Below are 227,327 nucleotides of genomic sequence, written 5' to 3'. Positions count from 1 at the left end.
TCGTGAAGACTGCCCGCCGCGTGCTACCGCTCAGCGAGGAGTACGTCGGTGGCCGTCTGGTCACCCGCATCGACGGGCGGAAGGTCGTCACGCCGTTGTTCGTCGTCCTGGTGGCGATCGGCGGCGTGGACCTGTTGTTCGCGCTGGACTCGATCCCGGCCGTGTTCGGCGTCACCTCCGAGGCGTACATCGTGTTCACGGCCAATGCCTTTGCCCTCTTGGGATTGCGCGCACTGTTCTTCCTGGTGAAGGGCCTGCTCGACCGGTTGGTGTACCTGTCGGCGGGGCTGGCGATCATCCTCGCGTTCATCGGAGTGAAGCTGATCCTGCACTGGGCGCACGTCGACATCGACAAGAGCATCCCTGAGGTGTCCACGCCGGTCAGCCTCGGCGTGATCATCGGGATCCTTGCGATCGTGGTAATCGCAAGTCTGCTCAAGACCCGCAACGATCCCACCGCCACAGCCCACGCAGGTTCCCTGCGCGGCCACCAGCACGACTCGGAGCACCAGCCGACTGAGTAGCCGCGCCGTCTCAGGACGATCAGATGTTGGTGGGGCGTAGTACCAGTGTGATGCCGTGGGCGATCTGCCGGTTGCCCTTGTTGATGTCGAAGGCCCACGGATTGATGAAGGGATTGGCGTCGTTGCGGTCGGCGTCGATCAGGCGGATCAGGCGGCAGCGCTTGCTCAGCACGTCGACTGTGATCCTTCCGCCGGGCAGGGCGGTCTTCAGCCTCGCGCCGTCGGACTTCAGCGCGGTCTTGCTGTCGATGGTCGCGCCCGGGATCACGTGGTACAGCAGGACCGCCTCGATGGTGTCGACTCCTAGCAGCCCGGCCAGGGCCGAGAAGAGCCGGCTCTCGGAGCGGTACCAGGTGCCGGTCAGATCCTTGGCCAGGATCTGGAAAGCGCGATCACTTGGCAGGAAGGCGGTCAAACCGACGGTGCCGTCGGCGAGCACCTTGACCGGACTGCTCGGCTTGGCCGCCAGGACAGCGCCGACCGCTTGGGTCAGGATGTCGTAGTCGTTCCAGTTGTGGTCGAAGGTGTCGCCGTCGGCCGCGAGCACACTCGCGAGGCTCCTGGTTCCCACCGGCCGCGTCGCACCGGCCGGAGCCGCGGTCGCGATGACACTGGTTGCGAGCATTCCCACCGCGGCCACGCCGACGGTGACGTAGCGAATCAGGCGTCGTGGAGACATGCGCATCGGTCTACCTCTCGGACGGGTGGCGGTTGCCTCGTCGCAACCGCCGTTGTCCTTTCTTCTGCACAACCACCACGACCGGATGCACACCCCGGCCGGGTTGTCAGGAGATGGCGAGTTTCGCGATCAGGTTGTCTCTCAGGGTGAAGGTGAAGTCCAGGTCGGCTGTGCCGCCGGGGAAGTTGCCTTTGAGGTGGTGGGTGGCGGTGTAGGTGTTGGGGTCCAGTTGGCGGGTGGCGGTCAGTTCGGTGGTGTAGGTGTACTCGGTGGCGGCGTTGGCCAGCCAGGCGCGGATCTCGTCCGGGCCGTGGTAGGTCTTGCCGTCGTCGGTGACCTCGGCGTCGGGGGTGTACCACTGCATGGCGCCGTCCAGGTCGCGGGTGGTGTGGCTGGTCAGGTAGTTCTTGATCGTGTCGGGAAGGTTCATAACGGCCACGGTGCCGGTTCCCGGGCGGGGAGGGTCAAGGAATTGACTCTCCCGCAGGGGGAGGGTGCACAGTAGCGGCGTGGGTCGAGGGCTGACGATCGGCGAGTTCGCGGTGGCGACGCACCTCAGCGTGCGCACTCTGCGGCGGTACCACGAGAGTGAATTGCTCGTGCCGTCGACGGTGGACCGGTCGAGCGGATACCGGTACTACACGACCGACCAGATTCCTTCCGCACAGGTGATCCATCGGCTGCGCGAGCTCGATGTGCCGCTGGCCGAGGTCAGGAAGATCCTCGCCACCGACGATCCTGCCGTCCGCTCGGAGTTGATCGCCGGGCACCTCGACCGCTTGCAGGACTCCTTGGATCGCACCCGCGCCGCCGTGACCTCGCTCCGACGCTTGCTTCGCCCCGTTCCCGGTGACGACGTCGTCGAGCTGCGCTCGGAGCCCGCGCGACTGGTTGCCGGGATCAACGATGTGGTCGACCTGGCCGACGTGCTCTCGTGGTACGCCGGTGCCATGGCCGAGATCGACGCCGCCACCGCAGCCAACGCCCGGCTCGGTCCGCTCGGCGGCCACTACGACAACGACCTGTTCACGACCGGCCGCGGCGCTGTCCTCGTCTATCGCCCGGTCGCCGATCCGCCGTCCCACGGTCGCGTGCAACCGGTCGAGCTACCCGCCGCCGAGCTCGCGGTGACGATCCACTCCGGACCGCACGACGACATCGACGTCACCTACGGCCGCCTCGGCTCCTGGGTTCATGACCACGCACTTGCCGTCGCAGGCCCGGTCCAGGAAACCTACACAGTCGGCCCTCAGGACAGCCCTGACCCGAGCACCTGGCGCACCGAGGTGGCGTGGCCGATCTTCCGCCTCTCCGGCGCTAGTGGACGGTGAGGGTGCCGTCGAGGACGGACGTGCAGACCTCGGCCAGGCGTAGGTGGTTATTCCGGGCGTGGGACCGGAGCGTGGTGAAGGCCTCGTCGGGGCTGACGCCGAGGCGTTCGGCCAGCAGGCCCTTGGCTTGTTCGATCAGGACCCGGCTGTCCAAGGCTCCCTGCAGCTGGTCGGCCCGGGCCTTGTCCTGGTTCGCCCGGGAGCCGGCGACGCCCAGTGCGGTCACGTCCGCCAGTGCCTGCGCGCGCTCGAGTTCGTCCTCGGGCCGCTCGCCGACCTGCCGGAAGCACAGCGTCAGCGCGCCGATCGGCCCGGCCGGCAGACGTAGCGGGAACGCCTCGACCGCCCGGATCTCGACCCGGAGGGCTGCCGCGGCGTAGCGCGGCCACCGGGGGCCGGCCTCGGTCAGGTCGGCGCAATCGATGCGGCGACTGTTGGCATAGCTGTCCTGAGACGGTCCTTCGGCGATCCGCGACTCGAGCTGGTGCAACTGACGCGCCAGGCCCGAGGATGCCGCGGCAACCTCGAGTACGCCCTCCTCGCCGGCGAGCAGCAGGGCCGACGCGCGGACGCCCGGCAGCTCCGCACACCGCTGCATGAGCCAGCTCAGCGTCCGGTTCAAGTCCGGGTCTGCCACGAACCGGGCGGCGAGATCCGGTACGGCGGCCCAGGACGGATGATCGGATCGGTTCATCGACACCTTCGCTACGGAGCGTCCAGCCGTAATCGCCGCTCGACGATCCGGCGGGCCGTCGTGCTGACCAGTGCGTTGTCCGCGAAAGCGCGAGCCGCGATCAGCGCGAGCGCGTCCGAGGTCGGACAGCCGCACTGGGCGGCGACCATCCCGGCGGCTTGATGGATGACCGCCGCGCCGTCGGAGTCCGCCAGACCGCTCGAGCGGTAATCCGCCGCATCGTCCGGCAACAGCTGGGCGACGTACTCGTCCGTCAGCAGAATGGTGTGGGTCAAGGCATCGGCGATCTCCGTGATCGAATCCCCGACAGGTCGGCTGGTGCCGGCGGGTCGCAGATCGAACACCGCGAGAGCGCCGATGCGATTCTCCGGCAGGCCCAGCGGCGCTGCTGCGAGCGAGTGGATGCCGAGCGCCGACACGCCTGGCGAGTACAGCGGCCAGCGATCCGGCAGTGATTCCTCGGCGACGACGACCCGTCGGCCGGTGGCGGCGGTGTCGTGTACAGGGCCTTCGCCGAGGGCGCTGGGCAGCTGCGGCCAGCGTGTCGGAGGCGGTCATCGAGGCTGCCATCGCCCAGCGCGAGCTCAGCAGCGTGATCCCGGCGCTCCGGGCACCGAGGACTTCGGCCACGGCCGAGATGAGCTGTGGTGCGTCGCTGGACGCTGCGGTCTCCGGGGCGAACCATCGTTCGAGGCGGCGAAGGTGCACCTCGTGTAGTTGTACCGCCGTCAGATGGCGCTCCTCGCTGGCTCGGTGGATGCGAATCATCCGCTCATGCACCGCGCGGGTCGATGCGGGGGCGGTTGCCAGCAGTCGCTCATGGCGCAGTGCTATCGCAGCGGCCCGATCTGCTCGGGCCCGCTCGAGCTCGGCACGCTCACGGACCGGCCGGAGTAAGGCCGGCAGTCCATCTTCCACAGCAATAGCCTAGTCCTCCTGCCCGACGCCGTGCAGGTCTTCCATCAGCAGTACGACGCCGTCGCCCTGGCTGTCCAGCGGTGAGCAGGTGACAGCGCACCTGATCGCGCGGCCTTTGCGGTTCACCGCGGGCAACTCGGCCGGACCGGCCCGGGTCCCGGAGTCCAGGCAGCCCTGGACAACCTCGACGAGCGGGCCGGTCGGCAACCCGAAGTCGAGCTGGAAGAACGGCTGCCGCTGAACCTCGTCGCCACGCAGACCCCAGAGCTCTTCCGCACCCCGGTTCCAGCTGCGGACCCGCAGCTCGCTGTCGAGCACCACGACCCCGGCCGCAACACTGGCCAGCACACCTTCGAGGAAGGTCCGGGCCTCGTCGAGCTCGGTACTGCGGATGCGGATCTCCTCGTTCATCGTCTCGAGCTCTTCGTTGCCCGACTGGAGTTCTTCGTTGGTGGTTTCGAGTTCCTCGTTGGTGGACTGGAGTTCCTCGTTGGTGGTCTCGAGCTCCTCGATGCTCGACTGGAGTTCTTCGTTGGTGGTTTCGAGTTCCTCGTTGGTGGACTGCAGCTCCTCGTAGGCGGTCTCCAGGTCCTCCCGGTTGCGCTTCACCTCGAGTTGCAGCCGCGTCAGGGTCGTGGTGTCGATGAAGGTCACCGAAGAGCCCACGAGCAGGCCGTCCGACGCGGTCAGCGGCTGTACGACGATGTCGAGGTACTGCAGGTCGTCCGCGGACAACGGTCGCTCCACGGCGTTGACCCGGACCGTCCGGCGCTCGGTGTGCGCCTGCTCGATCAGCGAGCGGAGTTCGGTGGGACGGTAGGAGACCTCGAGATCGCGGAACGGCCGACCGACGTCGTGGGACGTGAGCCCGAACTGGGCCCTGGCCTGGCTGTTGATCTGGATGATCATGCCGTCCAGGTCGACCGCGATCATGGCGTTCGGCGCGCTCTCGAAGACCAGGTCCCGGAGCTGCCGCTTCCGGGCGGCATCCCGCAGTTCGACCCCGGCGGCCGGGGCCAGCTGCAGCGGGGCCGGCTGGTGTGGCGGACCGGCGTACCCGGGCTTCCGTCTGAACAGGCGCTGCCGCATGCTCACCACGTCGAACCGCTCCCCGTCGGACAGCAACATCTCGGCCTTGCCCAGGAACAGGTGGCCGCCCTCGCGGAGCGCGAAGTGGAACCGGTCGACGATCTGGGTCTGCGCCTCGACGTTGAAGTACATCAGCGTGTTGCGGCACACGAGCAGGTGCAGCCGCGAGATCGGTGCGTCCCTGGTGATGTCGTGGCGGCCGAAGATCACCCGTCGGCGCAGGTCGGACCGGAACGTGAACCGCGCGCCATTCTGGTCGAAGTACAGATTGCGGATGTCGTCGGGCACCGCCTCGAGCGACTTGGCCGTGTACGCCCCGGTCCGGGCCTCCCGAAGTGCCTCTTCGTCGACATCGGTTCCGTAGATCTTGACCCGCCGCGCGCACTCCTCGATCCCCAACGCCTGGGCGAACATGATGGCCAGCGAGTAGGCCTCTTCGCCGCTCGAGCAACCGGCGCTCCAGACCCGGATCTCGTCCTCGGGGTCGACGCTGCCCAGTAGCTCGGGAAGGACCTCCTGCTGCAGGTAGGTCCAGGCGTCGGTGTCCCGGAAGAAGCTGGTGACGTTGATCAGGATGGTGTTGAACAGGAAGCCGAACTCGTCGGCGCTGGTCTCCAGCAGGTCCCGGTAGTCCAGATAATGGGCGGCACCGACATCGGCCATCCGCTTGCGGATCCGGCGCGCCAGCGACGACCGCTTGTAACCGGTGAAATCGAAGCCACGGGAGTCCCGGATGAAGCCGAGCAGCAACTCCAGGTCCTCGTCCGGGCCGTCCTCGGTGTTGTTGTCCGGCATCAGATGCTCCTTGAATCGACAAGCGCGGCGATCACGTCCGCGATCTCGTCCAGTGGTAGTACGAAGTCGACCGATCCGGTCTCGACGGCGGCCTCGGGCATCCCCTTGAACTCCGCCGAGCCGGGGTCTTCGGCGATCACGGTGCCGCCCCGCGACTTGACCGCGCTGACGCCCATCGCGCCGTCACGGCCCGATCCGGTCAGCACGCAGGCGATCGCCCGGGCGCCGAACGCCCCGGCCACCGACTCGAAGAGAAGATCGGCCGACGGCCGGACGAAATGCACCAGCTCGCTGCTCGAGAGCGACAGCTCGCCGCCCGGACCGACCAGCAGATGCCGGTTCGGCGGTGCGACGTACACCGTGCCCGGCTCGGCCTGCTCGCCGGCGTCGGCGAGTTTCACTCCCATCTGGGAGCGGCGCCCGAGCACGTCCGCGATCACGGTCTCGTGGCGCGGGTCGAGGTGCTGGACGATCAGCACCGGCACCCGCAGCCCGGACGGAAGGCTCCCGAGGACCTGCGTGAGGGCCCGGATCCCGCCGGCCGACGAGGCGATCGCGACGATGTCGAACCGGTCGTCCTGGCCTGCGGGCAGGGGTGACTCAGCCGGATTCATGATCTGAGCCGCTGGCCGATGGACACGCCCCGAGCCTAGCGGGTACGACGCTTCCGTAGGGCCTATGGAAGCGTATGGCCTGCGGCTGTGAAGAGGTGGTACCACTCTTCGCGGGTGAGGCGGATCGCCGCGCCGGTCGCGGCGTCCTTGACCCGGCTCGGAGTGGTGGTGCCGATGACGATCTGCATGTCGGCCGGGTGGCGGGCGATCCACGCGATGGCGATCGCGTCGGCACTGACGCCGTACTTGCCGGCCAGGTCGTCGAGGGCCTCGTTCAACGGGCCGTAGTTCTCGCGGTCGCCGATGAAGACGCCTCCGGGCGGCGGCTTCTGCACCGAGCCCCAGGTCTGGATCGTCATGTTGTTGAGGCGGCTGTAGTCGAGGAGGCCGAGGTCGCGGTCGGCCGACTGGTCGAGTCCCATGATGTTGGCGGCCAGGCCCTGCGCGACCAGGGCGGCGTTCGCGATGCTGAACTGCAGCTGGTTGGCGACCAGCGGCTGACGAACCGACCGGGCGAGCAGCTCGATCTGGCCGGGAGTGTGGTTCGAGACGCCGAACGCCGCGACCTTGCCGGCCGAATGCAGCTCGTCGAAGGCCGCGGCGACCTCGTCGGGCTCCATCAGGGTGTCCGGGCGGTGCAGCAGCAGGATGTCGAGGTGGTCGGTGCGGAGCGCGGTCAGCGACTGCTCGACGCTCGAGACGATGTGCTCACGGGAGAAGTCGAAGAAGCCCGAGCGGATGCCGACCTTCGACTGGATCGTGACCTGGTCCCGTTCGGACGCGGGCACCGCCTGCGCGTCGCCGTACCGCTGCTCGCAGCCGTGGGAACCGCCGTAGATGTCGGCGTGGTCGAACATCGTCACGCCGGCATCGCGCGCCGTACCGACAAGCTCGCGGATCTCGGCGTCGCTGAGGTTCTTGATCCGCATCAGCCCCAGCACGACCCGCGACACGGACATCCCGGCTTTGGTCAACTCAACGGTCTCCATGACAGCCGGTTCTATCACCCGCGCGAGTCGCGGATCATTTCGAGGAACCCGCAGCCGTGGTGTGTGTCCGGAAGCAGCACCGAGCCTTCGGTCCATTCGTTCCAGGCGTTGACCGTGATGATCGGGTGCGGCTGACCGTGACGTTCGAGGAACGACCGGGCCATCAGCAGCCCTTCACCGAACTCCTCGGGCGACGGGTCGAACGTCGTCGTCCACGGGTACCGCCCGCGGACGAACGCTCGATCCTGCCCGGTCCGCGGCGATGGGTCCCAGCCGACGGTCACGTTCGGATAGAACGGTACGTCGAGCTCCGCGGCGTACCGCTCGTACTCCGCGAACGCCGCCGCCCGCAGCGGCCCGATCTGCGCGCGCGGAAACTCGAACCCGCCCAGGTCGGCATGGTGAACCCACACGTACGACGTCGCCGACCGGAAGCCGAGCCGGTTCACCAGCTCGGCCGGCCGGTCGAGCGTGACCGCCGCCGGGAGGACGCCGACACCCCAGACGACCGCATCCAGATGGAGGCCGGCGAACCCGGCCAGCCGCGTCTGCTCGTCGAACCACCGCAACGCGTCGACCGTCTCGTCGACGCCGCCGAGACCGACGATGAGATTGCCGAGCTCGTAGATCGACAGCCACGGCCGGCCGTCGACGGTGAGGTAGTTGGGGCGGGCGAAGTACGTGTCGATGACGTGCCGGGCCAGCTGCTCGAAGGCGGCCCGGTCGATCGCACCGTTCTTCAGCAGTTGCGGCGAGTCGTCGGCCGGGTCGTCGTGCGGGAAGATGTCGACGAGTTCGTGGTTCGCCCACATCAACGCGAACGTGATGTCGTCGCTGTTCCGCGCGGCGAGCAGGCCGCTGTCCAGGGCCCCTTGCAGATAAGGCCCGTCGTCGTACCAGTAGTAGTCGACCAGGAAGCCGTCGACGCCGTACTCCTTCGCCAGCCGGATCTGGTGTTCGGCCGAGGCCCGGGTCGCCTCGTCGAACGGACCGTCGAGCGGGACGCGCGGTTGCCGGTGGCCGTCGAAGCGCGGCTTCGCGGCGGCCAGCAGTCGCCATTCGTCCCAGCCCGGGCCGAACCAGCGCGCGTTCCGCGGATCAGGATGCCAGTCCGGGAAGTAGTACGCGAGGACCTTCACCGGCTCAGCCACGGCGTGGATCCGCGCCTGCCTCCTTGCTCACCCGGTCGCCGACCTCGAGCTCCTTCCACAGGGCGCGCGGCACCTTCACGTTTTGTACGTCGCCGCCGTCGAGCTCGACCTCGAGCTTGCGGTAGAGGTTCGAGCCGTCGAACATCGCCCGCGACTTCTTCACGACGACCCCGCTCCAGGCGTCCTCGTTGGCCATAGGTGCTCCTCCGATCACGGTGAGTGGTCGAACCGAGCCTAGCTCGCCGAGACGGTCACTCGTCCTCCTGGTGATCGGCGCCGGCCGGGTTGTTCGTGAAGCGTTCGGGCCGGATCAGCACCGCCGCACGACGGTCCGCGACCATCTCGCGGTCGTACTCGTCGAGGTCGGGATGGACACCGCCGGCCGCTGCGTAGATGTCGCGCAGCAACACCCGCAGGCGCTCCGCGTCGATGCCCGGCAGCGGATCGTCCGGACCGGCCAGCTCGACCGGACCGCTGACGCCGATCCATTGCCAGCCGGCGCGGAACACTAGCGTCGCCTGCGGGGTCCGCCGCAGATGACCGAGCTTCTTCGTGTGCCCGCGCGCGACGAACGCCACCACCGGCTCGCCCGTCAGCGGATGGTCGATGACACCGGCGTTCACCACCGAGGCGGCCGGCTCACCGGACTGTCGCTGGGTGATCGCCACCGCGAGGAAATGATCCTGCCGGCCGAGCTCGTTGATCTTCTCCAGTCCCTGCATGCCCCGACATTAACGGACTGCGGTCCGGTTATCAAGTGGCCAGAGTGTCGGCTGGACAGCCGGGTCCGTGTAGTCCGGATCGGGGTTCCGCCGTACGAGCGTGTCGTTCGGATGCGCGGAGCCGGGGCGCCAGCGGTTGCTCGCCGGCTGCAGATGGATGGCGATCGACCGGCGTGGCTCCGTCGTCAGGTTGGCCGAGCTCCCGTGCACCGTCCGGCAGTGGTGGAAGCTGACCTGCCCGCGCTTCATCCGCGGTACGACGGGAGTCGGGTCGAAACCCTGTGCGGCGATCGACGCCTCGAGGCCGACCGCGTCCTGCGAGAAGAAGTCCAAGCCGGTCACGGACCAGCGATGGCTGCCGGGCAGGAACCCCACGGCGCCGTTCACCTCGTCGACGTCGTGGAACCCGACCCACGCGGTGAGCATCTCGTCCGACGTGCACGACTGCCAGTACTGCCGATCGGTGTGCCACCCGACCCGCGCCGAACCGCCGGGCGGCTTGTACAGCAACTGGTCGTGCCACAGTCGGATTCCGTCCGCGCCGGACAGGGCGGCCGCGGTCGCACCGATCGCCGGGAACTGCACCAGGGCGGCCAACTCGTCGACCCGCAAGGACGAGTAGTCGTTCTTCCGCAGTACGTCGCCGTCCGCCGCCTGCCACCCGCGCGTCGCGGGCAGATCCGGCAGCGTGTGGTCGTGGTCACCGGCGTAGAACCGCTCCATCCCGCGCTCGGCCGCATCGAGTACGTCGGACGGCACGATCACCGGCGAGATCCAATAGCCGTGCTCGCGATAGAAGGCGATGTCCTCAGATCCAGGTAGCTCCATACGGACCAACCTAGGAACCCGGACCCGCAACAGGCGTTGCCGATGTTCAGGCAACTGGACACAATCTTCAGGTGTCGTTGCATCGGCCCAGTGGGCTCCGCGCCGGATTCCACGCCGAGGGATTCGCGGGGGAGAGCGGTCTGCTGCATGCGGGTGAGCAGTGGGTGCCCGAGCAGTTCCTGATCGAGCCGCACGAGCATCCCGTCTGGGAGATCTACCTGCAGCAGCACGGCAGCACGCACTGGGTCGCCGGCGGCGAGAGCTACGTCCTCCACCCCGGCCACCTCTTCGCCGTACCGCCCGGTGTCACTCACCACCTGGCCGGCCGCTCCGGCAACCACCACTTCTACTTCGCCGCGATCGACCGCGAACCCGTCGTACGACGCCAGCCCGCGCTAGCGTTGCCCTGGCCTCGGGGCGTCGTCCATCGGGAGGCGGGTGAGCTGACCCACGCATTCGCGCAACTGATCCGCGAGGTCACCACCCGCTACGAGTACGCCGACACCGGGCTGACGCTCGCGGTCGACCACCTGATGCTCGCGGTCTCGCGGTGTCTCGCGCCGGCCGCCGTACCGCAGCTTGCGATGCACCCGGCCGTGCGGACCGTGAAACGCCTGCTGGATCAGGAGTTCCACGAGCGGTGGACTCTGCGGGAGCTCGGCGATCGCACCGGGCTCGCGCCGGCGTACCTGGCCGAACTGTTCACCACCGAGCTCGGCCAGCCGCCCCACCGGTACCTCAACGAACGCCGGATCGAGCGGGCCCGTCAACTCCTCGAGACCAGCGACATCACCATTACGGCGCTCGCCGTCAGCCTCGGGTTCAGCTCGAGTCAGCACTTCGCCCGCGTGTTCCGTCAGCTCACCGGGACCACCCCGACGGCGTTCAGATCGTCACCAGTGCAGTGACGCCCAGCGCGAGGCCGACAAGGTAGGTGCCTAGGGCACCGATATCGCGCACCGGTCCGTGGGTCGCGAGGCTGCGCGACGTCAGCATGCCGATTGCGTGCGCGTACCGGACGAAGACGGCAGCGATCGCGAGCACATCGACCACCCAGCTGTCGGACAACGAAGAGCAGACCAGCAGCAGCACGATCATCGTCGGGATGTACTCGGCGGCGTTGCCGTGGGCGCGGACCGCGATCATCAGCCGGTCGGCGGGGTCGGTCGGCAGCTGGTTGCCGGCGCCGCGGAGTGCGCGATTGCGGGTGACGTTGGCGCCGAGCACGAACAGCAGGATGCCCAGCAGCGCGATGCAGACGATGGTGACGGTGTCGAGGTTCATACGAGTGCTCCTTCGAACAAACGGCTGACGATGGTGTGACTGAGGTGGGTCCCGAGCAGGGCATCGGTCTTGTGCATGCCGCCCGGGCAGGTGACGTTGACCTCGATCAGCCGGCCGCCGATCACATCCAGACCGGCGATGGCGAGGCCGTACTTTCGCAGAAGAGGGCCGACGGCGGCCACGATCGCGTGATCGTCCTCGTCGGGTTCTGCCGCCGCGACCGGCGGCCCGATCCGGAAGTCGTCGGGCGCCGGCCTGCGCAGTACGGCGCCGACGATGTCGCCGTCGAGCAGGAACAACCGCTTGTTGCCGTGCGCAACAGCCGGCAGGTACTGCTGGGCGATCACCTGCCGCCGCCCGCCGTGGCTCGCGGACTCCAGCAGTGCGACCGCTCCCTGGTCGTCGTGCACCAGCCAGACGTCGAGTCCCGCGAACCCGTCGACCGGTTTGACCACCGCCGCGCCGACGCGTTCGACGAACGACCGCAGCTCCACCGGATCCGCCCCGACGTACGTCGGTGGGCACAGCTCGGGGAAGTGCAGCGCGATGAGCTTCTCGTGCATCGCCCGGATGCCTTCCGGCCGGTTGATCACCCGCGTGCCGGCCTGCTCGACCAGATCCAGCAGGTACGTCGTGTGCAGGTACCGCGCATGAACAGGTGGGTCGATCCGCAGGTGCACCAGGTCGAGCGACGCGACGTCGACAACCGAGTTCTCGAGCTCGTCCCACCAGGTCGCGTCGACGATCCACCGATGGCTGCCGCCGACCGCATGCCGCGGCCGAAGCCGGATCCGTCGAGCCCGAGCCCGCACCCGCCCGTCGACTACGGCAAGCTCCTCCGGCCCGCAACACCAGACGTCGAACCCCAGCTCCTGGGTCGCGCTCATCAAGCCGACGCTCGCGTCGATATCACCCGCCAGCCCGCCCAGTGGATCGGTCACGAACAGAACGCCGCCGCTCATGCCGCCACCTCCGGCGGCCATACCAAACCGTATGGTACGGCCGAGTCGGGGAGCGCGTGCTCGCCGGCGGCGGCAGCGCGCCACAGGTCTGCGAGTTGAGGGCGCTCGGGTTCGAGTGCCTGCAGGGCGGTGCGCCGGAGTGCGTCGTCGTACATCAGGCGGCCGAGTACGCCTATCGCGCGTTCGACGCCGGCTGGATCCTGGGCGTCGAGGAAGCGGACCTCCAGGTAGGTGCTGCGTGGACGTACCGGCGGAAACAGCGTGCTCACGTGCGCCCCGGCCCCATCCAAGAATCTCGTCGCCCCTGCCGCGAAGGCGGTGTATGAGCTGACCGGATCGCCACGAAGTACGAGGTCGTCGAAGCCTGTGCGCGTCGGATCGACGTCCAGCCAGGTGTTCAACCGCTCGCCGTCGCGCGCGAACGCCGCAGCCAGGAACGGCGCGGCCAGATTCAGCACCCGCCACTGCTCGATCCCCGCCGTGCCGGGCCACCAATCCAGGCAGATCTGCGTCGAGGTGGTGCGCCGCATCATCCGCCGCCCGGCCGGCCCGATCGTGTCGAAGTGGCGTTGCATCGCGACGTACCGCTCAGAGGTCAGTTGCAGCGGCACATCCGTCCGCGGATCCACCGGGATCGTCAGCAACCTGATGCCGTCGCGGCTCAACCGATTCTGCAGGTCTGTCGTCAGCGCATCGAGATCGCCGACCGGGTGGAGTGACGGCGGCAGGCTCAGCTCGAGCTGGCCGCCCGGTTCGAACGTGATGTACGGCGCGGCGATCGCGCTCGCGGCGGCCCGCCGTACCTGCTCGATCGGGACCACGTCGCCGTCGGTGTCGGCGACCACGTACTCCTGCTCGACCGCGATCCGGACCGTCCGTCGGCGCCCCCGCGTGAACAGGCCCGCAACCACCGGGTGAAGCTCCATGGCATCCATCGGGCCCTCCCTGATACCGTAAGGATTCCTGTCGAAATATTGGAAGGTATCCTTACGACATGTCAAGGGGTTATGGCGAACCGCATCTCGATCGCAAGCCGCTGATCGCCCTCGTCGACCGGGCCAACCGGGCCATGCAGACCGACATGGTCCGCCGTGCCCACGCCGACGGGCATGCGGAGGTGAAGATGGCGCACAATGCGGTGTTCGGCACGCTGCACGCCGAGGGCGCCCGCGCCGCCGAGATGGCTGTGCGGGCCGGCATCACCCGGCAGTCGATGGGTGAGATCGTTCGCGAGATGGTCGGGCTCGATCTGCTGGAGATGCAGTCCGACCCCGCCGACCGCCGGGCCAAGGTCGTCAGGTACTCCGAGCACGGTCTGGCCGTGGCCAGTGACGGCTTCCGGTACCTGGGTCAGCTCGAGCGCCGTTTCGCCGAAGAGTTCGGCGAGCAGGAGTACGAGATCGCGCGGGATGTGCTCGCGCGCCTGGTCGACGTACTCGACCGGGTGTCAGCCGAACACGAGGCTCAGATCTCGTCCTCGGCCGGCGGCAAGGTCGGGTAGTCGACGATCGGGTAGAGACCGACGGTGAAGCCGTACGTCGTGTCGCCCGCCCGGGGGAGCTGGTCGAAGTCGTGCACCAGCGCGGCGACCTGCTGCCAGAACTCGGTCGCACGGTCCGCGGGGATCCGCGCGTGCCGGATCAGCGAGAACATCTCGCCCGCGTCGTACGCCGGTTTCGACTCCTCGGCCGCGACCTCGAAGTCGTTGAAATCAGGCGGGAGCGCTCCTTCCGGCCCCTGCCGGCCGAGTCCGACGTAGAACATCCGCGCCGCGCGGCCGTAGAACCGCTCCTCGATCGCCCGCACCCGCCGGGTCCGGACCACCTGCAGGATGCCCGCGTCGGCCAGCACCTTCACGTGGTGCGCGACGGTGCTCTTCGGCCGGCCGACCGCCGTGGCCAGCTCGGTCACCGTCGCGGCCCGCTCGTGCAGCAGCCCGAGGATCGTCGTCCGGAGCGGGTCGCTGATCGCCCGCACCTGCTCCGCGGTGGTCAGCTCGACGGTGTCCGCGAGCTCGTAGTCGGGAACCGGACTGTTGATCGACATGATCCGAATAGACTAGCATCACGGATTGTTCGAGATATCTGGATCATTGGAGCCGACGATGGCTGAGATTGTTCTGTACCACCACTCGCAGGGCCTGACGGACGGGGTGAAGGCGTTCGCCGAGGAGTTGCGGCAGGCCGGGCACACCGTCCACGCGCCGGACCTGTACGAGGGCAACACCTACGCGACCATCGACGAGGGCATGGACTACGCCCGGGCGACGGGCTTCGGGAAGATCGCCGAGCGCGGCGTCGAGGCGGCGCAGGACCTGCCCGCGAACGTCGTGTACGCCGGTTTCTCGCTCGGCGTCGTGCCTGCCCAGCAGCTCACGCAGACGCGTCCGGGAGCTGTCGGCGGGTTGTTCTACTACTCGTGCCTGCCGGCTGAGGAGTTCGGCGCGTGGCCGGAGGGCGTGCCGGCGCAGGTGCACGCGATGGAGGAGGACCCGTTCTTCGCCGAGGAGGGCGGCGACATCGACGCCGCCCGCGCCCTGGTCGCCGCCAACAGCTCCGTCGAGCTGTTCCTGTACCCCGGCAAGGAGCACCTGTTCGCGGACTCGTCGCTCCCCGGCTACGACGAGCCCGCCGCCAAACTGCTGATGCAGCGCACGCTGGACTTCCTCGCTTAGCCGGCGACTGCCTCCGCCTCGACTGAAGGTGCCTCGGCAACTGCGCGGCGGGTGGGGATGAAGGAGGCGATCGCGAGGGCGGCCAGGGCGGCGCCGGCGCCGATGAGCAGGACGGTGCGGAAGCCGGTCTGCGAGGGCAGGGTGTAGCCGCCCAGGCTGATGGTCAGGTTGGCCAGGATCACGCCGGCGACAGCGCTGGAGACCGACGTCCCGATCGAGCGCATCAGGGTGTTGAAGCTGTTCGCGGCCGCGGTCTCCGAGACCGGTACGGCGGCCATGATCAGCGCCGGCATCGCGCCGTACGCCAGGCCGATGCCGGCGCCGATCAGCAGCGAGACCAGCACGAGCTCCCAGACCGACCCCATCAGCACGCTGCCGACGGCGTACCCGGCGGCGACCACGACCGCGCCGAGCATCAGTGTGACCTTGGGGCCGCGAGTCTTCGAGATCTTCGCCGAGAACGGCGCGGCGACCAGCATGACCAAGCCCGACGGACCCATCACCAGACCGGACGCGAGCATCGACTGTCCGAGCCCAAAACCAGTTGCCTTGGGCATCTGCAGCAGCTGCGGCAGGACCAGCGACATCGCGAACATCGCGAACCCGAACACCATCGACGCCAGGTTCGTCAGCAGCACCTGCGGGCGCGCGGTCGTCCGCAGGTCGACGAGCGGCTCGCTGGTACGGCGTTCCCACCAGCCCCAGGCGAGCAGCGCGACGACCGCGAGCGCAAACAGGCCGAGCGTCCGGCCGCCGGTCCAGCCCCAGCTCGCGCCCTGGGAGATTGCCAGCAGCAACGAAATCAGGCCGATCGACAGTCCGACGCCGCCGAGCAGGTCGAACCGGCCGCCGGAGCGGACGGACGACTCCGGGACGAACCGCAGGACCAGCCCGAACACGATCACGCCGAGGGCCGCCGACAGCCAGAACAGCGTGTGCCAGTTGAAGTTCTCGGCGAGCAACGCTGCCAGCGGCAGACCGAGTGCGCCGCCGACGCCGAGCGAGGCGCTCATCTGCGCGATCGCCGCACCCACCTTCTCGGCCGGCAGTTCGTCGCGCATGATGCTGATGCCCAGCGGGATCACGCCCGCGGCCAGGCCCTGCAACGCGCGGCCGGCGATCATCGGCACCAGCGAGCTGCTCAGCGCGGCAACGACCGAGCCGGCCACCAGCATGCCGATGCTGATCAGCAGCATCCGGCGCTTGCCGTACATGTCGCCGAGGCGGCCCATGATCGGGGTCGCGACCGCGGCCGCGAGCAGGGTCGCGGTGATCGCCCAGGCGGTCCCGGCGGCCGACGCGTTCAGCAGTCGCGGCAGCTCGGGAACCAGTGGGATCACCAGCGTCTGCATCAGCGCGACCGTGATACCGGCCGAGGCGAGCACCGGTACAACGGCACCGGCTCGCACGGTTGGAGCAGCGGACATCATCAGCCTCCGGGGCAGCGAAAGATAGTTGGTTTGTGCAACCATACGTTAAGTCAGGCAGTTGACTTAAACAAGTCCGCGAGGCAAGCTGGGAGGGGGACCACACGGAGGTGATGGTCGGTGACCGACGGTCACACAAGCTCGGGCGGTGATGCGGCGGATGATGATGTCGAAGACGGATCGGTCGGCGAGGGTGAACGCGACCCGGGACCTGATCCTCGCGACGGCCGAGCGGATGTTCGCCGAGCGCGGCGTCCACGAGGTGTCGAACCGCCAGATCAGCGAGGCGGCCGGCCAGGGCAACAACACCGCAGTCGGGTACCACTTCGGGACCAAGACCGACCTGGTCCGGGAGATCGTGCGTAAGCATGCGGGTCCGGTCGAGGAACGGCGTCGCGAGCTGATCGCGGAGCTCGGCGCGGATCCCGATGTCAGGGACTGGGTGACGGTGCTGGTCCGGTCGGCGACCGACCACATGAGCAGCCTGGGGCCGCCCAGCTGGCTCGCGCGGTTCAGTGCACAGCTGATGTACGACCCGTCGCTGCGTGAGATCCAGCTCCAGGAGTCGCTGAACTCGCCGACTTTGCAACGTGTCATCGAGGGGCTCGCCGAACATCTCGCGGAGCTTCCGCCGGCGGTTCGGATGGAGCGCGGTGACATGGCCCGGCACCTGATCATCCAGATGACCGCGGAGTTCGAGCGAGCCCAGGCGGAGGGTACGCCGACCGCGCGCGCGACCTGGCAGGAGATGGCCGACGGTCTGATCGACGGCATCGTCGGGCTGTTGACCGCACCGGTGAGTTCGTGAGTGTGCTCGTGGTGGGTGCCTCCGCGGCCGGTCTGACGACCGTGGAAACCCTGCGACGCAAGGGATATCGGGAACCGATCACGGTCCTCGGCGCCGAGTGGCACCCGCCGTACGACCGACCGCCGTTGTCCAAGCAGTTCCTCTGCGGCGAATGGGACGAGTCACGGACCCGCCTGCGTCCGGACACGATGCTGTCGGCCTTGGACGCCGAGTTCGTCCTAGGCGACTCCGCTGTATCCCTGGACGTCGACCGCAAGCTGGTCCAAACCGCCGCCGGCCGCAAGCTGACAGCCGACGCGGTCGTCATCGCGACCGGCCTGACCCCACGCCGCCTCCCCGTCGGGCTTGGCACGGGTGGGGGGATCGCCGGCGTGCACGTCCTTCGGACGCTCGATGATGCTGCTGCCCTCCGGGAGGGCCTCGCCGAGGCCTGCGGTCTGGTGGTTGTCGGGGATGGCGTGCTGGGGGCCGAGGTTGCCGCGACTGCTCGTAAGCTCGGCCTCGCGGTCACACTCGCCGGCCCTCAGGCCACGCCGTTGGAGGCTCAGCTCGGTCCTGTCGTCGGAGCAATGCTCGGCGAGTTGCACAGGTCCCACGGGGTCGAGCTTCGTCTGGGTGCTGCGGTGACAGCGTTGACCGAGGTGGATGGTCGCGTGAGCGGCGTACAACTGGCTGACGGCGACGTGTTGCCGGCGGATGTGGTTGTTGTCGCGCTGGGCGCCGTACCCGCGACGGACTGGTTGCGAGGAAGCGGGCTGCGGCTCGACAACGGGGTCGTGTGTGACGCGTATTGTCGGGCCGCCCACGGGATTTATGCCGCCGGTGACGTGGCCCGGTGGCAGCACGACGATTCCCTTGTGCGGTTGGAGAATCGCACCAACGCGACCGAACAGGCCATCTGCGTCGCGGCCAACATCCTCGGCGACGAGCAGCCCTACCGGCCGATCCCGTACTTCTGGACCGACCAGTTCGGCGTGAAGCTCCAGGTCCACGGCCGCCCGTCCGCCGACACCGAGGTGACCGTTGCTGAAGGCAACTTAGCCGACGGCCGCTTCGTCGCCCACTATCACCGCGACGGTCGCCTCGTCGCCGTGCTCGGCTGGAACCTGCCGAAACAGACCCGCCTGCACCGGGAGCTCCTGGTGTAACTCGAATACCTCTCTGGGGAAGGATTCGTATGACCACTCCGGTTTATCCGATGACCCGCGCCGAAGGCTGCCCGTTCGACCCTCCGCCGCAACTTCGTGAACTGCAGGAGGAAGCGCCGCTGGTCAAGGTTCAGATCTTCGACACGACCGCCTGGCTGGTCACCCGGTACGAGGACCAGCGCACGCTGCTCGCCGATCCGCGACTGAGCTCGGACGTCAACAGACCGGGCTACCCGAACACCGTCGCCCGGGCGATCCCGACCGGCGAGGACGCCGGGATCGGGTTCATCCTGATGGACGACCCGGAGCACGCGCGGCTGCGGCGGATGGTCACCGCGCCGTTCATGATCAAGCGGATCGAGGCGATGCGGCCGCAGGTGCAGGCGATCGTCGACGGGCTGGTCGACGACCTCCTCGCGGGTCCGAAGCCGGTCGACCTGGTCGAGGCCTTCGCGCTGCCGGTGCCGTCGCTGGTGATCTGCCGGCTGCTGGGCGTCCCGTACGACGACCACGAGTTCTTCCAGCAGAACAGCCGCATCCTGATCCGGACGACCGCGTCGGTCGAGGAGCGGACGCAGGCCCGGAACAACATCGGCCGCTACCTGAACGAGCTGATGGGCGAGAAGCTCGCGAACCCGCGGGACGACCTGCTGTCCGGTCTGGGGGAGCGGGTCAAGGCAGGCGAGCTGACCCGGCAGGACGCGGCCGGGATCGGCGTGCTGCTGCTGATCGCCGGGCACGAGACCACCGCGAACATGATTGCCCTCGGCACCCTTGCGTTGCTGGAGCATCCGGAGCAGCTGGCCGTACTGCGGGAGACCGACGACCCGAAGGTGGTCGCGGGCGCCGTCGAGGAACTCCTGCGGTACTTGAACATCACGCACAACGGCAGGCGTCGCGCGGTCCTCGAGGACATCGAGCTGCACGGGCAGGTGATCAAGGCCGGCGAGGGCGTGATCCTGCCGAACGACATCGCCAACCGGGATCCGTCGATGTTCTCCGACCCGGACACGCTGGACGTGCACCGGGACGCGCGGCGGCATGTCGCGTTCGGGTTCGGCGTACATCAATGCCTCGGGCAACCGTTGGCGCGGATGGAGCTGCAGGTCGTCTACAGCACGCTCTACCGCCGGATCCCGACGCTGCGCCGGGCCGTCGAGCTGGACGAGATCCCGTTCAAGCACGACGGCGCCGTGTACGGCGTCTACTCGCTCCCCGTGACCTGGTGCAGTTGACATTCTTAGGAGACAACCCATGAAGATCATCGTCGACCAGGACAAGTGTGTCGCCTCCGGCCAATGCGTCACCGCGGCCGCTGACGTCTTCGACCAACGCGACGAGGACGGCATCGTCGTACTCCTCACCGACAACCCGCCCGAGGACCTCGCCGCCGACGTCCACCAGGCCGCCGCCGTCTGCCCGGCGCTGGCCATCGTCATCGAGGACTGAGTCGCGCGTATCGTGCTGTAGATGATCAACGGAGCGCATGTGATCATCTACAGCACGGATGCCGAGGCGGATCGGGCGTTCTTTGCCGAGGTGCTGGAGTATCCGTCGGTGGATGCGGGAGCCGGGTGGCTGATCTTCAAGTTGCCGCCGGCCGAGGTGGCGGTGCATCCGGCCGAGGCCGGCTCGCACGAGTTGTTGTTGATGTGTGACGACCTCGAGCAGACAATGGGCGAGCTGAGCGGCCGCGGGGTGGAGTTCGAGGCGGTCGAACGGATGCGGTGGGGTGTGCTGACCGCGTTCCGGCTGCCCGGTGGCGGCCGGGTCGGGTTGTACGAGCCGCTGCATCCGCGGGCGAATGATCTCTGACTTCCGGATCGCGGTGCCGGACGCGGAGATTGCCGCGCTGCGGGAGCGGCTCCGGCAAACTCGTTGGCCTCGGCAACTACCTGGTGACGGGTGGGAGCGCGGCGTCCCGGTCGACTACCTGCAGCGGGTCGCGGAGCGCTGGGCGGCGTACGACTGGCGCAGCTGGGAAGCGCGGCTCAACGGGTATCCGCAGTACACGACCGAGATCGACGGGCAGACGATTCACTTCCTGCACGGGCGATCGCCGGAGCCGGACGCGTTGCCGCTGGTGCTGACACATGGCTGGCCTGGGTCGGTCGCCGAGTTCCTGGAGGTGCTCGGCCTGCTGACCGACCCGGCGGCGTACGGCGGGGATCCGCGCGACGCCTTTCACGTCGTTGCGCCGTCGGTGCCGGGGCACGGTTTCTCGCTGCCGTTGCAGGACGGCTGGAACCACCGGCGGATCGCGCGTGCCTGGGCGGAGTTGATGAGCCGGCTCGGATACGAGCGGTACGGCGCGCAAGGCGGCGACACGGGATCGGTCGTCTCACCGCTGCTCGGGCAGCTCGATCCCGAGCACGTGGTCGGCGTACATATCAACGGCGGGCTGGCGTTCCCGGAGGTCGAGCCGGGTGATGTGCAGACCGAGGTCGAGCGGGCGAGGTTGGCGGCGGCCGAGCGGTTGCGCGCGGTCGGGACCGGGTACGCCGACCTGCAGGGGACTCGGCCGCAGACGGTCTCGTACGGGTTGAGCGATTCGCCGGTCGGACAGCTGGCGTGGATTCTGGAGAAGTTCTGGGAGTGGACCGATCCGCAGCACGCACTGCCGGAGAACGCGGTCGACCTGGATCACCTGCTCACGGACGTGTCGATCTACTGGTTCACCAACAGCAGCGCGACGTCCGCCAACCTGTACTACGAGAATCGCCGTGCAACCGACGACATCCGGCCGAGCGTGCCGACCGGTGTCGCGGTCTTCCCGACGGATCCGGCGATCCGCCGGGTGCTAGACCGCCGGCACCACATCGTCCATTGGTCGGAATTCGGCCGTGGCGGGCACTTCGCGGCCCTCGAGGCGCCCGACCTGCTCGTCGACGACATCCGGGCGTTCTTCCGGCTGGTCCGGTAGGCGGGCCGGCGCGACGAACGTCAGCAGCGTGCCGTCGCGCTCGACGGTCGCGTCCGGCCAACGCCGGCGGACCATCCGGATCGAACGTTCGTTGGCCGCACTGACGACGAAGAGAAAATACTTCGCGCCGGATGCGATCGCGTCCGCGGCGGCGATCGCCAGCATCCGGATCCCGAGTCCGCGGCGCTGGTCGTCCTCGGCGATGACGGCCGCGAGTTCGGCCGTCGCCTCACCGGGCGCCCAGGCCCACATCGCGTGGCCGACGATCGTGTCCGCACGGGTTGCCACGAAGGCCGTGCCAGTGGGACACAGCAGCCGGAGCAGCAGCGCTGCGCGTGGCGGATTGCCGATCGCGGTCTGGAAGCGGAAGTAGCGGCTGAGGTCGGTCAGCCCCGACAGCATCCGGGCCAGCTCGTCCGCGTCGGGTTCGCCGGCGCGACGGACGAGTGGCGGTCTCGCCTGAGTCTGGTTCACGGATTCAGCGTTACCCGCTTGGCTGAGTCTGTCAAGCGGACTTATCATGAACCCATGAGTACGCTGGTCAATGAGCAGATGCCCGAGGCGATGAACTGGTCGACGGAGAACTGCACGATCTCCCGAGTGATGGAGATCCTCGGCGACAAGTGGACTTTTCACGTCCTCCGCGAGGTCTTCGTCGGTGTCCGCCGGTTCGAGGACATCCGCGCCCGGGCGGGTATTCCGCGGCAGGTTCTGACCGAGCGCCTCGCCGCACTGATCGAGCGCGGCCTGATCCGCCGCCATCCGTACCGGCTGCCCGGTCAGCGCGAGCGTTCGGAGTACCGGCTGACCGAGGCCGGGCTAGACCTCTACCCGGTGCTGGTGGCAATGATCCAGTGGGGCGACCAGTACCTACCGCTCGCCGCCGGCGCACCGATCGAGCCGCGCCACCGCGGCGACTGCGGCGAACGCGTCACTGTCACCATGCATTGCGAGGCCGGCCACGATCCGGCGCCCAGAGAGGTTGCCTTCCGCCCCGGCCCCGGCGCCCAGCGGCGTTAGGGCAAGCGTTCGATCGCCTGACGGATCAGGTTCTCGGTTTCGCGGGGCTGGGCGGCGGTGATCGAGACGGCGTCCATCGTCACGACGTAGGTGTCGAGTTCCTCGCGCTTGTCCAGGTAGACCGCGCTGGTCAGGTGCTCGATGTAGACGATGTCCGGAAGGTCCGCGTCGTTGAACCGGAGCAGGGTGAACGCGCCGCCGGTCGCGGTGTAACCGCCCTTGGCGAACGGGATGATCTGCAGCGTCACGTTGTGCCGCCGCGACGCGTCGATCAGGTGCTCGAGCTGGGCCTTGAGGATCGCCGGGCTGCCGATCGGACGTCGCAGTACGGCCTCGTCGATGACTGCCCACAACCGCGCGGGCCGTTGCCGCGTGAGCACATCCTGGCGGCTCATTCGCAACGAAACAAGGCGATCCTGCTCGGCCCGCGACACCGGGAGGTCCTGCCGGCCGAGCTGCACGACGGCCCGTGCGTACTCCGGTGTCTGCAGCAGTCCGGGGACGAACTGCAACTCGAACGTACGAATGAGATCCGCCGCCATCTCGAGCCCGAGATAGGAGTGGAACCACTGCGGCGTGAGGTCGTCGTACCGTTGCCACCAGCCCGGGCTGTTGGCCTCGCGGGCCAACGTCAGCAGGCGATCCCGCTCGTCCTCGTCCTCGACCTTGTAGAGCGTCAGCAGGTCGTCGACGTCGCGCACCTTGAATCCGACCCGGCCGAGCTCGAGCCGGCTGATCTTGGACTCCGAGCCGCGAATCGCCCAGCCGGCGTCGGTGCGGCTGATCTGGGCTTGTTCGCGCAGGCGACGCAGGTGTACGCCAAGCATGATGCGCAGGGCGGTCGGGCCGCCGTACGCCCCGGGCTCGGTCACCTCTGGCCTCCCAGCAGCAGTGATTCGGTGGTGCAGCAGTTGATCATTCCATAACGGATCGTGAACGTGTCCATACCGCACGCGCCGACACGGTGTGTTCAGTACGCCGGAGTCTCGGTAGAGTCTGTCGCACAGTCTTCCCGATCACTCTCTGCGAGGTTCACCGATGGTCGATGCCAAAAACGCACCAAGCTCGGTTCCGGTCGGCGTCGACACCAGCCGGGCCAGCATCGCCCGGGTGTACGACGCCTTCCTGGGCGGCAAGGACAACTTCGAGGTCGACCGCGAGGTACTGCGCGGGGTCCAGGCCGCGGCGCCGCAGGCCCAGGACCTCGCCTGGTCGAACCGGAACTTCCTGATCCGCTCCTGCCGGTTCCTGGCCGGTCAGGCCGGTATCACGCAATACCTCGACTGCGGGTCCGGTCTGCCGACGGCCGAGAACACCCACCAGGTCGTGCAGCGGATCCAGCCCGAGGCCAAGGTGCTCTACATCGACAACGACCCGGTGGTGCTCGCACACGGCCGCGCGCTGCTCGAGGAGAACGAGAACACGCTGTTCGTCAGCGCCGACATCTTCGATCCGGACGAGGTGCTGAGCAAGCCCGAGGTGCGTGACTTCCTCGACTTCAGCCAGCCGATCGCCGTGATGCAGGCCGGCACGCTGCACCACTACATCGGCACCGAGGGCGCGCGGATCATGCAGACGTACGTCGACGCGGTGGTGCCCGGGTCGTACACGGTGATCTCGCACTTCTACGACCCGGAGACTCCGGAGCACACCCAGGTCGCCCAGAAGATGGAGGAGAAGTTCATCCACAGCCCGATGGGCAGCGGTCGGTTCCGCACCCGCAAGGAGCTGATGGAGTTCTTCCCCGATCAGGAGCTCGTCGCCCCGGGTCTGGTGCTCTGCGACGACTGGTGGCCGGACGGCCCGCGGCTCAAGCCGCTGAACCAGGTCGAGGAGTGCATCGTCGGCGGGGTCGGCCGCAAGCTCTGAGTTGTGCAACGACGCCCGGGACCGCGGTGGTCCCGGGCGTCGTGCTTTTCAGAACGTCCAGCGCTGCGCCGCCGAATTGTTGCATGAGGCAACCGTTACGGGGTTGCCGAGGGCAGCTGGTGCGGTGAGGCAGAGACCTCCGGCGCGGATCGTCCCGTCGCCGGGCTGGGTCCATTGCTGGTTCGTGCCGCCGTGACAGCTGTAAAGGATCACGGCGCCGGCCTGGGTCGCGCTCGAGTCGAGACAGCTGAACTGGGCGTGGAACGTCTTGTTCTCCGCGTGCACCCAGTTCTGGTTGTCGCCACCGGTGCAGGTGTACAGCAGGATCGTCGTACCGTCCGAGCCGGAGACGTCCAGGCAGCCGCCGCTGCCGCGGATGTCGCCGGAGGCCGAGTTGCCGATGCCGTTCTCCTGGACGGCGGTCGATCCGTTGAGCGTGACCTGGCTGTCGGCCGCGCAGCCGGTGCTCTCCGAGCTGCCGGTGAAGTGCGCGGTGAGGCTGCCGCTGGTCGGCAGGTTCATCGTCAGCTTCGAGTACGGCTCGTCGTCGCAGGTCGCCTTGTCGTTGTTCCAGTCGAAGTACTCGGTCCAGCTCACCATTCCCGAGGTGCTGATCGTGTTGCCGGAACCGGTTTGCAGGCTGCCGAGTTTGAACGACGTACCGGCGGTGAGGTCGCGCACGGTCACGCCGTACCAGCCGCTGCCCTCGCTCGCGACGGCGAACGCGTAGGTGTGGCCTGCGGTCGGAGCTCGGTCGAGGCGGCAACTACCGCCGGTGCCGTCCTCCTGGAACTTGATGCAGTACGTGCCGGCATCGCCGACGCGCATGTCGGTGGAGTTCCAGAGCGAGTAGAGGAACATGCCGCCGCCGTCGCGGTGGGTCTGCATGCCCGTGTATCCGCCGACGTCACCGCCGGTGAAGTCGAACTGGTTGGACCAGTAGACGTTCGCGCGCCCGGGTGAGTTGTTGATCGTCATCCGGAACTCGGCCTGGGTGAGCGATGCGGTGTCGAACGTGTAGTTGACGTAGGTGCCGGGCGTGACACCGACCGCCGACGCGCTACCGGGGACGAGTGCGGCGGCGAGGCCGAGAAGGGCGCAGAGCAGTAAGGATTTGAGTCTCATCGGGGGTGTTACCTCCAAGCGAAGTGGGGCGGACTTCGGCCAGAGAGCTCTCTTCGACTGATGATGCGCAGACGTGCGCGGAGATGTCCAGAGGTGAGCAGTTAACGTTACACATGCTCGGAAACGAGCGTTGCGGCCGTGCCTTCCTCGAGGGCCTGGAAGATGTGCGGGAGGTCGCCGGGGTAGGCGATGTAGTCACCGGGGAAGAGCTCGATCGGGTCGTCGGTCGGACCGACGAGGGCCCGGCCGGAGCCCAGGACGACGTGCTCGACAACGCCGGGCATGTGCGGCTCGGACTTCCGGCCGGGGCCGGGCGAGGCGACGATGCGGTAGATGTCGCGGCGGGCGTTCGGCGGGCTGGAGGCGACCAGGGTGGCGCTGTAGTCGGCCTGGTCGGAGTAGATCGCGGGACCCTCGCCGGCGCGGATGATCTGGACCTTCGGGCGGGGTGGATCGAGGAGTGCCGCGAAGGGAGTGTCGAGCGCAACGGCCAATGCCCACAGGGTTTCCACGCTCGGGTTGCCGGTGCCGGACTCCAGTTGCGACAGCGTGGACTTCGCGACGCCGGCGCGTTTGGCGACCTCGGTCAGGGAGAGTCCGGTGCGGGCCCGGTGCCGGCGTAGGGACGCGGCGATCACGTCCAGTGGTGCCCTGTTGTCCATCGCGTGTTCGCTCCATCGGTCTACTTGTTCGGCTTGACGAACGGCGGTTTCGTTGTTCATCATAATGCCCATGCGTTCGATCTGGCGAACACTCGACCCGGGACTCGCCCGCGACATCGGCCTGGTCTGCCTGGCCGACGGCGTCGTGGGCCTTTCGTACGGCGCGATCAGCGTCGGCGGCGGGCTGCCGTTGTGGGTGCCGATCCTGCTCTCGATCGTGGTCTTCGCGGGTGCGTCGCAGTTCCTGTTCGTCGGGATCGTGGCGGCCGGCGGGAGTCCGATCGCGGCGATGATCGCGGGGCTGCTGGTGAACACCCGGCACATCCCGTTCGGTCTGGCGGTCAGCGATGTGATCGGCGGCGGGTGGCGGCGGTTCGCGGGCAGTCACGTGATGACGGACGAGAACGTCGCGTTCGCGATGGGACAGGACGAGGTGGAGCAGAAGCGGGCGGCGTACTGGGCCGGCGGCATCGGCATCTTCGTGTGCTGGAACATCGGGGTCGTGGTCGGTGGATTGGCCGGGTCGGTGATCACCGACACCGATGCGTTCGGCCTCGATGCGGCCTTCCCGGCCGTGCTGCTTGCGTTGGTGCTGCCATCGTTGCGGGATCGATCGACGCGGACGGCTGCTCTGGTGGGAGTCGTGGTCGCGTTGGCGACGACGCCGTTCTTGCCGGCTGGGCTGCCCGTGCTGTGTGCGCTGGTGGGACTGCTGTTCTATCGGGCGCCTAAGGGTGCGTTGGAGATGAGCCGATGAATACCCCGGTGCTGCTGGTGGGGATCCTGGTGCTTGCTGTGGGCACCTTTTCGCTCAGGTTCGCCGGACCCGCCTTGCGGAGCCGGTTCGAGGTGCCTGAGCGGGCGCAGCAGATGCTGGCGGTCGCGGCGATCGTGTTGCTGACGGCGCTGGTCGCCACGTCGGCGTTGATGGACGGCCACGGGCCGGCCGGCGTCGCGCGGCCGGCGGGTGTGCTGGTCGGAGGCGTACTCGCCTGGCGGAAGGCGCCGTTCGTCCTGGTGGTCGTGGCTGCCGCCGCAACCGCGGCCGGGCTCAGGTTGCTCGGCGTGCCGTAGGCGGCTGGCGCGTTGTCGCTCGTTGGTGGAGGCGGGGGACGATGGCGAGTTTGGTGGGTGGGTGGGCCTCGTGCGTGTGGTGGCCTCGGCTGGTCAGGCGGTCGATGATCATCTCGACGGCGCGTCTGCCGAGTGCGACCCGGTCCGGCGCGATCGCGCTGAGGCCGCTGGCCGGGTTGCTGGGCAGTCCGTCGTCGTACGACAGGATCGACACGTCCGTCGCTTGCAGGTGCTCCTGAGCGGCGACCGCGTCCTCGTCGGTGTGGACGAAGAGTGCGGTCGGATTCTCGGCGATGAAGACGTGTTCCAGCGCTTCGGTCAGCACGCGTGCCTGGTCGGAGGATCGTCGCAACCGGGTGATACCGAGCGTCACGTCCCGCGCTGGAGCGATGGTCTCGGCGTACGCCGATGCCGTTCGGAGCAAGGCGGGGGCGGTCGGGGTGTCGCGGATCAGGCAGTGGATCCGGCGGTGTCCGAGGGCGGCGAGGTGATCGAGCCCGAGGACCGCTCCGGCCTCGTGGTCGGTGAACACGTGGTCCACCGGCGAGCGGGCGGCGGCGACCGATGTCGCGGGGTCGAGGGCGCGGACCCAGCCAAGTTCCCACGGCCGCTCGATCAGCACGACCGGTACGTCGGTTCGGCACAGCTGCCCCCACGTGGCTGCGGGTAGATGCGGCGTGACGAGCAGCCCGTCGAGCTTCAGGCTGGTGATCCGCGCATACCGCGCTGCCGCCAGCTCGTCGGTGTAGTCGTAGTCCGCTTCCACCAACGTGCTGCCACTCGCGGCAGCTGCCTGTTCGGCGCCCGCGAGTACGGCGTCGAAGCAGTAGCCCCGCGTCGGAACCAGGATCCCCAGCCGTAGCTGGGCTTGTACGGGATCGCGGCGGCCTACCCCGACAGCGCCGCCATGCACGCGGGTCAGCCGTCCTGTCGTGGACAGCTCGTGGATGTCCCGCTGGATCGTCCGGACGCTGGCGCCCAGCGCGGTGGCGGCCTCGTGGGCGGACACCGAGCCGGTGCGCTCGATCCACTTGACCAGAAGCTCTCGACGCTGTGAGCCCAGAAGCTGCCTCATGCTCCCAGGACGATACGGGAGGACGTGTCGTCTTTTGTCCGAATCGGCGCGCCGCCGTCGACGGCCGTGGTGACCTTTCAGGATGAGACTGAAGCTCGCGGTGGCGTTGGTGGTGCTGCTCCTCACCTCGGCGCTGACCTGCGCCGGTGCGTCGGCAGCAGGGTCGTCGTACTACGTGGACTGTTCGGCGACGGCCGCGGGCGGTGGCAGCCAGGCGTCTCCGTGGAACTCTCTGGCGACTGTCAACGCGCATGCGTTCGCGGCCGGGGACCGGCTGCTCTTCGCCCGAGGCGTCTCCTGCGCGGGTCAACTGAAACCGACCGGATCGGGAACCGCCGCCGCACCGATCACGGTCGACGCGTACGGCGCCGGAAGCGCGCGCCCGGTCATCGCGGGCGGTGGCACGGTGTACGCCGCCGTACACCTCTACAACGTCCAGTACTGGGAGATCCGCAGCCTCGAGGTCACCAATCAGGGCACGTCCGCGGCCGAACGGAACGGGATCCTGGTCGAGCTCGCCGACTTCGGCACCGGCTCGCACTACGTGGTCGACAACGTCTACGTGCACGACGTCAACGGCGGCGACACGAAGAACAGCAACGGCATCCAGTTCCGCGTCAGCGGTACGACGACACCCACGCACTTCAACGGCGTGACCGTCGAGAACTCTGAGATCTACCACGTCGACCGCGAGGGCCTGACCACGTCGTCGAGCTGGGGCTGCCGGGCGATCTACGCCTGTACATCGGGTCCGGCGTGGACCGCGAACACCGGCATCGTCTTCCGGAACAATCTCATCCACGACATCGGGGGAGATGGGATCGTGCTGCGGATCGGGGCCGACGCGGTCGTCGAGCACAACACGGCGTACGACATCTGGATGCGGTCGGCCGGCAACAACGCGGGCATCTGGACCATCAACAGCGACCGGACCGTTGTCCAGTACAACGAGGTCTACCGGGTCCGGCGGCCGTGCTGCAACGACGGGATGGCGTTCGACTCCGACGGCGGGAACCGCGGCGTGATCTTCCAGTACAACTTCAGCCACGACAACGAGGGCGGATTCGTCTTGTTCTGCGGGTGTTCCAGCGGCTGGAGCACATCCGGGACGATCGTGCGCTACAACCTCTCGATCAACGACAAGTCCAGGATCCTGTACGCCGCGGGCGAGAGCGCCGCGCAGATCTACGGGAACACCTTCTATCTCCCGAGCGGATCGTCGACGAAGGTCATCGAGGACAACGGGTCGAGCTCCACCAAGGCGACCTGGACGAACAACGTCGTCTACAACCTCGGCAGTGGCGGCTACGACCAGGCTGCGAACTACGTGTTCCGAGGGAACCTCTACTACGGCAGTCATCCTGCAACCGAGCCGGCCGATCCGTACAAGTCGACCGCCGATCCGCTGCTCGTCGCGGCGGGCAGCACATCGCCGTCCGGATACCAGCTGGGGTCGGGCTCGCCGGCCTTGCGGACCGGGCTCAACCTCGCCGGCTCGAGTCCGAAGGACTACTTCGGCAACCCGGTTCCGGCGAACTGCAGGCCGGACATCGGCTTCCACCAGCGCTCGACGTTCGACGACGCTGCCTGTGCCGGGACGAGCCTGGTCCAGAACGGCGGCTTCGAATCCAGTACGTCGGGCTGGAGCACGACCTCGGGGCGCGCGTTCATCGCCACGGACACGGTGCACAGCGGGGCCGGCAGCCTCAAGCTCGGCCCGTCCCAGGCGAGCGCCGAGCAGGTCGTGACGGTGCAGCCCAACACGACGTACGTGCTGTCGGGCTGGGGGCGGGTCTCGGCGTACGACACGGAGCTGGTGATCGGCGCGAAGGCCTTCGGCGGTACGTCGGAGGTACGGGCGCCGGCGTTCGTCAACACCACGTGGCGCGGTGGGAGCGTCACGTTCACCACCGGCTCGAGTACGGCGACGGCGACGGTCTACTGCTTCACCCGGACGGGCGCGGGGTTCGGCTACTGCGACGATCTGACCGTCACGCGGCAGGCCCCATAAGGGGACCTGTAGCAGGTACCGTGCGGGCATGACCATGCAGCCCGGCCTGCCGATGCCAGCGCCGAAGAAGTCGGTTCTTCCGATGATCGCCATCGCCTGTTTCGTCGTCGGCGCGGTGCTGGTCGGGTTCTTCGTCTGGCGGATCGTGGTGACGGCGCCGCACACTCCGCAACCGATCGAGTCCGGGCGGGTCGAGCTGAAGGAGGAGGGGCTGACGATCTACTCGTCCGTCCCGGTGCTGACCCCGCCGTGCAAGGCGCAGGACGCGAACGGCAACGACGTACCGCTGAAGCGGGAGACCGGGTCGGAGACGATCACGATCAACGGCAACAGCTGGTACGTCGTGGCGCGGTCCGAGCATCCGGTGCCGGCCGGGGTCTACAGCATCTCGTGCACCGACGACGAGACCAGCGCGACGTACGCCGCCGGCCCGAAGTCGTCGATCGTCGCGTTCGTGCTGTCGATCCTCGGCGCGATCTTCTCGTTCCTGATCTTCGTCGGCCTCGGCATCGTCTTCCTGATCATCTGGGCCGTCCGCAAGTCGCGCCGCAACCGCCCGAACCAACCAGGTGCCCCCGGCAACTACCCGCCGCCGCCCGGTTATCCCCAGCCCAACTACCCGCAACAACCGAACCACACCTTCCCACCACCCCCGCCCTACAACCCGGGCCCGAACCCCGACCGCCCCCAGGACCGGTGACCGCGATGGATCTGGACTGGCCGGGGTGCCGGAATGTTCGGGATGTCGGTGGGTTGCCGACGGCCGATGGGCGCGTGGTGCGGGAAGGGGTGCTGATCCGGTCGGAGAGCCTGCAGTATCTGACCGACGAAGGTGTCGAGGTCGTACGGCGGGCCGGGGTGGGACGGATCCTCGATCTGCGCGGCGACGGCGAGGTGGCAGCGTTCCCGACGCCGTTCACCGGTACGCCGTTGGCCGTGCGGCAGGCGTTGCAGGATCCGGCGGATCCGGAGCACGGGCAGCCGACGATCGTCGAGGCGTGTACCTGGATGCTGGATCGGCGGCCCGAGCTGTTCGCGGCCGCGGTGAAGGCGATCGCGGACGAGGAGGACGGCGCGGTCGTCGTGCACTGCCACGGGGGTAAGGACCGCACCGGCATGGTCGTCGCGCTGGCGCTCAGCGTGGCCGGCGTACCGGAGGAAGAGATCGTGGCCGACTACTTCCTCACCCAGGAGCGGCTCGCGCCCTGGCTGGAGGAGCAGTTGGCCGAGGAGCCGGACACCTCGAAGCATCCGGAGCTGATCGAGTTCCGCGACACCCGGGCCGAGTCGATCGTCGCGATCCTGCGCCACCTCGACACGAAGTACGGCGGACCGCAGGCATACCTGCGGCACGGTGGTCTTACCGCCGGGGACCTCGCGAAACTGAGAGCCCGCTTAGTGTCCTGACCTGAGTCACGACCGGATTACACAGCGCAGTACATTGACGCAATGCCGACCGCCGCACAGACCGGGGCGACAAGCCCGGCCGAGCTGGCCGAACGCTACGGACTCTCCAAGAGCTCGATCCGCCCCCCGCTCAGCTCGTATCTCCGTGAGCTGTGGAGCCGTCGCCAGTTCGTCCTCAGTTACGCCACCGCACGCACCTACGCCATGTACGCCGGGGCGCGCCTCGGCTCGATCTGGCAGGTGCTGACGCCGCTGCTCAACGCCGGGGTGTACTACCTCGCCTTCGGCGTCCTGCTCGGCACCAAGAACGGGATCGACAACTACGTCGCGTTCCTGCTCAGCGGGATCTTCGTCTTCACGTTCACGCAGCGCTGCATGACCGAGGGCTCGCGCTCCCTGGCGCTGAACCTGTCGCTGATCCGCACGCTGCACTTCCCGCGCGCGACCCTCCCGCTCGCCTACGTGCTGAACGAGCTGAACCAGATGCTGGTCTCGCTCGCGATCCTGTTCGTGGTCGTCGGGTTCACCGACGGGCCGGCCTGGCGCTGGTTCCTGGTCGTGCCGGCGATGGTGCTGCAGATGATGTTCAACATCGGCATCACGCTGGTGTTCGCGCGGATCGGGACGTTCGTCACCGACATCAGCCAGCTGCTGCCGTTCATCACCCGCACCTGGCTGTACGCGTCCGGGATCTTCTTCTCGCTGCCGTACAAGTTGGAGCAGCTGCACGCTCCCGCCTGGGTGGTGCAGGTGCTCGCGTTCAACCCGATCTCGGCGTACATCGACATCGTCCGGCGATCGCTGCTGCAGGAGCACAAGCAGAACGAGCTGCCGCACGCCTGGACGATCGCGATCATCTGGTCGTTCGTGATGCTGGTCGCCGGGTTCGTCTACTTCTGGCGGGCGGAGGACCGTTATGGCCGGGGCTGAACCGACGGTCATCGCCGACCGGCTCGACATCATCTACAAGGTGATCGCCGGCCAGGGCGGCAAGGGTACGGCGGCGACCGCGCTCCGGCGGATCCTGAAACGGCAGGACCGGCCGACGATCCGCGAGGTCCACGCGGTCAAGAGCGTCACCTTCACCGCGAACAAGGGCGACGCGATCGGCGTGATCGGCCGCAACGGCTCCGGCAAGTCGACGCTGCTGCGCGCGATCGCCGGCCTGCTGCCGCCCGCGGCCGGCGCCGTCTACACCGGCGGGCAGCCGTCGCTGCTGGGCGTGAACGCGGCGATGATGAACGACCTCACCGGCGAGCGCAACGTGGTCCTCGGTTGCCTCGCGATGGGCATGTCCCCGGCCGAGGTGCAGCGCCGGTACGACGACATCGTGGAGTTCTCCGGGATCGGCGACTTCATCGACCTGCCGATGTCGACGTACTCCTCCGGGATGTCGGCGCGGCTGAAGTTCGCGATCGCGTCCGCGAAGACGCACGACATCCTGCTCGTCGACGAGGCGCTGGCCACCGGCGACGCCGAGTTCCGGGTCCGGTCCGAGCGCAAGATCAAGGAGCTCCGCGACCAGGCCGGCACGGTCTTCCTGGTCAGCCACAGCCTCGACGTGGTCCAGGAGACCTGCAACCGCGCGATCTGGCTGGACGCCGGCGTACTGCGCCTCGACGGCTCCGTGAAAGAGGTCATCGACGCCTACATCGCGTCGACCCGCGCCGGCTAGACGGCCTTCGGCTGCTCGCGGAGGCCGATCAGGAAGCCGAGGCCCCACGAGACATGCATGGTCGCGCAGACCAGCGGCATCCAGAAGAGGGCCTTCCAGGGCAGATACCGGCCTTCCATCGCGGAGCCGAAGATCAGCAGCAGGGCGTAGCCCAGCGGCGCGATGAAGCCGAGGTCGAGCCAGCTGACGCCGGTGGCCAGGCCGACGATGCCGAGGATCGTGCCGACGGCCAGCAGGATCACGGCGACCGGGGGTGCCAGATAGCGCTTGTTGGCGGTCTCCGGGTGCCGGCGGATGACCTCGCGGCGCCACTGACCGGTGTGGAAGAACTGCTTGGCCACCGCGGACAGCGACGAGCGCGGCCGGTAGGTGACGGAGAGGTCCGGGGTGAACCAGATCAGCCCGCCGGTCTTGCGGATCCGGTAGTTGAGCTCCCAGTCCTGGGCCCGGTGCATGGTCTCGTCGAAGCCGCCCACCCGCTCCAGCGCGGCCCGCCGGAACACGCCGAGGTATACGGTGTCGGCCGGTCCGGCCTTGCCGCCCTGGTGGAACGTGGAGGCGCCGAGTCCCAGCCGGGAGCGATACGCGCAGGCGACCGCCATCTCCGTGGGGGTCCGGCCCTCGGCCGCCATCACGCCGCCGACGTTGTCCGCGCCGCTCTCCTCCAGCACCTCGACCGCGCGGGTGATGTAGCCGTCGGTGAGCGCGCCGTGCCCGTCGACCCGGACCAGGATGTCGTGCTTGGCGTGGGCGATACCGACGTTCAGCGCGGCCGGGGTCTTACCGGTCGGGTTCGGCACGATGGTGATCCGGTGGTCCTTCTCGGCCAGCTTGTCCGCGATCTCCTGGGTCCGGTCCTTGCTCGGGCCGATCGCGAGGACGACCTCCAGCACACCGGGGTAGTCCTGCTCGAGCACGCGGCCGACCGCCTCCTCGAGATGGCGTTCCTCGTTCAGCACGGGCATCACGACGGATACGGGTGGCCAGTGGGACAGCGGCATATCAGGTCAGGCCTTACAGATCGATGCGACGTCGTCGACGCCGGTGGCGGGTGTGGTCGGTGAAGTAGTCGGCTTCTTGGTGGTACTGGTCGTCGGCTTCTTCGTCGTGCTGGTCGTACTACGCGGAGTGGTCGAAGTCTTACCGTCTCCTCCTGAGCCGCCCTTGTCCAGCGATTCGGACCTGGCGATCGCCTCGGCGACCTTCGTCCGGATCAGCGCGAAGTCCGGGTCGCCGGTGTGGATCAACGGCGGGACCGCGGAGAAGCTTGACACCGGGAGCTTCTTCGCGTCCAGCGCGAGATCGGTGAAGGTGCCCAGTTCACCGGCCGGAATATCGGTCTTGACCACCTGTTTGCTGGCCGACGCGATGCCCTGGAACTTGGTCAGCACCGTCGACGGCGAGAGCTGGTTCAGCATCGCCGACATCACGCACTTCTGCCGGGTCATCCGGTCGTAGTCCGACGACTCGGCCCGGGACCGGGCGAACCACAGCGCGTGGTAACCGTCCAGGTGCACGTTCTTGCCGGGCTCGATGTAGCCCTTGATCGGGGAGCTGCCGCCGCCGATCGGGACCCGCTTGCCGATGTCAAGCGTGATCCCGCCGACCGCGTTGAGCAGGTCGCGGAACCCGGCCAGGTCGATCAGCACGAAGTAGTTGATCTTCAGCCCGGTGACGGCCTCGATCGCCTGTGTGGTGGCGGTTTCGCCCGGGTTCGGGTCGCCGGGGAACAGGGCCTTGTGGTTGGCGGCGTACGTGTAGACCGCGTTGAGCAGGCACTCCGCGGCGCACTTGTTCCACTTGAAGCCGTCGGGGAACTGCTTGGCCATCGCCGTACCGGCGGGGAACGGGACCTTGGCCAGGTTCCGGGGGAGGCCGATCAGGACGGTCCGGCCGGTGTCGGCGTCGATGCTGGCCACGGTCATGCTGTCCGGGCGGGTGCCGATCCGGTCCGCGCCGGAGTCGCCGCCCATCATCAGCACGTTGTAGCGGCCCTTCTCGGCCTTCGAGGACTTCCCGCTGCCGAACACGCTGGCGACGAAGTCGCGCTGGGTGTTCACGATCACACTCGCGTAGACCAGGGCGCCGACGACGACGAAGATCAGCACGCCGTCGAGGATGCTCGTGATCAGCCGGTGATTGCGCTCCAGCGTCAGCGGCTGCGAGATCCGGTACGCGTCGATGAACAGCGCCGCCCAGCCGACCGCGAGCACGATCAGGATGATCTGCACCAGCCGCAGCGTCCCCGGCCGGGCCAGGAAGTTGATCGTCCCCGAGCGCCAGATCAGGCCGAGCACGACCAGGAACACGATGATCGCGATCAGGCCGAAGACCACCCGCCAGGCCCAGCGGCCGGCGCGGCGGCTGCCCGCGACGATCTGCGCCGATCCGGGCAGGATCAACGTCATCAACAGCAGTGTCAGCGCCCGCTTGAACCGGACCGGCTCGCGGAGATTGCGCAGGTCTGGCTTCTCCTGCGGCATGACGTCCTTCCGTTCTCCAACCGGTCTGATTCCGACCGTACCTTGTCCCTCACTGTCGCTTTGGTATGACGTGCCGCAGTGTGCGCTGGTTCGGGCGGAGGCGGATCCGGAGACGAAGAGTAGCAGCCTCTTCACACAGCGCAGGAAAACCCGTGCAGTCACCCTGCTTGACACAGTTGTGATGGTCGGCGGCGGATGAATGCGTTACGAAGTCCTCTAAGTACAACCAGTGAGGAAACCGCCCCATGAAACTGTTCCGCTCAGTCCTGGCCGTCACCGCGGTCGCGACCACCGCCCTCCTCGGTACGACGTCCGCACACGCCGCGGCGCCCGGTACCGACTTCACCGGCATCGCCGCGCTGAGCAACTGCTCGGCATCCCTGGTCCGGTACGCCGAATCCGTCAGTACCGACAAGGCCCTCGTACTCACCAACGGGCACTGCTACGAAGGCGGGTTCCTGCAACCCGGCCAGGTGCTGGTGAACAAGGCGTCGACACGTTCGATCACGTTGCTGAAGCCGGACTCGAGCCGGGCCGGTACGGTCCGCGCCGACAAGATCCTGTTCGGCACGATGACCAAGACCGACATGATCGTCTACGAGGTCAACGAGTCGTACGCCTCGATCAAGAGCCGGCTGAACGTCACCCCGCTGACCCTGGCCAAGCAGGGCCCGGCCGACGGCGCCGGGATGGCGGTCGTCTCCGGCTACTGGAAGCGCATCTACACCTGCTCGGTACAGGCGACCATCCCGCAACTTCGCGAGGGCGACTGGACCTGGCAGAACTCGATCAAGTACCAGCAGCCCGGGTGCGAGACGATCGGCGGTACGTCGGGATCTCCCGTGGTGAGCACCACGACCGGCGAGATGATCGGCATCAACAACACCGGTAACGAGGACGGCGAGCGCTGCACGGTGAACAACCCGTGCGAGGTCGACGCCGACGGCAACGTCACGGTCGAGCAGGGCGCGGCGTACGGCCAGCAGACCTGGTGGCTCTACACCTGTCTGACCGCCAACCGCACGATCGACCTGAACAAGTCCGGCTGTGAACTCCCGAAGCCGACCCGACGTCGCTGACTGTCCGTAATAAGGACGTGCGGGGTGACGCAGACCACTTGGATATCCGGTAACGTCGCCCCGCATGGCAGTCGACTCCTCCACTGACCACGTCACCACCACCACCTGGCCGAGCCCGTTCGGAGTACGGACGCGGCTGGTTGCGGCCAGCGCACTGATGCTCTTCACCGAGCTCGCGCTGATCAGGTGGACCGGTTCGAACGTGGTCCACCTGAGCTACTTCTCGAACTTCGTGCTGCTCGGCTCGTTCCTGGGCATCGGGATCGGCGTACTGCGATCCGGCCGGGCGAAGCGGCTGCCGTACTACTCGCCGATCATGCTGGGCCTGCTGGTCCTGGTGATCGCCTGGAAACCGGTGACGGTCAACCGGGGTAGCTCCTCCAGTGTCATCTACTTCACCAGCCTGAACACCAGCGGGCCGCCGGTCTGGGTGATCCTGCCGATCATCTTCATCGCGGCCGCGGTGGTGCTGGCCGGTCCGGCCGAGCTGGTCGGCCGGTGTTTCGCCGAGCTGCCGCGGCTGACGGCGTACCGGTTCGATCTGATCGGCAGCCTGGCCGGCATCGTCAGCTTCACCGCGCTGTCGTTCCTGGGCGCGCCGCCGATCTGGTGGGGACTGATCGTCACTGTCGTCTTCGCGGGCCTGATGATCCCGCGGTCGCCTGGTTCCGGGCGGCGGGTCGTTGCCACCGGGCTGAGCGCCGCGATGGTGCTCGCGCCGTTACTGGTGATGCTCGGGGTGCTCTTCCACGAGTCGACCCGGTCCGACCTCAGCTGGTCGCCGTACTACAAGGTGAAGACCAAGCAATACACCTACGAAGGCGTGCCGCTGCTGACGATCACGGTGAACGGCGTACCGCATCAGCAGGCGATCCCCGCGGACGCGCGGCTGCAGTGGGAGCCGCAGTACGGGCTGCCGTACGAGCGCGCGAACGTCGGGAAGACGCCGAAGAACGTGCTGATCATCGGCGCCGGTTCGGGGTCGGACGTCGCGATCGCGTTGAAGAAGGGCGCGACGCACGTGGACGCGGTCGAGATCGACCCGCGGATCCGCGACCTCGGCAAGGCGCTGCACCCGGACCGGCCGTACCAGGACCCGCGGGTGACGTCGCACATCGACGACGGGCGCGCGTACCTGTCGCGGACCAACAAGAAGTACGACCTGATCCTGCTGGCCCTGCCGGACTCGCTGACGCTGGTGAACGGCGCGAGCTCGCTGCGGCTGGAGAGCTACCTGTTCACCAAGCAGGCGTTCGAGAGCGCTCGCGATCACCTCAACCCTGGTGGGGCTTTCGCGATGTACAACTACTACCGCGAGACCTGGCTGATCGACCGGCTCGCGTCGACCGCGCAGGAGGCCTTCGGGCACAAGCCGTGTGTGGACAAGATCGGTGACGGCCTGCAGCAGGCCGTGGTGACGGTCGGTCTGACCGAGCAGGACCAGACGTGTGCCGCCGAGTGGCCCGGTCCGGCCGCGATCACGCCGCCGCCGGCGACGGACAACCGGCCGTTCCTGTATCTGTTCACGGACCGGATCCCGTCGCTGTATCTGGTGACGCTCGGGCTGATCCTGGTCGCGGGTCTTGTCGGCGTCGGCATCGCGGGTGGCGGGTCGTCGTACCGGCGGATGCGGCCGTACGCGGACCTGTTCCTGCTGGGGGCGGGCTTCATGTTGCTGGAGACGAAGAGCATCACCGGGTTCGCGTTGCTGTTCGGTACGACGTGGGTCGTGAACGCAATCGTGTTCGCCGGCGTGCTGGTGGCGGTGCTGGCCGCGGTCGAAGTCACCAGACGGTTCAAGACACCGCCGATCAAGGTGATGTTCGCCGTACTGTTCGGCGGGCTGGCGCTGTCGTGGGTGTTCCCGGACAGTTGGCTGCTCAGCATGCCGGTCGGGTTGCGGGTGATCGTCGCCGTATTGATCGCGTTCACGCCGATCTTCGCCGCGAACGTGATCTTCGCGAAACGGTTCACCGACACGGCCGACGGCACCGCCTCCTTCGGCGCCAACCTGCTCGGCGCGATGCTCGGCGGCTGCCTGGAGTACGCCGCGCTCATCATCGGCTTCCACGGCCTGCTGATCATCGCCGCTCTGCTGTACGCCGGCGCCTTCCTGCTCACCCCGAAAGCCCGGTCGCTGGCCCGATGACCGAGCTGACGGACCGCTCGGTGCTGGAAGTTGCCGCTGGCACCGGTTACTGGACGACGGCGCCGGGGCTGTTGGAGCGGGTGGAGCCGGGTGGGGTGGTGATCCTGGCCGACAACAGGTACGTGGAGGGGAGCAACGCGGGAGGACCTACTGGTGGACCTGTCGCCGGCCGAGGTGGAGTGGACCGAGCTGACTTATTTCTGGCTGGCAACTGTCTGCTAGTTGGTACGGGTTCGGCCCGTTTACGGGGGTTCTGGCGGAATCGGATGGCAGGATCTGAGGTATGACGTGGCTTGTGACTGGCGGTGCCGGGTACATCGGAGCGCATGTGGTGCGGGCGTTCCGCAACGACGGGATCGATGTGGTCGTGATCGACGACCTGTCGAGCGGGAAGGCGGAATTCGTTCCGGACGGTGTGCCGTTCGTGCGCGCGAACTTGCTGGACGGTGCGGCGGTCCGTGAGGCGCTCGACGGCGTGGACGGCGTCGTACATCTCGCCGGGTTCAAGTACGCCGGGGTGTCGGTGGAGCGACCGCTGCACACGTACACGCAGAACGTGACGGCGATGGTGTCGCTGCTCGAGGCGATGGCGGAGAAGTCGGTGCGCAACATCGTCTTCTCATCCAGCGCCGGGGTGTACGGGACGCCGCGGGACGAAGAGGTGACCGAGGACACCGCGCCGGATCCGCAGTCGCCGTACGGCGAGTCCAAGCTGATCGGGGAGTGGCTGCTCCGCGACCAGGCCGCCGCCGTTGAGCTGCACCACACCTCGCTACGCTACTTCAACGTGGTCGGGTCGGGCGATCCGACGGTGTACGACGCCAGCCCGTACAACCTGTTCCCGATCGTCTGCAACCTGCTCAGCCAGGGAAAGGTGCCGCAGATCTACGGCACCGACCACCCGACCCCGGACGGTACGTCGGTCAAGGACTACGTGCACGTCGCCGACCTGGCCCGTGCGCACGTCGCGGCCGCCCGGGCGCTCGAGTCCGGCAAGACGCTCGAGCGCGTCTACAACCTGGGCAGCGGCACGGGTACGTCGGTCCGCGAGATCATGGACGCCGCCCGCCGGGTGACCGGTATCGACTTCACCCCGACCGAAGGCCCGCGCCGGCCGGGCGACCCGTCCCGCGTGGTCGCGAACGGCGATCTCGCCGCCCGCGACCTGGCCTGGAAGAACACCCACACGGTCGACGACATGTTCGCGACCGCGTGGGAAGCCTGGCCGAAGGGCTGAACCGCTGCTGATCGGGGGCTGAGCAGGCCCCGCCGGGCTGTAGCCTGTGGCGCAGTTCACGTTCTGCCCGTGACCCGGGCACTGATCGAGGGGTGCGATCCATGAGTTACGAGAGCCTGCCGCAGTTCCTGGCGAAGATCGACCTCTTCGAAGGACTCTCCCAGGACACGCTGTCCGACCTGATCGAGCGCGGGACGACGCTCAAGATCCCGGCCGGCAGCCACGTCGTCGAGCAGGGCGCCAACGACGCCGGGCTGCAGGTCGTCCTGGCAGGCTCGGCCGAGGTCGAGGTCAACGGGGTCGGCCGGGCGCCGCTGAGCGTCGGTGACTACTTCGGCGAGATCTCGATGATCGACGGGCAGCCGCGCTCCGCGACGGTCGTCGCCGGCCCGGACGGGCTGTCCACCTTCGCCCTGTCGTCGCTGGCCTTCGCTCCGTTGGTGCGGGAGAACTCCGAGGTGGCGCAGGCGCTGCTGAAGGCGCTGACCGCCCGGATCCGCGCGCTGGAGTCCCAGAGCTGAGCCCGAGCTGAGCCTGAGCTGATCACTGACAACCGACGGCGCGCGATGGCTGAGGAGCGCAAGGTCGTCTCGGTGCTGTTCTGCGACCTGGTCGGCTTCACCACGGCCTCGGAGTCGGCCGACCCGGAGGACGTCCGCCGGTGGCTCGCGCCGTACCACTCGACCTTGCGGACGACGGTCGAGCGGTACGGCGGCACCGTCGAGAAGTTCGCCGGGGACGCGATCCTGGCCGTCTTCGGCGCGCCGCGGACCCGGGAGGACGACGCCGAGCGCGCGGTCCGCGCCGGGCTCGCCGTACTCGACGCGGTGGCGGAGCTGTCGCTCGAGGTCCGGATCGGGATCGACACCGGGGAGGCGCTGGTCTCGCTCGACGCGCGGCCGGAGCTGGGCGAGCCTTTCGTCACCGGCATGGTGGTCAACCGCGCGGCGCGGCTGGAGGCCACCGCGCCGGCCGGTGCGGTCGTGGTCGGGCCGGGTACCCACTCGGCAACCAGCCTGGTGTTCGGGTACGAGACGCTCGAGCCGGTCGCCGCGAAGGGGATCAGCGAGCCGGTGCGGCGGTGGCGGGCCGGTCCGCCGCGGGCCCGGTTCGGCGCGGACCTGATCCGCGACCTGACCACCTCGATGGTCGGCCGGCAGCGGGACCTGGCCCTGCTGACGATGACCTTCGAGCGGGCGCTCGCCGAGCGGATACCGCAGTTCGTCACGCTGCTCGGCGAGCCCGGGATCGGCAAGTCGCGGCTGGTGGCCGAGTTCGGCGCCTGGCTGGACGGGCACGACGAGCTGGTCACGTGGCGCGAGGGCCGCTGCCTGCCGTACGGCGAGACACCGTACGGCCCGGTCGCGGAGATCTTCAAGGCACAGGCCGGGATCCTCGACAGCGACCCGCCCGAGCAGGCGGCCGCCAAGCTGGACGCGGTCCTGCCCGACGGCGCGGACCGCGCGTGGTTGCGGGCACGTGCCGGCGCGCTGGTCGGTGCCGAGGTGATGGGTGATCCCGGCACGGTCACGCAGGAGGAGTCGTTCGCGGCCTGGCGGCAGCTGCTGGAATCCCTTGCCGTGTCAGGGCCCGCGGTCGTCGTGCTCGAGGACCTGCACTGGGCGTCGGACGCCCTGCTCGCCTTCGTCGCGCACCTCGCGCAGTGGACGACCGACCTGCCGCTGGTCGTCGTCACGACCGGGCGTCCCGAGCTGCTCGAACGCGACCCGGGCTGGATGGGCGGTTCGCAGAACGCTTTGACCATTGGGCTTTCGCGGCTCACCGACACCGAGACCTCGGTGCTGCTCAGCACCCGACTGGCCGGCCAGTCCGTGCCGGAGGAGGCCCAGCGCCTGCTGGTACGACGGGCCGACGGCAACCCGCTGTATGCCGAGGAACTGGCGCGGATCGTGACCGACTGCGGCCCGGAAGCGGCCTCCGACGAGCTGCCCGCCGGGATCGCGGCGATCATCGCGGCCCGGTTGGACACACTGCCACCTGATCGCAAAGCCCTGCTTGCCGACGCCGCGGTCGTCGGCCGGGTGTTCTGGGCCGAAGGGGTGGCGGCGATGGCGGGGCGAGATCCGCGCGAGGTGGTCAACGCGTTCCAGGAGCTCGCCCGCAAGGAGCTGGTGCGTCCGGTCCGGCAGTCCACCCTGCTCGGGCAGCACGAGTACGCGTTCTGGCACGCGCTCACCCGGGATGTCGCCTACGGTCAGGTGCCTCGCAGCGCCAGGGCCGCCGGCCATCTGGCCGCGGCCGACTGGCTGGAGCTGCGCTGCGCTGCCTGCCAGGCCGAGACGCCGGCGATGATCGAGTACCACCTGACCACCGCGTTGGAGCTGGCCACCGCGGCGCACGACCAGGAAGCCGTCACCGCGATCGCGCCGCGGGCCCGCCGGTACCAGTTGATGGCTGCGGAGCAGGCGATGAACCTGGACGCCGGGCAGGCGATGACGCTGCTCGACCGGGCTCGCGAGCTCACGCCCGCCGGTGACCCGGAGCGGCCACGGGTGCTGTCACGGTGGGGCTGGGCCGCGTTCCTGGCCGGACGGGTCGAGGAGGCGCGGGCGGCGTACCAGGAGGCGATCGCGGGATTCGAGGCGGCCGGTGACGTCCGCGGGCTGGCCGACGCGATGCGGCTGTCGACGTACGCGATGAGCAGCATGACCGAGAGCCTGGCGACGGTCGATCGCGCCGTCGCGATGCTCGAGGATCTCGGCCCGAGCGAGCAGCTGGCGCAGTTGCTCGCCGGCCAGGCGACGGTCCGGCTGGTCGCGGGCCGCCGCGACGAGGCGATCGCGTCGGCCGACCGGTCGCTGCGGATGGCCGCCGAGCACGGGTACGACGTACCGCACCGTGCGTTGGAGTCCCGGGGGCTCGGCCGGGTCAGCCAGGGTGACACCGGCGGGCTGGTCGACATCAAGGAGGCGCTGTCCGCGTTGCTCGACCTCGGCCGGGGCCGGGAGGCGGCGGTCACCTGGCTCAACTACGGCTGGGTGCTGTGGCAGATCGAGGGTCCGGTGATCGCCGCCGCGGAGCTGGACCAGGCGCGCGAGTTCGCGTTGCGCCGGCGGCTGGTGGAGCTCGAGCAGCAGATCGGGTGCACGATGCTGCAGCTGCTGGTCGAGTCCGGCCGGCCACAGGAGGCGGTCGCGGCCTGCGAGGCGCGGCTGGCCGATCCCGGTCCGGCGTTCACGGTCCTGCGACGGATCGAGGTCCTGTCGGCGCTCGCCGCGGTCGAGGTCGAGGTCGGCCGGGACTACGCCGAGGAGGCGTACCGGCTGGCGGTCGAGGCAGGCTGGCCGGACCTGATCGCGGTCGCCGCGTCGCCGGCGGCGACGATTCGGTCCCGCGCCCGCGACCACGACGGGGTGATGGAGATTCTGCGGCTGCTGAGCTCCCTGCCGGATCTGCCGGGGAGTCTGGAGTTCGAGGCTCGGCTGCCTACTCTTGTGCGGGCGGCGCTTGCGGTCGGGGAGCCGGACGCGGCGAGGGCGCTGGCGGGACTGCTCGATCCGGTGCTGCCGCTGCGGGAGTACGCGGCGGTCACCGCGTCGGCTCTGCTTGCCGAGTTCGCGGGGGAGATGGCTGCCGCGGCGGCCGGTTTCACCCGGGCCGCCGCGGACTGGGGCGCCTTCGGCAACAAGCTCGAGCAGGCCCATGCCCTGTTGGGCGTGTGGCGCACCACGGGCAGCGAGACCGCGCTGGCCGCGGCACTGGACCTCGGGATCGTGCTTCCGGAAGGGTCCTAGACCTCGGGGTAGTCCTTCTTGAACGGGCCGCTCGTCGACAGGTCGAGCATGCCCGGCCCGGTCAGGACGCCGCCCTCGACCGGGAGGGTGTGGCCGGTGATCCAGGACGCGTCGTCCGAGGCGAGGAACGCGACCGCGGCGGCGATGTCCTCGGGCTCGCCGACGCGGCCGAGCGGGTACATCTTGCCGAACCGCTCCAGTGTGTCTGGCTGGTTGTCCCAGTTCGGCGTCCGGATGGTGCCTGGGGCAACGACATTGAAGCGGACGCCGAGGTCGCCGTACCGGGCCGCGTAGTTCACGGTCATCGCGATCTGGCCGGCCTTGGCGGCGGCGTACTCGACGTTGCCGAAGGCTTGGAGCCCGTTGACCGAGCTGATCGTGACGACGTTGCCGCGGTTCTTCACCAGCTGCGGGAGGGCGGCCTGGATGCAGCGAGAGGCGCCGATCAGGGTCAGGTCGAGCTGCGCGTGCCACTGCTCGGCGGTGGAGTCTTCCGGCGGCGTCGACACGATGCAGCCGCCGGCGTTGTTCACCACCACGTCCAGCCGGCCGAACCGCTCGACCGCGGCGGCGACGGCCGCGTCCACGTCGTCCCGGTTCGTCACGTCGACGCGGATCGGCAGCGCCCGGTCGCCGATGCTTGCGGCGACCTCGCCGACCTTCTCCACCTGGAGATCGGTCACCACCACCGAGGCGCCCTCGTCGGCCAGCCGCCGCGCGACCGCGGACCCGATGCCCTGCGCAGCCGCCGTGACGAGTGCGACCTTTCCTTCGAACCGCTGCACGCTACCCCTCCGTTGTTACTCGAGTACCCGGTCGACCTTCTCGTCCGCGACCCGGCGCTCGAGCTTGGCGGCGTCCAGGTTGCGGCAGAGCACGATCGAACCACCTCCGGAGATCACGCCGATCAGCAGTCCCAGACCGTCCCGGTCCGTGAGCGTCCGCCGGACCAGGACGCGGTCGCCGATCGGCTCCGCCGCGTCGATCAGGTCGGCGTGCGTGCGGTCGTCGTACGCCGGGGAGTCGGGCGTCGGCGGGTCGAACGGGACGAACACGTCGGGGTGGTTGTAGACCTCGGCGCCGTAGTCCTGGATGCCGTCCGGGAGCGGCTCACGGAAGCGGCCGCCGAGCGGGAGGAGGGCCGAGGCGACAGTCTCGCGCTCGCCGCTGATCGCGAAGTCGGGGCCGGTGATCGCGAGGGTGCCTTTGCCGCTGGTCAGGGAGGCACCGACCGACCAGGTCGACAGCGCCCAGACGACGCCGAGCCAGTGCGGCGGCAGGCCGATCGCGACGGTCTCGCCCGACTCCAGGTCGTACTCGTCGACCAGCAGGTTCGAGGTCTTGGCGACCCAGTTCGCGGTGGTGACGGCGCTCAGTTCGATCCGTTCGCCGGTCGCGTCGTCGTAGTACGTGAGGAACGGGGCGCCGCCGTCCCGGCGGACCGCGGCCGCGAACAGCTCGGGGAGGACTCGTGACATATGGCCCAGCCTACGGTTCGGACTCCGGCGTACCGTGGTGGGGGATTTTCTCGAAAGAAGGCTTGTCATGATGCCACTGCTCGCGCTGCCCGAAGGCGGCGAATGGATCGTCATCCTGGTCATCGTCGTCCTGCTCTTCGGCGCCAAGAAGCTGCCGGAGCTGACCAAGAACGCCGCCCGCGCCATGAAGGAGTTCGAGAAGGCGCGCCACGGCGACGACGACGAATCCCCGCAGGTCACGTCATCCCAGCCCCAGCCACAAACTCAGGCAGCTCCCGTCCAGTCGGCCCAGTCCCCAGCAGCTACACCCCCGCCGACGGCAGACGGCCAGCCGGCTCGCCCCACAGATGTCGAGGGCGGCACCGCGCAGTAGCAGGGCCCGCGCGTGGGGTTACGTCTGTGGGGTGACCTCTAGGGCGGCGGTTCGGAGAGCGGCGGCTAGTAGGGCTGCGGGTTCCGCGACGCGGCCGGGGAGGCGGGCGAGGATTGTGCGGCGGAGTTCTTGGGGGCCGCCGTGGACGGTGATTACCCGGACGCCTGGGGGGACGGCGGACGCGAGTGAGGCGGAGATTGTGGTTAGGCCGGCGCCGGCGGCGACGAGGTGGAGTTTGGCCAGCCAGTCGCGGACTGTGTGAGCGATGACGGGGCGTTCGTCCAGGCCGGGCCAGACGCCCATCCACAGTTCGTTGGAGGACGTGGGGCCGGCGATCCAGCGTTGGCCGCGGAGGTCCGCGACATCCACCGAGTCGTGTGCCGCCAACGGGTGACCGGTCGGCACGGCCAGGCGGAGGGTGCGCTCGGCGAGGGTCTCCAGCTTCAGCGCGGGTGACTCGGCGTCCGGCGGCCGGAACGGCGGCGCGGACGCGATCAGTGCGAGGTCGATCGTCCCCGCCCGGAGCGCCCGGACCAGGTTGGGCGTGGATCCCTCGCGGGTGGTGACGGTGATCGCCGGGTGCGTACGCCGTACCGCGCTGATTGCTCGTGGCAACAAGACCGCGCCGGCACTCGGGAACCAGCCGAGCCGCACGGTCCCGCCTTCGACCGGTAGCCCGGCGAGTTCGCGGGCGGTCGCGTCGAGCTGGTCGAGTACGGCGGCGGCGTTCCGCAGTACGACCTGACCGGCAGGGGTCAGCGCGACACCTTCGCGACGGCGTTCGAGCAGCTGGTTGCCCGCGGCCCGCTCGAGCCCGGCGATCTGCCGCGAGACCGCGGACTGCGTGTACCCGAGCGCCGAGGCGGCCGCGGTGAACGTCCCCCGCTCCGCCACCTCCCGGAACACCCGCAACGCAACCAGCGAGACGTCGTTGAAGTCCATGACATCTACGCATACCACCTGTGCCGAACTTTCGTTGGATTCATGCAAGTCCCGGACCTACATTGGCCGTATGACCGAGCGAATCGCAGTAGTAACCGGCGCCAACCAAGGCATCGGATATGCATTGGTAGAAGAACTGGCCAACCGCATGAACCCCGAAGACCGGGTCCTCCTCACCGGCAGGAACCCCGAACGAGTCGCCGCCGCAGTCACCGAGATCAACTCGCGCGGCCCGCGCGCCCGGGTTGAGGGGAAGACGCTGGACGTTACGGATGAGGGGGCTGTGCGGGGGTTGGCGGAGGAACTGGGGGTTGTTGACATTGTGGTTTCCAACGCGGTGGGGCCGTTGGAGCCGGGGAAGGCGCCTGGGGAGCAGGTGGATGGGTTCGTGGATGTGGCGAATCTGGGGGCGCAGTACGTGTTGCGGGCTTTCGGGCCTCGGGTGCGGGCTGGTGGGCGGTTGATCGTGGTGGCGAGTTCGTTGGGGACGTTGGAGCAGTTGCCGGAGGGGTTGTGGGGGCGGTTCGACGGCGCGAGCTTGGAGGACGTCGAGAAGGTGGTGGAGGAGTGGCGGGCAGCGGTGCACGACGGTACGGCGGTGGCGCAGGGCTGGCCGGAGTGGATCAACCTGCCGTCGAAGGTCGCTCAGGTCGCCGCGGTCCGCGCAGTAGCGGCCGAGCGGCGTGAGCAGGACCTCGCCGACAGCACGCTGATCGCGTCCGTCTGCCCGGGGCTGGTGGATACCCGTGCGTCGCGCCCCTGGTTCGACGACTTCAGCCAGGCCAAGTCGCCGGCCGAGGCGGTGAAGCCCATCGCCGACCTGATCCTGGCCGACCACGTCGACCCGGCGCAGTACGGCGAACTGGTCCGCGACGGCAAGGTCCTCGCCTGGAAGCCGTCCGCCCCTCGATAAGCCCCCGTCCGCCCAACCGAGTTAGGCTAGCCTAACTTCCGTGCGGGTGCGACGCCACCGGCCCCGCAGTACTGCAATCGGTGGAGTTCTCATAAGGTCGTTCCATGCTGATCCTGGCCGGCCTGGGCCTGATCCTGGTGCTGACCGTTGCCACCGGCTACTTCGTCTCCCAGGAGTTCGCGTACGTCGCCGTCGACCGGAGCCGCCTGCGCACGCTGGCCGAGGACGGTGACGCGTCCGCTGCCCGCGCACTGAAGGTGACCGCGCGACTGTCGTTCGTGTTGTCCGGCGCGCAGGTCGGCATCACGATCACCGCGTTGCTGGCCGGGTACTTCGCAGAGCCGTATCTCGGCGAGGGCCTGCGGCACCTGCTCGGCTCGGCCGGCGTACCGGATGCGGTGAGCATGTCGATCTCGGTGATCCTGGCGTTGCTGTTGGCAACGATCATCCAGATGGTGCTCGGCGAGCTGGCGCCGAAGAACCTCGCGATCGCGAAGGCCGAGGCGATCGCGCTGCGGCTGTCCCGGTCGACGCTGTGGTACCTGCGCCTCGCCGGACCGGTGATCCACCTGTTCGACTCGGCGTCGAACCGGATCCTCCGCCGGGTCGGGATCGAACCGGTCGAGGAGTTGCCGCAGGGCGCGACCCCGAAGGAGCTCGACCGGATCATCGAGACCTCGTACGAGCAGGGCCTGCTGGACCAGGACACCATGCGGCTGCTCGATCGCGGTCTGGACTTCCGCGGCCGTACTGCGGGCGAGGCGATGGTCCCGCGCGTGGACGTGGTGACGATGCATCGCGACGAGCCGCTCACCCGGGTGGTCGAGCTGCAGGACACCGGGCACAGCAGGTTCCCGGTGATCGGCGACTCGGTCGACGAGGTGGTCGGCGTGGTCGCGATCGGCGACGTGGTCGAGCTGGAGCCGGCCGACCGGGCACAGATCGCCGTCGGCTCGCTGGCCTCGCCCCCGGTCGCCGTACCCACGACGTTGCCGCTGCCCGGCGTACTCGAGCGGCTGCGGGTCGCACGGCGCCAGCTCGCGATCGTGGTCGACGAGTACGGCGGTTTCGCGGGGATCGTGTCGCTCGAGGACATCGCGGAGGAGCTGGTCGGCGAGATCCGCGACGAGGACGATCTCCCGGAGACCGGTCTGGTGCAGGGCGGCGACGGGTCGTGGGTGGTACCGGCTCGCTGGCGACTCGATCAGGTCGAGGAGGCAACCGGCGTACAGCTGCCTGAGGGCGACGACTACGAGACCGTGTCCGGCCTGGTGCTGGCGCGGCTCGGACGACTGCCGCTGATCGGTGATGAGATCGCGGTGGAGCTGCCGCAGCGGATCGACCACGACGGCCGGCCGATCCCGACGGAGTACGTGCGGCTGACCGTGCAGACCATCGAACGTCGCGTGCCCGGCATCGTGGTGATGGAGCGGACGGCATGAGTACGACGTGGGCGCTGATCATCTCCGCCGTACTGCTGGCGCTGAACGGGTTCTTCGTCGCCGCCGAGTTCGCGCTGGTCGCGTCGAAGCGGCACCGGCTGGAGGAAGCGGCCGCGTCCGGCAGCCTGGCCGCCCGGGCCGCGCTCGCCGGGGTCAGCGAGTTGTCGCTGATGCTGGCCGGTGCGCAGCTCGGGATCACCTTGTGCACCTTGGGTCTCGGGTCGTTGAGCGAGCCGGCGGTTGCGCACCTGCTGCATCCGTTGTTCGAGCTGGCACACGTCCCCGAGGGCGTCGGTCATGTGATCGCGCTGATCATCGCGGTCGGCGGGATCGGTCTGCTGCACGTCCTGCTCGGCGAGATGGCGCCGAAGTCGTGGGCGATCAGCGATCCCGAGCGGTCGGCCCTGGTACTGGCGATGCCGTTCCGCGGATTCACCTGGGTCTTCCGGCCGCTGCTGATCGCGCTCAACTGGCTCGCCAACCTGTGTCTGCGGCTGGTGAAGGTCACACCGCAGAACGAGATCGCCAACGCCCACGGCCCGGACGAGCTCCGGCTGCTGATCGAGTCCTCGCGCGAACACGGCACGCTCGAAGAGCCCGAGCACGAACTGCTGACCGCGATGCTCGCACTGCAGAACACCACGGTCGGTCAGGTGATGACACCGATCGCCGAGCTCTCGACGGTGCCTTCGACCGCATCGGCTCGCGAGGTCGAGCTGACCAGCCGGCGCGAGGGGCACTCGCGGCTCGCGGTGGTCAGCTCGGGCCCTGACGATTCCCGGGGGATCTGCGGCATCGTGCACGTCCGCGACGCCGCCCGCGCGACGACGGCCGGCGACACCGCCGCACATGCATCGGACCTGATGATGCCGGCGCTCGAGCTCGGCGACCGGACGCCGGTCGCGAAGGCGATCCGCACGATGCGCGACGAACGCGCGCAGCTCGCCGTCGTCTGCGGTGGCGACGTGGCGATCGGCGTGGTCGCGCTCGAGGATCTGCTCGAGGAGGTCATCGGCGAGTTCGACGACGAGACCGACCCGATCATCAGCGCCACCACCACCCACCTCCCGCCCTCCTAACCCCACGCCGAGCCGCACCTTGTGCACCCACCAACCATCTGAACCGCCCTCGGGCGGTTGGTGGGTGCACAAGGTGCGGTGGGGGCTACGGTGTGGGGCAGGAGTGGCGAACGGAGGGGTGGCGTGGCGATCAGCCGGATTGGGCTTGTGGTTCACCAGGGGCGGCCGGTCGCGGTGCAGACGGCCGAGACCGTGCGCAAGTGGGCGGCCGATCACGGCATCGGCTGCACCGACATCGATGTCTGGAAGGACCACAAGGAACGTCGCAGCGGGACCGACGAGCTGCATCACGCGGGCGATCCCGACCTCGTCGTCACGCTCGGCGGTGATGGAACGTTCCTGCGTGGGGCGCGGATCGCGGCGAAGAACAACGCGGCCGTGCTCGGGGTCGACCTGGGCAAGGTCGGGTTCCTGACCGAGGTGGCCTGCCGCGACGTCGAGCCCGCCCTGGAGGCGGTGCACCACGGCGGAGCGACGTACGAGGAGCGGATGACGCTGACCATGCGGGCGTCGCGGCCGCTGGAGATCCCGCACGGGATCGAGTCCTTGCTGCGGTACGGGCACGGGCCGGCGCTGCCGCCACCGCCGGTGCGGCACGAGATGGCCGAGGGCGACGGGTGGGGGATGGCGCTCGACGTGACCGCGCTGAACGACGTGGTCGTGGAGAAGCTGGCCCGCGATCACCAGGTCGCGCTCGGCGTGTACCTGTCCGGCCGGCTGCTGGCGTCGTACTCCGCCGATGCCGTGATCGTGGCGACGCCGACCGGGTCGACGGCGTACAGCTTCGCGGCCGGCGGACCGATCCTGTCGCCGAACACCGAGGCGATCGTGTTCACTCCGGTCGCTCCGCACATGACCTTCAATCGAACGGTTGTCGCAGCGCCGGACGAGCCGATTGCGCTGCGGGTACTGCCGCATTCGGGGCAGGCTGCCGTGAGTATCGACGGGCAGTTGCGCGGCGTGCTCGACCCGGGCGACTGGATCGGCGTGTACGGGTCGCCGCAACGGTTGCGGCTCGTGCGGCTGCGGCCGGCGGACTTCTACGGGCGCCTGCGGGACCGCTTCAAGCTCACCGACGCACCAGCGACGGCACTCGACGGCGAAGCCGAGCTGTTCTGGCAGCCGGCGGATTCACCTGTTCCGCCCGACCTGAAGCACCTGCGGATCCCGCTAGCACCTGGTGACGACCGGTAGGGTCTTTCCTCATGCGAAACGTGGTGATCCTGGCGGGTGGTTCGGGGACGCGGCTGTGGCCGATGTCCAGAGACGACAGGCCGAAGCAGGTGCTGCCGCTGGCGGCGGGACAATCGCTGCTCCGGGTGGCGTACAACCGGCTGCTGGGACTGGTCGAGCCGGACAACATCTACGTCTGCACGGTCGGCGCGATCACCGACGTCGTACGTCAGGAGCTGCCCGAGCTCGGTCCGCACAACATCATCGGTGAGCCGGCCCGGCGGGACACCGCCAACGCCGTCGGGCTCGCGTCTGCTGTGGTGGCGCGGAACGATCCCGACGCGGTGGTCGCATTTGTCGGGTCGGATCACCTGATCAGCCCGGAGGACGAGTTCCGGGCGGCGATCGAGCACGGCTTCGAGGTGGTGGAGGCGCGCCCGCAGTCACTGGTCACGTTCGGCATCGAGCCGACGCATCCGCACACCGGGCTGGGGTACATCGAGCGTGGTGACGCCATCGACGGGACGAGGGCCTTCGTCGTGGACCGTTTCCGGGAGAAGCCGGACCGGGCGACGGCCGAGGAGTACCTCGCGACCGGGCGGTTCTGGTGGAACTCCGGAATGTTCGTCTGGCAGGCGTCGACGGTGCTGTCGGTGCTCGACGCGCTGCTGCCCGAGTCGGCCGCCCGGCTGCGTGACGTCGCCGCGGTGTGGGACACGCCTGAGCGCGACGCGACCCTCGACGAGATCTACCCGAACCTGCAGAAGATCTCAGTCGACTACGCGGTGATGGAGCCGGCCTCCCAGGGCAAGGTCGACGCGGACGTGGTCGTCGTACCGATGCCCGTCCACTGGCTCGACGTGGGTTCGTGGGCCGCGCTGGCCGACACGTACGACGCCGACCCCAACGGCAACCGCACCGACAGCATCACGCTGAGCTGCCTGCTCGACTCCCACGACAACATCATCGTCACCGACGACCCGGACCACCTGGTGGCCGCAGTCGGCCTCCGCAGCCACATCATCGTCCACACCCAGGACGTCACGATGGTCTGCCCGCTGTCCGACGGCGAACGCGTCAAGGACCTGGTCGCCCAGGTCCAGTCCGACCACGCGAACTACATCTAGTTCCACAAGAAACGCCCCCGGGAGCTCTGAACTGGTCCCCGGAAGTTGGATTGGTTAAGTAAGAGGTTATAGAGGGTTTCTAGGCTGCGAGGGTCTGGGTCCGGTAGTGCACCGGGCTCAGGCCCTCGAGTTGTGTGGAGATGCGGTGGTTGTTGTACCAGCCGACGTACTCGTGCAGTGCTTCGGTCAGTGCGTCGACGGAGGCGTATCGGGTGTGGTTGAAGAGTTCTTCTTTGAGGTGCCCGAACCAGTTCTCGATGACGGCGTTGTCGTAGCAGTTGGCTTTGCGAGACATCGATTGGGTCGCGCCGGCGTCGGCGAGCAGCCGCTGCCAGGTGGGGTGTTGATACTGGAAGCCTTGGTCGGAGTGCACCAGCGGCGCCTGACCGGGTTCGCGGCCGGGATCGAGGGTCGCGAGGGCGTCGCGGAGCGAGTTGTTGGTCAGGGCCAGGTTCGGGGAGTTGCCGATCGCGTAGGCGATGATCTGGTGGTCGAACAGGTCCATCACCGGGGACAGGTAGAGCTTGCGGTCCCCGACCCTGAATTCGGTGACGTCGGTGACCCATTTGTGGTTCGGGGCGGTCGCGGTGAAGTCCCGGTTCAGCAGGTTCGGCGCGGTCCGGCCGGCCTCACCGGTGTGGGCTCGGTAGGAGTTGTAGCGCTTCTTGCGCCGTACCGGGCAGAGGAGTCCAAGTCGGCGCATCAGCTTCAGGACGGTCTTCTTCGCCACCCGCCAGCCCTGCCGGGCCAGTACGGCGTGGACTCGCCGGTGCCCGTAACGGCGGTGGCTGTTCTCGAACACGGCCGTGATCGCGGTCTTCAACTCGGCGCGCGGATCCGGTCGAGCCAGACGGGCCTGGTGGTAGAAGAACGTGGACCGGGCCAGCCCGGCGATCTGCAGCAGCAAGTCCAGACGATGTTCAGCCTTGAGGGCGACCACAGCGGCAACCTTCACCGCCGTTCTTGATCCCTCAAGGCCCGCACTTTTCCCAGGTAGGCGTTCTCTGCCCGCAACCGCTCGACCTCGCGACGGAGCTGTTCCAGCTCCGACTCCGCCCGGACCGGCGCGTCCGGGCCCTGCCCAGCTTTCGGTGGCCGGCCCTTCGGCTTCGGCCGTAGCCCGTCGGCACCCTCGCGCCGATACGTCCGTGCCCACTTCTTCACCAGCTCCGGCGCGGACAGTTGATGCTCGGCCGCCAGCACCGTCGCTGACTCGCCAGCCAGGAACCTCTTCACCACAGCCAGCTTGAACTCGAACGAGTACGAGCGCTTCGTCGGCTTGGTCACCAACGCTCCTCTGCCCCAGACCTGCCAGCGGCGATACAGCCGCTTGACCGGCCAGACTGCCACACCCAGCAACCCCGCCACCGAGCGATACCCCAAACCCTCCCCGAACGACGCTACCGCCCGCTCACGCTGCCCCACCGACAACGAACTACGACCATCCATACGAACGCTCCCCAGGAATCGGAACTGAATTTCTCAGTCCAACTTCTGGGGAGCGGTTCACTCGACTCCCGGGGGCGTTTCTTCTTGCTGCAGATCTCAGCCGGCGTTGGGCTCCTGGGCGTCGGCGGCCGGGTACTTCTCCATGAACTGCTTCAGGGCGTCGCCGCTGACCGAGCCGCAGAACTGACGGTGGCCGAAGGACTTCTGGTCGGCGCCGGGGCTGCTCCAGTGGGCGAAGGCGAGGTTCTTGCCGTCGGGCCAGGGCTTGCCTTCGGACTCCTTGAACGGCGCGGCGATGAACTTGCCGACCGAACTGTCCGGGAGCTTCGACTTGGAGATCTTCTCGATCTCGTCGATCTGGTCCTTCGGCAGCGTGTCGCGGTACCAAAGGATCGTGTAGCCGTGCTCGAGGTTGTGGACCAGGTTCTCCACCGGCGGCCGGTCGCTCGTCGTGTAGAACTTCTTGCCGAACGGCGCCCAGACCGCGTAGTGCGGGCCGGACGACGGCGGCGAGACGGAGTACAGGATCTTCTCGCCGTCGGGGCGGTGGTCCTGGGTCCCGCCCGCCTCGTCGTTGGTGATCGCGTCGCAGGAGGCCGCCGACGCGGCGACGCCGAAGTCGGTGAGCGCCTGGTTCTTGGTCTTCGAGTCCTGGACCAGCTTGATCGCCGGGTAGGCGATGATCGCCAGGCCGGCCACGATGGCGCACACCACGATGATGATCGTGCGGCGGCGGTCCGACCGGGACTGCTCGCGCTGCATCTTCTCGATCATCTCGCGGCGCGACTGCTTCTGCGACGACGCTTTACCCACAGTGTTGGTCTTCCCGGCTAAGGGCGGCCACCGCGCCGCCATGCGAAGGCAGTGTACGAGGCGACCCTAAGAAGTTGCCTAGAAAACTATCGCGACCGTGAGCCGAACGTGACCGTCGCCTCGGCGCCCGGTCCCGGTCGCACCGTTACGCCGTACCCCTCCGCGTGCAGCAGCACCGCGAGCTTCTCGGCGATCACGCCGACGGTCACCGGCTCCGCGCCGAACACGGTGACAGCGTTGTCACCCAACTCGAGCCGTACGCCGTCCACGTCGCGCAGCAACCCGGCCCAGACCGCCGGGTCCACCTCGCGCGGACCGGACGGCTCCCGCCGCGACAACACCGCTGCTCGCGCCGCCTCCCGCGTACCCAGGCTGAACATGTCGAACTCGGCGTCCCGCACCAGCGCCCGCGCGCCCGGCCCGTGCTCGCCGACCGGCAGTACGGCGTCCTGCAGCCCACGCAGTACTGCGACGGGCACGCCGTCCGCCTTGCCCTTGACCAGCTCACCCGCGCTGGCGATCTCGTCCGCCAGCGCCGGCTCCGTCACGGCAAGGACGTTGCCGTGGCTGTCCGTCGTCCCGCGCAGGTCCTCGATGACCCGCACACCGGCGGCACCGATGGCCAGATCCATCTGGCCGTTGCGCCAGGGGCGACCCAGTGTGTCGGTCACCACGATGCCGACGTTGACGTCGTACCGCTCCTTCAGGGCGGTCCGCAGCAGCCGCGCCGACTCGTCCGGGTCGACCGGGAGCAGCAGGACCGTGCCAGGGGCCGTGTTGGACGTGTCGGTGCCGGCAGCAGCCATCACCAGGCCGTGCCGCGTCTGCACGATCCGGGTCTCGCCGCGCTGCGCGACGACCCGCACCAGCTCGGCGTCGACAGCCTCCTGGCGGGTGCCGTACGTGAGCCGGCCCTCCGCCTTGCTGACGATCTTCGACGTGACCGCGACGACGTCGCCGTCGCGCAGGTCGGTCCCGTCCGCGATCAGGGCGGACAGGTCCGCCCCGGCCGCCACTTCGGGCAGTCCGGTCACCGGGAAGATCTCCAGGTGCTTCCTCATTGCCGCACGGCCTCCGCGAGGTTCAGTGCCGCGTCAGCCATCGCGGCGGTTGTGGTCTCGTCCGTCATCCACAACGGGACGGCCTGGACGTGAATTCCGGCGCCGGCGATCGAGTCCGCCTGCATCGCGTCCGACGTGTCGATCAGCCATCCGTCGAGTACGCCGCCGGTCGCACGCGAACCGTAGTACCGCGCGACTGCCGACGCTGTGGACGCTACACCGACCGTGGCGAGCACCTTGTCGGCCATTCCGCGGACCGGACTGCTGCCGATGATCGGCGACAACCCGATCACCGGTGCCTTCGTCTCCCGGACCGCGTCGCGGACCCCGGGTACGCCGAGGATCGTGCCGACCGACACCACCGGGTTGGACGGCGGGATGATCAGCACGTCGCAGTCCGCGATCGCTTCGAGTACGCCGGGCGCCGGCTTGGCCTTGTCCGCGCCGACCGCGACGATCTGGTGCGCGGTGATCTCGGCGTGCCAGCGGACCCAGTACTCCTGGAAGTGGATGGCCTTGCGCCGGCCCGGCTGGTCCGGGTCCTCCACGACGACGTGCGTCTCGATCCGGTCGTCACTCATCGGCAGCAGCCGCACCGGCAGCTTCCAGCGCGTGCACAGCGCCTCGGTCACCGCGCTCAGGGTGTAGCCGGCGTCGAGCATCTGCGTGCGCACCAGGTGCGTCGCGACGTCCCGGTCGCCGAGGCCGAACCAGGTGGGCTCCACGCCGTACGCCGCGAGCTCCTCCTTGATCACCCAGGTCTCGTCCTCGCGGCCCCACTTGCGTTCCTCCGAGATGCCGCCGCCGAGGGTGTACATCACGGTGTCGAGGTCGGGGCAGACGCGCAGCCCGAACAGGGTGATGTCGTCGGCGGTGTTCCCCACGACGGTGATCTCGGCATCCGGCCGGGCCTTGAGCAGCCCGCGGAGGAAGCTGGAACCGCCGATGCCACCGGCCAGCACTGTCAATCGCATGGGAAGAGTCTGCACGAGTCGTCAATGCGTCGAACCACCGCGGGACTATGCTGCGGTGGGTCCGAACCATCCGCACAGCTCAGTTGTACGGCCCCCCAACATCCGAGGAGCCCTCGTGGTCACCGACGCAACCAAGAAGCTCAGAGAGCCGGTCGCGTACATCCTGCTCGCATTCGCCGGCCTGCTCGCGCTGGCCTCGCTGATCCGGCTGTTCGTCGGCGGAGCCGGCTTCACGGCCGCCGCAGGCACAGTGCAAGGCGTAGTCACCCCACCCTCGATCTCCGGGCTGGTGATTCTCCTCGTCCTGGTCGGTGCCGTCTGGCTGGTCAACGAAGATGAGCGGACCCCGAACGCGCGCACCGTCGCTCTGGCGGCCCTCGTCATCATCGGCGTCACCGCGCTGATCGGCCTGATCACCGCGTTCGCCGGTTTCAACGAGACCAGCACGGCCGGCATGAAGATCGTCGGCTTCATCTACGCGCTCGGCGGCCTCGCGCTGTACGGCGCCGCGGGTCTCTACATCCTGAGGACCTTCCAGTCGCTGCCCGCGCCGGTGCGTGCGCCGAAGCCGGGTCAGTTCCAGCAGCAGGGCCAGCAGTACGGACAGACCGCTCCGTACGGCCAGCAGGGTCAGCAGGGCTATGTCCAGCAGGGCCAGCAGGGCTACCCGCAGCAGGGCCAGCAGTACGGCGGCCAGTACGACCAGGGCCAGGGCCAGTACGGCGGATACGCGGCGGCCGGTGCTGCCAGCGGGTACCCCGCGGGCCAGGGCGAGCAGCAGCAGTGGCCGCAGGAGCAGAGCTGGGGCCAGGGCGAGCAGCAGGCCTGGTCGGCCGGTGAGGCCGAGGCGCAGCAGTCCGGCCAGCACACTGCCGGTCAGCAGGGCGAGCAGGCCTGGTCCGCCGAGGGCCAGGGCGGCGCGGAGCCGACGCAGCCGTGGAGCGCCGAAGGTCAGCAGCAGTGGGGACAGGACGCCGCGCAGCAGGGCCAGCAGTGGCCGCAGGAGCAGCAGTGGGGCGGCGCAGAGGCCGGCCAGCAGCAGTGGGGCGGTCAGGAGTACGGCCAGGCTCAGCCGGCTCAGTCTGGTCAGCAGGAGTGGGGCCAGCAGGAGCACCCGGTGACGGAGGAGGGCTCGCACGAGCAGTCCGACGCCCAGCCGCAGGGATGGCAGCAGGAGCAGGCCTGGCAGGCCGACGAGACCCCGGCCGCCGAGCAGCAGCCGAGTGCCTCGGAGCCGGCGCAGACCGAGTCCGCCGACGAGACCCGGGTCGACCCGCGCGTCGAGGCGGACAAGAACGACCCGAACCAGCAGGGGCAGGGACAGCAGGGCTGGTGGTCCCAACCTTCCTGACCAGGAAGGGATATTGACCGGCAAGCCCTTGCCGAGCTAGTAGGAAAAATCCCGGCAGGACGAGGTTTGAACCCGGGCACACAGAGCGAGAGGCCTGTATCTGCAGGCCTCTCGTTCTTTTGCGGCCATGTTGCGGATGGTCCCAATAGCAGAGCACGGCTTGACTTTCGTGGATTGCAGGAATGTAATTTCAACCGTGTCGTTCGTTGGACACTCGGTATCGGGGACCGTTGCAGAGCGCAGGACGGACGAGGTCAGGCATGTGGACCGCAAACCCACATGTACAGGGGAACGAACAGGGTCGAGGAGGTCGTACCGTGACAGAGCTGATGGCGATTGTCGACGGTGAGGCGATCGAGGAGGAGCCGAACTGGCAGGAAAGGGCGCTGTGCGCCCAGACCGATCCAGAGGCTTTCTTCCCGGAGAAGGGCGGTTCCACCCGCGAGGCCAAGAAGGTGTGCCTCGGCTGCGACGTCCGGGGCGAGTGCCTCGAGTACGCGCTGCAGAACGACGAGCGCTTCGGGATCTGGGGCGGCCTGTCGGAGCGGGAGCGCCGCAAGCTGAAGAAGAGGGCCGTCTGACCGTAGGTAACCAGAGCACCACAACATCAGGACTTCCGCGAGGCCCCGGGCGAACGTCGCCCGGGGCCCGCGGCTTTCCTGACGCTCCATGCGCGGCTGTATGGTGAGTCCTCGCCGGGACCTGCGGTCGCGGTGACCGTCCGCAAGCATCGAGGTGTCACAGCTCCGCATGGAACAAGAAGCTCCGGCCGGCTGGGAATTCTTCGACTCCGTCGATTTCCCGACCGATCACACCGGCGACCACATGGCTCGCCCGAGGGTCCGCCACGTCGTCACCGCGGTGGTGGTCGGGCATGAGGGCGCGGCCTGGCTGCCGCGACTGTCCGAGGCACTGTGGGCGCTGAACCCGCGACCGGACCGGCTGATCGCGGTCGACACCGGATCCACCGACGAGACCGCTGAGCTGCTCGCCGCGATGCCCGGCGTCGAGCCCGTGGTCAGCGTCTCGGCCCGCACCGGTTTCGGTACGGCGGTCTCCCGCGGCCTCGAGGCGCACGGCTTCGCGCCGATCCCGAGCGCCGTCGGTCCGTACGGCGACGACGGGCACATGCCCGTGGTCGAGTGGCTGTGGCTGCTTCACGACGACTGCGCACCGGCGCCGAAGGCCCTGGAGAAATTGTTGCTTCAGGCCACAATATCGCCGGCCACCGGCGTCTGGGGCCCGAAGCTGCGGCTCTGGCCGCGCGACCGCGAGCTGCTCGAGGTCGGCGTCACCACGTCGCTCGGCGGCCGTCGCGACACCGGCATCGAGAACGGCGAGCTCGACCAGGGCCAGCACGACCAGCCGCGGAGCGTGCTCGCGGTCAGCTCGGCCGGCATGCTCGTCCGTCGCGACGTCTGGGAGGCGCTGCACGGTTTCGACCCGCGGCTGCCGATGTTCCGCGACGACATCGACTTCGGCTGGCGCGCCAGCCGCGCCGGGTACCAGGTCGGCGTCGCTCCCGACGCGGTCATCTACCACGCACAGGCTGCCGCGACCGGCGAGCGTGCGCTGGCCGGCACCAGGCGGCACGCGTACCAGCTGGACCGCGCACACGCCTACTACACGGTTCTCGCGAATGCGCCGGGCAAGCTGCTGCCGCTGCTGATCCTGCGGTTCCTGTTCGGCACAGTGCTTCGCTCGATCTGGTTCCTGATCGGCAAGACGCCATCAGGTGCTGTCGACGAGTGGACGGCGTTGCTGGGCACGCTGCTGGCCGGTGGCTGGACGCAGGCCCGCAAGAACAGACGAAATCTCGACCAGGTCCCGTACGACCACATCAAGGGCTTGTTCTCCCGGTCCGTGCACGCACTGCGGCACAACCTGGAGGAGACGACCGGCACGATCTCCGAGCGGATCCGCGAGGCCTGGGCGGACGAGCCGGAAGAGCAGGTCGTCACCACTGCACGCCGGGCCAAGTCCACCGCCCGCGTTGCGGTCGACCAGCCGCGGTGGCGCCGTCAGCTGATCCGCCGTCCGTTCCTCGGCGCGTGGGTGGTGCTGACGATCGGTGCGCTGATCGCTGCGCGTGATCTGATCGGTGGCGGGTTCCTCAGGTCCAACCTGTTGCTCCCGGCCCACGAGAACATCGCGGCTCTGTGGCACGCGGCGGCTTCCGCGCCGCCCGGCGTGACTCCGCCTGCTTGGCTGGCACAGCTCTGGGCGTTCTCGACGGTGATGTTCGGTCCGGACGGTGCGACGAACATCCTGCTGCTCGGCGCGGTTCCGCTGGCGGGTCTGGCTGCGTGGGTGATGCTGCGCTCGTTCGTCGTCGACCGTGTCGCGCGAGCGTGGGGCGCTTCGGCGTACGGGCTGGCTGTGTTCACCAACGGCGCTATTTCGCAGGGGCGGCTCGGGACGTGTGTGGCAGCGATCGTGCTGCCGCTGCTCGGTGCCGCCGTACACACTGTTGCCCGACGGCGGCGCGTGTACGTTCAGGGCAGTTGGCGGGCCGCGTGGTTCGCCGGTATCTGTCTGGCCGTGCTGTTCGCGTTCACTCCGGCTCTTGGGCTGTTGATCGCGGTCATCCTCGTGCTGGGTGCGGTGTTCGGGCTCGGCTGGCGTCGGCAGGGCCGGCAGCTGGTGTTCTCCGTCGTTCTGGGTCTGCTGCTCGTGCTGCCGTGGACGATCGACCTGGTGCAGCACCCGTCCAAGCTGGGCCAGGAGGCAGGCGGTCCGCCGACCGCTGCGGTCGGTCCGGGCAACAGCCTGCAGCATCTGCTGACCGGTACGCCGATTGGTGCGCCGGCGCCGTGGTGGTTCGCCGTACCGCTGATCCTGGTCGCGCTGGTCAGTCTGCTGCGTGAGTCGCGTCAGCGGTACGAACTGCTCGGCTGGTTCGCCGCACTGGCCGGCCTGGCGGGGACGCTGGTTGCCAGCCGGCTCGGCGGTGGCAGTGGGCCGTTGATGTTCCTGATGACTGCCGGGTGGATCATCGCCGTCACCGTGGCGTGGGACTCGGTCGGCAAGTCCACCGAGATCATCGTGCAGGGCGTGCTCGGCATCGTGTTGCTGACAACCGTTGTAACGGCAGGCTTCTGGCTGGTTCGCGGGACCGACGGTCCGTTGTGGAGTGGGCCTGCTCAGGACCTCCCGGCGTACCTCGTGTCATCGCAGGATCCGCCGGAGAACCAGTCGATCCTGGTGGTGCGGAAGGCGCCGGCGGGTCAGATGCGGTTCTCGCTGGTCAAGGACGGCGGACCGCGGATGGGTGCGCTGGAGGCGGCGCCGACCCCGGCGCAGACCAAGCCGATCACCGATGTGCTTGCGACCCTGGGCGGCGGCGGTAGCGGTGAGGAAGGCCGGCAGTTGGCAGGTCTCGCGATCGACTACGTGTACCTGCCCGGCCCGGTGGACCCGACGCTCGCCGCCACGCTCGACTCGTTGCCCGGCCTGACCAGGGCGAGTGCGAACGACGGCGATGCCGCGTGGCTGGTGGACCGCTCGAAGATCGAGGGCAAGACGCCGTTGAACGACCAGACTCACACGGTATGGCGCATCCTCGGCCTGATCGGCTGGATCATCGCGCTGGTGTTCTGCCTGCCGACAGTGCGCCGGACGGTCGCCGTACCGCATGGCACCCACGCTAGGAGGGACCCGCGGTGAGCCGGTTGCTGTCCGACCCGCGTCTGCGGCTCGGTGCGGTCATCGCTGCCATGGCCGTGCTGGCCGGGATCGGCGTCGTGACGCATCCCAAGAAGCCCGACACGAGCCCGGCGGCCGCTGCCACCGAACCGGCTCGCACCGTGGTCAACCGCGCGGCGCTGTCGTGCCCGGTGCTCGCCGCCGGCGGCAAGATGGCCAGCGTGGTGAACGGCGTGTCGCCGACCCTGCCGGAAGGTACGCCGACCGCAACGGGCAGTGCCGAGCCGCTGACGATCGCACCGCTGCCGGCCACGTCCGACCCGGTCGGCTCGATCCTGAGGCGCGGCTTCATCGGTTCGAGCGCTGTGACCGTCAAGCCGGAGCCGCTGTCCATCCAGGGCGCGGGACCACTGGCTGCCGGTGCGGTCGGCACCAGCACGACAACGGCTGAAGACGGCGTGAACTCCGGTATGGCCAGCGTGCCGTGCCAGCAGCCCGGATCGGACTTCTGGTTCGTCGGCGCATCCGGTGCGAGTGACCGGCGCGACGTGCTGGTGCTGACGAACCTGGACAGCATCAACGCCGAGGTCAACGTCAGCGTGTACGCGCGGACCGGTCAGCAGGACCTGCCCGCCGCACGCGGCATCGTCGTACCTGCCCGAGGCACGGCCTATCTGTACCTCCGGCAGGTCGCTCCGAAGCTGCGGGACATCGCCCTGCACGTGGAGTCGACCGGTGGTCGCGTGGCGGCCGCCGTACGTTCCAACGCGTCCACCGGGAACAGCGTGCCGGCCGGAGTGGACTGGCTGAACACCTCGTCGGCGCCTGCGACCAAGGTCTTCGTCCCCGCGGCTGCGCCGGGTGGTGGACTGCGGATCCTGTCGATCGCCAACCCGTCGGACCTGCAGGCGACCGTGAGCGTCACCATCAACGGGCCGAACGGGTCGTTCAAGCCGGCTGGTTACGAGACCGTGCAGATCGCCGCCGGCTCGGTGAAGACGATCATGCTCGACCCGGTGCTGCACGGTGATCCCAGTGCGATCACTCTGACGTCGGATCAGCCCGTCACCGCGTCGATGCGGATGACGGACGCGGCGCAGACCGAGTTCGCGTCGATCGGGTCGGCAGATGCGCTGACCGGTCCGGCGTACCTGGTGCTGCCGGCGCACAAGCAGCCGGTCGTGCTGCAGGTGACCGCGCCCGGGAAGACCGGGAGCGTGAAGTTCGAGCTGCGTGACGCGGCGGGGCGGGCCGTGACCACGCGCGCGCTCGACGTGCTCGGCGGTGCGACGTCGCAGGTCTCGTTCCCGGCGCAGCCGCGACCGACGTACTTGATGGTGCAGCAGACGCGCGGGACCGTGGTCGCCGGCGTCACGCTGATGCCCCCGGCGAAGCCGGCCAAGGACGACGTGGCACAGGTGGCTGCGTGGCCGTTGACGACGTCGCTGGTGTTCCGGGCGCAGCTTGGAGCCCAGCCGGATGTGAGCGCCGCGCTGCGGTAGGTCAGCCCTCAGAAGTGTTGGCGCCCGGGTCCTGCAGCATCCGCAGGTGGCCGCGGCGGGCTACCTCGACAGGTGCTCCCGGCGTCCCCGCGCCCGGCTCACGACGTGGCAACGGGCGCGCTGCTTCGCGGACTGCGTTCGCGAGGGCTTCGAGGTCGTCCGAGGACGGACCGGCGGCGGCCGGGTCCGGAGCGAGCCGGATAACTTCCCAGCCGTTCGGAGCGGTCAGTCGATCGGCGTGGTCGGCGCACAGGTCGTAGCAGTGCGGCTCGGCGTACGTCGCCAGCGGACCGAGGACACAGGTCGAGTCGGCGTAGACGTAGGTGAGCGTCGATACGGCAGGCTTCTGACATCCGGCGCGCGAACAGATCCTGGCGATGCTCACGGACAGACGTTACCCCCACTAGGCTGAGCGCGTGACCGAGGCTCGCCGTCATCGCAGGCACATCGACCGCCACGGCCGCGGCATGCTCGGCCCGATCAGCCGGCCGAGCAAGTTCGCGCCGCGCGGTCTGCCGTTGCAGCGGTCCGCCGCGGCCCAGTTCGACGAGGTGGTCGCGATCGAGGTGACCCGGCTCGAGAAGCGGCTGCCGCAGGTGGTCGCGCGGGTCGAGTTCGCGATCGAGGACGTGCCGAACCTCGACCTGGACGCCACCGAGATCCCGCTCACCCACGCTACCGGCGGCACCTCCCACGAGCCGTACCGGATCGTCGTCTTCCGCCGCCCGATCGAGCTCCGCGCCGAACGCTCCGGCTCCGGCCTGTCCTGGCTGGTCCGCAGCGCCCTCGTCCTCGAACTGGCCGACGTGCTGGCCCTCTCCCCGGAACAGATCGACCCGGACTTCGACACCGACGACGACTGAGGCACGACGCACCCACCCGCGTTCGATTCTGTTCCGTAGTGTGGAAAGCTGATTGTGTCCAACGTTGTCAGCGGGAGAGGATCGTGAACTGTGAACGATCAAAAACTGCGGGTCGGTGTCGTCGGTCTGGGCTTCGCGGGGCGTACCGCGCTGGAGGCGTTCTCCGAGCTGCCGGACGTCGAGGTGGTCGCGCTGGCGGGCCTCGAGAAGGACACGCTCACCACCCTGGGTGAGAAGCACGGCGTGCCGCACCTCTACGAGCGCTGGGAGGACCTGCTCGAGACGCCCGGTCTGGAGGCGGTCAGCATCGGTACGCCGACGCAGCTGCACGCCCCGATCGCGCTGAAGGCGCTCGAGAAGGGCCTGCACGTGCTGTCCGAGAAGCCGCTGGCGCGGACCGTCGCGGAAGGTACGGCGATGGTCGAGGCGTCCAAGGCGGCCGGCCGGGTGCTCAAGGTGGTGTTCAACCACCGCGAGCGCGGTGACGTGATCGCGCTCAAGCACCAGATCGACGAGGGCCAGCTCGGCCGGATCTACTACGCGAAGGCGCACTGGATGCGCCGCAACGGCATCCCCGGGATGGGCGGCTGGTTCACCAACCGGGAGCTGTCCGGCGGCGGTCCGCTGATCGACCTCGGCGTCCACATCCTCGACATGGCGCTGCACCTGCTGGGCGAGCCGCAGGTGACGACGGTGTCGGCGAACACGTTCGCGGAGCTCGGGCCGCGCGGCCGCGGCAGCTCGAGTACGCCGGACCGCCCGACCGTGGACACGCTCGGCTCGAAGTTCGAGGTCGAGGACCTGGCCACGGCGTACCTGCGGCTGCAGGGCGGCGGCGCGCTGCAGCTCGAGACCAGCTGGGCGACGTACCGGGCGCCGGGCGACAACTTCGGTATCGAGCTGTTCGGCACCGAGGGCGGCGCCAAGATCGAGGTGCAGAACTACACCACCGAGGACACGCTGCGGATCTTCACCGATGTCGCCGGTGTCGCCGCCGAGGTGAAGCCCGCGACCGGCGCGGGGCTCGGCCACCGCGGCGTGGTGCGGGAGTTCGTCCGGATCGTGAAGTCCGGCGAGTGGGAAGGGCAGAACGGGTCCGAGGCGCTGCTGCGGACCGAGGTCATCGACGCCTGCTACGCCTCGGCGAAGGCGGGACGAGAGGTTGTGCTGCATGACTGATCCGATTCGCGTCACCGTCTGGGGCGAGAACGTCCACGAGGGTCGGGACGAGTCCGTCCGCAAGGTCTACCCGGACACGATGCACGGCACGATCGCGGCCGCGCTGCGCGCCAAGCTGGGCGCGGACGTCGTCGTCCGCACCGCCACCCTGCAGGACCCGGAGCACGGTCTGACCGAGGAGGTGCTCGCGGACACCGACGTACTCACCTGGTGGGGGCACGCCGCGCACGGCGACGTCGACGACGCGATCGTCGAGCGGGTCCAGCAGCACGTGCTGTCCGGGATGGGCCTGATCGCGCTGCACTCGGCGCACTTCAGCAAGATCTTCATCAAGCTGATGGGGACGACCTGCTCGCTGGACTGGCGCGCCGAGAACGACCGCGAGCTGATCTGGACGGTCGCGGCCGGTCACCCGATCGCGCAGGGCATCCCGCACCCGCTGGTGATCGAGCGCGAGGAGATGTACGGCGAGCTGTTCGACATCCCGCAGCCGGACGAGCTGGTCTTCGTCAGCTCGTTCACCGGCGGCGAGGTGTTCCGCTCCGGCTGCTGCTACCGCCGCGGCCAGGGCCGGGTCTTCTACTTCCGGCCCGGTGACCAGGAGTACCCGACGTACCACCAGGACGAGGTCCAGCAGATCCTCGCCAACGCCGCCCGGTGGGCGGCACCGGTCGTCCCGCGCCAGCTGCCGACGGTGCACCACCGCAAGGACATCGGCTGGTTCGAGAAGGCCTGAAATACAGGTTCGTGCGTGGGCCGGATAGGGTCCACGCATGGTTGACGTTGCGGCGATCTTCAAGGCGTACGACGTGCGTGGGGTCGTCCCGGACCAGTTGGACGAATCCGTGGCCCGGGCGACCGGCGCCGCGTTCGTCGAGGTCCTGGACGTCCTCGCCGGTCCGGGGGCGGTCGTGATCGGGTACGACATGCGACCGTCCAGCCCGGCCCTGGCAGCTGCTTTTGCCGAGGGGGTGACCAGCACCGGCGCGGACGTGATCGACATCGGCCTGGCCTCCACCGACCAGCTGTACTTCGCGTCCGGCCGGCTCGACCTGCCCGGTGCGATGTTCACCGCGAGCCACAACCCGGCGAAGTACAACGGCATCAAGATGTGCCGCGCGGGCGCCGCTCCGGTCGGCGCCGACTCGGGGCTGCGCGACATCGCGGACCTGGTCGCGAAGGCCCTGGCCGACGGTTCGGCGACCACCCCGGCCTCGGGACATGTCACCCACAAGGACCTGCTGACGGCGTACGCCGATCACCTGCACGACCTGGTCGACCTGAGCGGCATCCGCCCGCTCACCGTGGTCGTCGACGCCGGCAACGGCATGGGCGGCCACACCGTCCCAGCGGTCTTCGCCAAGGGCCCGGTGACGATCGTCCCGATGTACTTCGAGCTCGACGGTAACTTCCCGAACCACGAGGCGAACCCGCTCGACCCGAAGAACCTGGTCGACCTGCAGGCCAAGGTCCGCGAGACCGGCGCCGACCTCGGGCTCGCGTTCGACGGCGACGCCGACCGGTGCTTCGTGGTCGACGAGAAGGGCGACCCGATCTCGCCGAGCGCGATCACCGGCGCGGTCGCGGTCCGGGAGCTGGCCAAGCACCCGGGCTCGACGATCCTGCACAACCTGATCACCTCCAAGGCCGTCCCGGAGCTGGTCGCCGAGCACGGCGGCGTCGCGGTCCGGACCCGGGTCGGGCACTCGAACATCAAGCAGAAGATGGCCGAGACCGACGCGGTGTTCGGCGGCGAGCACTCGGCGCACTACTACTTCCGCGACTTCTGGCGGGCCGACACCGGCATGCTGGCCGCGCTGCACGTGCTGGCCGCGCTGGGCGAGCAGGACAAGCCGGCCAGCGAGCTGTTCGCGGAGTACGAGCGGTACGTCGCGTCCGGCGAGATCAACAACACCGTCGACGACCAGGCGGCGACGGTCGCGGCGATCGAAGATACGTATTCTGGCGGCAGCAACATGGACGGCGTGACCTTCGACCATCTGGACGGGTTGACCGTGTCGGCGGGACAGTGGTGGTTCAACGTCCGTGCGTCGAACACGGAACCGTTGCTGCGGCTGAACGTCGAGGCCTCGGACCGGTCCGAGATGGAACGTGTCCGTGACGAAGTACTGGCCCTGATCACCGGCGCATCGGTGGAGGAGAACTGAATGGCAGTCAATCTGGACCCGGACCTGCTGAGCATCCTGGTCTGCCCGAAGTGCCGGTCGGAGTTCCGCGTGGACGACGAGGCGAACGAGCTCGTCTGCACCAACGCGTCGTGCGCGCTGGCGTACCCGGTGCGTGACGACATCCCGGTGCTGCTGATCGACGAAGCCCGGGACACCAGGGAAACGGCCGCGACCGAGAGCTGACGGAGAGCTGATGAGCGTCTTCGACGACACCCGACTTGACGACCCGGCCGCCCTGGAGGCGGCAGACCACCTGCTCCGCCGGCTGGCCATGGCCGGGGCCCGGATCCGGGCCGAGCTGGAGGCGTCCTCCGACGTGCTGTCCAGGCTGACGTCGGACGGCTTCCGTCCGCGCGCAGTGGTGGCCGCCGGCCGCGACGCCCGCCTGGTCCGCGCTGTACTGGAGCCGGTCTGCCCGGTTCCGTTCCTCGCCTGGCCCGGTCCGGGGCTGCCCGGGTGGGCCGGTCCGCTGGACATGGTGGTCGTGCTCGGTGGAGCCAGTGAGGACGCCGATGCGGTCTCGGCGGCGGCCGAAGCGGTACGCCGTGGTTGCGGGCTGCTCGTGGCTGCGCCGGAGGACTCGCCGGTGGCGATCGCCTCGGCCGGACTGCGGCATGCGATCCGGCTGCCGTCGCAGTCCGACGACCAGCTCGCGTCCGCGGTCGCAGTACTGCAGGCGTTGCACCAGCTGGACCTCGGTCCGGAGGTGGACCACAAGTCCGTTGCGTCGATGCTGGACGACGTCGCGATCGAGTGCTCGCCGAACAACGACGTGGCCTCCAACCCGGCCAAGGATCTCGCGCTGATCCTCGCGGACGCGCTGCCCCTGGTGTGGGGCGGCTCTGTCCTCGCGGCCCGCGCGGCTCGCCGCGTGGTCGAGGCGCTCCGGCTGGCGAGCGGCCGGCCCGCTCTGGCTGCCGACACCGGCCACCTGCTGCCGGTGCTCAACCAGCCGCCGCGGGACCTGTTCGCCGACCCGTTCGACAAGCCTGCCGAGCTGCGGCCCGCGCTGGTCATCCTGGACGACGGCGTGGAGGACGAGGGCGTCGCCGAGCACCACCGCAAGCTCGAGCGCAAGGCCGAAGCCCACGACGTCCGCGTGTTCACGGTCCGGCAGGCCAGCGGCACGGACATCGCGCGGTACGCCGCTCTGACGCAGCACGGTCGCTACGCCGCGGCGTACCTCGGGATCGGACTCGGCCGCTACGGCAGGGCGACCGACTCCGACCCGGTCGAGCCAGGGATCCCCTCGGAGGACCCAGCGTGGTAGTCCCGCTGCGGAACACGATCCGCGACTACGCGTGGGGCTCCGAGACCGCGCTCCCCGAGCTGCTCGGGGTCGCGCCGGACGGCAAGCCCCAGGCCGAGATGTGGATGGGCGCACACGAGTCTGCGCCGTCGGTCCTACCGAACGGCGACACGCTGTACGACGTCGTGTCCGACGACCCGGCGGCGGTGCTGGGCGAGGAGACGGCCGAGCGGTTCGAGGGCCGGTTCCCGTTCCTGGCCAAGTTGCTGGCGGCGGGTCAGCCGTTGTCGATCCAGGCGCATCCCTCCCGGGAGCAGGCGATCGACGGGTACGAGCGGGACGAGGCGGCCGGGATTCCCCGCGATGCCGCTGACCGGAACTACAAGGACGCCTGGCCGAAGCCGGAGATCCTGATCGCGCTCGGACCGTTCGACGCGCTGGTGGGCTTCCGTCCGCTCGACCGGACGGTCGCGCTGCTCGAGGCGCTGGCGCCGGCCGGCTTCGGCGAGCTCACGGACCGGTTGCGGGACGGGAAGCTGCGGGAGGCGTTCACCGAGTTCATGAGTGCCGACCGGGACACGATCCGTCCACTGGTCGGTGCGCTCGGCGAGGCGGTCGCGCAGTACGTCGGCGACGCGTTCGAGCTGGAGCGGGAGACGCTCTCGAAGTTGTGCGCGGACTTCCCGGACGATCCCGGCGTCCTCGCGGCCCTGCTGCTGAACCGGGTCCGGCTGGAGCGGTTCGACGCGGTGTACCTGCCGGCGGGGAACGTGCACGCGTACCTGCACGGCCTCGGGTTCGAGGTGATGGCGAACTCCGACAACGTGCTGCGGGGTGGGCTGACGCGCAAGCACATCGACGTACCGGAGCTGGTTTCGGTGGTGGATTTCGAGCCGCTGGCCGACCCGGTGCTGACTGCTGACGCAGCCGGTGGGTACGAGACCGGCTGCGAGTATTTCGCGATCCACCGGCTCGATCTGAACGGTGACGAGCGGACCGTCGAGGGTGTCGGGCCGCGGATCATCTGCTGTGTCGCGGGCTCGATCGATGCTGCGGGCAAAGATTCCGTTGTGACGTTGTCCGCGGGTCAGTCCGCGTTCGCCGCGGGACCCGAAGGACCCTGTATCTTGCGTGGTTCCGGCACGGCGTTCGTCGTGTCCGCACGCTGAGTACCGGAGGATCTGAACAACCATGGCTGGTGGCGGAAACAAGGCCGTTGTCGCGGCTTTGCTGGCGAACACCGGGATCGCGGTCACCAAGTTCGCCGCCTGGGCGCTGACCCAGTCGGCGTCGATGCTGGCCGAGGCGATCCACTCGCTCGCCGACGCGGGCAACCAGGTGCTGTTGCTGGTCGGCAGTCAGCGGGCGAAGCGGGAAGCGGACGAGCTGCACCAGTTCGGGTTCGGCCGGGAGCGGTACGTCTACTCGTTCATCGTGTCGATCGTGCTGTTCAGCGTCGGCGGTCTGTTCGCGCTGTACGAGGGCTACCACAAGGTGCACGACCCGCACGGGATCGACAGCTGGAAGTGGGTTCCGGTCGCGGTGCTGTTGCTGGCGATCGCGATGGAGGGCTTCTCCTTCCGGACCGCGATCGTCGAGGCGAACAAGCTGCGCGGGAAGGTCACCTGGGTGCGCTTCGTGCGGAACGCGCGGGCCCCGGAGCTGCCGGTCATCCTGCTGGAGGACTTCGCCGCGCTGACCGGTCTGGTGCTGGCGCTGATCGGCGTCGTCCTGACCCTTGTCACCGGCAACGGTGTGTTCGACGGTCTGGGCTCGATGGCGATCGGCGCGCTGCTGGTCTGCGTCGCGGTCTTCCTCGCGATCGAGATGAAGTCGCTGCTGCTCGGCGAGTCCGCGACCCGCGAGTCCCAGGACAGGATCGTCGCGGCGATCGAGAACACCCCGGGCGTGCAGCGGCTGATCCACATCAAGACCCTGCACCTCGGTCCTGAAGAGGTCCTGGTCGCCGCCAAGCTCGGGGTCGAGGCGACCACCGACGCTGCGGTCGTGGCCGAGACCATCGACGCGGCGGAGCGCGCGATCCGGGCCGCCGAGCCGATGAGCCAGCACATCTACCTCGAGCCGGACGTCTACCACGAGAACTACGTCCCCGACGAACGCCCCGCCGTCCCCGAGGCCCCCTCGCACTGACTCGGTTCGTTCCGTCCTGTTAGCGCGGTTTCGGTGGCAGGACGCCGGAGCGGCCGAGCCAGCGGAGGGCTCGGTCGCGGTCGATCTGGGCCTGGGTCGGGGGTGCGGTGAGGCGGCCGGTGCGGTAGCCGAGGTTGCGGATGTCGGCGGCCACGGACGGCTCGGCGAGGGCCCGTAGCGCGAACGCCAGCGCGGCCGGGGTCACGTCGTACCGGCGTTCGAGGTCGAGCGCGAGCTGTACGGCGGCCAGGTCGCGGTCGTCGTACTGGCGCTGGGCCGTGTGCTCGGACCGGGACCGCGGGAGCAACCCGAGCGCCTCCCGGTAGCGCAGCATGCGTGGAGTGGTACCCAGCTGGCGAGCGGCCTCGGTGATGCGCATACAACAATCTTGACATTTCGGTGTCAAAATCGCGCTCCGAGCGATCAAACCGCGTCGCTCGGCCCTCTAGGCTCGGTCGGGTAATAAACCACAGCTTCAGGGGAGCGGCATGACCTTCGACTACAAGGTGGCGGATCTCGGCCTGGCCGAGTTCGGGCGCAAGGAGATCCGGCTGGCCGAGCACGAGATGCCCGGCTTGATGGCGATGCGTAAGCAGTACGGCGACAGCAAGCCGCTGTCCGGGGCCCGGATCATGGGCTCGTTGCACATGACGATCCAGACCGCGGTGCTGATCGAGACGCTGGTGGCGCTCGGCGCCGAGGTGCGCTGGGTCTCCTGCAACATCTTCTCCACCCAGGACCACGCCGCGGCCGCGGTCGTCGTCGGCCCGAACGGCTCGGCCGACGGCCCCGCCGGCGTCCCGGTGTTCGCCTGGAAGGGCGAGACGCTGGAGGAGTACTGGTGGTGCACCGAGCAGGCGCTCACCTGGCCGGGTACCGAGGGTCCCAACATGATCCTCGACGACGGCGGCGACGCCACGATGCTCGTCCACAAGGGCACCGAGTTCGAGAAGGCGGGCGCCGTACCGGACCCGTCGACCGCGGACTCCGAGGAGTACGGCGTCGTCCTGAAGCTGCTGACCCGCACGCTCGGCGAGTCGCCGTCGAAGTGGACCACGATCGGTCAGGGCATCAAGGGTGTCACCGAGGAGACCACCACCGGCGTGCACCGGCTGTACGAGATGCACAAGGCCGGCGCGCTGCTGTTCCCGGCGATCAACGTCAACGACTCGGTCACCAAGTCGAAGTTCGACAACAAGTACGGCTGCCGGCACTCGCTGATCGACGGCATCAACCGCGCCACCGACGTCCTGATCGGCGGCAAGGTCGCGGTCGTCTGCGGGTACGGCGATGTCGGCAAGGGCTGCTCGGAGTCGCTGCGCGGCCAGGGCGCCCGGGTGATCGTGACCGAGATCGACCCGATCTGCGCGCTGCAGGCCGCGATGGACGGCTACCAGGTCAGCACGATGGACGACGTGGTCGGGATCGGTGACATCTTCGTCACCACCACCGGCAACAAGGACGTCATCACCGCGGACCACATGGCGGCGATGAAGCACCAGGCGATCGTCGGCAACATCGGCCACTTCGACAACGAGATCGACATGGCCGGTCTGTACAAGACCGAGGGCGTCGAGCGGGTCAACATCAAGCCGCAGGTCGACGAGTTCCGGTTCCCGGACGGCCATACGATCATCATCCTGTCCGAGGGTCGCCTGCTGAACCTCGGCAACGCGACCGGCCACCCGTCGTTCGTGATGTCGAACTCGTTCACCAACCAGGTGCTGGCCCAGATCGAGCTGTTCGTGAAGACCGCGGAGTACCCGACCGACGTCTACGTGCTCCCGAAGCACCTGGACGAGATGGTCGCCCGCCTCCACCTCGACGCACTCGGCGTCAAGCTCACCGAGCTCACCAAGGAGCAGGCGGCGTACCTTGGCGTACCGGTCGAAGGTCCGTACAAGGCGGAGGCCTACCGCTACTGATTCCCCCCACAGCAAGCGCCCCGCAGGTTTCCTGTGGGGCGCTTTGCTTTGCCGTCACCACCCGGCTTCGTTGCTGCCCGGGGCGGCCCAGCCTTGGGAGTTGACGGTGGCTGGGCGGGGGCCCGGCGGTGGCGGGGGTGGGATGAAGGGACTCGGCGCGGGCATGGGCGCCTGTGCGCCGTACGGGCTGGGCGGGGTGAACGGGCCGGCGGGGATGGCGTACGACGGGTTGGCGAACGGGCCGGTCTGGGTGGGGCGGTGGGTGGACAGGCGGATGAGTTCGCGGCGACGGCGTTCGGCGAGGATCGCGGAGAGGTAGGCCGGAGCGATGATCGGAGCCGGCGGGGCCGGGGCCGTGACGGCAGCCATGCGGGCGGCCAGCGCCTCGCCGAGGGCGATCTGGGTGCCGGGCAGGAGCTCGGTGTAGCGGGCCAGGTAGTCGCGGGCGGAGTTGGCCAGGTCGTCGGACAGGCGGGAGAGCTCGAGCGACTGCGCCCACTGGACCAGGTGGCCGGGGACGAACAGCGGCGGTGACGCCATCGGCTGGTGGCGTTCGCGGATGACGACCGTACCGGCAACCATGTCCCCGATCCGCTTGCCCTGCTTGTTCATCAGGCTCGACACGATCCCCGGGCAGGCCGCGAACCACGGGGCGAAGTCGACGAAGAACCACATCAGCGTCCGGACCAGCGCGTGCCGGAACCGGATCGAGCTGCCGTCGTCGCGGACCACCTTCAGCCCGAGCACCATCTTGCCGATGGTCCGCCCACGGGTCAGCGTCTCCATCACGACCCGGTAGCCGACCGCGACAAGCAGCACGACGATGAAGATCAGGGCGACCGCCAGCGCCTCGCTGGACTCGCCCCCGAGCAGGAACCCCGCCAGCAACGAGACCAGCACGACCAGTACGACGCCCTGCAGCACCACGTCGATCGCGCACGCCAGCGCCCGCGTCGGCATCCGCGCGATCCGCACCTGGAGGACGACCGCTTCACCGGTGACCAACTGAGACACGTCGTCGCCCCCCTCCTGCACAGACACTTGGTCCGGCTAGTCTGCCAGCACACGGGTGGAGGAGGTGCGGCTTTGGACGTCGAAGCGTTCGTATCGGTGCACCAGCCGCAGTGGGACCGCCTGGCCTACTTGACCCGTCGCCAGCGTCGCCTGTCCGGTGCGGAGGCCGAAGAGCTCGTCGTCCTCTACCAGCGCGTCGGTACGCACCTGGCCGCGCTCCGGGCTGCGGGCGCTGATCCGGTGTCGATCGGTCGGCTGTCCGGTCTGATCGCCGACGCCCGCGGTGCGGTGACCGGTGCGCAGGCTCCTGTCTGGCGCGACATCTCGAAGTACTTCTTGGTGAGTTTCCCGGCTGCGCTCTATGCCTCCAGACGCTGGTGGCTCACCATCGGTCTGCTCTTCTACTTGGTCGCCGCGTGGACCGCGTGGCGGGTGCTGGCCCATCCGGAGGTGATCGACTCCATCGGTACGCCGGACCAGATCAAGCAGCTCGTGGAGCACGATTTCGAGTCGTACTACTCGGACAACCCGGCGCAGGACTTCGCGCTGCGTGTGTGGATCAACAACGCGACGATCAGCGCCGCCGTACTCGCTCTTGGCATTCTTCTGGTCCCGTCCGTCTTCATCCTGTGGGACAACGCGATCAACCTCGGTGCGAGCGCCGGCCTGATGATCGGCCACGACAAGGGCGGACTGTTCTTCAGCCTGATCGCACCGCACGGGCTGCTGGAACTGACCGCGGTGTTCGTCGCGACGGCGGCCGGGCTGCGTCTTGGCTGGTCCTGGGTCGCTCCTGGTCCCCGCACTCGAATGCAGGCTGTCGCGCAGACTGGACGCGCGACGGTGGGGATGGCGATCGGCCTGGCCGCAGTACTCCTTGTGACCGGTCTGATCGAGGGCTTCGTGACACCGTTCCTGCCGGCACCGGTCCGTGTGACGATCGGCATCCTGGTCGAGCTGGCCTTCTTCACCTACGTCTGGACGCTCGGTCGCCGTGCATATCGTCACGGTGAGTACGGCGACATCGACGAAGCGGACCGGGAAGCCAGCGCACCTGTCTCCGCCTGACCGGTTTCCGGTGTGGGCACCGGTTGAGCGTGAGGATGGACCAGGAAGTGAGGCACAGCCGTGCGTACGGCGTGGCGATCACCGTCGGCCTGATGGCCTACGGGGTCGTGTATCTGCTGATCGCGTGGATCGCACTGCAGCTCGCGTGGGGCAAGTCGTCCCAGGAGGCGTCGCAGCAGGGCGCGCTCCAGGAGCTGGCCGGCAAGCCGCTCGGCGGGGTCTTGCTGTGGGTCGTCGCGATCGGACTGTTCGTGCTGGTGCTCTGGCGCGTGCTGGAGTTGGTGTACGGTCACCTGGATCTCGAACACACGGTGTCCTCGATCGGCCGCGCGGCCGTCTACCTCGTGCTCGGCATCAGCGCGGTCAAGGTCGCCATCGGTTCCGGCAGCTCCAGCACGGGCCAGCAGCAGTCGCTCTCCGCCCGCATCATGCAGCACGGACCGGGCCGGGTGCTGATCGTGGTGGTCGGCATCGCGATCATCGCCATCGGCGCGCGTCAGATCCACAAGGGGATCACGAAGAAGTTCACCGAGGACCTGGTCGGCGGTGTCTCCGAGGTCACGATCCTGCTGGGCCGGATCGGGTACATCGCGAAGGGCGTCGCGTTCGCGGTGGTCGGCGTACTGTTCGCCTGGGCCGCGATCAGCTACGACCCGAAGAAGGCCGGCGGTCTCGACACCGCGTTGCGCACGATCAAGGACCAGCCGTTCGGTTCCGTCCTGCTGACCGTACTGGCGCTCGGCGTCGCCGCGTTCGGCCTGTACTGCTTCAGTTGGTCACGCAACGCCAAGAAGTGAGCCGGCCGGACCGGCCGGCCTCGATCGCGGTAGGCACGGCTCTCGGCGTGCGGGCCTTGGGCGAAGACGGCGAAGGTGATGTCGCGCGAGTTGCTTGCGGCCTTCGAATGTCTCGAGCAGGGTGACCGGACCGTCCGGCCCGGTCACCGTGATGCTCGCATCGACCTCGACCATCGGCATCCTGCGCCGCTGGGCCGCGATCGCATCTGCTTCGCGCGTGTGCGCCTTCTCCCTGGCGCGCAGTCGATCAAGGTCCGCGTCGAACGTTGCCCGATCCACTACCGGCGGGAGTGCCGCGCTGTCGTGAACTGCTCGTTCGTGTTCTCTCATACCAGCCACGTCGGAGCCGGTACCCCGTTCTCGACATGGTCAGGCGGGAAGATCCCGGCGGCGGAGGCCGACGAGGCCCGCGAAGCCCACGATTACGGCGATTGCGAGCAAGGCGATCAGTGGGCCGGCGGAGACCGAACCGCCGGGCAGGGACGGGAGGTGGGTGAAGGGGGAGATGTTGCGGATCCAGCCGGCTGTGGCTACGCCTGCGCTTACCAGGCCGATCAGGATGCAGATGGTTGGTCCGGCCCACGAGATCATCGAGGCCTGGGGGAAGAAGCCGAAGATTGCGATGGCGATCGCGGCGAGCACCCATACGGCCGGGAGTTGTGCGAGTGCGGCGCCGATCAATCGTGGTAGTTGCCCGCCGACGTCGCCGATCGCGACACCGTACGCGAGCCCCTCGGCCACACCCGCCGCGAGCAGAGCGACCGCCGGACCGAGCAGGCTGAAAACGAGATGGCTTGCGGCCCACTGCCAGCGACTCGTCGCGGTCGCCAGCACGGGCTCGGCGCGTCCGCTGCTCTCCTCGACGCGCATCCGCAACGTGGCCTGTACGGCGTACGCCGACGCGATCAACCCGACCAGCGTCATCACCCCGGCCAGGAACGAGTCGATCAGTCCGGCCGACCCGCCCATCCGCTGGAACATCTCCTGGATCGTCGGGTCGTCCTTCATCATGTCGCCGACACCCTTGGCCACACCGCCGAACAACAAGCCCAGCAAGGCGAATCCGACCGTCCACGCCGCGAGAAGACCGCGGTGCAGCCGCCAGGCGAGCGCGAGCGGAGAGCCGAGCGTCCCGTCCGCGGGGCCGAGCTTGTCCGGCAACAGCCCGGCGCCGATGTCCCGCCTGGTCGCGAGAACGACGGCCGTCGTCACCAGCACGATGGTTGCCGCGAGCATCAGAACACCCAGCCACCAGCGGTTCTCGGCGTACGGATGGATCCGCTGGGCCCAGGCGATCGGGGACAGGTACGACAACCAGGCAAGCGGTCCGTCCGTGTGCGCGCTGGTGTCGCCGGCCGCCCGCAGTACGTAGGCGCCGCCGAGCACACCGATCGCGATACCACGCGCCGTACCGGCACTGGCCGTCAGTTGCGCCGCCACCGCGCCGACGGCCGCGAAGAACCAGCCGGTGCCGGCGTAAACGATGCCAATGGCAACCGATCCGGCGGCCGGCAAGTTCTGGCTGTGCATGCCGAGGGCAAGTAATACACCCAGGGCGAGGTTCGCGCCGAGGACCGTGATCAGCGCGGCGGCGAGCTGTGCGTGCCGCCCGATGACGGTTGCCCCGAGCAACTCGCGACGGCCGGTCTCCTCCTCGACCCGGGTGTGCCGGATGACCGTGAGCAGGCTGATCAGCCCGACCATCACCGGCACGAATCCGAGCCGCCAGGTGACGAACTCGCCCAGGCTCGGCCCGGACAGTTCGCCGTACAGGGTGATGAAGCCGGCGTTGCTCGCGTACTTGATGCGGGAGTCCGGCGTCGGGAAGAGATCGCCGTACTCCTTCACGTAGCTGACTGAGATCGCGACCAGCAGCACGATCCACAACGGCAGGACGATGCGGTCCCGCCGCAGGATCAGCCGGATCAGCCCGCCGGTACCCGCGAGGTTCTTCATTTCACCGCCTCGGGTTCGTACAGCCGCAGGAACAGCTCCTCCAGCGACGGCGGCTGGCTCACCAGACTCCGTACGCCGATCTCGGTCAGCCGCCGCAGCACCGGGTTGATCTCGTCCGTGTCGACGTCGAACTGGACCTTGCCCTCGTTCTCCCTGAGATCGTGTACGCCGCTGAGCTGGGCCAGCCCGTTCATCGGACCGACCAGCTCGGCCTGGATCGACGTACGCGTCAGATGCCGCAACTCGGACAGCGTGCCGCTCTCGACCGCACGGCCGGCCCGGATGATCGTCACCCGGTCGCAGAGCGCCTCGACCTCGGACAGGATGTGGCTGGACAGCAGAACTGTCCGACCGGTCTCCTGGACGACCTCCCGGAACACCTCTTCCATCAACGGGTCGAGACCGCTCGTCGGCTCGTCGAGCAGCAGCAGTTCGACGTCGGAGGCGAACGCGGCGACCAGGGCGACCTTCTGGCGGTTGCCCTTCGAGTACGCGCGGGCCTTCTTCCGCGGGTCCAGGTCGAAGCGCTCGAGCAGCTCGGCCTTGCGCAACTTGTCAATCCCGCCGCGCATCCGGCCGAGTAGGTCGATCGCCTCGCCGCCGGACAGGTTCGGCCACAGCGTCACATCGCCGGGAACGTAGGCCAGACGGCGATGCAGCTCGGTCGCGTCCGACCAGGGATCGCCGCCGAGGACCCGCGCGGTCCCCTCGTCCGCGCGGGTCATCCCCAACAGGATGCGAATGGTGGTGGTCTTCCCCGCGCCGTTCGGGCCGAGGAACCCGTGCACCTCACCGGTTCGCACCGTGAGATCGAGACCGTCCAGGGCAAAGGTCCGCCCGAACGACTTGACCAGACCTTCCGTGCTGATCGCAGCCGGCATGATCACTTCTCCTGTTTCCGAATCTTGTCGATTTGTTCCGGGGTGAGTAGCGGGATCGTGAAGACCTCCATCAGGGCCTGGCCGATCCGGTTGTAGCCCGCCGGGGTGGTGATGTCCTCGCCGAGCGCCTTGGAGACCTGGTCGCGCAGGATGAAGACGCTGAGCTTGATCGCGGCCAGCGCGGCGGCGTACCCGCGAGGGTCCTTCGGCTTGATGCCGTAACTACTGGCCCACGCCTCGACCGCGTCGACGCCTTCGAGGAACAGCGCGGTCGCGGTCTCGGAGCCGTCCATCATCGAGCGGACGATGTACAGCTGCAGCGGAAACGCGATCGGATGCAGCACGAGCGGATCGAGCCCGGTGAGATCTCCGCCCTGCGTAAGCTCCTCGCCGATCTGGATCATCCGATCCTTCGCGTACCGGTCGCAGGCGTCCCGCAGCGCCTCCTTCGACCCGAAGTGATGCCGAACGAGCCCCGACGACACCCCTGCCTCGGCAGCGATGTCCCGGATCGAGGCGCCCTCGATCCCACGCTCCCCGAACAGCCTGATGGCTGCGTCCCGAATCCGGGCCCGCGCCGTCAGATCCTCAGCCGCACGATCCACTCCACTCTCCTTCCCTACACACAACAGCAAACTACTACACGATCGTGTAGTCAAGTCGCGGTGGTTGGAAGCCGCCCAGGTCCCGCTCCAGGAGCTCGGCCAGGCGCAGCGGAGTGCGGTCCTCGAACATGGGGCCGATGAGTTGTACGCCGACTGGCAGGCCGTTGGCGGTTCGGCCGGTTGGGATGGCAGTGGCGGGGAGGCCGGGCATGGTGGGTACGCCGGCCCAGGCGAGCTGGTCGAAGTACGGGTAGGCGGCGCCGTCGATGTCGAGCCGGCGTTCGAGCGGGTTGGGGTTGTGGTCGTGAGGGAACGCGGGCGTCGGCGTGATCGGGCACACCACGGCGTCGTACTCGGCGAAGAACTGCCGCCAGCCGTGACGATGGATCTCGCGGCGGTTGTTGGTCTCGAGCCAGTCGCGGTGGCTCAACACCATCGCACGCAATTGGGCGGCAGCGAGACCCTGGTCGTCCGGGCTCAATGCGGCCGCGCGGGCCTGCAGTTCCTCGTAGGCGTCGACAGGGAACCGCGCCACAGAGCCGGAGAACAGCAACTGCATGTAGATCGTCGCGGCTTCGGCCAGATCAGGCAGCAGCGGAGTACGGCGGTCGACGCGCGCGCCACCGTCGGCGAGTGCGTCGGCCACCCGGTTCACGCCTGCTCGTACGGCGGAACCGGTCGGGATGAGCGGATGCTCGTCGACCACCAGGACCCGGAAGTCGCTGAGCCGCTCGTGGCGCGCCGGCGGCAGCGTCACGTCGTACGCCTTGCCCAGCGTCAGCGGGTCCGGTCCGGCCATGACGTCGAGCAGGAGCATGAGGTCGCGGGCGCTGCGCGCCATCGGGCCGGCGACGGCGAGGTCGATCTCCACCGGCCATGCGGGTCCCGGTGGCGCGATCATGCCGCGGGTCGCCGTCAGGCCGAGGGTCGGCTTGTGCGCGTAGATGCCGCAGAAATGTGCCGGGGTACGCAGCGAGCCGGCCAGGTCGGAGCCGATCGACAGCGCACCGAACCCCAACGCCAGCGCCGCCGCCGATCCGCCGGACGACCCGCCCGACGTACGGTCGTGATCCCAAGGATTGCTGGTGGTTCCGTAGATCTCGTTGAAGCTCTGGATGTCCTGCAACCCCAAGGGCACGTTGGTCTTGCCCAGGATCACCGCACCCGCGGCCTTGAGTCGCGACACCTGAACGGCGTCCTCGTCCGGCACGTAGTCCCGGAACTGCGGCATACCCCAGGTCGTGGGCAGCCCCGCCATGTCGTACGACTCCTTGACCGTCACCGGAATCCCGAGCAGCGGCCGGTCCTCGCCGCGGGCACGCGCTTGGTCGGCATCGCGCGCCGCTGCCCGGGCCCGCTCGAAGTCCCGCACACAGATCGCATTGATCGCCTTGTCGTCCCGCTCGATCCGGTCGATCGCCTCATCGGTCAGCTCCGCCGAGCTCACTTCGCCGGCCCGCAACGCGGCCGCCAGGTCTTCCGCTGTCTGAAGATTCCAGTCCATGCGCCGGACGCTAACGACACCCGAGGAAGGCCACGAAACCCCAGTTCACGCAACCGGATCGGACCGGTAAGAAGGTTACTTCCATGTGACAAAGAGTCGTTGCTTGTTGACAGAGGGGTGTCCGCTGGTGTGGTTTCTTCCCCAAACACCAACACCGGCTGGGGAAGGTGGGGCGGCCCATGAGGAAGCTGTTGGCGGGGCTGGCGGCGTTGTGCTTACTGGGTGTGCTGCCCGGTACGGCGTACGCGCGGCCGCAGGAGGACACACCGAAGAAGGTCATCAAGATCGGGGTGACGCAGTCGGTCGACTCGATGAATCCGTTCCTGGCGGTGCGCCTCGTCACCGGCTCGATCCAGCGGATGATCTACGGCTTCCTCACCGTGCCGGACTCGAAGACGCTGCAACCCAGCCCGGACCTCGCCGAGTCGTGGACGACGTCGCCGGACGGGCTGACCTGGACATTCAAGATCCGGCCGGCGAAGTGGTCCGACGGGCAGCCGATCACGGCCGACGACGCGGCCTGGACGTTCAACAAGATGATCACCGACGACGGCGCCAAGACCGGCAACGGCCCGGCGGTCGCGAACTTCCGGAGCGTCACCGCGAACGGCCAGGAACTGACGATCAAGCTCAAGACGCCGCAGGCGAGCATGCTCGACAACCCCGTGCCGGTCATGCCCAAGCACGTCTGGGAGAAGGTCAAGAGCATCTCGGAGTACGACGCCGAGGTGTACCCGACGGTCGGCAGCGGACCGTACGTCGCGGTCGAGCACAAGAAGGACCAGTTCGTCCGGCTCGAGGCGAACCCGTCGTACTGGCGTGGCCGCCCGAAGATCGACGAGCTACAGGTGATCTTCTACGACAACCCTGCGGCCTCGATCGTCGGGCTGAAGAAGGGCGACATCGACCTGATCGGCCGGCTCAACCCGCCGGACTTCGAGTCGCTGAAGGGCGACGACACCATCGTCCAGTGGAACACGCAGGGCCGGCGGGCGGCGTACCTGCAGATCAACCACGGCGCGACGACCAGCGACAACAAGCCGATCGGCGACGGCCACCCGGCGCTCGAGGATCCCAGGGTCCGGACGGCGCTGCACTACGCGATCGACAAGCAGAAGCTGGTCGACGAGGTGCAGGGCGGGCTCGCGACACCGGCCGACGGGTCGATCATTCCGCCGCTGTACAAGGACTTCTTCTGGGAAGCGAGCGGCGCCGAGAAGGTGACGTTCGATCTCGCCAAGGCCAACAAGATCCTCGACGACGCCGGGTACAAGAAGGGACCTGACGGCGTACGGACGATGCCGGACGGGTCGCGGAAGCTGCAGTTCCGGTTCAGCATCCACACCGACACGCCGATCGAGGACAAGCTCGCGGAGTATCTGACCGGCTGGTTCAAGGAGATCGGCATCACGCTGACGACCAAGCGGCTCGACTCCAGCAAGTTCACCGAGGAGACCGGCACGACGGCGCTCTTCGACATCGCGATCAGCGGCTGGTCGGTGAACCCCGACCCGGAGGAGGTGCTCGGCACGCACCTCTGCAGCCGGCGTCCGACCGCGAACGGACAGGGTGGCGGGACCGAGTCGTTCTACTGCGACCCGCAGTACGAAAGCCTGTACCTGCAACAGCAGAAGGAGCTCGACCGCACCAAGCGCGCCGACATCATCAAGAAGATGGAGGAGCGGCTGTACGTCGATGCGCCGGTGATCGCGCTGTACTACCCGAACGACCTCGAGGGCTATCGCAAGGACCGGATCGCCGCCATCACGCCGATCCCGGAGGACAAGGGCCTGCTGTACGGCGGTTCCGGGTACTGGCCGTTCTACACACTGGAGGCGGTGTCGAAGGACGGCGCGTCGGACTCCGGCGGCGGCTCGCACACCTGGCTGATCGTGGGGGCCGCCGCGATCCTCGTCGTGGCGCTCGTCGCGGTCTTCCTGCCGAAGCGTCGCCGCAACGGAGACGACGACCGCGAATGACGGTCACGGTCGAAGCTCCTGAGCAGAGCCCTGCTCGCCACGGTCTGCTGCGCTACGCGGCGACCAAGGCGGGCGGGGCGCTGCTCAGCATCGCGATGGTGATCGTCGCGACGTTCTTCCTGTTCCGTCTGCTGCCCGGCGACCCGGTCCGGGCGTTGGCGCAGGGCCGGAACATGACGCCGGAACAACTGGATCTCGAACGGGCCCGGCTCGGGCTCGACAAGCCGATCCCCGAACAGTTCCTGCACTTCGTCAAACAGACGCTGCGGTTCGATCTCGGCGTCTCGTACGAGTACAAGCGGCCGGTGGTCGACCTGATCGGTGAGCGGATCGGGTCGACGCTGCTGCTGACCGGTACGGCGCTGGTCATCGCCGTCAGCCTGGGCCTGTGGCAGGGTGCGCGCGCCGGGTGGAAGCCGGGCAGCCGGTTCGACAAGGTGTCGACCGCGATCTCGCTGGTCCTCTGGTCGGTTCCGACGTTCTGGCTCGGGTTGTTGCTGCTGATGGTGTTCGCGGCCGGGATCGGGCCGATCCCGGGGGTCTTCCCGACGCGCGGGAGTTCGAGCGTCGACAAGCCCGACGGGTTCGCAGGCGTGCTGGATGTCGGCGTACACATGGTGTTGCCGTGTCTGACGCTGGTCGCGGTCGTCTATGCGCAGTACCTGCTGGTGATGCGGTCGTCGGTGATCGACGAGGTCGGGCAGGACTACATCACGACGGCGCGGGCGAAGGGTTTGCGTGATGACGACGTACGGCGCAAGCACGCCGTGCCGAACGCGCTGCTGCCGACGGTGACGCTGGTGTTCATGCGGATCGGATTCGTGGTCGGGGGCGCCGTGACGGTCGAGGCGATCTTCAGCTGGCCGGGGCTCGGACAGCTGTTCTACGAAGCGATCCGGGTGCCGGACTTCACGTTGATGCAGGGGACTTTCCTGCTGATCACGGTGTCGGTGATCCTGATGAACACGCTGGCCGACGTGATCTATCACGTGCTGGATCCGCGGGTGAGGTCGGCATGAGCAGCGTGACCTGGGTACGTCGACGGCGCGCCGCGGGGCGGTTCTGGTCCGACTTCCGCACACACCGGGCCGGGGTCGCCGGGCTGGTGATTCTAGCGGTCGCCGTCGTACTGGCGCTGATCGCGCCGCTGTTGATCGACGCCGGCGTGACGAACGTGGTGTCCGGCACCGGCGCGAAGCTGGCGCCGCCGAGTCTGCGCGACCCGCTCGGGACGGACGAGTCGGGGCGGTCGGTGCTGCTGATGATCTGGTGGGGTTCGCGGACCTCGCTGCTGATCGGGTTCCTGGCGGCGCTGCTGAGCATGGTGATCGGGACCGTGCTCGGGATCGCGGCCGGGCACTTCCGGCGGTGGGCCGGTGCGGTGATCCTGCGGGTGACCGACTGGTTCCTGGTGCTGCCGTCGTTGGTGACCGCGTTGGTGCTCGCGGCGATCCTGGGCGGTTCGACGGCGACGATCATCGTGGCGATCGGCGTGACGTCGTGGCCGTCGACGGCGCGGCTGATCCGTGCGCAGACGCTGGCCGTCGAGGCACGCCCGTACATCGAGAGGTCGCAGGCGCTCGGCGGCGGGCACTGGCACATCACCACCCGGCATGTGCTGCCGAACGTCGCGCCGTTGCTCCTGGCAAGTACGACGCTGGAGGTGGCCAGCGCGATCGTGACGGAGTCGACGCTGGCGTTCCTCGGCGTCAGTGCGAACAAGACGTCGTGGGGGACGATGCTGCGCGGCTCCTACGACTGGGGCGCGGCGACCGCCGGCGCCTGGTGGTACATCTTGTTGCCGGGTCTCTGCATCGTCATCGTCGTGATGGCCTTCACCTTGTGTGGAAGGGCTCTGGAGACAGTGCTCAACCCGCGCCTACGAACCGGGGGAGCCTGATGCTCGAGTTGGACGACCTGACCGTGAACTACCGCATCGGGTCCGGCGACGTGCCTGCGGTGCGAGGTGTATCGTTGTCGATCGCCGCGGGCGAGGCGGTCGGTCTGGCGGGCGAGTCGGGGTCCGGGAAGTCCTCGGTGGCCCTGGCGTTGCTGCGGCTGCTGCCGCGGTCGGCGGTGGTCGGCGGGCGCATCCTGCTCGACGGCGAGGACGTTCTGGCGATGAAGTGGGGCCGGCTGCGCGCCGTACGGTGGTCGTCGGCATCGATCGTGTTCCAGGGCGCCCAGCATGGCCTCAACCCGGTTCAGCGGATCGGTGATCAGATCGCCGAGCCGCTGGTTGTCCATCGGTTGGCGTCGGGCTCGGCCGCTGATGCGCGAGTGCGGGAGCTGCTCGAACAGGTCGGGCTACCGGCCTGGCGAGCGCGCAGCTATCCGCACGAGCTGAGCGGTGGCCAACGGCAACGAGTCATGATTGCGATGGCGCTTGCTTGCTCGCCGCAACTGATCGTCGCCGACGAACCGACGACGGCGCTCGACCTGATGGTCCAGGCGCAGGTGCTCACGCTCGTCCGCGACCTGATCGCCTCGCACGGGATCTCGCTGCTGATGATCTCGCACGACCTGTCGGTGCTGGCCGACGTGTGTGACCGCCTGGCCGTCATGTACGCCGGGCGCTTGGTCGAGCTGGGTCCGTCGTCGGGGGACTTCCGTCATCCGTACAGCCGGGCGCTGGCTGCCGCGTTCCCGACGGTCGGCGATCCGGCATCTCGCCTCGCGCCGCGGGGGCTGGCCGGGGATCCGCCTGATCCGCAGCAGTTGCCGGGTGGGTGCTCGTTCCATCCGCGTTGTCCGGTCGCGATCGAGACGTGCGCGACGTCCGACGTACAACTGCGTCCGGTCGGTGACCGGACGGCCGCCTGCATCCTGGTAGGGGAGACTCTTGCTAGAGGCAACTGACCTGCACGTCGGGTTCTCCGGTCGCGGTGGTCGGCGCGCGCGTGCCGTCGACGGCGTCAACCTCTCGATCGGCGCCGGCGAGATCGTCGCCCTGGTCGGCGAGTCCGGCTGCGGCAAGACCACTCTCGCCCGCACTCTCCTCGGCCTGGAACGCCCTACCGCCGGCCAGATCGCGTACGACGGTACGCCGCTGAGTTACTCCGGTCGCGCGCTGAAGGCCTTCCGTCGCCAGGTCCAACTCGTCCTCCAGGACCCGATGGGCTCTCTCAACCCCCGCCACACCGTCTACGAAGCAGTTGCCGAAGGCCCCCGGATCCACGGCCTCCCCGACGAGGAAGCCATCGTCTCCTCGGCGTTGTCGCGCGCCGGTCTCCGCCCGCCCGAACGCTTCTTCCACCGCTACCCGCACGAACTCTCCGGCGGTCAACGCCAACGCGTCGTCATCGCCGGCGCACTGGCCCTCGACCCAAAGGTCCTCGTCGCCGACGAACCCGTCGCGTCCCTCGACGCCTCGGTCCGCGGGGAGATCCTCTCCCTGATCCTCCGCCTCCGCGACGACCTCGGCCTGTCCGCCCTCGTTGTCACCCACGACCTGGGCCTGGCCTGGAACATCGCCGACCGGGTAGCCGTCATGTACCTGGGCCGCATCGTCGAATCCGGCCCCACCGAAACGATCCTCACCAACCCCCAACACCCCTACACCCAAGCCCTCCTCTCCGTCCTCCCCGATTCCCCCCGACGCACCATCCTGACCGGCGAACCCCCGGACCCCACCCACATCCCCACGGGCTGCCGCTTCCACCCCCGCTGCCCCCAACTAGCCGCCGACCAAGCCACCCCCGCCTGCACCACCACCCAACTAGCTGTCCTCCCTGCCACAACCGCCCCCCAAGTCGCCTGCCATCTAGCCAACTAGCCCATCCCGGGTGGTTCTGACGGTTGACAATAGTTAACAGATGGTAGAACTATTGCGCCATGGCGGAAGATGCTGTGGACCGGTTCTTCGAGGTGCTGGCGGATCCAACGCGGCGCCAGGTTGTGCAGTTGCTGGGGGAGGGGCCGCGGCGGGCGGGGCAGTTGGCGGTGGCTACGGGGGCATCTTCGCCGGCTATGAGCCGGCATCTGCGGATCCTGCTGGAGGCCGGGCTGGTTGCCGATGAGCGGGTGCCGGACGATGCCCGGGTCCGTGTCTTCCGGCTCAACCCGGAGCCCGTGGTTGCCGTGCAGGCCTGGCTGGATCAGGTGCAGGCGCACTGGCGTGACCAGTTGGGCTCGTTCAAACGTCATGTCGAGCAGAAGGAGTCCTGATGACCGAGCAGTCCGTCGAGGTCGCTGTCGAGGTTCCGGTCGCGCCGCCGGCCGCGTTCGCGATCTTCACCGAGGAGATCGACTTGTGGTGGGTCCGCGGCCCGATCAACTTCTGGGACTCGGCCCGCGCGATCGAAGTACGCATCGAGCCAGGTGTCGGCGGCCGGATCCTCGAGGTGTACGCCGACGACGCGCTGGAGCGGGGCGTGATCACGACCTGGGAGCCGGGTGAACGGCTCACGTACCGCAGCTCGGTCGACGACACCGAGACCACGATCAGCTTCGACCCGATCGACGGCGGTACGCGCGTCACCGTGGTCGAGGCGCTGGTCGACGGCGGGACCAGGGCCGACTACTCGTGGCAGAACGTCCTGTACTGGTTCCCGGCCTGGGTCACGCGTCGCGAAGCCGCGCCGTCGACGCCCCGCGAGGTCGGACGGCTCGCAATCGCCTTGTCCTACGAGGATCCCGCCGCCGCGGCCCGCTGGCTGCACACTGTGTTCGGCCTGGAGACGTGGGACCGGATCCCGGAGGAAGGCCGGCAGCCGAGCTGGATCGAGCTGCACGCCGGTGCCTGCTCGATCATCCTCCGCAAGCGAACCGAGCCGGGTACGCCGGCCGCGGATCACGCCGCCTGGGTGTACGTCGACGACCTCGACGCGCACTTCGCCCGCAGCCGCGACAACGGTGCCAAGATCGTCCAGGAGATCCATCAGTACGGCTTCCGCTCGTACGAGGCCGAGGATCTCGAGGGCCATCGCTGGACCTTCCTCCAGGCCCGCCCGACCCAACCCTGAAACGAGTCCTGATGACCGAAGCATCAGCTACCGCGTCCATCGAGGTCGGCGTCGATCCGGCGACCGCGTTCAAGGTCTTCACCGAGGAGATCGACCTGTGGTGGGTCCGCGGGCCGATCAACTTCTTCGACGCCGCGCGGGCCACCGCGATGCAGATCGAGCCGGGCGTCGGCGGGCGCGTCCTCGAGGTGTACACGCCGCCGGACGACGTACTCGAGATCGGCCGGATCACCGATTGGGAGCCCGGCGCGCTGTTCGCGTACCGCAGCTCGGTCGACGACACCGAGACCCGGATCGACTTCGCCGAGACCGGTGCGGGCTGCCGCGTCACCGTCGTACAGTCGCTGCTGCCTGGCGGCGAGCAGGCGTTCTACTTCTGGCGCAACGTCATCCACTGGATGTCGGACTGGATCGACCGGCGCCCCGGTACCGCATGACCGAAGAGCCACTGAGCGGCGGTCGCATGACGCCCGGCGTCGTACGGGTCGGCGACACCGTACGACGCCCCGCCGGTCCGCTGACCGAAGAACTCCTGCATCTGCTGGAAGAGCGAGGCTTCACGGCTGCCCCGAAGCACCTCGGTGTCGACGAGTCCGGCCGCGAAATCCTCACGTACCTGGACGGCTGGGTGCCGGCCCGCTTCCAACGCTGGTCCGACGACCAGGTCGCCGCCGCAGGCTCGCTGCTGCGCGCCTTCCACGACGCCACCCGCAACAGCCGCCTGGCAGCACCCCACCCGGTCGTCTGCCACCACGACCCAGGCCCCAACAACTTCGTCTTCCGGAACGACCTCCCGGCAGCCCTCATCGACTTCGACTTCGCCGCTCCCGGCGACCCGCTGGAAGACCTCGGGTACGCCGCCTGGACCTGGTGCATAGCCTCCAAGCACGGCGATCCCGTCCGCCAGGCTCGCCAGGTCCGAGTCCTGGCCGACGCCTACGCCCTACCCGCCGCCGACCGCCCACACCTGATCCCCGCCACCCTCACCCGCCAACTCCAGAACGCCACCTTCTGGTCCCAACACCCCTGCCCCGAGTCCTCCGAACGCATCACCTGGTCCCACCGCGAACACACCTTCACAGCAACCAACCGCGCCCTCTTCGAAGCCGCTCTCTAGAGTCGGCCGGCCTTCTTCAGTGACAGGTAGGTGTCCGCGAGAGCTGGTGCGATCTGGTCGGGGTTCTCGTCGATCACCGTGACGCCGGCTCGGGTGAGGGTGGCGGTCAGGCGGTCCCGGTCGAGGCGGGTGCGGGCGGCGGAGGCTGCGGCGTAGACCTCGGGGAGGTCGGTGCGGGCGGACTCTAGCTCGGTCAGGCGCGGGTCGGCGACAGACGCGAGCAGTACGACGTGCCGCCGCAGGAGCGGCCCGATGACCGGCAGCAACGACTCCTCGATGACAGCTGGGTCCAGTCCGGTCAGCAACACGACCAGCGACCGCTGGCCCAACCGCTCCAGCACCTGTGACACAACGATCCGGAAGTCCGTCTGCACCAGCTCCGCCTCGACGTTCGCCAGCGCGTTCACGAACGACGGCAGCACATCCTGCGGCGCCGGACGCCGTACGTCGGCACGCACCGCGCTGTCGCAAGCCAGCAACGAAACCCGGTCCCCGGCCCGCGTCGCCAACGCGGCCAGCAACAGCGCCGCGTCCATCGCATGATCCAGCCGCGGCGCGTCCCCGACCCGTCCGGCCGACAGCCGCCCGGAGTCGATCACGATGACGACCTGCCGATCCCGCTCGGGCCGCCAGGTCCGCAGTACGACGTTGCCGCGGCGAGCCGTGGCCCGCCAGTCGATACTCCGTACGTCGTCCCCGGGCACGTAGTCCCGCAGCGAGTCGAACTCCGTCCCCTGCCCGCGCACCAGCAACGCCGTACGCCCGTCCAGCTCACGCAACCGGGCCAACCGCGAAGGCAGATGCTTGCGGCTGTTGAAGGGTGGGAGCGCGCGGACCGTCCACGGGACCTGGTGTGAGCCTTGGCGCCCGGCAAACCCCATCGGACCGAACGCCCGCACCGTCACCCGCACAGCATGCCGATCGCCACGCCGAGTCGGCACCAGATGCGTCACCAACCGCCGGCGCTCGCCGGACGGCAGGTCCAGCTTGTGCGGCGGGTCCTGTACGCCGGCAGATGGCGGCCATGCGTCCCGCAACCACCCGCGCACCCGCCGCCCGGGGTTGGTCACCAGCAACTGCACAACAGCTTGCTCACCCAGCCGTACGGCGTTGTCCCCGTCACGGCTGAACTGGAGCCGCCGTGGCGACCCGGCCAGCAGCATGTCCAGCACGCACACCACCAGCACGACCGCGACGACCAGACCGACCCCGGCCCACGACGGCATCACCAGGGCAACGAAGACCACGCCGGCCGCAGCCAGCACCCCAGCCCGCCCGGTGAGCACCATCAGCGCGGTACCGGCACCGTCGCGAGCACGCTCTCCAGTACGGCGTCCGCGCTCACACCCTCGAGCTCCGCCTCGGGACGCACCTGGACTCGATGCCGAAGGCAAGGACGTGCCATCGCCTTCACGTCGTCCGGAATCACGTAGTCCCGCCCCGACAGCCACGCCCAGGCCCGCGACACCGCCAGCAATGCAGTAGCGCCCCGCGGCGACACCCCGAGCTGCAGCGACGGCGACTGCCGCGTGGCCCGGCACAGGTCCACTACGTAGGCCAGTACGTCGTCCCGCACGGCAACCCGCCGTACTGCGTTCTGTCCGGCCAGCAGATCCTCCGGGCCGGCAACGGGACGCAGTCCAGCCGCCTCCAGGTCCCGCGGGTCGAACCCCTGCGCGTGACGAGCGAGTACTGCGATCTCGGCGTCCCGCGGCGGGATGTCCAGTGTCACCTTCAGCAGGAACCGGTCCAGCTGAGCCTCCGGCAGCGGATAGGTGCCCTCGTACTCCACCGGGTTCTGCGTCGCGGCCACTACGAACGGAGCGGGCAGCTTGCGCGGCTCGCCGTCCACTGTGACCTGTCGCTCTTCCATTGCCTCCAGCAACGCGGCCTGTGTCTTCGGCGGGGTCCGGTTGATCTCGTCCGCCAGCAGGATGTTCGTGAACACCGGTCCGGGGCGGAACTCGAACTCGGACGTCTTCGCGTCGTACACCAGCGACCCGGTGACGTCACCCGGCATCAGGTCCGGGGTGAACTGCACGCGCTTGGTGTTCAGCCGCATCGCCGTCGACAGCGCCCGCACCATCAGCGTCTTCGCCGTACCGGGCACGCCCTCCAGCAGCACGTGGCCGCGGCAGAGCAGGGCGAGCACCAGTGCGGTCACCGCAGTGTCCTGGCCGACCACCGCCTTGCCGATCTCGGTCCGCAGCGCGACCAGCGCCTGCCGGGCCTGTTCGGCGGTGACTTCGGTAGTCGTCACGGTTTCCGTACCTCCTGCGTCAGTACGTCGAGTTCATGGGACAAAGACATCAGTGCGGCGTCAGAGAGCGGCGGCAGGCCGTAGAGCAGTTCGTACAGCATGACCGGGTCCCGCCCGGTCCGTGCGGCCACTGTGGCGACCACTGCCGACGGATCTGCACGCCGCGGGATGCCGTGCGCCTTCTGCAGCTGTCCGAGCGCCGACTCGCGCAACGCCGCCGCAGCGCGGTCCCGAGCCCGGGAGCGTCGGTAGAGCCGTGCCCGGCCCTCGGTCGTCTCCGCCGCGTGCACGATCACCGGCAACCGCTCAGCCACGACCGGACCGAGCCGCCGCCCACGCCAGATCGCCACCACCTGTACCGCGAACGCCAATGCCCAGCCGATGTAGCGGACATCCGGCGGTATCAGCGGGGCACTGCCGGAGTCGCTCGTGCCGGTGCCGGTCGACTCGAACTGCGGCAGGTACCAGGTCAGGTCCTGGTGCGTGCCGATCAGGTTGAGCGCCAGCGCCGCGTTGCCGTCGTCGGCCAGCTGCGCGTTGGTGAACGACGTCGGCGTACCGACGACGTCGACGATCCGGTCGCCGACCTCCAACCGGATCACCGTGTTGTTGATGCCGTCGCCGTAGCAGGCGACAGCCGCCGCGGGTGCGCTGTACGTCGACCCGCTGACGGTGACCGTGCCTGCTTGAACGGCGGCCGGCAGGTCGCACCCGGCCTCCCGGCTGCGCGAGGACAACACATCACCGGTCTGCTGCACACCAGGCGCCAGGATCTCCAGCGCCCGAGTGTCGGGCCGGATGAGCACCAGGTGGCTCCAGCGAGCCTGAGCGATCCGCTCCAGGTCAGGACGACCGAGTGATCCCGCAGGACCGATGATGAGCGCCTTGCCCTCACCTGGCTCTACGGCGTCGTCCAGCATCTCTGTGCTGTGTACGTCGACACCGTGGTTCTCCAGCAAGGCCGCCAGCGCCCGGGCCCCGTCCGAGTCCGTGGAATCCGGACTGAACGGCCCAGACGTCCGAGCCGAGGTAGCGATCAGGATGACGATCGCCGCGAGCACAATCAGCCCAGTGACGAGCAGCGGCGTCCGCAGTACCCGCCAGCTCTCACCAGCGCTCCGCCCGAGCGGCGTGCTCATACAGCCACCCGAGCGGTGCGTGCAGCCTCGTCAGCAGCGACCACAGCGGCGTACCGCTCCGGCGTCCCCGGACGGTTGCCGTAGACAACCTCTGTGAACACCAGTGCGGCCGGCTGCAGCGGTTCACGCAGTACGGGCGCGATCCGCGAGGCATCGGCAACCACCTCGTACGCCGTCCGTCCTGCCCGCTCGTCCAGCACGGTCCGCTCGGTCAGCTCCGCTACGCACGCCCGGAACCGGCTGCGGATCGCCAGAGCGTAGTCCCCGGACGCAGCCTCCCGCTCTGCCAGCGCGCGGTACTCCGCCGCGCTAGCCGGCCGGGAGGTGTCGAAAACGGCCTGCGACTTCACTCTGCGGCTGGTGCGTAGTACTCCGGCTCGCCAGAGGACCACGAGCACCACCAGCACCAGCAGTGCGATCAGCATGGCCAGACCGGCGTGCCCGTTGGGAGATGAGCCCGTCAGGCTGTTCAGGAGATCGCCGATCCAGTCCAGCACCTTGCCGATCGCCTTCTGGATCAGCGAGCCGCCGGAGTCCCGGTACGTCGACTTGGACAGCTCCTCGGCGGCCTCACGCGCGGCTCGCTCCCGATCGATGTCGACGGGCGGCTCCTGCAGGAAGAGGATCACGCAGTCTCCCCGAGGCGCAGGGCCGGCCGCATCCACAGGTCGAGACCTTCCCGCCGGACCCGGAGGTCCAGGTAGATCAGGGCCTGTACGGCGGACATGAACGCCAGGCTCGCGATCAGCATCATCACCGTGAAGATCCCCACGGCCACACTGACGACGACGGTCACCACTGTCGCCCCGTTGCTGTCTGCCCACGAGCCGAGCGTGAGCACCAGCGCGGTAATCCCGAACTGCAGCGCGTACCCGATGATCTGCACGACCAGCCCGCCGAACAGCAAGATCCCGAACACCCGCCAGAACTTGCCCTTCACCAGCTGCCAGGACCGCCGCAGCGCGCCCCACACCCCCACCCGGACGGGAATGTAGAGCCCGATGTCCGGCGCGTGCCGGCCCTCCATGAGTACGACGGTCCCGGCCAGCACCAGCCTGATCCCGAAGACCAGCACGAGCACGCCGCCGACCAGCATCATCACCACGGCCACCGCACCGGCCACGTCCGAAGAGATCGCCGCGTCCGCACCGGCGCCGATCCCGAGCACTGCCAGGCCCCAGCCGCCGATCAGCAGCATGAACGACAGCGACTGCAACAGGCCGACGACAGCCAGTGCCGGCAGCGCAGGTCGCACCAGCTTCAGCAGCTCACGCGGACCGATCCCATGCGCCAGCTGACTCCGCACCGCGGCCAGAGCGATGATTCCGGACAGCATGCTCGACACGACCGAGAACAGGACCACCTGCAGGCCGTAGGTGAGCAGAAGCGCCGCACCGGCCTGTCCGAACGGGTCGTCGGCGCCGAAGAACCCAGGGAGCCCACCCGGCACGGCGACCTCGGTGAGCACGGCCTGTACCGCGACCAGTCCGATCCCGGCCAGCACCGGGAGACCCAGCATGATCGTCTTGTTGTCGGAGATCGTCCGGGCGGCGTTGTCGAGCAGATCGGCCGGCAGCCACGGCCGCAGCGGCTCTGTGGCCACGTCGTCGTGCAGATGCATGTTCTGGTCGGCCACTGCGTCCTCCTCCCCGGCACGTGAGTTGTGGTGAACCCCGGAAGTGCACCATGATCCCGGATGATCACAGCCCAACCCGGGGTCACACGGCGATCCGGCGTGTGCACTACCAGGGGAATGGGACACTATCCGTAGTGCGCACGGGCCGGCACCCGCCGGGCGCACACCGATCGGACGGCAAGGAGTAGGGCGTGGCAGACGGTAACCGGACGATGCGGGGCCGCATCCTCATCGTCGACGACGACACCGCGTTGTCGGAGATGCTCAGCATCGTGCTGCGCAACGAGGGCTACGACACCTATCTGGTCGCAACCGGTGACAAGGCGGTACCGGCATTCCGGGAGTTCAAGCCCGATCTGCTGCTGCTCGACCTGATGCTGCCGGGGATGGACGGGATCGATGTCTGTCGGGCGATCCGGGCCGAGTCCGGCGTACCGATCGTGATGCTGACCGCCAAGAGCGACACCGTGGACGTGGTGCTGGGCCTGGAGTCCGGCGCCGACGACTACGTGGTGAAGCCGTTCAAGCCCAAGGAGCTGGTGGCCCGGATCCGGGCCCGGCTGCGCCGGATGGACGAGCCCGGTCCGGAGTCGCTGACGATCGGCGACCTGACCATCGACGTGGCCGGCCACTCGGTGAAGCGGGCCGGCGAGACGATCCAGCTGACGCCGCTGGAGTTCGACCTGCTGGTCTGCCTGGCGTCGAAGCCCTGGCAGGTGTTCACCCGCGAGGTGCTGCTGGAGCAGGTCTGGGGCTACCGCCACGCCGCCGACACCCGGCTGGTGAACGTGCACGTCCAGCGGCTGCGTTCCAAGATCGAGAAGGACCCTGAGCACCCGGAGATCGTGGTCACGGTCCGCGGGGTCGGATACAAGGCGGGTGCGGACTGATCGAGTACGGACGCGGCCAAGAGTCGCAGGCTGCCACTGGTGACCCGGCAACCGACCCGGTAGCCGAGGAGCACACCGGACACCACACCGGGCAGCAGGCTGGTCAACAGCAGGGGCAGTCGACGGCACCTCCGGAGCAGGAGGCGCCGGTGTCCCGCGGGACGGAGCTGGTCTCCGTCACCGCGGCGGACTGGTCTGCCCAGCCGCAGCCGATCTGGCGGACGCATCCCAAGCACTGGCCGGACATCTGGCGCCGCTCCATCCAGGCCCGCATCGTCACCGGCACCCTGCTGATGTCGACGCTGGTCCTGATCCTGGTCGGCTGGGTGATGATGAGCCAGGTCACCGACGGCGTCCTCGAATCGCGTCGTACCAGCGCCCAGGCCGAAGTCCGGGCGCAGCTGGCCCAGCTGTCGATCACGATCGACGCCGCGAACCGCAACACCATCAACCAGCAGCTGTCCGAGCTGGTCCTCGGCTCCAACCGCCCCGGTCTGTACGACGTCCTGCTGGTCCCGACCGACCAAGCGGCCTCCAACGCGATCCGCTACACCGGTCTGGTCGACAGCGACTCGATCCCGGAGGCGCTGGCGTCCTCGGTGATGAGCGACGACTCCAAGCTGTGGGACACCTACACCGAGATCAACTACCGCGACGCCCCCGGCGTACCGGGACTGGTGATCGGTTCCCAGATCCGGATCAACTCCACCGGCGACCGGTACGCGATCTACTTCCTCTTCCCACTCACCGCGCAGCAGGAGACGCTCGACGTCGTCCAGCGCGCCTTGGTGACCGCAGGTCTGCTGCTGATCGTCCTGCTCGGTGCTGTGGCCTGGCTGGTGACCCGGCAGGTCGTCACGCCGGTCCGGATGGCACGGCGGATCGCTGAGCGGCTCGCGGCCGGCAAGCTCGAGGAACGGATGCAGGTCCGGGGGACGGACGACCTTGCCCGGCTGGCCGTGTCGTTCAACAAGATGGCTTCCAACCTGCAACGGCAGATCCGCCGGCTCGAGGAGCTGTCCCGACTGCAGCGCCGGTTCGTCTCCGACGTCTCCCACGAGCTGCGTACGCCGCTGACCACCGTCCGGATGGCCGCCGACCTGCTGCACGAGAGCCGCGACCAGTTCGACCCGATCAGCCGCCGCTCGGTCGAACTGCTGCAGAACGAGCTGAACAGGTTCGAAGAGCTGCTTGCCGACCTGCTGGAGATCAGCAGGTTCGACGCCGGCGCTGCCGCGCTCGACCTGGAGGACGTCGACCTGCGCGACATCGTCAGCCGCGTACTGGAGAACCACGAGACTTTGCTGCACCGCAAGGGCTGCGAGGTCCAGCTGGACATGCCGGAGCCCTGCCGCGCCAAGGTGGACTCCCGCCGGATCGAGCGGATCCTGCGCAACCTGATCGGCAACGCCATCGAGCACAGCGAAGGTCTGCCGATCCGGATCAGCACGGCGTACGACGAGGACGCCGCGGCCGTGGCGGTCCGCGACCACGGTGTCGGGTTCCGCGCCGAGGAAGCGGAGATGGTGTTCAGCCGGTTCTGGCGGGCCGACCCGGCCCGCGCCCGGACCACCGGCGGCACCGGACTCGGCCTGTCGATCGCGCTGGAGGACGCCCGGCTGCACGGCGGCCGGCTGGACGCCTGGGGCTCACCCGGCGACGGCGCGTACTTCCGGCTCACGCTGCCGCGTCGGCCCGACACGGCGCTGACCGGATCGCCGCTGCCGCCCCGGCCGCCGGACGCGACCCGCGTCGTGACCGAGCTCGTCGACGTCGGAGCGCCGTACCAGAAGCTGAGCGGCGGTGAGGACCGGTGAAGCGCCGGCTGCTCGTGGTCCTGCTGGCTGCCGTGGCGCTGCTCGCGGGCTGCGCCGCCGTACCGACCAAGGGCACCATCCGCAGCGGGGAGCGGCAGGGACGCGCGCAGGACCTCGGCGGCGTCGGTGTCGAGGCGAAGCCGCCGCGGGCGAACGTCAGCGAGATGGCCATCGTCAGCGGGTTCCTGGAGGCCATGTCGGACTCGCAGGCCTTCGACGTCGCCCGGCAGTACATGACGCCGGAAGCGGCGGCGAAGTGGCAGCCCGAGGCACAGACCGTCGTGTACGACCAGAGTCCCGAGTCACTGACCCGCGTGGGCGACGGCGTCCAGCTGAGCGCGCTGAAGATCGCGACGATCGGCGAGCGCGGTGAGTGGATCCCGGCAGCCGCGACAGACCGGGCCGACTTCCTTTTCAAGCTGAAGAAGATCGACGGGCAGTTCCGCGTCGACTCGGTCCCGCCCGGTGCGTACCTGGGCAGCAACCAGGTCGACCTGAAGCTGGCTCCCCGCGACCTGTACTTCTTCAACCCCAGCCTGAAGATCCTGGTGCCGGACCCGGTCTACCTGCCGCAGAACCTCTCGCCCGGGCAGGGGGCGACCCAGCTGATCCAGGAGCTGCTGAAGGGTCCGACGAGCAGGCTCGGCAACGGTGTGGTCAGTCTGGCCCCACCTGGGACCGAGGTGCAGGTTTCTGTGCCGGTGGACTTCGGCGTGGCCACTGTGGCGCTCAACGACGCCGCAAGTGCGTTGCGGGATCCGGACCGGCGGATGCTGGCCGCCCAGATCGTCTGGACACTCAACCAGCTCAATCTGCGGGCCAAGATCACCGTCGGCGGCGCACCGCTGCTGCCGGACGACCCGGACGTGCTGCCGTTCGCCAACTTCAACCAGTTCGACCCGCAGGTGTCGGCCGGGTCCCAGACCAAGCTGTACGGCCTGCAGCACCAGAAGGTCGTGCGGATCGCCGGCCTGGACGGGGCCACGGAGATCGCGGCCCAGCCGCTCAACTCCAGTCCGCTCTGGGCTCACAAGGCCCAGTCGTTCGCGGTCAGCCTGCGCGGAGAGGCGGGGGCGATCGTCACCCTGGCCGGCAACGAGGTCCTGTACGGGCCGCTGGACACGACCGACAAGGACGCCGACGCCGTCCCGATCAAGGTCGACGGGAAGACGCTGCAGCCGAGCTTCGACAACCAGGACAACCTGTGGATCCTGGACCGGGCCACCACCCCCCACCCGCGGCTGCGGGTCCGCGACCACGACGGCCGGCTGACCTCGGTGGCGGTCGACTTCAAGGGCGACACCCCGCTGGACCTGCGGATGGCGCCTGACGGCGTCCGCGTCCTGCTGGTGATGAAGCCGAAGTCCGGCGGGCAGAACTACGTGCAGACCGGCACCATCCAGACCACCGGCAGCGGCAAGCAGATGGTGCTCGGACAGCTCCGGCAGCTGCGCCTGGCGCTGAACAACATCACCGACGCGGCCTGGAACAAGCAGGGCATCGTGGTCATCGGCGCCAGCAACCAGACCACCAACTCGGTCCGCCAGGCCTGGCTGGTCAACACCGACGGCTCCAGCCTGCAGCTGCTGCCCGGCTCGACGCCGGACTTCAGGCCGCAGTACGTCGCCTCGAACCCGAACAAGGACACCCTGCCGGTGATCGAGGACGACACCGGCAAGATCCACTGGCTCAGCCGGGACCTGATCTGGGTCTCGCCGGACTCCATCGGCGGCGGCCCGGCGGCGATCACCCCGACGTACCCCGGCTGATAGTTGTCCACAGGCCGGCGGCCGGGCGGTTGCGGCCGGCGGCCGGTTCGCGGATGGTGGTGCGGTGCCGGTCCGGGACGCGTTCGTGGATCTCGTCCTGGGCGGCCGGTGCGCGGGCTGCGACCGGCCCGGCGTCACTCTCTGTGATGGTTGCCGGAGGCTACTGACGACGTTGACTCCGTTCCGTACATGGCCCGACCCGGCCCCGCCCGGACTCCGTCCGCCCACCGCCGCCGCGCCGTACGCCGGGGAGCTGCGGGCGCTGATCCTGGCCCACAAGGAGCAGGCCCGGTACGCCCTCGCGAAGCCGCTCGGACGGCTGCTGGCGAGCGTCGTCCGGACCGCGCTGGCCGACCGCGGAGCGACCTGGTTGTGCCCGGTGCCGTCGTCGCCGGCAACGGTCCGGCAGCGCGGGCACGACCCGCTCCGGCGGATTACGAAGGCTGCCGTCAGATCCCTGCGGAGACAGGGAATCGACGCCCGGCCGGCCGACGCGTTGCGGGTCGTCCGGCGGCCCGAGGACCAGGCCGGGCTGTCCGCGGAACGCCGGACCGCCAACCTGGACGGGGCTTTCGGGCTGCGTTCGCGCTGGGCTGAAACGCTGATGGATCAACCGGTCCTGCTGGTCGACGACGTGATCACCACCGGTTCCACGCTCAGCGAGGCCTGTCGCGCCTTGGAATCCCGGGGGATTGCGGTGCTCGGCTGTGCCGTTCTGGCCGCGACCCAACGGCGTCCCGCGTCTGGTTCATGAGAACTTCCCTACCGGTTTTCGCCGAAGCCGACTAGCGTTGGCCTATGACACCCGCAGGGGCTTGTCGGGCAGTGGAGTGGCGCAGGACCGGATCAGCCGGATTCCTGGCCGCGGAGTCCGACCGGCTCGTCCGCGGGTGTTCTCGTTTCGGGCGCCCCAATCGCCACCGACAGAGCGAGGACACGAAAGATGGGGGCCCGCTGACGTAACAGAGAGTCGCCGATCGATGGAGGTTTCCGTGGACGTCGTTGTCAAGGGTCATCACTGCGAGGTCAGTGACCGCTTCCGGCAGTACGTCGAGGAAAAACTCGAGCGGATCGAGAAGGTCGATCACCGGGTACTGCGTTGCGAGGTGGAAGTCAGCCAGGAAAAGAACCCGCGACAGCACGATCGGGCGATGCGTGTCGAGCTCACCATGTACACCAAGGGTCCGGTGGTCCGCGCAGAGGCGTGCGGCGAGACCAAGCAGGCGGCGTTCGACGTCTGCCTGGACCGGCTCCGGTCCCAGGTCCGCAAGGCGGCCGACCGCCGCCGGGTGCACCGTGGTGAGCGCGGCCCGGAGGGCCTGCGGCACGTGAACGCGAAGCAGCCGCTCAACGGCAATGCACCGCTAGTGGAGGAACCAGTCGCCGAGGACGAGGTGGCGACACACAAGTACGGATCTGTCCTGGTCACCGGCGACGGACCGCTGGTGATGCGGGAGAAGACCCACACCGCCAAGCCGATGACCCTGGACCAGGCGCTCTACGAGCTCGAACTGGTCGGGCACGACTTCTACCTGTTCGTCGACGCCGACGAGAACCAGCCGAGCGTCGTCTACCGCCGCCGCGGCTACGACTACGGCGTGATCCGCCTGGCCGTCTAGATCGACGGCTCGCCCGCCGGGCGAGCGGTGGAAAACGGGAGGAAATACCCAGGACCGTGGGCCGGGCAAACCCGGCCCACGGTCTTTTTCACGCGTCCTTGACGCTCGTTCCGAGAATGACGATTTCGTCATGGATTGCGCTCGCGGGGCCCTTCCCGGGGTGTCCGCGGGAGCGTATTTTCCCAGCGTCCGGAATCGATTCCTGGTCCCTGGGAGCCGGTTGTCATGTCCCGTCACACCATCTCGGCGCGCGTCCACGGGCCGCTGGCGAGATTCGCCTGGTTCGTGCTCTACGTGGACATCCTGCTGATCCCGCTCGCCCTGGCCTGGGCCGCGGTCGGGCCGGTGGAGTCGACCGTGGGCGGCGCGATCGAGCTCAGCGCCGGACTGGTCGCGTTCTCGGCCCTCGTGGTGGCCGTCGTACTGCCCGCACGTCTGCCGATGCTGATCTCGGCGTTCGGGATCGAGACCATCCTCACCGTGCACCGCTTCATCGCGCTGGTCGCCGTCGTGCTGGTGCTCGTGCATCTGGTCGCGGTGCTGATCTTCGATCCGCGCCACCTGTCGATCCTCGCGCTCTGGCACACGACCCGGGCAGCTCAGGCCGCGGTGACGTCGACGGTGGCGCTGGTGCTGATCGTCGTACTGGCCATCCGGCGTCCGCGGCACCAGCCGCGGTACGAAGGCTGGCGGCTGGTGCACAACGGGCTGGTCGCGGTGGTCGTGCTCACTGCCTGGCTGCACGTCTGGTGGCTGCGGCACCTGGTCTCGCATGTGCTGCTGGCTCTCTGGTTCATCCTGTCCGGCCTGGTGGTGGCCGGGCTGGCCGCGCGCCGGTGGATCTGGCTGCCGATCCGGGCGCGCCGCTCCGCCTACGTCGTTGTCTCGGTCCGGGCGGTGCCGGGTGACGGCGTGACGCTGACGATCCAGGCGGACGGCCATCCCGGGCTGCCGTTCGTCGCCGGGCAGTTCGTTTGGCTGAAGATCGGTTCGACCCCGTTCGTGTTCGAGGAACACCCGTTCAGCATCGCGTCGACGGCCGAGCACCCGGACCGGATGGAGTTCACCATCAAGGCGCTCGGGGACTTCACCGAGCTCCTGGTCGGGCTTCGACCGGGCCGGCGCGTCTACCTCGACGGTCCGTACGGGGGATTCACGATGAGCGGTCTCGACGGCGCGCCCGGTTTCGTGCTGATCGCGGCCGGGGTCGGCATCACACCGCTGCTGAGCATGCTCCGGACGATGGCCGACCGGGGCGATCGGCGCCCGGTCCGGCTGATCGTCTCGGCCCGCCGGCAGCAGGATCTGATGCTGCTCCCGGAGGTGGCGGAGGTCCAGGCCCGGCTGAACCTCAGGGTGACCGAGGTGGTCAGCGAGCCCGGCCCGGGGTGGACCGGTGAGACCGGGCGGATCAACCACGGCGTACTCAGCCGTTGTCTCCCGCGCCGGCCGCACCGGCTGCACTACTTCCTGTGCGGCCCGCAACCGATGGTCACGTCGGTCAGCCACGACCTGGCCGCACTGGGTATCCCGCTACGTCGCATCCACACCGAACGCTTCGGTGCGGTCTAGCTGTCGATCTGCTGCTGCAGTTCGGCTGCGTACGTCGCTACCTCGGCGTACACGCCCGGGTTGCCGGCGTCTGCGCAGCCGACGCCCCAGGAGACGACCCCGAACAGGCGGCCGTTGAGGACCAGGGGGCCGCCGGAGTCGCCCTGGCAGGAGTCCTTGCCGCCCTCCTCGTACCCGGCGCAGATCTCGCCGTCGGCGGTGTAGCCCTCGCTGGCGTAGGCCTTCGCGCAGTAATCGTCACCCAGCACCGGTACGTCGACCTTCTGGAAGGTGTCGGCCGGTCCGGTGTCCTCGGTGTCGCCCCAGCCGTAGACGACCGACGCCGCACCGGCCGCGTCGGCTGCCTTGTCGGTCTCCAGCGCCAGCGTCGGTACGCCGTCGAACGGCGTGGCCAGCGTCAGTACTGCGACGTCGTGGCCGGGCGACTTGCCGTACTCCGGGTCCACCCAGATGTTGCTGATCTTGGATTCCTTGCCGGTGGACTTGTCGCTCAGCACATCCCGGCCCTGGATGGCGGTGTAGGTCGACGCGGCCTCGGTGGTGCAGTGCGCCGCGGTGACGATCTTGTTCGCCGCCACCAGCGTCGACCCGCAGTACTCGCCGGTCGGGTCGGGGGAGCCGCTGTTCGAGAGCTGGATGGCCCAGGGCGTGTCAGCCGTGTGTGCGACGGTGCCGCCGACGATCCGGGTCTTGGGTCCGTCGGGCGACTGCGCGGCCGACGCGGAGCCGGCTACGGCCACCGCACCGAGGGACGCCGCGGTCAGTACGCCGGCCGCCAGGGCAGCGCGGACCACATGCTTCTTTCCTGTCATGCCTCACTCCAGGGAGATAGGGGCCACGCGGGCGGGTGGCCTCCTCGCAGGTTCTCCCGAACACCATCCGTAGCGCACCTCCCACTTTCGGTAACTTCAGAGTTATGTCGGTGCCCTCCGGCAGAATTCGGGCATGACGACTCAGCTCCAGCTCTCGACCGCTCAGGCGCGCCGGGTGGCGCTCGCGGCCCAGGGGTTCACCGACCCCAGGCCCAAGGGCACTGCGGACATGCGGGCCCTGAGCCGGGTGCTGGGCCGCATCGGGCTGATCCAGATCGACTCGGTCAACGTGCTCAGCCGCACGCAGTACCTGCCGCTCTACTCCCGCCTCGGGCCGTATCCGCGCGATCTGCTCGATCGGGCCGCCGGCAAGGCGCCGCGACGACTGGTGGAGTACTGGGCGCACGAGGCGTCGCTGATCCCCGTCGAGACCCACCCGCTGATGCGCTGGCGGATGGCGCGCGCGACGACCGAGGCATGGGGCGGCCCGCGGTCGATCGCGAAAGAGCGGCCGGACCTGGTCAAGCAGGTCCTGGCCGACGTCCGCGACCACGGGCCGTTGACCGCCCGCGAGATCGACGACGACGTCGAGCGCACCAAGGACAACTGGGGCTGGAACTGGTCCGACGTGAAGCGCGCGCTGGAGTTCCTGTTCTTCGCCGGCGACATCACGGTGGCGCGCCGCAACCAGCAGTTCGAGCGGCTGTACGACGTACCTGAGCGGGTGCTGCCCCGTGACGTCGTGGAGACACCGACGCCGACCGTGGCCGAGGCGCACCGCGGGCTGGTCTCGATCGCGGCCCGGGCCCACGGGGTCGCGACGGCACAGTGCCTGCGGGACTACTTCCGCACCGGGGTGGAGCCGACCCTGCAGGCGATCGGCGAGCTGGTCGAGGAGGGCGAGCTGGTCCCGGTCCGGATCGACGGCTGGAAGCGCCCGGCGTACCTGCACAAGGACGCCCGGCTGCCGCGCCGGGTGAACGCGCGGGCCCTGGTCAGCCCGTTCGACTCGCTGGTCTTCGAGCGCACCCGGACCGAGGCGCTGTTCGACTTCCGGTACCGGATCGAGATCTACGTCCCGGCCGAGAAGCGCATCCACGGGTACTACGTGCTGCCGTTCCTGCTCGGGGACAAGCTGGTCGCCCGGGTGGACCTGAAGGCCGAGCGCACCGGCGGCGTGCTGCTGGTCCAGTCGGCGCACGCCGAGCCGAAGGCGCCGGTCGAGACCGCCGAGGAGCTGGCGGCCGAGCTGGTCCAGCTGGCCGGCTGGCTCGGGCTGGACCAGGTCCGGGTGGCCGGCGGCGGTGACCTTTCGCCAGCACTCAGTGACGCCCTGCGAGGTTTCTGAAAGACTGCTGGGAACTTTCCGGCCCGCCCGAGCGTGGGTCGGATAACGCTGCGGGCGTGGCTTGGCACACCCGGCCCCGTACGATGGGGGACGCACGCCTTCCCACTGGGGTCGGTCGTGCCATGCGGCGTCGCCCGCTTCCAGGCAGCAGCAGCAAGGAGAGAACTCCCCACCATGAAGGTTGTCGACAAGGTCCTGCGGATCGGCGAGGGCAAGATCCTCCGCCAGCTCCAGGGCATCGCGAAGATGGTCAACTCCATCGAGGACGACTTCGTCGCCATGTCCGACGAGGAGCTGCGCGGCCAGACCGCGGACTTCAAGCAACGTCACGAGAACGGGGAGTCCCTCGACGCGCTGCTGCCGGAGGCCTTCGCGGTGGTCCGGGAGGCCGCCAAGCGGACCCTGCACCAGCGTCCGTACGACGTGCAGATCATGGGCGGCGCGGCGCTGCACCTGGGCAACATCGCCGAGATGAAGACCGGTGAGGGCAAGACCCTGGTCGGCACGATGCCGACGTACCTGAACGCGCTGTCCGGCAAGGGCGTGCACGTGGTCACGGTGAACGACTACCTGGCCAAGTACCAGGCCGAGTGGATGGGCCGGGTGTACCACTTCCTCGGTCTCGACTACGGCGTGATCCTGCCGGAGATGTCCCCGGCCGAGCGCCGGATCGCCTACAACAAGGACATCACCTACGGCACCAACAACGAGTTCGGCTTCGACTACCTGCGCGACAACATGGCGGGCAGCATCGAGGACTGCGTCCAGCGCGAGCACAACTACGCGATCGTGGACGAGGTGGACTCGATCCTGGTCGACGAGGCCCGGACCCCGCTGATCATCTCCGGCCCGGCCGAGGACTCCCAGCGCTGGTACGTCGAGATGGCCCGGATCGCCAACGTGCTGAAGGCGTGGACCCTGGCCGACGAGGCCGAGCTGAAGCGGAAGAACCCCCGCGTCACGGACCTGGAGATCGACGAGACCAAGCGCCGGGTCGCCGACTACGACGTCGACGAGAAGAAGCGCACGGTCGCGATCCTCGAGCGCGGCATCGAGAAGGTCGAGGACCGGCTCGGCATCGACAACCTGTACGAGTCGGCCAACACCCCGCTGATCAGCTACCTGAACAACGCGCTGAAGGCCAAGGACCTGTTCCACCGGGACAAGGACTACGTGGTCGTCGGTAGCCAGGGCCAGGAAGAGGTCCTGATCGTCGACGAGCACACCGGCCGGACGCTGCACGGCCGCCGCTACAACGAGGGTCTGCACCAGGCGATCGAGGCCAAGGAAGGCGTCGAGATCAAGGAGGAGTACCAGACCCTCGCGACGATCACGCTGCAGAACTACTTCCGCCTCTACTCCAAGCTGGCCGGCATGACCGGTACGGCGATGACCGAGGCGAACGAGTTCTCCAAGGTCTACAAGCTCGGCGTCGTCCCGATCCCGACCAACAAGCCGATGATCCGGGTCGAGGAGCGGGACCTGATCTACCGCACCGAGGACGCCAAGTTCGACGCGGTGGTCAAGGACATCGTCGACGTGCACGCGACCGGGCAGCCGATCCTGGTCGGCACCACGAGCGTGGAGAAGTCCGAGCGGCTGTCCCGGCAGCTGCTCAAGGAGAACATCGCGCACGAGGTGCTGAACGCGAAGCAGCACGCGCGTGAGGCCGCGATCGTCGCCGAGGCCGGCCGTCGCGGCGCGGTCACGGTGGCCACCAACATGGCCGGTCGCGGTACCGACATCATCCTGGGCGGCAACCCGGAGTTCCTGGCCGACAAGGAGTTGCGGGCCCGCGGCCTCGACCCGGCCGAGGACGTCGAGGAGTACGAGGCGGAGTACCCGAACCTGCTCGAGCAGTTCGAGAAGCAGGTGAAGGAGGAGCAGGAGGAGGTCCGCGAACTCGGCGGCCTCTACGTGCTCGGCACCGAGCGGCACGAGTCCCGCCGGATCGACAACCAGCTGCGTGGTCGCGCCGGCCGGCAGGGCGACCCGGGCAAGTCCCGGTTCTACCTGTCGCTCGAGGACGACCTGATGCGGCTGTTCAAGCGCGAGATGGTCGACTGGGCGATGTCGCGCAACAACGACGACACCCAGCCGCTGGAGAACAAGGTCGTCACCAAGGCGATCGCGTCCGCGCAGGGCCAGGTCGAGGCGCAGAACTTCGAGACCCGGAAGAACATCCTCAAGTACGACGACGTGATGAACCGGCAGCGGCACGTCGTGTACGACGAGCGCCGCCGGGTGCTCGAGGGCGCCGACATGCGCGACCAGGTGCAGGACATGCTCGAGGAGACCGTCACCGGGTACGTGCAGGGCGCGACCGCGGACGGGTTCGCCGAGGACTGGGACCTGGACGCGCTGTTCACCGCGATGAAGACGCTGTACCAGACCGAGCTGACCGAAGAGGACCTGATCGAGGAGGCCGGCGGCGAGAAGGCCGGTCTGACCCAGGACTTCCTGGTCGAGCGGTTCATCGAGGACGCGACCGCGGCGTACGAACGGCGCGAGGAGCTGCTCGGCGAGGAGGCGATGCGCGAGCTGGAGCGGCGCGTCGTGCTGAGCGTGCTGGACCGCAAGTGGCGCGAGCACCTCTACGAGATGGACTACCTGCGCGAGGGCATCGGCCTGCGCGCGATGGCGCAGCGCGACCCGCTGGTCGAGTACCAGCGCGAGGGCTACGACATGTTCGCCTCGATGATGGAATCGATCAAGGAAGAGTCGGTCGGCTTCATCTTCAACGTCGAGGTCGACATCGAGGCGATGCGCGCCGAGATGGAGCTGGCCTCCGAGGCGGCGCTGGCCGACGAGGACAACCTGGCCGGCCGCCGGATCGAGGACATCCTCACCCCGGGTGCGCCGGTCGCGGAGTTCCCCGGCCGGTCCGAGGACGGCGACGAGGAGCGGCCCCAGGACACGCCGCGGCCGCGGGACACCCCGCGCCTGCGCGCCAAAGGCCTCAGCACCGAGAGCCGCCCGCAGCGGCTGTCGTACTCGGCGCCGACCATCGACGGTGACGACGAGGTCGCGCGGCACGAGGACGCGGTCGAGGGCGGCAAGCTCGAGTACGCCGGGACTCCGCGCAACGCCGCCTGCCCGTGCGGCTCCGGCAAGAAGTACAAGCGCTGCCACGGCGACCCGCAGTCGGACGTCTACAAGTTCTGAGCAGCACGTGACGAAAGGGCCGGTCCAGGTGGACCGGCCCTTTCGCTGTGCTCAGAGGGTCTTGAGGTCGACGGCGTCGGCCATCACGCGGTAGCCGGCCTCGTTGGGGTGCAGGTGGTCGCCGCTGTCGTACTTCGGCGCGAGCCGGGTCGGGTCGGCCGGGTCGGCGAGAGCCGTCGCGAAGTCGGCGACCGCGTCGAACTCGCCGCTCGTGGTGATCCAGGCGTTGACGGCCGTCCGGAGCTGTGCGCTGCGGGCGGTGTACACCGAGGCGCCGCGGAACGGCGTCAGCGTCACTCCGACTATGCGGATGCCGCGGGCGTGGGCGTCGCGGATCAGCACGCGGTAGCCGGAGATGAGCTGCGCGGGCGTGATCCGGGGATTCGGGGTCGTGCAGGTCGTCGGCGCGATTTCGGGGTACCCGAGGTCGTTGATGCCGATCAGGACGATCGCGGTCGTCGTACCGGGTTCGTCGAGTACGTCGCGGTGGAACCGAGCCAGGCCTCTCTCGCCGTAGCAGGCGGAATCGGTCAGGAGCCGGTTGCCGCCGAGCCCGGCGTTGAGGACCGGTGTCGGACGGCCGGCGGCGGCGAGACGCGCGGCCAGCAGGTCCGGGTACCGCGTCCCGGGTGCCGCGGTGTAGCCGTTCGTGATCGAGTCCCCGAAGGCGACCACCGTGCTCGTTGGGTTCACGTCGACGCCGGCCAGGAAGTACCAGCCGCCGCTCGTCTCGCGGTACGCCGCCCCGCCGTTGGTGAGCTGGTCGCCGGTTGCACGGTACGACGCGCCCGTCGCGCCGAACTCGTGGAAGGTGGCCGGCCCGGTCGGGTGGGCGAAGTACAGTGTGATCGCGAGCCGAGTACCGCTGGTCAGGCCGGGCAGCGTGACTGCGTCGCCAGCAGCCTGTCCGCCTGCGGGAATGGTGACCGAGTCGGCGCCTCCGAACCGCACCGGCCGCACCGACCTAGGCACGACCGTCGCGCCCTTCGCTGCCGTGGCGACGGTGGCACCGGTCAGCTCGAGCGGCCGTACGCCGTACTGGTTGCTGATCCTGATCCGTACGTCGGAGCCGCCCGCACTCAGCCGGATCACCTGGCGCACCGACTGGTTGGCGAACCCCTGCTTCGACCAGTTCTGGTTCGCATTGGGCTGCTGCAGCGCGGTCATCCACGCGGCACTCCACGCTGGTGATGCCGCGGGCAGGGTCTGCCGCGCCGTCGCCGGTGCGAGCGAGGTGTGCGCTGCCATGCCCACCGGCACAGCCAGCACTCCTATGAGCGCACACCAACTCCGCAAGAACCGCACGTCAGCTTCCTTTCGTCACTCTCTCGATGCGCAGGGGTGGGCCGAGGTTGTGATGGGTGATGATGAGCACATGTGGCTGACAGAGACGTTCGGGCTGTCCGTGCCGGTGATCGGTGCGCCGATGGCGAATGTGAGTGGCGGCCGGCTGACCGCGGCGATCTCGGCGGCGGGCGGCCTCGGCATGCTCGGCGCCGGCTCGGCGGTGACGGCCGACTGGATCCGGACCGAGGGCGCGATCGCGGCCGACAGCGGGAAGCCGTACGGGATCGGGCTGATGGCGTGGTCGGTCGAGGAGCACCCGGAACATCTCGAGGCCGTGCTGGAACTCAAGCCGGCCCTGGTTTCGCTCAGCTTCGGCGACTATTCGCCGTACGTCGGGACGCTGCAGGCAGCCGGGATCGTGGTCGCGACCCAGGCCGGGACGGTCGCGGATGCGCGCGAGGCGGTCGACGCGGGTGTGGACGTGATCGTGGCTCGCGGTGCCGAGGCCGGCGGGCATGGGCGGAACGCAGTGGCGACGTTGCCGTTGCTGCAGGCAATCCTCGATCTGACTGACCTGCCTGTGCTCGCGGGCGGCGGCATCTCCGGGGCGCGCGGTCTTGCGGCTGTGATGGCGGCGGGTGCTGCCGGCGGGTGGATCGGGACCGCGTTCCTTACCTGCGTCGAGGCGCAGACCAAGGAATCCGCGCGCCAGGCGATCATCGCTGCCGACGAGACGGCCACTGTGTACGGCACGGTCTTCGACGCGGCGTCGCGAGCCGGCTGGCCGGACGAGTTCGGCGGCCGGGCGCTGCGGAACGCGTACTTCGACCAGTGGGAAGGCCGGGAGGACGCGCTCAAGTCGGACGACGCCGGCCACGCGGAGTACGTCGACGGCAGCAAGACCGCCGACCCCGCCCGCGCATCGATCTACGCGGGCGAGGGGGTCGGGGCGTTGACCGGCGAGCCGACCGCGGCCGAGGTGCTGGCCGGCTTCGCGTCGTACCGCGACTACTTGAGGGCCGCCCTCAGCGACGGGTCCAAGTAGTTGTTGTGGGCAACGACCAGGTCGTTGCACAGGGCCCAGATCTGTTCGACCGGTAGCGTGCCGGCGGTCGCCGGGTCGACCATGACGGCCTGGCGGATCGCGCGCGGGTCCTGGTCGATCGCGGCCCGCACGGTGAGCTCGGCGACATTGAGGTATGAGCGGTTGACGGCGGCGCACTGGGGTGGAAGTTCGCCGACTGCGGTAGGCCGGACGCCCGTGGCGTCGACCAGGCTGGGGACCTCGACGACTGCCCCTGGCTGCAGGTTGGAGATCAGGCCGGTGTTGGGGACGTTGGCGTAGACGGAGCGCGGGGTGCCGGTCACGATGCTGTGGATGATCTGCGGTGCGTACTCCATCGTCGGGTCGACGGTCAACGGCTCGCCGGCCTTAAGTGCGCTGCGGGTTTGTTCGTAGGACGCGAGATTCTCCGCGACGACCTCCAGGTAGGCGCCGATCGGTAGCCGTAGGCGATCGACCTCCGAGGCGTGGCCGAGGTACCACGGGACGTACTCCGAGGAGTGCTCGCTGGTTTCGGTCGGGTAGAACCCGAGCCGGCGGTACATGTCGACGCGGACTCGTCGCAGCAGCTCCGGGTCCGCCGCGATCGCCTCGTCCAGCCGGTCGTACAGGTTCTCGCCGCCGCGTTCGAAACGCAGTACCCAGGACTGGTGGTTCACGCCGGCGGCCAGGTAGGTGACGTCGTCGTACGGCACGCCGACCAGCTCGGACAGGCCCTGCATCGTCCAGTACACCGAGTGGCAGAGGCCGACGACGTTCTTCACCCCGAGTGCCTTGAGGTACCAGACGTTCATCACCATCGGATTGGTGTAGTTCAGCAGCCACGCGTCCGGGCAGACGTCGGCGATGTCGGCCGCGAGCTCGCGCAGTACCGGGAAGGTCCGGAGGGCGCGGAACACGCCGCCGACGCCGAGCGTGTCGCCGATCGTCTGCCGGATCCCGTACCGCGCGGGGATCTCGAAGTCGGTCTTCGTCGCCTCGCTCATCCCGACCTGGACGATGTTGATCACGAAGTCCGCGTTCTCCAGGGCGACCCGCCGCTCCAGATGCGTCGTGATCTGCACCGGCCGGTCCTGAGCGAGGTACGCCGCGGCCGCGGCCGCGGTATCGAGCCGCTCGGGGTCGATGTCGTGCAGAGCGATGTGCAACGGTCCCAGGTCGTCGAACCCGAACAGATCGGCCAGCAGGCCTTGCGTGAACACCACGCTGCCCGCACCGATGAAAGCTATCTTCGTCATGCTGTGGCTTCTTCCCAAGTCGGTTGAGCGGCGGTTCCGCCGGCCGCGCGGGTGGAGAGCGTGCCGCAGGCGGCCGCGATCTGCAGGGCCCGGTCGGGTTTCATGCCGTCGAGTACGGCGGCCACCCAGCCGGCGTCGAAGCTGTCACCGGCGCCGACGGTGTCGACCGTCTCCACCTTCGCCGCCGGTGTCGTGATGACCTTGGAGCCGTTGTGGGCGAGCGCACCCTCCGCGCCGTTCTTCACCACGACGAGCGGACCGCGGCGGGCCAGGATGCCGGCGGCGTCCACCACCGAGTGATGGCCGGTCAGTGCGAGGGCCTCGGCGGCGTTGGGCAGGAAGTAGTCGGTGACACGCAGGATCGGGTCGAGAACCATCCGGTCCCACTTGCCCGCCGGGTCGTCGTTCGGGTCGAGCGAGGTGGTCGCCTTGGCAGCTTTCGCCTCCTTGAACAATCCCGCGAGCCCGGCCGCCAACTCGGGCATCAGGTAGAACGACGCCGCGTGCACGTGCCGCGCCGCGCGTACCATACGGTTTGGTATGTCGTTCGCGGTGACGGCCGGCAGGCAGCCGGCGGAGGTGAGGATCGCGCGATCGTCCCTCGAGGTGAGGATGGTCGTCAGCGGGGTCGGGAGCGACGGATCGGTCGCCAGCGCGGACACGTCGACCCCGCGGCCCGCGAGCGTCGTACGGACGAACTCGCCGGCCGCGTCGTCGCCGACCCGGCCGGCGAACGCGACGTTCAGCCCGAGCCGTGCGGCGCCGCACGCCATGATCGAGGCCGAGCCGCCGAGCACGAGCGAGCCGGAAGGAACCAGCCGTTCCTTCTGGCCGAAGAGGATCGGTTGCGTGACCGGCCCGACCACCACGTCGGGGTTCGCGTCACCGATCACGAGAAGATCGAAAGTCATATCAGCCTTTGAGTCCGGTTGAGGCCAGAGAGCGGATGAACGCCTTCTGGGCAAGGAGGAAACCGAGCAGTACGGGTAGCACGGTGATCACGTTGCCTGCCATCACGGCCGCCCATTGGGTGTGGTGCTGGCCCTGGAACGTGGTCAGGCCGAGCTGCAGCGTGTACGTCGAGTCGCTGTTGATCGCGATCAACGGCCAGGTCAGGTCGTTCCAGGTCGCGAGGAACGTCAGTACGGCGACGGTGCTCAGCGCCGGTCGCGCCAACGGAAGCACGATCGAGATCAGGATCCGCAGCCGTCCGCAGCCGTCGATCCAGGCCGCCTCCTCGAGCTCGCGGGGGAGCGAGACGAAGAACTGCCGGAACAGGAACACCGACAGCGGCGTGACGAGCGACGGCACGATCAGCGCGCCGAGCGTGTCGATCAGCCCGAGCTCCTTCATCACCAGGAACGTCGGGATCATCGTCAGCTGGAACGGGATCACCATCGTGGCCAGCATCAGTCCGAGTACGAGCTTCGACCCGGCGAACCGGATCCGCGCGAACGCGTACCCGCCGAGCGAACCGAGGACCAGGTTCGCCGTCACCGCTACTGCCGAGACGATGAACGAGTTCAGGAACCACCGCGGGAACAGCGCGTTCCCGAGCACGTACCGGTACCCGCCGAGGTTGATCCCGTGCGGCCACAGCGCCGGTGGAAACCGGTTGATCTCCGCGTTGCTCATCACCGAGCTCACCAGCAACCAGACCAGTGGCAAGGCGAAGAGCAACGCCAACGGTGCGAGCACGAAATGCCAGGCCGAGAAAGGCAATCGCTTCATCGGGACGCCACCCTCCGCCGGTAGACCTGCAGGACCACGCCGATCACCAGCAACGCGACCGCCAACGTGTACGCCGCTGCCGCGCTGTAGCCGGCCGTGAACGTCTTGAAGGCCTTCTCCCAGATGAAGTAGACGATCACCGTCGTCGACCCGAGCGGACCGCCCTTCGTGGTCACGAACACCAGATCGAAGACCTGCAACGCGTTGATCGTCTGGAACAGCACCAGGAAGATCGTCACCGGCGTCAACGCGGGCAGCGTCACGTGCCGCAGTACACCCCAGCGCCCGGCGCCGTCGATCCGCGCCGCCTCGACCAGCTCGCTCGAAACGCCTTGCAGGCCGGCCAGATAGACGATCACGCAGAACCCGGTCCCGCTCCACAACGAGATCGCGACCAGCAGATAGAGCGCCTGCCCCGGATCGCTGAAGAACCCCTGGGCCGGCAGTCCGAGCTTGTGCAGCACCGAGTTCGCGACGCCGAACTCCGGATCGAGCACGAACGAGAACAGCACGCCCTGCGCCGCCGCCGACACCACGAACGGCACGAACACCAACGTCCGGTACAGCCCGATGAACGCGATCTTCCGATCCAGCGCGATCGCGATCGCCAACCCCGCGATCACGCTCAACGGCACATACAGAACCGTGTAGATCATCGTGTGCGAGACCGCCGAGCCGAACGCCGGATCCTTCAGCAACGCCTTGTAGTTCGCGAGCCCGACCCACTCGCTCGGCGACACCAGATCGTTGACCTGGAACGACAACAGCAGCGACCACAACACCGGGACGACGCTGAGCCCGAGGATGATCACCACCGACGGGCTGACGAACGCCCACCCGGTCGCGCCCTCGTTCCGGGCGCGCCGTTTCGCGGCCGCCCGGCCCCGTGGGTCGACCGTGAACGTGCCGACCACACTGGCCATCAGTTCGGCACCGCCAGCACCTGGTTGCACTGATCGACAGCCTGCTTCAACGCGTCCGCCGGGCTCAGCTTCCCCAGCAGTACGGCGGCGATCGCCTCACCCAGGTGCTGCGAGATCTGCGGGTACGTCGTGATCGTCGGCCGCACCTTCGCCGTGTCGAGTGCCTTCACGAACACGTCCAGCCCGTTCGTCTCGGCGGAGTGCTTCTTCCACTGCGGCAGGTCGGCGGTGGCCTTGGTGATCGGCAGGCTGCCACCCTTCATGTCCCACTGGATGTCCTGCGCCGGCTCGGCCAGCCAGGCGACGAACTCGGTGGCCGCCTTCACCTTCGCCTTGCCGTTGTCGAAGACCGTCCAGGTGTCCGGCCCGGAGATCGTCAACGGCTTCCCGGAGTACGACGGCAGCGGTACGACGCCGTAGTCGAGGCCGGCGTCCTTCAGCTCCGGGAGCTGCCAGGGGCCGGTGGCAACCATTCCCATCCGGCCGCCGAGGAAGACCTGGTAGAGCTGCTCGCTGCCGGGCTTCGGGTCGACGTACAGCGATTTGTCGGTACGGAGCCGGTCGAGGGTGCCGAGTGCCTGGGCGCCGACCGAGTCGAAGCCGACCTTCTTGCCGTCGCCGCTGACCACATCGCCGCCGAGGTCCCAGATCATCGGCCAGATCCGCCAGACCGTGTCCTCGTCGCCGACACCGGGCCAGCCGGTGCCGAAGATGCCCTTCGCCGGGTTCGTCAGTTGCTTCGACGTGGCGACGAAGTCGTCCCAGGTCCAGCCGTCCTTCGGCGGCTGGACGCCCGCCGCCGCGAACAGCTTCTTGTTGTAGACCACGCAGAGCGAGTCGAGCAGGGCCGGCGCGGCCCGGACCTTGCCCTTCACGCTGACCGCGTCCTTCGCGGCCGGCCAGTAGTCGTCGATCTTCAGGGCGCCGGTCAGGTCGGCGACCTTCGGACTCTTGGTCAGGCTGGCGAGGTCGGACCCGAAGATGTACGCGATGTCCGGGTAGGACCCCGCCGCCAGACCGGCAGTGACCTTCTGCAGCATGCTGTCCGCGGTGACCCCGCCACCGCCCCCGACCACCTTGATCTTCGGATGACTGCTGTTGAACGCGGTGATCAAGGAATCGATCGCGGCCTTGCCGGTGTCGACCTGGCCGTGCCAGAGGTCGAGCGTGACGACACCGTTGGCATCGGCGCCTTCGTCGTCGTTCTTGCCGCAGGCGGCGAGAGAACCGGCGGCGGCTGCGGCGGCCGCGGCCCGGAGGATGTCGCGGCGGGACAGAGTTCGAGCATGCATCAGGGTCTCCAGAGCGATGGAGGAGGGAATTCAGCAGGTCTTACGCACGTATCCGGGCTCACCCGGAGTCGAGACGTCCACGTCGCGCTGCACGATCGTCAACGTCCCGCCGTACTGCGAGCAGGCCGTCGAGCGGCCGCTGTTCGTGTACTCGATCACGATCACGTTGTTGCCGAAGGCATCGACGTAGTCACCGCACTCGTCGTACTGGCCGCACTCCTCGGCGACCGCGAAGTCCAGGCCGACCGCCTGCCGGGAACCGGCCAGCTCGACTGTGTTCTTCTGCGCGATGGCCAGGTTCTTCGAGTGCGCATGGGTGGCGAGCAGGGTCAGGTACGCCTTCGCGTTGGCGGCCGTGAGCAGCTTCTTCGAGCGCGTGTAGCTGTCGTAGTTGTCCGGCTCGATCGCCTGGTACCCCTTGGCCGCACAGCCGTCGATCCAGCCGTTGACCTTGACGGCGATCCGGCTCCGCTTGTCCGCCGTACGGACGTCGAGCAGCGGCTCGCCCCAGTCCTGGTCGATCACGAGCTTGCCCTTGGCGTCGCGGAGCAGCAGGTCGGAGTCCCACTGTCCCTTTTCGCCGGGCTGGACCTGGAAGGCGTTGACGTAGCAGATGTTGTAGAGCCCGGCCGCCGGTGCGGCGGTCCGGTCGCGGGTGACCACCTGGACGCCGGCGGGCGGCGTATAGGCCCCGCCGATCTGGTAGTCGAACTTGGCGTGCGTCGGCGGCAGCGTGACGGCCGCGTCGGCAGAGGTGCGGGTGAGCACGGTTCCTGTGACTGCGAGGGCCGGTGTCAATATGGCCGCCAGACCGGCGAGGAGGCGGCGAGAGAGTCTGGACACGATTTGCTCCATCGGTCCCGGGGACGCGACCCCGCCTCGGGCCTCACCTGAACCCTGGCGCCGGAAAACCGGACTTGAGGCCATCGGCCTGCTACCGGCTGGGTGCGTCACTGCCGAACAGTCAATCGCTGCCGCCACTGCCCGTCAAGCGATCAGGTGCAAACGAGTGCGCGGAACTGCCCGGAGATTGCGGTACTGCGCAGTGACCGAGATCTTGACAGGCGTGGTTTTAACCGGTTTAGATGCTAGTTAAACCGGTTTAAATGGAGGATCGAGTGAGTAAGCGCCCGACGATCGCGGATGTGGCCCGGCGGGCCGGCGTGTCCAAGGGCTCGGTGTCGTTCGCGCTCAACGGGCGGCCCGGGCTGGCGCAGGCGACCGTCGACAAGATCCTCGCGGCCGCCGACGAGCTCGGCTGGCGGCCGAGCAACCGGGCCCGTTCGCTGTCGGTCTCGAAGGCGTTCGCGCTCGGCCTGGTCATCACCCGGGACCCGGCCGTGCTGTCGTCGGACCCGTTCTTCCCGGCGTTCATCGCCGGCGTCGAGAGCGTTCTGTCCACGCGTGGTCAAGCGCTGGTCCTGCAGGTCGTCACGGCCGGCGAGTCCGAGGAGGACGGGTACCGGCGGCTCGCGCGGGACGGGCGGGTCGACGGCGTGTTCCTGTCCGACCTCCGGCACGACGATCCGCGGATCGACCTGCTCGTCGAGCTCGGTCTGCCTGCAGTCACCCTGAACCGGCCGGACGGCGAGTCGCCGTTCCCCGCGGTCATCCTGGACGACCGGCCCGGGACGCGCGCCGTCGTCGAGCACCTGGTCGAGCTCGGTCACACGCGGATCGCCCAGGTCGCCGGGCCGCCCGCCTTCGTGCACGCGACCGCGCGGACCACCGCCTTCGTCGAGACCCTGGCCGCTGCCGGGCTCGAGCCGTTGACCGAGACCGGTGACTTCACCGCCGCGGGCGGGATCGAGGCCACGCGCCGGCTGCTCGCGCTCCCGGAGCCGCCGACCGCGATCTTCTATGCCAACGACCGGATGGCGATCGCCGGTCTCGGCGCTGCCCAGGCAGCCGGCCTGACCGTTCCGGACGACCTGAGCATCGCCGGCTTCGACGACAGCGAACTCGCCGAGTACGTCCATCCCGGCCTGACCACGGTCCGCGCCGACCCGTTCCGCTTCGGCGAGGCGGCGGCCCTGACCCTCAACCAGCTCGTCGACGGTGCGGACGACGTACCCGACACCGAGCTCCCGCCCGCGCAGCTCGTCGTCCGCGGCTCCACCGCATCACCCGCGGCTCCATCCCGCGCTTAGTGCCCTTGGTAGTCCCCGCGTAGTCCCCCCAAGTAGTCCCCCACGTAGTCCCCTGCGTTGCCCCTGGAGGAAACATGAAGTTGCAAGCTGGACTGCTGGCCGTCGTCCTGGCCGGCTCGCTCGTCGCGTGCGGCGGCAGCGGCGGTGGCACTGGTGATGCCGACGCCGCGGCCAAGGCGCGTGGGCCGATCACGATCTGGTATTCGAACAATGCCGAGGAAGTGGCCTGGGGCAAGCAGATGGTCGCGGCCTGGAACGCCGAGCACGCCGACCAGAAGATCACCGCGCAGGAGATCCCGACCGGTAAGAGCTCCGAAGAGGTCATCGGCGCCGCGATCACCGCCGGGAACGCGCCGTGCCTGATCTTCAACACCTCACCGGCGTCGGTGTCACAGTTCCAGAAACAAGGCGGCCTGGTCGCGCTGGACTCCTTCCCTGACGGCAAGTCCTACATCGAGGACCGCTCCGGCGACGTCGCCCAGCAGTACAAGTCCACCGACGGCAAGTACTACCAGCTGCCCTGGAAGTCGAACCCGGTGATGATCTTCTACAACAAGAAAACCTTCGCCAAGGCCGGCATCACCACCCCGGCGCTGAGCACCTACGACGACTTCCTGGCCACCTCCCGCAAGATCGTCGCCTCCAAGGCCGCCAAGGTCGCGATCTACCCCGCCCCGAGCAACGAGTTCTACCAGTCCTGGTTCGACTACTACCCGCTGTATGCCGCCCAGACCGGCGGCAAGCAACTCATCGAGGACGGCAAGGCCACCTTCGCCTCCGACGACGGCAAGAAGGTCGCACAGTTCTGGCGCACCATGTACCAAGACAAACTCGCCTCCCCGGAGAAATACACCGGCGACGCCTTCGTCGACGGCACCGCCGCAATGGCCGTGGTCGGCCCCTGGGCCATCGCCACCTACAAAGGCAAGGTCGACTGGGGCGTCGTCCCCGTCCCCACCGCCGACGGCAAACCCGCCACCGACATCCACACCTTCTCCGACGCCAAGAACGTCGCCATGTACTCCGCCTGCAAGAACCGCGGCACCGCCTGGGACGTCCTCAAGTTCGCCACCAGCAAGGACCAGGACGCCAAATTCCTCGCCGCCACCGGCCAGATGCCACTCCGCAAAGACGTCGCCACCACCTACGCCGACTACTTCACCACCAACCCCGACTACAAAATCTTCGCCGACCAGGCCTCCCGCACCGTCGAGGTCCCCAACGTCCCCAACTCCATCACCATCTGGCAAACCTTCCGCGACGCCTACTCCAAATCGGTCATCTTCGGCCAACAAGACCCCGGTCAGGCACTGGACGAGGCCGCACAGAAGGTCGATCAACTCGCCAAACAATCATGAGGCGCGGCTTCTTCGGCCGGGTTCTCGGTGAGCATCCGGCCGGGAGCGCGTTCGTTACGCCGTACGTCGTGTTTCTGGCTGCGGTGTTCGCGTATCCGCTCGGGTTTGCCGTGTACATGTCGTTCCACGACTACTTCTTCGCGGCGCCGGGTGCGATCGTGGACCGCCCGTTCGTGGGGTTCGACAACTACGTGACGGTGTTGACGGATCCCGCCGTACAGCGGGCGTTCGTCAACGTGGTGATCTTCCTGGTCATCAACGTCCCGCTCACCGTCGTACTGTCGCTGGGGCTGGCCAACGCGCTCAACGCGGCGATCCGCTGGCGCACGTTCTTCCGGGTCTCGTACTACGTCCCGTACGTGACGGCGAGCGTCGCAGTGGTCGGCGTGTGGCTGTTCTTGTTCAACTCCAACGGTCTGGTCAACTCGATCCTCGGGCCGCTCGCGCCTGATCCGTCGTGGTTGGTGAACTCGAAGCTCGCTATGCCGACGGTCGCCATCTACGTCACCTGGAAACAGCTCGGTTTCTTCATCCTGCTCTACCTGGCCGCGCTGCAGAACGTGTCGAAGGACCTCTACGAAGCAGCCTCGATGGATGGCGCCGGGCGATGGAAGTCGTTCCTCAATGTCACCGTGCCAGGCGTACGGCCGGCGACGACGCTGGTGGTGCTGGTTGCCACGGTGACGGGCGCGAACCTGTTCACCGAGCCCTACCTGCTGACCGGAGGCGGCGGACCGGACGGAGCTTCCGCATCGCCGGTCCTGATCATGTACCAGCGCGGCATCGAACAAGGCAACCCGGACGTCGGATCGGCGATCGGGGTTCTACTCGTGATCGGCGTGCTGTTGCTCGCTCTGATCGAACGACGGCTTGTCGGGAGGGAGGAGGACTGATGAAGGGCAAGTTCATAGCGCTGCTCGCAGGTGCCTTCGTGTTCCTGTTTCCCTTCTACTACATGCTGATCGGCTCGTTGCAGGCTGAGCCGGACCCGTCGGTCAGCGGCGCGTTTCCCAACCCCGGCAACCTGACCGGTCACAACTACAGCGAGATCAACAAGTCGATTCACCTCGGCCGGTCCTTGATCAACTCCGGCATCTTCACCGGTGGCGTGATCCTCGGGACGCTCGTCTTCGGCGTGCTGGCCGGTTATGCCCTGGCGCGGTTGCAGTTCCGCGGTCGTGGGCTGGTGTTCAACCTGATGCTGCTCATCCAGGTCGTACCGTTCCAGCTGCTGACGATTCCCTTGTATGTGTTGATCGTCCGCAGCTACGGGCTCGCCGATTCTTACCTCGGCATGATCCTGCCGTTCCTGATCAACTCGACCGCGGTGTTCGTGTTCCGCCAGTACTTCCTGCAACTGCCGGCCGAGCTCTTCGACGCGGCCCGGATCGACGGCGCCTCCGAGCTGAGCATCTTGTGGCGCGTCGCTGTACCACTCGTGCGACCGGCGCTGCTGACCGGCGTACTGCTCACGTTCATCGGGCCGTGGAACGAGTTCCTCTGGCCGTTCCTGATCACCAAGCAGCAGAACCTGCAGCCGTTGGCGGTCTCGCTGTCCAACTACCTGACCACCGTGTCGGCGCGGGCGGCCAACCCGTTCGGTGCGGTGCTGGCCGGGGCCTGTGTGCTGGCCGCGCCGGCGGTCACCTTGTTCATCATCTTCCAGCGCCGGTTCATCTCGACGAACCTGTCGTCCGGCGTCAAAGGCTAATTCCTGAAGGGCTACCCGTGACTGTTCCCTACACGCTGACTCGCGTCGGCGTACTGATGACCGCCGAGCCGGGCAACGAGCTCGAGGCCGAAGGCGTGCTGAACCCGGCGACCGGGCACACCCCGGACGGCGCGCTCTACCTGCTGCCGCGGCTGGTTGCTACCGGCAACATCTCCCGCGTCGGCCTGGCTCGCGTCGAGCTCGAGGACGGCGTACCCGTGGGTGTCGAGCGTGAGGGCGTCGTGCTTGCGCCGGACGAGGGCTGGGAGCGCGGCAAGAACAACGCCGGTGTCGAGGACCCGCGCGTCACCTTCGTCCCGTCCCTCGGCCTCCATGTGATGACGTACGTCGCCTACGGCCCGCTCGGCCCGAAGCCGGCGCTCGCGGTCTCCTCGGATCTGCGGGAATGGCGCCGGCTCGGTCCGCTGCATTTCGAGTACCAGCCGGACCTCGATACCGACCTCAACCTGTTCCCCAACAAGGACACGGTGTTCTTCCCGGAGCCTGTGCCGGGCCCGGACGGCGAGCCGTCGTACGCGATGCTGCACCGGCCGATGTGGGACCTCGGCTGGTTCCGCGAAGGCGAAGGCGTGCACCTGCCGGCCGGTGTGACCGATGACCGGCCGGGCATCTGGGTCTCGTTCGTCCCGGTGGCTGCCGTCGAAGCCGACCTGCGGAACCTGGTTCATCTGCGCAACCACCGGCTGGTCGCGATGTCGGAGTACCCGTTCGAGGAGCTGAAGATCGGCGCCGGGCCGGCACCGCTGCGCATCCCCGAGGGTTGGCTCGTGATCCACCACGGCGTCACCGGCGAGCAGCCGGAAGGCTTCGACCCGACCACCCAGAAGGTCTGCTACGCGGCCGGCGCGCTGATCCTCGATGCCGAGGATGTCACCCGCGTCATCGCTCGTACCACCGAACCCCTGATGGTCCCCGAGACCGACGAGGAGAAGATCGGCACGGTCGGCAACGTCGTCTTCCCGACTGCGATCGAGCAGGTCAACGGCACCCAGTACGTCTTCTACGGCATGGCCGACGCCGCCATCGGCGTGGCCAGATTGGACCGCCTGCCATGAACCCGACCCGCCGCACCGTCATCGGCGGAGCCCTTGCAGTAGCCGCCGCATCGACCGTCACCCTTCCCGCCTCAGCCTCAGCCTCAGCCTCGGCCTCGGGCAGGCTCTCCAACCTCGCGCACCTCGACTTCCTCCGTACGTCGGTGACGCCGCCGGCCGCTCCCGGTCACACCACCTTCGGCAGCGGTCCGGTCGGCGTGCTGTGGACATACGCCGACCGCCAGGCCGACGGCTCCTACAAGCGGATCGGTGGCGGGACCTACGACGCCGCGACGAACACCTATGGTCAAGGCGCGTTCAACGCTGACGACATCGCCCGGGCCGCAGTCGTCTACCTGCGGCACTGGAAGCAGTTCCGCTCTGCAGCTTCGCTGGAGGCCGCCCGTGGGCTCCTCCGCAGCCTGACGTTCCTCCAGTCACCCAACGGCAACGTTGTCCTGTGGATGCAGCCCGACGGCACGCTCAACCCGAGCGCCGACCCCGTCGAACTCCCCGACCCGTCCGACTCCGGCCCGTCCTACTGGCTGGCGCGCACGGTCTGGGCCTTGGGGGAGGGGTACGCCGTTTTCCGTCGTACCGACCGGGCTTTCGCGACCTTCCTCCGCGATCGTCTGGAGCGCGCGATCGCGGCGCTGGAGCGTCAGGTCCTCGTGCGCTACGGCCAGTACAACGTGGTCGACGGCCGCCGGCTGCCCGCCTGGCTGATCGTCAACGGCGCGGACGCGACGAGCGAGGCCGTTCTCGGGCTGTCGGCCTATGTGGAAGCCGGCGGCTCTGCTGCGGCGCGGCGGGCGCTCGGGCGCTTCGCCGAGGGCATCGCTGCGATGGCGGCCGGTTCGACGCGCGAGTGGCCGTTCCGTGCGCTGATGCCGTGGGGCGAGTCGATCTCCGACTGGCACGCGTGGGGCGCCCAGATGCCCTCCGGCCTCGCCGCCGCGGCTCACGCTCTGGGCACACCCAAGCTGGCCGGTGCCGCGATCGGCGACACCGCCGGGTTCACGCCGCTTCTGATGACGGCGGGCGGCCCGGACAACGGGTGGCTGCCGACGCCGATCGACCGCACCCAGATCGCGTACGGCGTCGACGCCCGCCTGCAGGGCTTGCTCTCCGTCGGCCTTCCCGGCCTGAAGCAGGTCGCCGCGTTCGTGGCGGCCTGGTACTTCGGCGCCAACCGTGCCGGCCAGCCGATGTACGACGCGAGCACCGGCCGCACGTACGACGGCATCTCCGGCGACGGCACGATCAACCGCAACTCCGGCGCCGAGTCGAGCATCCACGGCCAACTGTCGATGCTCGCCCTCGACGCCAACCCGGAGGTTGCCCGCCTCACAGGAACCCCGTCGTACGACGGCTTGCAGATCATCGAGGCCGAAACCGCCACCGGCGGTCAGGTCGTCACGCCGCCGTCGGCCTGGACTGGTGAATCCCAATGGAGCAACGGCTCCTACCTCTCCCTCGACGGTACGGCGACCTGGACCGTGCCGCCGTCATCGCAGCAGCGCCTGGTGCTTCCGGTCGTCAACCTGAGCGACGCCCCGACTCCGGCTCGCACGACCTGGACCGCCGGGCCTCGGGCGCTCGGCACCCTCACGCACGTCTGCGGGTCGCAAGGCATCTCCGCCGCACCAGGCGCGCTGCTTCCACTGACACTGGCCAACCCTCTCCCGGCCGGTGCCACTACCCTCACGGCCAGGGCGCAAGGCGCGGCGCAGTTGGATGCTCTGCTCCTGCTGCCGACCGTCAGTAGCCTGCGGATCGGGGACGCCGTGTTGCTGGCGAGTGTGGATACGCATGCTCGCGTGATGAGTGTGCCGGGGAAGCAGTCCTGGACCTACGATGCGGCCGGGAAGTTGGTTGCTCGGGGCAACGCTTCGCGGGCGCTCGTCGTACCCGGTGGCTTTACCGTCGTGCTCGGCTGAGCGCCTCGGCACACCAGTCGGCGACGTACATCAGCGCCTGGCCGCGCTGGTGGAACAGCCGCCGACTGTCGACCTGGCGGTGATAGGCGTTGTGGGCGGGGTCGGACGCGCGGCCGAGCAGACCCGGCAGCAGCCACGCGTACTTGACCCCGGACGCCATCACCGCCAGCCGCACCTGATCGGGATCCCCGCGCCAGCCGGCCTCGTGCAGACCGTCGAGGTAGTTGGCGATACAGGTCTCGGCGAGCTCGGGCAGCCGCTCGACCGGCCAGAACATGTCGAAGACCGCGTCCGGGATGTAGTTGCCGATGTCCTCGCCGAGCGCGCCGTCACCGGTGAACGCCCAGTCGAACAGCGCGAGCTCGCCGGTCGGGCGCTGGATCACGTTGGAGACCCAGAAGTCCAGGTGGCAGGTCGCGCGAGGGAGGCTCGCGACGAGATCGAGCAGCGCCTCGCGCTGAACCATCAGTCTGGTCCAGGCCTCTCGGAGCTGACCGGGCCACGTCTCGCGGATGAGCGGCTGTTGCCAGGCGGCGTCGTCGGTCAGCAGTTGCCAGGGCACGTCGCGGGTCGTCGAGTAGTCGCGCAGGAATCCTGTCGACGTCCACGGTCGCTCGGCCACGGGCTGCTGGGCTTGCCAGCGCCCGAAGGCTCTCGTGAGTGCCGCGTGCTCGGCGAGGCTGAACTGGGTGCCCGACGTACCGCCGATGTCTTCCATCAGCAGCACGGCGCCGTCCGGCCACTCTTCGACCTGCGCCTCGGGCAGGACCAGCCCGGCGTCCGCGAGCCGTTGGCGGAGCTCATCGTCCTGGTACACCTCGAGCTCGCGGCGCCAGTAGTTCCAATGGCGCGGGTCTGTGGACGCGGCCCACGGACCTGTGGAGTCGGCCGGACTCTGGAGCTGCTTGCGTACGGCGGTGCGGCCGTCGGCGTACGTGATGCGCTCCACGGTCGCCGTCACCGCGTTGAGCGGGTTGTGGCGCAGAGTCGCCGTACCGACTTCCGGGTGACCGGTCATGAAGAGTAATGCTGACACGCTGGGACGGGTCAGCCCAGCAGCGTCTTAGGTGGTAGACCGGTCAGGGCTTTGACGTCGCGGGTGAAGTGCGCCTGGTCGGCGTACCCGGTGAGCGTGGCGACGTCGGCGAGGGCCAGGCCGGTGCGGGCGTGGTCGAGAGCGACGTTCATCCACAGGACCCGGTCGAGCATCTTCGGCCCGTAGCCGAACGCGTCCAGGCAGCGTCGATGCAGCTGCCGCTCGCTGAGTCCGATCGTGGTGGCCAGCCGGGAGACGCCGGCCGTGCCGCGGAGCAGCCCGCCGCGGACGTTGCGCAGTACATAACCGATCAGCCGGTCCGGCGGCTCGTCGACCAGCTTGGCGACCTCGACGTCCAGCGCGACGGCCGGGTCGGGCGCGGATCGGATCCGGTCGAGCAGTTGCCGGCTCCGGGTCGGCGACCACAGATCAGCCAGCGGAACCCGCTCGTTGAGCAACTCCCGAGCCGGCACCCCCAGAAACCCCGGTGCGGTCCCCGGCGCAAACCGAACCCCGGCGTACCGCGTCCCCCGCGGCGCACTCCCCGTCCACGCATGACTGTCCGGCCCCGCCACCACCAGATCCCCGTCGATCAACAGCACATCCATACAGCCATCCGGCAGGATCCGATACTCCCCACCCTCAGCCGTCCGCGTCCACAACTCAGCCCCCGGCACGAGCGCAGCCCGCTCCCGGTACGGCTCGACGGCGACTGTCATACCGCCAGTCTGCTACGGCCCACCGACAGTTTCTCGTTCAGTTCTTGTTCAGTGCTGTTCAGTGCGGGAACACGACGTCGAGGACCGGGACGTCGACCGGAAGGTATTTGACCAGGGCAACGTTCTCGCGGATCAGTTCGTCGCGGCGGGCGGTGCCGGTGCGGCGGTCGATCACGGTTCGCCAGATCTCGTTCCGGCGGAAGTAGTCGGGGCCGACGCGGAGGAAGCGCTCCTCTTTCGCGAAGACGCGGTACGACGACTCGGCCGGGACATCCGCGAGGATCTCGCCCTCGAGGTACCGGTCGCCGACCCCGACGTGCAACTGGAAGGTCTGGTCGGTGTCGTTGCGGAACTGCAGGTCCACATAGTTGTAGACGATGCTGCAGCCCACGCCCCACGGGAGCACCCGGCCGTTGTCCGGAAACGGGTCGAAGCTGTGCGTCGAACGCTGCGTCACGGTCAGCGGTGAGTGCAGCACCATCCAGTGCAAGAGGTTCGCGAGCTGGCAGATGCCACCGCCGATCCCCGGCCGCGCCTGCCCGTTCGACAGCCGCATGCCTTTCACATAACCCTTGCGCCGGGTCGCGTTGCCGACCAGCTTGTTGAAGGAGAACGTCTCGCCCGGGCGGATCAGCAGCCCGTCGACCTGCGCGCAGGCAAGCTTCAGGTTGGTCACCTTATTGTGCTGCATCCACATCTCGGTCTCACCGAGCTGACGCAGCAGCAGCGACTTGTGCCGCTTGATCCTGACCGGCAGATCGGCCGCCGCCCGCGTTCCGGCGTACGGCGTGCTGGACCTCATCCACTCGAGCCGCTTGAGCGCACGGTGGTACCGCACTGCCAGCGGGTACAGCAGCGGCATCCGCTCGCTCCACCGGCGATGGTGCACCGCGGGCAGCACCCGGGCCTGCTCCGCGTCACTCAGCTCGTGTACCGCGACCTGCCACGGCGTACCCGGTGTCACCCCAGTCGACTCCGCTGCATGCAGTGGTGTGGTGATCGTGGTCTCGGACATCATTCCCCCGAACGAGTTGGCCGGCCCCGCGGCCGACCTCGGTTACCGTACGCCGCCGCGAGCCCATTCAGATGACAGCAACCGCTCGATCCGATTGCGCTCGTTATGACGCCGAACGGGTGCCAAGAGTTCGGTTCTCAGCCGATCTCGAGGGCCGTGCACACCCAGCGGTTGCGACGGATCTCCATCCGCAGCGCGATCGCCCGCGAGCGGTCCCCACGCCGTACATGCGCGGCCACCTCGGCGATCGACGGCTCGGGCATGAACACCCGCACCGACTGCACCGCACTCTTCTCCTTCGCACCCCGGGTCATCGCAGTCGTGTTCAACCCGAGCAACCGAACGCGCCGATTCAGCTCCATGAACACTTCGTCGTCCGTGTACCGCACCAGTTGCGAAATAGGCCGATCCCCGGCCAGCACCTCCGCCACAGCCTGAGCCAACCGCCCACCCCAAACCCGAGCCCCCGGCACCCCCACCCCACCCTGCCGACCTGACTCACCAGGCGCGGCAACCTGGCTGGGTTGGGGGTTGCTTGTTGGGAGTGGCGGCTGGGCCCCGTCAGGTTGCCCAGCCGCCTGCTTGTCGGTGGCCGGTACCACGGTGAGCTTGCGGGCCTGTGGCTGGCGGGTGGTGAAGGCCGCGATGCTCGACAACCGCCGTGGCGCAGACCCGACACCGAGGCGGGTGATCGCCTCCAAGCGCAGGGCCAGCGCGCCATCGGTCAGCTCAGCGGCGTACCGGGCGGTCGCCGGGACGGTGTGCTGATCCCGCACCGACCGCAGCCGCGGCCGGGTGACAGATGCGAGCACATCCGGGGTGGCCGTGGATTCGGTCGGGTTGGTGACGGCCATGAGAACCTCCATCGGTTCCGGTGCTGAGGTCGCGTGCGTGGTGGCGAGGTTCTGGGACTGGCTCATGTCACGGCTCCTGATGAGTGGGCGGGAGGTGGCCGGTTGACTTGGGCGGGACGCGGAGTACCAGCCCGGGAAGAATCAGGTCGGGGTCGTCCCCGATCACCTGCCGGTTCGCGGCGTACCACTCCGGCCACCGCGCGGCGATCGCTTCGTTCGAGGCACCAGGCCCCAGCTCCCGAGCAGCAAGAGCCCACAGCGAGTCCCCTTCCTGTACGACGACCCGCACCGCCCCACCCGCCCGCACCTCCGTGTACCGAGTAGCCGCCCCATCAACAGGCCGATCCGGCACACCGACCCGCACCCACCCACCACCCGCCGGCCGCCCGGAGCCCTCGGCTCCCTGCTCCCCACCAATCCGCAACCCAGAAGCAGGCTCGGCAGCCCGCCATACGTCGCTGGAGCCCCGCCGCCCATCCCCAGACTCCCGCTGAGAGCTGGCAGACCCCTGCCGAGACTCAGCGGCATGCAGCTGGCCTGCGTGCGCGGTCTGCGCGTCACCGCCACCAATCTGCAGACGTGAGACGGGCTCAGTGGCTCGCCAGGCATCGGTGGACTCCGGCTGTGAGCTGGTGAAGTCCTGCTGGGAGTCGGTGGAGCTTTGCTGGGACTTGGTGGGCCGCTGGCCTACGTGTGTCGTGTGCGCGTCGGGGCCGCCGATGTGCAGGTCCGAGGCGGGCTCCGTCGTCCGCCAGGTGTTAGCGGTTGATGCGGGGGTGGTGGGGCCTAGTTGGAGGGTGGAGCGGGGTTCGGTGGTGCGCCAGTCGGAGTCGGTGAGGTGGACGGTGGAGGCGGGGGCGGTCTGGTTCCACTGGAGGACGTGGGTGGGGGTGGCTTGGGCTGCGGTGACGGTGAGGGGGGTGACGGCGGCGACGCCGAGGCCGGAGCGGAGTAGGGCTCGGGCTGTCTTCGTCGTGATGCGTCCGGCGACCGCGCCGGCGAGCTCGCCGACCACGCCGGGGATCTGCTCGAGGACGGTCGTGACGACCGCCAGCACGAGCCAGACGTACGCGATCCAGGCAACCGTGCCGACCGCGAGCACGGTCAGCGAGTCCAGGTCGTACGTCCGGGCGCTGCTGATCGACCCGGCGGTCACCCACCGCAGCAGCAGGCCGACACCGGCCAGCGCCAGCACCGCGAGGGTGCCTTTCAGTGCCCGGATCATCGCGTTCATCCCGCTTCGCTCCCGACCTATGAGTTTGCGTTAGTTTGCTTTGGCTTGATCACTATAGACCGGTAATAGGCCAGCTTTGCAAGTCCTTAACGCACGCAGCGTCGGTATCCCGTGCGGAGAGTGACGGCGGACCGGCGTGACGGCACCTGGGACCGGTAGGTTCGCGGTCATGCGGTGGGATGCGTTGTTCGCGGACCTGGAGGCGCAGTTCGAGGCGCTCCAGGACTCAGATCTGTACGGCGAAGTGGCCGACCGGATCCGCGCTGAGGTCGGGAAGATCACCGTCCTCGACCGGCTCCGCGGCGCGGTGAACACCGTCGTACGCGTCGAGCTGAACGACGCCGAGCCGGTTCGCGGCCTGCTCAGCCGGGTCGGGAAGGACTGCTTGCTGCTCGAGACCGAGCGGTACGAGGAGTGGCTGATCCCGGTTGCCGCGCTCGTCGCCGTACACCGGCTGGGGCCGTGGGCCGAGCCGGCCGGCGCCGTCGAGGGCAAGCTCGGGCTCGCTCACCTGCTCCGCGGGATCGCCCGTGACCGCTCACCGGTCACCCTGTTCTGCAGCAGCGGCGGTCCCGTCACCGGCACCATCGACCGCGTCGGCGCCGACTTCCTGGAGCTCGCCGAACACCCGCTCGACGCCCCCCGCCGCCGCTCGGAGGTCTACAACGTCCGCCTGGTCCCCACCCAATCCCTCCGAGCCCTCCGCCGCCGCTGAACGCGGTGCACTGCACGGGGTCGCACCAGCGCCAGCCCGCCGGTGCGACAACCGAACTAGAGCTGGGCGTCCTCCGAAGCCTCGGCTTCCTCGCCGAAGGGGTGGGCGTCTATGAAGGTCTTGGTTTCGGTGTAGAGGCGCTCGATGTACTTCTCCAGCTCGGTGGCTTCGACGCGCCACTGGCCGCGGCCGCCGATCTTGACGGCCGGGATGTCGCCGCGGCGGACCAGCGCGTAGACCTGGTTGGCGGAGATGTTGAGCACCTCGGCGACGTCGGCGAGCTGGAGGAAGCGGGGACCCGGCATCCGTCGGACTCCTTCACGTAGTGGCTGGTTGTTTCAGTTTGCCACGGTTCGCGGCTGGACGATCGGGTTTGTCCCCAGCCTGTGACTGCCTGTGGATGACCGTTCACGCCGCGATCGCGAACCAGGCAGAATGTCGCCCGAGAACGATCGATTGACTGGGGAGACGACGTGGTCGAGACAGCCGTGCGAAGTGGATTCGGGGCGCCGTCCGCCCCGGCCCAGCGCAACCGCAAGGCCCGGTGGAAGGACGGTCGCCTGGTCCTCGGTGTGCTGCTCGTCGCCGTCACCGCGCTGGCCGGCGCCAAGTTGTTGTCGTCGGCCGACGACACCACGACGATCTGGGCCGCCAAGCACGACCTCAAGGTCGGGGTCCCGCTGACCGACGACGACCTGACCACGGTCCGGGTCCGTTTCACCAGCACCAACGACTCCGAGCGGTATCTCGCGGCCGACGCCGACGTGAAGGGCCTGGTCGTCGGCCGGGCGATCGACCAGGGCGAGTTCCTGCCGAAGGACGCGGCGGTCGCCAAGTCCGACCAGGACCGCACCGAGCTCCCGCTGTCGGTCGCGACCGGCCGCCTGCCGTCCGACACCGCGGTCGGCGACATCGTCGACGTCTGGGTGGTGCCGAAGGAGGAGGGCCGGCCCGCGAGACCGTTGTGGAGCAGCGTCCGCGTGCTGGAGATCGACTCGGTCAAAGGCGTGGCGGGCAGCACAGCCAGGCGACAGGTGCTGATCGGGCTCACCTCGGCCGACCTGCCCCGCATCCCGGCCGCGCTGACCGCGCTCGGCGCCGGCGAGCCGACCCTGGTCCGGAAGGCCAACTGATGTCGATCCCGGTCCTGCTCGCCGTCACCGGCGCGCCCTGGGAGGCCGACGTCGTCCAGCGGACCGAGCGCGCCCCCGGCATCCACGTCGTACGGCGCTGTGTCGACATCGCCGACGTGATGGCCGCCGCAGCGAGTGGTCAGGCCCGCGCGGTCCTGCTGGCCGACGCCCTGGCCCGGCTCTCCTCCGACGCAGTCGCCGCACTGCACGCACGCGGAATCGCCGTGCTCGCCCTGGTCGACCCGACGGAGACCGGCGCGCCCTTCGGCCCCGAGGACCGGCTCAGCCGGATGGGGATCGAGCGGATCCTGCCCGCCGACGTCAGCCCGACCGACCTCGGCCGCGCAGTCACCGAGGCCGTCGAGTCCGGCCCGGAGATCTCCACTGCCCATTTCGCCGGCGGATTCGTGCCGATCACCCCGGAGACGGCCGCCAACTACGAACCCCCGCCGTACTCCCAAGGCGCCGGCCGCCTGATCGCCGTCTGGGGTCCGACCGGCGCGCCTGGCCGGACGACGGTCGCGGTCAACCTTGCGTCCGAGCTGGCCGCGAAGCGGGTGCCCACGCTGCTCGCCGACGCGGATGTGTACGGCGGCACCGTCGCGCAGATGCTGGGGATGCTCGACGAAACCTCCGGCCTGGCCGCCGCGGCGCGCTCGGCGTCGAACGGTTCGCTCGACATGATCACGCTCGCGAAGTGCGCGCGCCAGGTCGCCCCGCACATGCTGGTGCTGACCGGGCTCAGCCGGGCCGACCGATGGACCGAACTGCGGCCGGCGGCGATCGAGGCGATCTGGTCGACGGCACGCGAACTTGCCCCGGTCACGGTCGTGGATGTCGGCTTCTGCATCGAGACGGACGAGGAGATCTCGTTCGACTCGCTGGCCCCGCGGCGCAACGGCGCGACGGTCGCGACGCTGGAGCAGGCCGACGAGGTGATGATCGTCGGTACGGCGGATCCGGTCGGCCTGACCCGCTTGATCCGGGCGGTCCACGAGGTCCGTGCCGTCGTCCCGTCGACGACAGTCCGCGTGGTCGTCAATCGGCTACGCTCCGGAGCGCTCGGTGCCTCACCCGGCGACGCCGCCGCGGAGGCCCTCGGGCAGTACGCCGGGATCGAGCCCGCCGCCTTCCTGCCGTACGACTTGAGCGCGGTCGACGCCGCCATGTCCCACGGCCGCAGCCTCGCCGAAGCAGCCAAGTCCAGCAAGCTCCGCAAGTCGTTCCAGCAACTGGCTACGACCGTCGTCAAGGAGCTGGTGCCCGCATAGGTCCGGCGCCCGGCAGTCAGGGTCGGATCGGTGGCGAACCCGGGGATAACCCCGCCGACAACCCGGCGACGATGTGCCAGGGTTGGCAGTACTTCGACCCGCAGGGGAGTGTCATGTCCGATGTCCAGGGCCGGCCGCCGAGCTCGATGAGTACCAACCGCCGGTACGGGATCGCCATCTCGGTCGCCCTCATCCTCGGTGGCGCGTACTGGGCGCTGACCGGGCTGACCGAGGGCACCAAGAGCAGCCAGGAGAGCTACCCGGTCCACGGCGACTCGCTGCTGGTCAAGGGCGGCGCCGCCGAGGTCGAAGTACGGCCCGGCGACGGGACCGAGGTGAAGATCGATCGGCAGTTCGAGCGGAACGTGTTCGGCTCGGATCCGAAGGAGAAGTACCACCAGGACGAGGGCAAGCTCGAGCTGAACAGCGGCGGCTGCGGGTTCCTGTCGTTCGGGTGCAAGACCAGCTACGTGCTGACCGTGCCGCGGGACCTGAAGCTCACGATCGAGAGCAGCAGCGGAGACATCACGCTCTCCGGGTTCTCCGGCGGCGCCGACGTGAAGACGAGCTCCGGCGACATCGAGGTGCACGACGTCGGCGGACCGTTGCAGCTCGAGTCGAGCTCCGGCGACGTGCAGGCGGACGGCCTGACCGCGACGTCGGTGACGGCGCGCAGCAGCTCCGGGAGCTCCGAACTGGACTTCTCGGTCGCCCCGCAGTCGGTCGACGCGAAGTCGAGCTCGGGTGACGTCTCGATCCGGATCCCGTCCGGCGACGAGGCGTACAAGGTCGACACCAAGTCCTCCTCCGGCGACGAGTCGGCCAACGTGAAGATCGACCCGAACGCCACCCGCACCATCCAGGCCAAGACCTCCTCGGGCGACGTCACCATCGAGTACAACCACTGACCACGGGGAGTGAGGGCCGGGGCCGGAAGCGTGATGACGGCCGCGGTCTGAGTAGGCTTGCGGGCATGGTCGAGGTGCGAGCGATACCCCGTGGTCTCTTGGTGGACTGGGGCGGAGTGCTCACCTCGGGCCTCGACGCGGCGCTGCGACGCTGGGCCGAGCTGGACGATTTCGACTTCGACTCCTACCTCGAAGCAGTGCTGAAATGGCTGCCTTCGCCCTCGCCCGAGGAGGCGGCCGCCGAGGCCGAGCTGAACCCGGTGCACGCGCTCGAGCGCGGCCAGATCGCCGTACCCGACTTCGAGCGGAAGCTCGCCTCGATGCTCGTCCGCCGCGACGGTACGCCGGTGCCCGCGGAGGGCCTGATCGAGCGGATGTTCGCGCACTTCGAGCACCAGCCCGCGATGTCCGGCCTGGTCCGCCGCGCCAACGAGCGCGGGATCAAGACCGCCCTGCTGTCGAACTCGTGGGGCAACACCTACCCCCGCGACACCTGGGACGGGATGTTCGACGACATCGTCATCTCCGGCGAGGTCGGACTGCGCAAACCCGAGCCGGAGATCTTCCTGCTCGCCGCCCGCCGGCTGAACCTGGAGCCGGCGGAGTGCGTCTTCATCGACGACCTGCAACTCAACGTCGACGGCGCCCGCGCGGTCGGCATGACCGCGATTCTGCACACCGAGTACGACGAGACCCGGCGAGCGCTGGAAACCCTGTTCGGAGCCGACCTGACGTGACCGTGACCACCCCTCCCTCCTCCCCGGCCCGTCCCGCCACCCGTCGCGTCGTCCTCGCGATCGTCGGCTGCGCCGTACTCGTCGCGCTCGGTGCCTGGGCCGCCAACCTGTTCGGCGGCATGATCGACCTGCGCGTCTACCGGATGGGCGGCTCCGTGCTGCTGCACGGCGACTCGCTGTACGACGCGCAGCTGCCCGGCGGCTCCGGGCTCCCCTTCACGTACCCGCCGTTCGCCGCGATCGCGATGGTCCCGCTGGCCGCCGTACCGTGGGCGGTCGCGCTCGTGACCTGGACGACGATCTCGGTGCTGTGCATCACCGCGCTGTGGCGGACCAGCCTGCCGAAGACGTTCTGGGCGTTCGTCACCCAGCGCAAGCGGACCGCGGCGCTGATCGCGCTGACGGTCCTGTCGCTGCTGCTCGAGCCGGTCTGGCAGACGATCCAGTTCGGCCAGATCAACCTGTTGCTGACGGCAATGATCCTGCTGGACCTGGTCCGGCCGAACGACACCCGGCTGCGGGGTTTCTGGGTCGGCGTGACGATCGGCGTGAAGCTGACCCCGTTGCCGTTCCTCGCGCTGCTCGTGGTGACGAAGCAGTGGCGGGCGCTGCGCAACGCCGTACTGGGGCTGCTGGCAACGATGGCGGTCGGGTTCGCGATCGTGCCGCACCAGTCCTGGCGCTACTGGACCGACGTGATCCTCGACGCGAACCGCGTCGGCGGCATCGCGTACACCGGCAACCAGTCGTTCAACGGCTTCCTGCACCGCATCGGCAACGACGCGGGCTGGGTCCAGCCGGCCTGGTTCGTGCTATCGGTCGTGTTCGGCCTGCTCGTGCTGTGGCTGGCCCGGCGATACTGGCTGGCCGACGAGCGCGTCACAGCGATCTCGGTGATGGCGCTGGCGGTCCTGTACGCGTCGCCGATCTCGTGGAGCCACCACTGGGTCTGGATCATCCCGCTCGGCGTCAGCCTGATCCGCGGTATCAACCGCGTCTGGGGCCTCAACCCCGCGGTGGTCACCGGCGTCCTGTTCTACGGCCTGTTCGTGCTGCGGTCGATCTGGTGGGTCCCGTACCGCGACGACCGCGAGCTCAACTGGACCTTCTGGCAGTCGATCCCGGGCAACTCGCACCTGATCGTCGGCATGATCGCGTTCATCCTGCTCGCCGTCACCAGCCGCAGCTTGCCTAAGCCGTCAACTCCCGCAACGTCCGAGTCAGCCTGACCGCCAGCGCGGGATCGACCTCGGCGATCTCGGCCAGCAGTACGTCGACACTCGCGCCGAACGCCCGCCGCAACTCGCCGGCGTCCAGCGATCGCACCAGCGTCGGCTCGACTGCAGCAGTAGTAGCTGCAGGCAACAAATGCAGACCGCGACCCTGCGAGTGCGGTACGCCGTGGCGCAGGCACATCAGCATCAGTACGTGATCCCGTACGCCGCTGATCATGTACTCCGCCTGCCACGTCTTGCCGCGCGCGATACTCGAGCGCGCGTGCAACGCGTACAGCCAGCCCATGCCGATCAGGTCGACCGGGTCCGGCGTACTGCGGGCCGGCTGCTCGACCGCTGAGCCGAAGAGCAGTTGAAAGGTGGGACCCAGGGCGCCGAATGCTTCGAGCGGGGCGAAGGCGATGTCCACCTGGAGGGTGGAGTCGAGCAGGAACACTCGGTAGACGGTCGGGCCCGACCACATGTCTGTGTGGTGGATGGCACCGTGCTCGGCGTACATCGCAGCCGTCCAGTCGGCAAGCACAGCAGCCTGATCGGCGTCGGCCGCGAGGCCGAAGGCCAGATCGATGTCCGACCACTCGTCCTCGGCGCCGACCGCTGCGGATCCGGTCAGGGCGGCGCCCGTGATGCGGGCGTCTGCCCGGGCCTCCGCGACGAGCGCGCCACGGAGGGCTGAGCGTTCCAAAGGCGTGTAGATCACGAAGAGAACAGTAGAAGCAGACCGCCGCAGGTGTAGCCGACCATGACGACGAGCAGCGGGATCTGGCCGGCCAAGGCCTTGGTGCGCGGGAACAGCGCGACCGCGCGGTCGTGCGCCGAGACGACGCCGAGCAGGTGGCCGCAGACCACCGCGAGGACCTGGATGACCGCGATCGCCGTGCTGTGGTTGGTGATGCCGGTGTTCACCGCGAGCAGACCCGTGCCGAAGATGTTCGCGCCGTTGCTGAGCGGGTCGCTGAGGTAGATCAGCGTCCGCTGCCCTTCGAGGATGAACAGGGTCAGGTAGTGCGCGACGACGTACCCGAACGCGATCGGTACGACGGAGTGCGCGAACAGGCCCGGCAGCGACGTCCGCGAACTGTCCGACAGCCGGCCCGCGAGCACGGTGGCGCCGGAGTAGGTGCCGAGGACGAACAGGATGAACACGATCAGTGCGGCCGTCCCGAGCCAGGTCATCGAGATGTCCTGGTTCTGCGCCCAGCCGATCCAGGCCGACGAGTTCGAGAACCCGTCGTACGCCGTGGAGCCGAGCAGGGCCGCGACCAAACCGACGAGGCCCGGTTGCGGCTTCATCCCGTCGAGGTTTTCCAGCGGACGCCGGACGACGAGGGCGCCGTCGTTGCGGCGGCCCCACGGGGACAACCGCGACATCAGCGTGGCGTAGGCCTCGAACGGGTCGCCCTGCGAGAACCAGCGGTCGCCGAACAGGATCGCCCCGAACATCGTGATCACGACGTACAGCGCGATCCAGGCCTGCAGCACCGGGATCGTCGCCCGGTCCGGTGCGACCAGTTCGAGCCAGGTGAACGCGAAGATGCCGAGCGCGGCCGGCCATAGGCCTACCCAGGCGGGGAGCTCGAGCAGACCCTTCGACGCGGGCTGGCGGAGGGCCTTCGAGAGCAGGAGGTGGAGCGTGCGGAGCGGGTTCAGCGTGCGCCAGACCGGGCCGAGCGCGATCGAGATCGGTACCAGCCCGACCCAGACCAGGATGTAGATGAACCCGAAGATCGGGTTCGTGAGCCGGTCGACGCCGAACATCAGCGACACCATCGCGTACAGGAAGGTCGCCAGTCCGACCGCGCGGACGATCCAGCGGAACCAGCCCGCGTCCACCGTCCGGGTGATTGCGGCAGGCAACGGCTTCCCGGAGGCGTTGCCGCGGTACTTCGGACTCCGCCACGCCAGCCCGAGCACGACGAACGAGAGCGTCACCGCGATCGCGGCGCCGCCCACCGCCAGCCCGAACGGAACCGGCAGATCCTGCCGGCCCCCGATTCCATGCAGCGGGATCATCAGGAGACGACGAGCTTGGCGACCAGCTTGCCGCTCTTGTGGGTCTCGACCTCGAAGGTGCCCTTCATGTTCGCGGTGAAGGTGACCGAGGCGGGCTTGCCCGGGGTCAGCTCGAGCTCCTTGTCGTACCCGTGGATGTGCAGCTCGTCGTCGGCGTCGCTGATCACCTTGACCAGCACGGTCTGGCCGGCCTTCACCTTGATGGTCGCGCCGCTCGGGTTGACCTTGCCGTTGGCAACGGTGACGTCGATGGTCACGTCGGCCTGCTCGCCGGACGGGTCCGCCGTGTTCGACGGGGAGCTGGTGTTCGGTGACCCCGGGGTCGGGGTATTGGTCGGCAGGCTCGAGGTCGCCGTACTGGCCGGTGCCGACGGGGTGCTCGAGCCGCTGTCGGAGTCGCCTCCACCACAGCCGGCCAGGACCAGCATGCCGAGGGTGGGCAGGAGAGCGGTGGCGGCACCGCGGGTGAGCGTCGAACGCATCGGACCAGAAGCCTTTCGAGGGGTGGTGAACTTCTCAGGGCGCGGGACACACCCTCTTGCCTGACGAACACAGATACCGCAGTGTTCCCGTACGGCCAGTGTCGCAGCCCACTGTCGGACGCGGCCGCTAGGGTGAAACAACCCGTAGCGAGAGGAAGGTGACCCCGATGCCTGACCGGCTGACGTCGCTCGATCTCACCTTCCTGAAGGCAGAGTCACCGGCGACCCCGATGCACGTCGGGACGGTCGATATCTTCGAGCCGCCGGTGCACGGCGACGAGGGGTTCGACTACGAGAGCCTGGTCGCCCTGATCCGGGACCGGATCGCCTTCGTGCCGCGGTACCGGCAGCGTGTGCAGCAGGTGCCCGGCCGGTTCGCGGGCCCGGTCTGGGTGGACGACGAAGAGTTCGACATCACCTTCCACGTCCGGCGCTCGGCCCTGCCCCGGCCCGGCACCCACGCGCAGCTGCTCGAGCTGGTCGCCCGGATCATGTCCCGCCGGCTCGACCGCGCCCGCCCGCTGTGGGAGATGTATCTGGTCGAGGGTCTCCAGGGCGACCGGTTCGCGATCATCGCGAAGTCTCACCAGGCGCTTGTCGACGGCAACAGCACGGTCGACATCGGCCAGGTCGTTTTGGACGCGACCGCGCATCCGCGCGAGACGCCGACCGACACCTGGCAGCCGGACCATCCGCCCTCGGCCCTCGAGCTGCTCGCCGGTGTCTTCTCCGACGCGGCCAAGCACCCGACCGCGGTCCTGGAGCTGGCTCGCGCCGAGATGGCCAGCCTGACCGGCTCCACCTCGGTCCGTGAGGTGCTCGGCGACGTGGTCGGCTCGCTGGTCGCGCAGCGGCATGCGCAGGAGAGCTCACTGCATGTGAAGACGTCCGGCCAGCGCCGGTTCACCACCGTGCAGACCGACCTCGAGGACTACCGGACCGTCCGCGCCGCGCACGGCGGCACGGTCAACGACGTGATCCTCGCCGTGGTCGCCGGCGCGTTCCGGGCCTGGATGATGACCCGCGGTGAGGGCGTCGGGCCGACCCGGAGCGTGCGAGCGGTGATCCCGGTCAGCATCCGTGACGACGAGGACGACGAGCCGACCTCGCTCGGCTCCCGGGTGATCGCCTCGACCGTGAACCTCCCGGTCGGGGAGAACTCCCCGGTCATGCGACTCCACCAGATCTCGTACCAGACCAAGGTGCACAAGGACACCGGTCGGGCCGTCAGCGCCCGCTCGCTGGTCGGCATCGCCGGGTTCGCCCCGACCACGCTGCACGCGCTGGCCGCCCGCGTCGCGACCACCACGGTCCGCCCGATCGACGACGTCGTGATCACCAACGTCCCGGGCCCGCAGTTCCCGCTGTACGCGCAGGGCGCCCCGATGCTCGCGTCGTACCCGGTGGTCCCGCTGATGCCGGGCCAGGGCCTGTCCGTCGGAGTCACGTCGTACGACGGGAAGGTGTACTACGGTCTGAACGCGGATCGCACCGCGATGCCGGACCTGGCTGTTTTCGCCCAATGTGTGACCGATGCGCTCGACGAATTGCTGGACACCACCAAGGGCAGCCGGAACCGGGCCTCCCGGGGACGGAAGAAACCCCGCGGATCAAACAAGAAGGCGGGTTCATGAGGGTGTACATCCCATCCACGCTCCGGTTGCTGAGCGTGGCCTGCAACGCGGGGGAGATCGGGCCGGCCCCGCTGACGGCGTACGCCGTGACGCCGGCCCTGCGCGAGTGGTACGCCGAGGGCGACGACGAGGAGCTGGAGTACGCCGCGATGGCGCAGGCGGCGCGCGCCTCGGTGGGACTGCTGGCCGCGGATTCCGGCATCGCCCGCCGCCGGGTGGTGATCGCGGCCGAGGTGAGCGCCGTGCCGCCGGCGGACGGATCGGTGGAGCTCGGTGACGCCCGGCTCGAGCTGCATGTGGTGATCCCGTGGCGCGGGGTGGCCGCGGTCCACATGGACGCGATCGACGCGATCCCGGTGGTCAGGAAGGCGGCCGACCTCTGGGAGGCCGCACAGAACGGTGACGACGACGCGGTGTTCGCCCTGGATTCGTGCGAGGGTGAAGACCTGCTGTGGTACGCGACGCAAGAGATTCCCGACCTGCTCGCGGCGGAGGGGCCGCGGGGCCGGAACGGGTCGAACGGATCGAACTGACGGGAGCTGATGGCGATGCAGGCGATCTGGAAGGGGGCCATCTCGTTCGGGATGGTGACGATCCCGATCAAGGTGTTCTCCGCGACCGAGGAGAAGGACATCTCGTTCCGCCAGGTGCATGTCGCCGACGGGGGGCGGATCAAGTACAAGCGGGTCTGCTCGATCGACGGCGAAGAGGTGCCGTACTCCGATATCGGCAAGGGCTACGAGATGCCCGACGGCCGGATGATCGTGCTCGACTCCGACGACTTCGCCGACCTGCCGCTGTCCAGCAAGAAGGTCATCGACGTCCTCGAGTTCGTGCCCGCGGACCAGGTCGACCCGCTGTACCTGGGCAAGTCGTACTACCTCGCCGCTGACGGCGGGCCGGGCGCCAAGCCGTACGTGCTGCTCCGGGACGCGCTCGAGGGCTCCGAGCTGTACGCGCTGGTCAAGGTCGCGCTGCGGTCGCGGGAGAGCCTCGGGCTGCTGCGGACGGTCGACGACGTCCTCGTGCTGCAGGTGATGCTGTGGCCGGACGAGATCCGCGACAAGTCGTTCGCGGCGCCGCCCGAGGACGTCGAGATCCGGACCCAGGAGAAGGCGATGGCGTCGTCGTACATCGACACGCTGCGGGGTGAGTTCGACCCGGACCAGTACCACGACGACTACCGCGAGGCGCTGGAGAAGGTCGTCCAGGCGAAGGCCGAAGGCGTGCCGCTGCCCGAGTCCGAGGACGAGGAGACCGAGGGCGCCGAGGTCGTGGACCTGGTAGCTGCGCTGCGTGCGTCGGTCGAGGCGGCGAAGGCCCGGCGTGCGGGCGGTGGCGCCGGTGAGTCCGAGCCGGCCAAGAAAGCGCCGGCGAAGAAGGCCGCCGCCAAGAAGGCCCCGGCCAAGAAGGCAGCTGCGGCGAAGAAGGCTCCGGCCAAGAAGACGGCCAAGAAGGCCACGAAGAAGTCCGCATGACACGCATCTGCCGGCGGGGGAGGCCGCATGAGTGACCTCCCCCCGACGACGACCGAGGTTCCGGCGGACGCGTCCGAGGTCCCGGACGACCCGACCGCGGCCGAGGTCAAGCCCGGCGCGTATCTGCTGGAGCTCGTGCCGGTGCCGGTGACCGATGTCGACCGGGCCAAGCGGTTCTACGCCGAGCAGGCCGGGTTCCACGTGGACGTGGACGTCTCGCCGGCCGACGGCGTCCGGATCGTGCAGCTCACCCCGCCCGGATCGTTCTGCTCGATCACGCTCGCCACCGGGCTGCCGCAGCTCGACATGCCACCTGGCACGTTGCGCGGTCTGCACCTGGTGGTGAAGGACATCGAGGCGTCCCGCGCCGAGCTGATCGGCCGGGGCGTCGAGGTCAGCGAGACCGAGGACCTAGGCGGCGTCTTCTACGCCTGGTTCAAGGACCCCGACGGCAACACCTGGACCCTCCAACACATGCCCTGGCGGCGCTGAGCCCTGTCAGCGCCCCAGTGGCCGACGGCGGGGAAGGATTGTGCGGCGGCTGATGCGCCAGCCTGCCGCTGTTCGTACGACGGTGTCCGCGTAGGTGACGCTGCCGCAGCTGCCGTCCGCCATCACGCCGATCCCCTTGGACAGGCTCGCGACCTCGTCCGGCCCGACCTCGGTCAGCACGACGTTCGTCACGTGGTGTCCGACCGGATTGCCGTCGCCGAGGGCCAGTCCGGCCTCCCACGCCGCCGCTGGACCAACCAGCACGCCGCCGCCGAGCGCCGAGACGTCGTACTGGACGTCCGGGGTGAACAAGCGGTCCGGCGGCTCGCCTGCGTCGACCAGATGGCCGTGCAGGAAGATCAGCTCGTCGCGACTGCCCGGGCCGTCTTCGGGGAACTCGGCACCCAGGCGCCGCTGGACGAGATCGCGCGGCGGGCGCGGATCGGCAACGCCACGCTCTACCGGCACTTCCCGACCCGCGACGACCTGATCGTCGCGGTGTACGCCGAGGAGGTGGCCGAGCTGTGCGCGGTCGACGACGGCGTGGACCTGTTCGACTGGCTGGAACGCTTCGTCCGGCATGTGGCCGAGAAGGGTGATCTCGCTCGCAGTCTGGAGCCGTCCGCGTGGCGCTCGGAACTGCACGACGCCTGGCACGAGTCGATGGTGGCGACGGCCGCCCGGCTGGTCGGGCGCGCGCAGCAGGACGGTCGGTTGAGGCCGCAGGTGGATCCGCTCGACCTGCTGGTCCTGAGCGCGGGGATGGCGACGGCGGAGCCGGCTCGAGTGAAACGTATGCTACACATGGTCAAGCACGGAGCGAGTGCTTCCTGAGCGGACCAGTCGGTCTCGTGGTCAGGTTTATGGTCAGGTTCGTTTCCGGTGGTCAGTCATGGCACCATGCTTGTGTCACCGATGGGCAGGCCGCCCACCTACACCGGCCCCCAGCCAGCAGAGGAGCTTCGCACAATGGATGCCGTCACCGCCGTCCCGACGCCCGCCAACGAGCCCGTCAAGGGGTATGCGCCCGGCTCGGCCGAGCGCGCGAGTGTGGAGGCGAAGCTCAAGGAGTTCACCGCGGCCGGCGCGATCGACCTGACCTGCACGATCGGCGGCGAGCAGAAGCTCGGCGGCGGCGCGCGCGTCGACGTAGTACAGCCGCACAAGCACGCGCACGTGCTCGGCACGCTCGGCAATGCGACCGAGGCGGACGGTCGTGAGGCGGTCGTCGCGGCGCTCGCGGCAGCCCCGTCGTGGCGCTCGCTGTCGTTCGACGACCGCGCCGCGATCTTCCTGAAGGCCGCCGACCTGCTGGCCGGCCCGTGGCGCGACACGCTGAACGCGGCCACCATGCTCGGCCAGTCGAAGACGATCCAGCAGGCCGAGATCGACGCCGCCTGCGAGCTGATCGACTTCCTCCGGTTCAACGTCGCGTTCGCGCGGCAGATCGTCAGCGACCAGCCGATCTCGTCGCCGGGCGTGTGGAACCGGGTCGACTACCGGCCGCTCGAGGGCTTCGTCTACGCGATCACGCCGTTCAACTTCACCGCGATCGCCGGCAACCTCCCGACGGCGCCGGCGCTGATGGGCAACACCGTGGTCTGGAAGCCGTCGCCGACGCAGCAGTTCGCCGCGCACTGGACGATGCGGCTGCTCGAGGCCGCGGGGCTGCCGGCCGGCGTGATCAACCTCGTCACCGGTGACGGCATCGAGGTCAGCAAGGCCGCGCTCACCCACCCGGACCTGGCCGGTATCCACTTCACCGGCTCGACCAGGACCTTCCAGTCGCTGTGGGGCACGGTCGGCACGAACATCTCGGCGTACAAGACCTATCCGCGGCTGGTCGGCGAGACCGGCGGCAAGGACTTCATCCTGGCGCACCCGTCGGCGGACCCGGCGGTGCTGAAGACCGCGATGGTTCGCGGCGCGTTCGAGTACCAGGGCCAGAAGTGCTCGGCGGCGTCGCGCTCGTACGTCCCGCGCTCGGTGTGGAACCTGATCAAGGACGACCTCGCGGCGGAGACCGACTCGCTGACGATGGGCGACGTCAGCGACCTGTCGAACTTCATCGGTGCGGTCATCGACGACCGCGCGTTCGCCAAGCACAAGGCCGCGCTGGACCGGGCCGCGGCGACCGACTCGATCGAGGTCGTTGCCGGTGGCACCTACGACGACAGCGAGGGGTACTTCGTCCGCCCGACGCTGCTGGTCTCCGACGACCCGACCGACGAGATCTTCACGACCGAGTACTTCGGCCCGATCCTCGGCGTCCACGTGTACGACGACGCCGACTTCGACGCCGTGATGCGCGGCATGGAGCACTCGGCGCCGTACGGGCTGACCGGGGCGGTCATCGCGCAGGACCGGCACGCGATTGCGGAGGCCTCGGAGTTCCTGCGGTTCGCGGCGGGCAACTTCTACGTCAACGACAAGCCGACCGGCGCGGTCGTCGGGCAGCAGCCGTTCGGCGGGGCGCGCGCGTCCGGCACGAACGACAAGGCCGGCTCGATGTGGAACCTGATCCGCTGGGCCTCCCCGCGCTCAATGAAGGAAACCTTCGCCCCGCCGACCGACTACCGCTACCCGCACCAGGGTTAACGGACCAGGCCTCGGCGGACGGTGATGTAGAAGGTTGTGAGGTCGTCGACCAGGGCTTCGATCTGGCCCTGGTCGGACAGGTTCGCCTCCAGCAGCCAGTCCGAGATCAGGTCGAACATGCCGCCGACCAGCCCGATCGCGACACTGTGCCGGACGGCGCGCTGCTCCTCCGGCTGCGGTCCGTCGTACCGGTCCCAGAGTTGCACCAGGAAGCCCGCGGCCCAGCGGCGGTTGGTACGCCGCTGGCGCTCGACCGCGGCCGAGATGCCCGACGCCATCCCGAAGGTGACCTTGGTGATCCGCGGGTCGTCGACCAGTGCGTGCACGAAGGTGGCCAGCAGCCGCGGCGCTTCCTGCCGCTCGTTGCCGGTCGCCTGCGCTGCGGCGCCGGCCATCCGCTCCTCCAGGCGCTCGGACGTCCGCTGGAGCAACGCGAGATAGCACTCCTCCCGGCTGGCGAAGAGCTCGTAGAAGCTCTTCGTCCCGATGAACGCGGTACTGCAGATCTGCTCGATCGACGTCCCGAGATAGCCCTCGGCGGCGAACAGCTTGAGCGCCGCATCCAGCAGCTGCTCGCGTCGTTCGGCCCGGCGCTGCTCGGCGTCGAGTCCCCGTATGGTCCTGCTCATGCGCTGGACACTACCCCGGGTACGCGCGTCGTAACCGAGGGGAACATATTTCCAACCCGACCTCTTGTTTGTAACCGGCGGGCATGCTCAACTAACCGTGGTTCACTGGTCACCGACTGAAACCATCACGGGGAGTTCGTCATGCGCAACCGCTTCCTGCGGACGGCCGCCGGCCTGTTCGCCGCCGTTCTGCTGGCCGCCTCGGTCACCTCCGCGACGACTTCCGCGGCCACAGCTGACGCGGCGCCGTCGTCGGGGTTCGACAACTGGTCGTGCAAGCCGTCGGCTGCCCACCCCGATCCGCTCGTCCTGCTCCACGGACTCGGCGGCAACGGCCCCGGCAACTACTCGTACCTAGGTCCGTTCCTGGCCGCGAAGGGGTACTGCGCCTTCACGCTCACCTACGGGCAGGCCGACCCGAACATCCCGGTCGGCGGTACGGTCTCGGTCGCCCGCTCGTCCGCCGAGATCGAGGCGTTCGTGCAGCGCGTCCGGACGGCGACCGGGGCCGCGAAGGTCGACCTCGTCGGGCATTCCGAGGGTGCGTTCCAGAGCATCTACGGTCCGAAGGTCCGCGGGTACGCCGGTCAGGTGGGCAAGGTGGTCGGGCTGGCGCCGCCGACGCACGGTACGACGTTCGGCGGGCTCGTGAGCGTGGGGGACTACCTCGGGCTCGGGCCGCTGGTCGACCAGGTGCTGCAGCGGTTCGGGTGCGCGGCCTGCGACGAGCTGATCGTCGGCGGGTCGGCCGTGAAGACGCTGACGACCGGTCCGATCGCGCAGCCCGGGACGAAGTACACGGTGATCGCTTCGCGTTTCGACGCGCTCGTGACTCCGCACGAGACGTCGTTCATCCGTGAGCCCGGCGTGACGAACGAGTACGTCCAGGACCGTTGCCCGCTGGACCCGGTCGGGCATGTCGGCCTGGCCTTCGACCCGACGGTCGCTCAGCTGGTCGCGAATGCGCTCGATCCGGCCCACGCGAGCCGGGTGGTGTGCGCGTTCGGTCCGCCCCTCTAGATCAGGCGGTGTGGCTGGCCTGTTGCAGTGGCGGGTCGACCAGAAGCGCGGATCCGCACTGCACGCAGATCCACTCGTCCGGTTCGTCGGCCAGATGGTCTGCCGCTTCGATGCACTCGAACGGCATCGTGGTCCCGCAGAACACACAGAACTGCTCGACCTCGGTAACTGGCGGGATCCGATCGCGCTTCCTTCGCAGGGAACTTCGCATGGAACAGCTCACCTCCGGTAGACCTTCCACCCAGATTGCCACCGGAGGCGACGCCGCCGGCGCAGCGACACCCTTGTCCATTTCAGGGGTTAACCATGCAAATTGCCCCTTCTCCAGCCGTGTGAAGGGGCAAGCCGCAGGGTTAAACCCCTGAAAGGACAGGCGGGGCGGGCCGGGGACGAGGGCGGCGGGACGGCGAGCCGCGGAGTCGGGCGCAGGGGCTACTTCGCGGCCCACTCGCGGCCGAGGTCGTGCTCCTTCACCAGGCCGGCGCGGATCGCGTCGACGACGGTCGGCTCGAGCTTCTTCCCGATCAGCGGTACGGCGACCTTCACGTCCAGGTCGATCGCCTGGACGGTCTGGGACCCGTTCTGCGCGATGCTCGCGCTGCCCTTGAGCGTGACCGGCGTGTTGGCGATCTCGCCCGACACGTCCGCGGTCCGCGAACCGTCGGCCGCGGGCGCGTGCCAGGTCTCGGTCTGGACGACGGTCAGCGTGTCGCCGACGAACTTCTTCGCCATGTCGGGGATGTCGACGGCCGGCATCTTCCGGCTGACCCGGACGATCGTGTCGGTGCCGGACGTGCTCACCTTGACGTCGTACGACAGCGCCTTGGTCTTCTCGCAGGCCTGCTCGCGGAAGGTGGTGTCCGTGACGATCGCGAACACTTCCTCGGGGGTGGCGTCGTACGACGCGGACAGCTTCAGCTCCATGCGTTCATCATGGCATTACTCGTCGGTCACCGGCGTGAGCGTCACGGTGACGGTCCTGTTCTGCGCGTCGGTCCGGTACGGCGGGTGGGCCTGATCGCCGGCCTGCATCGTGAACGCGGTCAACGGCAACCCGGACGCCGCGCTCAGCTCCTGGGTCGCGACCCGAGCCCGCAGCAGCCCGGTCCGCGAGCCGCCGGACTCGCTCGCGCCCGGCACGACAACCGAGTACCCGGTCACCGTGATCGCCGCCTTCACCCCCGCCAACCGCTTCCCCAACCCCTCAAGCGCCTCGGCCCCCGCCCGGCTGACCTCGGTCCCCGCCGAGAACACCCCCACACTGAACAACACCCGCACCGCCCCCGGCTGCCGCTCCACCACCACCCCCGCCCCACCAACCCGCCGCTGAATCCCCTCCAACTCCTTAACCACCGCAGCCGCCGAAGCCCGCCGCGCAGCCTCCACCGCCGCCAACCGCCGAGCCAACTCAGCAGCCCGCTCCTCAGCCGCAGACGTGGCGGTAGGTGTCGCGCTCGGCTGCGTCGAGGCCGGTTGCGCCGCCGGCTCATCCGATCGCCCAACTGCGACCACGCCACCCGCAACCCCACCAACAACCACCAGAACAGCCGCCACCCCCACCGCAACCGGCAACAACGGCCGAGCGGCCCGCCGTCGAGCCTGCACATCCGCAACTGTCTTCCGCCCGGCAGCCGCGCCCGCAAGCAACTCCACCCGGGCCGCCTCGGCCGTGTCAGCGGGTGCCATGTCCTGCACACGCGTCCAGAGGGCGTCGGCCGCGGCCCACTGCTCTTGTTGGGCTCGGATGCGGGCTAGTAGGTCGAGGGCCTCGGCGGGTGCTTTGCCTGAGCGGTCGAGGTCGACCAGGAGGGCGGCGGCGCCGGGTAGGTCGCCGTGGCGGGCTTTTTCGGCGGCTCGGTTTATGGCGAGGTGGTGGAGGGGCGTGGTCATTTGGTCAGTCCGATGATTGTTTCGCGTTCGTCGCGGGGGAGTAGGCGGATCAGCTGCTGTACAACGTGTTCCAGCGCCCGCTGGTCGCGTTGGTTGATGGCGTCGCGGCCCTCGCGTACCAACCGGTCGGCCTCCGCCGTCGCCGGCAACAGACCCGGCTGCTGCACGATCGTCCAGTACGCGTCCTGGTACCACCCGGGCTGCCGCCGATGCAGTCTCGCCATCAACACCGCGATCCGCTCCGTCACCGACTCGATCGCAGTCAAGTCACGCTCGTCGATCGCCTGCTGGGCCTCCTCGCGCAGCGCCGTCAGCTCCTGCTCGTCCCGCACCGCGCCGCCCTGCCGCACCAACTCCCCAGCCTCGGCCAGCAGATCAAGCAACTCGCGCGTACGCCGAGGCAGTTCCGCCAGCTCATCGATGTCGTCCAGCTCAGCCTGGAAGTCCCGCAACCGATCCTCAGCCGTGGCCGCCGCCCCCGCATCCGTGGCCGCCGCCCGCACCTGCTCGCGGACGACCGGCAACGTCCCCTCGGCCTCCAACCGCCGCAGCCGATCATCCACATCCGGCAACTCCGCCGATCGCTGCAGAACGGAGAACCGGTCCTCAGCCTCCGCCAACTGCTGAGTGAGTACGTCGGACGACGGCGTTCGCACCGACGCCAGGTCGATCTCCGCCTCGAACTGCGCCCCGATCAGCGGTACGTCGGCCACCACGGTCACCAGGTTCGACGCATCCACCTCGAACGTGACCTCGACCTCGGTCCCCGACGGCAGGTCCATCCGCAGATCCACCGGACGGATCGTCAGCATCCCGACGGGCCGGTTCCGGTTCGCGCGGGCCCGTTCGCCTTGCACCACAGGGATCCGGATCATCGCCTCGTTGTCCCGCCGGAGCAGCGTGCTCGACGTACGGAACATCCCCCGCGCCGTCGTCGGTACGCCGGCCCCCTTGCGCAGCAGCGGCGAGAACGTCTTGTCGGCCAGCTGGATCCCCAGCGAGTGCGCGAGCCGCGCGCCGCCGAACGTCTCGGTCCGGTGCGTGATCGACAGCGTGTTCGGGACGACCTTCTGCGGGGCTCCGGCGGGGTCGATCAGCTCGATGGTGAAGCGCGACGTACGGCGCTCGTCCAGGTCGACCTCGGTCGCGAACGCGCCGACCCGGTTCAGCGCGATGTTCGCGGTACGGAACGGCGGCCGTCCTTCCGGGTTCGCCAGCACCACGGAGTACCCGGTCCAGTCCAGGTCCCGCCCGACCCGGAGCCGTCCGGCCACGGTCGTCGTGGTTGTGGTGACTGCCGGTTCGTAGGACAGCTCGACGGCGAACTCACCGGCGGCCGGCGCGGCGGCCAGCGGCGCGGGATGCCGGATCGTCGACGCAAAGACGGCCGCCCCGCGAGCCACCACCGTCGACGGGTCCAGGCGGGTCTCGAGCTCGATGCCGATCCCCTCGGCCGGATCCGCGAGCCGTTCGCGCAGGCCGGGCGACAGCGTCACGCCCCCGACCAGCAGCAGTTTGTCGATCGCGTCCGGGGACAGCCCGTTCTCGCGCATCGCCTCCCGGCACAGGTTGATCGCGCGAACGTAGTACTGCTCGGCGACCCGATCGAGCGCGTCGCGCGTGAGGGTGAAGTCGAACGTCTCGCCGCCGCCCGGCGTATCCACCTCGACGAGCACGGACGTCGACGTGATGCCGGAGAGCGCGATCTTCGCCTCTTCGGCCGCGGCTTTCAGCCGCGCGAACGTCTTCCGGTACTGCGGGTTGTCCCGCCGGAAGTCCTTCAGACCGAACTCGTCCGCCGCGGCCGGTGCGAGCAGCCGCTCGACCAGGGCCCAGTCGATCAGCTTGCCGCCGAGGTACGGGTCGCCGGCGTGATGCAGCACCCGCAGTTCCCCGTCCCGCTTGTTGACGACCGCCGCGTCGAACGTCCCACCACCGAAGTCGAACACCATCCAGTACGCGCGATCGCTGGTGTCCTGCAGCCCGTAGGCGAACGCAGCCGCGGTCGGCTCCTGCAACAGCGGCGACCCGGGAACGAAGCCCGCCAGCGTCGCCGCCTCGACCGTCGCCTTGTTCTGGTTCAGCGCGAACGCGGCCGGCACCGTGATCACCGCAGCGGTCAGGACCTCGTCGTTCAGGTACCTGCCGGCGCTGTTCCGCAACGACTTCAGCACCTCGGCCGACAGTTGCGGCGGCGTGAGCTCGACCCCGGCCCTGGCGAAGGTGTGGGTCACATCCGCGAGACCCATCTCCAGCTTGAACTCGGCCGCGGTGTTGTCCGGGTCGATCTCCACCCGGTCGCGGGCCTTCTTGCCGACCCGGATCTCACCGGCGCGCGGGATCCAGATCGCCGACGGAGTCGTGTCCTGGCTCTCGACGTTCTTGATCACCGTCACCGTGTCGCCCTCGGCCAGGGCGATCGCGCTGTTCGTCGTACCCAGGTCGATCCCGATGTCGATGGTGTCACGCATGGCTGTCCTCACTCTGGGTTGTGGCGGGTACGGCGACGATCACCTGGGCGGTCTGGATCCGGCGGTCGTGGTGGTACACGGCCGGCCGCACCGTCTCGACGACGGTCTCCACCGTCACGCCCGGGTCGTCGGAGTAGAGCAGTACGTCGACCGACCGGCCGGCGTGGAAGGGCTCGCCGTCGTGGTCCTGCACGGTGATCCCCGCGGTGGCGAGCGCCTCGGCACACGTCCGCAGATAGCGCGCGGCCTGTTTGCCCTGGCCATCGCTGCCCTGAGCAAGTTTTCGGCGGGCTCGCCAGAGATTGGTTGCCGCCTCGGCCAATGCGTCGTCGTCATCGGATTCGGGCCGGTCCACCGCGTCGCCGAGCTCCGCGAGGTAGCGGTCCAGGTCGTCGTACTCCGGCCCGGACCAGCTCGGCGCCGCGATCCGGAACGCCTTGTGCTGCCGCCACTGCCGCCAACTCCAGCTCCTCACTTGAGTGCTCCCTTGAACGGCTTGTCGTCTGCCCGGTGCACGAGGCAGTAGGCGTACTTCGTCTGCTTCGGGTCCTTCCACCAGCTGCTGTCGGGCGATCCGGCCCAACTGCTGAAGCCGGCCAGGCTCGGGATCTGTCGCGCGCACGCCTTCTGTGCCGCATCGATGACGGCGTTGTCGCCGGGCCACCGCTGACCGGGCGTGTAGATCGTCGGGTAGCCGACGATCTGTGCCCAGTGCCACTCGCTGCAGCGCACGATCTTCACCGTGTCGGTGAGCCGATCCCCGATCGCGTCGCGCACGCAGGTGCCGACCGGTGCGTTCTGCGCGACGCTCGTGGTGAACAGACTCATCGACACGGGCTTCGCTCCGGTCTGCTTGTCCGGTCGCGGTGCCTCGATCGCCGGGATGTCCGAGTCATGCCGGTGCATCACGCAGGCCGCGTAGTTCTCGTACTTGCTCGAGTTCTTGCCGGTGTTCCAGAACTCGGCGGGCGCGGTGATCGCGTTGGCGACGTACTCCGTCTCGTTGAACCCCTGCTGCACCAGCGCCTCGCCGCAGAAGAAGTTCGCCAGTGCGGTCGTCTGGGCGGCTCCGGGGTACGGCGCGGGCGCCTTGGTGATCTGCACGTACGCGAGGACCTCGCCCCAGTGCGGCTTGTCGCAGTCGCCGCCGCGAAGCTTGGTCGGCTCGGACAGCCAGTCGTCGGCCTGCTTGCCGAGGCAGGTCCCGACCGGCGGATTGTCCGCGATCTTGTCGTGGTAGACGTTCACTTCCCGCGGCCACCAGTGCCAGACGGCGAGTCCGATCAGCACCAGCACGAGCAACCGGGCCACGACCGGCCCACGCCGCCGACGGCCGACGCGGACCGGCCGCGTCGGGACTCGGCGCTGTCTGGAGGGGCGCTGTCTGGTGGGGCGTTGGCTGGAGAGCCGCTGGTTCGGCGGGCGTTGCTTGGTGGGCGGTCGGTACTGCGATGCGGGCGACCGGCCTGCGGAAAGGCCGGCCAGCATCTGGTCGATCTCGCTCCGGAGCGCCGGCGACTGAGTCTCGCGACGCACCTGCCGCAGGAGCCGCTGGGCGGCGTACTTGCCCTGCACCCGGTACAGAAGGTCGACTTGCGAGCGGAACTCCTCCATGGCGCGTCGGTTCTCGTCCAGCATCTGCCGGTTCTCGCGCACCAGCGACTGTTCGTGCTGCTCGATGGCGAGTGTCGCCGCCCGCTCCAGGTACCGCTGGGCGCGGCCGTCGTTCAGCTCGCCGCGGTTCATCAGCTCGACCGCGCAGTTGTTCAGCAGGATCGCGAGCTGGTCGTGCAGCGCCGAGGTCCGCGGGTTCTTGCCGGGTGGCAGCAGTGCATCGAGACGTTCCAGCCGGGGCAACAGATCGTCCTCGATCTCGCCGACGAGCGGGTCGACCGGTCCGTCGCCGATCCGCTGGGCGATCTGGGTACGCCGGTCCTCGAGCTCCTCGTACAACGGCGTCGCCGCGGACATGAGCAGGCGGCGATGCAGGGCGTCGGCTTTCGGGAATCGCTGCGCATGCGAGACGAGCCGGGCCGCGCGCCTGAGCGGGCCGGAGACAGCAAGGTCGACGGCCGGCTGGGTGAGTGCCCTCGGCAACTCTCGCCGGATCTCCTCGACGGCCGAGTGGTCGAGCTGCCGGTCGTCCAGGTCCCGAACCCGGGATTCCAGGTGACGCGCCAGCCCAGGGACGACCTTGCCCCAGTTCTGACGGGCGCGGGTCCAGTCACTGTCCGGTGCGGCGGCCGCGCCGGACAGTTCTCGCGCGATCGCGGTGCTGTGCGCCTTGACCGCGAGGTCGTGGTTCTTGTGCAGGTCGACCGGGCAGCCGCAACCGGAGACGTCGGTGCCCCACGGCGCGAACACCTCGTGCACCAACCGCCGGCGCGGGTCGCCGAGGATCAGGTCGCACGCCGCCTGGATCTCGTGCGGGTCGTTCGAGGTCGCCGTACCGAGGTCGACGTCGGCGCCCATCTCCAGCGCCGCGCGCAGTCGTTGCGAGACCTGCCGGGTGGTTCGTCCGTCCGCGTCAGCTGCCAATCCGCTGATCATGAAGACGTTCCGCCGGTAGAGCTCGGGCCCGGCCAGTCTGCGCAACTCGTCGACGATCGGATCCGGCACCCGGCTCACCCCCAGCTGTCAGGCGGTTGCGAGCCGGGCGTTCGCCGGCTCGTTCAACCACCTTCGCACCGGATCAAGCCGCCTGAAGGCGGGTCCGTACCAGCCTGGACCCGCCCTGGACCACCCGTGGATGGGTCCTGGACCAAAGCCGTATCAGGGGGCCGCGTTGAGCAGGTCGAGGGCCGACTGCTGGCGGGCTGCGTCGAGTTTGTCGACGGGGCCGGACCAGCGCAGGCCGTACTGGTCCATCGGGGTGCGGTCGGCCGTGAAGGCGCGGTCGGCCTGGCGCTGCAGGTAAGAGGTGTAGGGATGGTCGGAGAGCGCCGCGTTCAGTTTGCCGAGGCCGCGGACGTGCGCGCCCTTGAAGGACGGGCCGTCGCCGCCGCAGTCGCCGTTCTCGCAGGGCTCGCGGAGGATGCCGTCGGCGGTGTGCAGGGAGGCGGCAGTCGTCGACGCGTCGGCCAGCTGGCGTGCGGAGGTGAGGTACGCCGAGTTGTTCGTTGCCTTGGACAACTCGGTGAGCGCGCCGATCAGCACGCCCTGGTTGTACGTCCACGCCGTGTCGCCGTTGTTCTTGCACGTGGACAGGTCGATGCCGTCGTTGACGAGGTTCGAGCCGTTGATCATCCCGGTCTGCTGGAACCAGGTCCAGCCGGCCTGCGCGCGTTGCAGGTACGTCGAGTCGCCCGCGACCCGGGTGTGAAGTTGCGCGTTGAGCTGGACGTAGAGCGAGTTCGAGATCGCGTTCTTGTACGTCTTCGCCTCGCTCCACCAGACCCCGCCGCCGCAGGTGCTGTCCCAGTACGCCGCCATGTGGTCGGCGTCGGCACGTGCCGTCTGCAGGTAGCGCGCGTCGCCGGTCAGGTCGTACGCCGCGACCCAGGCGAGACCCCACCAGCCGGTGTCGTCGATGTAGTCGTTGCGGAACTGGCCTTCGGCCGCGCTGAGATTGAGGTCGTACGTGCGGGCGATCGCGTACTCGTAGCTGTGCATGCCGCTGACCCGGATGTTGTCGATCAGCGCGTTGAGGGCGTTGGCCGAGTTCCACCAGCCGGTCGTGTCGAACAGGCCGGTCGACAGGTTGTAGTCCTGCATGAGCGCGGTCGCGGCCGCGGTACGACGGTCCCAGGCGTTCCACGTTGCACGCGCCCACGGCGTACAAGCGATGTCGGCGCGGTCGCCGGCCTTGCCGCAGGCGCGGAGGGCGCCGACGCCGAGGTTGTTCCAGTCGTCGACGTTGTACAGCAGCGTGCGCCAGCCGCGTTGCCCGGCGGGGATCGCGGTGTTGCCGAGGCGGCTGCCGCCGGACCAGGTGCGGCCGCCGTCCATCGAACGGTCCAGCCAGATCTCGTCACCGGGGCTGCCGTTGTCGATCGAGGCCCAGCCCATCGCGTCGTCATCGTCGATGTGCAGCGTGATCGTGCGGCCGAACAGGGTGGTGGAGACGGGGGTTCGATCCTTCGGGGCGAGCCCGGGGTCGCGGGCGTCGCAGTACTTGTTGCAGATCGTTGCCTGGACGGACATATTCACCTCCGGCGTAGCTGGCGCCGGTGGAGGCGCGCCGAGGGGTGCGACGAGCAGGGCAAGACTGGAAACGATTCCAACGGACGTCACAGTTCTCCCCGGGGCGGTAGGAAGACAGCGGTGTCACCGACCGTAGGTGGGGCGCGACAGCACGTCAAGGTGTGGGGTGCGGATCTCCAGGCCTGCTCAGGACGTGAGGAGTGCGACCAGGATGCCGGCGGTGAGGACGAGCGTGGCGGCAATGGCGACGCGGCGGCCGCGGGCGCAGCGGCGGCGGATGGCGGTGCGGTCGGCGCGGACGGTGCACGGGTCGAACTCGAGGCCGTCGGCCGGGGCGATCACGCTGCCGAGCCGGGCGAGCAGGTTTCGGTCGGCCGCTTGCCGGGTCGCCTCCTCGACGACGCGGCTCCGCAGGAACTCGCGGTGCCGGGTGGCCGGAACGGTGACGTCCGGCTGGGCGGTGAGGCTGTGCGGGAGCTCACGCGGCAGCTGCAGACCAGGCGGGAGCGCGCGCTGGACCACCGCGTGCGCCGCCGCCACCCGCCTCGCCCGGCTGATCGCAGGCGGGAGGATCAGATAGGCAAGGTGGACCAGGGAGCGGTACTCGTCGAGCAGCAGTGCCTCGACCAGCGGCTCTTCCCTGGTGGGGCCCTGAATCGGACCCGGGACGATCGGGGTCTCGATCGTGGCGGTCATGCAGCTCCTCAACTCGGCGTACCCCAGGTCCAACGAACGAATCACTGACCAGTCACGAAGTGGTCGGTTAGTCTCCGTGTCATGAGCACTGGTGACGGGGTTGTGGGGCAGTGGGGCGGGACCGACGTACATTTCGGTGAGGACGGCGGGCGGCTGACCTACGGCAGCTATCTGCGCCTGCCGCAGCTCCTCGACCAGCAGCACCTGGAGTCGGATCCGCCGGCGCACGACGAGCTGCTGTTCATCACGATCCACCAGGTGTACGAGCTGTGGTTCAAGCAGGTCCTGCACGAGCTGACCGCCTCCCGGGACGCGATGCTCGCGGGGGAGCTGTGGCTGGCCGAGCACCTGCTCCGGCGGGTACACACGATCGAGCGCGTGCAGACGCAGCAGGTCGACATCCTGGAGACGATGACGCCGCAGGACTTCGGCGAGTTCCGGCACCGGTTGTCGCCGGCGTCGGGGTTCCAGTCGGTGCAGTTCCGCGAGATCGAGTTCCTGTCCGGGGCGAAGGACCCCTCGTTCGTACGACGCTTCCGCGGGCTCACGCCGGTGGAGCAGGAGCGTCTCCGCCGGCGTCTGGAGGAGCCGACGCTGTGGGACGCGTACCTCGAAGTACTCCGGAAGGCCGGTTTCGACACCGACACCGAGGACTCGATCCGGCACGCCCTGCGGAAGGTGGCCGGCGACAGGTCGCAGTACGCCGCCATCTGGGAGCTCGCCGAGGCACTCCTCCAACACGACGAACTCGCCGCCGCGTGGCGGGCCCGCCACGTAGTCATGGTCGAACGCATGATCGGCACCAAGCCCGGCACCGGCGGCTCCTCCGGCGCCACCTACCTCAGAAGCCGCCTCGACCTCCGCTACTACCCGCTCCTCTGGAACCTCCGAACAGCCCTCTGAGCTTTTCCGGAAACAAATGGGCACCTGGTGACGAAAAGTGTCCGCAAACCTCGTAGGCCGTCACCTCCACCGCTAGGGTCGCGTCGCACGGGTGTGTGGGTCCGGCTTGGAGGAGGGTTCTGGGTTTGAAGCTCTACTCGGATGTGGGAGTGCAGCGGGTCGGGCAGCTCGTCGGTGACCTGGTGTTTGTTGCCTGGGTGCTGGTGTGTGTCGAACTCGGGCTGATCGTCTTCAAGATCACCAACGCGTTGGGGCTGCCGGGGCGGAAGGCGGCCTCGGCCGGTGACGGGTTGGCGGGGCAGTTGCGGCGGTTGTCGGAACCGATCGGGAAGGTGCCGGCGGTGGGCGATCAGCTCCGGTCACCGATTGACGGTGCCGCCGGTGCTGCTGGTCAGATGGCGCAGGCTGGGCGGGACATGGCGCATGCGGTGGAGCAGTTGGCGTACGTGCTCGCCGGGGTGACGATCGCGCTGCCTGTGCTGTTCGCCGTACTGATCTGGATTCCGCGGCGGATCCGGTTCTCGCGCCGGGCGACCGCCGCACAGCGGTTCATCGACAGTGCGGCCGACCTGGACCTGTTCGCCCTGCGCGCGATGGCCAACCAGCCGATGCACAAGCTCGCGAAGATCTCCGACGACCCCGTCACCGCCTGGCGCGACGGCGACCGGACCGTCATCGCCGAGCTCGCCACCCTCGAACTCCGCTCCAACGGCATCAAACCACCCACTTAACTCACCCACTTAACCGCCGCTTGACGCTGCCTTGACGGGGCTGAAGCTACGCTCAGTGGCATGGCGCGGGTGCTGCTGATCGAGGACGACGATGCGATTCGTACGTCGCTGGGCAAGGCCCTGACGGCGGCCGGACACGTCGTCTCCGCCGTCGCGGCCGGTGCCGACGGGGTGGCTGCCGTCGCTCGCGACAAGCCCGAGGTGCTGTTGCTCGACCTCGGCCTGCCGGATCTGGACGGGCGGGACGTGCTGGCGATGGTGCGGTCCGTCAGCGACGTACCGGTCATCGTGGCGACGGCACGGGACGACGACGCGAGCGTCGTACGGCTGCTCGACGCCGGCGCGGACGACTACGTGATCAAGCCGTTCAGCGCGGCGCAGATGGATGCGCGGATTCGCGCCGTACTGCGGCGTCTCGGGCAGGACCAGCAGGGTGAGTCGACCGTCGAAGTCGGCGGGCTGCGGATCGATCCGCGCAGCCGGGAGGTGACTGTCGACGGGGCCGCGGTCGAGCTGACCCGCAAGGAGTTCGATCTGCTGCTGGCGTTGTCGCGGCGGCCGGGCGCGGTGGTGACGAAGCGGGAGCTGCTCGCGGAGGTCTGGGGGTTGCCGTGGGGCGGCGGTGACCGGACTGTCGACGTACATCTGTCGTGGTTGCGGCGGAAGCTCGGTGAGACGGCGGCCGAGCCGCGGTTCCTGCACAGCGTCCGCGGGGTCGGGATCAAGCTCGCGGCGGACGGGTGAGCATGCGCCGCCGGATCCTGCTGCTCTCGGTGGGTATGACGACGTTGGTCGTGCTCGCGTTCGCCGTACCGCTGGTGATCCTGCTCCGCAGTACGACGGCCAGTGAGGCGAAGGACAAGGCGCTGTACCGGGCCGAGACCGTCGCGTACTACGTCGGCGACAGGGACCACACGGCCGACGACATCACGGCGTACATCAACGGGTTGAAGGACGGGCCGGGCACGATCTCGGTGCGGATGCCGGACGGTACGACGCTGGGCGACCCGCCGCCGGGCGGCGTACCCACGCCGAAGTCGATGCCGGCCGACTACAACGACGACGGCGACGACAAGGGACCGCCGAAGCTCGGCGACGCGGACTATCGCGATGTGAACGGCGGGATGGCGGTGGACGTCGCCGTCGATACTCCCACCGGGCCGGCTTCGGTTTGCCTTTATCTGACGGCGGAGGAGTTGTACGACGGGTTGGTGCCGCGGCTGCTGATCCTCATCGGCGGGAGCCTGCTCGTGCTCTTGCTGAGCATCGTCGGGGCCGAGCTGGTTTCGCGGCGCTTGGCGCGACCGTTGGAGGAGACCGCGAGTACGGCGGAACGCCTCGCGGCCGGCGACATCGAAGCGCGCGCTCCGACGACCGGCCCGGCCGAGGTGGCGAAGGTCGGCGCCGCGCTGAACGGACTCGCGGACCGGATCGACGAGGTCATCGCCGTCGAACGCGAGGCGGTGGCGGACCTGTCGCATCGATTGCGTACGCCGTTGACCGCATTGCGGCTGCAGGTCGAGGCGCTTGGCGATCGCGAGAGCGCCGAGGAGCTGAACACGCAGGTCACGAGTCTGGAGCGGACGCTGACCGCCGTCATCAGCGCCGCCCGCCGGCCGCAGCGCGAAGGACGGGTGCCGAACTGCGACGCCGTCGAGGTGACCCGTGCCCGGGCCGCGTTCTGGGAGCCGCTCTTCGAGGACCAGGGGCGGGCGCTTACGTTGGACCTGCCAACGAGCGCCGCGATGGTCCGCTCGTCCGCCGAGGACCTCGCCGCCGCCCTGGACGCGCTGGTGGAGAACGTCGTCGCGCACACACCCGATGGCACACCCGCGCACATCACGCTCACCCGCGACACCACCCACATCCACATCACCGTCGCCGACGAAGGCCCCGGAATCCCTTTGGGCGCAGGCGAACGAGGCCGCTCCGACCGAGGCTCCACCGGCCTAGGCCTGGACATAGCCCGCCGCTACGCCGAATCCACCGGCGGCCACCTAACCATCCACCCCAACCAGGTCCAACTAACCCTCGCCGCCAGCTGACTAGATCTTGGAGGGGTGGGTGGCTAGCGGGGTTACGTGGATCTTCATGTAGGGGAACAGGGGCAGGCTGGACAGGATTTCGTGGAGGGTGTCGTTGGAGGGGACGTCGAAGATGCTGATGTTCGCGTACTCGCCGACGACCCGCCACAGGCCGGGCCAGACGCCTGACTCTTGGAGTTCGATGGCGCGGGCCTTTTCGGCGGCGACGAGGGGTGCTGCGTCCAGGTCGGGTGGGAGGTGGACGTCCATGCGGACGTGGAAGAGCATCAGGGCTCCTTGGTGAGATGGGGGCGGCGGAGGGCCGTGACCGCGTCGGGGTCCAGCTCTACGCCGAGGCCGGGACCGTCGGGGAGGTGCAGGGTGCCGTCGGCGTACGTCAGCGGCGTACGCAGGATCTCCTCGGTGAAGAGCAGTGGGCCGAAGAGTTCGCTGCCCCAGGTGACGCTGGGGGCGGCGCAGGCGAGTTGGAGGGACGCTGCGGTGCCGATGCCGGTTTCGATGGAGGTGCCGCTGTGGCAGGGGATGGCGGCGGCTGCGGCGATTGCGGCGATGTCGCGGGAGCGGCGGAGGCCGCCGAGTTTGGTGGTTTTCAGGGACCAGATGTCGGCGGCGCGAAGGGAGACGAGGCGAAGCGCATCGACGGGGGTCCGCAGGGACTCGTCGGCCATGACCGGGATGGGCAGCAGGCGGTTGAGCTCGGCCAACGCCTCGACCTGCTCACCGGGGACAGGTTGCTCGACGAGTTCGACGCCGGCCGCGGCGAGCCGCGGGAGGTGGGTCTTCGCTGTCAGGAAATCCCACCGGGCGTTCAGGTCCACCCGTACTCCGGCCGCGTCGGCGAGCTTCTCCGCGATCGCGCACACCCGGCGGGTGTCCTCCTCAGGAGCCAGCGCGCCCATCTTCAGCTTGAAGGTGCGATGCCCGGAACGCAGTTTGGCCAACGCCTCCTCGACCACAACCTCCTCCGGCTCCGCGCCCAACGCCCAGGTGACGTCGACCGACGTACGCGCGAGTCCGCCGAGCAACACATGCACAGGTACGCCGAGGGACCGCGCCCACGCGTCGTGCAGCGCGACCTCGACCGCGCACTTCGCGTAGAGGTTGGCGCCGACGCGATCCGAGATGTCGGACCACAGGCCCGCGATGTCGGCGACGGACCGCCCCGGCAGCAGCGGAGCGACGTACGTGTCGAGCGTGACCTTCATCGACTCGACCGACTCGCCGCCCCACCAGGGGCCGCCCGGAACCACGCCCTCGCCCACACCCACGACGCCGTCGCGGGTGTGGACGAAGGCCAGCAGGACCGGCTGGGCAGTCATCGCGACGCGGGCGAACCGGTGCGGTCGCCGGAGGGGTACGTCGATGATCACCGTCTCCAGCCGGTCGATGGTGAGGTCCATCAGCCCTGCTCGAGCTCGAAGTCGTAGGACACCCGCCGTACGCCGCTGCCGTCGTCGACCGGGTCCAGGACCAACTCGGGTTTCGTCGCCTCGGCGACGTCGGAGTCGAGCCACTCCCCACCGGCGAAGTACAGCTGGGTGGTGATCGTGCGATGCCCGTCCGCCCGCACCATCAGGTGCAGGTGCGCCGGCCGCCACGGATGCCACCCGGCCGCCTCGATCAGCTTGCCGGTCGGCCCGTCGGTCGGGATCTGGTACGGCGCGGGCTGCACGGTCCTGATCTCGAACGAACCCGAATCATCGGTCGTCACCACACCCCGCAGATTCCCGAGCGGGATACCCGGCGCGAAGCCCGAGTAGTAGCCGTCGGCATCGGCATGCCAGATGTCCACCTCGGCGCCGGCCAGCGGCGTACCGTCGACATCCCGCACCTGCCCCGACAGCACCAGCGGCGCGCCCTGCTCGTCGTCCCGATGCGGCAACTCGCACGACGACGAGAGCCGCACCTGGTCAGGCAGGTAGTACGGGCCGAGGATCGTTCCCTTCGTCCCGTGCTGCGCCGAGGCCGCGACCTCCTCGACGACGTGCTCGACGAAGACGTCCATGAACAAAGGCCATTCGCCGACCTCGCCCACCTCCATCAGCCACGCCTTCGCGGCCTGGAACTCGGGGTAGGTGACTTCGTGCGAGCGGATCGCCGCGTGCACACCTTGCAGTACAGCGGTCACCACCGCACTCACGCGCTCGGGCGACACCTCGGCGGCCGAACGTGCTGCCGACTTGAAGTTCGAGCTCGCGTTCGCGCCGGAGCCCGCGGCGGTCGGAGAGTCCTGCCCGTAATCCTGCACAGTTGTCATGATGCGCCCTTTCAGCGGTTCAGGATCCGGCTGACGTCGGTCGGGTTGATCAGGTCGGGGACGGTCCAGCCGTCCAGGTCGTACTCCGCGAGCATGGTCTCGGCGAAGCCCTTCATCGCCGCGGTCTCGCCCTGGGCCTCGGCGGCGAACAGGATCTCGGCCTTCACGTTCTCGTGGTTGCCCGAGTAGTTCCGCTCGTACAGCTCGTGCCGGCCGCCGAACTCGGTGCCGACCGAGTCCCACAGCGCCTTCATCAGCTTGGTCCGCTCGACCGCGTCGTACCCGTTCGATCCGCGCACGAAGCGGTCCAGGTACGGCCGGACCTCGGGCGTCTTGAAGTCGACGGCGTTGGAGTTGAGGTAAATGAGGCCGGAGGCAACATCCTGCTGGATGATCTCCTTCACCCGCGGGTATCCGGTGATCATGAACTGCCGGTAGATCAGGCCGTAGTCGAGTTTCGGCAGCACGGTCCCGTTCGGGCCCGGGTCCGGGTTCAGCGCCATCGCGTCGGCCATGCAGCGGAACAGGTTGCGCCAGCCGATCACCTCGCCGACCCGGGTCTGCACGCCGCGGAAGTCCTTGCTGCCCGTGCATTCGAGGGCCTTGAGCAACAATCCGGCGATGAAGTCGAGCTTCACCGACAGCCGGATGCAGCCGTGGAAGGTGAACCGCGGGATGAACCCGGACTGCGGGAAGAAGCCGTTGATCTTGTCGACGTCGCCGTACAGGAAGATGTTCTCCCACGGCACCAGCACCTTGTCGAAGACGAAGATCGTGTCGTTCTCGTCCAGCCGGCTCGACAGCGGGTAGTCGAACGGGCTGCCCATCACGTCGGCCTGCATGGTGTACGACGGCCGGCAGATGAGCTTCACACCAGGGGCGCTCATCGGGACCGTGCAGATCAGCGCGTACTCCTTCTTCTTGATCGGCAGCCCGTAGTGCGCGATGAAGTTGTAGTTGGTGATCGCCGACCCGGTCGCCACCACCTTCGCGCCGGACACGATCACGCCCGCATCGGTCTCCTTCTCGACCCGCATGAAGATGTCACCGGCCTCGTCCGGCGGCAGGTTTCGGTCGACCGGCGGGTTGATGATCGCGTGGTTCCAGTACAGGACCTTCTCCTGCGACTCCTTGTACCAGCGCTTCGCGTTCTCCTCGTACGGCGCGTAGAAGTCGGTGTTCCCGCCCAGCGTGCCGAGGAAGCTGGCCTTGTAGTCGGGGCTGCGGCCCATCCAGCCCCAGGTCTGCCGGGCCCAGTGCTCGATCGCGCGGCGCGAGCTCTGCAGGTCCTCGACGCTGTGCGGCGTACGGAAGAAGGCGTGCGTGTAGCCGCCGTTGCCGGTGTCGGTCGGGACGGTGATCTCGTCCTTGGTCGCCGGGTCGTGCAGGGCGTCGTACAACCGGGCGGTCATCCGGGCCGGGTTGCGGAACGCCGGGTGCTCGGTGACGTCCTTGACGCGTTCGCCGTAGATCCAGATCTCGCGGTCGTCGCGGATCGAGTCGAGGTACTCCGCACCGGTCATCGGGCGCTTCGTCGTGGTCTGGGGCTCCACAGTGGTGGTCATCGAGGGTTCCTTTCAAGCAGTGGCGTGAAGACGGCGCTGGTGTCGAACCAGCCGCGCTCGGGGCAGTCCAGCGATCCCGACCAATGGGTCTCGACCGGACCGAGGTTGCGGAACCGGCCGCCGTGGAACAGCAGCGGGTCCCGGGCGGTGATCTCGACCGCGGCCACCTCACCGATCACGATCAGGTGGTCGCCGCCGTCGTACGTCCGCCACGGCCGGCACGAGATCGTCGTGGCCGCGCCGTCGAGCAGCGGAGCGATCGGACCGTCGACCCAGCCGGGGGCCTGGGCCGGATCTTCAGTGGGTCGCCCGGCGAAATGCCAGGCGACGTGGAGCTGGTCATCGGCGAGCACGTTGATCGCGAACGGCTTGCCGTCGAGGTACTGGCACGCCTTCGACGTGCGGCCCAGCGTCACCTGCGCGAGCGCGGGCTCGAGCGAGACGGCGGTGAAGGCGTTCACGGTCGCGCCGTGCGGCCGGCCTTCCTCGCTGGTGCAGGTCACCACGGTCACGCCGGTGGCGAACTGGCCGAACGCGTTCCGGAGTTCTCGCGAGTCCATCTGCGTCACCTCTTTCAGATGTACGCTCTGCGTACAGTAAGTACGCTTGGCGTACGACACGACCATGGAGGTCTCGGTGTCGACTGTCAAGAGCTCAACAACTTTTCCGTAGCAGGGCGTGGAAGGATGGCCCCCATGGTCGGTGAGGGGAACGAGCGCGACTACGTGCAGAGCATCGAGCGCGGGTTCGCCGTCCTGCTCGCGTTCGACGCCGACCGGCCGAACCCGACGCTGGCCGAGGTCGCGACGGCGACCGGGCTGTCGCGTCCCGCCGTCCGGCGGATCCTGCTGACCCTGCAGAAGCTCGGGTACGTCGCTGCCGTCGGGAGCCGGTGGACGCTGACGCCGCGGGTGCTGACGATCGGGCAGCACTACGCCGCGACGCACACGTTCGTGGAGACCGCGCAGCCGCATCTGCTCCGGCTGGCCGAGGAGACGCAGGAGTCGGCGTCACTCGCGCAGCTCGACGGGACCGACGTCGTGTACGTCGCCCGCGTCCAGGTCCGCCGGATCATGGCGGTCTCCGTGGACGTGGGCAGCCGGGTGCCGGCGTACGCGACCTCGATGGGACGTGTGCTGACCGCGTGGGCGGACGCATCCGTCGTCGACGCCGTGATCCAGGGCGGGCTCAGGCGGTTGGCGCAGCGCACGATCACCGATCCGACCGCGTTCCGGGACGCGCTGCACCAGGTGCGGCAGGACGGGTACGCCGTGGTGGAGTCCGAGCTCGAGGACGGGCTGCTGTCCGCGGCCGTCCCGGTCCGTACGCCGGACGGCGCCGTACTCGCGGCCCTCGCGTACTCGACGACCGTCGGACGGCGCACGGAGAGCCAGATCGTCGAGAAGGTCATCCCGCTGATGCAGGAGACCGCCGCGGCGATCGCCGAGGACCTTCGCCTGCTGGGTGGCACCCGCCGCCTGGATGCCCAGGCTCGCGACGGCTTCTACTGAATCCTCCCGGTCGAGCCCGGCCGAGCCGCCGCGCGCGGTCAGCCCGGCTGGACCAGCGCGCTGACCACGGCGAGTGCGCGATGCAGGTGTGGTGCCTCGTCGTCGGTTCGGGTTGCGGCCGCGAGTTCGACGGCGGCCTGACCGCTCAGCGGCCGGTACGCGACGCCCGGGACCAGCAACTCCGCCACCGGCGCCGGCACCACCGCGATTCCGAGCCCGGCCGCCACGAAGGTGACCAGCGTCGAGGTCTCCGCCACCTCGTGCCGGACCCGCGGCTCGAATCCGGCGGCGCGGCACCGCGTCACGACGGTGTCGTGCATCACCGACCGTCCGCCGCCGGCATGGATCACGAAGTCCTCGTCGGCCAGGTCCTTGAGCCGAACGCGACGTCGCTCGGCCAGCCGATGCCCGTCCGGCACGGCAACGATCAAGCGGTCGGACCGCAGTACGTGCACCTGCAGCGATTCCTCGTCGACCGGAGGCCGGAGCAGCCCGAGGTCGATCCGTCCATCGACCAGCGCCTGGGCTTGGTCCGGCGCGAGCATCTCGCCCTGTACGGCGACCTCGACATCGGGCAGCTCCTCCCGCAGCGTCCGCACGAGCTGCGGCAGCAGGCTGTACGTCGCCGAGCCCACGCACCCGATCACCAGCCGCCCCTGCAAACCGGCGGCGACCCGCTGCGCCTCACCGGCGGCCGACGACACCGCCCTGATGATCTGCCGGGCTCTGACCAGGTACGCCTCGCCGGCCGCGGTCAGCTCGACGCGGCGCGTCGTACGACGAAGGAGCTGCAGGCCGAGCTCGCTCTCGAGCTGACGGATCTGCTGCGACAACGGCGGTTGGGCCATGTGCAGGCGGGCCGCCGCGCGACCGAAGTGCCGCTCCTCGGCGACGGCGACGAAGTACCGCAGGTGACGCAGCTCCACGATTCATACTCTCAAAGTCTCGATCGAGCGTAAATGAGTATTTCTCCATATCGGTCCGTACGGCCTACCGTCGAGGTCATGAGCGATCCGCGTGACATTGTGATCTGCGAACCGATCCGTACGCCGGTGGGCCGGTTCGGCGGGGCGCTGTCCACGCTGTCGGCCGCAGATCTCGCCACGGCCGCGCTCACGGAGCTGCTACGGCGTACCGGGCTGGGCGAAGGTGATGTCGACGACGTCGTCCTCGGCCAGTGCTACCCGAACGGCGAAGCCCCCGCGATCGGGCGGATCGCTGCGCTCGACGCCGGGCTCGGGGTGTCGGTGCCGGGTGTGCAGCTCGACCGCCGGTGTGGCTCGGGTCTGCAGGCCGTGTTGTATGCCGCCGGGATGGTCGCGACCGGCGCGGCCCGCGTGGTCGTTGCCGGAGGCACCGAGTCGATGTCGCAGGTGGAGCACTACGCGCTCGGTCTGCGCACCGGCGTACGCGGCAACGTCGAGCTGAGCGACCGGCTGATCCGTGCGCGCGAAACCGCCGGCGGCAAATACCACCCGGTCCCCGGCGGAATGCTCGAGACCGCCGAGAACCTGCGCCGCCGCTACGCCATCACCCGCGAGGAGCAGGACGAGCTCGCCCTCCGCTCCCACCAGCGCGCCGTTGCCGCACAGGCAGAAGGCCGCTTCGCAGCCGAGCTGTTCCCGCTGGAAGTCCCGACCCGCCGAGGCGCGGCGACGCTTGTCTCGGTCGACGAGCACCCACGCCCCGACACGTCCCTCGAGGGACTCGCCGCGCTGCGGCCGGTGATGCTGAAGGGGGATCCCGAGGCAACTGTCACCGCCGGTAACGCGAGTGGGCAGAACGACGGTGCCGCGGTCTGTGTCGTCACCACGCGCGACGAGGCCGAGCGGCGCGGTCTCCGTCCGTTGGTCGCCCTCCGATCGTGGGCCGTCGCCGGCGTCGGGCCGGAGGTGATGGGCATCGGACCGGTCCCCGCGACCGCGGCAGCCCTCGCTCGCGCCGACCTGACTCTCGACGACCTGGACCTGATCGAACTCAACGAGGCCTTCGCGGCCCAGGTCCTCGCCTGCCTGCGCGAATGGAAGCTCAACCCCACCGACGACCGCCTCAACCCCAACGGCTCCGGCATCTCCCTCGGCCACCCGCTGGGCGCGACCGGCGCCCGCATTCTCGCCACGCTCTCCCACGAGCTCCACCGGCGCAACGGCCGCTACGCCCTGGAAACCATCTGCATCGGCGGCGGCCAGGGCATCGCGGCGATCTTCGAGGCCGTCAGATGACGGTGGCCCATCTCGTCACCGGCCGCCCTGACGCACCGGTCGTCGTACTCGCGAACTCGCTCGGCTCCACCTGGGAGATGTGGGACGCGAACCTCGCCGAGCTGGAGCAGCACTTCCGCGTCGTCCGCTTCGACACCCGCGGCCACGGACGCTCGCCGGTCCCACCAGGTCCGTACACGATCGACGACCTCGCCGACGATGTCGTTGCCCTGCTCAACGAACTGGCAGTCGAGCGTGCCCACTTCGTCGGGCTCTCGCTCGGCGGGATGACCGGGCTCCGCCTGGCCGCGCGTGAACCTGCCCGCGTCGACCGCCTCGTTGTACTGTGCACCGGCGCTCGCCTCGATCCCTTGAGCGGTTGGACCGACCGGGCGGAGCTTGTCCGCGCGAAGGGGACGGCAGCCGTGGCGGAGGTCGTCGTACGACGGTGGTTCACGCCGGGCTGGTTGGCGGAACATCCGCAGGTCCGGGCTGCGTGTGAGGAGATGGTTGCCTCGACGCCGGCCGACGGGTACGCCGCGTGCTGCGAGGCGATCGCCACGATGGACCTGGGCGACGACCTCCCCGCGATCACCGCGCCGACGCTCGCGATCGCCGGCGCCGACGATCCGGCCACTCCGCCGTGGCAGCTCGAGCGGATCGCCACAGAAGTTGCCCACGGCAAACTACTCGTCGTACCGGATGCCGCTCACCTGGCCGCGGCGGAACGACCCGACCTGGTGACGCCGGCCGTCATCGCCCACCTTCAGGGGGAGAACGAATGAGCGTGGACAAGGTCTTCGCGACACCGGCCGACGCGGTCGCCGACATCCCGGACGGGACCAGCCTGGCGGTCGGCGGATTCGGTCTGGCCGGCATCCCGTGGTTCCTCATCGGGGCCTTGCTCGACCAAGGCGCTCGGGACCTGACCGTGGTGTCGAACAACTGCGGTGTCGACGGCGCAGGGCTCGGGCTGCTGCTGGAACAAGGGCGGATCAGCCGGGTGATCGCGTCGTACGTCGGGGAGAACAAGGAGTTCGCGCGTCAGTACCTCGCGGGGGAGTTGACGGTTGAGCTGACTCCGCAGGGCACGCTGGCCGAGCGGTTGCGGGCCGGCGGCGCCGGGATCGGTGCGTTCTTCACTCCGACCGGCGTGGGGACGCTGGTGTCGGAGGGCGGGCTGCCCTGGCGGTATGCCCCGGACGGGACCGTCGCGGTCGCGTCGCCGGCCAAGGAGGTGCGCACGATCCAGGGCCGGGAGATGGTGCTCGAGGAGGCGATCGTGACCGACGTCGCGCTGGTCCGCGCCGCAGTCGCCGATCGGGCCGGGAACTGCGTGTTCCACGCTGCTGCGCGCAACTTCAACCCGGTCGCCGCGATGGCCGGCCGGCTGACGATCGTCGAGGCCGAGCAGGTCGTCGAGGTCGGGGCGCTCGATCCGGATGCGATCCACCTGCCCGGCGTGTTCGTCCGACGCGTCGTACCGCTCACCGCAGAGCAGGCCGGGGAGAAGAGCATCGAGAAGCGCACAACCCGTCCCCGGCCGGAGGCCTGAGATGCCTTGGACCCGCGATGAGATGGCCGCCCGCGCGGCCGCGGAGTTGAACGACGGCGAGTACGTGAACCTCGGCATCGGACTGCCGACCCTCGTCCCCAACCACCTGCCGGCGGGTTCGTCCGTCACCTTGCAAGCGGAGAACGGCGTGCTCGGCGTCGGTCCGTTCCCCTACGACGACGAGGTCGACCCGGACCTGATCGACGCCGGCAAGCAGACGATCACCGTCGTACCGGGAGCGTCGTACTTCGACTCGGCCACCAGCTTCGCCATGATCCGCGGCGGGCATGTCGATGTCGCGATCCTGGGCGGAATGCAGGTCTCCGCGGCCGGCGACCTGGCGAACTGGATGGTGCCGGGAGCGGTCGTCAAGGGCATGGGCGGCGCGATGGACCTGGTCTCCGGCGCCCGCCGCGTCGTCGTCCTGATGGAACACCGCACGCGCACAGGTGACCCCAAACTGGTTGCCTCTTGCACGCTTCCCCTCACCGGCCGCGCCGTGGTCCACCGAGTCATCACCGACCTGGCCGTTCTGGACGTCGCCCAAGGTAGCTTCCATCTGATCGCGCTGGCCCCCGGCGTCACCCGCGCCGACCTCGAACAAGTCACCGCAGCCCCTGTTACCTAGAACGACCCGTTCGTCGGTACGCAAGGCGGAAATACATGCCATTAGCAACAACCTGTTGCGACACGGGGTAGTTGATCGGTTACTCTGGGCTGTTTTCTGTGGTATGCCTTGCGGGCGACTGTCGAGAGAACGGGGACTTGGGGTGGCCGCTGGGGTTGTGCGTGTCCGGGGATTGCGGGCTCTGCTCGCGCTGCTGTTCGTGGCGACCGCCGGTTTGGTGCTGCCGGCAACTGCTCGGGCGGATACCGTGCGGGAGTTCGGGAAGGTCTTCGGGGCGCAGGCGAACGGGGCGATCCGGATCACCGGCAACAGTTTGCTGACCTGTGATCGGTCACAGGCGGCCTGCCGGACCGCGCTCGCCGGGGGAAGCTCCAGCGCGAACAACAACGACTGGACGATGGAGCTCCTCGACACGGACTCCGACCCGTCCACGAAGTCCTCCTCGGGCGCGACCGTCGACCTGCCCTCCGGCGCTCAGGTCCTGTACGCCGGCCTGTTCTGGGGCGCCGCCCGCGGTGCCGGCCGCGGTGGCACGGCAACCACCGAGGACGGTACGACGATGCGGCTCCGCCTCCCCGGCGAGACGGCGTACCGGGACGTGACCGCGAGCAAGACCGATCTGCTGAACACCGGCTCGAAGAACGACTACTCGTCGTACCTGGACGTCACCGACCTGGTGCGTGCCGGGGGCAACGGTGAGTACTGGGGCGCGGACGTGCCGACCGGCACCGGCGCGGACCGGTACGCCGGGTGGAGCCTGGTGATCGCGTACGAGCAGGCGAGTGAGCCGCTCCGCGATCTGAGCGTGTTCAACGGGTACGCCAAGGTCAGCAGCGGCGAGCCGGTGCGGACCAGCATCTCCGGTTTCCTGGCGCCGCCGAGTGGTGCGGTCAACGCGCGGTTCGGCAGCGTCACGTACGAAGGCGACGCCGGGATCAGCGGTGACTACTTCGCGGTCAACGGCACCCGACTCGCCGACGCGCAGAACCCGTCGGCGAACTTCTACGGCAGCCGGATCACCGACGGCGGCGCGAACCTGACCGGCCGGACGCCCGCGGCCGTCAACAACCTGGGCATGGACGCCAAGGTCGTGGACGCGGCCGGGATCGTGCCCAACAACGCGACCAGCGCCGACCTGACGTTCGCGAGCACCGGGGACGTGTACTACCCGGCCGCGCTGACCACGCAGATCGACCTGTACGCACCGACCATCGTCGGCACGAAGACGGTACGGAACCTCGCGGGCAACGATCCCGCGAAGGTTGGTGACACCCTCGAATACACGCTGAGCTACAGCAACACCGGCGACGACGACGCGCTCCGCTCGACCGTCCGCGATCCGCTGCCACCCAACACGACGTACGTCCCGGGGTCGCTCAGCATTGCGTCCGGCGCGGGATCCGGCGCGAAGACGGACCGGCCGGGCGACGACCAGGCGGAGTACGACGGCACCGCGCGCATGGTCCGCGTCCGGATCGGCACCGGCGCGAACGCGACCACCGGCGGCCGGCTGAAGAAGAACCAGAGCAGCACGGTCCACTTCCGCGTGACCGTCGACAAGGCAGCGGCCGGTACGACGATCGACAACACCGGCCTGCTCGACTACACCGCCGAGACGCTGAACAAGCAATACACGTACCGCACCGACGAGGTACACACTCCCGTTGCCGCAGAGGCGGACGTGTCGATCACCAAGACCGCCAAACCCGACCCGGTCGCGGCCGGCGACGAGCTGACTTACACGTTGGTTGCCCACAACAATGGTCCGAGTCCCGCCGAGGATGTCACCGTCACGGACACCCTGCCCGACGGCGTCGAGCTGGTTTCGGCCACGCCGGCCCAAGGTAGCTGCAAGGCAACCACCTGCACGCTCGGGGTGATCGCGTCCGGCAAGAGCGCCACGATCACCGTCGTCGTTCGTGTCCCCGCCGCGAGTACGGCGACCAGCCTGACCAACGTCGCAACTGTCACCACCTCGACCTCCGACCCCAACGCGGACAACAACACGTCCTCGGTCACCACCGACGTGACCCGGGCTGCGGACCTCTCGATCGAGAAGACCGTTGATCCGACAACTCCCGCGCCGGGGCAGCCGGTCGTATTCACCCTTGCCATCCGCAACAACGGCCCGTCCGACGCGGTCAACGTCCGGGTGGCCGACACCGTCCCCGCCGGCTTCACAATCACCGGCGTACAGTCCGCCGCCAGTTGTACGTCGGCCGGCCAGGACGTCAGCTGCAACCTCCCGAAGCTCGCGGCCGGGTCCAGCGTCGCCGTGAAGGTCGCCGCGACCCTCGACTCCGGCTATCAGGGCGGGGCGCTGACCAACACCGCGAAGGTCAGCAGCGACACCCCCGATCCGGATCAGTCGAACAACACCGGCTCCGTGAAGGTGACGCCGGGCGCGGCCAAGGCCGATCTCGTGGTCACCAAGGAGACGATCACCAAGCCGGTGGTCGCCGGTCAGCCGATCACCTACAAGATCAGCGTGCGGAACGACGGTCCGTCCGACGCTCGCAAGGTCGAGTTGACCGACGACGTACCGAGTGCCGTGAGCGGCGTGACCGCTGACTCGTCCGCCGGGACCTGCACCGTGACGTCCGCGCAGGTCACTTGTGCGCTCGGCGATCTGACGGCGGGATCGACCGCGACGATCACGCTCACCGGGACCGTCTCGGCCAAGGCGATCGGCGACCTCACGAACTCGGCGACAGCTACGAGTACGACGCCCGACCCGGACAGCGGCAACAACACGGGACGGACCACGGACGACCTGACCGCCAGCGCCGACCTGGCGATCACGAAGACCGCCCAGCCGACGCCGGTCCAGGCCGGCCGGCCAGTCACCTACACGCTGACGGTGACGAACAACGGCCCGTCGGCGGCGCAAGCGGTGACCCTGACCGACCCGGTGCCGGCGCCGCTGACGTACGTCTCGGCGACGCCGTCGGCCGGATCCTGCACCGAGGCCGCCGGCGAGGTGACCTGCAAGCTCGGCACGGTGGCTCCGGGCGACGTGGTTACGGTGAGCGTCGTGGCGAACGTTCCGTCCGGCGCGCCGCCGAACCAGCTCGACAACACCGCCACCGTCAAGTCGCCGACACCGGATCCGGTCGACGACAACAACACGGCGACGTACACGCTGATGACCGGCGCTCAGGCCAACCTCACGATCACCAAGACCGCGTCGCCCGACCCCGTCGTGGCCGGGAAGGCGATCACCTACAAGCTGACCGTCAGGAACGCCGGCCCGTCGGATGCGCACGGCGTCACCGTCATCGACGACGTACCGGACGCGGTGACCGGGGTCTCGGCCAGCGCGACCGGTGGAGCCACCTGTACGACGGCGAACGGCCAGGTCCGTTGCCTCGCGGCGACGCTGGCGGCGGGCGACAGCCTCGTCGTCACCGTGACCGGAACGGTCGCGCCGTCGACGGCGCCCGGCGACCTGCGGAACTCCGCATCCGTAGACGCCACCACGCCGCAGGACCCGACGAGGTCCGACAACACCTCCACCACCACGCCGACGGTCGAGACTGAGGCTGACCTCTCCGTCACCAAGACGGCCGCCGCGACGGTTGTCGCAGGCAACGAGATCACCTACAGCCTGGCCGTGCACAACGCAGGTCCGTCCGACGCCGTCGGCGCGGTTATCTCCGATAGCCTGCCGGCCGGTACGACGTTCGTCCGCGGCACTGGTCCGGGTGGCGACTGCACCCAGGACCCGGCGGTGTCCGAACCCGTCGTCAGCTGCCCGGTCGGGCGGTTGGCCGCGGGCGATGATGCCACGGCCACGATCGTCGTCAAGGTCTCGCCGGACCAGCCGGCCGGGACGCTGGTCAACACGGCGACTGTGAGTTCGCAGACTCCCGACCCGACCGACGGGAACAACAAGGACACCGCCGACACCAAGGTGACCACGGCGGCGGACCTGTCGATGGCGAAGACGGTCCAGCCGTCGCCGCTGACCGCCGGCGGTGAGGCGGTCTACACGCTGACCGTCCACAACGACGGTCCGTCGGCCGCGCTGGCTGTGAAGGTCTCCGACGCCGTACCCGCCGGCCTTTCGGTGCTGGAGGCAACGACTGCCGACGGTACCTGCACGGTCTCCGGCGCAAACGTGAGTTGCGCGCTCGGGACCGTCGCTGCCGGGGGCAACGCAGTGGTCGTGATCCGGGTCGCGGTCTCGGCAGCGCAGACCGCGGCGATCACCAACACAGGTTCGGTGACCAGCACGACGTCTGATCCGGATCCGTCCAACAACGACGACTCGGTCACGACCAAGGTCGACCAGGCGGCGGACATCGAGGTCATCAAGACCAGCGACGAGTCGTCAGCAGTGGCCGGTGCCGGCGTGACGTATCGGGTGACCGTCGTGAACCATGGCCCGTCGGATGCCACGCAGGTGACTGCGACGGACAGCCTGCCCGCAGGCCTGACCCTCACGAAGGCTGATCCCACGCAGGGACAGTGCACGCCGAACGGGCAGAGTGTCAGTTGCGCGCTCGGGACGATTGCCGCGGGCAACACTGCGACCGTGGTCATCACCGCGGCGCTCGACCCGGCGTACCAAGGGAAGTCGCTGGCGAACACCGCGACCGCGGCCTCGCCGGTGAAGGATCCGGATGAGAGCAACAACAGCTCCACGGTGACGATCCCGGTCGAGACCCGCGCGGACCTGAGCGTAACCAAGACCTCCGACCCGGCCGGAGTCACGCCCGGCAGCACCTTCGACTACACGATCCTCGTGACGAACGCCGGCCCGTCGACGGCTCGTGCGGTCGTGGTGACCGACACCGTGCCCGCCGGGCTGACCGTCAGCTCCGCCTCGAACGGCTGCACGGTTAAGGGGAGCACGGTGAGCTGCGAGCTGGGCGACCTGCCGATCGGGCAGACCACCGTTTCGCTCCGCGTCCGCCTGGCCTCCGGGTACGACGGCGCGAGCGTCACGAACAGCGCGAGCGCGACGTCCACGACACCCGACCCGGACCCGGAGAACAACACCGACACGGTCGAATCGCCGGTGACTGCGCTGGCGGATCTGGCGATCACCAAGACCATGTCCCCGGCCGAGCCGGTGTCCGGCCAGGCGGTCAAGTACACGCTGACCGTGAAGAACAACGGCCCCTCGGACGCCCGACTGGTCGAGGTCATCGACGAACTGCCGCGCGGTCTCACCAACGTGAGCACGAACAGCCGCTCGTGCAAGCTGCTACCGCCGGTAGCCGCCGGAGCACCCGACGCACCCGAGGCCGGCACCATCGAGTGCGGTACGCCGTTGCTCGCCGAGGGCGCCACCATCACCGTCACGATCACGGCAACCGTCGTCGCCGGGTTCAGTGGCACGCTGGAGAACATCGCCCGGATCAGCTCGGCCACCCCGGACCCCGTGATCGCGAACAACGAGGCGAAGGTCAGCGGCCGTACGACGCAGTCCGCGAACCTCAGCGTGCACAAGACCGCGTCCCCGACGACGGTCATCGCCGGGAACAAGCTGAGCTACGTCATCGCCATACACAACGCCGGGCCGTCGTCAGCGGTCGGCGTCACGGTCACGGACGAGCTCCGCGCCGGGCTCCGCCTGACCAGCAAGCCGGACCGCTGCACGATCGGGCAGAAAATCACCTGTGCAGTAGGCCGGATCGACCCGGGTACGACGGCGAAGGTGACACTGGAGGTCGTCGTGGATCCCGGATTCCGTGGCTCGTCGGTGACGAACGCAGCCAAGGCCGAATCGACCACCCCGGACCCTGATCCGAGCGACAATTCCAGCTCGGTGACCGTCAAGGTCACCCCGCACCAGCCGGCCCGACCGACTCCGCCGCCGACCAAGCCAGGTGGCGAACTCGGCGACACCGGTAGCCCGGTCGGTCCAGGCCTCCTGCTGGCCGCGCTGGCGCTCATCGCAGCGGGCGTGGGCCTGGTCGCCGCGGCCGGCCGGCGCCGCCGGACCCGGGCCTGACCAGCGCCGGCGCCCTCCAGCTGACGGGCTGGAGGGCGCCGGTCTCACGGATTTGCATCATCCTGCAATCTATGCACTACTGATCCTCTCCCTCCGCTATAGTCAGCCCGATCTCGAGTTAATCGAGGCAAAACTGGAGGGGGAACTCCTATGAAGTTGCAGCGTTATGCGCTTGCGTTGGCCGGAATCGGCCTGATGGCCACGTCTGTCGCGTCAATTCCGGCCGTCGCCGCAAAGCCGGCTCCGAAGCCGTACATGTCCAGCAAAGTCGCCCACCCGGGGCCTGTGAAGGCGCTGGCCGTCGGTGGCCCGTGCATCAACTACGTCGGCGTGCCGACGGCCGCGGGCACCATGCAGGAGATCGACGTGACGGCCGGTGCGACTCCGAGCGCGGTATCGTGGGAGCCGTTCAACTACGTTGCCACCCGCGCGAACGCGACCTGGTACGGGGCGGTGAACGCTGCCGGCACGCAGTATTACTACTACGGCCTGATGTTGCAGGGCGCGAACCTGTACCGCCAGACGACGTACCTGCCGGACGCCGCGCCGCCGGTCCCGACGTTCAAGAAGGTCGGCACGGGCTGGACCAGCTTCAAGACCATCGCCACTTCCAACTACAGCATCGCGAACCCCAGGCACGCGTACCTGTACGGCCTGAACACCAACAACAGCCTGTACCGCTACCAGATCGTCGGCGCGGGCTTCAAGGCGCTCGGCCCGATCCCGGGCTTCAAGGGCTTCAAGACGATGACGGTGGTCAGCGAGACCGCGACGTACGACACGCTGCTGATGACCACCACCGCCGGTGCGCTCTGGACCGCGCACATCCCGATCGCCGCCGGTGCGAAGCCGGTGATGAAGCTGATCCGCGCCTCGGGCTTCGACAAGTACGAATCCCTGGTCGCGCAGGGCTGCGGCACCCGCGGCGGCACCCTGGTGACTGCCGTCGACAACGCCACGCAGACCGGTACGCAGTACGCGTTCAGCAAGTTCAACGGCACCGCGACCGCCATGACGAACTACGGCGCGATCCCGGGCGCCGTCTTCAACGGCGTCGACCACGTCTCGCTCACCACGCACTACGACCAGGAGGTCAGTGAGTAGTCGTAGTTCCATCAGCGAGCGAGGCCCCAGCACTGCACGTCTGCTGGGGCCTCGACTCGCCACGGGGGTGGCGTCGTCGGGTAGACGCGCGTGCTGAGTACGCGCCCTGCGCTGGTGAAGGCCTCGACCACTGAGCCGTCGAGGAAGATCCGCACCGCCGGCCGGTCCGACGCCGGATCGAAAGCGTCGGTGACCTCCATCCGCCCGCCATGGGCGTGCGTGGCAACGCTCGCGTGGCTCCGGTCGATCGTCAGCGTGCCGGCGTCCAGCTCGAAGGTCAGGTACTCCTCCTCGCCGAAGTGAACGACGACGCGTCCCGAGGCTTCCGGTATGACGATCTCGAGCTGGGCCGTGCTGCCTGGCGAATCGGTCCGCAGCGTCTCCATCGTGGGTACGGGCGCACTCCGCAGCGACGAGTCCGCGCCCAGCCACACAACGCGGGGGAGCGAGATCACCCCGGCCCACCCGTCGTTCCAGCCGGGCCGGTCGCGTCCTTCGGTCAGCCAGCCGAACAACAACGGCCCGAACCGGCTCTCGCGCAAGGCCGACGCCGCATAGAAGTTGGTGCCGTGATCCACCCGCTGCAGAGCAGGCGGTACGTCGACGTCGAACGACAACACCTCGCCCGGCCCGCCCTCAGGTGACCACGAAGCAACCACGGCGATCCGCCGACCGCCGATCGTCAGCATTTGCGGGCATTCCCACGCGGCTCCCGTGTCCTCCCCACCCACCCGCGTACGGGCGAGCTCGGCCAACGGACCAACGGCCGTCCACTGCCTGAGATCAGGCGACCGGTACAAGGCGATGCTCGCGCCGCGGTCGACGTACCCCGCACCGACCGCCATCCACCAGGTCCCGTTCTCCCTCCAGACAAAGGGATCCCGGTACATGACCGCCTCGGCCGGATCCGGCACCACCTGATGCGCCGGTCCGAACGACGCACCGCCGTCGTCCGAGACAGCAGTGAGGACCGACTGGTACGGGTTGCCCTCCACGCGCCCTGAATAGAACGCGCGGATCCGGCCGTCGTCCAGCACGGTGTTGCCGGACCAGCAGCCGTCGGTGTCCGGCCCGCCGGGCTGCGGCGCCATGGCGGGCCGGTGCAGCGTCCAGCGGACGTAGTCGGGCGAGGTGGCATGTCCCCACTCGACCGGCGTCTGTAGGTCGAGCGTCGTCCGCGACTGGAAGAACAGGTGTACGTCGCTGCCGAGCTCGACCGGCCCGTTCGGGTCGTTGATGTATCCGCCGGGCGGCCGGACGTGGTAAGCGGGACGGAGGTGTTCGACCGTCCCGGTCGACCGGTGTGTGGATTGGGTCTGGGTCACCGAGAAGCTCCTGCCGTGATTCCTGCGATGAAGTACCGCTGGGCGAAAATGAACAGCACCACGCTCGGCAGGATCGCCAGCACCACGCCGGCCAGCACCACCGAGATCGAACCGGTGCCGAGGTTTCCCTGCAGGCCGACCAGGCCCAGCGGCAGCGTGAAGTTGTCCTGCGTCTGCAGGAAGATCAGCGGCCGGTAGAACTCGGCCCAGAAGCCGGAGAAGTTCAGGATCGCGAGCGTGGCGATCGCCGGACCGGCCATCTTGGCGTAGATCATCAGGAACGTCTGGAAATGGCCGGCGCCGTCGATCCGGGCAGCCTCCCCGAGCTCGCGAGGCATCTGCATGAAGTACTGGCGCATCAGGAACGTGCCGAACGCGCTGCCCAGCGCGGAGACGACCAGCGACAACGGGCTGTCCGACAGACCGAGGTACCGGATGATCACGAACACCGGGATGATGATCGTCTGCAGCGGCACCATCATCGTGGCCAGGAAGATCCCGAAGATCACCGACCGGCCGGGAAAGCTGACCATCGCGAACGCGTAGCCGGACAACGTGCAGGTGATGGTCTGGCCGACCACGATCAGCCCGGTCACGATCACGCTGTTGAAGAAGAACCGCCCGATCGGGATCTTGTCGAACACCGCGCTGTAGTTGGAGAAGTCCGGGTGCAGCGGGATCCACTGCGGCGGGTTGCTGAAGGCCTCGGCCGGTGTCCGCAGCGACGTGGAGACCGTCCAGAGCAGCGGGCCGAGGGCAACCATCGCGGCGAGCACCAGGACGACGATGCCGGTGATCCGGCCGATCCGCGCGAGGGTTCCGGTGGAGTATGTCATTGGTAGAACACCAACTTCCGTGCCGCCAGGAACTGCAGCCCGGTGATGATCAGGATCGCCACCAGCAGCACGATCGCGATCGCCGAGCCGTACCCGAACTGCAGGTTCTGGAAGCCCTTCTGGTACATGGAGATCGTCACCGTGGTGGTCGCCGACCCCGGTCCGCCCTTGGTCATGATGTACGGCTGGTCGAACAGCTGCATCGCGTTGATCAAGGCAACGACCGCCGCGAACAGGATGGTCGGGCTGATCAGCGGCACCTTGATCCGGAACAGCGTCCGCAGCGGCCCGGCGCCGTCGATCTGCGCGGCCTCGAGCACGTCGGTCGGCACCGACATCAACGAGGCGACGAACAGCACGAACGTGAACCCGACCTGCTGCCACACCGCGATCAGCACGATCGTCGCGGCCGCGCCGAAACCGCTCGTCAGCCACGGCACGTTGGGGATGCCGAGCAGCCCGAGGTAGTAGTTCACGACGCCGAACTTGTAGTCGAACAGGTAGCCCATGAAGATCGACACGGCGGCCGTCGACGCTAGCAGCGGCAGGTAGAACGCAGTACGGAACAACGTCCGGATCCACACCAGCTTGCGTTGGTTGACGAGGACCGCGAGCGCGAGACCGAGCGTCAGCTGGAGTACGACGATCGCGAGCGCCATACCGAGCGTCACGCCGAACGACTTGAGCACCGGACCGTCGGTGAACAGCCGCTGGTAGTTCTCCAGTCCGACGAACTGCGGGCTCGAGATGACGTCCCAGGAGAAGAACGACAACCCCAGCGACGCGACGATCGGGATCGCGGTGAAGACCGCGACGAACAGGCACGACAGCCCGATCATCGCGAAGCCGAACGGGGCCTCCCGGTGCGACGACGGGTGCCGGCGGCGCCTGGCGATGGCGGCCGGCACCTCAGCGGTGGCGGCCGACATCAGCTGGCCCCCGCTGCCTTCTCAAGGTCGGACTGCAAGCCGTCCAGGGCGGCCTTCGCGTCGCCGGACGAGATCGCCTGCGTCGTGCGCTGGTTGAGCGCGGTCGCGAGTGCGTTGTAGTACGGCGGGGCCGGGATCGGCGCCGTCTCCGGGTGCTTGGTCAGGGTGTCGTAGAAGACCGACCAGTGCTTGGGTCCGGTCTTCGCGTACCGCGCGGCCGTCACCAGGGACTTGCGGCCGGGCGTGGTCACGTTGCCCGGAAAGACCAGGTCGAACGTGTCCGGCTTGACCAGCAGCTTCAGCACCTCCCAGGCGAGGTCCTTCTTCTTCGACGACTTGAAGATCGCGTACCCGCCGGCGCCGAACAGATGCCGCTGGCTCTTCCACTTCGGGAACAGCTGTACGTCGAAGCTGCCGTTCTTCATCCCGGCGTTGGTCAACCCGCCGGCCCAGAACCCGCCGCCGATCGACATGCCGATCCGGTTCGAGGCGAACAGGCCCTGGAGCGTGCCGCCACCGCCGACGTCCGGTGACGGCGACAGCCCCTTCTTGGTCAGCTCGATCATGTAGTTCAGCGCCTCGACGGTGCCCTCGGAGTTCGCGGTCGGCGCGCCCCATTTCCAGCCGCCCTTCCGGCCCGCGGCGGCCGGGTCACCGGCGTACGCCTTGTTCCAGAGCCAGTCGCCGCCGTCGTACTTGCCCTCCTCGAGCAGGTTCGCGTTGTTGGCGTACATGAACGATGTCCAGCTGCCCCAGAGGCGGACCACCCAGCCGAACGCGTTGATGCCCTTGAACTTGGCGATCTTCGTCGCCGCGGACTCGAAGTCGTCGATGGTCCAGCCCTCGCTCGGCGGTACGACGCCGGCCCGCTGGAACAGCTCGGTGCTGTAGAACATGTTCCCGGCGTTGAAGCTGTCGGGCAGCTCCCACAGATGGCCCTGGTACATCATCGATTCGACCAGCGCCGGGTGGATGTCGGCGAAGTACTCCTTCAGCGCGGACAGGTCCTTGGTGACGTAGTCGTCGAGCGGGATCGCGAGCTCCTTGGACGCCATCAGCTGCAGGCCCTCGGTGGCGACGCTGATGATGTCCGGCGGTGTCCCGGCCGCGATCTGGGTCAGGACCTTCGCGAGGAAGTCGTTCCAGTCGGTGCCGTTGATCGCCGAGATCTCGAACTTGATGCTCGCGTCGAGCTTGGAGATCTGCGGCTGCAACCGGTTCTGCAGCTGGGTCGCCGCCGCCTGCTCTCCGAAGTACAGCATCTTGAGCGACTTCGACGACGAGCCGCCGCCGCTGTTGCCGCAGGCGGCCAGATCGGCCAGCGCTGCGAGCCCGAGTCCACCGGCCGCCCCGGCCTTCAGCACGGTCCGGCGAGCGATCGGGCCACCGGGGGGATGGATGCCTGTCATGGGGTTTCCTCCTTCACCCAATACGTATTGACCCGGGACCGTAGCAGCGGTCTAGGATGAGGGTCAATACGTATTGGCCCGATCTGTGATAGTTGTTGGCAGCGGCGACGAGACCGCTCAGGGTGAAGGGGGACCATGGCCAAGAAGCCGGCCGGCGGGCCGAAGCGCGTCACGATGACCGATGTCGCGCGGCGCGCCGGAGTGTCCCAGCCCACCGTCTCGTTCGTGCTCAACGATCGCCGCGACGTCGCGGTGGCCGAGGAGACCCGGCGGCGGGTGCTCGAGGCCGCGGCCGAGCTCGAGTTCGTCCCGAACCGGGCGGCCCAGCTGCTGCGGTCGAACAAGTCGTTCACGGTCGGCGTCGTGACCAGCGGCATCGTCTCCCAGCCGTACGCCGGTCTGATCGTGCTCGGGCTCCAGCAGGTCGTCCAGCCCGCGGGGTACGTGTGCATGGTCGTCGACACGACCGGCGATCCGGGCGAAGGCGACGACGCGGTGGCGAGTCTCGTGGGGCAGGGCGTCGCCGCGATCGTCTACGCCTCGCTCGCGCCGAAGCCGCTGCACCGCAGCTCCCGGCTGGACGGGATCCGGACCATCTTCGTCAACTGCTGGCCGGAGGAGGGCAAGGCCGACACCGTCCTGCTCGCCGACGAGTACGCCGGCGGCCGCGCCGCGGCGGCGTCGGTGTTCGAGCGCGGCCATCGCGAGGTCGCCTTCCTCGGCGGCATGCGCAACGACTACGCGTGCAAGGAGCGCCGCCGCGGTTTCGACGACGCCGCCCGCGCGGCCGGCCTGCGTCCGGCTGACCTGGTGCATCGGTTCGGCAACTACCAGATCGGATCCGGGTACGACCTGGCCACCGAGGTGGTGACCGAGCACGGGTCGACCGCGCTGGTCTGCGGGAACGACCGGATGGCGATCGGGGCGATGCTCGCCCTGCACGCTCTAGGGCTGGACTGCCCGAAGGACGTCAGCATCGTCGGCTTCGACGATCAGCCTGACGTCGCCGACCAGGTCCGTCCGGGCCTGACCACGGCCGCGCTGCCGCACCTGATGCTCGGCCGCCGCGCCGGCGAACTGGTGCTGGGCTCACCGGACGACGCGCCCGAACGGATCATCGTCGACTGTGAACTGATCGAGCGCGAGTCGGTCGGCGCCCCGCCGAGGCGTCGCCGATGAGCGGGTACGTCGGCGACGTCATCCCGTTCAGCTACGACGGCCGGATCTGGCTGTTCTACCTGCTGGACGAACGCCCCGAGGACCCGACGGCCGGACCGAGCGGGATGCCGTGGGCGCTCCTGTCAACGACTGACTTCGTGACTTACACCGATCACGGCGTCGTCCTGCCCGGTGGGGATCGCGACGCGGTCGACTTCGACTGCTACACGGGAAGTGTGGTTGCCGAGGGCACCCAGTTGCACCTGTTCTACACAGGTCACAACCCACGCCGGGGCGATGCCGACGGCTCGTTCCAGGTGGTCTGCCACGCTGTCAGCGACGGCGATCCGACGCGATGGACCAAGCTGCCTGACCTGACCTTCGGTGCGCCCGATGCTTACGTGCCGCAGGACTGGCGAGACCCCTTTGTTTACAGGGTGGCGCCGGATCAGCCCTGGCAGATGGTCCTCGCAGCCCGGTACGCCGGGCGACCGGATCGCAGGGCCGGTGTCGTCGCTCGCCTGACCTCGACCGACCTCGAGCAGTGGACTCTGGCGCCACCGCTGTGGGAGCCGCACCGCTACATCACACAGGAGTGCCCGGACGTCTTCCAATGGGGCGACTGGTGGTACCTGGTGTACTCCGAATTCAGCGACGCCTTCCAGACCCGCTACCGGATCTCCCGCGACCCGGACGGCCCCTGGCTGGCTCCCGCCCACGACGCCGTCGACGGCCGAGCGTTCTACGCCGCCAAGTCCGTCGAACACAACGGACGTCGTTTCTTCATCGGCTGGATCCCCACAAAGCAAGACGGTGCGTGGCAGTGGGCGGGCGATCTCGCCGTACTCGAGGCTTCTCAGACTGCCGACGGGACGCTGGCCTTCGCGTTGCCGGCGGAGTTTCGCGCGGCGTACTCCGACGTACAGCAGGTCTCGCTGAAACCTGTCGACGGTGCCGCATCCGAGCCCGGTCAAGGCGCCGCCGATCGCTACGCCGCGTGGATCGGCGATCCGATCCCGGCTGACTGCCTGATCGAGCTCGTCGTGGATGTTGCCCCAGGCACCCAATCCTTGGGCCTCCTGCTCCACGCCTCGCCGGACGGTGAACAGGCGACCATCCTCCGCCTCGAACCCCAGCGGAACCGGATGGTCCTCGACACCTGGCCTCGCGGCCGCACCGGCCCTGCCCAGTGGCAGGTCGACGGCGACGTCCCGCACGTCGTTGAACTGGAGCGCCCGCATCCTCTCCCGCCCGGCCGCCACACCCTCCAGGTTCGCCTGCAAGGAACCACCGGCCAAGCCATCCTCGACGACCGAACGGCCCTGTCGTTCCGGGACTACGGAACCGACGCCCACCTCGGCTTCTTCACCACCGACGGCGCCGCCACCGTCATCAGCCTCACCGTCGCGCATCCCTGAGGTATCACGGTTCGCCGGCCTGCGGTCCGAAGTAGAGAGCAACTCTTTACTGCAGGAGGCGACGTGAACGACACGCAGGAAGAAGGCCGGAAGGGGAATCTCTGGAGCCGGATGGGCCTGCTGGGCCAGGTCCTGACCTCGTTGGTCGGACTGTTGACCGCGCTGGTGCCGGTGCTGGTGGCAACCGATGCGTTCAACTCCGGCACGACCGAGCACACGGTGATCAGCACCCCGGCCCCGACCCCGACCCCGACAGCGAGCAGGCAGAAGTCGACGGCACAGCAGACCGATCCGATCACGCTGACAGTGTCGGACCAGCTCACCGAAGGCGCGCTCGAAGAGCGGGTCGACGTCGTACTCGAGGGATCGAAGGTCGCGTCGCTGTACGCGACCGTCGACGACCCGATCGTGACGCAGCAGGTGACGGCGAGCGTGGCGGGGAACTACGACTACGTCATGGACGCGACGATTGCCTGGGTCGATGCCGACGGGATCTTCCAGCAGGCGAATGCCACCGGGCACGGCAGTGTCTATGTCGCCAACGGCATGCGGCTCGACGTCTATGTCCACTTCGAGAGCGGTGGCGGGATGAACCTGTCGCTGCAGTCGGCGAGTGCGTCGTGAGGTGCGGTCAGTCGAGGGTCGCGGACCTGAGCTCGACGCCGCCGTTCGACCCCTGATGCAGCGCGGTCCGGTCGCCGTGGTCGACGATGGTGAGCTCCCCGCTCACCCCGTCGACCACGACACGACGGCCGCAACCGTCAAGACACTCGAAAACCAATCCGGCCGGACCGGCCGTGCATTCCATCCGATGCGTTCTGGCCATACCTCATGACAGCACCGCTCATCCACACGCGCAATCGCACCGGTGGTGACACCCTTCGCGCGGCTTGTCGCACACCTGGTGGGGGAACACGACCGGTCCGACACCGGGGACGGGCTGGCTGCGGGCCAGCCGTAGTACGGCCTCGGTCGCTTGTGGCGCGTTCTCGCCGGTCGCTGACATCCGCGCCGCGATCATCCCGGCCACCAGCGGAGTCGAGAACGACGTCCCGCTCCAACTGCACAGCCCGGTGAAGCGCCGTGTCTCCTGCGGGTGCTCGTGGATGGTCTTGTATTCGCCGACCGCGAAAGCGTTGACGAGATCCTCGCCCGGCGCGTACACGTCGACCCAACCGCCGTAGTTGGAGAAGCCGGCCAGGTGGGCCCCGTTCGCCGACAGCGCCCCGACTCCGACTGCCCACGAGTATGCCGCGGGGTAGTTCGGCAGCCGGCTCGTGTCGTTGCCGGCCGGAGCGACGACGACCACGTTCACCTGCCGCAGATACTCGTCGTAGAAGGAGCTGAAGGTGAGCATCGGCAGGTGCAACCGGGTGTACCCGGCGAACTCGCAGACGATGATGTCCGGGCCCTGGTCCATCACCTCGACCATCCTCCGGACGACTTCGTCCTCCCACACGAATCCCGCGTACTGCGCCGCCCGCTTCACGTAAACGGATGCGTGCGGCGCGACGCACCGTACGCATCCGGCCACGAAGGTCCCGTGACCGGCGTACGGCTCGATGATCTTCGCGGCCGACGGGTCGTCATCGCCGTCTACGCCCGCCATCCACGGCCACGGGGACGGCTGGTCCTTGACGAGACCGCCGTCCACGACGGCCACCATGACCCCGTCACCGTCCCAGCCGCGGGTCCCGCAGCAGATCCCGTCACTCACCGGCGGCACCGGCCCGTACGACCGGGTCGGGACGGTCCCCGGCTCGGTCGCCGGACAGGGGTGACCGCTGCCGGGACACAACGACAACCCATGGACCGGAGTTGCCGTCCCGGCCCCGTGCTGCTGGTCCAGCTGCTCGAGAATCTCCGGCACCGAGAGTTCGTCGCCGGCCCACTCGAGCCTGACGACTCCGGCGATCACCGGCACCTGAGGGATACCGACCTCGCGCTGAGCGCTCTCGTCCCCCGGCGCGAGAATCCCACGCAGAGTCTCGCTCACCTGGTCGGCGTCGGCCGTGCGAACCAGGAGGCTGTTGCGGCGGTAGAAGTACTCGACGCGTACGTCGTCTTGCCAGGTCGGCGGGTAGGCGACTGCTCGATCGTCGCTGTTCAGGATGAGGTTGACGGCTTCCTGGAGACGTTCTTGTTCTGACATGTTGCACCCTCCCTTGCCATGGAAATTGCCGTATTACGATCGGACTTGTCCGCGTTGGGGAGGGCGGTACTGCGATGGACGCCGACAGCTTGCATGCGCTTGCTTTGTCGCGCCCGACTGACGCCCTCAGGATCGCTCATGAGGTGCTGGCCGGGACACCGTCCGACGCCGAGGCTGCGGCGGCTCACCACGCGGCAGGTCTGGTTCATCGCGACTTCGGCGACATCCGCGAGGCGATCGCGGAGCTGAAGGCGGCGTACCGGTCGATTCGCCGGACGGCGGATCGCGACCGTGAGGCCGAGATCCTCGCGACGCTCGGCGTGGCGCTGGTGATGGGCGGTCAGACCGAGCGCGGCCTGGCCGCGCTCGACGCCGTCATACCCGGCCGGACCGGAGTGCTTGCCGGCCGGTTGCTGATCCGTCGCTCCTGGGTCTTCGGGGCTCTGCTCGGGCGGTACGTCGAGGCGCTCGCCGACGCCGAACGAGCGGTCGAGATGCTCGCGGACACCGGCGACCTGGTCTGGGAGGCTCGCGCGTTCCACATGCGGGCGGTGGTGCTGCTGGCGATGGGCGTGATCGATCGCGCCGACGCGGACTACGCCCGCAGCGAGGAGCTGTTCCTGAAGGGCGGCCAGGAAGTCGAGTACGCCGACGCGCGGCAGGCGCGTGGCGCCACGGCGCTCGCCAGAGGTGATCTTCCGGCAGCGCTGCAGTTCCTGGACGACGCCCAGCGGATGGTCGAGGAGCTCGGCGTGCTCGAGCCCGACCTGTACGCCAACAAGTGCCTGATGTTGCTGGCGGCCGGTCTGACCCACGAAGCCCTGGTCGAGATCAACAGCGCGCTCGAGCGGATCGAGGCGCAGGGCGGATCGACGGCGCGGCATGCGGAGCTGTTGCTGTGCGCCGGCATGGCGGCGCACGCGGCCGGCAAGTTCGAGCTGGCCGAGCGTCGCGACCGCGATGCGCTGAAGCTGTTCCGGCGACAGCAACGTCCTTGGTGGGCAGCGCGAGCAGAGCTGGCATTGCTGCAGACACGCTTCGCGAACGGTGGCCGGACGGCGCCGTTGCTCCGGGCCGGCCAACGGGTCAGCGCGGTGCTCGACGACCTCGACCGGGATCTCGGCGCGGAGGCACACCTGTTGACCGGCCGGATCGCACTCGCGCGGAAGGACAGCCCTGAAGCGGTACGGCACCTGACCGTCGCGGCCAGAGCCCGCAAGCGTGGCCTGCGGACGCGCGGTGCCGGCTGGCTCGCCCAAGCGCTGCTGCACCAGGACGGCGGCAGGTCGCGCGGCATGCTGGGTGCGTGCCGGCAGGGCCTGAGCCTGATCGAGATCTACGTGCGAACTCTGGGCGCAACCGAGCTGCGCGCACTCGCCACCGCCCAGGGCGCAGAACTCGCGGCCATGGCGCTTCGGCACGCCGTTGAGCACGGCAGCGCCCGCCAAGTGCTGGAGTGGAGCGAGCGTTGGCGGGCGACGGTGCTCGCGATTCCACCGGTGCGGCCGCAGGCCGATGACGGACTGGTGGCGGATCTCGCTGCGCTGCGCGATCTGACCCAGCGGATGGAGTCGGGTCACGATCGCGGGCCGGGCACGAGTCACCAGCATCGCGAGCGTGAGCGGCTCGAGTCTGCTGTGCGGCAGCGGGTTTTGTTGACGCCGGGGCAGCTCGACGTACGGCGTGAGCGGCTTCGGATTGCGGAGTTGCTCGAGCAGCTCGGGGACCGGACGCTGGTGGAGCTTGTCGATCTCGAGGACCAGTTGTACGCCGTGGTGGCATCGCGCAGACAGGTCCGTCTGCGGTCGATCGGTCCGACCTCGGCGGCGACTCATTCGCTCTCGCATGCGTTGTTCGCCCTCCGCCGGGAGAACGCCCGGCGGGGCAAGCACGAGCTCATGCTCGACCAGATCGGGGCGAGGCTCGAAGCGGCTCTGCTGGGCGACACGATGCAGCGCGTCGGCGACGGACCGGTGGTCGTCGTACCGACTGGTCGGCTGCATGCGGTGCCTTGGAGTCTTCTTCCTTCGCTGCGGACCCGTCCGACCTCGGTGGTTCCGTCAGCCGCTGCGTGGGTGCGCGCGATGCGGGCGGAGCCTCCTCCGTTGGACAGGGTCGTACTGGTCGGCGGACCGCACCTGGCGGCCGGTCGAGAGGAGGTGCGGCAGCTTGCCGAGCTGTATCCGGATGCGGTCGTGCTCGCGGACGGCAGCGCGACGGCGGACGCCGTACTGGATGCCATCGACGGGGCATCGCTGGTGCATGTGGCGGCGCACGGCACGTTCCGCGCCGACAGCCCGCTGTTCTCCTCGATCGAGCTGGACGACGGGCCGCTCACTGTGTACGACTTCGAGCGCCTGAAGCGGGCACCGCATCGCATGGTGCTGTCCAGTTGCAGCTCGGCGCTCGGCGGACCCAGCGGTGCCGACGAACTCGTGGGTCTGGTCAGCGCGTTGGTGGCGCTGGGATCGGCCGGCGTGGTGGCGAGCGTCGTACCTGTGTCCGATCCTGCGACTGTGCCGCTGATGCTGCGCCTGCACGAACAGCTGCGCGCGGGTGACGGGCTCGCCCAGGCGCTGGCCCGGACACATGATCCGGACGACGCGACCGCGCAGTCCTTCATCGCCCTCGGTGCGTGAGCGCCGGTCACAACTGCACCCAGTCCGTGACGACCCGGCCGGTGGCCGTGTCACAGCGCAAGCGCATCGCGCCGGCCGGCAGTGCCGGCAGCTCGAAGAAACCCGATTCGTCGACGACGACGTCGTACGTCGTGCCGTCCGCGGTCTCGACCCGTATCTCGGCCGCGCTGGGCGGCAGGATCTGCCCGACGACTTCGGAACGCACCACCTCCAGTTCCACGGACAGCGGTGTCGAGGTGAACACCAGCACCCGGTCGGCCGCGGAGTCGGCCCGGACCTCCGCGGCCGGGTCCGACGTGGCCATCGACGAATCGAAGGTCAGGCTCGCCAGCAGCAGGTCGTCGTCGATCGTGCGCCACGACAAGGCGCCTTCGGCGTGCTCGGCGATCGTGTGCGCCAACGGTTCGGTGGCCCGGACGGCCGCCGCGAGGTCCTCGAGAAGACGGTCATCGTCATCCCAACGATGCTGCGTCATGCCGATCACCTTCTGTCGGTTCGGAGGCGACGTACCCTCTGACGGCTGGAGTTCGGCGGAGCCGCGCGAGGGCGCGGGACCGCGTCGGCCCGATGCTGCCGACCGGGATCCCGGTGCGCCGGCTGATCTCGGCGTACGACGGCTGCGGGTCTTGCATGAGCAGCAACAGCAGGTCGCGTTGCCGGCTCGGCAGTTCGGCCAGACCGGCGAGCAGTACCTGGTGCCGCTCGGACCGGACGAGTCCTTCGTCCGGATCGGGAACATCGGCCGCGGCGGGCGGCTGGTCGTCGTTCAACGGGTCACTCATCCTGCGGTGGTGTTGCGAGGACAGGTAGCGGATCGACTCCCGGCGCGCGGTGGTGACCAGCCAGCCGGGGATCGCTCGCGGCTCCTGCAGGCTGTCCAGGTGCTCGACGAGCCGCAGCCAGACCGTCTGTGCGACGTCCTCGGTCTCGGCCGGCGTCAGCCGGAACCCGCGAATGACCGATACGAGCAGGGGTGCGTAACGGGCGACGAGTTCCCGCCACGCCTGTTGGTCGCCCGCGGCCGCGGTGACGACAAGTGCGGTTACTGGTGAGACATCCTGTTCCATTCCCGCTCCCGGGTTGGTACGTGATGCGTCGCGAGGGGTGCACGCCATCGATCCCCCCTGCGATGGCGTGCGTCCGTGGTGTTCCGCTTCGGCAGGCTCAGGGTTCGCGGAGCAGGAACGTCGGGCCCTCGCTGAAGGCGGCCATCTCCGTCAGCACGTTCAGTGCGGTGCGGTAGGTGATGACCACGACGAGCTTGTACACGCCGGAGTCGGGCGGCTGGTCCGGCGGCAGTGTGTTGGCCGGGACGGTGATCTTCGCGGTGTACGCCGGACCGCCGTTCGCCGGCACGACCTTGCTGCCGATGAGCACCTCGGGACCGGGGCCCATCGACTCGGCGTACGCCTTGACGGTCCAGTTGCCGTCGAGCAGTACGGCGGTCGCCGGCGGCTCGACCGTCCAGTCGATCGTGACGTCGAACGGGAACTCGCTGTCGAGGACGCGGTTCGGGTTGCCGTCGTGATCGATGATCGCTACCGCGGTCACCGAGCCTTCGAGACCTGCGAGGCCGTCGAAGTTGGGATCTGCTGTCATTTCGGGTTCCCCCCAAGCAGGCGCCCCACTCATCAGGGCGCTCTTACCTGGACGGACCAGGTCCGGACGCCAGCAGATACATCAATCTGCCAGTCGATTTCTTGCAATGATCGATCGAGATATTGCGCTTGCGTGTCCATGGGGTTACGGTCTGGCGCAAACCGCCCCGTTGAGAGTGAGTCGCGCATGTTCCGGTCATTGAAATCGTGGAGAGCCGGCGTGCTCTCCGTCTGCGGTGCGCTGGTCGCCGCGGGCCTAGCTGTCCTCGGATCGACGCCCGCCTGGGCCGCGGCGTCCGGCGGCGTCGGCGCCACGCTGCCGTACGTCGAAGTGCAGGCTGAGAACGCGTCCACGAACGGGACGGTGATCGGCCCGAGCGCGGCGTACAACACGCTCGCGGCCGAGGCGTCGTACCGCAAGGCGGTCACGTTGCAGGGGACCGGGAAGTTCGTCGAGTTCACGACGCCCGCGGCGACGAACTCGATCGTCTTCCGCTACAGCATCCCGGACACCGGGTCCGGGTCGGTCTACACGCCGCAGTTGTCCCTGTACGTCAACGGCACCAAGCAGCCCAACTTCACCCTGACCAACGCCTACAGCTGGTACTACGGCGGGTATCCGTTCACGAACCAGCCGGGCAGCAACCCGCACCACTTCTACGACGAGGTGCACCGGCTGTTCCCGACCACGTATCCGGCCGGCACGAAGTTCCGGCTCCAGGTCGACGCGGAGGACACCGCGTCGTCGTACACGATCGACTTCGCCGACTTCGAGAATGTCGCGGGTGCGCTGAGCCAGCCGTCAGGCTCGGTGTCGGTGACCAGCACGGGCGCCGACCCGACCGGAGCAGCGGACTCGACTGCGGCTTTCAACGCCGCGATGACCCAGGCCGGTGCCGGCGGGACCGTGTGGATCCCGGAGGGCACGTTCAAGATCCCGGGCCACCTGATCCTGAACAACATCACGATCAAAGGCGCCGGGATGTGGCGCTCGACGGTCGTCGGTGCGGCGCCGGGCTTCTACGGCAACTACGCGCCGAACGCGAGCAGCGGCGTACATCTGGCGGACTTCGCGATCTTCGGCGACGTCCAGGAGCGTAACGACGGCGCGCAGGTGAACGGCATCGGCGGCGCGCTGAACAACTCCACCGTGGACCGGATCTGGATCGAGCACGAGAAGGTCGGCGCCTGGATGGACGGGCCGTTCACGAACCTGGTGATGAGCGGCCTGCGGATCCGAAACGTGACCGCTGACGGCGTGAACTTCCACAACGGCGTCACCAACTCCAAGGTCACCAACAGCGACTTGCGCAACCTCGGCGACGACGGCCTCGCGACCTGGGCCGAGCAGAACGCCGACGCGAACGACTCGTTCGACCACAACACAGTGCAGTACCCGATCCTTGCCAACGGCATCGCCATCTACGGCGGCCACGACAACTTCGTCACCGACAACCGCGTGATCGACGCGGGTCTCACCCAGGGCGGCGGTATCCACGTGGCCCAGCGGTTCGGCTCGACGACACTCGGGCGGACCGACGTACTGCGGAACACGATCATCCGCTCCGGGAGCCTCGACCCGAACTGGCAGTTCGGCGTCGGCGCGCTGTGGTTCGACGCCCGCGACGGCGCGATGTCCGGGCTGACCAACGTCGACAACATCCTGATCCAGCAGAGCCCGTACGAGGCGATCCAGTTCGTCTCGGGCTCGAACATCAGCAACGTCCACATCAACAACGCGACGATCCAGAACACCGGGACCTGGGTGGTCCAGGAGCAGGTCGGCGGTTCGGCGACCATCACCAACAGCACCGCAACCGGCACCCAGGCGCCGGGGCCGATCTACAGCTGCGGTGTCGGGTTCACGCTGACCGACGGCGGTGGCAACTCGGGCATCTTCGCCCCGGTGCAGTGCCAGAACATCACGTCGCCCACGTTCCCGCCGTACCTGCCGGACAACGGCTCGCAGATCTCGATCAGCCCGACCGCGCTCAGCTTCGGCTCCGTCGCGACCGGCGGGTCGAGTTCGCCGCAAGCCGTCACGGTCACGAACAGCGGTACGGCGGCGGCGCCGGTCAGCTCGGTCGCGACCAGCGGCGACTTCAGCCAGACCAACAACTGCGGCTCGAGCATCGCGGCCGGCGCCTCGTGCACGGTCAACGTCACCTTCCGCCCGACTGCGGCGGGCAGCCGGACCGGAAACCTGACTGTCAACGCCAGCGGCATCACGAACACAGTCCCGCTCTCGGGCACCGGCGTCGCACCCGGTCCGATCGTCGATGCGAACCCTGGCAGCCTGTCCTTCCCGGACACTTCGGTCGGTAGCTCGTCGTCCGCTCAGACAGTCACGGTGACCAACTCGGGTACGGCAGCGGCCACCGTCTCGGGTCTGACCGCGACGGGCGACTTCAGCCAGACGAACAACTGCTCCACGCTCGCCGTCGGTGCGTCCTGCACGGTCACGGTCACCTTCCGGCCGACCGCATCGGGATCGCGTACCGGCAGCGTGACGGTGACCAGCAACGCCAACAACAGCCCGACGTCGATCTCCCTTACAGGTAACGGCATCGGGACCGACACCAACCTCGCGCGTGGGAAGCAGGCCTCGGCCAGCAGCCAGGTCAACGGCACGCAGACTCCGGCCACGGCGACCGACGGTGACGCGAACACCTACTGGGAGAGCGCCAACAACGCGTTCCCGCAGTGGTTGCAGGTCGACCTCGGTACGGCGCACAGCATCGGCAAGGTGACGCTGAAGCTGCCGCCGTCGGGCGCGTGGGGGACACGTACGCAGACGCTCTCGGTCCAGACCAGCACGGATGGGTCGTCGTTCGGCACGGTCGTCGGGTCCGCGACGTACACCTTCACTTCGCCGGCCAACGTCGTGAACATCAGCGTGCCGGCCACGAACGCGCGGTACGTGCGAGTCAACATCACGGCGAACAGCGGGTGGCCGGCCGGGCAGGTGTCGGAGTTCGAGGTGTACCCCAGCGGAGGGGCGGCGCCGGGACTCACCACCAGCCCGTCCTCGCTCACCTTCGCGTCGCAAGCGCTGAACACCAACAGCGCGGCGCAGCCGGTCACCGTGACCAACACCGGCTCGGCCGCCAGCTCGATCAACGTCGGCATCACCGGTGACTACCGCCAGACCAACAACTGCTCGACGCTCGCGGCCGGCGCGTCCTGCACCGTCAATGTCACCTTCCGCCCGACCGCTGCCGGATCCCGCACCGGTACGTTGACGGTCAACAGCAACACCGTCGCGCTGTCCGGTACGGGCGCCGGTGCGACCAACACCAACCTCGCCGCGGGCAAGCCCACGAGCGAGTCCAGCCACAACGACGTCTACCCGTCGAGCAACGTGACCGACGGCAACCAGGCGACGTACTGGGAGAGCGCCAACAACGCCTTCCCGCAATGGGTCCAGGTGGACCTCGGGTCCGCCGTCAGCGCCGGCCGGATCGTGCTGCAACTACCCACCGGCTGGGGTTCCCGGACCGAGACGCTTTCGGTGGTTGGCAGCACCAACGGAAGCACCTTCACCACCCTTGTCCCGTCCGCCACCTATTCCTTTGCTCCGAGCAACAACACGGTGACCGTCACCTTCTCCCCGTCCACCCAGCGCTACTTCCGCCTCAACTTCACCGCCAACAGCGGCTGGCCGGCCGCCCAGCTCTCCGAGTTCCAGATCTGGAACTCATAGATCGGGACCTCAGGCTGGTTCTTCGCGAACCAGCCTGAGGAAGGCCTTCAGCCCGGCGATGACTTCCTGGTTGTCGGTGAGCCGGGTGAGGGAGTGCTCGAACTGCCGGGCGTGCGCGTCGACCTTGGCGTGCAGGGCTTTGTCGCGGTCGATGGCGACGATCTCGGCAGTGGCCAGGCCCTGCTCGAGACGGGCGAGCCGCCGGCCCTGTCCGTCGGTCTGCTCGTTCAGTCCGTCGAGGTCGGCAGCAAGGGCTTCGAGGCGACGGAGTACCTCGACCAGGTCGTCGCGGGGATGCTTCACCTCGCGCAGCATGCTCGTCATCCGGTCGCGCAGATACGCGAAGTACGCTCCGGCCGGCCGGAAGAACGTGCTGACGAGGTACAGCCCGGCCAGGTAGTACCCGATGGCGCCGCCCGACACATACGTGATGAGCGTGACGATTCCCGCGGACACCAGATGAGCCCCGATCGCGAACCACCGCATCCGGACCGCGATCCGCCGCGCCTCCGGCTCCCGCTCACCCGGCACGTCGATCCCGCGCGCCCGACTCGTCCGGATCTCGTCAATCAGCGCATACGCCTGAAACGAAAGATTCCACGGCACCGTCAACAGAAGCACCAGCCAGAGCAGACAGACCACGGCCAGCAACAACGACAGAATCTCCTGAAGCGACACCCCCGCAATCACCACCAACACAACCGCGACAACGGTGACCACCAAAGCCCCACCCAACACCCAAACCTTCGCCATACCGCCAGCCTCCCGCCAACCACCGCCACGCCGAATCTGTACAACTACTCAGAGGGCATGCAGAAGTTCTGAGGAGAACAAGAAAAGACGGTAAGGACGAAGACAGAGTGGGAGTTGGGTGCCTGGCTCGGGCGGTCGGTCCGGTGATGGTAGGCGTGCGCGCGCCGACCGAACAACGCGCCCTGAGCTTCAGGCAAGTCGCAGATTTCGGTCCCCGGACGACCGGACAGAACCTGCCGACGGACACCGCACCGCCGGACCCAGCCATGCACCCAACCGCCACTTGCTCTTCAAAGGGCTATTCAGAAGTCGCCGAGGCAGGCCTGAGCTGACCGCCCCCGGACCAGCTTTCAGGAACATAGTTGCCAGTGAGCGCATCAAAGTTTCCGGAAAGCGACACCTCGGTCAGGCGGGTCTGCAGCGCGACAGGAGGTGTCGCGTCGTCGGGCTCGGTTTCCGACGTGCGTGTGCGGGTGCAGGGCAGCCAACGGAGGCACACATCCTGTCCAGATGCAGATCGCGTTCGCGGAGTCGCACAGGCTCGGCAGTTGTCCGACGGATGCCGGCAGTTTCCCGGCCACAGCACCATCTGCCACCCCATCTTCTCAAAGACTTCTGAATAGCCCTCTCAGAGTTTCTGAATAACTCTCTTGGCGGTTCACGTCGTGTGGTCGGGGCCGACCCAGCTTTGGTTGCGGGTGCCGACGCAGTCGTAGATCTGGAGTTGGCGGCCGTTGGTGAAGTCGGCTTCGGGTAGGTCCAGGCAGCGTCCGGAGGCGAGGTTGATCAGGGTGCCATAGTTGCCTTCTCGCCATATCTGGTTGCTGCCGCCTGTGCAGGTCGCGACGTGCACGAGGGTCAGGTTCGCGGTCTGCCCGGACGGGACCTCCAGACAGACTCCTCCGGTCGTGAGCTGTCCGAGGCTGTCGAGACTCCACGTCTGGTTGGAGTTCGCCAGACAGGTCCACAGCTGGACCTTGCCGCTGGCAACGTCGCGGTCGACGCACATGTCCTGCCGTGCGGTCGAGGCGATGCCGCCGGCGGGTGCTGCTCCTTCGGGGGCCGGTGTCCAGGTCGATCCGATCGGGGAGAAGGTGAGCGACGTCAGTGTGACGGCGCCGCCCGCGGCGTACAGATGGATTCCGAGGGTGCCCGAGGACGAGTCGAAGGCGACGTTGTCGCTGACAACGGTCTTGCCGTCGTTACCGAACACCTCGAGCTGCCCGCGGTCCACCAGCAGTCTGATCGTGACCAGGTTGGAGATCGGTGGCATCGATGCCCCGTAGAGGGTCTGCGCCCCGACGGAGTACGCGACCGTGCGATCGCTGGATCCGTCCGAGCGTGCGTGCAGGCGGAACCCGAACTCCGACGCGGTGACGCCGGTCAAGTCGAACTGTGCGGTGAGCTCGTAGGTGTCGGCCGAGATCCCGCTGAGGGGGTCGGTCGCGGGATCGATCGTGCGCGCTCCCCAGGTCTGGGTCGACGTACGGATCATCGAGATCTCGCTGACCGGATTGCGGGTGATGCGGATGCCCTCCGGGTAGGTCTTCAGCGCGAGCTCGACCGGGAACGACGCGTTGCCGGTCCAGGTCACGCCGGCGTTGGTCGGCTGCCAGGCCAGCTGCACGACCCGGCCGTTCGGCAGTTGGTTGAAGGTCTGGGGTGCGTACCACGTGGACGGCGGGAACGCCGCGCCGGAGACGCCCCACTCCATCCGCTGCTGGGTCGACGAGTCCGCGACGAACAGGCCGTTCGCGTCGAGCGATCCGACGACGTACTCGCCGCTTGCGTCCTGGAGGACCCACTTCTTGGCATTCACATTGCCGTCCAGCGGCAGCTGGTAGAGATCGGGACATTCCACGAACCAGCTCGCCGCATAGGCGCCGCGGTACGTCCAGTCGAGCAGATTCGTCGACGTGTAGAAGGCCGCGCCGGTCCCGGCCCGGAACGTGACCAGCTCCCAGCGATTGTGGTCCGGGTCCCACTGAACCTTCGGGTCCCGACTCTCGACCGGATCGGTGATGACCTTCGCGCCGCCGTTGTACATCTGGAAGGTCTTCGCGCCGTCGGTCGAGTACGCGATACTCACGCCGTCGGTGTTGGTGAACAGCAGGATCGGGTCGTCCGATCCGACCTTCAGGCCGGTCACGTTGTTCACATCGACCCAGCCCGAGCCGGACCAGAGATTGCCACTCTGTACGCCGGGTTCGAGGGCGATCGGCTGCTGGGTCCAATGCACCAGATCCGTGCTCGTCGCATGTCCCCAGTGCACGGCCGCGTCCCAGCCGAGCCCGTGCGGATTGTGCTGGAAGAACAGGTGGTACACCCCGCGGTAGTACAGCGGGGCGTTGATGTCGTTCATGAATCCGTTCTGCGGGCTGAAGTGGAACTGCCCGCGGAACGGCTCGGTGTAGTCGGTCGCGGCGTACGGATACTCCGGATAGTCCGACGGTGAGCCCGCCACTGCGGCGGGCGTTGCGGTCAGGCCGGTGAGCGCGAGAATCGCGGCGAGGAATGCTGCGACGCGGATCATGGCGTGGCTCGGAAGCCGTACGTCGCTCCGCTCAGCGCCTGGAACTCCGCGGTGCTGCCGCAGTCGAGCACCTTGGTGTTGACGGTCGAGCCGTCGAGCACGACGGTGTGTACGGCGACGTTCGCTGCCGTGTGGTTGGTTGCGACGTAGTTGTTGCTCCCCGACTTCACCAGGACCATCGTCGGGGTCGCGCCGGACGGCGTGATGTTCGCGACCGGGACGTCGTACGAGAAGTGATTGCCGACTACTGTGTTGCCGCTGCCGTTGAGCTGCACCAGCCCGAAGAGATCGTCGAGCCCGTTGTTGAAGCCGGTCATCGCCGGGAAGGATTCGGGAACTCGCAGGAAGTGGTTCGACCCGATCAGGTTGTTGTGGCAGGCGCCCTCGAACTGGATCATCCCGGGATAGAAGGCGTGCAGCCGGTTCGCGCTGATGTTGTTGTTCGTGCAGTTCTTCAGATGCACCGAGCTCTTGCCCCGGGGGAAGATGTTGTTGCCGGAGATGATCAAACCGAAGTGGTTCTCGGCGAAGATCGAGAAGCCGACATAGCCGGCCCCGATCATGTTGTCGTTGACCATGCTCGCCTGCCCGGAGCTGACGAGCTCGATGCAACTGCCGTTCTCGCAGAGGAAGTTGCCCTGGATGTGCAGCGCGTCGGCGTCAGTGATCGCGATTCCGCGCTCCAGGTAGACCATCCCCAGGCCCCGGATCCGCAGCGAGTCGGTGGCGGTGGCCGACCGGATCCCGATCTTTCCGTTCAGGTAGCTGTTCTGGTTCGGCGTGAACGACACGCCGTCCAGACAGAAGTCCAGCAGCTCGATCGAGCTGAGCCGGGGGTCGCCGCTGCGGCTGATCAGGATGGCCTCGGCGTTCCCGTCGGTGTTCTCCACCCGGATCCGGCTGCCGCCCGGCCAGATCTCGTGCCAGGCCGAGGTGTTGCCGGCGTTGTAGCGGATGCTCGACGATGTGAAGCCGTGCCCGGATCCCTTGATCTGCAGGTAGCTGATGTCGATGACGATGCGCGTCTTGAGCGAGTAGTCGCCCGGCGGGACGTAGATGACCGCTCCGGGCTTGGACGCCTGCGTCGGCTGGTTGGTCTTGATGTCGGCGATGATGCTGTTCACGATCGCGCCGATGTCGGTGTACGCGGTGGTCGATGGGCTGCTCGGGATGGTCCAGGTGGTGACGTCGTAGATCGTCGAGGGCATCGTCGTCTCCTTCGTGGGATGAGCGGTCAGAGCAGGCCGAGGAGGGTGTTGTGCGGTCGCGACTCGACGGTCGCGACGACGGCGGCTGCCGGCGTACGCGGTAACTGCACGTAGCCCGCGGCGCTGACGGCGGCCGCGGCGGTCAGGAAGACCCGGCGCGAGAGGCGGGCGTCCGGTGGGGTGGAGGAGTTCATGGCGGCTCCTTCAAGAGATGTGCCAAAAGGTTTTGGCAGATCGGAATTGATCCGAAGGTAGGACCGCTGCCGGAGCGCGGCAAGATCGCCGCAGGTGCCAAAAGTTTTGGCAACTGTTTGGCAGATTTTTGGCGTTGACCGACCGGCTCCGGCTGCCGAACACTGCTGCCAAGACGTTTTGCCAAAACGTTTAATCACAAGCCTTTGAACGGAGTCGGAGCATGAAGCTTCGCAGCACGAGCGGTCGTCTCCGGACCGCGATGGCCGGCATCGCCGTCGCCACGAGTCTGATCCTTGCCATCGCCGGCTGCGGTGCCGGCGGAAGCTCGGCGGGTGCCGCCGGCAAGCTGACCGTCCTGGTGGAGGGCGGCGGCAAGGCCGAGCTCCAGCCGATCGCCGATCTCTACCAGAAGCAGACCGGTACGACGGTCGAGCTCGTCGAACTGCCGTACGACGGTCTCTACGACCGGATCCAGACCGAGCTCGGCTCCGGCAAGACGTCGTTCGACGTCGCGGCGCTCGACGCCATCTGGTTGAGCGCGTTCTCGGCCGGTGTCTCGCCCCTCGACAACCTGTTCACCGACGACGTGAAACGCGACCTGTTCCCGGGCCTGGTGACCGAGGCGCAGGTCGGCGGGTCGTACGTCGGGATGCCGGTCTGGACGAACTCCGAGATCCTGTACTACCGCACCGACCTGTTCGACAACCCGAAGGAGAAGGCCGCCTTCCAGGCGAAGTACGGGTACCCGCTCGCCCCGCCGACGACGTGGAAGCGGTACAAGGACGCGGCGGAGTTCTTCACCCGCGACACGAACGGCGACGGCCAGACCGATCTGTACGGCACCGATGTGAAGGGTGCGGTCGAGACGGAGTGGCTGGCCACGGTGTCGCAGACCGGTGAGAAGACGATGGTGCTCGATCCGAAGAGCGGTGACGTCACGATCGACGACGCCGATCACCTGGCAGCGTTGAACTTCTACACCAGCTTGTTGCCCTATGCACCGCCCGGCGCCGCGCAGCTCGACTGGGCCGGATCGCAGAACCTCTTCTACCAGGGCAAGCTCGCGATGATGCGCTTCTGGGGACATGCCTACACCCAGACTCCCGCCAACGCCGCGGTGAAAGGCAAGATCGGTGTCGCCCCGATGATCGCGGGACCCGGCGGCATCGCCGGCGTACCCGGCGCCTGGTACCTCTCGGTGCCGAAGGCAACCAGTAAGCAGGACGAGGCGAAGAAGTTCGTCGCGTTCGCCTACGAGCACAACGATCTGTCGATCAAGACGTCGCTGGGCCTGGTCGCCCGGATCTCGGCGTTCGAGTCGCAGGCCGGTGTCGCCGGGCACGAGAACTACCCGGCCATCCTGACGACGCTGAAGTCTCCCGCGACGATCGCCCGGCCGGCCACGCCGAAGTGGCAGCAGATCGTCACCTCGGTGCTGACGCCGCTGCTGCAGAAGGCCGTCGCCAAGGGCGCGGACAACGCGGCGCTGCTGAAACAGGCGAAGGCCCAGATCCAGGCCATCGTCAAGTAGACCGTCGCTGCTCCTGACTCCGAAGGACACTCCTGTGCGCCTCACCGACCGTCGGTTCGCGCTCGTACTGATCGCGCCGGCCGCACTGTTCCTCGCCGCGTTCGTGGCGTGGCCACTGCTCAGATTCGTCAGAGACGCGTTCTACGAGATCTCGCCGATGGCCGGCGGCCCGCGGAAGTTCGTCGGCTTCGAGAACTTCGCGACCGCCTTCAGCTCGCCCGCGTTCCAGGGAGCGGCGCTGCGGACGATCGTCTACACGGTCATCGTGGTCACGCTCGAGTTCGCCTTCGGCCTCGCTGTGGCATTGGTGTTCGCTGCACTCGGCAGCCGGTCGACGGTGTTCCGGACCGTCTTCATGTACCCGCTGATGGTCGCGCCGGTGGTGGCCGGCCTGCTGTGGCGATTCCTGCTCATCGACAACTTCGGCATCCTCAACGAGCTGCTGCGCCGGGTCGGGCTGTTGCACAGCACGGACCAGATCGGCTGGCTGAGCAACCCGAAGATCGCGCTGTTCTCGGTGGCGCTGCCCGACATCTGGCTGACGACGTCGTTCATCACGCTCGTGCTCTTCGCTGGACTGCAGAACGTGCCGAGTGACGTCATCGAGGCAGCGCACATCGACGGGGTGCGGTTCCCGACGTTGCTGTTCCGGATCATCCTGCCGTTGCTGCGGCCGGTGATCGCGGTCGCGCTGATCGTTCGCGGCATCGATGCCGCCCGGGCGTTCGACATCATCCTGATCCAGACCAACGGCGGGCCGCAGGACAGTACGACGACACTCAGCCTGCTGATCTACCGCACGATGACGCGCAACGGCGATCCCGGCCTGGCCAGCGCGATGGGCACGGTCTATCTGATCGCGATGCTCCTGGTCGCCGCGATCGCGATCTTCGCCATCTGGCGGCCGGGCGGTGAGCAGGCATGAACGGCCTCGAGACCCGTCGCCGCCCGACGCGCATCATCCTCTGGGGCGCCCTCGCTGCAGTCCTGGTGCTGTACGGATTCCCGTTCGTCTACCTCCTGCTGACGTCGTTCAAGACGCCCCTCGACGCGATCGCCGTACCGCCGCAGGTGTTGCCGTCGCAGTGGACGCTCGACAACTACGTCGCCGCGCTCAGCAAGGAAGGCGTCGTACCGGCGTTGATCAACAGCGTCGCGACCGCAGTGCTCAGTACGGCGTTCTCGCTCGCCCTCGGCGTGCCCGCGGCGTACGCGATCACCCGCTACCGCACGCCGAGCGGCCGGGTCTTCGTGGTCGCGGCATTGGTCACGCGGATGGTGCCGACGATCGCGGTCGGGGCGCCGCTGGTCGAGACGATGCGGCGGCTCGGCATCTCGGACACCACGATCGGACTCGCGATCGCCCACACCACGATCTCTTTGCCGCTGTCGATCTGGCTGATGTCGAGCTTCTTCGAGGCGGTCCCGGTCGAACTGGAAGAGGCCGCCAAGGTCGACGGCAGCGATCGGCTGCAGGCCTTCCGGCACGTCGTGCTGCCGGTCGTCTCCGGCGGGCTCGCGGTCACGGCCATCTTCGCGTTCCTCGCGTCCTGGAACGAGTTCCTGTTCGCACTCCTGCTCACGTCGGTCCGGGCGCAGACCACGCCGATCGTGATCGCGAACTTCCAGACCCAGTTCGGCCTCGACTGGGGCGGTATGACCGCGCTCTCGGCGGTGTACTCCGTCCCCGTCATCCTGCTCACCCTCGCCTTGCAGCGACACATCGTCGCCGGCTTGACCCTTGGCGCCGTCAAGGGCTGAATCCGCCTACGTCTTGGAGAAGATATGGAATTCTGGCAACCCAACAGCCCGCTCGGCGGCCTGGCCCACGTGAAGTCCGGCCGGTCGCGGCGCGAGTCGAGCTGGGACCGCACCGGCGGCAACCGGGACTTCGCGGTGGTGCCGGCCGGCGACACGTTCGTGATCGCCGACATCGCCGGCGCCGGCCGGATCGAGCACATCTGGCTCACGACGCGCTGCTACTCGGAGAAGTACCTGCGCAAGCTCGTGATCGAGATGTTCTGGGACGGCGAGGAGAACCCGAGCGTCCGCGCGCCGCTCGGCGACTTCTTCGGCGTCGGGCACGCGGTCGCGAAGCACTACATCTCCCTTCCGCTGAACGCCGTGTTCGGGCCCCGGCGCGGTCCGAAAGGACCGTTCGCGGCCGCGATGAACTGCTACTTCCCGATGCCGTTCGGCAGCAACGCCAAGATCCAGATCCGCAACGAGAGCGACCAGCCGATCGAGAACCTCTTCTACTACGTCGACTACGAGCTCAGCGACCAGCCGATCCCGGACGACGTCGCCCGGTTCCATGCGTACTACCGGCAGGAGAAGCCGACGACCGCCGTACGGCACTCCTCCGAGCTCGAGAATCCGGCGCCGTGGGACCTGCCGGGGACGAACCTGACCGGTGACGACAACTACGTGATCCTCGATGCGACCGGCACGGGGCACTACGTTGGCTGCGTGCTGAGCATCGACAACTTCGACGCCTCCAACCAGGTGTTCACCTGGCCGGGGGAGGGCGACGACATGTTCTTCATCGACGGGGAGGTGTGGCCGCCGTCGTTGCACGGGACCGGCACGGAGGACTACTTCGGCGCGGCCTGGGGATTCCCGAGCGGTGAGTACGCCGGGCCGTACCACGGCATCACGCTCGGCGCGAGCCCGCAGGAGCACTTCGGCCTGTGGAGCATGTTCCGCTGGCACATCGAGGACCCGGTCCGGTTCTCCAAGAGCCTGCGGGTGTCGATCGAGCACGGACACGCCAACGACCAGGGCAACGACTACTCCAGCGTCGCCTACTGGTACCAGTTGGGCGAGCACGCGCCGCATGCCGAGCTGCCTCCGGTCGAAGAGCGGTTGCCGCGGCGCTGGCCGGAACACGGACTGTGGGACGAGTAGATGCCTGACGAGGATGCGGTCGTGCCGAAGGTTGGTATCCGGGATGTCGCACGTGCCGCGGGTGTGTCCGTGACGACGGTTTCGCATGTGCTCAACGAGACGCCGCACACCCGGACGAGCGAGGCGACCCGGGACCGGGTGCGATCGATCGCCCGGGACCTTGGATACACCCCGAACCGGCTCGCCCGCGGTCTGCGCACGCGTACGTCGGACATGATCGGCCTGCTGACCGAGGAGATCGCGACCACCCCGCACGCCGGTCGCATCATCCTCGGTGCGCAGGAGGAGGCGAGCCGGCACAACCTCACGCTCGCGATCATCAACTCGCATCTCGACGCCGGGGCCGACGCCCGCCGCGCCGACGCCCGGGCGCTCATCGAGCGTCAGGTGGACGGCATCATCTACGCGACCGTGTTCCACCACGAGGTGTCCGTGCCGCGCGAGCTGCGAGCGGTGCCGGCGGTGTTGATAGGAGCCCTCGACCGGCAAGGCGTCGTACCGGCGGTCCTGCCCGACGAGGCCAGCGGGGCCGCCGATCTCGTTGCCCTGCTGGTCGCCGCCGGGCATCGACGCATCGCGTTCGCGAACTCGAGCATCGAGGTCCCGGCAACGCAGGGCCGCCTGGTCGGCTACCTCCGTGGCCTCGAGGACGCTGGCATCCCGCAGGACGACCAGCTGATCACGTCGGGCGTCTCGGAGGCGGCCGGCGGCTACACGACCAGCCGCGAGCTGCTGGATCGCCCCGACCGCCCGACGGCGATCTTCTGCTACAACGACCGGATGGCGATGGGCGCCTACCGCGCCGCTCAGGAGCTCGGCCTCCGAGTTCCCGACGACATCTCCATCGTCGGCTTCGACGACCAGGCGCCGATCGCGGCCAGCGTCTATCCGGCGCTGACCACGGTCGCTTTACCGCACTACGAGATGGGCGCCTGGGCGGTGGCCACGCTCACCCGGCTGATCCAGAGCAGCAGTACGTCGTGGTACCGCTCAACCCATCCAACCTGGCTCCCCTGCCCAGTCGTCCTGCGCGAATCAGTTGCCGGTCCTCAGACCTCCGAACGCTGAAGTTGCCGGGTGGTCGGGCGGTCGTCCTCGTCGAGGCGTACGACGATGTGGTCGTCGTAGCGCTCGTCCGAGTGGGGGTGGTCCGAGCGCCAGTGGCAGCCGCGGCTGTCCTGGCGGGCGGTTGCTGCCACGATCACGGATCGCGCCACCGTCGCGAGCTGGCCGGTGCCCAGGGCTTCGAGTTCGTCGACGGCAGCGTTCAGGCCCGCGCCGTCGCGCCGGATTCCGGCGTACCTGGTGAGGATCGAGCGGATCCGCTCCGGCTCGCGGTCCTCGCCGAGCACGACCTCGTGGGAGCGACCGTGGTCCGCCGCGGGCAGTTCGAGGGTGAGGGCAGTGGAGACGCGCCGTCCGAAGACCAGTCCCTCCAGCAGGCTGTTGGAGGCGAGCCGGTTGGCCCCGTGTACGCCGGTCGCGGCGACCTCGCCGACGGCGTACAGACCCGGTACGTCGGTCGCGCCGTTCCGATCGGTCCGGACTCCGCCGCACAGGAAGTGCTCGGCCGGCGCGACCGGGATCTGCTCGGACAACATGTCGACGCCGATGCGCGCGCAGGACGCCAGTACGGTCGGGAACCGCCGCCGGAGTACGTCGGGTGCCACACCGGTCGCGTCGAGCCAGACATGGTCGGACCCGTCGCGGCGCATCGTCGCCTCGATCGCCCGCGCGACGATATCCCGCGGAGCCAGATCGGCTCGTGGGTGCAATCCGTCCATGATCCTGCCGCCGTGGGCATCGCGCAGTACGGCGCCTTCGCCCCGGACAGCCTCGGTGACCAGAGGCAACTGGCCACTCGTCTCGCCGGTGTGGAGCGCGGTCGGGTGGAACTGGACGAACTCCATGTCCACCAGCGATGCGCCGGCCCGCAGCGCCAGCGCGATGCCGTCGCCGCGGACCGACGACGGGTTGGTGCTTGCCAGGTAGGCGTTGCCGATCCCGCCGGTGGCCAGTACGACGGCGCGCGCGTCGATCTGCGTGACCTGGCCGTCTGTCTCGACGAGCACGCCGACGATGCTCCCGGAGTCCGACTGCACCAGGCCGACGGTCCGGCCGGTCATCGTCCGTACGCCGGCTAGCTGCACCGCGCCAAGTAGCGCGCGATGAACCTCCGCGCCGGTTGCGTCACCGCCGGCGTGCACGATCCTGGGACGGCTGTGGCCGCCCTCCAGAGTCCTCGACAGCGATCCGTCGGCGTTGCGGTCGAAGCGAGCCCCGTGAGCGATGAGCTCGGCGACGCGTTGCGGTCCTTCCTCGACCAGCGCCCGGACGTTGCGGGGATCGCAGAATCCCGCGCCCGCGATGTCGGTGTCGCGCCAGTGGTCGAGCGGGTCGTCCTCGCCGTACGCCGCCGCGACGCCTCCTTGCGCCCAGGGCGTGCTGCCGTCGCCCGCGCTGAGCAGCAGTACGTCGCGGGTCGCGGCGAGGCCGAGCGCGGTCGACAGGCCGGCCACGCCGGAACCGATCACGACCACGTCCACGGCGCGGGTCATCGAGCACCCGCAGGCTTGCCGATGGCAACCATCCGCTCGACCGAACGCCGGGCCTTCTCGACGACCTCGGGCGGCAACTGGATCTCGTCGCGGCCCTCGCGCAGGCACCGCACCAGCAGCTCCGGGGTGATCATCTTCATGAACCGGCACGAGGCCTTCGGGTTCACCGGCACGAAATTCGTCCGCTGGTTGACCTTGCGCAGCTGGTGGAGCATGCCGATCTCCGTCGCGATCAGGGCCGTCTTCGCGGTCAGGTCGCGGGCGGTGTCCAGCATGCCTGCGGTGGACAGGATGTGGGTCCGGTCGGCCGGCAGGTCGCCGACGCCGGTGAGCCAGATCGCGGACGACGCGCAGCCGCATTCCGGGTGGATCAGGACCTCGGCCGTGGGATCGGCCGAGACCTGGGCCCGCAGATCGGCGGCGCTGATGCCGGCGTGGACGTGGCACTCGCCCATCCACACCTCGATGTTGTCCCGGCCGGTCTGCCGCCGGACATGCGCGCCGAGGAACTGGTCGGGCAGGAACAGGATCGGCTGGTCCGCCGGGATCGAGTTCACCACGTCCACCGCGTTCGACGACGTGCAGCAGACGTCGGCCTCGGCCTTCACCTCGGCGCTGGTGTTGACGTAGGCGACCACCGCGGCGCCGGGGTGTTCGGCCTTCCAGGCGCGCAGCTGGTCGGCGTCGATGGTGTCGGCAAGCGAGCACCCCGCCTGTGCGGTGGGGATCAGCACGGTCTTGTCCGGGCTGAGCAGCTTCGCGGTCTCGGCCATGAAGTGCACGCCGCAGAACACGATCGTGGACGCATCCGTGTCGGCAGCGATCCGCGACAGCGCAAGCGAGTCGCCCACGTGGTCTGCGACGTCCTGGATCGCCGGTTCCTGGTAGTTGTGGGCGAGGATCACCGCGTCGCGCTCCTGGGCGAGGCGGCGTACTTCGTCCTGCCAGGTGGTTGCTGTACCAACGGTCACAACAGGTCCTTCTCTCGGGAGATTTTCGCTTGACAGGCGATAACTGGGGATGGTTATGCGACCAGCAGGCTGATGTCGAGTGCGGTAGGGGAGTGGGTCAGGGCGCCGACCGACATCGCGTCGACGCCGATGGCGGCGACGTGGGCGACGGTGTCGAGCGTGATGTTGCCGGAAGCCTCGAGCCGGGACTTGGACCCGGAGCTGTCGCGCCACTCGATGATCTGAGCCATCTCGTCGGGCGACATGTTGTCCAGCAGGATCCATTCGACCTGGCAGTCGAGCGCCTGCCGGGCTTCCTCGGCGGTGGTGACTTCGACCTCGATCGCCATCCCGCGGCCTTCCGCGGTCATGCCGTCGCGGACCCGGCGTACGGCGGGGAGGACGCCGCCGGCCGCGGCCAGGTGGTTCTCCTTGAGCAGCACCATCGCGGCCAGGTCGAGCCGGTGGTTCGTGCCGCCGCCGCAGCTGACGGCGTACTTGTCAGTGGCCCGGAGGCCGGGCGCGGTCTTGCGGGTGTCGAGGAGCCGGACCGGGTGCGCTCCGATCGCGGCGACGAAGGCCGCCGTGAGGGTTGCGATGCCGGACATCCGCTGCAGGAAGTTGAGCGCCACCCGCTCGCCGGTGATGATCGAGCGCGCCGTACCGCTGATCGAGGCGATCAGCTGTCCGGGGCTGACCGGATCGCCGTCGGCGACGGCCGGTTTCACCGTTACCGCGGGATCGATCGCGGCGAACACGCCCTCGACGAGCGGCAGCCCGGCCACGCGACCCGCCTGCTTGGCGATCATCGTCGCCTCGACCTGCAGCTCGGCCGGGACGCTCCATCGCGTGGTGACGTCGTCCACCGCCTGGTCCTCGGCCAACGCGGCCGCCACCGCGGTCCGGACCGTCTCCGTTGTCAGTTGCATCTCTTGCTCCGACCTTCCGTGGTGTTTTCGCTTCAGAGGCGATAACTAACTGGCACGCTACCATCGGCGTCGTGCCCGCAGCCAAGAAAGGTGATCCGGTTAACTTCCCCAGTTACCCCCACGAAGTGCTGTCGGTGGTCATGTCGGTCCGGGACGGCCGGTTGTGCGTCCTGCTGTGGAAGCGCGCCCAGAACCCGCACCGCGGCCGTTGGGCGCTCCCCGGGGGCGGGGTCGAGCCCACCCAGCGGCTCCGGGAGGCCATCACCAGGCACCTCGCGACGAAGGTCGACGTCCGCGACGTCGCCCACCTCGAGCAGCTGGCCACCCACAGCGCGATCGACCGCGATCCGCGGGCCCGCGTCCTGGCCACGGCGTACCTCGGCCTGGTGCCGTCCGACGTACAGCCGGTGCTTCCGTCCGACACGGTCTGGCATCCGGTCGACGACCTGCCTCAGACCGCGTTCGACCACCACTTCTTCATCGAGGCGGCGGTCAGCCGGCTGCGGGCCAAGCTGTCGTACACGAACATCGGCTTCGCGCTCGCTCCCCACGAGTTCACGATCGCCGAACTACGCGACCTCTTCGGCGCCGCCCTCGGCTACGAGCTCGGCGCCACCAACCTCACCCGCGTTCTCACCCGCCGCCACGTCATCGCCCCCACCCCCCGCCGCTCCAGCCCCGGCCAGAGCGGCGGCCGCCCCGCCACCGTCTACAAATTCGCCGCCCGCGAACTGACCGTCACCGACCCCTTCGCAGTACTCCGCCCACCCCGCTGACCATTAGTCGTCCCACGCCGGGTGCGCGTAACCCGGGTGCCTATCGATGGGCATGAGAAATCTCCGTGAAGTACGACGCTTCGTCACGGCGCTCGCGGCGGTCGGCTGCCTGACAGTCGTCGCCGCGTGCGGCGGCGGGGCCGATGGCCAGAGCCAGGCTCAGTCGGCCGACAGCCCCGCGGCCGTGGCTTCCTCCCAGCCATCTCCGTCCGAGTCGGAGATGCCTGGTATGTCGATGTCGCCGGCTGCCCCGGCAGGTCCCGCCGTCAGCACCAACACGGTGGACATCAAGGAGTTCGCGTTCGGGCCGCAGAGTGTCACCGTCAAGGTGGGCACGACGGTGACGTGGACCAACGACGACCAGGATCCGCACACCGTGACCAGCCAGAACGGTAGCGGCCCGCTGAAGTCGAGCACGTTGCAGAAGGGCGACAAGTTCCAGTTCACGTTCACGAAGGCCGGCACGTTCGACTACCTGTGCACGATCCACCCGTTCATGACCGGAACGGTGGTGGTCACGGCATGAGCGTCGAGGACGATCACAGCCCCGAAGGAATGACGCGCCGTCAGTTGATGCGTCATACCGCCTGGTTCGGCGCGGCGGTGGTGCTGACGGTGACCGGGGGCGAGGTGATCAGTCAGATCGCGCGTCCGGACCAACAGCCGGCGGCGCTGCAGAACGACCCGAACGCGGTGCGGTTCGTCCAGATCAGCGACAGTCATCTCGGGTTCAAAGGCACCGCGAACGCCGCCGTCGAACAGTCTTTCGCGGATGCGATCCAGCAGATCAACGCGCTGCCGTACCGGTCCGATTTCGTCGTCCACACCGGTGATCTGACGCACTTGTCGACGCCCGCGCAGTTCGACCAGGTCAAGCAGATGATGGGTGGTCTGAACACGGGCCACGTCTTCACCGTGCCGGGTGAGCACGACTCCATCGACGACCACGGTCAGAAGTACCGCAAGGCGTTCGGCAAGGGGACCGTCGGGGACGGGTGGTACAGCTTCGACCTGCGCGGTGTGCACTTCATCTCGCTCGTGAACACCCTGAGTCTGGAGAGCCTCGGGCATCTCGGGAAGGACCAGGTCGAGTTCGTCCGGAAGGACACGGCGAATCTGTCCGCGGACACCCCCATCGTGGTCTTCAGCCATATCCCCCTGTTCGCGCTGTATCCCAAGTGGGGTTGGGGAACCGACGACGCCACCCAGGCGCTGAGCTATCTGAAGCGATTCTCGTCGGTGACCTGCCTGAACGGTCACATCCACCAGCTGTTCACCAAGACCGAAGGCAACATCACCTTCCACAGCGCGACCACCACGGCGTACCCGCTGCCGCGACCGGGCGAGCGGCCCGCGCCGACCCCCGTCACGCTGCCGGCCGGAAAGCTGAAGGATGCGCTGGGCATCCGCGAGGTCCGGTACGTCGAAGGCAACGACCGGCTCGCGATCAAGGATGTGAAACTGGCATGAGAACCCTTCGTCCCACCCTGGCGGCGCTGCCTGTTGCCCTCTGCCTGGCGGTCGCCGGTTACATTCACGCGCAGTTGTACGTGCGCAGCTATCACGCGATCCCGTACATCGGGACGTCCTTCCGATGGGACGCGGCCGCCTCGTTCGCGGTCGCGGCGCTCCTGCTGGTCCGGAACGCGACAGTCCTTCGCATCGTCGCGGTCGGCCTGTGTCTCAGCGGGCTCGGCGGTTTCGTCGGATCCCGGACGGTGGGTCTGTTCGGCTTCACCGAGCGGGGTTGGCAGCCTGCGCCCCAGGCGCTGCTCAGCGTCCTGGCCTGGGTCGTCGCACTGGTCCTGCTCCTGGTTCCGTTCGGCAAGCAGTTCGCGGAGCTCCGGGTGCGGCTCGTTGCCAAGGGCGGCGAGTAGCGCATGAAGATGTCTCAAGCAGTGGTTCTCGGAGGCAGTGTCGCCGGGTTGCTGGCGGCGCGGGTGCTCAGTCAGCACTTCGAGCGAGTGGTTGTGCTGGAGCGTGACGAGCTGAGCGGAGAGTGGGCCGGGGATCCGGTCGCTGATCCGCGGGAGCGAGAGGTACGACGTGGTGTGCCTCAGGGCCGGCACGCGCACGGATTGCTCGCGGCCGGGCTGAATGTCGTTGAAGAGTTGTTCCCAGGGGCGACCGACGAGCTGGTCGCGGCCGGAGTGCCGAGTGGCGACGTACTGGGCAACGTTCGGTTCTGCACGAACGGATTCCGGCTGCGGCAGGTGGCGATCGGGATGACCGCGCTGTCGTTCAGTCGCCCGTACCTCGAGAGCTATCTGCGGTCGAAGGTGTTCGCGCTGCCGGGCGTCGAGGTGCGGTGCGGTGTGGACATCGTCGGTGTCGACACCGACGCCGACGCGACCCGCGTGACCGGAGTGTTCGTGCAGGAGCGCGGCGCCTCGAGATTGGAAGCCGTCCCTGCCGACCTCGTTGTCGATGCCACCGGACGTGGGTCGCGGGCCCCGCGGTGGCTGGCCGACCTCGGCTACGAGCGTCCCCGGGAGGAGCAGTTGCACGTCGACCTCGCGTATGTGTCGCGGCACTACGACGTCGATCCGGCGTTGCTCGACGGCGATATCGCGATCATCATCGGGCCGAGCGCGGCGGCGCCTCGCGGCGGGGCGGTCATGCTGCAAGAGAGCGGCCGTGCGGTCATCACGCTGTACGGGATCCTCGGTGATCATGCGCCGCTCGACGACGCCGGGTACCGGGCCTACGCGCGCCGGTTGCCGCTGCCGTACGTCGCCGACATCGTCGAGAGGTCGGCACCGCTCGACGACGCGGTGAAGTTCCGCTTCCCGGCCAGCGTCCGGCATCGCTACGACGAGGCGCGGCGGTTCCCGAAGGGTTTCGCGGTGGTGGGTGACGCGCTGTGCTCCTTCAATCCGATGTACGGGCAGGGCATGTCGGTCGCGGGAGTGGAGGCGCTCCGTCTCGGCGACGCTGTTGCCCGCGGCGGTGCAGACGGGTTCGATGCGTTGCGGTTCTTCCGGGACGTCCGTCCGGTGATCGACATTCCGTGGCAGATCGCGACCGGCGGTGACGCCACGTTGCCGGGCGTGGACGGGCCGCGCGATGTCCGTTCCCGGCTGGTGAACCGCTATCTCGACCGGTTGTACGCCGCGGCGGCGCACGACGAGGTGGTTTCGATGGCGTTCAGCCGGGTCACGAACCTGCTGGACCCGCCCACGGCGCTGCTGCGCCCGGCCATCGCGACCCGGGTCCTCGGCCCAGGCCGGCGTACCCGAGGGAACGGATCGGACCGGGAAGGGGACACCGTGGGAATTAGGCATCAGGCCGGCCGAATCTAGGCATCGATGCCGATCCGCGACTCGTCGTACCGTCGGTAGCTTCGACGTGTGCAAGGACATGTGATCGCCGCCGATCAGTTGGCCGAGTGCATCCGGCACGGTCGGGGATGGAAAGTGACGTATTCGGGGGAGTCGGTAGTGGTCGGCCACTTGGTCGGCATGCTCCATGTGGCGGTGCTGCTGGCGAACCCGCTGCGGGAGATTCCTTCCATCGAGCTCGCCGGTGGCGTCAACGCCCTCGGGATGTCCTCTCGTCGCCACACCCAGTCGGCCCAGGTCGTCCTGGATCATGAGGCCGTCGGCAGCTACCGGCGCAAGCTCGACGAACTACGCGCCGAGGCCGGGCGGCTCGACGCGTTGGGCGACCAGGGCCGGGCTGCCGCGGTCCAGCCCGAGATCGACTGGCTGCTGCGCGAACTTGCCACCGCATCGGGTCTGAGCGGCCGCGTACGGAATTTCACCGACAATCCGGAGCGTGCGCGTGTCGCGGTCGGCAAGGCTGTCCGGCGGGCGATTTCTCGCGTCGAGCTGATCGCGCCGGCGATCGGCACACATTTGCGCGAGAGCGTCCACACCGGCCTGCACTGTGTCTATCAGCCCGCCTGACGGCGCCGCGACGCGCGATCCTCGTCGTCGAGGATCGCGTTGGCTTTCTCGGCTGCGCGAGTCCGGCTGGTCACACCGAGCTTGGCGAGGATCGAGGAGACGTGATGGTGAACCGTTCGCTCCGAGATCACGAGCCGGGCGGCGATCTCGGCATTCGTCCGGTCCTCGCGGATCAGGCCGAGGATCTCGCGCTCGCGCCGGGTGAGCCCGAGCGGATGCGCTCGCGTCGTCGCTTGCGGTCCGGCCGGAACCGACCGTACGCCGAGCGCTCGCAGGCGGGCTTGCACCACGCGGCTCGCGGGAGTGGCACCCAGCCGGTGGAGGATCGACAACGCGTGCCGCAGGTCTGTCTCCTCGGTCCCGTCGGCGAGGGCGAGCGCGGCGTCGTACGGACTCGACAGGTCCTGCCAGAGTTGTGCGGCCCCGGCGATGTTTCCGGCGAACAGCCGCCGGTAGGGCTCGGCGAGTTCGCCGCGCGGCGGCCGTGATGACCCGGTGCGGCGCAGCCAGGCCGCGATTTCGCCACGCTGCCATGCATCGCCGGTGACCAGCGCACTGTCGGCGTACTCCGCTTCGAGCCGTGCCTCCTGCTCGTCCCCGGCGAGCCACCGTGCTTCGGCACGGGCAAGCCTGGCCGCGACGACCAGGTACGCCTCAGTGGACCGTTCCGCCGTCGTGATCGCTTCATCGAGGTAGCGCCAGGCATCGCTCGTACCGCGCCGCGCGCTCAGCACGCCGAGCCGGACGAGGACCCACAGCCGGTTCGCCGGCGAATTGATCTCCCCGAGGAGCCTCGCCGCCAACGCCATCGCGTCATCCCATCGCCCCCGGCGTTCGAGGAGCAGCAGCTGCTCAGACTCGAGGCTGGTGACGTACGCGGTCAGGTCGTGGTCGGCACAGTAAACCAGTCCCTGTGCGAGATACCTCTCGGCGTCGTCGAAGTTCCTTCGGTCGCCGAGCAGGGCGCACAGGTTCACATAGGCCCGGCCGGCCGGACCGTGGTGGCCGTGTGCAACCGCGAGGTCGAGTGCCTCGAGCATCCGAGGCTGCCAGTCCAGCCCTTTGGTCGCGGCGCTGGTGGCAAAGGTGATTCCGGCAGCACAGAGGACATCGCTCGCGTGCAACGACCGCGCGAGTCGGCCGGCGATCCGAGCCTGGTCCATGGCCGAATCGTGCAGGCCGTGGAGCAGGCTCTGGTGCGCGAGCGTCGCACGAGCTCTGGCGAGCTCGACGGTCCGCCCGAGCGGCATCAACGTCATGACGGCGGACTCCGCCGCGGCGATCGCGTCGCGTCCGTGGCACGTGTGTGTTCTGATCCATGCCAGCCGTCCCCAGGCATCACTGACCCGCAGCGTGTTTCCCTGCCGTTGCCAGAGCTCCAGTGCTCGCTCAGCTGCTTCTTCGGCGTCCTGCCAACGATCCAGCAGCGACGCCTCGTCCGCATACGCGTCGTACAGGGCCGGCAGCGACGGGTCCCGATCGGTGGCATGCCGGAGGGCGCGCTCGAACTGCGCTGCCGCTTCCCGATGAGAGTTCAATCCAGCTGCCCGATAGGCAGCCGCGGGCGCGTAGCGCAGGACCGCAGTACTGTCGTTCGCTTCCTCGGCGTGAAAGGCCAATCTGGCGTCATCGTCACAACCTGTGCTCTCCAGCTGTGCCAGACATGACTGGTGGATCAGACGCTGACGGTGCACCGGGATGGCTTGGGCGATGGCCAGGCGCGCGATCTCGTGGCGGAACCGCAGTCCGCCGTTGTCGTCCACCAGCAATCCGCCCGCGATCAGCTCGTCGACAGCCGATCGCCGCTGCGGGCGGACACCCTCCAGCAGCCCGACGTCGATCCGGCTGCCCGTCAGCGCCGCGACCTCCAACACCGCGGACGTGTCGCGGTGAAGCCGCGCGGCGCGGGCGAGTACGACGTCCCGCGCCGACTCGGGGACGTGGTCGGCGAGTCCGTCCTGCAGGACCTCGGTGACAAAGAACGGATTGCCACCGGTCAGTTCGTACAGCTCGTCGGCGTCGACCGCGCTGGTCGCTGCCAGCACACCGACCGCCTGGCGGGAGAGCCGGGCCACCCCGATGCGCCGGGTCGCTGCGACCGGACCGACATCGCCGAGCACCATCCGGAGCGGATGGTCGAGCGCCAACGCGTCGTCGCGGTAGGTCGTCAGCAACAGCAGGGACGCCCCCTTCATCCGGCGGCCGAGGAACCGAACCAGGTCGAGGCTCGCCTCGTCCGCCCAGTGAATGTCCTCGATCACGACGACGTGCAGCTTCGTCGCAGCCGATGTCTGCTGATGAAGCGCGCGGAACAACTGCTCGCGCGGCGCCCCGTTGCGGCAGAGCCGTGCCAGGTCACCGCCCAACTGATCCGCGAGATCGAAGAGCGGACCGAGCGGACGCGGAGTGAAGAGACCGTCGCACCCGGACCAGTACCAGTCCGCGTCCGGCAATTGGGCTTCGAACTGCTCCAGCAGCGAGGTCTTGCCGACACCGGCCTCGCCGGAGACCAGCACGAGCCGGCCGGTGCCGTTCCCGGCGTCGACCGCGTACTCGTGCAGGCCGGCGAGGGCTGCATCCCGTTCAAGAAGGTGACCGCTCGATGTCAGGCCGGATCGACTGCCACGCTCAGTGCTGCCTTCGTGATCAGCGTGCATGTCTGCCCGTCTCGCACAGTCCAGAGGTCACTTGAATGATAGCTACGGGGCTACGACGGCCTCCCGGACGGACTTGGCGAGGCTGTGACCTAGCTCCTGACCGGCGTAGTGGTCGAGCCTGGTATGGATTCCGGCATAGAGGCGGCTGAGTCCGGCTTCGTCGGCGATGGCCTGCAGGGAGCGGAACCTCCGCGTGACGCCGGGAAGCAGTTCGGAGCTGACCGCGAGCTGCAAGCGTGGATCGAACTCCCGGCCCAGCAGGGTCGCCGCGGTCTGGGAGACCACGCTGTGCGCTCCTGGGTAGGAGGGGTCGGCCGGTGTGGTGGCCAGCGGGGTCCAATCGGGATCCGCCGTCGTGGAATGGTTGCCATCGGCATCTGCGAGCCGGATCGCGGTGATCGGCCGCCAGATCCGGAAGTGATACTTGGCGTCGTAGAACGCGATCACCGCGTCGGCCACCGCGAGGTTGAGGTGCGCGAAGATGCGAGCGGCACGGAGCAGATCGTTGCCTTCGGCCCGGACGGCGGTCTGGGTGATCTCGTTCCAGTAGTTCCAGATCGGTGCCGCCCAGAAGTTTGCCTGCTCGGTCTGATCGGGCTTACGGCCGGTGCTGTTGTTCTGCCCCAGTCGCCGGACTTCGTTGATCGCCGCGGCGTACCGGCGGGTGTCGAGGCCGGGATAGTTCTGCGGCCGGAACCGGTCGGCGCGCTTGATCAGGAACGGCGTCACCCCCGACCAGTGGGTGAACACGGCCGGAGCCTCGGCCGGTGGTGTCGGCCGGTACTGTCCGGGCTCGGTGCCGGCCGGCAGCGGCGGCGGGACGACCGACGAGCCGTCGTTGGCGCGTAGGTCGAGGAGGAGACGAGCGGTCAGGCGCCCCGCGTCGATCCCTGTCTCTCGCGCGTGGCCCTGGCCGACAACGCTCAGTTGGCCCGCGAGTTGACGGCCCAGGTCCGCGGTCTGCGCGGGATACAACGCGACGAGAATGTCGTGCCCTGCTTGGGCTGCCGCGGCGATCGGCGAGGCCCCCGGCCGGGCGTGCACGGCAAAGAGGTACGGCGTACCCTCCCCGGTACTGGCGACCACCGCGTTGTGGATCGCGGCGTGCAGGAGCGCGAAGCTCCGGGTCGGGTGGACCGTAGGCGGCTGCAGGCCGGCTGTGCGGACGATCCGGAGCAGTGTCTGGTTCCACGCGATCACGACATCGGCACCCGTACGGGCTTGCCTGGTCAGTTCGAGGGACGGGACGCGGGCAGCGGTACGGGCAGCGGCGAAACTGGTGTCTGTTGCTCCGACGGCCACGGCCGCCGCGGTCGTACCACCGGCGAGCAGCAGGCCGCGACGTGAGACTGGAGATGTCACGTTGACTCCACAGAGACGATTCGATGGACACCAAGGGATAGGTATGCGGGTTACGGGTGCGGGCCCGTGTAACCCCCACGCCTATTACAGGTGTGGGGTTGTGTCGGTCCTGACTTTCGAAGTGGATGGTGACGGGTGGCGGGACAACGATCGTGGGGGCGTCGGAAACCCGAGGCTGAGTCAGGCGCGGACGCGGGTACCGTGCCCGCTCCGACTCGTCTGCACGTGGTGAGCGAGGACAGCTATCCCGACTGGGAGGCTGTCTACAACGACAACGTGGACCGGGTCTACCGGATGATGTTCGCCAAGGTCGGGAATCGGCCGGACGCCGAGGATCTCACCGCCGAGGTCTTCGCGACGGCGTTGCGGCCCTTGCAACTGTCGGCGAGCGTCGGCGAGGTCCGGGCGTATCTGTTCGCCACCGCGCGAACCGTGCTCGCGGGGTACTGGCGGCGAACGATGGGCCGCGAGATCACCGTGCTCGAGGAGGACCGGGCCTCGACCGAACCGGTGACCGGCGCCGACGACGACGCCGACGACACCGACCGCACCGGCGCGATCGCCCGGGCGGAGGCGATCCTGGCGGAGCTTCCGGAGCGATACCGGCGCATCCTGCAGTTGCGCTTCATCGGTGCCTGTTCGTTGAAGGAGGCCGCGATCGAACTGGGAGTGAGCGTAGGCAACGCCAAGGTGCTTCAGCACCGCGCACTTCGCCAGGCCGCGGCTGTGGCCGACAGAATGGAGGGGTGAGGATGCGAGGAGTACGTCGATTCGTCGACGACCTGTTGAGTCGGCGCCGGACGAAACCCTTCGCGGCCGATGAAGCCGACGAATCCCAGATCCGGACCGCGATCGCCCTGCGTGCTGCCGGTCCTGACACGGGCCCGAGTGACGCGTTCGTGGATTCCTTGCGTGAACGTTTGCGGACGGAGCTGGACCAGGCGCCGCCGGTACCGGAACCGCACGGCAGCAGCCGTCGCCGGTTCGTGCTGTCGATCGCCGCTGCCTCGGCGGCGTCGGCTGCGGTCGGCGTCGGTGCCGAGATGGCCCTCAGCGGCTCCGGCGGAGCGGTGACCGCGGAGCCCTCCGAGCAGACGATCACGCCGGACAACGGGGAGTGGCGCGGGATCGTCGCGCTCAAGGATCTCCCGGACGGCGCTGTGCGGCCCTTCGACGTCGGAAGCATCGTCGGCTTCGTGCACCGGACGGGTGACCGGCTGACGGCCGTGTCCGGTGTGTGTACTCACCTGGGTTGCAAACTTGCTCTCGACGGGCCGGCGCGGCAATTGAACTGTCCCTGTCACAGTGCCGCGTTCGCCGTCGACGGCGCAGTACTGCATCATCGGCTGCCGATCGCCCTGCCACCCCTGCCCAAGCTGAATGTGCGCGAATCCGACGGAGTGGTCCAGGTCTTCGTCCCACCCCGCCAGGCCTAGCCACTCAGTCCGACGACATCGCTGCAGGTGGCCGCGACCTCGCGGCCACCTGCAGCGTCCTCGGGTCAGCCGGCGTGTGGGCGGTGGCCGGGTTCCTGGTGGGGGAAGGTCTGGTGGCCGCCCGGGATGCTGGGTGCCGGTAGCTGGGCGGCCTGGTACTGCGCGAGGTTGTACTGGCCGGTGGTGTCGGGAAGCGTCGGGGCGTGCTTCGTGTCCGCGAACCGGAAGGCTCCGGTCAGGTCGCCGACCGTCTTGCGTCGCCAGTCGCTGATGTTGGTCTCCTTGACGCCGGTGATGCGTTCCAGGAACCGCAGCTGTGAGGTGTGGTCGGAGACCTCGGAGAAGACGTAGCCGCCGGTGGTCCACGGCGAGACGATGATGCACGGGACCCGGAAGCCGAGGCCGACAGGCAGTCCCGCGCCGTCGACGCCGGTGTTGGAGGTCTTGAACACGAACTCACCCGGGGTGCCGGGCCTGGGGGTCGGGGGTACGACGTGGTCGAACATGCCGTCGTTCTCGTCGTACGACAGGATGAAGACGGTCTTCGCCCATACCTCCGGGTTCGCGGCGATGGCGTCGATCTTGCCGGCCACGAACGTCGCCCCGGCGGCGGGGAGTGCCGCGGGGTGCTCGTCGAAGCCGGACGGTGGCAGGATCCAGCTGACGGTGGGGAGCTGGTCGTTCATCGCGTCGTACTCGAACTGGCCCATCGGCTGGGTGACCATGCCGTTGTCGTAGAGCGGGTCGCCGGGCTGGGCCGAGCCGAACTGCTTCCACTTGGTGATCGACGCGGCGCCGGTCTGGCCGCCGGGCTGGCGGTAGACCTTCCAGCTGACGCCGGCCTCCTGCAGCCGCTCGGGGTAGGTCTTCCAGCTGAACTGGTTGGCGGGGCCGCCGGTGGTCAGCGAGGGTCCGCCGGCCAGTCCGTCGGGGTCGATGGTGCCCGACATCCACATGTGCCGGTTCGGGGCCGTCGGGCCGAGCACCGAGCAGTGGTAGCCGTCGAGGATCGTGAACGCCTCGGCGAGGGCGAACTGGAACGGGATGTCGTCGCGGGTGAAGTACCCCATCGTGTACTGGCCGTCGGTCGCGCCGTCGGAGGCCATGTGCGCCGGCACCCAGTTGTCGTTCTTGCCGCCGTTCAGAGCTTCGTGCTGGACGGTCCACTCGTGGCTCATCGAGGGGATGGCCTGGGCGGCAGTGATCTTGGTGTTGAGGCGGTACGGCAGGAGGTAGCCGTCCGGGTTCGACGGGTCCGGCTGGTAGAACACGGTGCGGCCGTTGGGCAGCCGGGCGGCGTGCGGATCGTTGAACCCGCGGACGCCGGACAGAGTGCCGTAGTAGTGGTCGAAGCTGCGGTTCTCCTGCATCAGCATGACGACATGCTTGATGTCCTTCAGCCCGCCGTGTTTGGGCGGCGGCGCGGCGAGCGCGGTACGGACGTTCGGTGGCAGAGCGAGTGAGGTCGCGGCCAGACCGGCGGCAGCAGCGCCGGTACCGAGCAGCCGCCGGCGGCTCATACCGGTCGGAGAGTGAGGGGAATCGTTCATACCGGGATCGTCGGCTCCCGAGCTGGATTGCCGCTGATAGCTCGATGACAACTTGACGAACGAACAGCAACCAACGAAGTCCGATCGCGGGCCCCCCCAACAGAAAAAGATGCCAAGGGCAACGAATACCGTCAGACCGGCCCGGTGGATCAGACCGGTCTGACGGCGTACGGACGGAAGGCTTCGTTCAGCGGTGTGCTGTCATCCCAGCGTCACGCCGACGGCGACCTGTGCGGGCGGGTTCGGTCCGACGTAACACAGGCGTTCGAAGAGCGGAACTCCAGGGAAGAAGGTTGGCTGGGTGGTGCCGAAGATTGCCGCAAGCTGGGGAGCGGTGAGCGATCCGACTCCTTCTCGTAGCGCGACCACAGCGCCGGGATCGCCACACTCGGCCGTCGTGTGCCCCGCCTTGACGAACAGCAGCGTGGAGTCGGGTGTTCCGACCACGGGATAGGTCAGCTGGATGATGTGTCCGGTGCCGAGGGCCATGAACGGCGCCGGGAAGCTGCCCGCATAGGCCATGAATCCGTTGTCGGCCGGCTGCTGGTCGAATTTCCATTCGCCAGGACCGGTGTGTGGCGGGATAGCGACCGGCTTCAGGGCCGCGATCGCGGGGTTGGTGTTGTCCTCCATCACCTGGCCGGAGTCGAGCCTGTTCCCGAGTGAGTCGACGGTTATCAGGTGGTGGTCGCTGCTGCGTTGGAAGGCGATCTCCCAGCCGTTGCTGCCGTCACGGTCCTGTGCGATGGCGGGGCTGCTGCCAGGTGCTGCGTTCAGGCCGGCGCCGATCGGGTGGCCGCCTCCGTTGATATCTACCCACACCGAGTTGTCGGAGGCCACGAAGGCCATCTCGAAGCGGGGCGATCCCAGTGCGTGCGAGACGGACGGGCTGGTGTTCGGTGCCAGTATCGATGGAGTTACGTCGAAGTTGCCGTTGGAATCGAAGGTGTCCAGGTGACCGGTGCTGTCCTGGAAGGCAAGCTTCCAGCTGGACAGGGCATTGCTGATGATGTCGGTGGCGATCGACGGGCTGGTCCCCGGCGCGACAGCGGGATTCTGGATCGCGAATGCCGCCCTGCCGGGCTCCTTCACATGGATGAGGTGGTCGGTGCCGACCCAGGTCGAGACGAATCCTCCCGACCCGATGTTGAGGGCGGCCACGGACGGGGTTGTCCCCGGAAGGATTGCCCCCTCGGTGAAGCCACACTGTGGTTTCACGCCGAGGGTGAGATTGGCCCCCGACTCCTGGCCCGACTCCGCCCACTCGACGCGCACCTGCCCGTGGGCGTCGACGGCGATGCCGGTCCCGGTACCCGGCATCTCCGGCACGGGATTAGGGCTGCAATTCTGCCGGAACTGTTGTCCGCCAGTGGCGGAATTGGCGATCCACAGGCTGTGGTCCGAGGCTTGGAAACTCTCCTCATAGTTGCCGTCGGCAAGCGCAACGACTGCCGGGCTGCTCTGCGGATCCATGAACGACGGCGACGCGTCGACCAGGCCGGGAGATACGTGCACCAAGCGGTGAGCGGAGTTCTGGAAGTCGACGATGAAGCCCTCGGGCGTGGCCGCTGCTTGGGCGGTCTGCACGCCGATCGTTCCCACGACGGTGACGCTCAAGGCTGCGACCGCCAAGGCAGCAACGGACCGGGCGGTTTTCTGTCTGCGCAATTCTGCTCCAGTTGTTCAATGATCCGGGCGGAGTGACTGATCCGGCGGATGCCGGTTCTCGCTCGCCGCGCCGGCACCTAGAGATATGCCGCGCGGTTACATGGCCGGCCTCTTGAACAACGTGCCCGTGACCTGGAACGCGATGGAACGCCGGCAGCAGCGTACGCGTCCTCTTACCCACAGGAAGGACTCATGCCAGCTCCCTCGGCGTGGTCCGCACACAGCTATCCCGACTGGGAGGCTGTCTACAACGACAACGTGGATCGGGTCTACCGGACGATGTTCGCGAAGGTCGGAAACCGGCCGGACGCGGAAGATCTGACCGCCGAGGTCTTCGTCGCGGCGCTGCGTCCGTTGCAGTTGTCCGCGAGCGTGGGTGAGGTCCGGTCTTACCTCCTGGCAACCGCGCGCTCCGTGCTCGCCGGGTACTGGCGCCGCACACTGGGCCACCCGCTCACCAGGCTGGACGATGACTGGGCGCAGGCAGAACCGCTGCACGACGACGCCGGCGGCGGCGCGGTTGCTCGCGCCGAGCGGATACTCGCGGAGCTGCCCGAACGGTACCGACGCATTCTGCAACTCAGGTTCATCGCGAGCTGTTCGTTGAAGGAAGTTGCGAAGGAGCTCGGAGTGACGGTGGGCAACGCGAAGGTGCTGCAGCACCGGGCGCTGCTTCGGGCCGCGGAAGTAGCAGAGCAGATCGAGACCTGACGAGGCGGCGTCGGTGACGACGAGTCTGATCAGGGTTGTTCTTCGGTGAATCGGTTGTTGCTGACGTCCAGGAGCAGGTTCCGGAATTTGTCTGGTTCGTCGTACTGCGGTGTGTGTGCTGAATTCTCGAACCACACTAATCGTTTGCTCGGTGAGGTCAGCGAGTCGTAGTAGCGCTGTGCAAACTCGCCAGGCGCAAGCTGGTCGTGGCGGCCTTGGGCCAGGACGATCGGGACCTCGAGGTGAGCGGCGGACTGAGCTAGATCTGTGGTGGCAAGTTCCGGGAGCAATGCCGCCTGTGCCGCGCTGATCCCGCGGACGGCGCGGATAACGTCAGCGGCTGAGTAGTCGGCGGAGCGAACCAGACTGGTCAGGAGTACGCGAGTCAGATCATTGAAGTTCTGGTTGATTGTCACGCCGCCGAAGTTCGCCATCCATCTGGCCCTGGTCGTGAACTGACGCACCTTCAGGACCGGAGGTGGGTCCATCCTTGCCAGTTGCCGCACAGCCCGTCGACTGTTGCGTTCGTGTGCAGCGGTGAGCAAGAAATCCTGCATATGTCTCTCGGCGGCAGGAACATTGACGTCCATTCCTGCTGCCACGATGGCGGCAATCAGTTCCGGGTGTTCGACGGCAGCGCGTACGGCGAAGGTCGCGCCGAAGGAGAACCCGGCGATGAATGTCTTTCGGCCGAACCGGTGATAGAGCAGGTCCAGCAATGAAGCTGTGTCGTCGATCATTCGCTGACTGCTGATCTCGAATCGGTTCGGCAGCTTGCGCAGCGGCAGTGCCGACAGGCCCGTGCCGCGCTGGTCCCAGTAGACGACGGTGAAGTGCCGTTCGAGCCCGAGAAGACGCTCGTAATTGCGAACCTCGTTGATCATGGGCAGCCCTGGACCTTGCTGCATCAGTAAGAGGGTGGGCTTGGAGACATCTTCAGAGCGCACCCGGATCCACTGGGTAGCTCCGCCCAGTTCGATCGCCTCAAGCCTGTCCAGCCTCATCTGCCTCCGTCCATGGTGGTCTCTACCCAAGCGCGCGCCACAGCATGAAGTAGGCCGGCGGGTTACATTGTCGATTCGCTGTGGGCGGATCTGCTGCGGGCATAACGGTCGAGGCTGCTGGACGCGGATCTGCTGTTCTACTGTTCGATCATGTCCGATGCCCTGGTGGTGCGTGACCTCGTCGAGCGGCTGACGGGTTGGCTGCAGCGGTTGATGCCACCCGGTGCCCGCCGCGATGCGCTTATCGACGTACTCACCGAACGGTTCGGGGCAGTTGATACTCCGGTCACCGGCGCCGACTGCGTGGCGATCGAACGGTGCGCGTGGACGGTCTCCCGCCATATCGAGCTCACCTTCGAGCCAGGCGGCACCGACCCCCCGGACACCGTGTCACCGGGTTGGCCGGATCCCGACCCCAACGTGGTCCGGGCTCGGGCCGCGGGCGTTTCGCAGGTACGGCGGCAGCCGGACGGCACCTGCCTGATCAGCGTTGACGACCTCGACCCGCTGAGCCTCGCCCAGCCGTATCTCGACGCCGCGTTCGCCCTCGCGCAGGGCTCGGCCCGGATCCTGATCGACCTGCGCGCCAACGGAGGCGGTGAACCGGCGACGGTGGCGTACATCGCCGGCAGGCTGCTCGGCGATACCTCGACGCAATTGTCCGAAGTCGTCTATCCGGACCGGCGGCGCCAGTGGTGGACGCCCGACCTGCCGTCCGGCACGAGTCTGCGGCAGCCGGCCGCAGTCCTCGTCGGCCCAGGCACGTTCTCATCCGGCGAAGCCCTCGCCTACCACCTGCAGTCACGGGGCCGGGTGGTCGTCGTCGGTGAGACCACACCCGGCGCCGCCGATCACATCACCCCGATCCGGCTGGCCCCAACGGTCCTGGCATTACTGCCCGAGGCGTACGTCGTCGACACCATCACCAACACCAACTGGGAGGGCACCGGCGTCATACCCGACGTCATAAGCCCTCCCGACACAGTGATCGAGACCGCGGTGGCCGCCCTGCGCTAACGACCCCAACGCGGTCGACTCAGTCATAGGTTCACCCGCGGGGTTGATGAACGGCGCCGGCGGCCGGCTCTCGATTCGCGAGGTCGGCGAGAACCAGGTCGGCGCGTTGCACGAACAGGTAGGCCTCCTGCCGCCCGGCCACGGCTCGTGCCTGCTCAGCGAGACGTACGGCGCCGGCCGGGTCGCCGAGATTGTTCGCCAACTTGGCCCGGACGAGCAGGAGCAGGCCGTCCGCGGACCGCTGCCCGTAGCGGTCGCGGAAGGTGTCGGCCTGGTCGAGCGCAATGGTGGCGGCGTCCGGGTCACCGGCGGCCAGCCGCATCTCCGCGAGGAGCGCGTACCAGGTGGAGACGCACGATCGGACAGGGTTCGTCAGGTTGGCCACGATCAGCCGTTCCGCCGCATCCGCGGCCGCACCAGGATCATGACCAGTCATTGCCAGCGCCCAGTAGCGCGCCAGGCGGAGGTAGGTGCCGAGAAAGACGAACGAGAACTGCGGATCCACCGCGATCCCACGGTCCGCGACCTGCAGCGTCCAGTCCGGGTCGCCGACCACCGAGGCGACCCGGGCAGCCATACATGTCGCGACGGCGGTCGCGTAGGCATCGTCCCCGGCGCCCGCGACGAGCTCGTCCAGGGCCGCCCGGGCGCGAGCGGTCTTCCCGTGGTACGCCGAGATCTCGGCCAACGTCGCCGCGATCAGCATCCGCAGCCCGTCCCACACTGGGTCGGGGCCGTGGTCGCCAGGCGGCCCTTGGGACGCCGTCGCGGTCAGGTGGCGGTACGACGCTCCGAGACGCCCGAGGTGCCACTGCTGAATTCCCCACGCGGCGTCCCCGTACCCGCGGACGACCGGATCGCTGGAGGTCGATCCCTGCTCCAGCAGGCGGTCCGCCAGGATGCCGCTGCGTTCGTGCTCGAGGCCCTGCACGTGCGCGGTCCAACGGGAGAAGAGGAAGCCCGCGGCCTGTCGCTCCCGGCCGAGTGCCTTTGCCACCGTTTCCGCGCGTTCGAGCAGGTCGACGGACGCGGCGCCGTACATCGAGCGCATCCCGGCCACCGCGATCAAGCGGGACAGCGCGTCGAGTTCGACCTCGAGCAGGGCCGCTCCGCGGGCGCGCTCCACGGCGCGGACCAGGTGACGCTCGGCGTCCCGGAGCGCGGTCTTCGCGGTCGCCCGCGCCCCGGCGCGAAGCAGGGCCGAGACAGTGCGCTCCGGGTCGACGAGCGGACCGGCCTCCCACAGATGGTGTGCCACCCGCTCGGCGAGCGAGTCGTCCGTCGGGCCGACGACCTCGATCGCGTCGGCGATCGCTCGGTGCAGCGACGCGGCGCGTCCGGGCGGGATGGTCTCGCAGACCGCCTCGCGGACGAGATCGTGGGCGAAGCAGTAGCTGAAGGGATCTCCCGGCGCGGGACCGGCGAGACCGAGGTCGCGGACCGGCTCGAGCTGCTCCAGACAGGTCGCCACGTCTGCGGCCGCGATCCGCGCGAGCAGCACCAGGGCGACATTGCGGCCCGCGAGCGCGGCCACCTGCAGAAGCTCCTGAACCCCGGGGTCCAGCGCGGCCATCCGGTCGCGAACCACATCCCGGACGGTCAGCGGGACACCACTGCGCAGCACCGACTCTTCGGTCACGGTGTTGTCGTCGGTGAGGAGCCGGGCCACTTCTCGGACGAAGAACGGGTTGCCGGCGGTTCGCGCACGCACCGCACGGGCGACCTCCGCGGTGGGATGCTCGCCCGTCTCGCGTCGGATCAGCTCGGCAACGCCAGGCTCCGCGAGCGGTCCGACGAGGAGCCGTCGATGGCCGCGGACCCGGCTCGCAGCAGCGAGGGCCCGGGCCAACTCGAGGCTGAGTGACGGGTCCCGGTTCCGCAGCGCCGCGACCACGGCGGTGCCGGCGGGAAGCCGGGCGACGACATGGTCGAACAGGTGCAACGAGGCGGGGTCCGCCCAATGGAGGTCGTCGAGCACGATTACCAGGGGACGCTCGGCAGCCGATTCGGAGATCACTCCGACGACCTCTTCGAACAGCCGGAACCGGGCGCCGTCGTCCGGAACGGCCGGTGCTGGTCCGGCGGCGTCACGAGTCTCGGTGAGGCGGCTCAGCTCGCCGGTGAGCCACTCCGCGCGACGAGTCGTCGACCGGCTTTCGAGGAGACTCCGGACTACCTCCACCCACGGCCACATCGCAGGCGCGCCGCCGCCCTGGAGGCCATGCCCCCAGAACACGCGCGCGGCCTGGTCCTGGGCGTGACAGGCGATCTCTTGGAGGAGGCGGGTCTTGCCAATGCCGGGCTCGCCTTCGAGCAGGACGACAGCGGTCCCGGCCGCGAGCGCCGGCTCGACGGCGCTGCGGAGCAGGTCATACTCCTCCGCTCGCCCGACCAACTCACCATCCAGAGCGGTGGTCCGGAGAGCAGGCGGCGCAGGCTCGGCGGTCTGCTTGAGTACCTGCCGCTGAGCGGACCGCAACGCCGCGCCCGGTTCGATACCGAGGTCGTCCGCGAGCCGGCGCCGGATCGCGTCGTACGCCGTCAGCGCCGCTGCCTGCTGACCGGCGGTGCCCAGCGCGCGGACCAGGCCGGCGTGCACCGGCTCGTGCAGGGGAGCCATCGATACGGCGAGCTGGAGCGCCGGCAGCACCCGATCTGGCCGGCCCAGCGAGATGGCGAGCTCCGCAGCCTCGACACAAGCGCCGAGGAACTCGTCGTCGAGCCCCGCGAGGACCGCAAGTGCGGCCGGGCTGTGCGCGGTGCCTCCTCCGGCCGGGCCGCTCCACAGCTCCAGCGCGGCGGCGTACTGGTCGAGGGCGGTTGACTCACGGTTCGTCCCGAGGGCTGTCCGAGCCGCGGCGACGAGTTGCCGGAAGTGCGCGAGGTCCAGGACGTCAGGACCGGCGGTACAGAGGTACCCGTTGGTGCTCCGCGCGAGGAAGGCGCCCGGTTGCCGGGGGCGCAGTGCGGGCTCGAGGAGCCGCCGAAGGGAGCCGACGTACTTGTGGATGACGTTCAGCGCGCTGGCTGGCTCGTTCTCGCCCCAGATCAGGTCGATCAGCTCACCTGCGCCGACCGGTCTCCCCTCCCGAGCCAGCAACAGGGCGAGCAGACAGGCCTGCTGGCGTGGACCGGGATCGACCTCGACGCCGCCGCGCCAGACCCGCAGCGGACCCAGGACCTGCAGCCGCAACGAAGCGACGTCGCCCCGAGGCTCCACGCCCGCGCTGTCCGGTACGAGCGTCTCCGTCATGTCCGGCCCCCTCGTCGATGGTCCGGCCTCTGCGGCACCTGCCGTCACGCGCTTCGGTCAAGTTGCACTTTAGAGGCTGGAGTCACGCTCCAGCCAGCGAATCCACTGCAAATTCACAGCCCGTCAACTGCGGATCCGTACCGTCGAACGCGGCGCGCACACTCTCGCCCCGGAGCGACGGCCCGCCGACCACGTCGATCGAGAAGGCGAGCACACCATGGCAACGATCACGACCCCCGACGGGGTGGAACTGTTCTACAAGGACTGGGGATCCGGCCGTCCGATCGTGTTCAGTCACGGCTGGCCGCTGTCGGCCGACGACTGGGACAACCAGATGCTGTTCTTCCTCGGCCAGGGCTTCCGGGTCATCGCGCACGACCGCCGCGGACACGGGAGGTCGGCCCAGGTTTCCGAAGGCCATGACATGAACCACTACGCCGACGACCTCGCCGCGCTGGTCGCCCACCTCGATCTTCGCGACGCCGTGCACGTCGGCCACTCGGCCGGCGGTGGCGAAGTGGTGCGCTACCTCGGGCGGCACGGCGAGAGCCGCGTGGGGAAGGCCGTGCTGATCAGTTCCGTCGTACCGTCGCAGCAGCTCACCGACGCGAACCCCGACGGCCAGCCGCCGGAGGCCTTCGCGGGTCTCAAGCAGGGCATCGCGGCGAACCGGTCGGAGTTCTTCCGCGAGGTGGCCGCCGGGCCGTTCTACGGGTACAACCGGCCGGGTGCCGAACCGTCCGAGGCAGTCATCCAGAACTGGTGGCGCCAGGGCATGATGGGCTCGGCGAAGGCGCAGTACGACTGCGTCGACGCGTTCGCCCAGGAGGACTACACCGACGACCTGAAGAAGATCAGCGTGCCGGTCCTGGTCATGCAAGGCGACGACGACCAGATCGTTCCCTACCGCAGTACCGCGCCGCGGGCCGTCGAGATCCTCGCGAACGCCGTGCTCAAGACCTATCCCGGCTGGCCGCACGGCATTCCGACCACGAACGCCGACGTCATCAACGCGGACATCCTCGAATTCATCAAGTCCTGACGCCGGTGCCGGAGCAGGAACCGTTCCAGAGCCGGCGCGAACTGTACGCCGAGATGACTCGCGACGAGGTGGTGCGCTCGGCGCGGAAGTTGTTCGGCCGGTACGGGTACTCGCAGACGACCGTCGAGAACATCGCCCGGGACGCCCAGGTGTCACCCGCGACTGTCTACGCGCAGTGCGGGGGCAAGGAGGGCCTGCTCCACTCGCTGATGGACATGTGGACTACCAGCAACCTGGTGCTGAGCATCATCGCCGAGTGCGCCGCCGCCGGGTCGGCGCACGCCAGACTGGACGCGCTGGCCAAGGGGTATGTCGCGATCTACGCGGAGTCGGGCGACATCATCCAGATCGTGACCTCCGCCGCGGCCACCGCGCCCGCGGCGGAGGCTTTTCTCAAGGTCGCCGACGAGCGTCACCTGAGCGCGCTGCGGGAAATCGTCACAGGTATCCGTGACGTCGGCGGCCTCGCCGACGGGATCACGGTCGAGGAGGCCGCCCAGGTCATCTTCTTCCACTTCCGGTACGCGCAGTTCGCGCTCGCCTCGGAGGAGTTCGGCTGGGGCGTCGACCGCACCACCCGCTGGCTCACCGACCGCGTCGCCGCCGCGATCCTGAACCCCTAGTTTCGCGAGGCTTTGAGCTCTTCGCGGTGCTTGTCGAGCCAGTCGGCGAAGGACTCGAGGTCGGGGTTGAGCTCGCGCACCTTGTCGACGTCGCGGTCGCCGGTGAAGCGTTGGTGGTCTTCGGCGTAGAACTGGAACATGTTGGACATTTCTACGGCCATGGGGAAGGGGTATTCGCGGAACTCTTCCCAGGTGGGGGCGTGGTAGAGGACTTCCTCGCCGAAGGCTTCGGACAGGGCGGCGGCGTACTGGGCGCCGGTGAGGTGGTCGCCGGCGATGCTGATGGTTTCGCCGATCAGGTCGGGGTGTTTGAGGATGGCGAGGGCGGTGCGGCCGATGTCCTCGGAGGCGACGCCGGACAGCGGGCGGTCGGCCATCGGGATGGTGATGGTCAGCTTGCCGTCGGCGTTGCGGGCGGGCGGGAGGCCGTTGATGAACGCGTCGAAGTAGAACGTGGTCCGCAGGAACGTCGTCGGTACGCCGTACTTCGTGAAGATCTCGTCGGCCTCGCCCTTCGCGTCGAAGTGCGGGACCTTGTAGCGCCCGTCGTCGAGGCTCGGTACGTCGTCGCGCCCGGCGAAGAACGTCCGCGTGTCCTCGAGCGTCGACCAGACCACGTGCTGGACGCCGGCGTCGCGGGCGGCCCGGGCGGCGATCTCGGCCTGGTCGAGCTCCATCTCGGCGCGGGTCCGGGCGGCCTCTTCCTCGGGGGTCCGCTCGACCCAGTAGTTCGTCACCACGAAAGCGCCGTACACGCCGTCGAACGCGGCTCGCACGCTCGCCTCGTCGTCGAGGTCGGCCGCGACCACCTCGGCGCCGGCCGCGGCCAGCTCCCGGGACTTGGCGGAGTCCGGGTTCCGGGTCAGGGCCCGGACGGCGAACTCGCCTGAGGTGTCGGCCAGGATCGCGCGGACCAGGCCGCCGCCCTGGTTCCCGGTGGCGCCGACGACAGCGATCAGCTTGCTCATATCCACTCCCGGAAGATTTGGGTTGATGTGTCAACCTAACCGATCGTAGCTCGTTTGGTTGATGTGTCAACCCGACCCGGTAGGATGGGTTTCGTGAGCAAGGAACCGTGGCTCGACGACGACGAGCAGAAGGCGTGGCGCAGCTACCTGCTGATGACCCGGACGCTGGAGACGCATCTGGAGCGGCACCTCCAGCGGGACTTCGGCCTGTCCAAGTCCGACTTCGAGATCCTGGTGAACCTGTCCGAGTCGGAGTCCGGCCGGATGCGGGCGTTCGAGCTGAGCCGGTCGACCCAGTGGGAGAAGAGCCGGCTGTCGCACCACCTGACCCGGATGGAGAAGCGCGGCCTGATCCGCAAGGAGGCGTGCGAGTCCCGCTACCCGGAGATCGCCATCACCGAGGCGGGGATGGCTGCGATCAAGGAGTGCGCGCCCGCGCATGCGGCCCGGGTCCGGGAGTTCTTCGTCGACGTGTTCGGCCCCGACCGGATGACGGTGCTGGGCGAGGTGTCCGACGAGGTCGTGGCGACCATCGGCAAGCACTGCGACACCGACTGCCCGCTGGCGGACCGCTCCTGAGACGACCTCTCAGAGAGCTTTCAGCAAGACTTGACGGTGGCTTGATCTTCTCTTGGAGTGCGGCTGAGGGGCCTCGGCCGAGGCTGATGCCATGGTCAGCAAAGAGGTCACCACAGGCAAACCCCAGTCCATCCGCCGGCGCTGGCTGCACCGGGCGTCCGCGGCCGCGATAGCCACCGCCGTCCTCGGGGTCGGCGCCACCGGGATCTCGGTCGCGGTCGTGTCGTCGAAGAACTCCGACAGCGGCAGCAGCACCGGTACGACGGCCACCTCGAGCAGCTCGGACGACTCGACCTCGAGCAGCTCAGGCACCAGCGGCTCCGACGACAGCAGCAGCTCGAATTCCAGCTCGAGCGGGCTCGGCTCGTCCAGCTCCGGCTCGACCTCGCAAGGCGGGAGCAACGGGTCATGACCGCCTCCCGGACCTGGACCGCATGGAGTTGCACGGTCCGGCTGAC

217 protein-coding genes and 1 pseudogene (2 of these 218 only partly in view) are annotated in these 227,327 nt (G+C 68.6%); 118 read left to right on the top strand and 100 right to left on the bottom strand.

Annotated elements, in window-relative coordinates:
- On the top strand, positions 1-524 hold the 3' portion of the coding sequence (locus ABT313_RS04935) for a TerC family protein (RefSeq protein ID WP_350848758.1). The gene continues 487 nt to the left of window position 1, outside the view; 524 of the gene's 1,011 nt are visible here — the last part of the coding sequence; its start codon lies off the left edge, out of view; its stop codon occupies positions 522-524.
- A gap of 19 nt (positions 525-543) precedes the next feature.
- Here ABT313_RS04935 and ABT313_RS04930 read toward each other — a convergent pair whose 3' ends face one another.
- Positions 544-1,203 (bottom strand): fasciclin domain-containing protein, encoded by a 660-nt coding sequence (locus ABT313_RS04930; RefSeq protein ID WP_350848756.1) that lies wholly within the window; start codon positions 1,201-1,203, stop codon positions 544-546.
- A gap of 106 nt (positions 1,204-1,309) precedes the next feature.
- Positions 1,310-1,633: a nuclear transport factor 2 family protein gene (locus ABT313_RS04925; RefSeq protein WP_350848754.1), complete on the bottom strand. Its 324-nt coding sequence runs from the start codon at positions 1,631-1,633 to the stop codon at positions 1,310-1,312.
- Positions 1,634-1,712: 79 nt separating this feature from the next.
- Here ABT313_RS04925 and ABT313_RS04920 point away from each other — a divergent pair, with 79 nt between their 5' ends.
- Positions 1,713-2,534, top strand: a complete 822-nt coding sequence (locus ABT313_RS04920) for a MerR family transcriptional regulator (protein ID WP_350848752.1) — start codon at positions 1,713-1,715, stop codon at positions 2,532-2,534.
- On the opposite strand, the gene ABT313_RS04915 is transcribed toward ABT313_RS04920, so the two are convergent.
- The 9 genes from ABT313_RS04915 to ABT313_RS04875 all read right to left on the bottom strand — a co-directional run bounded on the left by ABT313_RS04915 (position 2,521) and on the right by ABT313_RS04875 (position 10,334).
- Positions 2,521-3,228, bottom strand: a complete 708-nt coding sequence (locus tag ABT313_RS04915) for an ANTAR domain-containing protein (RefSeq protein WP_350848750.1) — start codon at positions 3,226-3,228, stop codon at positions 2,521-2,523. The genes ABT313_RS04920 and ABT313_RS04915 overlap by 14 nt on opposite strands.
- An 11-nt stretch (positions 3,229-3,239) precedes the next feature.
- Positions 3,240-3,647 carry a hypothetical protein gene (locus ABT313_RS04910; protein WP_350848748.1) on the bottom strand — a complete coding sequence of 136 codons (408 nt, stop codon included), beginning with the start codon at positions 3,645-3,647 and terminating at the stop codon, positions 3,240-3,242.
- 508 nt (positions 3,648-4,155) lie between these two features.
- A complete protein-coding gene (locus ABT313_RS04905; RefSeq protein WP_350848746.1) occupies positions 4,156-6,030 on the bottom strand; it encodes a CheR family methyltransferase in 1,875 nt (624 codons plus the stop codon).
- A complete protein-coding gene (locus ABT313_RS04900) occupies positions 6,030-6,644 on the bottom strand; it encodes a chemotaxis protein CheB (protein ID WP_350848743.1) in 615 nt (204 codons plus the stop codon). The genes ABT313_RS04905 and ABT313_RS04900 overlap by 1 nt, the downstream gene beginning before the upstream one ends.
- A 62-nt stretch (positions 6,645-6,706) precedes the next feature.
- Positions 6,707-7,633 (bottom strand): aldo/keto reductase, encoded by a 927-nt coding sequence (locus ABT313_RS04895; RefSeq protein WP_350848741.1) that lies wholly within the window; start codon positions 7,631-7,633, stop codon positions 6,707-6,709.
- Between the two features lie 14 nt (positions 7,634-7,647).
- Positions 7,648-8,784, bottom strand: coding sequence for a glycoside hydrolase family 99-like domain-containing protein (locus ABT313_RS04890; RefSeq protein ID WP_350848739.1), 1,137 nt, complete (start codon positions 8,782-8,784; stop codon positions 7,648-7,650).
- Entirely contained in the window at positions 8,777-8,980 is a 204-nt protein-coding gene (locus tag ABT313_RS04885; RefSeq protein WP_350848737.1) for a DUF7489 domain-containing protein, read from the bottom strand. Before ABT313_RS04885 ends, ABT313_RS04890 begins: the two co-directional genes overlap by 8 nt.
- Positions 8,981-9,035: 55 nt before the next feature.
- Complete coding sequence (locus ABT313_RS04880; protein WP_350848735.1) at positions 9,036-9,506, bottom strand: pyridoxamine 5'-phosphate oxidase family protein; 471 nt, start codon at positions 9,504-9,506, stop codon at positions 9,036-9,038.
- 9 nt (positions 9,507-9,515) lie between these two features.
- The gene (locus ABT313_RS04875; protein WP_350848733.1) at positions 9,516-10,334 is read right to left on the bottom strand and encodes a phytanoyl-CoA dioxygenase family protein; all 819 of its coding nucleotides are present in this window, start codon (positions 10,332-10,334) and stop codon (positions 9,516-9,518) included.
- Positions 10,335-10,405: 71 nt separating this feature from the next.
- On the opposite strand from ABT313_RS04875, the gene ABT313_RS04870 reads away from it, so the two are divergent.
- Complete coding sequence (locus ABT313_RS04870; RefSeq protein ID WP_350848731.1) at positions 10,406-11,242, top strand: helix-turn-helix transcriptional regulator; 837 nt, start codon at positions 10,406-10,408, stop codon at positions 11,240-11,242.
- On the opposite strand, the gene ABT313_RS04865 is transcribed toward ABT313_RS04870, so the two are convergent.
- From ABT313_RS04865 to ABT313_RS04855, 3 genes are read right to left on the bottom strand one after another with little or no spacing between them, the layout of a single operon-like run.
- Positions 11,220-11,618: an MAPEG family protein gene (locus tag ABT313_RS04865; RefSeq protein WP_350848729.1), complete on the bottom strand. Its 399-nt coding sequence runs from the start codon at positions 11,616-11,618 to the stop codon at positions 11,220-11,222. The genes ABT313_RS04870 and ABT313_RS04865 overlap by 23 nt on opposite strands.
- Positions 11,615-12,580: an ATP-grasp domain-containing protein gene (locus tag ABT313_RS04860; RefSeq protein ID WP_350848727.1), complete on the bottom strand. Its 966-nt coding sequence runs from the start codon at positions 12,578-12,580 to the stop codon at positions 11,615-11,617. Before ABT313_RS04860 ends, ABT313_RS04865 begins: the two co-directional genes overlap by 4 nt.
- Entirely contained in the window at positions 12,577-13,515 is a 939-nt protein-coding gene (locus ABT313_RS04855) for a glutamate-cysteine ligase family protein (protein WP_350848725.1), read from the bottom strand. Before ABT313_RS04855 ends, ABT313_RS04860 begins: the two co-directional genes overlap by 4 nt.
- Before the next feature lie 59 nt (positions 13,516-13,574).
- Here ABT313_RS04855 and ABT313_RS04850 point away from each other — a divergent pair, with 59 nt between their 5' ends.
- Positions 13,575-14,081: a MarR family winged helix-turn-helix transcriptional regulator gene (locus tag ABT313_RS04850; RefSeq protein ID WP_350848720.1), complete on the top strand. Its 507-nt coding sequence runs from the start codon at positions 13,575-13,577 to the stop codon at positions 14,079-14,081.
- Here ABT313_RS04850 and ABT313_RS04845 read toward each other — a convergent pair.
- The gene (locus tag ABT313_RS04845; protein WP_350848718.1) at positions 14,045-14,626 is read right to left on the bottom strand and encodes an ArsR/SmtB family transcription factor; all 582 of its coding nucleotides are present in this window, start codon (positions 14,624-14,626) and stop codon (positions 14,045-14,047) included. The genes ABT313_RS04850 and ABT313_RS04845 overlap by 37 nt on opposite strands.
- Before the next feature lie 58 nt (positions 14,627-14,684).
- Here ABT313_RS04845 and ABT313_RS04840 point away from each other — a divergent pair, with 58 nt between their 5' ends.
- A complete protein-coding gene (locus tag ABT313_RS04840) occupies positions 14,685-15,254 on the top strand; it encodes a dienelactone hydrolase family protein (RefSeq protein WP_350848716.1) in 570 nt (189 codons plus the stop codon).
- Here the strand turns inward: ABT313_RS04840 and ABT313_RS04835 are convergent.
- Positions 15,251-16,681: an MFS transporter gene (locus ABT313_RS04835; protein ID WP_350848714.1), complete on the bottom strand. Its 1,431-nt coding sequence runs from the start codon at positions 16,679-16,681 to the stop codon at positions 15,251-15,253. The genes ABT313_RS04840 and ABT313_RS04835 overlap by 4 nt on opposite strands.
- A gap of 151 nt (positions 16,682-16,832) precedes the next feature.
- Between ABT313_RS04835 and ABT313_RS04830 the strand changes: the two genes are divergently transcribed.
- From ABT313_RS04830 to ABT313_RS04805, 6 genes are read left to right on the top strand one after another with little or no spacing between them, the layout of a single operon-like run.
- Complete coding sequence (locus ABT313_RS04830; RefSeq protein ID WP_350849853.1) at positions 16,833-17,489, top strand: TetR/AcrR family transcriptional regulator; 657 nt, start codon at positions 16,833-16,835, stop codon at positions 17,487-17,489.
- Positions 17,486-18,637, top strand: a complete 1,152-nt coding sequence (locus ABT313_RS04825) for an NAD(P)/FAD-dependent oxidoreductase (protein ID WP_350848712.1) — start codon at positions 17,486-17,488, stop codon at positions 18,635-18,637. The genes ABT313_RS04830 and ABT313_RS04825 overlap by 4 nt, the downstream gene beginning before the upstream one ends.
- A 29-nt stretch (positions 18,638-18,666) precedes the next feature.
- Positions 18,667-19,872 (top strand): cytochrome P450, encoded by a 1,206-nt coding sequence (locus tag ABT313_RS04820; protein WP_350848710.1) that lies wholly within the window; start codon positions 18,667-18,669, stop codon positions 19,870-19,872.
- 19 nt (positions 19,873-19,891) lie between these two features.
- Positions 19,892-20,086, top strand: coding sequence for a ferredoxin (locus tag ABT313_RS04815; protein ID WP_350848708.1), 195 nt, complete (start codon positions 19,892-19,894; stop codon positions 20,084-20,086).
- A gap of 21 nt (positions 20,087-20,107) precedes the next feature.
- Entirely contained in the window at positions 20,108-20,452 is a 345-nt protein-coding gene (locus tag ABT313_RS04810; protein ID WP_350848706.1) for a VOC family protein, read from the top strand.
- On the top strand, positions 20,442-21,560 hold the full coding sequence (locus tag ABT313_RS04805; protein ID WP_350848705.1) for an epoxide hydrolase family protein: 1,119 nt from the start codon (positions 20,442-20,444) through the stop codon (positions 21,558-21,560). Before ABT313_RS04810 ends, ABT313_RS04805 begins: the two co-directional genes overlap by 11 nt.
- 78 nt (positions 21,561-21,638) lie before the next feature.
- Here ABT313_RS04805 and ABT313_RS04800 read toward each other — a convergent pair.
- A pseudogene (locus ABT313_RS04800) lies at positions 21,639-21,962 on the bottom strand (GNAT family N-acetyltransferase); the annotation flags it as partial.
- A gap of 126 nt (positions 21,963-22,088) precedes the next feature.
- Here ABT313_RS04800 and ABT313_RS04795 point away from each other — a divergent pair.
- Positions 22,089-22,580, top strand: coding sequence for a winged helix-turn-helix transcriptional regulator (locus ABT313_RS04795; RefSeq protein ID WP_350848703.1), 492 nt, complete (start codon positions 22,089-22,091; stop codon positions 22,578-22,580).
- Here ABT313_RS04795 and ABT313_RS04790 read toward each other — a convergent pair.
- A complete protein-coding gene (locus ABT313_RS04790; protein ID WP_350848700.1) occupies positions 22,577-23,452 on the bottom strand; it encodes a Sco1979 family transcriptional regulator in 876 nt (291 codons plus the stop codon). The genes ABT313_RS04795 and ABT313_RS04790 overlap by 4 nt on opposite strands.
- Before the next feature lie 166 nt (positions 23,453-23,618).
- Here ABT313_RS04790 and ABT313_RS04785 point away from each other — a divergent pair, with 166 nt between their 5' ends.
- A complete protein-coding gene (locus tag ABT313_RS04785; protein WP_350848698.1) occupies positions 23,619-24,449 on the top strand; it encodes an SAM-dependent methyltransferase in 831 nt (276 codons plus the stop codon).
- 48 nt (positions 24,450-24,497) lie between these two features.
- On the opposite strand, the gene ABT313_RS04780 is transcribed toward ABT313_RS04785, so the two are convergent.
- Positions 24,498-25,574 carry a ricin-type beta-trefoil lectin domain protein gene (locus ABT313_RS04780; RefSeq protein ID WP_350848696.1) on the bottom strand — a complete coding sequence of 359 codons (1,077 nt, stop codon included), beginning with the start codon at positions 25,572-25,574 and terminating at the stop codon, positions 24,498-24,500.
- 107 nt (positions 25,575-25,681) lie between these two features.
- Complete coding sequence (locus ABT313_RS04775; protein ID WP_134105201.1) at positions 25,682-26,236, bottom strand: helix-turn-helix domain-containing protein; 555 nt, start codon at positions 26,234-26,236, stop codon at positions 25,682-25,684.
- Positions 26,237-26,306: 70 nt separating this feature from the next.
- On the opposite strand from ABT313_RS04775, the gene ABT313_RS04770 reads away from it, so the two are divergent.
- A complete protein-coding gene (locus ABT313_RS04770; protein ID WP_350848694.1) occupies positions 26,307-26,993 on the top strand; it encodes an AzlC family ABC transporter permease in 687 nt (228 codons plus the stop codon).
- A complete protein-coding gene (locus ABT313_RS04765) occupies positions 26,990-27,310 on the top strand; it encodes an AzlD domain-containing protein (RefSeq protein ID WP_350848692.1) in 321 nt (106 codons plus the stop codon). Before ABT313_RS04770 ends, ABT313_RS04765 begins: the two co-directional genes overlap by 4 nt.
- Here the strand turns inward: ABT313_RS04765 and ABT313_RS04760 are convergent.
- Positions 27,288-28,385: a substrate-binding domain-containing protein gene (locus tag ABT313_RS04760; RefSeq protein WP_350848690.1), complete on the bottom strand. Its 1,098-nt coding sequence runs from the start codon at positions 28,383-28,385 to the stop codon at positions 27,288-27,290. The two genes, ABT313_RS04765 and ABT313_RS04760, sit on opposite strands and share 23 nt — an antisense overlap.
- An 82-nt stretch (positions 28,386-28,467) precedes the next feature.
- On the opposite strand from ABT313_RS04760, the gene ABT313_RS04755 reads away from it, so the two are divergent.
- From ABT313_RS04755 to ABT313_RS04735, 5 genes are read left to right on the top strand one after another with little or no spacing between them, the layout of a single operon-like run.
- Positions 28,468-30,396 carry a right-handed parallel beta-helix repeat-containing protein gene (locus ABT313_RS04755; RefSeq protein WP_350848687.1) on the top strand — a complete coding sequence of 643 codons (1,929 nt, stop codon included), beginning with the start codon at positions 28,468-28,470 and terminating at the stop codon, positions 30,394-30,396.
- Positions 30,397-30,424: 28 nt separating this feature from the next.
- Positions 30,425-31,096, top strand: a complete 672-nt coding sequence (locus ABT313_RS04750; protein ID WP_350848685.1) for a hypothetical protein — start codon at positions 30,425-30,427, stop codon at positions 31,094-31,096.
- A gap of 5 nt (positions 31,097-31,101) precedes the next feature.
- The gene (locus ABT313_RS04745; RefSeq protein ID WP_350848683.1) at positions 31,102-31,803 is read left to right on the top strand and encodes a tyrosine-protein phosphatase; all 702 of its coding nucleotides are present in this window, start codon (positions 31,102-31,104) and stop codon (positions 31,801-31,803) included.
- A 42-nt stretch (positions 31,804-31,845) separates the two neighbouring features.
- Positions 31,846-32,733, top strand: a complete 888-nt coding sequence (locus ABT313_RS04740) for an ABC transporter permease (protein ID WP_350848682.1) — start codon at positions 31,846-31,848, stop codon at positions 32,731-32,733.
- A complete protein-coding gene (locus ABT313_RS04735; protein WP_350848680.1) occupies positions 32,720-33,478 on the top strand; it encodes an ABC transporter ATP-binding protein in 759 nt (252 codons plus the stop codon). Before ABT313_RS04740 ends, ABT313_RS04735 begins: the two co-directional genes overlap by 14 nt.
- Here the strand turns inward: ABT313_RS04735 and ABT313_RS04730 are convergent.
- Both ABT313_RS04730 and ABT313_RS04725 read right to left on the bottom strand, forming a co-directional pair.
- The gene (locus ABT313_RS04730) at positions 33,475-34,479 is read right to left on the bottom strand and encodes a glycosyltransferase family 2 protein (protein ID WP_502883932.1); all 1,005 of its coding nucleotides are present in this window, start codon (positions 34,477-34,479) and stop codon (positions 33,475-33,477) included. The genes ABT313_RS04735 and ABT313_RS04730 overlap by 4 nt on opposite strands.
- A gap of 6 nt (positions 34,480-34,485) precedes the next feature.
- Complete coding sequence (locus tag ABT313_RS04725) at positions 34,486-35,961, bottom strand: LCP family protein (protein ID WP_350848678.1); 1,476 nt, start codon at positions 35,959-35,961, stop codon at positions 34,486-34,488.
- Positions 35,962-36,206: 245 nt separating this feature from the next.
- On the opposite strand from ABT313_RS04725, the gene ABT313_RS04720 reads away from it, so the two are divergent.
- From ABT313_RS04720 to ABT313_RS04700, 5 genes are all read left to right on the top strand, one after another.
- The gene (locus tag ABT313_RS04720; RefSeq protein WP_350848675.1) at positions 36,207-37,040 is read left to right on the top strand and encodes a S1 family peptidase; all 834 of its coding nucleotides are present in this window, start codon (positions 36,207-36,209) and stop codon (positions 37,038-37,040) included.
- 64 nt (positions 37,041-37,104) lie between these two features.
- Positions 37,105-39,189 (top strand): spermine/spermidine synthase domain-containing protein, encoded by a 2,085-nt coding sequence (locus ABT313_RS04715; RefSeq protein ID WP_350848674.1) that lies wholly within the window; start codon positions 37,105-37,107, stop codon positions 39,187-39,189.
- 283 nt (positions 39,190-39,472) lie between these two features.
- The gene (gene galE, locus ABT313_RS04710) at positions 39,473-40,426 is read left to right on the top strand and encodes a UDP-glucose 4-epimerase GalE (RefSeq protein ID WP_350848673.1); all 954 of its coding nucleotides are present in this window, start codon (positions 39,473-39,475) and stop codon (positions 40,424-40,426) included.
- 101 nt (positions 40,427-40,527) lie between these two features.
- Complete coding sequence (locus ABT313_RS04705; protein WP_350848671.1) at positions 40,528-40,947, top strand: cyclic nucleotide-binding domain-containing protein; 420 nt, start codon at positions 40,528-40,530, stop codon at positions 40,945-40,947.
- Positions 40,948-40,992: 45 nt separating this feature from the next.
- Positions 40,993-44,181 (top strand): AAA family ATPase, encoded by a 3,189-nt coding sequence (locus tag ABT313_RS04700; protein ID WP_350848669.1) that lies wholly within the window; start codon positions 40,993-40,995, stop codon positions 44,179-44,181.
- On the opposite strand, the gene ABT313_RS04695 is transcribed toward ABT313_RS04700, so the two are convergent.
- Positions 44,178-44,966, bottom strand: a complete 789-nt coding sequence (locus ABT313_RS04695; RefSeq protein WP_350848667.1) for an SDR family NAD(P)-dependent oxidoreductase — start codon at positions 44,964-44,966, stop codon at positions 44,178-44,180. The two genes, ABT313_RS04700 and ABT313_RS04695, sit on opposite strands and share 4 nt — an antisense overlap.
- 15 nt (positions 44,967-44,981) lie before the next feature.
- Positions 44,982-45,659, bottom strand: a complete 678-nt coding sequence (locus ABT313_RS04690; RefSeq protein WP_350848665.1) for a TIGR03089 family protein — start codon at positions 45,657-45,659, stop codon at positions 44,982-44,984.
- Positions 45,660-45,726: 67 nt separating this feature from the next.
- Here ABT313_RS04690 and ABT313_RS04685 point away from each other — a divergent pair, with 67 nt between their 5' ends.
- Positions 45,727-46,032: a twin-arginine translocase TatA/TatE family subunit gene (locus ABT313_RS04685; RefSeq protein WP_502883931.1), complete on the top strand. Its 306-nt coding sequence runs from the start codon at positions 45,727-45,729 to the stop codon at positions 46,030-46,032.
- 18 nt (positions 46,033-46,050) lie between these two features.
- Here ABT313_RS04685 and ABT313_RS04680 read toward each other — a convergent pair whose 3' ends face one another.
- Positions 46,051-46,974: a LysR family transcriptional regulator gene (locus ABT313_RS04680; RefSeq protein WP_350848663.1), complete on the bottom strand. Its 924-nt coding sequence runs from the start codon at positions 46,972-46,974 to the stop codon at positions 46,051-46,053.
- A 70-nt stretch (positions 46,975-47,044) separates the two neighbouring features.
- On the opposite strand from ABT313_RS04680, the gene ABT313_RS04675 reads away from it, so the two are divergent.
- The 5 genes from ABT313_RS04675 (at position 47,045) to ABT313_RS04655 (ending at position 52,708) form a co-directional block, all read left to right on the top strand.
- Positions 47,045-47,887 carry an SDR family NAD(P)-dependent oxidoreductase gene (locus ABT313_RS04675; protein WP_350848661.1) on the top strand — a complete coding sequence of 281 codons (843 nt, stop codon included), beginning with the start codon at positions 47,045-47,047 and terminating at the stop codon, positions 47,885-47,887.
- A 104-nt stretch (positions 47,888-47,991) separates the two neighbouring features.
- Entirely contained in the window at positions 47,992-49,329 is a 1,338-nt protein-coding gene (locus ABT313_RS04670) for a hemolysin family protein (protein ID WP_350848659.1), read from the top strand.
- Positions 49,326-50,408 (top strand): hemolysin family protein, encoded by a 1,083-nt coding sequence (locus ABT313_RS04665; protein ID WP_350848657.1) that lies wholly within the window; start codon positions 49,326-49,328, stop codon positions 50,406-50,408. The genes ABT313_RS04670 and ABT313_RS04665 overlap by 4 nt, the downstream gene beginning before the upstream one ends.
- A gap of 123 nt (positions 50,409-50,531) precedes the next feature.
- The gene (locus ABT313_RS04660) at positions 50,532-51,602 is read left to right on the top strand and encodes an NAD(+)/NADH kinase (RefSeq protein WP_350848655.1); all 1,071 of its coding nucleotides are present in this window, start codon (positions 50,532-50,534) and stop codon (positions 51,600-51,602) included.
- 11 nt (positions 51,603-51,613) lie between these two features.
- Positions 51,614-52,708: a mannose-1-phosphate guanylyltransferase gene (locus ABT313_RS04655; protein WP_350848653.1), complete on the top strand. Its 1,095-nt coding sequence runs from the start codon at positions 51,614-51,616 to the stop codon at positions 52,706-52,708.
- A gap of 79 nt (positions 52,709-52,787) precedes the next feature.
- Here ABT313_RS04655 and ABT313_RS04650 read toward each other — a convergent pair whose 3' ends face one another.
- The 5 genes from ABT313_RS04650 to cofD form a co-directional block, all read right to left on the bottom strand.
- Entirely contained in the window at positions 52,788-53,663 is an 876-nt protein-coding gene (locus ABT313_RS04650) for an IS3 family transposase (RefSeq protein ID WP_350848651.1), read from the bottom strand.
- On the bottom strand, positions 53,660-54,157 hold the full coding sequence (locus tag ABT313_RS04645; protein ID WP_350848649.1) for a helix-turn-helix domain-containing protein: 498 nt from the start codon (positions 54,155-54,157) through the stop codon (positions 53,660-53,662). The genes ABT313_RS04650 and ABT313_RS04645 overlap by 4 nt, the downstream gene beginning before the upstream one ends.
- Positions 54,158-54,253: 96 nt before the next feature.
- Complete coding sequence (locus ABT313_RS04640) at positions 54,254-55,012, bottom strand: thioredoxin-like domain-containing protein (RefSeq protein WP_350848647.1); 759 nt, start codon at positions 55,010-55,012, stop codon at positions 54,254-54,256.
- Between the two features lie 44 nt (positions 55,013-55,056).
- Positions 55,057-56,031 carry a coenzyme F420-0:L-glutamate ligase gene (locus ABT313_RS04635; RefSeq protein ID WP_350848645.1) on the bottom strand — a complete coding sequence of 325 codons (975 nt, stop codon included), beginning with the start codon at positions 56,029-56,031 and terminating at the stop codon, positions 55,057-55,059.
- Positions 56,028-57,005, bottom strand: coding sequence for a 2-phospho-L-lactate transferase (cofD, locus tag ABT313_RS04630; RefSeq protein WP_350848643.1), 978 nt, complete (start codon positions 57,003-57,005; stop codon positions 56,028-56,030). Before cofD ends, ABT313_RS04635 begins: the two co-directional genes overlap by 4 nt.
- 115 nt (positions 57,006-57,120) lie before the next feature.
- Between cofD and ABT313_RS04625 the strand changes: the two genes are divergently transcribed.
- The 4 genes from ABT313_RS04625 to ABT313_RS04610 all read left to right on the top strand — a co-directional run bounded on the left by ABT313_RS04625 (position 57,121) and on the right by ABT313_RS04610 (position 63,503).
- Positions 57,121-58,356, top strand: a complete 1,236-nt coding sequence (locus ABT313_RS04625) for a hypothetical protein (RefSeq protein ID WP_350848641.1) — start codon at positions 57,121-57,123, stop codon at positions 58,354-58,356.
- 329 nt (positions 58,357-58,685) lie between these two features.
- Positions 58,686-58,937, top strand: coding sequence for a WhiB family transcriptional regulator (locus ABT313_RS04620; RefSeq protein WP_012919241.1), 252 nt, complete (start codon positions 58,686-58,688; stop codon positions 58,935-58,937).
- 169 nt (positions 58,938-59,106) lie between these two features.
- Positions 59,107-62,022 (top strand): glycosyltransferase, encoded by a 2,916-nt coding sequence (locus tag ABT313_RS04615; RefSeq protein WP_350848639.1) that lies wholly within the window; start codon positions 59,107-59,109, stop codon positions 62,020-62,022.
- Positions 62,019-63,503: a DUF5719 family protein gene (locus ABT313_RS04610; RefSeq protein ID WP_350848637.1), complete on the top strand. Its 1,485-nt coding sequence runs from the start codon at positions 62,019-62,021 to the stop codon at positions 63,501-63,503. The genes ABT313_RS04615 and ABT313_RS04610 overlap by 4 nt, the downstream gene beginning before the upstream one ends.
- A gap of 1 nt (position 63,504) precedes the next feature.
- On the opposite strand, the gene ABT313_RS04605 is transcribed toward ABT313_RS04610, so the two are convergent.
- Positions 63,505-63,888, bottom strand: coding sequence for a DUF3499 domain-containing protein (locus ABT313_RS04605; RefSeq protein WP_350848635.1), 384 nt, complete (start codon positions 63,886-63,888; stop codon positions 63,505-63,507).
- 31 nt (positions 63,889-63,919) lie between these two features.
- Here ABT313_RS04605 and ABT313_RS04600 point away from each other — a divergent pair, with 31 nt between their 5' ends.
- From ABT313_RS04600 to ABT313_RS04565, 8 genes are all read left to right on the top strand, one after another.
- The gene (locus tag ABT313_RS04600; protein WP_350848633.1) at positions 63,920-64,366 is read left to right on the top strand and encodes a metallopeptidase family protein; all 447 of its coding nucleotides are present in this window, start codon (positions 63,920-63,922) and stop codon (positions 64,364-64,366) included.
- A gap of 90 nt (positions 64,367-64,456) precedes the next feature.
- Positions 64,457-65,545, top strand: coding sequence for a Gfo/Idh/MocA family protein (locus ABT313_RS04595; protein ID WP_350848631.1), 1,089 nt, complete (start codon positions 64,457-64,459; stop codon positions 65,543-65,545).
- Positions 65,538-66,281, top strand: a complete 744-nt coding sequence (locus tag ABT313_RS04590) for a ThuA domain-containing protein (RefSeq protein WP_350848629.1) — start codon at positions 65,538-65,540, stop codon at positions 66,279-66,281. The genes ABT313_RS04595 and ABT313_RS04590 overlap by 8 nt, the downstream gene beginning before the upstream one ends.
- Before the next feature lie 37 nt (positions 66,282-66,318).
- Positions 66,319-67,713 carry a phosphomannomutase/phosphoglucomutase gene (locus tag ABT313_RS04585; protein WP_350848627.1) on the top strand — a complete coding sequence of 465 codons (1,395 nt, stop codon included), beginning with the start codon at positions 66,319-66,321 and terminating at the stop codon, positions 67,711-67,713.
- Positions 67,714-67,917 carry a Trm112 family protein gene (locus ABT313_RS04580; RefSeq protein ID WP_130444460.1) on the top strand — a complete coding sequence of 68 codons (204 nt, stop codon included), beginning with the start codon at positions 67,714-67,716 and terminating at the stop codon, positions 67,915-67,917.
- A 10-nt stretch (positions 67,918-67,927) separates the two neighbouring features.
- Complete coding sequence (locus ABT313_RS04575) at positions 67,928-69,004, top strand: SIS domain-containing protein (protein WP_350848624.1); 1,077 nt, start codon at positions 67,928-67,930, stop codon at positions 69,002-69,004.
- Positions 68,998-70,152, top strand: coding sequence for a mannose-6-phosphate isomerase, class I (gene manA / locus ABT313_RS04570; protein WP_350848622.1), 1,155 nt, complete (start codon positions 68,998-69,000; stop codon positions 70,150-70,152). Before ABT313_RS04575 ends, manA begins: the two co-directional genes overlap by 7 nt.
- Before the next feature lie 22 nt (positions 70,153-70,174).
- On the top strand, positions 70,175-71,134 hold the full coding sequence (locus ABT313_RS04565) for a cation diffusion facilitator family transporter (RefSeq protein WP_350848620.1): 960 nt from the start codon (positions 70,175-70,177) through the stop codon (positions 71,132-71,134).
- Positions 71,135-71,153: 19 nt separating this feature from the next.
- Here the strand turns inward: ABT313_RS04565 and ABT313_RS04560 are convergent, their stop codons facing one another.
- Positions 71,154-71,513 carry a MerR family transcriptional regulator gene (locus tag ABT313_RS04560; protein ID WP_350848619.1) on the bottom strand — a complete coding sequence of 120 codons (360 nt, stop codon included), beginning with the start codon at positions 71,511-71,513 and terminating at the stop codon, positions 71,154-71,156.
- Positions 71,514-71,622: 109 nt separating this feature from the next.
- On the opposite strand from ABT313_RS04560, the gene ahcY reads away from it, so the two are divergent.
- Positions 71,623-73,059 (top strand): adenosylhomocysteinase, encoded by a 1,437-nt coding sequence (gene ahcY, locus ABT313_RS04555; RefSeq protein WP_350848617.1) that lies wholly within the window; start codon positions 71,623-71,625, stop codon positions 73,057-73,059.
- A 54-nt stretch (positions 73,060-73,113) separates the two neighbouring features.
- On the opposite strand, the gene ABT313_RS04550 is transcribed toward ahcY, so the two are convergent.
- Complete coding sequence (locus ABT313_RS04550; protein WP_350848615.1) at positions 73,114-74,100, bottom strand: RDD family protein; 987 nt, start codon at positions 74,098-74,100, stop codon at positions 73,114-73,116.
- A 45-nt stretch (positions 74,101-74,145) separates the two neighbouring features.
- Here ABT313_RS04550 and ABT313_RS04545 point away from each other — a divergent pair, with 45 nt between their 5' ends.
- Together ABT313_RS04545 and ABT313_RS04540 are read left to right on the top strand one after the other, a co-directional pair.
- Complete coding sequence (locus ABT313_RS04545) at positions 74,146-75,141, top strand: stage II sporulation protein M (protein WP_350848613.1); 996 nt, start codon at positions 74,146-74,148, stop codon at positions 75,139-75,141.
- A gap of 47 nt (positions 75,142-75,188) precedes the next feature.
- Entirely contained in the window at positions 75,189-75,938 is a 750-nt protein-coding gene (locus ABT313_RS04540; protein ID WP_350848611.1) for a DUF1206 domain-containing protein, read from the top strand.
- On the opposite strand, the gene ABT313_RS04535 is transcribed toward ABT313_RS04540, so the two are convergent.
- From ABT313_RS04535 to ABT313_RS04515, 5 genes are read right to left on the bottom strand one after another with little or no spacing between them, the layout of a single operon-like run.
- Positions 75,918-76,268 carry a DUF899 family protein gene (locus tag ABT313_RS04535; RefSeq protein WP_350848609.1) on the bottom strand — a complete coding sequence of 117 codons (351 nt, stop codon included), beginning with the start codon at positions 76,266-76,268 and terminating at the stop codon, positions 75,918-75,920. The genes ABT313_RS04540 and ABT313_RS04535 overlap by 21 nt on opposite strands.
- 39 nt (positions 76,269-76,307) lie before the next feature.
- Complete coding sequence (locus tag ABT313_RS04530) at positions 76,308-77,894, bottom strand: ABC transporter permease (RefSeq protein ID WP_350848607.1); 1,587 nt, start codon at positions 77,892-77,894, stop codon at positions 76,308-76,310.
- A complete protein-coding gene (locus tag ABT313_RS04525) occupies positions 77,891-78,775 on the bottom strand; it encodes an ABC transporter ATP-binding protein (protein ID WP_350848605.1) in 885 nt (294 codons plus the stop codon). The genes ABT313_RS04530 and ABT313_RS04525 overlap by 4 nt, the downstream gene beginning before the upstream one ends.
- A 2-nt stretch (positions 78,776-78,777) precedes the next feature.
- Positions 78,778-79,380, bottom strand: a complete 603-nt coding sequence (locus ABT313_RS04520; RefSeq protein WP_350848603.1) for a TetR/AcrR family transcriptional regulator — start codon at positions 79,378-79,380, stop codon at positions 78,778-78,780.
- A 34-nt stretch (positions 79,381-79,414) separates the two neighbouring features.
- Positions 79,415-80,884, bottom strand: a complete 1,470-nt coding sequence (locus ABT313_RS04515; protein ID WP_350848601.1) for an amidase — start codon at positions 80,882-80,884, stop codon at positions 79,415-79,417.
- Between the two features lie 179 nt (positions 80,885-81,063).
- Here ABT313_RS04515 and ABT313_RS04510 point away from each other — a divergent pair, with 179 nt between their 5' ends.
- From ABT313_RS04510 to ABT313_RS04470, 9 genes are read left to right on the top strand one after another with little or no spacing between them, the layout of a single operon-like run.
- Positions 81,064-82,863, top strand: coding sequence for an ABC transporter substrate-binding protein (locus ABT313_RS04510; protein ID WP_350848599.1), 1,800 nt, complete (start codon positions 81,064-81,066; stop codon positions 82,861-82,863).
- A complete protein-coding gene (locus ABT313_RS04505) occupies positions 82,860-83,882 on the top strand; it encodes an ABC transporter permease (protein WP_350848596.1) in 1,023 nt (340 codons plus the stop codon). Before ABT313_RS04510 ends, ABT313_RS04505 begins: the two co-directional genes overlap by 4 nt.
- Positions 83,879-84,763, top strand: a complete 885-nt coding sequence (locus tag ABT313_RS04500; RefSeq protein ID WP_350848594.1) for an ABC transporter permease — start codon at positions 83,879-83,881, stop codon at positions 84,761-84,763. Before ABT313_RS04505 ends, ABT313_RS04500 begins: the two co-directional genes overlap by 4 nt.
- On the top strand, positions 84,763-85,722 hold the full coding sequence (locus ABT313_RS04495) for an ABC transporter ATP-binding protein (RefSeq protein ID WP_350848592.1): 960 nt from the start codon (positions 84,763-84,765) through the stop codon (positions 85,720-85,722). Before ABT313_RS04500 ends, ABT313_RS04495 begins: the two co-directional genes overlap by 1 nt.
- Positions 85,706-86,638, top strand: a complete 933-nt coding sequence (locus tag ABT313_RS04490; RefSeq protein ID WP_350848590.1) for an ABC transporter ATP-binding protein — start codon at positions 85,706-85,708, stop codon at positions 86,636-86,638. Before ABT313_RS04495 ends, ABT313_RS04490 begins: the two co-directional genes overlap by 17 nt.
- A gap of 59 nt (positions 86,639-86,697) precedes the next feature.
- Complete coding sequence (locus ABT313_RS04485; protein WP_350848588.1) at positions 86,698-87,030, top strand: ArsR/SmtB family transcription factor; 333 nt, start codon at positions 86,698-86,700, stop codon at positions 87,028-87,030.
- Positions 87,030-87,827, top strand: a complete 798-nt coding sequence (locus ABT313_RS04480) for a VOC family protein (protein WP_350848586.1) — start codon at positions 87,030-87,032, stop codon at positions 87,825-87,827. Before ABT313_RS04485 ends, ABT313_RS04480 begins: the two co-directional genes overlap by 1 nt.
- Positions 87,828-87,838: 11 nt before the next feature.
- Positions 87,839-88,264: an SRPBCC family protein gene (locus ABT313_RS04475; RefSeq protein ID WP_350848584.1), complete on the top strand. Its 426-nt coding sequence runs from the start codon at positions 87,839-87,841 to the stop codon at positions 88,262-88,264.
- Positions 88,261-88,944 carry a phosphotransferase gene (locus tag ABT313_RS04470; RefSeq protein WP_350848583.1) on the top strand — a complete coding sequence of 228 codons (684 nt, stop codon included), beginning with the start codon at positions 88,261-88,263 and terminating at the stop codon, positions 88,942-88,944. The genes ABT313_RS04475 and ABT313_RS04470 overlap by 4 nt, the downstream gene beginning before the upstream one ends.
- On the opposite strand, the gene ABT313_RS04465 is transcribed toward ABT313_RS04470, so the two are convergent.
- From ABT313_RS04465 to ABT313_RS04445, 5 genes are read right to left on the bottom strand one after another with little or no spacing between them, the layout of a single operon-like run.
- Positions 88,941-90,233 carry a DUF58 domain-containing protein gene (locus ABT313_RS04465; protein ID WP_350848581.1) on the bottom strand — a complete coding sequence of 431 codons (1,293 nt, stop codon included), beginning with the start codon at positions 90,231-90,233 and terminating at the stop codon, positions 88,941-88,943. The genes ABT313_RS04470 and ABT313_RS04465 overlap by 4 nt on opposite strands.
- Positions 90,233-91,204, bottom strand: coding sequence for an AAA family ATPase (locus ABT313_RS04460; RefSeq protein ID WP_350848580.1), 972 nt, complete (start codon positions 91,202-91,204; stop codon positions 90,233-90,235). Before ABT313_RS04460 ends, ABT313_RS04465 begins: the two co-directional genes overlap by 1 nt.
- Positions 91,201-92,343: a DUF4350 domain-containing protein gene (locus tag ABT313_RS04455; protein ID WP_350848578.1), complete on the bottom strand. Its 1,143-nt coding sequence runs from the start codon at positions 92,341-92,343 to the stop codon at positions 91,201-91,203. Before ABT313_RS04455 ends, ABT313_RS04460 begins: the two co-directional genes overlap by 4 nt.
- Entirely contained in the window at positions 92,340-92,972 is a 633-nt protein-coding gene (locus tag ABT313_RS04450) for a DUF4129 domain-containing protein (protein ID WP_350848575.1), read from the bottom strand. Before ABT313_RS04450 ends, ABT313_RS04455 begins: the two co-directional genes overlap by 4 nt.
- Positions 92,969-93,979 (bottom strand): hypothetical protein, encoded by a 1,011-nt coding sequence (locus ABT313_RS04445; protein WP_350848573.1) that lies wholly within the window; start codon positions 93,977-93,979, stop codon positions 92,969-92,971. The genes ABT313_RS04450 and ABT313_RS04445 overlap by 4 nt, the downstream gene beginning before the upstream one ends.
- Positions 93,980-94,191: 212 nt before the next feature.
- On the opposite strand from ABT313_RS04445, the gene mtrA reads away from it, so the two are divergent.
- The 6 genes from mtrA to ABT313_RS04415 all read left to right on the top strand — a co-directional run bounded on the left by mtrA (position 94,192) and on the right by ABT313_RS04415 (position 101,646).
- Positions 94,192-94,869, top strand: coding sequence for an MtrAB system response regulator MtrA (gene mtrA, locus ABT313_RS04440; protein WP_130445425.1), 678 nt, complete (start codon positions 94,192-94,194; stop codon positions 94,867-94,869).
- A gap of 149 nt (positions 94,870-95,018) precedes the next feature.
- Positions 95,019-96,686 carry an MtrAB system histidine kinase MtrB gene (mtrB, locus tag ABT313_RS04435; protein ID WP_350848571.1) on the top strand — a complete coding sequence of 556 codons (1,668 nt, stop codon included), beginning with the start codon at positions 95,019-95,021 and terminating at the stop codon, positions 96,684-96,686.
- On the top strand, positions 96,683-98,455 hold the full coding sequence (locus ABT313_RS04430; RefSeq protein WP_350848569.1) for an LpqB family beta-propeller domain-containing protein: 1,773 nt from the start codon (positions 96,683-96,685) through the stop codon (positions 98,453-98,455). The genes mtrB and ABT313_RS04430 overlap by 4 nt, the downstream gene beginning before the upstream one ends.
- 64 nt (positions 98,456-98,519) lie before the next feature.
- The gene (locus ABT313_RS04425; protein WP_350848567.1) at positions 98,520-99,209 is read left to right on the top strand and encodes a ComF family protein; all 690 of its coding nucleotides are present in this window, start codon (positions 98,520-98,522) and stop codon (positions 99,207-99,209) included.
- Positions 99,210-99,447: 238 nt separating this feature from the next.
- Complete coding sequence (hpf, locus tag ABT313_RS04420) at positions 99,448-100,074, top strand: ribosome hibernation-promoting factor, HPF/YfiA family (RefSeq protein ID WP_350848565.1); 627 nt, start codon at positions 99,448-99,450, stop codon at positions 100,072-100,074.
- 225 nt (positions 100,075-100,299) lie between these two features.
- Positions 100,300-101,646: a ferredoxin reductase family protein gene (locus ABT313_RS04415; RefSeq protein WP_350848563.1), complete on the top strand. Its 1,347-nt coding sequence runs from the start codon at positions 100,300-100,302 to the stop codon at positions 101,644-101,646.
- Here ABT313_RS04415 and ABT313_RS04410 read toward each other — a convergent pair.
- Positions 101,643-102,458 carry a S1 family peptidase gene (locus tag ABT313_RS04410; RefSeq protein ID WP_350848561.1) on the bottom strand — a complete coding sequence of 272 codons (816 nt, stop codon included), beginning with the start codon at positions 102,456-102,458 and terminating at the stop codon, positions 101,643-101,645. The genes ABT313_RS04415 and ABT313_RS04410 overlap by 4 nt on opposite strands.
- Positions 102,459-102,591: 133 nt before the next feature.
- On the opposite strand from ABT313_RS04410, the gene ABT313_RS04405 reads away from it, so the two are divergent.
- Entirely contained in the window at positions 102,592-103,806 is a 1,215-nt protein-coding gene (locus ABT313_RS04405; protein WP_350848559.1) for a winged helix-turn-helix domain-containing protein, read from the top strand.
- A 174-nt stretch (positions 103,807-103,980) separates the two neighbouring features.
- Positions 103,981-106,971 (top strand): preprotein translocase subunit SecA, encoded by a 2,991-nt coding sequence (secA, locus tag ABT313_RS04400; protein ID WP_350848557.1) that lies wholly within the window; start codon positions 103,981-103,983, stop codon positions 106,969-106,971.
- A 51-nt stretch (positions 106,972-107,022) separates the two neighbouring features.
- Here secA and ABT313_RS04395 read toward each other — a convergent pair whose 3' ends face one another.
- Positions 107,023-108,276 carry an SGNH/GDSL hydrolase family protein gene (locus tag ABT313_RS04395; protein WP_350848555.1) on the bottom strand — a complete coding sequence of 418 codons (1,254 nt, stop codon included), beginning with the start codon at positions 108,274-108,276 and terminating at the stop codon, positions 107,023-107,025.
- Between the two features lie 70 nt (positions 108,277-108,346).
- Here ABT313_RS04395 and ABT313_RS04390 point away from each other — a divergent pair, with 70 nt between their 5' ends.
- A complete protein-coding gene (locus ABT313_RS04390; RefSeq protein ID WP_350848553.1) occupies positions 108,347-109,303 on the top strand; it encodes an NAD(P)H-dependent flavin oxidoreductase in 957 nt (318 codons plus the stop codon).
- Here the strand turns inward: ABT313_RS04390 and ABT313_RS04385 are convergent.
- Genes ABT313_RS04385 through ABT313_RS04360 form a run of 6 tightly spaced genes read right to left on the bottom strand, consistent with a single transcriptional unit; the run spans position 109,267 to position 115,348 of the window.
- A complete protein-coding gene (locus tag ABT313_RS04385; protein WP_350848551.1) occupies positions 109,267-110,559 on the bottom strand; it encodes an alpha-glucosidase/alpha-galactosidase in 1,293 nt (430 codons plus the stop codon). The genes ABT313_RS04390 and ABT313_RS04385 overlap by 37 nt on opposite strands.
- Positions 110,556-111,470, bottom strand: a complete 915-nt coding sequence (locus ABT313_RS04380) for a carbohydrate kinase family protein (RefSeq protein ID WP_350848549.1) — start codon at positions 111,468-111,470, stop codon at positions 110,556-110,558. The genes ABT313_RS04385 and ABT313_RS04380 overlap by 4 nt, the downstream gene beginning before the upstream one ends.
- Position 111,471: 1 nt before the next feature.
- A complete protein-coding gene (locus ABT313_RS04375; protein ID WP_350848547.1) occupies positions 111,472-112,290 on the bottom strand; it encodes a carbohydrate ABC transporter permease in 819 nt (272 codons plus the stop codon).
- A complete protein-coding gene (locus ABT313_RS04370) occupies positions 112,287-113,213 on the bottom strand; it encodes a carbohydrate ABC transporter permease (RefSeq protein ID WP_350848545.1) in 927 nt (308 codons plus the stop codon). The genes ABT313_RS04375 and ABT313_RS04370 overlap by 4 nt, the downstream gene beginning before the upstream one ends.
- The gene (locus tag ABT313_RS04365; protein ID WP_350848542.1) at positions 113,213-114,505 is read right to left on the bottom strand and encodes an ABC transporter substrate-binding protein; all 1,293 of its coding nucleotides are present in this window, start codon (positions 114,503-114,505) and stop codon (positions 113,213-113,215) included. Before ABT313_RS04365 ends, ABT313_RS04370 begins: the two co-directional genes overlap by 1 nt.
- A 30-nt stretch (positions 114,506-114,535) precedes the next feature.
- Positions 114,536-115,348: an endo alpha-1,4 polygalactosaminidase gene (locus ABT313_RS04360; RefSeq protein WP_350848540.1), complete on the bottom strand. Its 813-nt coding sequence runs from the start codon at positions 115,346-115,348 to the stop codon at positions 114,536-114,538.
- A gap of 275 nt (positions 115,349-115,623) precedes the next feature.
- Between ABT313_RS04360 and ABT313_RS04355 the strand changes: the two genes are divergently transcribed.
- From ABT313_RS04355 to ABT313_RS04330, 6 genes are all read left to right on the top strand, one after another.
- A complete protein-coding gene (locus tag ABT313_RS04355; protein ID WP_350848537.1) occupies positions 115,624-116,655 on the top strand; it encodes a LacI family DNA-binding transcriptional regulator in 1,032 nt (343 codons plus the stop codon).
- A gap of 74 nt (positions 116,656-116,729) precedes the next feature.
- The gene (locus ABT313_RS04350; protein WP_350848532.1) at positions 116,730-118,013 is read left to right on the top strand and encodes an extracellular solute-binding protein; all 1,284 of its coding nucleotides are present in this window, start codon (positions 116,730-116,732) and stop codon (positions 118,011-118,013) included.
- Complete coding sequence (locus ABT313_RS04345) at positions 118,010-118,906, top strand: carbohydrate ABC transporter permease (protein ID WP_350848530.1); 897 nt, start codon at positions 118,010-118,012, stop codon at positions 118,904-118,906. Before ABT313_RS04350 ends, ABT313_RS04345 begins: the two co-directional genes overlap by 4 nt.
- Positions 118,906-119,724 carry a carbohydrate ABC transporter permease gene (locus ABT313_RS04340; protein WP_350848528.1) on the top strand — a complete coding sequence of 273 codons (819 nt, stop codon included), beginning with the start codon at positions 118,906-118,908 and terminating at the stop codon, positions 119,722-119,724. The genes ABT313_RS04345 and ABT313_RS04340 overlap by 1 nt, the downstream gene beginning before the upstream one ends.
- Before the next feature lie 17 nt (positions 119,725-119,741).
- Complete coding sequence (locus ABT313_RS04335; RefSeq protein WP_350848526.1) at positions 119,742-120,800, top strand: glycoside hydrolase family 130 protein; 1,059 nt, start codon at positions 119,742-119,744, stop codon at positions 120,798-120,800.
- On the top strand, positions 120,797-122,719 hold the full coding sequence (locus ABT313_RS04330; RefSeq protein WP_350848524.1) for a hypothetical protein: 1,923 nt from the start codon (positions 120,797-120,799) through the stop codon (positions 122,717-122,719). The genes ABT313_RS04335 and ABT313_RS04330 overlap by 4 nt, the downstream gene beginning before the upstream one ends.
- On the opposite strand, the gene ABT313_RS04325 is transcribed toward ABT313_RS04330, so the two are convergent.
- From ABT313_RS04325 to ABT313_RS04305, 5 genes are all read right to left on the bottom strand, one after another.
- The gene (locus ABT313_RS04325; protein WP_350848522.1) at positions 122,700-123,737 is read right to left on the bottom strand and encodes an aminoglycoside phosphotransferase family protein; all 1,038 of its coding nucleotides are present in this window, start codon (positions 123,735-123,737) and stop codon (positions 122,700-122,702) included. The genes ABT313_RS04330 and ABT313_RS04325 overlap by 20 nt on opposite strands.
- A gap of 29 nt (positions 123,738-123,766) precedes the next feature.
- Positions 123,767-124,474, bottom strand: a complete 708-nt coding sequence (locus ABT313_RS04320) for a helix-turn-helix domain-containing protein (RefSeq protein ID WP_350848520.1) — start codon at positions 124,472-124,474, stop codon at positions 123,767-123,769.
- Between the two features lie 58 nt (positions 124,475-124,532).
- On the bottom strand, positions 124,533-125,489 hold the full coding sequence (locus tag ABT313_RS04315; protein WP_350848518.1) for a VanW family protein: 957 nt from the start codon (positions 125,487-125,489) through the stop codon (positions 124,533-124,535).
- A 137-nt stretch (positions 125,490-125,626) separates the two neighbouring features.
- A complete protein-coding gene (locus ABT313_RS04310; RefSeq protein WP_350848516.1) occupies positions 125,627-126,409 on the bottom strand; it encodes an Rv3235 family protein in 783 nt (260 codons plus the stop codon).
- Between the two features lies 1 nt (position 126,410).
- On the bottom strand, positions 126,411-127,568 hold the full coding sequence (locus ABT313_RS04305; RefSeq protein WP_350848514.1) for a LysM peptidoglycan-binding domain-containing protein: 1,158 nt from the start codon (positions 127,566-127,568) through the stop codon (positions 126,411-126,413).
- Positions 127,569-127,746: 178 nt separating this feature from the next.
- Between ABT313_RS04305 and ABT313_RS04300 the strand changes: the two genes are divergently transcribed.
- Positions 127,747-128,292, top strand: coding sequence for a hypothetical protein (locus ABT313_RS04300; RefSeq protein ID WP_350848512.1), 546 nt, complete (start codon positions 127,747-127,749; stop codon positions 128,290-128,292).
- 56 nt (positions 128,293-128,348) lie between these two features.
- Here the strand turns inward: ABT313_RS04300 and ABT313_RS04295 are convergent, their stop codons facing one another.
- Entirely contained in the window at positions 128,349-128,597 is a 249-nt protein-coding gene (locus ABT313_RS04295) for a helix-turn-helix domain-containing protein (protein WP_350848510.1), read from the bottom strand.
- Positions 128,598-128,765: 168 nt separating this feature from the next.
- Here ABT313_RS04295 and ABT313_RS04290 point away from each other — a divergent pair, with 168 nt between their 5' ends.
- From ABT313_RS04290 to ABT313_RS04270, 5 genes are all read left to right on the top strand, one after another.
- Positions 128,766-129,425 (top strand): CpaB family protein, encoded by a 660-nt coding sequence (locus ABT313_RS04290; RefSeq protein WP_350848508.1) that lies wholly within the window; start codon positions 128,766-128,768, stop codon positions 129,423-129,425.
- Complete coding sequence (locus tag ABT313_RS04285; RefSeq protein WP_350848506.1) at positions 129,425-130,696, top strand: CpaE/TadZ family protein; 1,272 nt, start codon at positions 129,425-129,427, stop codon at positions 130,694-130,696. Before ABT313_RS04290 ends, ABT313_RS04285 begins: the two co-directional genes overlap by 1 nt.
- Positions 130,697-130,809: 113 nt before the next feature.
- A complete protein-coding gene (locus tag ABT313_RS04280; protein ID WP_350848504.1) occupies positions 130,810-131,604 on the top strand; it encodes a DUF4097 family beta strand repeat-containing protein in 795 nt (264 codons plus the stop codon).
- A gap of 65 nt (positions 131,605-131,669) precedes the next feature.
- Positions 131,670-132,341 carry an HAD family hydrolase gene (locus tag ABT313_RS04275; protein ID WP_350848502.1) on the top strand — a complete coding sequence of 224 codons (672 nt, stop codon included), beginning with the start codon at positions 131,670-131,672 and terminating at the stop codon, positions 132,339-132,341.
- Positions 132,338-133,570, top strand: a complete 1,233-nt coding sequence (locus ABT313_RS04270; protein ID WP_350848501.1) for a glycosyltransferase 87 family protein — start codon at positions 132,338-132,340, stop codon at positions 133,568-133,570. The genes ABT313_RS04275 and ABT313_RS04270 overlap by 4 nt, the downstream gene beginning before the upstream one ends.
- On the opposite strand, the gene ABT313_RS04265 is transcribed toward ABT313_RS04270, so the two are convergent.
- From ABT313_RS04265 to ABT313_RS04255, 3 genes are read right to left on the bottom strand one after another with little or no spacing between them, the layout of a single operon-like run.
- Complete coding sequence (locus tag ABT313_RS04265) at positions 133,533-134,276, bottom strand: nucleotidyltransferase domain-containing protein (RefSeq protein ID WP_350848499.1); 744 nt, start codon at positions 134,274-134,276, stop codon at positions 133,533-133,535. The genes ABT313_RS04270 and ABT313_RS04265 overlap by 38 nt on opposite strands.
- Positions 134,273-135,589 carry a hypothetical protein gene (locus tag ABT313_RS04260; protein ID WP_350848497.1) on the bottom strand — a complete coding sequence of 439 codons (1,317 nt, stop codon included), beginning with the start codon at positions 135,587-135,589 and terminating at the stop codon, positions 134,273-134,275. The genes ABT313_RS04265 and ABT313_RS04260 overlap by 4 nt, the downstream gene beginning before the upstream one ends.
- The gene (locus tag ABT313_RS04255; protein WP_350848495.1) at positions 135,589-136,071 is read right to left on the bottom strand and encodes a cupredoxin domain-containing protein; all 483 of its coding nucleotides are present in this window, start codon (positions 136,069-136,071) and stop codon (positions 135,589-135,591) included. The genes ABT313_RS04260 and ABT313_RS04255 overlap by 1 nt, the downstream gene beginning before the upstream one ends.
- A gap of 167 nt (positions 136,072-136,238) precedes the next feature.
- On the opposite strand from ABT313_RS04255, the gene ABT313_RS04250 reads away from it, so the two are divergent.
- The 4 genes from ABT313_RS04250 to ABT313_RS04235 are packed head-to-tail and all read left to right on the top strand — an operon-like array spanning position 136,239 to position 139,675.
- Positions 136,239-137,705 carry a WS/DGAT/MGAT family O-acyltransferase gene (locus ABT313_RS04250; protein WP_350848493.1) on the top strand — a complete coding sequence of 489 codons (1,467 nt, stop codon included), beginning with the start codon at positions 136,239-136,241 and terminating at the stop codon, positions 137,703-137,705.
- Positions 137,702-138,238, top strand: a complete 537-nt coding sequence (locus ABT313_RS04245; protein ID WP_350848491.1) for a DUF6912 family protein — start codon at positions 137,702-137,704, stop codon at positions 138,236-138,238. Before ABT313_RS04250 ends, ABT313_RS04245 begins: the two co-directional genes overlap by 4 nt.
- 15 nt (positions 138,239-138,253) lie before the next feature.
- A complete protein-coding gene (gene ku / locus ABT313_RS04240; protein WP_350848489.1) occupies positions 138,254-139,183 on the top strand; it encodes a non-homologous end joining protein Ku in 930 nt (309 codons plus the stop codon).
- A gap of 27 nt (positions 139,184-139,210) precedes the next feature.
- On the top strand, positions 139,211-139,675 hold the full coding sequence (locus ABT313_RS04235; protein ID WP_350848487.1) for a VOC family protein: 465 nt from the start codon (positions 139,211-139,213) through the stop codon (positions 139,673-139,675).
- 6 nt (positions 139,676-139,681) lie between these two features.
- Here ABT313_RS04235 and ABT313_RS04230 read toward each other — a convergent pair whose 3' ends face one another.
- A complete protein-coding gene (locus ABT313_RS04230) occupies positions 139,682-139,987 on the bottom strand; it encodes a nuclear transport factor 2 family protein (RefSeq protein WP_350848485.1) in 306 nt (101 codons plus the stop codon).
- Here ABT313_RS04230 and ABT313_RS04225 point away from each other — a divergent pair.
- Together ABT313_RS04225 and pruA are read left to right on the top strand one after the other, a co-directional pair.
- Positions 139,871-140,509: a TetR/AcrR family transcriptional regulator gene (locus ABT313_RS04225; RefSeq protein ID WP_350848483.1), complete on the top strand. Its 639-nt coding sequence runs from the start codon at positions 139,871-139,873 to the stop codon at positions 140,507-140,509. The two genes, ABT313_RS04230 and ABT313_RS04225, sit on opposite strands and share 117 nt — an antisense overlap.
- A 135-nt stretch (positions 140,510-140,644) precedes the next feature.
- Positions 140,645-142,273, top strand: coding sequence for an L-glutamate gamma-semialdehyde dehydrogenase (pruA, locus tag ABT313_RS04220; RefSeq protein WP_350848481.1), 1,629 nt, complete (start codon positions 140,645-140,647; stop codon positions 142,271-142,273).
- Here the strand turns inward: pruA and ABT313_RS04215 are convergent.
- Complete coding sequence (locus tag ABT313_RS04215; RefSeq protein ID WP_350848479.1) at positions 142,270-142,902, bottom strand: TetR/AcrR family transcriptional regulator; 633 nt, start codon at positions 142,900-142,902, stop codon at positions 142,270-142,272. The genes pruA and ABT313_RS04215 overlap by 4 nt on opposite strands.
- Positions 142,903-143,043: 141 nt before the next feature.
- Between ABT313_RS04215 and ABT313_RS04210 the strand changes: the two genes are divergently transcribed.
- Complete coding sequence (locus ABT313_RS04210; RefSeq protein WP_350848477.1) at positions 143,044-143,922, top strand: esterase/lipase family protein; 879 nt, start codon at positions 143,044-143,046, stop codon at positions 143,920-143,922.
- Between the two features lies 1 nt (position 143,923).
- Here the strand turns inward: ABT313_RS04210 and ABT313_RS04205 are convergent, their stop codons facing one another.
- The 8 genes from ABT313_RS04205 to ABT313_RS04170 form a co-directional block, all read right to left on the bottom strand.
- The gene (locus ABT313_RS04205) at positions 143,924-144,133 is read right to left on the bottom strand and encodes a hypothetical protein (protein ID WP_350848475.1); all 210 of its coding nucleotides are present in this window, start codon (positions 144,131-144,133) and stop codon (positions 143,924-143,926) included.
- Between the two features lie 221 nt (positions 144,134-144,354).
- On the bottom strand, positions 144,355-144,846 hold the full coding sequence (locus ABT313_RS04200; protein WP_350848473.1) for a DUF2505 domain-containing protein: 492 nt from the start codon (positions 144,844-144,846) through the stop codon (positions 144,355-144,357).
- Positions 144,847-144,861: 15 nt separating this feature from the next.
- Positions 144,862-145,812, bottom strand: coding sequence for a hypothetical protein (locus ABT313_RS04195; protein WP_350848471.1), 951 nt, complete (start codon positions 145,810-145,812; stop codon positions 144,862-144,864).
- Complete coding sequence (locus ABT313_RS04190; protein WP_350848469.1) at positions 145,809-148,283, bottom strand: Hsp70 family protein; 2,475 nt, start codon at positions 148,281-148,283, stop codon at positions 145,809-145,811. Before ABT313_RS04190 ends, ABT313_RS04195 begins: the two co-directional genes overlap by 4 nt.
- On the bottom strand, positions 148,276-148,758 hold the full coding sequence (locus ABT313_RS04185; RefSeq protein WP_350848467.1) for a hypothetical protein: 483 nt from the start codon (positions 148,756-148,758) through the stop codon (positions 148,276-148,278). The genes ABT313_RS04190 and ABT313_RS04185 overlap by 8 nt, the downstream gene beginning before the upstream one ends.
- On the bottom strand, positions 148,755-150,902 hold the full coding sequence (locus ABT313_RS04180) for a septum formation family protein (protein ID WP_350848465.1): 2,148 nt from the start codon (positions 150,900-150,902) through the stop codon (positions 148,755-148,757). Before ABT313_RS04180 ends, ABT313_RS04185 begins: the two co-directional genes overlap by 4 nt.
- 153 nt (positions 150,903-151,055) lie before the next feature.
- Complete coding sequence (locus ABT313_RS04175) at positions 151,056-152,426, bottom strand: glycoside hydrolase family 76 protein (RefSeq protein ID WP_350848462.1); 1,371 nt, start codon at positions 152,424-152,426, stop codon at positions 151,056-151,058.
- A gap of 186 nt (positions 152,427-152,612) precedes the next feature.
- Positions 152,613-153,122 carry a hypothetical protein gene (locus ABT313_RS04170; RefSeq protein ID WP_350848461.1) on the bottom strand — a complete coding sequence of 170 codons (510 nt, stop codon included), beginning with the start codon at positions 153,120-153,122 and terminating at the stop codon, positions 152,613-152,615.
- A gap of 81 nt (positions 153,123-153,203) precedes the next feature.
- Between ABT313_RS04170 and ABT313_RS04165 the strand changes: the two genes are divergently transcribed.
- The 4 genes from ABT313_RS04165 to ABT313_RS04150 all read left to right on the top strand — a co-directional run bounded on the left by ABT313_RS04165 (position 153,204) and on the right by ABT313_RS04150 (position 156,801).
- Entirely contained in the window at positions 153,204-154,025 is an 822-nt protein-coding gene (locus ABT313_RS04165) for a tryptophan 2,3-dioxygenase (RefSeq protein WP_350848459.1), read from the top strand.
- A gap of 125 nt (positions 154,026-154,150) precedes the next feature.
- Positions 154,151-154,756, top strand: coding sequence for a hypothetical protein (locus ABT313_RS04160; protein ID WP_350848457.1), 606 nt, complete (start codon positions 154,151-154,153; stop codon positions 154,754-154,756).
- Positions 154,757-154,816: 60 nt separating this feature from the next.
- Positions 154,817-155,500, top strand: coding sequence for a response regulator transcription factor (locus ABT313_RS04155; RefSeq protein ID WP_130444600.1), 684 nt, complete (start codon positions 154,817-154,819; stop codon positions 155,498-155,500).
- Positions 155,501-155,502: 2 nt separating this feature from the next.
- The gene (locus ABT313_RS04150) at positions 155,503-156,801 is read left to right on the top strand and encodes a sensor histidine kinase (RefSeq protein WP_350849846.1); all 1,299 of its coding nucleotides are present in this window, start codon (positions 155,503-155,505) and stop codon (positions 156,799-156,801) included.
- Here ABT313_RS04150 and catC read toward each other — a convergent pair whose 3' ends face one another.
- The 5 genes from catC to ABT313_RS04125 are packed head-to-tail and all read right to left on the bottom strand — an operon-like array spanning position 156,802 to position 161,183.
- A complete protein-coding gene (gene catC / locus ABT313_RS04145) occupies positions 156,802-157,068 on the bottom strand; it encodes a muconolactone Delta-isomerase (RefSeq protein WP_350848454.1) in 267 nt (88 codons plus the stop codon). It lies immediately after the preceding gene.
- Entirely contained in the window at positions 157,068-158,201 is a 1,134-nt protein-coding gene (locus tag ABT313_RS04140) for a muconate/chloromuconate family cycloisomerase (RefSeq protein ID WP_350848453.1), read from the bottom strand. Before ABT313_RS04140 ends, catC begins: the two co-directional genes overlap by 1 nt.
- Positions 158,201-159,058 carry a catechol 1,2-dioxygenase gene (catA, locus tag ABT313_RS04135; protein ID WP_350848451.1) on the bottom strand — a complete coding sequence of 286 codons (858 nt, stop codon included), beginning with the start codon at positions 159,056-159,058 and terminating at the stop codon, positions 158,201-158,203. The genes ABT313_RS04140 and catA overlap by 1 nt, the downstream gene beginning before the upstream one ends.
- Positions 159,059-159,069: 11 nt before the next feature.
- Positions 159,070-160,623, bottom strand: a complete 1,554-nt coding sequence (locus tag ABT313_RS04130; protein WP_350848449.1) for a 4-hydroxyphenylacetate 3-hydroxylase family protein — start codon at positions 160,621-160,623, stop codon at positions 159,070-159,072.
- Positions 160,620-161,183, bottom strand: coding sequence for a flavin reductase family protein (locus tag ABT313_RS04125; RefSeq protein ID WP_350848447.1), 564 nt, complete (start codon positions 161,181-161,183; stop codon positions 160,620-160,622). The genes ABT313_RS04130 and ABT313_RS04125 overlap by 4 nt, the downstream gene beginning before the upstream one ends.
- 135 nt (positions 161,184-161,318) lie before the next feature.
- Here ABT313_RS04125 and ABT313_RS04120 point away from each other — a divergent pair, with 135 nt between their 5' ends.
- Positions 161,319-162,134, top strand: coding sequence for an IclR family transcriptional regulator domain-containing protein (locus ABT313_RS04120; protein WP_350848445.1), 816 nt, complete (start codon positions 161,319-161,321; stop codon positions 162,132-162,134).
- Positions 162,135-162,172: 38 nt separating this feature from the next.
- Here the strand turns inward: ABT313_RS04120 and ABT313_RS04115 are convergent, their stop codons facing one another.
- A complete protein-coding gene (locus ABT313_RS04115) occupies positions 162,173-163,060 on the bottom strand; it encodes a LysR family transcriptional regulator (protein ID WP_350848443.1) in 888 nt (295 codons plus the stop codon).
- A 78-nt stretch (positions 163,061-163,138) separates the two neighbouring features.
- On the opposite strand from ABT313_RS04115, the gene ABT313_RS04110 reads away from it, so the two are divergent.
- The 6 genes from ABT313_RS04110 to ABT313_RS04085 all read left to right on the top strand — a co-directional run bounded on the left by ABT313_RS04110 (position 163,139) and on the right by ABT313_RS04085 (position 173,584).
- A complete protein-coding gene (locus tag ABT313_RS04110) occupies positions 163,139-164,356 on the top strand; it encodes an acetyl-CoA C-acetyltransferase (protein ID WP_350848441.1) in 1,218 nt (405 codons plus the stop codon).
- The gene (gene pcaD / locus ABT313_RS04105) at positions 164,353-165,120 is read left to right on the top strand and encodes a 3-oxoadipate enol-lactonase (protein ID WP_350848439.1); all 768 of its coding nucleotides are present in this window, start codon (positions 164,353-164,355) and stop codon (positions 165,118-165,120) included. Before ABT313_RS04110 ends, pcaD begins: the two co-directional genes overlap by 4 nt.
- Positions 165,117-165,890, top strand: a complete 774-nt coding sequence (locus tag ABT313_RS04100) for a CoA transferase subunit A (protein WP_350848437.1) — start codon at positions 165,117-165,119, stop codon at positions 165,888-165,890. Before pcaD ends, ABT313_RS04100 begins: the two co-directional genes overlap by 4 nt.
- A 1-nt stretch (position 165,891) precedes the next feature.
- A complete protein-coding gene (locus ABT313_RS04095; protein ID WP_350848435.1) occupies positions 165,892-166,518 on the top strand; it encodes a 3-oxoacid CoA-transferase subunit B in 627 nt (208 codons plus the stop codon).
- Between the two features lie 142 nt (positions 166,519-166,660).
- A complete protein-coding gene (locus tag ABT313_RS04090) occupies positions 166,661-172,480 on the top strand; it encodes a CLIPPER-2 domain-containing protein (RefSeq protein ID WP_350848433.1) in 5,820 nt (1,939 codons plus the stop codon).
- A gap of 150 nt (positions 172,481-172,630) precedes the next feature.
- Positions 172,631-173,584 (top strand): hypothetical protein, encoded by a 954-nt coding sequence (locus ABT313_RS04085; RefSeq protein ID WP_350848432.1) that lies wholly within the window; start codon positions 172,631-172,633, stop codon positions 173,582-173,584.
- A gap of 11 nt (positions 173,585-173,595) precedes the next feature.
- On the opposite strand, the gene ABT313_RS04080 is transcribed toward ABT313_RS04085, so the two are convergent.
- From ABT313_RS04080 to ABT313_RS04065, 4 genes are read right to left on the bottom strand one after another with little or no spacing between them, the layout of a single operon-like run.
- The gene (locus tag ABT313_RS04080; protein WP_350848430.1) at positions 173,596-174,909 is read right to left on the bottom strand and encodes a glycoside hydrolase family 32 protein; all 1,314 of its coding nucleotides are present in this window, start codon (positions 174,907-174,909) and stop codon (positions 173,596-173,598) included.
- Complete coding sequence (locus tag ABT313_RS04075) at positions 174,906-175,745, bottom strand: carbohydrate ABC transporter permease (protein WP_350848428.1); 840 nt, start codon at positions 175,743-175,745, stop codon at positions 174,906-174,908. The genes ABT313_RS04080 and ABT313_RS04075 overlap by 4 nt, the downstream gene beginning before the upstream one ends.
- Positions 175,742-176,674: a carbohydrate ABC transporter permease gene (locus tag ABT313_RS04070; protein WP_350848426.1), complete on the bottom strand. Its 933-nt coding sequence runs from the start codon at positions 176,672-176,674 to the stop codon at positions 175,742-175,744. Before ABT313_RS04070 ends, ABT313_RS04075 begins: the two co-directional genes overlap by 4 nt.
- The gene (locus ABT313_RS04065) at positions 176,674-178,083 is read right to left on the bottom strand and encodes an ABC transporter substrate-binding protein (protein ID WP_350848424.1); all 1,410 of its coding nucleotides are present in this window, start codon (positions 178,081-178,083) and stop codon (positions 176,674-176,676) included. The genes ABT313_RS04070 and ABT313_RS04065 overlap by 1 nt, the downstream gene beginning before the upstream one ends.
- A gap of 135 nt (positions 178,084-178,218) precedes the next feature.
- On the opposite strand from ABT313_RS04065, the gene ABT313_RS04060 reads away from it, so the two are divergent.
- The 3 genes from ABT313_RS04060 (at position 178,219) to ABT313_RS04050 (ending at position 181,283) form a co-directional block, all read left to right on the top strand.
- On the top strand, positions 178,219-179,262 hold the full coding sequence (locus tag ABT313_RS04060) for a LacI family DNA-binding transcriptional regulator (RefSeq protein WP_350848421.1): 1,044 nt from the start codon (positions 178,219-178,221) through the stop codon (positions 179,260-179,262).
- A complete protein-coding gene (locus ABT313_RS04055) occupies positions 179,259-180,659 on the top strand; it encodes a glycoside hydrolase family protein (RefSeq protein WP_350848419.1) in 1,401 nt (466 codons plus the stop codon). The genes ABT313_RS04060 and ABT313_RS04055 overlap by 4 nt, the downstream gene beginning before the upstream one ends.
- 63 nt (positions 180,660-180,722) lie before the next feature.
- The gene (locus ABT313_RS04050) at positions 180,723-181,283 is read left to right on the top strand and encodes a hypothetical protein (RefSeq protein WP_350848417.1); all 561 of its coding nucleotides are present in this window, start codon (positions 180,723-180,725) and stop codon (positions 181,281-181,283) included.
- A 220-nt stretch (positions 181,284-181,503) separates the two neighbouring features.
- Here the strand turns inward: ABT313_RS04050 and ABT313_RS04045 are convergent, their stop codons facing one another.
- Positions 181,504-182,811, bottom strand: a complete 1,308-nt coding sequence (locus tag ABT313_RS04045) for a S8 family peptidase (protein WP_350848415.1) — start codon at positions 182,809-182,811, stop codon at positions 181,504-181,506.
- A 74-nt stretch (positions 182,812-182,885) separates the two neighbouring features.
- Between ABT313_RS04045 and ABT313_RS04040 the strand changes: the two genes are divergently transcribed.
- Complete coding sequence (locus ABT313_RS04040; protein ID WP_350848413.1) at positions 182,886-185,450, top strand: CHAT domain-containing protein; 2,565 nt, start codon at positions 182,886-182,888, stop codon at positions 185,448-185,450.
- Between the two features lie 7 nt (positions 185,451-185,457).
- On the opposite strand, the gene ABT313_RS04035 is transcribed toward ABT313_RS04040, so the two are convergent.
- From ABT313_RS04035 to ABT313_RS04025, 3 genes are all read right to left on the bottom strand, one after another.
- Positions 185,458-185,925, bottom strand: coding sequence for a hypothetical protein (locus ABT313_RS04035; RefSeq protein ID WP_350848411.1), 468 nt, complete (start codon positions 185,923-185,925; stop codon positions 185,458-185,460).
- Positions 185,903-186,517: an RNA polymerase sigma factor gene (locus ABT313_RS04030; RefSeq protein ID WP_350848409.1), complete on the bottom strand. Its 615-nt coding sequence runs from the start codon at positions 186,515-186,517 to the stop codon at positions 185,903-185,905. Before ABT313_RS04030 ends, ABT313_RS04035 begins: the two co-directional genes overlap by 23 nt.
- Before the next feature lie 97 nt (positions 186,518-186,614).
- The gene (locus ABT313_RS04025) at positions 186,615-187,049 is read right to left on the bottom strand and encodes a hypothetical protein (protein ID WP_350848408.1); all 435 of its coding nucleotides are present in this window, start codon (positions 187,047-187,049) and stop codon (positions 186,615-186,617) included.
- Between the two features lie 219 nt (positions 187,050-187,268).
- Here ABT313_RS04025 and ABT313_RS04020 point away from each other — a divergent pair, with 219 nt between their 5' ends.
- Positions 187,269-190,751 (top strand): choice-of-anchor D domain-containing protein, encoded by a 3,483-nt coding sequence (locus ABT313_RS04020; protein ID WP_350848406.1) that lies wholly within the window; start codon positions 187,269-187,271, stop codon positions 190,749-190,751.
- 9 nt (positions 190,752-190,760) lie between these two features.
- Here the strand turns inward: ABT313_RS04020 and ABT313_RS04015 are convergent, their stop codons facing one another.
- The 4 genes from ABT313_RS04015 to ABT313_RS04000 form a co-directional block, all read right to left on the bottom strand.
- Positions 190,761-191,504: a hypothetical protein gene (locus ABT313_RS04015; RefSeq protein WP_350848404.1), complete on the bottom strand. Its 744-nt coding sequence runs from the start codon at positions 191,502-191,504 to the stop codon at positions 190,761-190,763.
- A 658-nt stretch (positions 191,505-192,162) separates the two neighbouring features.
- A complete protein-coding gene (locus ABT313_RS04010; RefSeq protein ID WP_350848402.1) occupies positions 192,163-194,037 on the bottom strand; it encodes a ricin-type beta-trefoil lectin domain protein in 1,875 nt (624 codons plus the stop codon).
- Positions 194,034-195,245, bottom strand: a complete 1,212-nt coding sequence (locus ABT313_RS04005; RefSeq protein WP_350848401.1) for a NosD domain-containing protein — start codon at positions 195,243-195,245, stop codon at positions 194,034-194,036. The genes ABT313_RS04010 and ABT313_RS04005 overlap by 4 nt, the downstream gene beginning before the upstream one ends.
- A 26-nt stretch (positions 195,246-195,271) precedes the next feature.
- Positions 195,272-195,439 (bottom strand): hypothetical protein, encoded by a 168-nt coding sequence (locus tag ABT313_RS04000; protein WP_350848399.1) that lies wholly within the window; start codon positions 195,437-195,439, stop codon positions 195,272-195,274.
- Between the two features lie 221 nt (positions 195,440-195,660).
- Here ABT313_RS04000 and ABT313_RS03995 point away from each other — a divergent pair, with 221 nt between their 5' ends.
- From ABT313_RS03995 to ABT313_RS03975, 5 genes are read left to right on the top strand one after another with little or no spacing between them, the layout of a single operon-like run.
- Entirely contained in the window at positions 195,661-196,971 is a 1,311-nt protein-coding gene (locus ABT313_RS03995) for an ABC transporter substrate-binding protein (RefSeq protein WP_350848397.1), read from the top strand.
- 34 nt (positions 196,972-197,005) lie between these two features.
- Positions 197,006-197,896, top strand: coding sequence for a carbohydrate ABC transporter permease (locus ABT313_RS03990; protein ID WP_350848395.1), 891 nt, complete (start codon positions 197,006-197,008; stop codon positions 197,894-197,896).
- Entirely contained in the window at positions 197,893-198,732 is an 840-nt protein-coding gene (locus ABT313_RS03985; RefSeq protein WP_350848393.1) for a carbohydrate ABC transporter permease, read from the top strand. Before ABT313_RS03990 ends, ABT313_RS03985 begins: the two co-directional genes overlap by 4 nt.
- A 24-nt stretch (positions 198,733-198,756) precedes the next feature.
- A complete protein-coding gene (locus ABT313_RS03980) occupies positions 198,757-199,878 on the top strand; it encodes a glycoside hydrolase family 172 protein (protein ID WP_350848391.1) in 1,122 nt (373 codons plus the stop codon).
- Positions 199,879-200,946, top strand: coding sequence for a LacI family DNA-binding transcriptional regulator (locus tag ABT313_RS03975; RefSeq protein ID WP_350848389.1), 1,068 nt, complete (start codon positions 199,879-199,881; stop codon positions 200,944-200,946). It abuts the gene before it with no gap.
- On the opposite strand, the gene nadB is transcribed toward ABT313_RS03975, so the two are convergent.
- From nadB to nadC, 3 genes are read right to left on the bottom strand one after another with little or no spacing between them, the layout of a single operon-like run.
- Complete coding sequence (gene nadB / locus ABT313_RS03970; protein ID WP_350848387.1) at positions 200,928-202,436, bottom strand: L-aspartate oxidase; 1,509 nt, start codon at positions 202,434-202,436, stop codon at positions 200,928-200,930. The two genes, ABT313_RS03975 and nadB, sit on opposite strands and share 19 nt — an antisense overlap.
- On the bottom strand, positions 202,433-203,407 hold the full coding sequence (gene nadA / locus ABT313_RS03965; protein WP_350848385.1) for a quinolinate synthase NadA: 975 nt from the start codon (positions 203,405-203,407) through the stop codon (positions 202,433-202,435). The genes nadB and nadA overlap by 4 nt, the downstream gene beginning before the upstream one ends.
- A 53-nt stretch (positions 203,408-203,460) precedes the next feature.
- Positions 203,461-204,315: a carboxylating nicotinate-nucleotide diphosphorylase gene (nadC, locus tag ABT313_RS03960; protein WP_350848383.1), complete on the bottom strand. Its 855-nt coding sequence runs from the start codon at positions 204,313-204,315 to the stop codon at positions 203,461-203,463.
- 125 nt (positions 204,316-204,440) lie between these two features.
- Here nadC and ABT313_RS03955 point away from each other — a divergent pair, with 125 nt between their 5' ends.
- The 6 genes from ABT313_RS03955 to ABT313_RS03930 are packed head-to-tail and all read left to right on the top strand — an operon-like array spanning position 204,441 to position 208,999.
- Entirely contained in the window at positions 204,441-205,091 is a 651-nt protein-coding gene (locus ABT313_RS03955; RefSeq protein WP_350848381.1) for an NUDIX hydrolase, read from the top strand.
- A 52-nt stretch (positions 205,092-205,143) separates the two neighbouring features.
- Entirely contained in the window at positions 205,144-205,617 is a 474-nt protein-coding gene (locus tag ABT313_RS03950; RefSeq protein WP_350848379.1) for a plastocyanin/azurin family copper-binding protein, read from the top strand.
- A complete protein-coding gene (locus tag ABT313_RS03945) occupies positions 205,614-206,561 on the top strand; it encodes a metallophosphoesterase family protein (RefSeq protein WP_350848378.1) in 948 nt (315 codons plus the stop codon). Before ABT313_RS03950 ends, ABT313_RS03945 begins: the two co-directional genes overlap by 4 nt.
- Complete coding sequence (locus ABT313_RS03940; protein WP_350848376.1) at positions 206,558-206,968, top strand: hypothetical protein; 411 nt, start codon at positions 206,558-206,560, stop codon at positions 206,966-206,968. The genes ABT313_RS03945 and ABT313_RS03940 overlap by 4 nt, the downstream gene beginning before the upstream one ends.
- Before the next feature lie 9 nt (positions 206,969-206,977).
- Positions 206,978-208,393, top strand: a complete 1,416-nt coding sequence (locus ABT313_RS03935; RefSeq protein WP_350848374.1) for an FAD-dependent oxidoreductase — start codon at positions 206,978-206,980, stop codon at positions 208,391-208,393.
- Positions 208,394-208,453: 60 nt separating this feature from the next.
- Entirely contained in the window at positions 208,454-208,999 is a 546-nt protein-coding gene (locus ABT313_RS03930) for a hypothetical protein (protein ID WP_350848372.1), read from the top strand.
- On the opposite strand, the gene ABT313_RS03925 is transcribed toward ABT313_RS03930, so the two are convergent.
- Both ABT313_RS03925 and ABT313_RS03920 read right to left on the bottom strand, forming a co-directional pair.
- Positions 208,987-211,656: an ATP-binding protein gene (locus tag ABT313_RS03925; protein WP_350848370.1), complete on the bottom strand. Its 2,670-nt coding sequence runs from the start codon at positions 211,654-211,656 to the stop codon at positions 208,987-208,989. The two genes, ABT313_RS03930 and ABT313_RS03925, sit on opposite strands and share 13 nt — an antisense overlap.
- A gap of 42 nt (positions 211,657-211,698) precedes the next feature.
- Entirely contained in the window at positions 211,699-213,018 is a 1,320-nt protein-coding gene (locus tag ABT313_RS03920; RefSeq protein ID WP_350848368.1) for a vanadium-dependent haloperoxidase, read from the bottom strand.
- Positions 213,019-213,219: 201 nt separating this feature from the next.
- Between ABT313_RS03920 and ABT313_RS03915 the strand changes: the two genes are divergently transcribed.
- Both ABT313_RS03915 and ABT313_RS03910 read left to right on the top strand, forming a co-directional pair.
- Positions 213,220-213,768 carry an RNA polymerase sigma factor gene (locus tag ABT313_RS03915; RefSeq protein ID WP_350848366.1) on the top strand — a complete coding sequence of 183 codons (549 nt, stop codon included), beginning with the start codon at positions 213,220-213,222 and terminating at the stop codon, positions 213,766-213,768.
- A 2-nt stretch (positions 213,769-213,770) separates the two neighbouring features.
- Positions 213,771-214,454 carry a Rieske (2Fe-2S) protein gene (locus tag ABT313_RS03910; protein WP_350849844.1) on the top strand — a complete coding sequence of 228 codons (684 nt, stop codon included), beginning with the start codon at positions 213,771-213,773 and terminating at the stop codon, positions 214,452-214,454.
- Between the two features lie 65 nt (positions 214,455-214,519).
- Here the strand turns inward: ABT313_RS03910 and ABT313_RS03905 are convergent, their stop codons facing one another.
- Both ABT313_RS03905 and ABT313_RS03900 read right to left on the bottom strand, forming a co-directional pair.
- Positions 214,520-216,004 (bottom strand): alkaline phosphatase family protein, encoded by a 1,485-nt coding sequence (locus ABT313_RS03905; RefSeq protein ID WP_350848364.1) that lies wholly within the window; start codon positions 216,002-216,004, stop codon positions 214,520-214,522.
- A gap of 201 nt (positions 216,005-216,205) precedes the next feature.
- Complete coding sequence (locus tag ABT313_RS03900; RefSeq protein WP_350848362.1) at positions 216,206-217,477, bottom strand: hypothetical protein; 1,272 nt, start codon at positions 217,475-217,477, stop codon at positions 216,206-216,208.
- A 387-nt stretch (positions 217,478-217,864) separates the two neighbouring features.
- Here ABT313_RS03900 and ABT313_RS03895 point away from each other — a divergent pair, with 387 nt between their 5' ends.
- On the top strand, positions 217,865-218,383 hold the full coding sequence (locus tag ABT313_RS03895; protein WP_350848360.1) for an RNA polymerase sigma factor: 519 nt from the start codon (positions 217,865-217,867) through the stop codon (positions 218,381-218,383).
- Between the two features lie 29 nt (positions 218,384-218,412).
- On the opposite strand, the gene ABT313_RS03890 is transcribed toward ABT313_RS03895, so the two are convergent.
- On the bottom strand, positions 218,413-219,387 hold the full coding sequence (locus ABT313_RS03890) for an alpha/beta fold hydrolase (RefSeq protein ID WP_350848358.1): 975 nt from the start codon (positions 219,385-219,387) through the stop codon (positions 218,413-218,415).
- Positions 219,388-219,537: 150 nt separating this feature from the next.
- On the opposite strand from ABT313_RS03890, the gene ABT313_RS03885 reads away from it, so the two are divergent.
- A complete protein-coding gene (locus tag ABT313_RS03885; RefSeq protein ID WP_350848356.1) occupies positions 219,538-220,404 on the top strand; it encodes a S41 family peptidase in 867 nt (288 codons plus the stop codon).
- 31 nt (positions 220,405-220,435) lie between these two features.
- On the opposite strand, the gene ABT313_RS03880 is transcribed toward ABT313_RS03885, so the two are convergent.
- Positions 220,436-223,657 carry an ATP-binding protein gene (locus tag ABT313_RS03880; RefSeq protein WP_350848354.1) on the bottom strand — a complete coding sequence of 1,074 codons (3,222 nt, stop codon included), beginning with the start codon at positions 223,655-223,657 and terminating at the stop codon, positions 220,436-220,438.
- Between the two features lie 217 nt (positions 223,658-223,874).
- Between ABT313_RS03880 and ABT313_RS03875 the strand changes: the two genes are divergently transcribed.
- Both ABT313_RS03875 and ABT313_RS03870 read left to right on the top strand, forming a co-directional pair.
- Positions 223,875-224,699: an alpha/beta fold hydrolase gene (locus ABT313_RS03875; RefSeq protein ID WP_350848352.1), complete on the top strand. Its 825-nt coding sequence runs from the start codon at positions 223,875-223,877 to the stop codon at positions 224,697-224,699.
- Between the two features lie 5 nt (positions 224,700-224,704).
- Entirely contained in the window at positions 224,705-225,322 is a 618-nt protein-coding gene (locus ABT313_RS03870; RefSeq protein WP_350848350.1) for a TetR/AcrR family transcriptional regulator, read from the top strand.
- On the opposite strand, the gene ABT313_RS03865 is transcribed toward ABT313_RS03870, so the two are convergent.
- Positions 225,319-226,290 carry an NmrA/HSCARG family protein gene (locus ABT313_RS03865; RefSeq protein WP_350848348.1) on the bottom strand — a complete coding sequence of 324 codons (972 nt, stop codon included), beginning with the start codon at positions 226,288-226,290 and terminating at the stop codon, positions 225,319-225,321. The two genes, ABT313_RS03870 and ABT313_RS03865, sit on opposite strands and share 4 nt — an antisense overlap.
- A gap of 93 nt (positions 226,291-226,383) precedes the next feature.
- On the opposite strand from ABT313_RS03865, the gene ABT313_RS03860 reads away from it, so the two are divergent.
- The gene (locus tag ABT313_RS03860) at positions 226,384-226,869 is read left to right on the top strand and encodes a MarR family winged helix-turn-helix transcriptional regulator (RefSeq protein ID WP_502883930.1); all 486 of its coding nucleotides are present in this window, start codon (positions 226,384-226,386) and stop codon (positions 226,867-226,869) included.
- A gap of 9 nt (positions 226,870-226,878) precedes the next feature.
- Here ABT313_RS03860 and ABT313_RS03855 read toward each other — a convergent pair whose 3' ends face one another.
- Positions 226,879-227,271, bottom strand: a complete 393-nt coding sequence (locus ABT313_RS03855; protein ID WP_350848344.1) for a hypothetical protein — start codon at positions 227,269-227,271, stop codon at positions 226,879-226,881.
- Between the two features lie 6 nt (positions 227,272-227,277).
- Between ABT313_RS03855 and ABT313_RS03850 the strand changes: the two genes are divergently transcribed.
- Positions 227,278-227,327, top strand: the beginning of a protein-coding gene (locus tag ABT313_RS03850; RefSeq protein WP_350848342.1) for an FAD:protein FMN transferase. Its footprint extends 859 nt past the window's final position; the window shows 50 of its 909 coding nt (coding positions 1-50); it begins with the start codon at positions 227,278-227,280; its stop codon lies beyond the right edge, outside the window.

The organism is Kribbella sp. NPDC000426 (assembly GCF_040300265.1).
Taxonomy (GTDB): Bacteria; Actinomycetota; Actinomycetes; order Propionibacteriales; family Kribbellaceae; genus Kribbella.
The sequence above is the reverse complement of the archived record's forward strand: the minus strand, read 5'-3'. Positions and strand labels throughout refer to the sequence as shown.

Coding starts and splice junctions, on each gene's coding strand:
- ABT313_RS03980 (WP_350848391.1), top strand. CDS start 198,757: ATGGAATTCTGGCAACCCAACAGCCCGCTCGGCGGCCTGGCCCACGTG.
- ABT313_RS04340 (WP_350848528.1), top strand. CDS start 118,906: ATGAAGGGCAAGTTCATAGCGCTGCTCGCAGGTGCCTTCGTGTTCCTG.
- ABT313_RS04480 (WP_350848586.1), top strand. CDS start 87,030: ATGACCGAGCAGTCCGTCGAGGTCGCTGTCGAGGTTCCGGTCGCGCCG.
- ABT313_RS04675 (WP_350848661.1), top strand. CDS start 47,045: ATGACCGAGCGAATCGCAGTAGTAACCGGCGCCAACCAAGGCATCGGA.
- ABT313_RS04515 (WP_350848601.1), bottom strand. CDS start 80,884: ATGGACTGGAATCTTCAGACAGCGGAAGACCTGGCGGCCGCGTTGCGG.
- ABT313_RS04670 (WP_350848659.1), top strand. CDS start 47,992: ATGCTGATCCTGGCCGGCCTGGGCCTGATCCTGGTGCTGACCGTTGCC.
- ABT313_RS04085 (WP_350848432.1), top strand. CDS start 172,631: ATGAAGTTGCAGCGTTATGCGCTTGCGTTGGCCGGAATCGGCCTGATG.
- ahcY (WP_350848617.1), top strand. CDS start 71,623: ATGACCTTCGACTACAAGGTGGCGGATCTCGGCCTGGCCGAGTTCGGG.
- ABT313_RS03865 (WP_350848348.1), bottom strand. CDS start 226,290: ATGAGCAAGCTGATCGCTGTCGTCGGCGCCACCGGGAACCAGGGCGGC.
- ABT313_RS04835 (WP_350848714.1), bottom strand. CDS start 16,681: ATGTCCGCTGCTCCAACCGTGCGAGCCGGTGCCGTTGTACCGGTGCTC.
- ABT313_RS04845 (WP_350848718.1), bottom strand. CDS start 14,626: ATGTCGATCAACAGTCCGGTTCCCGACTACGAGCTCGCGGACACCGTC.
- ABT313_RS04760 (WP_350848690.1), bottom strand. CDS start 28,385: ATGAGGCAGCTTCTGGGCTCACAGCGTCGAGAGCTTCTGGTCAAGTGG.
- ABT313_RS04315 (WP_350848518.1), bottom strand. CDS start 125,489: ATGTCCGAGACCACGATCACCACACCACTGCATGCAGCGGAGTCGACT.
- ABT313_RS04140 (WP_350848453.1), bottom strand. CDS start 158,201: ATGGACCTCACCATCGACCGGCTGGAGACGGTGATCATCGACGTACCC.
- catA (WP_350848451.1), bottom strand. CDS start 159,058: ATGACAACTGTGCAGGATTACGGGCAGGACTCTCCGACCGCCGCGGGC.
- ABT313_RS04785 (WP_350848698.1), top strand. CDS start 23,619: ATGGTCGATGCCAAAAACGCACCAAGCTCGGTTCCGGTCGGCGTCGAC.
- ABT313_RS04755 (WP_350848687.1), top strand. CDS start 28,468: ATGAGACTGAAGCTCGCGGTGGCGTTGGTGGTGCTGCTCCTCACCTCG.
- ABT313_RS03975 (WP_350848389.1), top strand. CDS start 199,879: ATGCCTGACGAGGATGCGGTCGTGCCGAAGGTTGGTATCCGGGATGTC.
- ABT313_RS04655 (WP_350848653.1), top strand. CDS start 51,614: ATGCGAAACGTGGTGATCCTGGCGGGTGGTTCGGGGACGCGGCTGTGG.
- ABT313_RS04925 (WP_350848754.1), bottom strand. CDS start 1,633: ATGAACCTTCCCGACACGATCAAGAACTACCTGACCAGCCACACCACC.
- pcaD (WP_350848439.1), top strand. CDS start 164,353: ATGACGGTGGCCCATCTCGTCACCGGCCGCCCTGACGCACCGGTCGTC.
- ABT313_RS04055 (WP_350848419.1), top strand. CDS start 179,259: ATGAGCGGGTACGTCGGCGACGTCATCCCGTTCAGCTACGACGGCCGG.
- ABT313_RS04320 (WP_350848520.1), bottom strand. CDS start 124,474: ATGACAGTCGCCGTCGAGCCGTACCGGGAGCGGGCTGCGCTCGTGCCG.
- ABT313_RS04580 (WP_130444460.1), top strand. CDS start 67,714: ATGGCAGTCAATCTGGACCCGGACCTGCTGAGCATCCTGGTCTGCCCG.
- ABT313_RS04260 (WP_350848497.1), bottom strand. CDS start 135,589: ATGATCCCGCTGCATGGAATCGGGGGCCGGCAGGATCTGCCGGTTCCG.
- ABT313_RS04725 (WP_350848678.1), bottom strand. CDS start 35,961: ATGCCGCAGGAGAAGCCAGACCTGCGCAATCTCCGCGAGCCGGTCCGG.
- ABT313_RS04190 (WP_350848469.1), bottom strand. CDS start 148,283: ATGCGTGACACCATCGACATCGGGATCGACCTGGGTACGACGAACAGC.
- ABT313_RS04810 (WP_350848706.1), top strand. CDS start 20,108: ATGATCAACGGAGCGCATGTGATCATCTACAGCACGGATGCCGAGGCG.
- ABT313_RS03885 (WP_350848356.1), top strand. CDS start 219,538: ATGTCCGATGCCCTGGTGGTGCGTGACCTCGTCGAGCGGCTGACGGGT.
- ABT313_RS04680 (WP_350848663.1), bottom strand. CDS start 46,974: ATGGACTTCAACGACGTCTCGCTGGTTGCGTTGCGGGTGTTCCGGGAG.
- ABT313_RS04685 (WP_502883931.1), top strand. CDS start 45,727: ATGATGCCACTGCTCGCGCTGCCCGAAGGCGGCGAATGGATCGTCATC.
- ABT313_RS04170 (WP_350848461.1), bottom strand. CDS start 153,122: ATGACCGCCACGATCGAGACCCCGATCGTCCCGGGTCCGATTCAGGGC.
- ABT313_RS04795 (WP_350848703.1), top strand. CDS start 22,089: ATGAGTACGCTGGTCAATGAGCAGATGCCCGAGGCGATGAACTGGTCG.
- ABT313_RS04070 (WP_350848426.1), bottom strand. CDS start 176,674: ATGTCGGCCGCCACCGCTGAGGTGCCGGCCGCCATCGCCAGGCGCCGC.
- ABT313_RS04720 (WP_350848675.1), top strand. CDS start 36,207: ATGAAACTGTTCCGCTCAGTCCTGGCCGTCACCGCGGTCGCGACCACC.
- galE (WP_350848673.1), top strand. CDS start 39,473: ATGACGTGGCTTGTGACTGGCGGTGCCGGGTACATCGGAGCGCATGTG.
- ABT313_RS04495 (WP_350848592.1), top strand. CDS start 84,763: ATGCTCGAGTTGGACGACCTGACCGTGAACTACCGCATCGGGTCCGGC.
- ABT313_RS04110 (WP_350848441.1), top strand. CDS start 163,139: ATGAGCGATCCGCGTGACATTGTGATCTGCGAACCGATCCGTACGCCG.
- ABT313_RS04405 (WP_350848559.1), top strand. CDS start 102,592: ATGACGACTCAGCTCCAGCTCTCGACCGCTCAGGCGCGCCGGGTGGCG.
- ABT313_RS04330 (WP_350848524.1), top strand. CDS start 120,797: ATGAACCCGACCCGCCGCACCGTCATCGGCGGAGCCCTTGCAGTAGCC.
- ABT313_RS04155 (WP_130444600.1), top strand. CDS start 154,817: ATGGCGCGGGTGCTGCTGATCGAGGACGACGATGCGATTCGTACGTCG.
- ABT313_RS04500 (WP_350848594.1), top strand. CDS start 83,879: ATGAGCAGCGTGACCTGGGTACGTCGACGGCGCGCCGCGGGGCGGTTC.
- ABT313_RS03890 (WP_350848358.1), bottom strand. CDS start 219,387: ATGAGGCTGGACAGGCTTGAGGCGATCGAACTGGGCGGAGCTACCCAG.
- ABT313_RS04815 (WP_350848708.1), top strand. CDS start 19,892: ATGAAGATCATCGTCGACCAGGACAAGTGTGTCGCCTCCGGCCAATGC.
- ABT313_RS03995 (WP_350848397.1), top strand. CDS start 195,661: ATGAAGCTTCGCAGCACGAGCGGTCGTCTCCGGACCGCGATGGCCGGC.
- ABT313_RS04865 (WP_350848729.1), bottom strand. CDS start 11,618: ATGAACCTCGACACCGTCACCATCGTCTGCATCGCGCTGCTGGGCATC.
- ABT313_RS04735 (WP_350848680.1), top strand. CDS start 32,720: ATGGCCGGGGCTGAACCGACGGTCATCGCCGACCGGCTCGACATCATC.
- ABT313_RS04205 (WP_350848475.1), bottom strand. CDS start 144,133: ATGCGAAGTTCCCTGCGAAGGAAGCGCGATCGGATCCCGCCAGTTACC.
- ABT313_RS04235 (WP_350848487.1), top strand. CDS start 139,211: ATGAGTGACCTCCCCCCGACGACGACCGAGGTTCCGGCGGACGCGTCC.
- ABT313_RS03945 (WP_350848378.1), top strand. CDS start 205,614: ATGAGCGTCGAGGACGATCACAGCCCCGAAGGAATGACGCGCCGTCAG.
- cofD (WP_350848643.1), bottom strand. CDS start 57,005: ATGCGATTGACAGTGCTGGCCGGTGGCATCGGCGGTTCCAGCTTCCTC.
- ABT313_RS03880 (WP_350848354.1), bottom strand. CDS start 223,657: ATGACGGAGACGCTCGTACCGGACAGCGCGGGCGTGGAGCCTCGGGGC.
- ABT313_RS04385 (WP_350848551.1), bottom strand. CDS start 110,559: ATGACGAAGATAGCTTTCATCGGTGCGGGCAGCGTGGTGTTCACGCAA.
- ABT313_RS04325 (WP_350848522.1), bottom strand. CDS start 123,737: ATGACCGGTCACCCGGAAGTCGGTACGGCGACTCTGCGCCACAACCCG.
- ABT313_RS04000 (WP_350848399.1), bottom strand. CDS start 195,439: ATGAACTCCTCCACCCCACCGGACGCCCGCCTCTCGCGCCGGGTCTTC.
- ABT313_RS04615 (WP_350848639.1), top strand. CDS start 59,107: ATGGAACAAGAAGCTCCGGCCGGCTGGGAATTCTTCGACTCCGTCGAT.
- ABT313_RS04585 (WP_350848627.1), top strand. CDS start 66,319: ATGGTTGACGTTGCGGCGATCTTCAAGGCGTACGACGTGCGTGGGGTC.
- ABT313_RS03875 (WP_350848352.1), top strand. CDS start 223,875: ATGGCAACGATCACGACCCCCGACGGGGTGGAACTGTTCTACAAGGAC.
- ABT313_RS04895 (WP_350848741.1), bottom strand. CDS start 7,633: ATGGAGACCGTTGAGTTGACCAAAGCCGGGATGTCCGTGTCGCGGGTC.
- ABT313_RS04645 (WP_350848649.1), bottom strand. CDS start 54,157: ATGGATGGTCGTAGTTCGTTGTCGGTGGGGCAGCGTGAGCGGGCGGTA.
- ABT313_RS04210 (WP_350848477.1), top strand. CDS start 143,044: ATGCGCAACCGCTTCCTGCGGACGGCCGCCGGCCTGTTCGCCGCCGTT.
- ABT313_RS04705 (WP_350848671.1), top strand. CDS start 40,528: ATGAGTTACGAGAGCCTGCCGCAGTTCCTGGCGAAGATCGACCTCTTC.
- ABT313_RS04215 (WP_350848479.1), bottom strand. CDS start 142,902: ATGAGCAGGACCATACGGGGACTCGACGCCGAGCAGCGCCGGGCCGAA.
- ABT313_RS04375 (WP_350848547.1), bottom strand. CDS start 112,290: ATGAAGCGATTGCCTTTCTCGGCCTGGCATTTCGTGCTCGCACCGTTG.
- ABT313_RS04255 (WP_350848495.1), bottom strand. CDS start 136,071: ATGCGTTCGACGCTCACCCGCGGTGCCGCCACCGCTCTCCTGCCCACC.
- ABT313_RS04060 (WP_350848421.1), top strand. CDS start 178,219: ATGGCCAAGAAGCCGGCCGGCGGGCCGAAGCGCGTCACGATGACCGAT.
- ABT313_RS04690 (WP_350848665.1), bottom strand. CDS start 45,659: ATGTCACGAGTCCTCCCCGAGCTGTTCGCGGCCGCGGTCCGCCGGGAC.
- ABT313_RS04035 (WP_350848411.1), bottom strand. CDS start 185,925: ATGACGCAGCATCGTTGGGATGACGATGACCGTCTTCTCGAGGACCTC.
- ABT313_RS04455 (WP_350848578.1), bottom strand. CDS start 92,343: ATGAGCACGCCGCTCGGGCGGAGCGCTGGTGAGAGCTGGCGGGTACTG.
- ABT313_RS04415 (WP_350848563.1), top strand. CDS start 100,300: ATGTCCCGTCACACCATCTCGGCGCGCGTCCACGGGCCGCTGGCGAGA.
- ABT313_RS04930 (WP_350848756.1), bottom strand. CDS start 1,203: ATGTCTCCACGACGCCTGATTCGCTACGTCACCGTCGGCGTGGCCGCG.
- ABT313_RS04775 (WP_134105201.1), bottom strand. CDS start 26,236: ATGGACAACAGGGCACCACTGGACGTGATCGCCGCGTCCCTACGCCGG.
- ABT313_RS04285 (WP_350848506.1), top strand. CDS start 129,425: ATGTCGATCCCGGTCCTGCTCGCCGTCACCGGCGCGCCCTGGGAGGCC.
- ABT313_RS03950 (WP_350848379.1), top strand. CDS start 205,144: ATGAGAAATCTCCGTGAAGTACGACGCTTCGTCACGGCGCTCGCGGCG.
- ABT313_RS04700 (WP_350848669.1), top strand. CDS start 40,993: ATGGCTGAGGAGCGCAAGGTCGTCTCGGTGCTGTTCTGCGACCTGGTC.
- ABT313_RS04305 (WP_350848514.1), bottom strand. CDS start 127,568: ATGATCCGGGCACTGAAAGGCACCCTCGCGGTGCTGGCGCTGGCCGGT.
- ABT313_RS04010 (WP_350848402.1), bottom strand. CDS start 194,037: ATGATCCGCGTCGCAGCATTCCTCGCCGCGATTCTCGCGCTCACCGGC.
- ABT313_RS04535 (WP_350848609.1), bottom strand. CDS start 76,268: ATGAGAGAACACGAACGAGCAGTTCACGACAGCGCGGCACTCCCGCCG.
- ABT313_RS04530 (WP_350848607.1), bottom strand. CDS start 77,894: ATGAAGAACCTCGCGGGTACCGGCGGGCTGATCCGGCTGATCCTGCGG.
- ABT313_RS04730 (WP_502883932.1), bottom strand. CDS start 34,479: ATGCCGCTGTCCCACTGGCCACCCGTATCCGTCGTGATGCCCGTGCTG.
- ABT313_RS04150 (WP_350849846.1), top strand. CDS start 155,503: ATGCGCCGCCGGATCCTGCTGCTCTCGGTGGGTATGACGACGTTGGTC.
- ABT313_RS04635 (WP_350848645.1), bottom strand. CDS start 56,031: ATGAGGAAGCACCTGGAGATCTTCCCGGTGACCGGACTGCCCGAAGTG.
- ABT313_RS04025 (WP_350848408.1), bottom strand. CDS start 187,049: ATGACAGCAGATCCCAACTTCGACGGCCTCGCAGGTCTCGAAGGCTCG.
- ABT313_RS04575 (WP_350848624.1), top strand. CDS start 67,928: ATGAGCGTCTTCGACGACACCCGACTTGACGACCCGGCCGCCCTGGAG.
- ABT313_RS04875 (WP_350848733.1), bottom strand. CDS start 10,334: ATGGAGCTACCTGGATCTGAGGACATCGCCTTCTATCGCGAGCACGGC.
- ABT313_RS04740 (WP_350848682.1), top strand. CDS start 31,846: ATGCCGACCGCCGCACAGACCGGGGCGACAAGCCCGGCCGAGCTGGCC.
- ABT313_RS04880 (WP_350848735.1), bottom strand. CDS start 9,506: ATGCAGGGACTGGAGAAGATCAACGAGCTCGGCCGGCAGGATCATTTC.
- ABT313_RS04100 (WP_350848437.1), top strand. CDS start 165,117: ATGAGCGTGGACAAGGTCTTCGCGACACCGGCCGACGCGGTCGCCGAC.
- ABT313_RS04410 (WP_350848561.1), bottom strand. CDS start 102,458: ATGACAGGAAAGAAGCATGTGGTCCGCGCTGCCCTGGCGGCCGGCGTA.
- ABT313_RS04850 (WP_350848720.1), top strand. CDS start 13,575: ATGTCAAGGGGTTATGGCGAACCGCATCTCGATCGCAAGCCGCTGATC.
- ABT313_RS04510 (WP_350848599.1), top strand. CDS start 81,064: ATGAGGAAGCTGTTGGCGGGGCTGGCGGCGTTGTGCTTACTGGGTGTG.
- ABT313_RS04165 (WP_350848459.1), top strand. CDS start 153,204: ATGAGCACTGGTGACGGGGTTGTGGGGCAGTGGGGCGGGACCGACGTA.
- ABT313_RS04640 (WP_350848647.1), bottom strand. CDS start 55,012: ATGGCGGCGCGGTGGCCGCCCTTAGCCGGGAAGACCAACACTGTGGGT.
- ABT313_RS04665 (WP_350848657.1), top strand. CDS start 49,326: ATGAGTACGACGTGGGCGCTGATCATCTCCGCCGTACTGCTGGCGCTG.
- ABT313_RS03900 (WP_350848362.1), bottom strand. CDS start 217,477: ATGGATCCGCAGAGCAGCCCGGCAGTCGTTGCGCTTGCCGACGGCAAC.
- ABT313_RS04030 (WP_350848409.1), bottom strand. CDS start 186,517: ATGGAACAGGATGTCTCACCAGTAACCGCACTTGTCGTCACCGCGGCC.
- ABT313_RS04475 (WP_350848584.1), top strand. CDS start 87,839: ATGACCGAAGCATCAGCTACCGCGTCCATCGAGGTCGGCGTCGATCCG.
- ABT313_RS04300 (WP_350848512.1), top strand. CDS start 127,747: ATGCGGTGGGATGCGTTGTTCGCGGACCTGGAGGCGCAGTTCGAGGCG.
- secA (WP_350848557.1), top strand. CDS start 103,981: ATGAAGGTTGTCGACAAGGTCCTGCGGATCGGCGAGGGCAAGATCCTC.
- ABT313_RS04075 (WP_350848428.1), bottom strand. CDS start 175,745: ATGACATACTCCACCGGAACCCTCGCGCGGATCGGCCGGATCACCGGC.
- ABT313_RS04095 (WP_350848435.1), top strand. CDS start 165,892: ATGCCTTGGACCCGCGATGAGATGGCCGCCCGCGCGGCCGCGGAGTTG.
- ABT313_RS04840 (WP_350848716.1), top strand. CDS start 14,685: ATGGCTGAGATTGTTCTGTACCACCACTCGCAGGGCCTGACGGACGGG.
- ABT313_RS04365 (WP_350848542.1), bottom strand. CDS start 114,505: ATGCATGCTCGAACTCTGTCCCGCCGCGACATCCTCCGGGCCGCGGCC.
- ABT313_RS04390 (WP_350848553.1), top strand. CDS start 108,347: ATGTGGCTGACAGAGACGTTCGGGCTGTCCGTGCCGGTGATCGGTGCG.
- ABT313_RS03910 (WP_350849844.1), top strand. CDS start 213,771: ATGCGAGGAGTACGTCGATTCGTCGACGACCTGTTGAGTCGGCGCCGG.
- ABT313_RS04805 (WP_350848705.1), top strand. CDS start 20,442: ATGATCTCTGACTTCCGGATCGCGGTGCCGGACGCGGAGATTGCCGCG.
- ABT313_RS03925 (WP_350848370.1), bottom strand. CDS start 211,656: ATGCACGCTGATCACGAAGGCAGCACTGAGCGTGGCAGTCGATCCGGC.
- ABT313_RS04485 (WP_350848588.1), top strand. CDS start 86,698: ATGGCGGAAGATGCTGTGGACCGGTTCTTCGAGGTGCTGGCGGATCCA.
- ABT313_RS04370 (WP_350848545.1), bottom strand. CDS start 113,213: ATGGCCAGTGTGGTCGGCACGTTCACGGTCGACCCACGGGGCCGGGCG.
- ABT313_RS04295 (WP_350848510.1), bottom strand. CDS start 128,597: ATGCCGGGTCCCCGCTTCCTCCAGCTCGCCGACGTCGCCGAGGTGCTC.
- nadB (WP_350848387.1), bottom strand. CDS start 202,436: ATGACCCGCGCCGTGGACGTGGTCGTGATCGGTTCCGGCGTGGCCGGC.
- ABT313_RS04780 (WP_350848696.1), bottom strand. CDS start 25,574: ATGAGACTCAAATCCTTACTGCTCTGCGCCCTTCTCGGCCTCGCCGCC.
- ABT313_RS04195 (WP_350848471.1), bottom strand. CDS start 145,812: ATGACCACGCCCCTCCACCACCTCGCCATAAACCGAGCCGCCGAAAAA.
- ABT313_RS04565 (WP_350848620.1), top strand. CDS start 70,175: ATGGCTGGTGGCGGAAACAAGGCCGTTGTCGCGGCTTTGCTGGCGAAC.
- ABT313_RS04470 (WP_350848583.1), top strand. CDS start 88,261: ATGACCGAAGAGCCACTGAGCGGCGGTCGCATGACGCCCGGCGTCGTA.
- mtrA (WP_130445425.1), top strand. CDS start 94,192: ATGCGGGGCCGCATCCTCATCGTCGACGACGACACCGCGTTGTCGGAG.
- ABT313_RS04830 (WP_350849853.1), top strand. CDS start 16,833: ATGCGGCGGATGATGATGTCGAAGACGGATCGGTCGGCGAGGGTGAAC.
- ABT313_RS04045 (WP_350848415.1), bottom strand. CDS start 182,811: ATGTCAGAACAAGAACGTCTCCAGGAAGCCGTCAACCTCATCCTGAAC.
- ABT313_RS04015 (WP_350848404.1), bottom strand. CDS start 191,504: ATGGCGAAGGTTTGGGTGTTGGGTGGGGCTTTGGTGGTCACCGTTGTC.
- ABT313_RS04465 (WP_350848581.1), bottom strand. CDS start 90,233: ATGGTGCTCACCGGGCGGGCTGGGGTGCTGGCTGCGGCCGGCGTGGTC.
- ABT313_RS03935 (WP_350848374.1), top strand. CDS start 206,978: ATGTCTCAAGCAGTGGTTCTCGGAGGCAGTGTCGCCGGGTTGCTGGCG.
- ABT313_RS04200 (WP_350848473.1), bottom strand. CDS start 144,846: ATGGAGCTGAAGCTGTCCGCGTCGTACGACGCCACCCCCGAGGAAGTG.
- ABT313_RS04715 (WP_350848674.1), top strand. CDS start 37,105: ATGGCAGTCGACTCCTCCACTGACCACGTCACCACCACCACCTGGCCG.
- ABT313_RS04765 (WP_350848692.1), top strand. CDS start 26,990: ATGAATACCCCGGTGCTGCTGGTGGGGATCCTGGTGCTTGCTGTGGGC.
- ku (WP_350848489.1), top strand. CDS start 138,254: ATGCAGGCGATCTGGAAGGGGGCCATCTCGTTCGGGATGGTGACGATC.
- ABT313_RS04900 (WP_350848743.1), bottom strand. CDS start 6,644: ATGAATCCGGCTGAGTCACCCCTGCCCGCAGGCCAGGACGACCGGTTC.
- ABT313_RS03985 (WP_350848393.1), top strand. CDS start 197,893: ATGAACGGCCTCGAGACCCGTCGCCGCCCGACGCGCATCATCCTCTGG.
- ABT313_RS03895 (WP_350848360.1), top strand. CDS start 217,865: ATGCCAGCTCCCTCGGCGTGGTCCGCACACAGCTATCCCGACTGGGAG.
- ABT313_RS04245 (WP_350848491.1), top strand. CDS start 137,702: ATGAGGGTGTACATCCCATCCACGCTCCGGTTGCTGAGCGTGGCCTGC.
- ABT313_RS04525 (WP_350848605.1), bottom strand. CDS start 78,775: ATGCCGGCTGCGATCAGCACGGAAGGTCTGGTCAAGTCGTTCGGGCGG.
- ABT313_RS04855 (WP_350848725.1), bottom strand. CDS start 13,515: ATGGATGCCATGGAGCTTCACCCGGTGGTTGCGGGCCTGTTCACGCGG.
- ABT313_RS03905 (WP_350848364.1), bottom strand. CDS start 216,004: ATGAACGATTCCCCTCACTCTCCGACCGGTATGAGCCGCCGGCGGCTG.
- ABT313_RS04175 (WP_350848462.1), bottom strand. CDS start 152,426: ATGTCCGTCCAGGCAACGATCTGCAACAAGTACTGCGACGCCCGCGAC.
- ABT313_RS04770 (WP_350848694.1), top strand. CDS start 26,307: ATGCGTTCGATCTGGCGAACACTCGACCCGGGACTCGCCCGCGACATC.
- ABT313_RS04820 (WP_350848710.1), top strand. CDS start 18,667: ATGACCACTCCGGTTTATCCGATGACCCGCGCCGAAGGCTGCCCGTTC.
- ABT313_RS04130 (WP_350848449.1), bottom strand. CDS start 160,623: ATGACCACCACTGTGGAGCCCCAGACCACGACGAAGCGCCCGATGACC.
- ABT313_RS04040 (WP_350848413.1), top strand. CDS start 182,886: ATGGACGCCGACAGCTTGCATGCGCTTGCTTTGTCGCGCCCGACTGAC.
- ABT313_RS04125 (WP_350848447.1), bottom strand. CDS start 161,183: ATGGACTCGCGAGAACTCCGGAACGCGTTCGGCCAGTTCGCCACCGGC.
- ABT313_RS04005 (WP_350848401.1), bottom strand. CDS start 195,245: ATGCCCTCGACGATCTACGACGTCACCACCTGGACCATCCCGAGCAGC.
- ABT313_RS04560 (WP_350848619.1), bottom strand. CDS start 71,513: ATGCGCATCACCGAGGCCGCTCGCCAGCTGGGTACCACTCCACGCATG.
- ABT313_RS04750 (WP_350848685.1), top strand. CDS start 30,425: ATGACCATGCAGCCCGGCCTGCCGATGCCAGCGCCGAAGAAGTCGGTT.
- ABT313_RS04915 (WP_350848750.1), bottom strand. CDS start 3,228: ATGAACCGATCCGATCATCCGTCCTGGGCCGCCGTACCGGATCTCGCC.
- ABT313_RS04885 (WP_350848737.1), bottom strand. CDS start 8,980: ATGGCCAACGAGGACGCCTGGAGCGGGGTCGTCGTGAAGAAGTCGCGG.
- ABT313_RS03940 (WP_350848376.1), top strand. CDS start 206,558: ATGAGAACCCTTCGTCCCACCCTGGCGGCGCTGCCTGTTGCCCTCTGC.
- ABT313_RS04505 (WP_350848596.1), top strand. CDS start 82,860: ATGACGGTCACGGTCGAAGCTCCTGAGCAGAGCCCTGCTCGCCACGGT.
- ABT313_RS04590 (WP_350848629.1), top strand. CDS start 65,538: ATGACTGATCCGATTCGCGTCACCGTCTGGGGCGAGAACGTCCACGAG.
- ABT313_RS04345 (WP_350848530.1), top strand. CDS start 118,010: ATGAGGCGCGGCTTCTTCGGCCGGGTTCTCGGTGAGCATCCGGCCGGG.
- pruA (WP_350848481.1), top strand. CDS start 140,645: ATGGATGCCGTCACCGCCGTCCCGACGCCCGCCAACGAGCCCGTCAAG.
- ABT313_RS04310 (WP_350848516.1), bottom strand. CDS start 126,409: ATGAGCCAGTCCCAGAACCTCGCCACCACGCACGCGACCTCAGCACCG.
- ABT313_RS04350 (WP_350848532.1), top strand. CDS start 116,730: ATGAAGTTGCAAGCTGGACTGCTGGCCGTCGTCCTGGCCGGCTCGCTC.
- ABT313_RS04280 (WP_350848504.1), top strand. CDS start 130,810: ATGTCCGATGTCCAGGGCCGGCCGCCGAGCTCGATGAGTACCAACCGC.
- ABT313_RS04120 (WP_350848445.1), top strand. CDS start 161,319: ATGGTCGGTGAGGGGAACGAGCGCGACTACGTGCAGAGCATCGAGCGC.
- ABT313_RS04380 (WP_350848549.1), bottom strand. CDS start 111,470: ATGACTTTCGATCTTCTCGTGATCGGTGACGCGAACCCCGACGTGGTG.
- ABT313_RS04065 (WP_350848424.1), bottom strand. CDS start 178,083: ATGACAGGCATCCATCCCCCCGGTGGCCCGATCGCTCGCCGGACCGTG.
- ABT313_RS04905 (WP_350848746.1), bottom strand. CDS start 6,030: ATGCCGGACAACAACACCGAGGACGGCCCGGACGAGGACCTGGAGTTG.
- ABT313_RS04250 (WP_350848493.1), top strand. CDS start 136,239: ATGCCTGACCGGCTGACGTCGCTCGATCTCACCTTCCTGAAGGCAGAG.
- ABT313_RS04620 (WP_012919241.1), top strand. CDS start 58,686: ATGGCGATTGTCGACGGTGAGGCGATCGAGGAGGAGCCGAACTGGCAG.
- nadC (WP_350848383.1), bottom strand. CDS start 204,315: ATGCAACTGACAACGGAGACGGTCCGGACCGCGGTGGCGGCCGCGTTG.
- ABT313_RS04745 (WP_350848683.1), top strand. CDS start 31,102: ATGGATCTGGACTGGCCGGGGTGCCGGAATGTTCGGGATGTCGGTGGG.
- ABT313_RS04275 (WP_350848502.1), top strand. CDS start 131,670: ATGGTCGAGGTGCGAGCGATACCCCGTGGTCTCTTGGTGGACTGGGGC.
- catC (WP_350848454.1), bottom strand. CDS start 157,068: ATGCTCTTCCACGTCCGCATGGACGTCCACCTCCCACCCGACCTGGAC.
- ABT313_RS04860 (WP_350848727.1), bottom strand. CDS start 12,580: ATGAGCGGCGGCGTTCTGTTCGTGACCGATCCACTGGGCGGGCTGGCG.